Raw genomic sequence first — 222,500 nt, 5'->3', positions numbered from 1 at the left:
CTTAAGATAAACAGAATAGCCTGAAGGATTATGCATCAAAGCGGTGATAACAGATTCTATATCATCTAAACTCTCTTCATAAACACCTCGCAAATGTTCAGGATTAAGGAAGGCAATGGCTTATTGAATAATAATTTCTTTATTGGAATTTTATTTTCAAGTTACCTTTTCATCAAAGTGCTGATGCTTTCTAAAGGGTTTTTACCTTGAATGATTTTTTGAACTTCTGTAGCGATAGGTGCGTAAATTCCTTCTCTTTGAGCAATTTGAGTAATTGCGTTAGAAGTTTTAATGCCTTCGGCTACTTCGCCTAGCTCGCTTAAAATGTTTTGCAAAGGTTTGTTTTGCGCTAATCCTAATCCAACACGATAATTTCTAGAAAGAAGGGAATTTGCTGTTAAGAACAGGTCACCTGCACCAGACAACCCTAAGAAAGTTTGCATTTTTGCACCAAAATGTTCTGCAAATTGATACATTTCTACAAGTCCACGCGATAGGAGAGATGCTTTAGCATTCTGACCTAATTGCAGTCCGTCACAAATTCCAGCCGCTATGGCAATGACATTTTTATATGCACTTGCCACTTCTCCACCAATGATGTCATTTTCAATATAGGGTTTGATAAAGTCAGGCATTCTGTTTGCAAATTCTTGAGCAAGGGTGGAATTATGCGAATGAATAGTTAAGGCACATGGGAGAGAGAGAATGATTTCTTTAGCAAAGCTTGGACCTGCTAAAAAACAAAGATTTTCTGGAGCAATAAAATCTTTGGCAATTTGACTGACAAATGCTCCACTATCTTCTTCAATTCCCTTGCTTGTGATGAGTATTTTTGAATCTTTTTTCAAGCATGTGTAAGCAAACCATTCTCTTAAAGCTTGAACACTAATAGCAATGACAAAAAGTGTAGAATCTAAACTCTCGTCTAAAGAACATTGTGAAATGATTGAATGAGAATTGTGACTCAATATTTTGTTTAAAGGCTCTAGTGCAGAGGTGATATCACGTCTTGAAACAATTCGGACTTCATTTTTATGTGCAAAAGCAAATGCAAGAGCTCTTCCCCAAATTCCACCGCCAAAAATTGTTATCTTCATTTTATTCCTTAAGTATTTTAAAGACGATACTTCATCTCATACATTGCCAAACGCATCTTTTAAGATAGGGAGAATATGTGTTTTCTTGGTTAAGAAAAGGACGTTTTTATACGATGAATAGCGTTTTTTGAATGGCTGTCAATGTTGATTAAAAAAGTCTGGTACGATTTGTTTTCTTGAGAAAAGGCGGGTTTTATTTAATTTTGCGTTGTTTTTTACCAGATTTTTATCACTTTAGAACATTTTTAATTTTGTTAAAATGGTGCATCTTCTCTTTGTGCATTGATGTAGAAAAGGTTTCTTAAGGTAAAAAGAATTTCTTAAAACGGTAGTAAGGCACTGTTAAACATCTATCGTTTGAAGTTTTGCTACAAATCTAGGAAGTCTTTGATGAAGTGAAATCGATTTGATAGTGCCTGCTTGTTAGGAAAAGCAACATGATAGCAAAGTGATGGCAGCATAATTGGCAGGTAATATAAAAAGGGGTGATGGTGTGTATCCACCACAAGACAGTATAAAATTACTGCAACGTTTATTTTAATACAATAGCTATCTTATTCCGCGAACATGAGGTTATGCGTGAATATAAAGAGGCAATAAATGAGAGACAGTTCAATCAAACCTTGGACATGTTGGGTGATGCTTTGGTGTGCGGACAGAAGCTGATGATAATGGGGCATATTCTTTTGTAAGGTTAAAATCAGATCGTTGTCTATAACAACAGGTTATAAAATTATTGCGGCATTCATTTCGATAAGCTAGACATGACCGTTCGCAAAAACACAGAGTTATGCGTAAACATACATTGCTGAATAGAGAAATATCATGTCTACAAAACAAAAAAAAACTAAAGCGCGTTTACCACGGGGTTTTGTTGATTACACAGGTCTAGGGTTACAGACGCTTGAAGAAATGATTACTCGGATTCGTGAAGTTTATGAGCTTTACGGTTTTGAAGCACTTGAAACACCGATTTTTGAATATACAGATGCTCTTGGAAAGTTTTTGCCTGATGTAGATCGCCCAAATGCAGGTGTTTTTTCTTTACAAGATGATGATGAACAATGGATGTCTTTGCGTTATGATCTCACAGCTCCTCTTGCTCGCTATGTTGCTGAGAATTTTGAAATTTTACCAAAACCTTATCGCAGTTGTCGTATTGGACCTGTTTTTCGTAATGAAAAGCCAGGACCAGGGCGCTTTCGTCAATTTATGCAATTGGATGCTGATATTGTGGGGGCATCAACAGTGGCTGCTGATGCAGAAGTCTGCATGATGGCAGTAGATAGTTTAGAAAAATTAGGGTTTAAGCGTGATGAGTATGTCATTCGTCTGAGTAATCGGAAAATTTTGGATGCTGTTTTGGAAAATATTGGTTTGGAGGGAGATGAACAAGCTGACAAACGTTTAACTGTTTTGAGGGCTATGGATAAGTTTGAGCGACTTGATTTTGAAGGAGTTCGTTTTCTGTTAGGGGAGGGTCGTTTGGATGAAAGCGGTGACTTTACAAAAGGTGCGGGGTTAAAAAAACTAGATATTGATTATATCCTTGCTTTTCTGTCTGTGCGGCATGAAACTTCAGAGGGAGTAGTGGCGTTTCTCAAAACAATGGTTGGTCATTATGCTCATGGGCTTGAAGGGATTCGAGAACTTGAGGAAATGTGGGAAATTTTTGCTGTCAATGGTTATCAGAAATGCATAAAGATTGATTTGTCGGTTGTACGAGGGTTGGACTATTATACGGGGCCTATTTTTGAAGCTGAAGTGCTTTTTGATATTATCAATGATGATGGGCGAAAAGCTTTTTGGGGATCTATTGGTGGGGGTGGGCGCTATGATGGGTTGATTGCACGTTTTCGTAATGACAATGTTCCCGCAACGGGTTTTTCAATTGGTTTATCACGCTTAATGGCAGTTTTGCAAAGCAGTGGAAAATTGTCTGTAAAGGAGGAGACAGGTCCGGTTGTGGTGTTGATGATGGATCAAGAACCAGGCAGTGTTGCACGTTATCAGAATATGGTGAAGCAATTGCGCAATGCAGGTATTCGCTCTGAAGTATATTTAGGGGAGTCGGGTATTAAGGCACAAATGAAATATGCGGATCGGCGCCGTGCACCTTGTGTGGTGATTCAAGGGTCACAAGAACGCCAGTACGGGGAAGTTCAGATTAAAGATTTGGTGGAAGGTGCGCGTTTAGCCAATGAAATTGAAGATAATCAAACATGGCGTGAAAGTCGCCCAGCGCAAATAACCGTTGAGGAAAATCAATTGGTTCAAGCAGTGCAGGATATTTTGGAAAAACAAAAAAGGTAGATGTTTTTTCTTTTTAAAGATTGCATAGAGGTTTGCAAAAAAACAAAAACAGCACAAATTCCTTAAAGGCGGTTTGTGCTGTTTTAATGTGCCATTTTAAAAAATGTGATCTTCTTTAAAGAAGTGCTCTTTGTTTAACACTTAGTCTTGAAGTGTTTTTAAGATATGTTGAGGTGATGAGACTTCATATGGATCTGTTTGGCAATTATCTGAATAGCCTTTTTCTTCAAACCACTGTTCAATAACTCCATCATTAATGACCGCTGCATAACGCCATGAACGCATTCCAAAGCCGAGATTGTCTTTAGAAACCAGCATTCCCATTTTACGGGTAAATTCACCGGAGCCATCAGGGATCAATTTCACGTTTTTAATACCTTGCTTTTGACCCCAGGCGTTCATGACAAAGGAATCATTGACGGAGAGGCAGTAAATTTCATCAATGCCGACTTTTTTAAATTCGTCATAAAGTTTTTCAAAGTCAGGAAGCTGAAAGGTTGAACAAGTGGGTGTAAATGCTCCGGGGAGAGAAAAAAGAATAACCCGTTTCCCTTTAAAGTAAGTGTCACTATTGACATCTTGCCACCGATAAGGATTATCCCCGCCGACTGATTCATCCCGTACACGTGTGTGGAAAGTTACGTTGGGAACTTGTTTTTTGATCATAATTACGCTCCTATAAGCCTTTTGGGATTGTGTTGCAAAAACGGTTTTGTTTTTCAACGACGAATGTTGGAAGTGTAGTAGATTGTGATAAATTTGCAAGTATTTCATGCTTGCATCAAAGTTAAATGAAAGCAGCTTGAATGGGTAGCCCCTTAAATAAAGGGAACTGTAAAAAGGGTAGTCATTTAATAGAAGGTACCATGGGAAGTTTCTGCATAGACAGCTATTTAATGAGACATTAATTGTGGGAGGATGCTCCCTTTCAAGTTGAGAAAATAGTAGGAAGGTTATTTTCATGATCGTCAACACTGTTTTGACAACAGCTTTTCATGATCAAAAACTGGGAACATCTGGTTTACGCAAAAAGGTATCGGTTTTTCAGCAACCCCATTATGTTGAAAATTTTATTCAGTCCATTTTTGACAATGTTGGACCTCTTGAGGGAAAATTATTTATCCTTGGTGGGGATGGGCGCTATTTAAATGACACCTTTATTCAACTTGTGTTAAAAATGGCTGCTGCAAATGGTGTGGGTTGTGTTAAGGTGGGAAGAGGGGGTATTTTATCAACACCTGCTGTGTCGCACCTTATTCGCAAATATCATGCACATGGAGGCATTATTTTATCGGCAAGCCACAATCCTGGTGGTGTGAATGGTGATTGTGGTATAAAATATAATATTTCCAATGGTGGTCCGGCACCTGACTGTTTGTGTGATGCTATTTTTGCAACATCGCGACATCTTTCTTCTTATAAAATTGTTGAAGTTCCAGACATTGATTTAGAAATAGAAGGGCAAAGTTTTATCGGTTCCATGCAGGTAGATGTTATCGACCCTGTGACAGATTATGCTGCTTTAATGGAAGAGCTTTTTGATTTTGGTTGCATTTCTCAAGCAGTGAAAAAGGGTTTAACCTTGCGATTTGATGCTATGCATGCGGTCACAGGGCCTTATGCGAAAGAAATTTTTGAAAAGCGCTTAAATTTTCCTCAAGGAACAGTAGTCAATGGAACTCCTTTACCAGATTTTGGTGGTTTTCATCCTGATCCCAATTTGGTACATGCAAAGGATCTTTATCATTTGCTCATGTCTGATCAAGGGCCTGACTTGGGTGCTGCTTCTGATGGTGATGGTGATCGCAATCTCATTATTGGTCGCAAACAATTTATTACCCCTTCTGATTCATTGGCTATTATGGCAGAAAATGCACATCTGATTAAAGGATATAGGCAGGGCATTTCTGGGATTGCCCGCTCAATGCCAACAGGGCGTGTTGCTGACCTTGTGGCACAAGAGAAGGGGATCAATCTTTTTGAAACGCCAACAGGATGGAAATTTTTTGGTACGCTTCTAGATGCCGGAAAAGTTACTTTGTGTGGTGAGGAAAGCTTTGGAACGGGCTCACACCATGTGCGCGAAAAGGATGGTTTATGGGCCGTGTTGTTTTGGTTAAACCTTTTGGCTCTAACAGGGCAAACAGCGGCACAAATTGTACAAAAACATTGGCACAAATATGGGCGTTTTTATTATTCACGTTATGATTATGAGAATATTGAAGCACAAAAAGCTTATATAATGATGGAACATTTGCGCACGTTATTGCCCTTAGCTGGAACAAAAGTTGCCGGGTTAATTGTTACACACTGTGATGAGTTTACTTATCATGATCCAATTGATGATAGCGTTAGTGTCGGCCAAGGGGTGCGGGTGTTTTTTGAAAATGGAGCACGATTGATCGTGCGTTTATCTGGAACGGGAACAGGGGGGGCAACTGTACGCATTTATCTCGAACAGTATGAAAGCAACCCCCGCAAATATAATCAAGATCTGCAAAAGGTACTTCGACCTTTATTTTTAGCAGCGCTTGAATTGTTAAAAATAAAAGAATATTTGGGCCGTGAACAGCCCGATATTATAACGTAAATGTCATTTATAATAACAATGCATAATGACATAAATTCATCAATAACATAAAATAGCCTTATTGTGGGTGGATCATCTTCTTTGGATCAACCAGTCGGTCGTAGTCAGCTTCAGTAATCCCGGCTTTTAAAGCTTCTTCCCGTAAGGTTGTACCGTTTTTGTGGGCTGTTTTAGCAATATCAGCAGCTTTTTCATAACCAATTTCTGGTGCGAGCGCTGTAACCAGCATGAGAGAGCGCTCTAAAAGGGACTGGATGTGATCTGTATTAGCACGCAGTCCTTTGATACAGTTAATATCAAAGGAGTGCATAGAATCACCAAGAAGTGAGAGCGACTGCAGAACATTATAACCAATAACGGGCTTAAAGGCATTGAGTTCGAAATGACCTTGGCTTGCAGCGAATGTCACACTAGTCTGATTTCCAAAGACTTGGCAGGCGACCATACTTAAGGCTTCACATTGGGTGGGGTTAACTTTTCCTGGCATAATGGAGGAACCAGGTTCATTTTCTGGTAAGCTTAGTTCGCCTAGGCCTGAACGTGGTCCTGATCCTAAGAAACGAATGTCATTTGCAATTTTGAATAAATCAGCTGCCAATGCATTTAAGCTTCCGTGGAAATTGGCAAGAGCTCCATGGTGGGCGAGAGCTTCAAATTTGTTATTAGCGGTTGTGAAAGTTACTCCTGTGAGTGGACTAATCGTTTCAGCAAATGCAACGTCAAATCCTTTTGGAGCATTAAGGCCTGTTCCAACGGCAGTTCCCCCTTGCGCAAGCATTTGAACATCAATAAGAGCCATTTCAATACGTTGACGGTTGGCTTCTAGCGCAGCGCGGTAGCCTGAAAATTCTTGTCCCAAAGTAAGGGGGGTGGCATCTTGCGTGTGTGTGCGCCCCAATTTTATAATATCTGCAAATTCTTCTTCTTTTGTTTGAAGACTGGCAATAAGAGTATCAAGGATTGGGAAAAAATGTTGGCGTGTTTGCAGTGTAGTAGCAATATGAAGCGCTGTAGGAAAAGAATCGTTTGATGATTGGCTCATATTTACGTGGTCATTAGGGTGCACGGGTGCTTTGTTGCCAAGTGTTCCCCCTAAAAGCACGCTAGCGCGATTGGCGATTACTTCATTGACATTCATATTGCTTTGTGTGCCAGATCCTGTTTGCCAAACAGCTAGGGGGAAATGTGTATCAAATGCACCAGAAAGCACTTCATCAGCGGCAGTGACAATCGCTTGCCCTATGTCTTGCGAAAGTTTTCCTTTTTGCATATTCACAAGAGCTGCTGTCTTTTTGATAAGACTTAAAGCATAAATCAATGAGAGAGGCTGTTTTTCTGAACCAATATTGAAATTATGTCGAGAACGTTCTGTTTGCGCTCCCCAATAACGGTCATGAGGAACCGAAACTGTCCCAAAACTATCGGTTTCTTGGCGTGTTTTAAGCATCGTAAAATTCCTTAACGTATGTTCTATTAGTTTAGTAAAAGATAAGCATTTTTTGATCAGAATCAAAGAGCCAATTAGAATCAATATGAAAAAATTATTTTATTTAGAATCCTTGACATTGTGGATCAATATTTTTATATAAAACTTATTACTAGCACTCACTACTCAAGAGTGCTAGTAAAATTTAAGATTAATCAGTTATACTAAGTTTTAAGGGTTTAAAACATGGCTAACACACAATTCCGCCCACTTCACGATCGTGTTGTCGTTCGTCGGGTTGAATCTGAAAATAAAACTGCTGGTGGGATTATCATCCCTGATACAGCAAAGGAAAAACCTCAAGAAGGTGAAGTAATCGCTGTTGGTAATGGCGCTCTTGATAATAATGGAAAGCGCGTGCCTCTCGAAGTTAAAGCAGGAGACCGCATCTTATTTGGGAAATGGTCTGGAACCGAAGTGAAGATTAATGGTGAAGAACTCTTAATCATGAAAGAATCCGATATTATGGGGATTTTGGGTTAATCCATTCTCTCAATTTGTTTCATTTACTATATCCAAGGAGAAATTAAATGGCTGCTAAAGAAGTCAAATTTGGCCGTGAAGCACGTGAGCGCTTGGTGCGCGGTGTTGATATCCTTGCTAATGCTGTTAAGGTAACACTCGGTCCTAAAGGCCGTAATGTGGTGATTGACAAATCATTTGGTGCACCTCGTATCACAAAAGATGGTGTGTCCGTTGCAAAAGAAATCGAACTGGAAGATAAGTTCGAAAATATGGGCGCACAGATGTTGCGTGAAGTTGCTTCAAAGACCAACGATATTGCTGGTGATGGAACAACAACTGCAACTGTTTTGGGTCAGGCTATTGTGCAAGAAGGTATAAAAGCTGTTGCTGCTGGTATGAATCCAATGGATTTAAAGCGTGGGATCGATTCTGCTGTTGCAGAAGTTGTTGACAGCCTTTTCAAAAAAGCAAAAAAAATTCAAACTTCTGCTGAAATAGCACAAGTAGGAACGATTTCTGCTAATGGTGCTGAAGAAATTGGTAAAATCATTGCCGATGCTATGGACAAAGTTGGTAATGAAGGTGTTATCACCGTGGAAGAAGCAAAAACTGCTGAAACGGAATTAGAAGTCGTTGAAGGTATGCAGTTTGATCGTGGATATCTTTCACCTTATTTTGTCACAAATGCTGAAAAAATGGTGGCTGATCTCGACGATCCTTACATCCTTATTCATGAAAAGAAATTGTCTAATCTGCAATCCTTGCTTCCTGTTCTTGAAGCTGTTGTTCAGTCTGGTAAGCCTCTTCTCATTATCGCTGAAGATGTGGAAGGTGAAGCTTTGGCAACGCTTGTGGTTAATAAACTGCGTGGTGGTTTGAAGATTTGTGCTGTTAAAGCACCAGGCTTTGGTGACCGCCGTAAAGCGATGTTAGAAGATATTGCGATTTTGACATCAGGTCAGGTTATTTCTGAAGATGTTGGCATTAAGCTTGAAAATGTCACTTTAGATATGCTAGGCCGTGCAAAGAAAGTGCATATCTCTAAAGAAAACACGACTATCGTTGATGGCTCTGGACAAAAGGCACAAATCAGTGCTCGTGTAAGTCAGATTAAGGCGCAGATCGAAGAAACAACTTCTGACTATGACCGTGAAAAACTGCAAGAAAGACTTGCTAAACTTGCTGGTGGTGTTGCCGTTATTCGCGTTGGTGGTGCAACAGAAGTTGAAGTAAAAGAAAAGAAAGACCGTGTTGATGATGCCTTGAACGCAACGCGTGCAGCGGTGGAAGAAGGTATTGTTGCTGGTGGTGGAACTGCACTCTTGCGGGCTGCAAACGCAATTACTGTTAAAGGAAGCAATGCAGACCAAGAAGCTGGTATCAATATTGTCCGTCGTGCTCTACAAGCTCCAGCACGCCAAATTGCTACCAATGCCGGTGAAGAAGCAGCGATTATTGTTGGCAAAGTGCTTGAAAATAGTTCAGACACTTTTGGTTACAACACTGCAACAGGCCAATTTGGTGATTTGATTTCTTTAGGAATCGTTGATCCAGTTAAAGTTGTACGTTCAGCTTTGCAAAATGCTGCATCAATTGCCAGCCTTCTCATCACCACAGAGGCAATGGTTGCTGAGCTTCCGAAAAAAGAAACTCCAATGCCTCCAATGGGCGGCGGCGGAATGGGTGGAATGGGCGGAATGGATTTCTAAACGCCTTAACCCATAGGTAAAAAGAAACGGGCCATCTGGCCCGTTTTTTATTGTTTAAGAAGGTTTCTAAGTATTTTAAAGCCTCATAAGGCATGTATATTTATTACGAGATATTTTTATACCTTGAAGCATTGTTGTATTTACAGCTTTGATTTACGCACGCTTTTTTGATCTTCGTATAATGCGGACCTTTCGTGTAGTGCGAACCTCTCCGTGTAATGCAAGCCTTGTTGGTCTTCTTTAACTGCCTATTTATTTCCCCTCCTATATTTGGACGCTGATAAGTATAGTTTGCAGTAAATAATAACAAATTCCCATAGCTTTCAAAAATGATTTTCAGCAAATGATTTGTATGGGATATTTGTACAAAATGGTTTTTTCTTTTTGCTTACTGGGTTTTCAAGTTTATAGCGTAACGTCTTGCGGCATGGCTTCAACGCCCAAAACTTCTGGAATAAAATGACGCAAGAGATTTTCAATCCCGTGTTTAAGTGTTGCTGTTGAGGATGGACACCCAGCGCACGCACCGCGCATATTTAAATAAACGATACCGTTTTCAAAACCACGAAAAGTAATATCCCCACCATCATTGGCAACAGCTGGGCGAACACGTGTTTCAAGAATCTCTTTAATTGTCATGACAATATCAGCATCTTTTTCGTCATAAAATTCTTCGTAGGCCTCAGGGGTTTGTATTTGCAGAGTGGCATCATTGATAACAGTGGAGTCATTGGAAAGAAAATGTTCCATAATTATGCCCAAAATCGCTGGTTTGAGATGTTGCCATTCCCCTTCATTTTTTGTCACAGCAATGAAATCATATCCTAAAAGAACACTGCTAACATTGGGAATTGTAAACAGTTTAGCAGCAAGAGGTGAATTTTTGTTAGCTTCTTTGCTGTTGTGAAACTCTAATACACCTTTGGCAAGGACCACACGGCCTGGTAAAAATTTGAGTGTTGCAGGATTTGGTGTGGTTTCAGTTTGAATAAACATACATTATCCTTTTGTTGCACAAGCTTAAGGAAACAATTAACGCAAAAAAGTTTAAGTATTGATATAATCAGCTTCAATATTTTAAAAGATCGCTTAAAACACGATAACGAGGATAAAACGCCTTCTCACTTGACGATTAATGATTTAATAGGCCTGCTTATGTTATCATGAGAAAATAGGATATGGTAGCGATATCTTGATATTTGTTAATCAATTTACAAATTTTATCAATTTTTTACTTGTATACATAAAATTTTACTAAAAAAACTGCTGCTTTAAAAGCTTAAAATACACCTTATCAAGCATTTGTTCCTTCATAAATAAAGTATATATTTGCACTTGAAGATATGGGAGCACTTAACCTAGCAAGGGGTGACAAGAGGTGTGGTTTGCATCAAGCGCAGTTTGCACTTATCATTTAAATTAAGAGGCAATGCACTAAAATCTACAAATACGTTTACACCCATGTTTTTACAAGGGTATATTGGTGTACATTTGTGTTTTTTGTGTTATGTCAAGAACAACAATAGTTTGTCGATAGTTTTGTCATTTTATTAAGAATGGTTTACAATTTTCATATGTTTTTTCATATATAGTACTTATAGTATGTTTCTTGATTATTCAGTGAAAGGACTATACCGGCTATAGCTTTTTTCAATCAAAGTTTATTGTTTATCAATGATGTAAAAAGCCAACAATTTCACGAACGTGTTTCATTGTATTTTCAGCCAATAGGTTAGCATGTTCAGCCCCATCACGCAAAACAGAATCAATATAAGCATTTTCTTGATGAAGACGGCGTAATTCTTGTGTAATTGGTGCCAGTTTATGGACGACGAGATCCGCTAGAGCAGATTTGAAAAGCGAAAATTGTTGACCTGCAAACTCTAAAAGAGCCTTCTCTTTGCTAATTTGCGCAAAAGCGGCATAAATACCAAGTAAATTATCAACTTCTGGGCGCCCTTCTAAAGCAGTAAGCTCATCGGGGAGGGGAGCGGAGTCGGTTTTTGCTTTGCGTATTTTTTGAACGATAAGATCAGCATCATCAGTTAAATTAATTCGTGAAAAATCTGAAGGATCTGATTTTGACATTTTCTTTGTGCCATCACGTAAAGACATAATGCGCATGCCGGTATCACCAAGAAGAGCTTCTGGTATTGGGAAAAAGCCTTGTTCCTTGTTTTCTCCCTCTTGTATGGGAATGCCAACATTTAAATGTGCAATCCGGTCGGCGTAATCATGATTGAATTTTTGCGCAATATCACGGGTGAGTTCAATATGCTGCTTTTGATCTTCTCCTACTGGAACATGTGTTGCACGATAGAGTAAAATATCAGCAGCCATAAGGCTTGGGTAGGCAAAAAGCCCAACAGATGCTTGTTCGCGGTTTTTACCTGCTTTATCTTTAAACTGTGTCATCCGTTGGAGCCAGCCAATACGGGCAATACAGTTAAAAATCCATGCTAATTCAGCATGTTGAAAAACCCGTGATTGGTTGAACACGATATGTTTTTGTGGGTCAATACCGGCAGCTAAGAAGGCTGCTGTGACTGCACGGGTGGAGTTTTCTAAGGTGAGTGGGTCAGGGTTAGCCGTTAATGCATGCATATCTACAACACAATAAAGGCATGTATGAGATGCTTGCAGTTCAACCCAGCGCTTAATTGCACCTAGATAATTACCAAGATGCAAATTGCCACTTGGTTGCACACCAGAAAAGACGAGGGATGCGCAAGTGTCCATAGGAATTAAGCCTTTCTCTAATGATGTTACGTGTTGCTTTTGTTGTGGTAAAGCTTCTTTTTTGAAAGTCAAATAAGATATTATAGGCGCTGTTTCAAATTTTTACGTAAAAAAGGAAAATAACTCATGCCAAGAGAAAAGCAAATGATACAATAAAACAATAGAATGGAGAAAATTAAACCTGCTAAAGTTCCTATTCGTAAAAAAAGTGGTGCTTGTAGGGACAAAGGGAAAGATAAAAACCCAAGTGCATAATACAAAGCGGCAGCCATTAAGAGAATGGAAACGATTAAGCATGCAATCCACTTGATAAGTTGCATATCACATTTCCAATAACCGCGTTTGATAAGGGTGCTACAAAGCAAGAGTGTGTTAACCCATCCAGAGGTAATTTCTGCAATCACAATGCCACGTGCTGACAAAAGTGGGAATAATGTAAGCGCTAAACCGATATTGATTAAAACACAAATGCCTGCAAAAATCATTGGTGTTTTTGTATCTTCATGAGCAAAAAAATTAGGAATAAAGACTTTTATTAATACAAAAGCTGGAAGCCCTAGTCCATAAAGTTCAAGCAAGTGTGCAACAGTGAGTGTTGATTGGCTTGTAAATTGCCCGCGTTCAAAGAAAAGGCTGACAATGGGGGTGGATATTAGGAAAAAAAGATTGATGCCGGTAAGGTTAAAAAGAGGGTAAATGCAATGGCGTAGTTTTGCAAATAATTGGCTTCTTTGTTATTTTTATTGCGGAAGGCTTTTGTTAATTCAGGTAAAAGAACAGTCGCAACAGCAATACCAACAACGCCTAATGGTAATTGATAAAGGCGATCAGCATAAACCAAAGAAGACACAGCACCTGGGTGACTGGATGCAATATTAGTATTGATCAATAAATTGATTTGCGTAATTCCCCCCGTAATAGCAGCAGGGAATGCTAGGGTTAAAAGTTGGCGAACATTGGGGCTAAGATAAGGAAGACGTAGAGAAATTTTCATCCCACTTTGACGTAAAGCAATTGCAATTAAAGTAAGTTGAAGAAGGCCTGCAATCATAACCCCCCAAGAAAGATTTAGCCCAATCTTCCAAGCATCAAGTTGAAATGTCCAAGCATAGGCAAGCACGCCAATCATCACGATATTTAAAAAGACAGGGGCAATAGCTGCAACAAAATAACGTTGTAATGCGTTGAGCATTCCCCCCATCATGGCTGCTAAAGACATGCACGCTAAATAGGGAAACATAATCGCAGTAAAACGAATTGTAGCTTCAAATTTTGTTGCATCTTCTGCAAATCCTGGTGCAATCACAGTACGTACCAAAAAAGGCATACTCATTTCTATGACAATGGTTAAAAGTAAGAGCAGTGAGAACAGAACGCCAAAAACTTCTTCTGCAAATTCGCGTGCATTTTCTGTTCCATTTTCAGTAATTTTTTTGGAAAATAGGGGAACAAAAGCCGCATTAAAAGCGCCTTCAGCAAAAAGACGGCGGAATGTGTTTGGAAAACGAAAAGCCGCATTAAATGCGTCAGCAGCAGGACCTGTACCAAAAGATGCTGCCATGAGTACTTCACGTACAAAACCAAAAAGACGACTCGCACAAGTTCCAGAAGCAACAGTTATAAATTTTTTAATTAAGCTCATAAAGATAGGTTATGTAAGATATATTATATTGGAAAACAAAAAAAGAGTTTGAAAAAAGCAAAAATCACAAGAGATCATGTAAAATGTTATCATCTCATGTTAGCCTCATGATATTTTATGACGGTGTTTGCCTTTTCTGTCAATAAAATGCATCAAAGTTATTTGAGCGATATTTGTTCCATTTCAGTTATAGATTTTTATCATTTCCCTTCAATTGATCTATAGATATAATAAAAGGCAATATTAGTGCCTTTTTTAAATATCCCCGCGAAAATTTTAAAACCTTGTGCTGATGTTGTAGCATGGTTTGAAAGTTGTGCTCTTAATTAGTTATGCGGCAGTTAAAGATATTAAAATGGCTAGAAATTTTCAAAAGTCATCAGGAAAATGGCTATCGAGGTTAAAGGGAAAAGTAAAACTTTAAGGACAATAGGGAACAAAAGGAACCGAAAGTACAAGTTTCCAACAAAGACCTTTAATCTATCCTCATGAAATAACACAGTTCATGCGAAAAGATATGAGCAGATCATTCTTATACAAGGGCAGCTACTATTCATTGTGGACGATCTATATACTTTAGATGAAAAGATTTAAAAGCTCTTGCTAATAAAATAGATTTTCATTTAAGCAAAAAACTTTTACATTTTTAGTAAATGTGAGTAAATTTCACTTATATCCTGTGATAGTACAAAGATATGGTAAGTTATGATTTCAGATATTAAAGACGCGAAGGGATGAGGATAATGGATGGCATATCTGAGGTTGAACTCAACAAAACAGAAGAAAATTTACACAAAGAGCAGTCTGTTCCAAAAAAGAAACGTAAACGTAATCTATTTATACGCATACTTTTGTTTTTTATAAATAAATTTTTGCATTTTCTTTTCTTCTTCCTTTTATTTATTCGCAGACCAATTCGTGCCATCCTAAATTTTATGACGTTCGCGTCAATGTTATCGTTATTCCTTCACGGTTTTGCATACATATCAGCAGATGAAAGATCGTTATTCGACACAGCAATGATAATTAGTTTCGTCATTATGATGTTTTTCTGTTTATGGGCTAGTTGGGGGTATGATACGCTCTTACTACGTTTAGCATCTCCTGATTGTGAGCTCATGCTCTTTGACTAAATGAGAGCTCACTTTATTCGTTTACACATCATTCAAAATGCGAAGCTTTCTTCCTCTCATTGAGAAAAAACTTTCGTATAAACTGAAAAAATTATTATCATTTTTCTGAAAATTATTAAAAACTTCGTTTCATGTAACTTTTTTCCGTGTTATACGTTACATGAAACATAGTGGAGGTTATATTATGGGCACAATGCATGTCAATGAACGCGTTCAAAAATATCGCAATGCACAGAGAAAAGCTGGATTGCGTTTAATACAAATTTGGGTACCAGATATACGTAAACCGAACTTTGCTGAAGAATGCTGTCGTCAATGTCGTTTAGTAGCAGAGACAGATAAAACTAATGCATCTGTTCAATTATTTATGGAGCAATCTTTAACGGATATTGATGGCTGGACATAATAATGAGAGGTTCTCTTATAACAGTAGCTATACGAGGCGATTTTGGTAAACCAAGACCCGCATTGGTAATCCAGGCTAATCAATTTAGTGAGCATACAAGTATCACAGTTTTACCAATTACAAGCACACTTATTGCTGCTCCACTGCTGCGCGTTACCATTGAGCCAAATAGTGAAAATGGTCTGCTAAAACCTTCACAGGTGATGATTGATAAAATTGTGACGGTACGATGTGATAAAATTAGTTCAATTTTCGGTTATATTCACACAGATGAAATGATACAAATTGAACGCTGTTTAGCTGTATTTTTAGGAATAGTAAAATGAAAATTAATATTTTTCCCTTTTAAATAAATATACATATTTTGTGATAAATTCATTAACCAAGTTAGGCGGTTAAGTTTAATACATCTTATCTTTCAATTAAGACCTTAGTAAAATATGGCAACAGAAATAATTTAAATTACCCGTCTTTTTGATTGCATTCACTAAAGGGTAACCTCAATTGGGTATTAGTCAATTACTGTAAATAGAAATTGTCGCGTAATATTCCGTTTTAATGGTATAGATGTCGAAATGACTGATTATCTAAATAATCACTAAAAAGGGGTGCTATACAATAATGAAAAATCCTCCACACCCTGGAATATTATTACGCGGTGATGTAATAAAAGGCTGCGGATTATCTATTTACTGAGGCGGCGGCAGAACGGCTTGGTATATCTTGTGTAGCGCTTTCTAGGGTTTTAAACGGAAGAGCCGCTATTAGCACTAATCTAGCTATTAGACTTGAGATGGCTGGTATAAATACTGTACGTGTTTGGTTAGATATGCAAACAACTTATGATCTAGCGCAAGCTTTAAAATGTAAACAACCTAAAATATATCTTCTTTACATTAACTCATGTTAGTATCTCCCCTACTATAATTGGAATGTTTTTTAAGGCATTTCTTAAAATGTCCTTATAAACTTCCTCCTTAATATCATGATTTCGGAAGCCGTGTGAGAAGGACAAAACAGGCCGTTTAGGTGTCTTAAATCAAGGATGCTAGGCGTCCATAAGGGAGGGGCCTTGACCTTAAGAACCTAGGTTTGTTAGTCCTTTTGATAAACGCGACAACGACTTTATGATTTTGGTGGGCTCTCCATAGAGTTTGAGAGGCAGAAAACCTCTCATTAAAAAACTATTTTATTGCCAATTTTTGAAAATACTTTATGAGTTAAAAAGTGTGTTGATCGTATATGCAGCGATCAAGAGGGATTCAAAACTCCTTACAGTTTAGGCACAAAATTGACCCATTATGTGGGGTTCCCCGCGATTCCGGGAGTTTTTGTGATGTCCAGGTGCTATGGCACTAAAAGCAAAAAAGCTGACTTGAGCTCAGTACTTTTGACTCCCGGAATACCAATGCGAGGGCGCTCGCTACCCGGCAGCTGGGGGGGGGTGACCTAGAATTGCAAAAAACATGAATGCATCATTATTCTTTACTTTATTCGTACATCATTCAAAATGAGAGGCTTTCTGCCTTTCGTTAAAAAACCTCTGTAAGTTGAAAAACTATTTTATTGCCAATTTTCTGAAATTACTTTATTAATTAAAAGGTGTATTGATCGTATACGCAGCGATCAAGAGGGATTCAAAAGTCCCTACAATTCGAGCACAAAAATTAACCCATTATCATATGGGGTTCCCGGGATTCCGGGAGTTTTTGTGATGTCCAGGTGCTATGGCACTAAAAGCAAAAAAGCTGACTCGAATTCAGTACTTTTGACTCCCGGAATACCAATGCGAGGGCGCTCGCTACCCGGCGGGGGGATAGAAGTGCAAAAGAATTCTCATAATGATATTTTTGTCGGCAAAAAAATCCGATATAGAAGAAGAATGTTGGGAATGTCTCAAAGAACACTAGCTGACTATTTGGGTATAAGCTTTCAACAGATTCAAAAGTATGAAAAAGGATTAAATCGTGTAGGAGCTGGTCGTTTGAAAGATATTGCCGATATATTCGGTGTTCCTATTGCCTTTTTTTACCCTAAGACCGCAACAAAAGAAGGTACTTCCTGCCATCATGATGAAATCATATCGAGCAAAGAAGAATATCTGCTTTTAAAGAGTTTTAGAGTTCTTACATCTGTAAAACAGAAAGCAATTTTAGACTTAATTTCTGATCAGAAGTAAAACTTTTTAAATTATAATATAGCGCTACACTTTCTTATAAGCATTCATCATAATTTCTAAAAACTCTCTATGGCAGTAACGGTTTTGTTTAGCCATGGTTTGAGAACAATTAGTGGTAACTGCGCTGCTGTTTAATATTGATCTGTGTATCATCTGATTGTTCGTGGTTTGGATAAGCATTTGTTTTATTTTCTTCTCTACGCTTGGTCGTGTGTAAAGCAGATGCACACCATTTAAACTGGCAATGGAATTGCTGCTCAGCAAATTAAACAGCAATAATTACTTCAAGGGTTGGTTGCCAATAATACTAGCTTTGCAAAAAAATTACACAATAAACAAAATTGAATGTAGAGCAAAAAATGAGGCAGAGTAAAAAAGCACTCCCCAAAGAAATATATTATATAGGTAAAACTTTAAAATAGTTCCATAAAATAATGGGATAGAAATATGAAAGAATTTTATACAATAACAACTTTAAAGTTTTTTTCACTGATGTTTTTACTATTCGGTATTTATTATATTCTTTTTGCAGATATCGCTTTTTCTGCACCTTTAGATTATCAGAAAAACTATAGTGACTCATTAGAATTAATACAATCACCACTTAACTCATTGTTGTCAGCATTATACATTGCGAGCTTCGTTTTCTTTTTGGCTATGGGGTGGAGTGTTGGATTATTTCGTATCATTAAGTTTCTTGTGCGTCAAAAAGCCGGTATTAAAGAGTTTTGTGAGGAAATTGTTCTGCATTGCTTTGTTTATATTTTTTATACTAACATTTGGGAGTGTTTACAAAAGTTGGGTTTAGTTATTGTCAACAGTTTGCTTAGAGCAGCTGTCTATGTAAGTGGGATGGGTAAAGATCAAATTCCCGTAATTTTCTTAAGAGAAACTTTTCGTTTGGCTGATACTATTCTCAATACGGATAGTGCGAGCTCGTTAACTGACGAAGATAAAAAGTGTTATGCTTTAATCGTTTTTTTATGTTTTACTGCTGTTAACGCTTTTTTGGCATATAAAACTATTAATTGGTCTGTTGTAATTAGAAGACCTAATTCGTTTATAAGTAGTATTTTTCAGGGAGAAACACACAAAACTATGATGGTATTACACATTGCTATCTTTATGATCATACAAGCATATGTGTATACATTTTTACAGATTTTCATCATTTATTTTATGGTAAAATTGCGGGAAGCTTATAATGGTTCATTGACATCAGTGCTTACAGTGGTAGGGATTGCAGTCTTTTGTGCATGTTTTATATATTTTATCCCTAAAGTTTATCGCAATATAATTTCTAGGTTCAATAAATAGTATTATTTCAAGTATTGAGGCAATGCGTGATGGTGCAACGGTTGCTGCAAGAGCTGAAGTGAGTAGAGCCAAAGACAGTAGCATGGGAACTATAGGAAGCAATAGTGTAAATATAACCCTTCTCAGATGGCGAAAAATTCTTTCAAACAAAAAGTAGGCTTCAATATTATCGTGAAAACCCACGTATAGCAGGAGGGAATATTTCCTCCGCAAGAACCACTCAATCGAAATCTTAATCTATGGGAGATTTTTCTAAAAGTAAAACAGTTACTCGCTGGCAATGGAATTATTTGTTCGACAGGTTAAACAGCAACAATTACTTTGATGATTGGTTGCTAATGGTACTGGCTTTGCACAAAAATCACACAATAAACAAAATTGAATGTAGAGCGAAAAATGAGGCAGAGTAAAAAATATTCTCAGAAAATATATTATATAGGTAGAACTTTAAAATAGTTCTGTAAAATAATGGAATAAAAGTATGAGAAAATTTCGTACAACAAAAACTTTAAAGCTTTTTGTAGGAGTGCTTTTATTTCTCAGTATATGTTGTTTTCTTTTTTCGTATATCGTTTTTGCTAAACTTTTAGATATTCCAGCAGCTTTTAATGACCTATTAGAATTAATACAACAACGGCTTAATCAAGATTCGCTACCGTTACACAAGTTTGACTTTTATGTTTATTTGTGTGTAGCAGTTATTCAATTTGTTTATATCTTTACCTTTCTTGTGCTTCAAAAAGCTCAAGCTAGATGTTTTTTTGATAAATCTACTGAGTATGCGTTTTTTTATGGTTGTTGTTTAGTTTTTTTTATAAATTTACGAGAATTTGTTTTAATTACTTTCTATAATTTTAGAAAAATAGTTTTTCATATAAGTGGGATAAGTGAAAATTTATTTCACAGAGGTTATTTGGGGGAGATTAGTTATTTTATTGATACTACTCTCAACCCGTGTACTTCAGGCTCGTTAACTGATGTAGTGGAAAACTTTAGTGCTCTAATCGTTTTTCTATTCTTTGATGTTTTTATTTTTAATTTAGTAGATATAACTACAGGATTGTATAGTGTAATTAGTGCATTTACCTTTCTTATGGATTTTGGCACTTTCCAGCATAGACGAGAGGGTATAATAGTATGGCGTTTTATTGCTTCTACGTGCATAAAAGTATTAGCGTCTATAGTTTTAATGAATTTAATTATTTGTTGTATGATCATATCGCAGAAAGTTTATGGTGATTCACTCATCTTAATTATGGTATTTTTATTTATATACGTGTGTTTAATAATAATTCTAAACTCTATTACATATCTAAAGTTTGGATTAGGTGCTAGTGTTTGTTCAGTTATTAAAGAAATGGTCTATTCCGCAAAAACTGTAATCGCTAAAGCCGCTGCAGATGCAGCAGCAGCGGCTGCGAGAGCCAAAACCAATTGAGCAACAGGCGGTAGTATGGGAACTATGGGAGACGAGGGAGGAACAAGCGGTACAATGGGCGGTGCTACGGGAGGCATGAGAAGCGATAGTATCAACGCTTCTCGAATGACGGGTAATTTTTTCAAGCAAGAAAACAGACCTCAATATTATAGTGAAAACCCACGTACAGCAGGAGGAGTACCTCCCTCAGCAAGAACCAATTAACCAAAACCTCAATCAGTGGAAGATTCTGCTAAATGTAAAGCAGCTACAGTTGGTAATGTTGCCTCTAAAAGTATCAAAAATTTAGCTAACATTTCTGTTCCTGGAATGGAAGATGCAGCCAATCTTAATATGAACGCACCCCCTTCTTTCTCTGCAAGACGCTCGTGAGTATTATAATCCTCAGTCCGATAAGACAAGAACGGTTGATAGAGTTGAGAACACAATTTCAGTTGGACCAGATGAGAAGGATAAATAGATGATGGAAGATTTTATGATTTTTATACTTGTATCTTTTATAGCTGCATTTTTGTTTTATGGAATAGGGAGAGTTTTAGGAAAGACGCGTTTTTCGATTTATCTGAACAAACTAAAGAAACACTGGCCTAAGGAAAAACCTCTTCTTTATTGTATTGTCTACTTTTCTGTATTCTGGCTAAATAGATTTAAAAAGTAAAAGAGACTTTAGCCTCTTTTACTTTTATTTAGCTAACTTAAATTTTTTCTAAAATCCATGTCCAGGATCTGTATTAACGGGTTTTTCGCCCCAAAACTTTTCATTCTCTGCTTGATATGCATTTTGACAATTTTTGGATTTTGCAAATCCTCCGCATTTAGCCATCCATTCTTTGAGCAATTTTTCATCTTTTTTAAATTCTTCTACACTGTAAGTTTTTTCACAACCTGTGATGATTAGCCCAGCACAAAGAAGCAGTGTTGTCATAATGATTTTTTTATGATTGGATTCCCCTTTGTGCTTTTCTTTATTAATTGTCAGAATCACCCCATAATTCTTTATGAAGATTTTTATAGTATTCTCTAAGGCGTTGACCCTCCGCTATTCGGGCGTTTTGACAATTTTTAGATTGTCCACCCGTTCCACATCTATCTACCCATTCTCTGAGCAATTTTTCATCTTTTTTAAATTCTTCTACACTGTAAGTTTTTTCACAGCCTGTGATGATTAACCCAGCACAAAGAAGTAGTGTTGTTATAATGATTTTATTCATGGTTAGATTCCCCTTTGTGCTTTTCTTTATTAATTGTCAGAATCATCATAATTCTTTAGAAAGATTTTCATAGTATTCTCTACGGAGTTGATCCTCCGCTACCCGGGCGTTTTGACAATTCTTAGATTGTCCACCTATTCCACATCTAGCTGCCCATTCTTTGAGCAATTCTTCATTTTTTTTAAATTCTTCTACACTATAAGTTTTTTCACAGCCTGTGATAATAAAGCCAGCGCAAAGAAGCAGTGTTGTTATAATGATTTTGTTCATGATTGAATTCCCCTTTTGTTTATGCGTTCATTTCGTTACATATTCTTATATTATTCGTTGTCAGATTCTTTTTTCTGTTGAACTTTTTCGGGAGCTTCTATCTTTTTATTATACTCCTCTAGCTCTTTTTTGTAGTTCTCTGACCATTTTTTATCTGCTTCTTTTCGTTCTCTTTCACTTTCTTCTAAAGCTTTTTTACGTTCTTCTCTCCGTTTTTTGTCTTCCTCTAGCTGTTTTTCGAATTCTTCTTGAGCTTTTCTTTTATGCTCTTCTTGCTTTTTATTATACTCCTCTAACCATTTTTGGTGCTCTTCTCTCTCTTTTTTCCTACGTTCTTGTTTAAGCTCGTGATAAGCTACTCGCATGTTTTGACAATTTTTAGATTGTCCAGAAAATCCACATCTTGCTTCCCATTCTTTGAGCAATTCTTCATTTTTTTTAAATTCTTCTACACTGTAAGTTTTTTCACAACCTGTGATAATTAACCCAGCACAAAGAAGTAGTGTTGTCATGATGATTTTGTTCATGATTAATTCCCCTTTTGTTTTGCTTTCTGATTGGTGGGTTGATAAAGTTTTTTGTTTTTAGCGGCCTTCTTTGTTGAGTTGTTTATCCGCTTCCCACGCGTTGTCACAATTTTTAGAAGATTCTCCACTCATGCACCTTAATGCCCATTCTGCAAGTAATTCTTCATTTTTTTTAAATTCTTCCACACTGTAAGTTTTTTCACAACCTGCAACAGTTAGCCCTGTGGTGAGTACCACCGTGCATAATAAAAGGAATTTTTTCATCTTTCCCCTCTTTTAATGGTTTATTAATTTCCCCTAAGATGGAGATTTTAGTTTGATATTATATATGCTTTATCAAGCAGACACCTACTGATGATAACATTAGGTTAAAGTTTGAATCTAAACAATGAATAACACTTGACCAATAAACTTTATCCTCAATTTATTGGTTATGTTTGTAATAGTCTATCAAAAAAATGAAGAAAAAGAATATAGTAATGTGGCTGATAAATCGCGCCTTTTGCGACGATGATTTTTTATATATTTGTTGTTATTCATATCATTAACGAGATCGTATGTTACGACTTCGTAATAAGCGAACTATAAGAAATTCATAGAAAACTATTGTAAGAAAAGAACCAAATCCTATGACAAAAGCGCTGCGATTATAAAATAAATAAGTGCCGGATGAAAATTATCTTTTGCTATAAATCCCACCAAGAGGTCTTATTATTAATCCAATAAAAAATGGACTACTCAAGAGTGCTGCTATAATGTATAATGGACCACGAAACCATAAAAGAAAAAGTATAAGAAGCTTTTTCAATGTTGCAAATACCAGATTAACGGTATAACATTTTTCTTTATTATTTAAATGAATTTCATTATTATTAATTTGGTTCACGTTTATTTTTCCCCTCTTTGAATAGTTTACTGATTTCCCCTCCAAGATAGGAATTTTAGTGTTATATTATATGTGCTTTTTCGAGCAGATATTTATCAATAATTCTATTAAGTTAAAGTTTGAATCTCAATAACAAATAACACTTGACCAGTAAGTTTTATCCTCAATTCAGTTGATAATTTTACCAGGTCTGTAGAGTTTTTTGCTAAAATGACTGGTATCTCTCTTAAGGTGGTCATGAGGTTATTAACTAAGCTAAATAATGATGGCTTTTTACAACAGCCACCCCTGATATTGATATTGGTATTATTTTTGAAAAACAAGCTCGAAATTCGTTTAATCATAAGGATAGTTTGCATGATATGATTGCTCAAAGTGGTTATGAAGATGAAAACTAAGATGCTCTTAAGGATTTAATCGGTTGAGGAAGTGAGAAGATGGCTTAAGAAAGCAGTTGTTTTATCTATTTCTCTATGCTCAATAATATGTAAAGCAGGTACAAATTGGGATTTACTAATCTCTTGAAATTTCAATTATACTGAATGTTTAAGCATAAGATTATTTATGGTGATTGTGGGCAGGGGGTATCCTCAAAATATCTACGCTGTTAAACCAGATGTGGCTCTTAAAGTGGGTAATCCAGATAGTATGGAGATGATTGAAAATGGCAAAACTGTCAGTTTATACAGCCTATATACTCCTTTTTCTTAGGTATTACAGTGGTGTTTAATTCATTTTAATTCGTTAAAGTGTAAGTCATGCAATTATTTCCAATTTATTTTAAGAATAATCCATATAATCAAATTACAATTCTCTTCACTTTGGATATTGTCTTTCTGTTGTTTTTTATTTTAAGAGATTCCGCCTATGCTGCTGGCGCACCAGTTGGATTACCATGGGAAACACCTTTGAAAAATTTAGAAGATTAATATCAGGACCTATTGCTTTTGGTGTTTCTTTAGTTACTATACTTATTGGTAGAATTGCTTTAATTTTTGGTGGTGAGATCAATAGACTTACAAAGTGGGCTGTTTGTGTAGTTCTTGTTGTCAGTATAGTCGTTTTTGTCAACGCGCTCTTTACAGGTGCTCTCTTTCAAATGTGGTGATTGGAGAAATGCAATGGATGAAGAGTTAAGACGTACGCCCATATATCGTTTTCTTTACGAGCCTAAGCTAATTATGGGAGCAGAGCCTGAATTAGTACTGATTTTAATGATTTTGACTCGCATTTTTATTGCCTTAGCAATTATTTTCTTAAAAATGAGTTTTGTTGTTGCAACAATTATTGGAACGTGTATTTGGTTTATTGGCCTTTATGTGCTACGCAGGATAGCAAAAATTGATCCTATGTTGTTTCGGGTTTACATTCGTTACTTGCGCTATCAGCGTTATTATCCACCTCGCTCAGGGCCTTTTCGGGTTGCACGATCAAAATGGCCTTATTAGATGCTTCAATTAAAACATTCTCATTTTAGCCTGACTGGGTTTCTGATTTTTTAAATTTTACCATCTTAATTGATGAAAGCTAAGATATCCTCAAGGATTTAATCGGTTGGGGGGTGGAGAATATGATAGTTTAAGAAAGCAGATGACAAAAAAATGATCTTGCGATAAAAAGTTAAAAGAATAAAAAGCAGGCGCAAGGCGATAAAAAATATAATATAAATAGATCATCACATGAAAGAACTCACCCATATTGATCCTATAATTACCCATTATGATGCTGTATTTTGTGATGTTTGGGGGGTTGTGCACGATGGTGTGCGCATTTTTGATTCAGCTGTGAAAGTCTTGCAGAAAATGCGCAAGATGGGAAAAAGTGTTGTTTTGCTTACCAATTCACCCCGACCACGTGAAGATGTTATAGCTCAATTGCAAAGAATGAAGGTTGCCAGTGATTGTTATGACACAATTGTCACTTCAGGTGATGTGACACGTGATCTTATTTTGAGTGCACCGCAGAAAATCTTTTTTATTGGCCCACAACGTGATTTGGCTTTGTTTAAAGGGTTAGCATGTGAGCTGGTTGAAGAAGAGGAAGCTTGTGCGGTGGTTTGCAGTGGCTTTTTTGAAGATTTTGAAGAAACGCCACAGGCTTATGAAAATATGCTGCGTCGCCTACAAGAACGGGGTTTGCCCTTTATTTGTGCCAATCCTGATATCACCGTTCATTGTGGGGATCAGACATTTTGGTGCGCTGGTGCGTTAGCACAGCTTTACCAACATTTGGGGGGGGAGGTTCGTATTGCGGGTAAACCCCATGCACCTATTTATGAATGTGCTTTTGAAAAACTGAAAAACATTCATGAGACAATAGAAAAAAGTCGGATTTTGGCTATTGGAGATGGCATTTTGACCGATGTTAAAGGCGCTATCGATTTTGGTATTGATGTCCTTTATATTCTGGGTGGGATCCATTGTCATGACTATACGCACAATGGTGTGGTCAATAAAGAAGCTTTGCGCTCTTTTCTTGACCATTATGGTTATCAGCCACAAGCGATGATGTGGGCGCTTCAGTGATGGCTAATTTTTTGCGTCTTCAAGGGCACAAAGAGATTCCTGAAGTTTTACGTGGTGCAGTTTTAGCTATTGGGAACTTTGATGGTGTTCATCGTGGTCACCAAGCGGTATTGCAAAAAGCGTTAGATTTAGCACTTGTAAAAAACAAGCCAGCTCTTGTGTTGACATTTGAGCCGCATCCACGAAGTTTTTTTCAAGGTTCAGCTTGTGTTGATCGTTTGACACCAGCAACTGAAAAAGCTGAAATCTTCAAAATTTTGGGTTTTCATGGCGTGATTGAAGAGCCTTTTAATGCACAGTTTGCTGCTCTTTCAGCTGATGAATTTATTAGCGTTGTTTTAAAACAAACTTTTGATGTTTGTGTTGTGGTAACGGGGGATAATTTTCACTTTGGTCGAAAAAAAAGTGGAAATGCGCAGTTTTTGCATCAAAAAGGAAAAGAATATGGTTTTGAAGTTGTTCAAATTCCTTCTTTATGTACCCCACAGGGGGAGGAAATTTCTTCTAGTTTTATTCGTCAGCTTTTATCACAAGGACAGGTGGAAAAAGCGGCTTATTTATTAGGGTATCATTATCGTGTGCGCTCAAACGTTATACATGGTGAAAAGCTTGGTCGATCTTTGGGTTTTCCTACTGCCAACCAAGTGTTACCTTCCCAAACCGGCTTAACACATGGTGTTTATGCAGTGCGATTGCGCCGTTTAAATGGTGTTTTGCATGATGGTGTTGCAAGTTTTGGCTGTCGCCCAACAGTTGTTGATGGTGGAGCACCACTTTTAGAAACTTATTTGTTTAATTTTACCGATGATCTTTATAATGAAAGCTGTACAGTTTCTTTTTTGCAGTTTTTACGAAGGCAAAAAAAGTTTGATGGACTAGAGCCTTTGAAAAGGCAGATGCAACACGATGAAAATGAAGCAAAAGCGGTTTTAGAAACAATTCAACCGCTTTCATTATTGGATCAGTTGCTGACTTTTAAAAAAACATCATGATCCGATCTAAAAAAGAAAAAAGAATCGCAAAAATAGAGCTTAAGCTGATTATGAGAATAAAAATATATTCCAAAACGTCATGGAAAAGATGAGGTTTTCGTTTATGAGTGGGGGAATCAACGGTTTGGAGATCAGATTTCATCATTGTTTTTGTCGCTTTTATTACCATAGCCTCATGTTTTTAATAATAAGAAGGTTTAATGTTTGTTTCTTTCTGTTTTATTAAAACACAAAGTTAAATACGCGCTAAAGAATAAAGATGAATTGAGCGTGTACCATAACAGCAATAAGCGAGGAGAGGAAGCGGTGCTGTTTTTAAAATTGTTTGCATAGCTTTAATATGAGATTTTTCTATGATCGAAGGTGTAATAGGAATATAGTGAGCTTGTATTCCATATTTATGAGCAACTGCTTGAATAGTGGCAAAATCAGGCTGGTTAGGTTCTTCTTGATCGGGCCTGTTGCAGACAATAGTTTTAATTCCAGTTTTTGCGAGTGTTTTAATGTTTGCAACGGTGATTTGTGCACTAACAAAAATACCATCTTCAATTTGCTGCAGCTTCATTTTTGTTTGTCCTTGTTAGGTGCACTTTTTGGGTACACTATCCACGATACCGTCTTATTTGGTGCTTTTAAATAAACAGTATAATTAAATAAATAGTGTGATTAATAAAGTTTTTATAAACGGCTTGAGCTTAAATAAAAATTTATAGCCTGTCTAGAAAGGTGAAAAAACTAAAACGACGTTAATAGTATAAAACGCTGCCATTTATGTTTTATAAACTGTCATTAATGTCTTATAAAAAGTAATCTGCTGAAGTCAGATCGAGTTTAATGATAAGTGCTCTTATTGTAAGATCAATTGATAGGGATGTTTGTAATAAAAATGCTTAATCTTTGAAAGAGTAATATTGGTAAGAGTTACTTGTAAAGAAACGAGCTTTAAAAAAGCAGATCTCTTTGAAATGTCTTAGTAAAAAAAATTTTTGCACAAATTCTTAAACAGTAATTACGTGTCAACAATATATTTTGGGCAAAAGAAAATACACTTTTCTCTTCTTAATTCTATAAACTACTTTTTAGATTCTATGTACTTGCTTTACTTGTGTATATAAATCCTTATTTGACTGCTCAAAATAGCTCAGATTTTGCTATGAATGTGAAGAACTTATAATGGCCTCTCTCAATGAGACTTTATTGAATACCAAGCACAAGAGCTAAAACAATAACAGCATTGGCACTGATAATCAGTGTTGAATAAAGCATAGCAGTTTTTACAATATCAGTCATAATAAACCTCTCATTGTTTTTAAGAAACTTTTCGTAGTTTCTTATTGTATCAATATATATTCACACAATGTTACAAGCTGTAATATACGCTGATATCAAACATTCGGCAAGCTTAAAATTACTTTGGGGTTACGCGAGGGGATGATGTGCTTTATGTTATGGTTTATAGAGGGTAAAAGGTTTGTTATATTGGTGTGTAATTTTTAAAGTATGTCAAAATTGTGTGGTTACAATACCATTAATTGTGTAGTTACAACACCATTTTCACACAAGCTTTATCACTTAAGGTTTGCGACAAAAAAATGCTCTAAAGAGTTTTAAAAAGTTCTTTTGGCGAAGGGGATTGAATGTAATTGTTTAAGGAGAAAAGTGTGCAGCGTAGTCCGGTTACCCATATTGGAGACCAGAATCAATTTTCTGGTCGAGATATTGCGTTTGCGATGGGAATTATCATTATTCTCACAGTTCTCTTTTTACCTGTTCCTGCTTTTATTTTAGATTTGGGGCTTTCTTTTTCCATTGCATTTTCTGTTTTGATTTTAATGGTTTCGTTGTGGATTCAACGGCCACTTGATTTTTCAGCTTTTCCAACAGTTTTATTGATTACGACCTTATTGCGCTTATCCCTTAATATTGCGACAACCCGTGTTATTTTAACCCATGGTGATGAAGGCTATAAAGCTGCAGGAAATGTGATTCACGGTTTTTCGCAGTTTGTGATGGGGGGGATTTTGTTATTGGTCTTGTTGTTTTTGCCATTGTTATTATCGTCAATTTTTTGGTGATCACCAAAGGTGCGACGCGTATTGCTGAAGTGGGTGCACGTTTTACTCTGGATGCTATTCCAGGAAAGCAAATGGCTATTGATGCTGATCTTTCATCAGGCCTTATTGATGAGAAAGAAGCACAACGTCGCCGTCATGAGCTTGAAGAAGAAAGTTCCTTTTTTGGATCAATGGATGGGGCATCAAAATTTGTGCGTGGTGATGCTATTGCCGGGCTTATTATTACGGCTGTTAATATTGTTGGAGGTATTATTATTGGCGTTACACGCCATGGAATGACATTATCTGGTGCTGCGGATGTTTTTACTAAGCTTTCAGTGGGTGATGGTCTTGTTACACAGATACCGGCTTTGATTGTTTCTTTGGCGGCAGGTCTTTTGGTTTCTAAAGGGGGCACCCGTGGTCCAGCTGAAAAGGCTGTTTTGGGGCAACTTGGAAGGTATCCTAAAGCTCTCTTTGTATCCTCTCTTCTTTTATTAATGTTAGGGTTGATGCCTGGTCTACCAGCTATTCCTTTTATTCTTTTGTCTTTGCTTATGGCTTCGATTGGTTATTCTATTCCACATCGCTTGCGCAAAGAATCTCTTGCACAAGAAGCACAGCAAGAACAAGACGCTCAAAAAGCTCATCAGGAAGAAAGCCAGTCGCTTAAAGCATCGCTTGAAACGGTGCGTATTGAAATTGCTATGGGCAAACAATTATCTAAACATTTGTTACCGCAAAAGGTTGAATTGGCTAATCGTGTTGCGAAAATGCGCCGTAAATTTGCACAGGAGTATGGTTTTGTTATTCCTGAAATACAGATATCAGATGATTATAAAGTGCCGGCAAAAAGTTATTGGATCAAATTGTACGGTACGGCTGTGGCATCTTACGAAATGCGCATAGGTGAGGTCCTCATTATGCCGAGCAATAAACCTATTCCCAATATTCCAGGTGAACAAGTGTGTGAACCGGCTTTTGGTATGCGTGCTTTTGCAACCTCGGAAACATTTCGCTCTGAATTGATACGTGAAGGCTATATGGCGGTGGATAATCTTTCTGTGTTATTGACCCATTTAAGTGAAGTTTTACGCAATAATTTAGCGCAATTATTTTCTTATAAAGATATGCGTATTCTTCTTGAGCGTTTGGGGGGCGAATATCATAAGTTATTGGAAGAAATTTGTCCTGCACATCTTTCTTATTCTGGTTTACAGTCGGTTTTAAAACTTTTATTATCAGAACGTGTCTCCATTCGCAGCTTAAATCTTATTTTAGAAGCGGTGGCTGAAATCGCACCCCATGTGCGGCGTTCTGATTTGATTGCTGAGCATGTACGGTTGCGTTTATCGCAACAAATTTGTGGTGACTTGTCTGAAGGTGGTGTACTACAGGTTTTACGGATGGGAAGTTACTGGGATCTTGCTTTTCACAAGGCTTTAAAGCGTGATGCAAAGGGTGAAATTATTGAATTTGATATGGATCCCGTTGAACTTGAAAAATTTGGAACTGAAGCAACAGCTATTATTCGCCAGTATATGGAAAAAGCGGTGCGTTTTGTGCTGATCACATCGCCTGAAACACGACCTTATGTTCGTATGATTATGGAACGTCTTTTCTCTACATTGCCTATTCTTTCTCATGCAGAAATTGCTCGTGGTGTTGAAGTTAAAACATTAGGAGTCATCTCTTCACGGGAGAGGAGTTGATGTCATTGACGTCTTTATTACCTGTGACGTCTTTGCCAATTGATCAGTTGGTTATCATCGCCATGTTAGTTTTTGCACGGGTGGGAGCTTGTTTGATGCTTATGCCGGGCATATCAAGTCTACGTATTCCCATGAATTTCCGTTTATTGCTTGCTATTGCTTTTTCGTTTGTTATGCTTCCCCTTGTTGTTGATTTTTTTAAAGAATTTGGTGATAAACCTAATATTGCAGTACTTACACGCGCTTTGTTTTCTGAAATGCTTATTGGGGCTAGTTTGGGGGTTATTGCTCATGTCTATCTGTGGGCACTGCAATTTATGGCGACGATTGTTGCTATGTCTATAGGATATTCAGGTCAACCTGGCCATAGTGTGATTGACTCAATGCCAGAAACTCAAATTGCCCATTTGTTTGTTTTAGCGGCTGTCATGCTTTTTTTTGCAAGTGATTTGCATATGGTGACTATTCGTGGTCTTTTGGCTTCTTATGATGTTATTTCGCCATCTTTTGTTCCAAATCCAGAAGCTGCTTTGATTGATTATCGTGATGTTTTGTCACGAGCATTTTTAACCACACTGTCTATTGCCGCACCTTTTATTACTTATGCGATTTTGATCAATATTGGGATTGGATTAGTGAATAAATTAACACCTACCATTCCGGTTTATTTTATTTCATTACCTTTTGTTGTCGCAGGGGGGGTATTTTTACTTTATTTCTTAATACCGGAGCTTTTACATTTTTTCAGTTTAGAGCTTCAAGATTGGCTTAATAGGGGACCTTGAGAGTGCAAAAAGGCAAACGTTACCGTAAACTTCTTAAAATACAAAGTTTTATGAAAGCTTATCATAAAGTTGAATTGGAAGGTTTGCATAATCAGCTTTCTGCTTGTGAGGAGGAAACTCGGGCGCTTTTTTCCTTAATGGAGAAGGAGGAGGCTCCTGATTTTTGGGATGCTAGTTTTTTAGCACGGCGTTTACAACATATAGCCAAAACAGAGCGACATCTTCAGGGGCAAATTGTGCAAAAAAAACAAATTGTGCATGAAGCTTCTAGTCGTTTGCAACGGTTAGAAGAAAAGTGTAAAGAGGTTCAAATTATAGAAGAGCGTCAACAATTTAGTAATATGCTCGAAGATTATGTTGCAGATAAAATAATAAAAAACGTCAGTTTGACATAAGTTTTATACTTTATAGTGCTTAAACGTTATAGAGCTTACTTTGTTTTTAAAAGCTATTGAAAGAATAAAAAAAATCCTATGTTTTTAGGATATGAATTATGAAGAAAAACAAGTGGTAGTTAAAAAGAGGCAGTATATGGCACTTTAGTTGCTTTACATGATGTTGTTGTGTCGTGATCCACGTGGGGTAGATTTATTTAGATATTGTGTTTTGTTTTAAAAATACATTATGTGCAGAAAACTATACGCATACAGATCGCTGTGTATAAAGGAAATAGTTTTACTCAAATGAATAAAACCGTTTCTATGAAACTAGAAAGAAACATACATTATTGTCGGATTTAAGACGAAATTAAGAATTTAAACAAAGAAAAGCGAATGGTAGTTAAATAAAGGGGAAGATTATGGCTATTCAGCCACCTTCAGATATTGTGCTTGATGTTGCGCGTGCAGCCGACCCGGTTGAGTATCGCGCTTCTGTTGAGAAATTACGTGATTTACGCAATACAACACATGCACAAACCCACGTACATCAAGAAAACAATTTCGCTCAACTCGTGCACGCTGATTACGAAAACTCATATAGCGTAATACAACACGACTCTCCACAGGTACATATAAAGCCACAGAGCATAGAGAACAAAAATACTGAAGCCTTTAAAAACTTTGAAGCTTTTATATTGCAGACTTTTGTTGAAAATATGTTCACGACTGAGATGCAATCTATTTTTGGAAAAGGGCAAGCAGGGCAAATTTGGAAATTTATGATGGCTGAACAATTGGCTAAAGAATTTGCTATATCTGGAGGAATTGGCATTGCGCAAATGTTAATTTCTGAACAGGCTAAGAAAGAAGATGGGTCATATAATGGAGAGAGAAACAGAATAAATGCTATCCATTAAAGACGTTGTTTTATCATTGATGCGATAGTTCATTAAATGAACCGATCTGGCACGTTAATATTAAACACAAACTATTAAAATGACAGTTAAAATACCATTAAAGGGGAATAAAAATGTCTGTAGCGCAATATAATAATGAAAATGTTGCATTGAAAACAAAAGTTCTCAATAATGATCTGATTGGTCGTGATTGGGCAATAACAAAGTTTATGGCTGCTGTTAAAGGGCTGGCAGAAGTGGTTGATTATGAAAGTAATATGCTTGAAAGCCACGGCGTTCCAGATTATGAAGAGGTTAATTTACGTAAAACACGCGGTCTACGTGATCTTAATCAGTCAATGAAAGATGTTATGCGCTATTTGGATGAGGATGTTGAAAGTAAAATAGAAAGTTTATTATCTGATTTACAGCAAAAATTGCAGCGCAATAGTGAGTTACTTCAAGTACATTTAGAGGCTGTTAAGGAACTTTCTCAGATTATGCAAACAGCTGCTCGCGCTGAAGAAACAGATGGAACCTATGACCCTGTTTTAGTCAATGCTGGAAGCAGAAAATGATTAAAATGATTGTGATGGGGGTATGGGGTTGTTTAGTGGCTTTGGGTGCTTTAATGTTGAGTGTCAAAGTGCATGCTGTAAATCCTGATATTTCAGAAGTATCTGCTCCTGTCGCAGAAGAGGTTAGTTCGGGTCAAACAGAAATTATCAGTGTTCCCATTTTAGTTGAGGGAGCTGTTCAGGGTTATATAATTTCACAATTAACTTATCTTGTAGATAAGAAAGTTGAGCAAAAAATGTCCCTTCCTTTAGGGGTATTGATTAATGATGCTATTTTTAAGTGTTTTTGGGACAGTTATTCAGATGTGCGTGCGGTCGAAAAGATAAAATTTGAGACGGTCAAAAAACAAATTTTGGATGAAGTTAATCAGCATTTTCCAACGCCTTTTGTGAAAGATTTGCTTGTGAAACAGTTTAATTATCTTCCAGCTGATAAAATACGCAATATGAATCATAAGAGATAGAAGTATTTAAACTATGATGTGAGAAGTTTTTTTGAAGCATAAAGTTTTTTAAAATGTACTTTGGAAAAGAGTTTTTGAGAAATTTCTCCGGAAGTTATGAGTGCTAGAAAATTATTTTTGTATCAAATATGTCCATATTCATAAGATCCACGCGGGGTGAGGGGGGAGTTGTAAGAAGAACTTCTTATTTTATTAGAGAACAGAGCAGCTTATTTGTATAGAGCATTATAGCATTTTTGCCTTTTATCTTGCATCCTTCTTATCTTTGAGGTGTGATGCTTTTAAATCTACAATGCAGTTCGTATGTTAATGGGATAGTGCATATTTTAGTGGGTGAGTCTTTTTTGTATTCGTGCATTATTGAGTGCATTCATCAAATGACTGGTATTGGTTTCTTCATCGGAAGGGTTTTCAAAAATACACTTATCCAATTCAATTCCAAATTCTTCTGATGACATGATAAGCTGAAAAAAAGCTTGTACACCTTCATTTGAAAATTCCATATGAAACAAGATTTTTGGTGTAGTGTTCCAATCTAATTCATAACTGGCATTACGGGCAAAACGCATGGTATGTGGGTAAAAACGCAATTCCGTGGCGCTTTCAATAAGTTCGGAAAGATGGTTAAAACGCTCTGTGTGTATACAGGCAATTAAATCACCTACATCGATCAATCGCAATTCTGGAATAAATTGCGCTACTTGTTTTGCCAGAACCATTTCACGGATTTCAGTTATATAATCTTTTTTCATCTTGTGACTTTGTGTTATTGTTTTGGTGTTTTAGAGTTTATATTAGTTTGGCGTAATTTTGAAAAAAGTTGTAGATGCTCATTTTTAATGGATTTTCTGGCTGTTGATAAAACGAATTAAAGCAGCAACACTTTCATATAATTCAGGTGGGATAACTTGGTCGACTTCGACTTGTTTGTACAATGTGCGTGCTAATTCTACATTTTCAATAACAGGGATGTCATTTTCGACAGCAATTTCACGAATTTGTAAAGCCAGAATGTCCTGCCCTTTTGCAACCACAACTGGTGCATAATCAAGGGGTGGTTTATAGCGCAAAGCAACAGAAAAGTGGGTTGGATTCGTCACAATTAAAGTTGCAGTAGGAACATTGGCAATCATTCTCCGACGCATGCGATCACGTGTTAAGGAACGCATCCGTGCTTTGATCATAGGGTTTCCTTCAAGGCTTTTGTGCTCTTCTTTAATTTCTTGTTTGCTCATGCGTAATTTTTGACGCCAGTGAAAATGTGACCATGCTAAGTCAAATCCTGTAATAGCGGCAACGGCTACAATGAAAGAGAGTGACAGACCGACAAGTTCTTTACGAATGTATTCGGGTAAAGCTGATGCATCTGTTAATAATGCATTGATGAAAATTGTATTGTTTTTGAAAAACATAATATAAACAATTATGCTCACACCAATCAGTTTTGTTAATGATTTTAAAAATTCCACCAATCCTGCTTTACTGAAAATGCGTTCAAATCCACGACTGAGTGAAACACGAGACCATTGTGGGCGAATGCGCTCCATAATAATACGTGGTACATTTTGTATAGCTGATGCACTTATACCAATCAGGGGTATAATAACTAAAATAGGCGCTAAAGCTAAGCCTACATTACCACCTACCAAATAAATCAAATGTTTAATATCTTCTGCAGTGTTAATGCGCCACGATTCTGGGCGTTCAAGCCATTGAAGCAAAAAGTTTGAAAGCTGTGATATGGCGGGAAAAGCGATAAAAATAGAAATTACACTAAAGCTTAAAAGAGAAGAAAAAATAGGCAACTCACGAGAAAAGGGAAGATTTCCTTTTTCTTCTGCTTTATGAATTTTGTGTTCTGTTGGTTCTTCTGTTTGGCTCTCTTTATCGGGCTTTTCATTTGACATGTTGGTTTAAGCGCGCTTTTTAAGACGTTCCTTCTTCACCTAAGAGATTAATTGTTCCTTGTTCTGATAATTTGATTGCTGTTTGGGCAATACTACGGCGTGCATTTATAATTGCCTCTTGTTGGATGGAATCATTGCCTGAAGAAAGTTCTGCTTCCACTATACGGCGTGTGCGCTGTGAAAGAGAATTTAAAATAAGATCTTTCATCTGATCGTCTGCCCCATGCAAAGCTGTAATAACGGTATCAGCTGTAATTTTATCAAAAAGCAGTAGCCGTGCTCGTTCTGTCAAACGCGGAATATCTTCGAAAACAAAAAGCTTTGCTTTGATTTTTTCTAGATCTTCTGGGCTCAAGTCTTTAAGATTTGCAAGCATCTCGTCAACATCTGCTTTATCAAGCTCGTTAAGGATGGTAGCTACTTGGCTATGATGAGCTTTTTCTCCTACATTATTATCTTGTGAGAAAACAGGACGCAATGCTTCATCAAGGACTGTGTCTATTTCTGGCGCAACTGGGCGCAAATGCAATCTTCTACGGGTAAGATCAGCACGCACAGCCATAGGCTGCGCCATTAAAATTTTTGCTGCAATTTCAGAAGGAAGACGTGAAACAATGTAGCTAACCACTTGGGGATGTTCTTGTGAAAAATGCATTTGCAAAACATCAATGTTTAATTTTGCAATGATCTCCCAAAGGCTTTCGCGAGGTGGAGCTGGTGCTTTTGAAGGGTCAAGAACTAAAGCAGCTTCCTCTTCTGATAATGTTTCTTGTACCAGATTGTCGAAACGTGAACCAGCTTCAGAAAAAGAAGCTCCTTCAGCAAAGGCATCTTCAAACTGACGAACCAGAATTTCAAAGTCAGCAAGAGAGATATTGGGTAAAGTATGGGCTTGCCCACTCAGACGGCGTAAATCATCTGGAGTAAAATGTTTTAAAAGACGCGCCGCAGCAGGTTTTCCCAAAGCAACAAGGAGTGCTGCAACTTTTTGTTGCCCAGAAAGTGTATCAATGAGTGTAGAAGACACGTGTGTATCAGGTAACGTATTTTCCAATTCGTCTTCTGATACAATACTTATTGCTTCTGTTGTTTTTTCTTTCGTTGCCTGCGTCATATTTATTTTTCACATTTTGCAAGTTGATTTATTTACTCATGACTTCGGTAAGGCTCACCCCAAAACGGGAAGGATCGTCTTCTAGAACAATAACCTCACCACGTGCAATAATACGACCATTGACGACAATATCAATAGGGTCTCCAATCTGCTTATCAAGCGTAATTACTGAACCACGGCCTAAATCCATTAGGTTTGCTACTAGCATGGTGGTTGAGCCTAAGACAATTTGAACTTCAACTGGGATACTCATAATGAGTTCTGGATTGCTGTGTGTTTCATTTGTACTTCTTTGTGCATTTGTAGTACCCACGCTTCCAACGGTTTTTCCTGCTGATGCACTAAAAGCAGGGCCACTGCTTGATGTTGCACCGGGAGTGCCAGCTCCTGGTTGCTGTGCAGTTGTTCCAGCATTACCTGGCATACCAGGTTTTGCTCCTGTAGGACGAGGTGGCGCTGTAGGACGAGGCGGTGTTGCTGGATTGATTCCTTTAGCCCCCCCAGGAGAATTTGTATCATTTGTCATTTTGTCACCCGTATTCTTTGTTTTTTGCCTTATACTCTATTTGTTTATAAAGGTTTTGAGATTTGCTACTTTAAAAAATTGTATTGTATTATTCAGAGATCTTAGTGCATTTTACGCTGCACAAAAACCGGAAAGTTTTTGGGAACAATGGGTGATTGTCTATGGGTACGTTGTGTACCAGATCCCATTGTAGTCGGTCCATAAGTTTTGGCAGTTAAAGTGGCGCGAAAATGGTCAAGATCGCTTTGCAGTTGATTGCGGATATTTTCCATATGAGCGACCGAGCGATCAATGTTGCGCCGAATACGTGTTGATTCGATGATACGTGCATCCATTTTACGGTTTTCATCGCGAAACTCTTGATGTTCTTCACGCAATATTAAAAGTGCTCGATCAAGATAAGCAGTTCCGGTCTGAACTTGTTTAGCCAATTCTCGACCCATATGGATTGTTTTCGTCAATTTTCGTGTATTTATAATAAAAACACTTAACGATATCAGTGCTAGAAGTGCACTTGCTATATTAACTATGAACCAGCTCATCAATCATTTCCTTTTCTTCGTCAATAGGATCAGTAACCCGGATGGAAAAATTTGTTCCCATTTTACCAAGGGAGCATTTATAAAGAGATTTTTTACTACTGCGTAATTTTATCTGTTTAACAGCATTGGCAGGAAGGGGCAAAACTTGCCCTACTTGAAGTTTTGATAATTCATTTAAGGTCATTGATCCTTGTTGAATAAAAGCTTCAATAAATACGTGTGTTCGACTCACTTCTTGTTTTAAACGCTTAGCCCAAAGCGGATCTGTGTGTTTTGCAGGTGCGCGTAAGGCCCGTGTAACAGCTTCTTGAATAGGGCGATGACAACTGCGCGGCATTAAGATATTCACATTTGCTTCTATTTTATTACATTTGACCATAAGAGTGCAGGAAAACATCTGCGACTGATGAAAGGTTTCTAAATTAAATTCTTGCGCTTTGAGTATTTGCTTAAAAAGTAAAAGAGATCTATTACCTGTACCAAATATTCCATCCATTGTATTAGCCAGCAATTTTCCAAAATATTCACTTATTTTGTATTCTGTTGGGCTGAAGGAGCGTCCATTACGGCTTATAAGCTTTGGCTCTACTGCACCAAAAAACGCTTCTGTTATAAGATCAACCAGGGCTGTATCAAGAACAAAAATAACATCATCTCCCCAAAGACTGGAGCTAAAATAAATTAATAATGTATCTGTTCCGATTGTTTGAGTAATCTTATCACTTTTAAGTGTATCAAGCGATTGTACATCGATAGCAAATTTTAAGGATGTATAATGACCTAACTGTGTACAAAGACTACTTGCTGCATCACGAAACACATATTGAAATGACATAAGATCATCACTTGACAAACCAGCCGCACGCAAAATGTGTTGGGCTAACACATCTTGCTTTTTCTCTTCATTGATATTGTGTTCAGTCTGCTCAGTTTGCTCAGTCTGTTCGGTTTGTTCAGTCATGTTCAAGCGGCCTCTTTGTCAGCACCTGGACCAACGATTGTGTGTTGCTCTACAACATCGATTGTTGGACGATCTTTTGCTGAAATGGTTTTGCGTCCGTATTCTAGTGCAATTTGTGGTATTGCACCATTCATATAAGCCAACAGTGTTTGTTTCACGACAATATAAATACGCGTTTTTTTATGGCGCACTGTTTTAATTTTTGTGGCGATAGGCCCAAAGACACTATAGGAAAAGAAAATACCTGCAAATGTTCCAACAAGAGCTGCTCCAATTAAGTGCCCTAACACTTCTGGTGGTTCACTAATAGCACCCATGGCTTTAATCACACCCAAAACAGCTGCGACAATACCAAGCGCCGGTAGAGCGTCAGCCATGTTTTGCAGGGCGTGAGAGGATTTTTCAGAATCTTTTGCGATTGTGTGAATTTCTTCATCCATTAAGGCTTCAATCTCAAAAGGACGAGCGTTTCCCATGATGATAAGACGACAATAGTCACAAATAAAGTTGGTTAGAGAATCATCTTTTAAAACCAAAGGATATTGCTGGAAGAGTACAGATTCTTTGGGGTTGTCAACATGACCTTCCATTTCAGAGCGTGACTTTGAGCGCATTTCCCGCATAAGAACATAGAGCAAACCTAAGGTTGCTAAAAAATCTTTTTGTTTGGGAACAGCATCTGTTGTCGCTTCCAATGTTGCTTTCACGGTATCTTTAATCACATTAAAAGGGTTAGAGATGATGAAAGTACCAATGGCTGAACCCAAAATAATAACAAATTCCCATGGCTGTATTAAAACGTTAAGATGCCCGCCCATGGCCATGTAGCCGCCAATTATGCATCCTAAAGTAAGTACTAATCCTATAATGACACCCAATGCCGTGGTCTCCTATTTTTTAGTTTTGGTGAAAGATAAATGCTTATGCTTGTGCAAAGCTTACCAATTTTTTACGATGAATTGTGTATAATTTTATGTCATGTTATAAAAAAGTGCTAGAATGCCACAAGAATTTATGAAAAAATTTTAAGTATATTACAAAGTTACATTGAAAATACTGTCATAATAAAATATTGTTGTAATAAGAAGCAGTTTTATCATCAGTTTCGGACAAGTTTTATACTTTAAAAAAGTCTGTCTAGAGAGAGGTTTGCTATGATTAGCACATATATAAGTTATAGAAGTACAATCGATAATATAAAACAAACGTCTAATCAGCTTTTTAATGAGCCTCAGGTTAAGCGCGAGACAGACTATTACGTAAGTCATATTATAGGTATAAAATCAGTTGATGATTTTTTGGCAGATGATCGGATCTATCGCTATGCTATGAAGGCTTATGGCTTGGAAGATATGATTTATGCAAAAGGTATGATGCGTAAAGTTCTTTCAGACCCTAATTATGCTTCTCAATTGACAGATAGGCGTTATCAGCAATTTGCAGCAGCCTTTAATTTTGCTGTTTATGGTGAAGAAACCACTCAAAGAGAGAGTGCAAAAACAGGCACTGTAAATAAATATATGCAGCAAACTTTAGAAGTAAAAGTTGGCGAAGAAAATGAAGGAACACGTTTAGCTTTGTATTTTACCCGTACTATTGGGGAAATGACAAAAAGTGGTCTTCTTTCGGAAAAAAATTGGGCTTATCAAATTCTTGGCGATAAAGCTTTATCAGCGGTGGTTTTTACGGCTTTGAATATTCCAGAAAGTGTGCATTCATCAAAAATTGAAGCGCAAAAATCTTTGTTAGAATCACGCATGTCCCTTGAAGATTTAGAAGACCCAAGGAAATTAGAGCAGTTTATTGCACGTTTTTCTGCTATGTATGACGCACAAAATCGAACAGATACAAACCCTGCTCTCACACTTTTGCAAAATTCAAATTCAGGAAGCGGATTAGCGTTTTCTCCTGAGACAATGGTGGCTTTACAATCTCTTAAGCGGGGTAGTGCTTAAAGAGTATCATTCATAGTATAAGAATAAAGAGGCAGATTTATGCAAAATCCGATTTATGTGGGAGTGTCGGGTCAAATCAGTTTGGCGCGCCGGATGGAAACGATTGCGCAGAACATGGCAAATGTTAATACACCAGGTTTTCGCGCTGGGGGTATGAAGTTTGACACATTGGTATCTCCTGTTGCACGCGAACAAGGAGACCAGGTTGTTTTTACAAGCGCTGGTAAGGGATATATTTCAACAGATCGAGGTGCTTTAGTGAAAACCGGTAATGCTCTTGATGTTGCTGTAGGGGGTGATTCATATTTTTCTATGCAAGCTTCTTTTGGGCCGGTTTATACCCGCGATGGTAGAATGATTATGACACCAGAAGGTGGTTTGGTTTCGGTAACAGGATTACCTTTTTTAGATGATGGGGGGGCGCCAATCCAGCTTAATCCTGCAGGGGGCACTCCTCGTATTTCAGCAGATGGGAGCATTTATCAAAAGGATGTTCTGGTTGGAAAAATTGGTCTGTTTCAATTTCAGAGAGGGACTCAATTGCGCTATGGTCCTAATTCTTCTGTTATTCCTGATAGACCTGCTATGCCGTCAGATGGGGGAATTGGTGATAAAGTTATACAAGGTTATGTTGAAAGTTCTAATGTAAATGGTGTAGCCGAGATGACGCGCCTTATTGAAGTAAGCCGTGCTTTTGAACGGGTTGAGGCAATGTTGCGTCAACAGGAAGAAATGCGTTCTAAATCTATTCAAATTCTTGGTGGAAAGTCTTAAGTGATTGATTACACAAGTCTTTTTTAAAGAGTATATTATGCAATGCAAAAAAGCGAAAATGATTCTGCACCAACAGATGTTTTAACAGATACTACACCAATGGTTTCTTCGGATACAAAGACTTCTCTTGCAGATGCAGATCCTGAGAGTGCAGATCTTAAAGACGCAGAGCTTATGAATGTAGAGCTTAAAGGTACAGATCCTACGAATGTAGAGGGTGCTGTTTCATCTGTTGGGGAAAAACAGGCAGATACTCCACCTACAGCTTTGAGCCGATTGCTTTCTTTTGTAACACATAAAGATGACCCTTCCTCTCGTTTGGTTAATCAGGGGGGTGTTATAAGTGATGTGGCGCGTGGTACATTGGTTGCACGTGGTTTATCACAATCTGTGTTGCTTGGGGATACAGTGTGTATTGATTGTGATGGGCAGGCGGTGCGGGGTGAAATCATTCGTGTTAATGAAGAAAACGTTTTGATTAAACCTTATGATGAAACCGTTGTTCCTGTTCTTATGGCTTCTGTTTTTCCGCAAGGTCCACTTTTTGTAGCGCCAGATCGTTCTTGGTGTGGTCGTGTTGTTAATGCTTTGGGGGAGGCTATCGATGGTAAAGGGGCATTGCTTTCTGGCCCGTGCAAGATGGCGGTTGAGGGTGGTGTGCCGCCAGCACTCAAACGTGCACGTGTGAAGAAGGGGTTACGCACAGGCGTTAAAGTGATTGATATTTTCACACCTCTTTGCTTTGGTCAGCGTATTGGAATTTTTGCTGGCTCTGGGGTTGGAAAATCAACCCTTTTGTCGATGATGATGCAAGCTAATCATTTTGATACAGTTGTTTTGGCACTTACAGGTGAACGTGGTCGTGAAGTGCGTGATATGCTTGATGATACATTACACAACAAATTAGACAAGGTGGTTGCGGTGATTGCAACAGGTGATGAAAGCCCAATGATGCGGCGTTTAGCTCCAATCATGGCCACAACAATTGCTGAATATTTTTCTTCTTTAGGTGACAATGTTTTACTGGTGGTTGATTCGATCACACGTTATGCATTGGCGATGCGTGAAATTGCTATTTCTGCTCATGAACCTCCTGTTTCACGTGGTTTTCCCCCCCGGATTTTTAGTGAATTGCCTCGTTTATTAGAACGAGCAGGTCCTGGTAGAGAAGGCAAAGGGTCTATTACGGGTGTTTATGCAGTATTAGTTGATGGCGATGATCATAATGATCCTATTTCTGATGCAATTCGTGGGATTTTGGATGGTCATATTGTGCTTGATCGTGCTATTGCTGCCCAAGGAAGATTTCCTGCCGTTGATATTCCGGCTTCTATTTCACGTTTGGCGCCTCATAGTTGGACAGATGAACAACGCATATTGGTTCAAAATTTGAAGGAAATGATTTTCAGATACGAAGAAACGCGTGATTTGCGTGCAATGGGTGCTTATCGTGCGGGAACAGATCATATCCTTGATCAAGCGGTCTTTTTAGTGCCATCTGTTTATGCTGCTATGAAACAAAGCCCTGATATGCCGCTTGTTAATGATCCTTACGATGAATTGGCAAGGTTATTGAAAAATCAATAATTGCCTATGAAAGTCAAAGAACATTTTCTTAAGAGGTTATTTTATTTATAGAAGCGATACTTAGTATCTATAAAGGGAGAGATGGTTTTTAGTTTATGAAACTAGAGAGACAATTTTTCAGTAAAAACCAATGTCTTGATTTTATGACTTGTAAATGGCAAGATTTATATAAAATTTATATATTATATATTTTATATTTATTTATTTTTTAGATTATTATTCTTTAAAAGAATAAATATAAATCGATATTTTTATTTTATTTTACTTTAAAAAACATACAGACAAGGCTCGCACAAGATTGTTTTTTTATCATCTTTCCAAGGATTAAAGGTTATAAAGTTATGGATTCAGTCAATCTTTTTGATATTGCCAATAAACAAGCAGATTGGTTAACTGTGCGCCAGAAGGCGATCGCTAGTAATGTGGCTAATGCTAATACACCAGGGTACAAAGCCCGTGATGTGCAAGATTTTCCGACTGTTTTGCAAAACCAAACGATTTCCATGGCTGTTACCAACGCTCGTCATATTGATTTAACGGACAGTGGTATGGAAGCCCAAGCTATTCGTTCTGAAAATGTGATGGAAATTACGCATTCTGGAAATAATGTTGATTTAGAAGAGGAAATGCGTAAAGGCGGGGAGGTTAATCGTGAGATGTCTCTCAACACTGCCATTGTTAAGGCTTTTCATCGTATGATGATGGTGACGGTTAAAGGAGGATCTTAATTATGGCTGATAGACTAATCGCGGCAGAGCAAGTTGCTACAACAGGTTTAAGTGCACAGTCAATGCGTTTGCGTATTATTGCTGAAAATTTAGCTAATGCCAATTCAACGGGGCAATTTCCAGGTGCAGCACCTTATCGACGCAAGACTATCAGTTTTGAAGCTGCTCTTAATCCTCACAGTAATGCGCAGGGTGTTCAGGTGACACATATTGGTCATGATAAAGCGCCTTTTATTATGCGTTACGAACCAGGGCATTTGGCTGCTGATAGTAATGGTTATGTGAAATATCCTAATGTCAATTCTATTGTAGAGATGGCAGATATGCGTGAAGCAAATCGCTCTTATGAAGCGAATTTACAAGTTGTCCGCCAGGTACGCGATTTGGTTTCGCAGACAATTGATTTACTGAAATGATAAAGCAATTCATTGTTTTGTCGGCGAATTTTATATTTTGAATTTTTGTAGGAGCGTTTAAAAATGATCCAAGCCCTTTCTTCTGTGATATCTCACAGTTCTTTTGATTCATTAAACCAAATAAGCGGGCAGATGAATAGTGCTGCTGTGCAATATTTACCCGTAGGGGAAGCTGAGGAGGGCAACAGTGTCAGTTTTAGTAAAATTTTGTCTGAAATTGTAGGGGCAGCTGAAATGAAATTACAAAATGCAGAGAGTCTTTCTATTGGTAGCTTGGCTGGCAGTGATGTTGGTGTGCGTGAAGTTGTAAATTCTGTGATGGAAGCTGAACGGTCTTTAAGTACGGCTATTGCTTTACGCGATAAGATGGTACAAGCATATCTTGAAGTAAGCCGGATGCAAATTTAAGATAGGCTGAACAGAGTTTAAAAGAATATAGGAAAAAAACATGGTCATGAGATCGCTTTCAATTGCTGCAACAGGTATGGCTGCTCAGCAAACTAACCTTGATGTTATTGCTAATAATTTAGCGAATATTAACACAACGGGTTTCAAACGTGCGCGTGCGGAATTTGCCGATTTAATGTATGTGGCAGATCGTGCAGTTGGTGTTCCCAATATGCTCAATCAAGCTATCATTCCTGAGGGTGCGATGATTGGAATGGGGGTGCGCACTGCAGCAGTTCGTAAGGTCAATATGCAAGGGGCTTTTGTTCAAACTGGCAATGCGTTGGATTTAGCTATTAACGGAAATGGCTGGTTTGAAGTGCAAGATCCTAATGGCAATGTTTTTTACACACGTTCAGGTGCTTTTAACTTAAGTGAAACAGGACAGATTGAAACATTGGATGGCAATTTAGTACAACCTGTTATCACGATTCCTGTAGGAAGTAAGAATATAACAGTAAGCCCTGATGGGATTGTTTATTATCAGACTGATATGGATCCTAATCCTGTGGAAGCTGGCCGCCTTAATTTGGTTAATTTTGTCAACGCAGTTGGTTTGGAAGCGGTAGGGGATAATCTTTTCCGTGAGACACCTGCTTCTGGTGCGCCGGTGCCGGGTTTTCCAAAAGATGAAGGATATGGCAGCATTATGCAGGCAATGCTTGAAGCGTCTAATGTGGATCCTGTAAAAGAAATCACAGAGCTGATTGCAGCGCAGCGTTCTTATGAAATGAATTCTAAAGTGATTCAGGCGTCAGATGAGATGGCGGCGGTTGTTTCTAAGAATTTAAGGTAAATGCTATGAAAAAGCTTTTGCTTCTACTTACAGCCTTTTTGTTATCATTCTTTTCATCGACAGTAGTCTATGCTGACCGGGTTAGTTTTCTCGTTCCTAATAAGTCCGTTTATGCTGGCCAGCGTGTGAGTGATGTAGGTTTAAGCGAAAAAAGTTTTTTTATAAAATCTGAAGCTGCTTCTTTGTATGCTACACAGATGAATCAGCTTCTTAATAAGGTTGCAAAACGCACTTTAACAGCTGGGCGCCCCATTTCACTTGCTTCTTTGGGGGACCCGGTTTTAGTCGAGCGTGGTCAAACAACCAAGTTAATTTTTCAAACGAATAATTTGCAGATCACTGCTTTGGGTGTGGTTTTGCAGTCAGGATCCTCAGGCGATCTTATTCGAGTTCGTAATGCCGATTCAGGCCGTATTGTGATGGGCACTGTTTTACAAAATGGTGACGTGAGAGTAGGTTTTTAATGGTTATTCATTCTCTTTCTCGTTTCTTTTTTGCTTCTTTGATAGGCTTTTTTTCAGTCTTTATCCCAGCGTTTGCGGATGAAGGGGGCAAAAATGTAGAGCAGTATACTTCTCCATCGGCATCTGATGCTGCTTGGTTAGGATCTGGTGGGGATCCTGCTAAAATGTATTATGCAGATTTGGCACGTCCAGGTGCAGTTGCACGCTTGAAAGATATTGCAGAAATTCAAGGTGTGCGTTCTAATCAATTGGTAGGCTATGGTTTGGTAATTGGTTTGAATGGTACAGGTGACTCTTTACGAAATGCACCTTTTACAGAGCAAGCTATGCGAGCTATGCTTGATAATTTAGGGATGAGTCCTCCTGCTGGTGCATCGCGTGCCAATAATATTGCTGCTGTTATTGTTACGGCTGAGATGGTACCCTTTGCTACTCCAGGATCACGTATTGATGTGACAGTTTCTGCGTTGGGAGATGCAACGTCTTTACAAGGTGGAACATTGGTGATGACGCCGCTTCTTGGGGCAGATGGTAAAACTTATGCGGTAGCGCAAGGTAATATGGTTATTTCTGGTTTTGGTGCTCAAGGTGTAGCAGAAAGTGTGACACAAGGTGTTCCAACATCGGGTCGTATTCCTAATGGCGCGTTGGTGGAGCAAAAGATTGAGGGCAATTTCAACCAGAGTAACGAGATTATTTTAGAGTTACGCAACTCGGATTTTTCAACAGCTGTTCGCGTGTCAGATTTAATTAATATTTTTGCCAATAAGCGTTATAAGCATAATGTTGCTAAAGAACGTGATGCTAAAACTATTGTTTTGAATAAACCCCGCAATATTTCAATGGCACGTTTTATTTCTGAAATTGAAATGCTTCCTGTTCCTACAGATGAAGTGGCACGTGTGGTTGTTGATGAGCGTACAGGAACTGTTGTCATTGGTGAAAAAGTGCGTGTTTCACGTGTGGCGATTTCACACGGAAGTTTGACAGTTCGTGTAACAGAAGACCCAGAAGTTTCTCAGCCAAATCCTTTTAGTGATGGTGATACGGTTGTTGTGCCTAGAACATCTGTTGATGTTGATCAACCAGTATCCAACATTGGCATTTTAGATGGAGTAGATTTGGATAATCTCATTAAAGGACTTAATCAAATCGGCGTTAAACCAACAGCCATTATAGCAGTTTTGCAGGCTATTAAAACTGCGGGGGCTCTTCATGCGGAGCTTGTTGTGCAATGATAAAATTACAGTTTTATTCTTCTTGGTTTTATGTAGCGATGCTCATTGTGTGTGGAGCGGGCAAAGGTTATGCGCAAGATACTCTTGATCTAAACCCTACACCAATGTTCATTTTTGCCTCTGTTGCCAATTTAGCACAAAAATCGGTGTCAGCTCCTTCATCCACAACAAAGATTAAATCTGCGCCCAATCGGTTGGATCAGATAAAAACGTCTACAACAATATCTACGAAAACACCTGAAAATAGTGCTCCACAGACAAAAGCTTCACCTGTTTCATTGACACAAGGAAAGTCTAAGAAAGAGACAGAAGAAGTAGAACGTTTTTGTGACAATATTGGCAGCCAGGCAGCAGATGCGCGTTTTCAATTGCAACGTCAACAGTTACAACAATTGCGTGATCAAATTGATGAACGTGTGAAAATTTTAGAAGAAAAACGGCGCGAATATGAAGTTTGGCTCGAAAAACGCAATGAATTTTTGTCAATGGCAGAGGATTCTTTGGTTGAGATTATTTCAAAAATGCGTCCTGATGCAGCAGCTGCTCAATTAGCTTTAATGAGTGACCTTGTAGCGGCTTCACTTGTGCTTAAGCTTAGTCCTAAAATATCAAGTGCTATTATGAATGAATTACCTCCTGAAAAATCGGCTGAATTAACTCAAATACTTGTAAGTGCGCAACAAGTTTCGGCAAAAAAGAAACAAGCACAACAAGTGGTCGATACAAAGTAATGATGAAAGTGAAAAAGATGAAGCACAGTCAGAGACACTTTTTGCACTTTTTTTTTAAGGCTGGCATAACTTTGATGTTAATGTTATTGGCTGCTTGTTCTTATAATCCGAAGGATTTTAATTCGGCACCAGATTTTTCTCCCGTACGTGCAGATTTAGGTTTTGCACCTTCACGTGCAGCCCATTTTTATCCACCGGCACCAAAAGAAAGCAAATATTCCCTCTATCGTCCCAATGTCGTTAATAACTTTTATCGTGATCCACGGGCAATGAAGCCTGGTGATGTGTTGACTGTGCAAATATTTATTAATGATCGTGCCAGTTTCAACAATAAAAGTGATTTAAAGCGTGATTCAAGTTCCAAATATACTGTTGGAACGGAGTATTCATTTTTAGAAAAACTTGCAGGTGGTGTTGAAGCATCGTCATCAAACCAATCTAAAGGTGATGGTAAAGTAGAGCGGCAAGAAAATATTCGCCTTTCAATTGCTGCTGTTGTAACGGATGTTTTGCCAAATGGCAATTTGGTTATTAGTGGTTCGCAGGAAGTGCGGGTTAATTATGAAATGCGTATTCTCAATATTGCGGGGGTTGTTCGTCCACGTGATATTTCTGGCAATAATATGATTGATTATGACAAAATTGCTGAAGCACGTATTTCATATGGAGGGCGTGGACGTATGAGTGAAATACAGCAACCTCCTTACGGTCAACAGTTACTCAATCAAATTGCTCCTTTTTAATTCATTATACTATAAGGGTCTTTTTAAATTTGAGATTTGTTCAATAATAATCGCAGGCAATCAATAAAATAATTGCACTTCATTATTTGTGATAATAAGGGGTTCTTATGGCAGAAGCGTTGAAGGAAGAAGAAAAAACAGAAAAAAAAGACAGTAGTGTGAAAACATTATTGATCGTTGGGATTGTTTTGACAGTCATCGCTGTAGCTTCTGGGTGGTTTCTTGGTATGTGGGTGAGTAAAGAAGTAACACCAAGTGCCAATAATTCTAAAGAACCAGTGGCAAAAGCTTCAGCAAGTTTGATTATGTCTGATTCACGTATGATTATTTTGCCGCCTATTTTGACTAATATAGCAGTACCGGAGAAAACTTGGATTCGAATGGAAGTTGCTTTGGTTGTTAAACCTGGTGAAAATATTTCGCCGGATATGGTAGCCGATATATCAAATGATTTTATATCGTTTTTACATCAAATGACAATTGAACAGATAAAGGGGCCATCGGGTTTAATGAATTTACGTACTGATCTTTTTGATCGAGCTAAAATTCGTTCTGACAATAAAATAAGCAATATTTTGATTTCGAGTTTGGTAATAGAACAATGAAGAAATTTGTCGGTTTTGTATTCATGATGCTTTTGTTGGTAACAACAGATGCTACAGACGTGTTTGCACAACAAACAAATTTGGTAAACACCGGTGGTCTTTCGGGGCTTCTAGCACCAACTGACGGCAAAATCAGTGGACGGATTGTTCAGCTTTTTGGTTTGTTGACTGTTTTATCAGTGGCGCCTGGTTTGTTAATTATGGTGACAAGTTTCACTCGTTTTGTTATTGCCTTTTCACTTTTGCGTTCAGGTTTAGGGTTGCAAACGACACCTTCCAATCTTGTGATGATATCATTGGCTTTATTTATGACCTTTTATGTGATGGCGCCAACATTTAATACTGCTTGGGAGCAAGGGGTTCAACCGTTAATAAAAAATGAAATCAGCGAACAAAAAGCGATAGAAAAAATTAGCCAACCTTTTCGTGAGTTTATGATATCGCAAGTTCGTGAAAAAGATCTTGATTTGTTTGTAGATCTTTCCGATCCTTCTTTTAATGTTAAAACAGGGGCTGATATTGATTTTCGGGTTTTAGTTCCTGCTTTTATGATTTCTGAGTTACGCCGTGGGTTTGAAATTGGCTTTCTTATTGTTTTACCTTTTTTGGTAATAGATCTTGTTGTAGCAACATTGACAATGTCAATGGGGATGATGATGCTTCCACCAACAGTTATTTCTTTACCGTTTAAAATTTTATTTTTTGTGTTAATCGACGGTTGGAATTTGCTTGTTGGAAGTTTAATAAGATCTTTTTAAATATAGTTAATATATTCATTAACTATAGTATAGATATATTTTTATTTTTAAATATAAAAATACTTTACAAAATATTTTATTATTATAAACATAAAAATATACTTTGATTTATATTTATAATAGATATTTATTTTTTTGATACAAGCTTGGGGGAGGGCCCTTAGCATATCTCATCTATTTTTCTTTTGGGGCTATAATTATGGCTATAGATTTATTCACAAACCAGTCAACAATTGCTGTATTGCAAACACCACAGTCAATTGATATTCATTCAGGCCGAGCACAAAATCAGCGCAAAACAGACTTACAGGTTTGTAATACATCAGATCATGCTGCTTATGAATCAATTTCACCAATGATGAAGTATGATAGTGCTACAATAGTTTCAATTGTTGATGCTATTAAGCAGAACAAAGAGCAGGTTGAAGTTGCAAAAACTATGGTTGACTTTACCAAAGATTCGTTAAATACAATCGAAAAGTTGGTGGTTTCTGCATACACAAAGGGCTCTGAAAATCTTTCAAAAATTCAAGTTCATATTGCAGAACATGTGAAAAATATTTCTTATGCTATTGCAGCTGCTGCTGTTAATGCAAGAAATATTGTTGCCAATGGTGGGGTGAAAGTCAAAATTCCTTCTTCTTATAGACATGAAGGTTTAACTATTTATGTTGATAGCATTGAAATTGGCGGTCCAGAATTGAACTTTGGTGTTTATAATCTCGATGGCACAATCGATATGTCTAAAGGAATTTTGAAAAATATTTTTAACACAAATACAGCGACGAATTTTGATACGGCTAAGATGATTTTTGATACGGTACAAAAAGCTTTTCAAAAATTAAAAGATGCTCTTATTCAAGCAAAAATTCAATATACTGCTGACCCTTCGTGGGCTCATAAAATAGCATATAATGATGTTCAAAAGGTTGTCGGTAACAATGCAAAAGATAGTGGAGTGTTAGGTAAAGCAAAAGCTGAATTTAAGACAGTTACAGATGGCATTTCTCTGGTAGATTTTGTAAACATGAGAGATGTTGATCAATTATCTCCTGAAATACGCAATACTCTACTTAAGAGTCTTCAAAGCAATATTCACGATTCAATTGCTTCGATTTTAATTGCAAAAGCTAAAATTAGTTCTATGATTGATTTAATTGATATTCAGCTTGAATTTGTAAAAACATTGGTTGAAAATATCGATTCAAATATTAGGACTTTGGTTGATGTAAATATGAATGCTGAATCAGCACGTCTATCAGCTTTACAAATTCAAAAACACCTTAATACTCAAACATCTCCTCTTGCTAATCAAAATATCTACCATACCTTAGCTCTTTCTCAGAAATAAAGAGACAGCTTTTTTAATAGGTTAGCTTTTTGATAAAGCAATAAAATTCTCACATATCAAAAAGACAAGTAAATAGCGCTATCTTTTGATCAAAACAAAATAATATTTCTAAAAACGATAGCGCAATGTTCCTGAAAAAATAGCTCCAGACAAACCAGCTTTTTGAAGTTTTTGCTGATAAGTAATATCTCCACGGAATGTAACGTTTTGAATAAGCTCTGCATTAAAACCTATTCCCCCTTCAATTGCAGGCCCTATAGGATCAAAATAAAAACTCTTCTTGCCCGCTTGTATTGTTCCCCCATCACCAAAAATGCTGATAAGATTAAGCTTACCATAGAAAGAAAGAGTACGACCGTCTTCAAATTGGTTAACATTTTTAACTAGACGCCCTCCCATACGAGCTGACCATTGATAAGGACTGCCCATATCCACTTTAAATTTATCAACATCTTTAATGGTACGAAACATTAACTGCTGATAAGCAATCTGTGTCTGTGGTTCAAACACCAAGCCTTCAATACTGGTTGCTAGCTGTTTTCCCAAGGTAGCAGATGCACCCCATGTTTTTGCATCATCTACGCTTGCAGTTTGACCAATGATGGCGTTGGAGATATTTCCTCTCAAGAGACCATAAGACAAAAGCATATTAACGTACACCCCATCATTATGCTGTATACTGCTATAGGCTGTGAAGGTCCACTTATTGAGAGTGGTCTTCTTAACATCTGCCATATTTTGTGGCGTGAAAGACAATTTTCCGTAAGTGCCTAAAAGCCCGAAATATGAAGAGGTACTTTGCCCTTCCAATGCAGCCAGTGCAACGCCTGTTTGTATTGCACCATAACTGATATCAGCACCATAACTATATTCAAGTGCAGTACGGTTAGATGATAAAGTCGCTTTATTTCCATAAGAAGACAAAAAGAAAGAATTCTTTTTATTACTTTTCATTTCCCATGGCATTGTTCGAATATTAGCCAAGAGAGTATTTTGATTTTCAATATCAGTGAAACCTGCAGAGAATAAAGCATTCGGCATCACCAAATAATTTGCCATTTGCGGTACAAGAGCCTTTATATTTGAGTTAGGGAGATATTGATTTTGCAAGCGAAAATCCCAAAAAGTACCTCTATTTACATCAGACAATACACCAGGCAACTTCTGTTTTATATCAGCCAAACCATTACGCGATTCTGGTCCATAAGCATTCAGCACATATTTATAAGGTAAATCTTTGATTGTAATATAACTCGCTAGTTTAAAGGAACTTTCTGCTGCTTGTCCAGAAACTTGGATTAGAGAAATTCCACGCCGATTTAAAGGAAGAGAATCAGTTAAAAGAAGTAAATTGACCGTATTTGAAACATTTTCATTGATATCGACAGATACTATTGTCGATCCTGATACATCTCCCTTAACAAACACACGATCAGCTTTTTGTCCATCAGTATTTAAATGGAGTTTAACATCACCTCTTGCATTATAGACTGATGAAGTACCAGGTACTCCTGATCCTACATACAATGTTTGATAATGACCTTCTGTTGGACTTTCAAAAGCAACAGTACTATCATTGAGATTAAGCACAGAAATATCAGAACGGGATCTTTCCGCAATACCAAGAATCAATGCTGTTGGAATAGGACCAAGCATCTTGTCTCGCGCATTTGTTTCCGTTTGACTAATTTTTAAGATCCATTTAGAATTATTTTTGAGATTTAAAACCGTTGTCTGTTTTAAATTGCTCAATAATATTTCGCGCAATGAGGTATCACTACTACTTCGGACTTGTATACGGCCTTGACTATTACGTAATAAGTTATTTTCGATTGCGTCGTCTATATCCTTTTCTCGTAAAATTCTTGTACCCCCCTTTAAAATAGAGTGATCTGCGGTTAGTATAAGAATAGCCTTATTTTTTTCTTCACGCACTCTATTTTTTATTAAAACATCCGCCTCAATTTCTGAATTTTTAAGGAATACTGTACCACTACTTACATCATCACTTTGATCACCTAGAGGCATAGGTCCTAAAATACCCATACCATTTTTGACAGAAAGCTTTGTGTTGAAAAAAGCTACTGTGTTAGTATTCTTTTTTTCTGATTCTTTTAATGATGAGTGTGCATAAGAAAAAAAGGTAATACCTACTCCTCGTTCGACAGATACAGTTGAATTTTTAAGACTCACAGTACCATCTGAGATTAGCACACCAACTTGTCCAGCTATTGCATTAATGTTTGTACCACTAATACTTCCACCATTTCTTGCGCTGAGAGTATAAAAATCTGAAATATTTTTTTCTATTTCTATTTTTTTTTGAGAAGAACCATCAGCAATTATTGCTTCATCCCTATTATTTTGTGCATAGCTTGTGTTATAATAATAACATAAAAAAAACCCACTTACGGTACATAATAAAAGACCTTTTTTACGCATGTATATATCCTTAAATTTTATTTCCCTTCTAAGATCCCAAAAGAATCATTTAACTTATTCTGTATTTTATGTAAAGTATAAAACACAATATATATTTTATCACTTAAAGATGTGTAAACATTTTCTAAAAACGATAGCGCAATGTTCCTGAAAAAATAGCTCCAGACAAACCAGCTTTTTGAAGTTTTTGCTGATAAGTAATATCTCCATGGAATGTAACGTTTTGAATAAGCTCTGCATTAAAACCTATTCCCCCTTCAATTGCAGATCCTATAGGATCAAGTTGAAAGTTTCTCTTGCCCGCTTGTATTGTTCCCCCATCACCAAAAATGCTGATAAGATTAAGCTTACCATAGAAAGAAAGAGTACGACCGTCTTCAAATTGGTTAACATTTTTAACTAGACGCCCTCCCATACGAGCTGACCATTGATAAGGACTGCCCATATCCACTTTAAATTTATCAACATCTTTAATGGTACGAAACATTAACTGCTGATAAGCAATCTGTGTCTGTGGTTCAAACACCAAGCCTTCAATACTGGTTGCTAGCTGTTTTCCCAAGGTAGCAGATGCACCCCATGTTTTTGCATCATCTACGCTTGCAGTTTGACCAATGATGGCGTTGGAGATATTTCCTCTCAAGAGACCATAAGACAAAAGCATATTAACGTACACCCCATCATTATGCTGTATACTGCTATAGGCTGTGAAGGTCCACTTATTGAGAGTGGTCTTCTTAACATCTGCCATATTTTGTGGCGTGAAAGACAGTTTTCCGTAAGTGCCTAAAAGCCCGAAATATGAAGAGGTACTTTGCCCTTCCAATGCAGCCAGTGCAACGCCTGTTTGTATTGCACCATAACTGATATCAGCACCATAACTATATTCAAGTGCAGTACGGTTAGATGATAAAGTCGCTTTATTTCCATAAGAAGACAAAAAGAAAGAATTCTTTTTATTACTTTTCATTTCCCATGGCATTGTTCGAATATTAGCCAAGAGAGTATTTTGATTTTCAATATCAGTGAAACCTGCAGAGAATAAAGCATTCGGCATCACCAAATAATTTGCCATTTGCGGTACAAGAGCCTTTATGTTTGAGTTGGGGAGATATTGATTTTGCAGGCGGAAGTCCCAAAAATCGTTATTATTCGGATTTACATCAGACAATACACCAGGCAACTTCTGTTTTATATCAGCCAAACCATTACGCGATGTTGGCCCATAGGCATTTAGTACATATTTGTAAGGTGAATCATGAATTGTGGTATAGCCATTTGCTAATTTAAAGGAACTTTCTGCTGCTTGTCCAGAAACTTGGATTAGAGAAATTCCACGCTGATTTAAAGGACGAACACTAGGTGCGTCTGTAGGATCTCCATAAACATTAACATAAACTGTTGTTGATCCTGTTACATCACCTTTAATGAGTAGATGATCAGCTTTTTGCTCACTTATCTTCTTATCGTCACTCCATTGAGCATTTAAAAAGAGTTTTGGATGACCTTTTGCATTGTAAACTATTTCACGACCATCGGTTCCTGATCCTACATATAATGTTTGATAATGACCTTCTGTTGGGCTTTCAAAAACAACGGCACTATTACTAAGATTAAGCACAGAAAGATCAGAATAAGATCTTGTAGCAATATCAAGAATCAAAGACGTCCGAACAGGACCAAGCATATGGTCTTTCGCATTTGTTTCTGTTTTACTAGCTCTTAAGATCCATTTAGAACCATTGTGGAGATTAAAGATTATTTTTCGTTGTAAAGCCGTTGAAGAAATTGAAGATTTACTATTATGATATCCTGCTACATCTTCAGCACTTTGTTGTAAAATTCTTATATTGCTTTCTTGTCGTAAAAGCCTTGTACCACCTTCTAAGGTAGAATTATCTGCGGTTAGTATAAGAGTAGCATTATTATTTCCTGGACGTGCTTTATTCTTCACTAAAACATCAGCACGAACTTCCGAATTTTGAAGGGTTACTGAACCGTCTGCAAAAGGTCCTAAAATACCCACACCACTTTCAACAAACAGCTTTGTGTTAGTAAGCGTTACCGCATTGGTATTATATCTTTCTAATAATATTGTTTGTGGTTGAAAAAAGACAATACCAGCTCCACGCTTGATGGTTATAGTTGAATTCTTAAGATCAATTCTACCATCTTGAGCTAGCAAACCAACTTGTCCTGCTACTGCATGGACGCCTGTAGCGCTAATACTTCCACCATTTCTTGCACTAAAAGCATAAAAACCTGAAATACTTTCCCCATGCATTGTAATTGTTAAAGGATAGCCCTCAGCTTCTATTGCAATCTCTTTATTGTGAAGATTAGTATTATTTACAACCCCTGGCTGCTTATTAGCAACAGTTAAAATTCCTACTTTCGTATCACTATGTGCATAGCCTATGTTATAATAAGAATAAAATAAAACCCCACTCATTGTGCATAATAAAAGGCCTTTTTTACGCATTTATATACCCTTAAACATTTGCCCCTCTCCTAAAGTCTTGTTAAAAGCATTTAACTTATTCTGTATTTTATGTAAAGAATAAAAACATAAATTTAAATATAAGAACATTTTTTAAAAATGATAGTACAATGCTCCTGAAAAAAATTCTGGATAAGTAGGTTTTTGGAGTTTTTTCTAATCATTAATGTCTTTATGGAGTGTGATATTTTGAACGCACTGCGTATAAATTTTTTCTTTTTTATGTAGTTTGTATGATCAAAGGGAACGCTACTATCGGTTTATATTGTTATAATGGTTAGAAGTTTGGTAATGTTCAATTCGCCATAGAAGCAAATGTTACAACTGTTAGTGTTAGGCGCTTTCAATTGTTAATTATAACAACATCGTGTATTAGTTTTTCCTAGAAATAAAAAGGAAGTTCCTTTTTTATAGGTCAGTTTTGTGTGATAAATAAAAAGATTTTAACATATTAAAAAGGCAGCACATTGTGCTGCCTTTTTAATCAAAATAAAATTACTACTGTTCTAAAAACGATACTGCAATCCCCCTGAGAGAGTCATTCCAGATATACCAGCTTTTTGAAGTTTTTGCTGATAGCTAATGTCTCCATGAAGTGCGATGTTTTGGAGTAGTTGTGCATTGATACCTACTCCTCCCTCAATTGCTGATCCCATAGGATCAAGACGGAAATTATCACCAGCGCGCATTGTTCCTTCATTGCCAAAAGTACTGATAAGGTTCAGTTTACCATAGACAGAAAAAAGATGGCCATCTTTGATTCGGTTAACGTTTTTTGTTAAACGCCCACCCATGCGAATTGCCCACTGATGAGGATTACCTATATCTACCTTAAAGTTATCAGCATCTTTGATGGTGTGGAACATCAATTGCTGATAAGCAATCTGTGCTTGTGGTTCAAATACCAAGTCTTCAACACTGGTTGCTAGTTTTTTACCCAGAACAGCAGATGCACTCCATGTTTTTGCATCGTCTAAGTTTGCAGTACGACCAATGACGGCATTGAAGATATTTCCTTTCAGGACACCGTAAGACAAGAATGCATTGACGTATATCCCATCGTTATGCTGAACGCTACTATAAGCTGTAATACCCCATTTTTCGAGCGCGGTTTTGTCAGCATCTGCCATATTTTTTGGCGTGAAAGAAAGTTTTCCGTAAGTTCCTAAAAGCCCAAAATATGAGGAAATGTTTTGCACTTCCAATGCAGCCAATGCAACGCCCGTTTGTATTGCAGTATAGCCGATATCAGCGCCATAGCCATATTCGAAAGCAGTGCGATTAGACGATAAAGTTGTTTTACTTCCATAGGAAGATAAGAAGAAAGGATTTCTCTTATCGTTTTTCATGTCCCATGGTAGCGCTGCTCGAATATCAGTTAAGAGAATATTTTGATTTTCGATATCAGTGAAACCAGTGGAAAATAAAGCGCTCGGCATCACCAGATAGTTTGCCATTTGCGGCACAAGAGCTTTTACTTTTGAGTTGGCAAGGTATTGATTTTGTAGACGGAAGTCCCAGAAATCATTATCTTTATTATCTACAACAACATCATCAACACTAACATTTCGATTATCTTCATCAGATGAATCATCTAAAGCAGGATCTTTTTCAAGCAACATTTGTTCAGGATTAGCTGAACCATTGCTCGATCCTGGTCCATAAGCATTCAGCGTATATTTATAAGGTGAGCCGCTAACTGTAGTATAACCATTTGCTAATTTGAAAGAATCCTCTTCTGCTTTTCCAGAGACTTGGATCAGAGAAATCCCACGTTCATTCCAAGGGACAAAACCGGTTGCTTCTGTAGCATTACCTTTCGCGTTAACATACACTGTTGTTGACCCTGATACATTGCCTTTAATAAGCAGATGGTCGGCTTTTTGCTCATCTTTCTTCTTACCATCGCTCCATTCAGCATTTAGGTAGAGTTTAGCATTACCTTTCGCGTTATAGACTGCTTCGGTGTTATTTTTTCCTGTTCCCACTTGTAATGTCTGATAATGACCTTCTGTTGGCCCATCAAAAATAACAGAACTATTATTAAGATTAAGCACAGAAATATCAGAGCGGGATCTTATCTCAACATCAAGCAACTGATCACCATCTGTTTCTTCTTTACTAGTCTTTAAAATCCATTTAGAGCCATTGTTGAGATTAAAGATTACATTATCTGTATCTGCAACTCTTGTCCCACCTTCTAAAACAGAATGATTTGCGGTTAAAGTAGCTTTAGTATTTTCTGTAATTTGCAGTAAAATATCAGCACGAATTTCTGAATTTTTAAGCGTGATATTACCATCAAAAATCTCAGAAGCATTCTCTTCAGATGCTTTAGAACTATGATTTTCAACAAGCTGTTTATTTCTCTCATCGTCAGAAATCTTATTGAGATTAATACCGATACCATTTTTAACAATAAGTTTTGTATTGATGAGGTTGACTTTATTATTTTGATTTTTCTGGTTGTATAACTCTAAACCAGTTTTATCCGCTTCTGCAAAAACATTAGCAACATCAATTTGTCCTCCTTCTCTTACGTGAAAGGCAGTACCCGCATGTTGGTGATCATCACCTTCGGCGATTGCAGTAACAATTCCTCCAGTCATTGTAACCTTCGTGTTTTCACCTTCTGCAAACAAACCATCACTTTTACTAGACGTAACTATAACATTAGCAAGCTTAATTTGTCCTCCATTTTTTGCGTAAACTGCGTGCTTTCCGTTAATCTTTCCTCCCACCATTGTGATTGTTGCGTTTTCACCTTCTGCAGACAGCCCGTATTCCTTAGAGGCAATTGCTACACCATTTAAGTTAACAACACTCTTTTCTTTAACCTCTACCGCTGCTTTATCTGCCGTAATAGACCCACCATCCATTATGATTTTTGCTTCTTTGTCTGTAAACAACCCAATATTCTTAGACGTGACTGTTACACCATTTAAGTTAACAGCACTCTTTTCTTTAACGTCCACCGCTGTTTTATCTGCCGTAATAGACCCACCATCCATTATGATTTTTGCTTCTTTGTCTGCAAACAACCCAATATTCTTAGACGTGACTGTTACACTACCGTTTAAATCGATGAGACCTTTATCTTCAGCCCACACTGCTGTTTCATCTGCCACGATTGAACCACCACTCATTGCAATTGTTGCATTTTCATTTTCTGCAGCGAGTCCAGTATCTTTAGACTTGACTGCTACATTGCTTAGTTCGATAGCACCTTTGTCTTTAGCCTCCACTGCTGTACCAATCACATCAATAGAACCGCCGTTCATTGCAATTTGCGCTTTCTCGCCCTCTGCAGATAACCCATAAGACCCCCCACCTTCATCATACTCAGACTTGATTGTTACACCATTCAAGTTTGCAATACCCTTATCTCCAACTTCCACTGCTACAACGTCTGCATTAATAAAGCCACCATTCATTATGATCATAGCGTTGTCTTTTACTTCAAGACCAATCGTAATATTTTCAATAGTTGTTTCGCCCTTCAAGTCAATCAGACTTCCAGAGCCACTAGCATTTGCACCAGTTCCATTCCCCTCCTTACCAGTCAGCGTTAGATTGGTGCCATTGATTTTACCACCCCCTGTCGCGCTAACAGCGCTTTCGCCCTCACCTTCAGCCTTATAGGCTTCACCAGACTCCGTCTTTATTTCACCATCAGTAGCGTTAAGAGTTTGCGCATGCGCATTCAGATGTACACCAAACAGTACAATAGCTACAGTTGCTGTGGACAATAAAAGGGACTTTTTATGCATGTGATATTTTCCTTACTTATAAACCCCATACTCATCCTCCCCGCTTATAAGAAGGATACAAATGGATTATTTTAGAATAAAAAACATTTTATTTCAATTTACATGTAAAATAAAGAATAATTTTTCTTATTTAAAAATAAATTAAAATAAAATACATATTGTTTATTTATAAAAATCATATTGTATTTAATTTGTAATTTCCTTTACTTAGATATACAGTATACAAGTTAATTTTTGACTGCTTTCTTTTATTAAAAGACGATATTATTATTAAAATAATGCTTTAAGATAATAGTCAATGGGTATCATGAGATTTTTTTGTTGAAAGTAGGCACCATTTTCGCACAAGTTTTATTTTTTATGGTTTGAGAAAAGGTATGAGTAAACAGCTATAGAAAAGTTGTCTTTCTTTGGTTCAAAATGGGTTTTTCTTAATAAAAATGGTGCAACTGTATGCTTGATAAACTTTTGGCTTTTCTTTCTTCTTCGGGGCGGGCTCTTCAGAAACTAGGGGTAAAGCGTCTTATTGCGCTTGGCCTGGTTGGAATCACGCTGTTTGGAACGATTTTATTTTCCAGTTTTTATTTAACACGTCCTTCTTATGAGACACTTTATATTGGTCTTTCTCGTGATGATGTGAATCGTATGGGAGTTGCTTTGGGCGAAACGGGAATTGCTTTTGATGTTTCTTCCGATGGAAGTTCTATTCAAGTTCCTGTGGGGCAGGCGGAAAAAGCTCGAATGTTTCTTGCAGAAAAAGGACTTCCCACATCAAATAATGCAGGGTATGAATTGTTTGATAATATGGGGTCATTGGGGTTAACATCTTTTATGCAGGAAATTACTCGCCAACGTGCTTTAGAAGGTGAGATTGCCCGCACAATTCAAGTTGTGCAAGGTGTAAAGGCTGCACGCGTTCATATCGTTTTACCAGATAAAGGATCATTCCGTAAGGCCAATCAAAAGCCTACAGCTTCTGTTGTGATTCGCACAGATGGTGGTTTTGCAGCCGAATCTGCCCAATCTATTCGCCAGTTAGTAGCTGCGGCCGTTCCCTCGCTTGAAGCAAGTTCTGTGACGGTTATGGATACACGGGGGCAGTTGTTGGCTTCTGGGGTTGATGCGGCGAATGGAGCTTCTGTTCGGATGGCTTTGCTTGAACAACAAGTTGCATCGCAAATTGATGCTAATATTCGTAAGCAATTGGTACCTTATCTTGGTCTGGATCACTTCCAAACTAGTGTGCAGGTTGATTTGGATACGGATCGTCGTCAGGTCAATGAAACTGTTTTTGATCCGGAATCGCAGGTTGTACGTTCTGTACGTTCTGTACGTGATCAAGCGGATAGTCAAAATAGTCGCAATAATGATGCTGTTGGAGTGGAACAAAATATACCACAAGAGGAAATTGCTAATGGTGGTGGAGAACGCTCAACTGATAAAAAGGACCGTCGTGAAGAAACTACTAATTATGAAATTAATTCTAAAATTATTTCCACTGTAAAAGATGGTTATAGCGTGAAAAAACTAGCTGTTGCCATTGTTGTGGATCGTGCACGTTTGGCTCTTGCAAAGGGCGACAATGAAAATTCTGAAAGTTTCATTAATGACGAAATTAATCGTATTCAGCAGATGGTGGCAACAGCTGCGGGGCTTGATCCAAAACGTGGTGATGTTATTAATGTTACAGCAGTTGATTTCATTGGTTATTCTGATAAAGATATGACTCCTATGCAAACACCTATTTGGAAATCATTGTCACATTATTTGTCCAGTTTCGTTAACGGGTTGGCTTTGGTTATTGCTGTCTTGTTGATTTTGTTCTTAGGTGTTCGCCCCTTGATGCGTGAGATGCGTGAGGGACAAAAGGCTCTTGGTAATGGAGAAAATGCTTTAGCAGGTCTTGAAAACGTGCCCGCTTTGGAAAAGCAATCTAGCACTAATGGAGAATTTAGTGGTACTGCAAGGGTAAAAGATGATACACTTAATGACTTGCGCAGTCGTATGCGTGTAGCACCCCAAAATCGTCTTGAGCAAATGATAGAAATGGATGAACAACGCTTTGCTGAGGTTTTACGCGAATGGGTTAATGACACTAATGCAACTGTACAACCCGCATAGATTTGCAGAGTGAGATGTTGAATGGAAGCGATCAATGGAATAGAAAAGATAGGTGAAGAATTAAAAAGAGAAGCAAGTGTATCGCTTGCTTCGTTTCTGAGTGATTTTTCACCTGTCAATGAAGATGCAGAGGTTTTACTTTTTAGTGATGAAGGTGAGCAGATATGTGATAATGAAAAATATGAAGAATTTTTGTTATCCAATACTGATTTTTTGGAAGAAGATATGGAAGAAATGTTGCCTCTCCATATTGCTTCTGATAATGCCGTTGATTCTGAAGTTGTCAAACAAAAAGCTTTTGATCAAGTTGAACAAAGAACGACAGAAGAGTTGCAAAAACAATTTGCGGCTGAAAAGCAGCAAATGGAGGAAGAGCATGCCAAAGCTATTGAAGCAACCAGGCAGGGGATGGTTGAAGCTCTGGGTGCTCAGATGCACAGCCAATTAATGGAAGGGCTTGCTAATTTGCGTCAAGGTATTGCTAAAGATATTGCGCAAATACTTGCTGCCTTTATTGGTGAGAAAATTACACAAGAAGCGCTTCAGCAATTTGCTACAAAGATGGCAGATCAAGTTATTGATACAAAGCAGCCTTTAGTGCTTGAAGGAAATGAAAAACTGCTTGAACAACTCAAAAAACAGGAGGGGTTTGATGCTTCTAAATTTGAATTTCAGTCAACTAATAGTGCAGAGATACGTTTACGTTATGGTAACGTGGTTACTGCTACACAGCTGACTCCCTTATTGGCAACGTTGCAGGAGTTGGTTCGATGAAATCTGATGGTGGACAGTCTCACTCTGAAATTATTATTGTTCGTCGTGGGGGTCATGACAATCATGACGAACATCATGGGGGTGTTTGGAAAATTGCTTATGCTGATTTTATGACAGCAATGATGGCACTTTTTCTTGTGATGTGGCTTGTTAACGCAAAAGATGAAGAAACTAAAGAGGCTATTGCAAATTATTTTAATCCAATCAAACTTATGGATTCTCAAACAAGTGATCGTAGCATTCAGAAAAAAAGTGATGTTGAGGAAAGCAAAATTTGTCCTGTTGGACAGACATGTGGAGGTGATGCTAAATCAGAAAGTGTTCAGTCGATTGGTTTGGAAGAAGCAGAGTTGATGCGTGATCCCTATAGCGGATTGGAAAAAATTGTTCAATCACAGAAAAATGTGCAAGATCTTCCTGATAAGGATGGGAAGCATGACGCTTTTATGGGTAGGAGCAAGGGTGATTCGAAAGAGAATTTACCAGTCACTGATTATCGGGATCCATTTTCACCTCATTATTGGAAGAAACATGCAGCATCTCATGAAAGTGCTAAAAGATTGACTTCACAGCAGGAGACGGTTGCAAATAACAGCACATTGAATGCGCGAGCAATAGAGTGGGAGGAGGGTCAGGCACAGCAGCAACTTGCGCAGGAAAATCTTCCTTCTCAGGCGTCACGTGATTTTGCAAAAGAGGTAGCAGATCTTATTAAAGAAATAACTGATGAAAATCATTTATCCGCTAGTGTGTTGCCAGTCAGAGAAGGCGTTATGATTGAGTTGATGGACCAGCCTGAGTATGAAATGTTTAGAGTTGGTTCATCTGTTCCTACGGCACAAACAGTTAAATTTATTGATCGTATAGCAAAAGTTATTGCACAGCATCCAGGAAATGTCGTGGTAAGTGGTCATACTGATGCACGGCCTTATCGTAGTGTAGCTCGTGATAATTGGCAACTTTCAACATCACGTGCACAGATGGCTTATTATATGTTAGTGCGCGGTGGTTTGGATGAAAAACGCATTTTGCGTGTTGAAGGTTATGCAGATCGGGATTTAAAAAACAGACAAGATCCTTATGCTTCTGAAAATCGGCGTATATCCATTTTTATACAGGATCCGAATGTTGATCGTGCACAGAAAATGCCTGCATTAGAAAAGACCCCATCTAAACAGTCGGGACAAAGACAAATGAAGTCAGTTTCTCAAGAGGAAAAAACACCGTGATTATGAGAAGGACATACGGTGCTGGTCTTTTGTTTTTTGTAACCTTTACACAAGGGATTTTTGCACAAGGAGCAGGGATCTCTATGCAAAAAGAAGAATCAGCTTCTTATAGACAAGCTGAGGCGATGTTTTTGGCGCAGGCAGTATCTTCTTCTAAATCTGTAGAGTCTTCTGTTAGATTAGGAACTGTTTTGTCTCGTCCAGTGCAGCTTGTTCGTTCTTTGCAAAATTTACAAGATCAAATTGTATCAGGCCAAGAGGAAGCACTGCAAAAACAACCGCAGATTTTAAGGGAAATTGGTGAAAAATTTTTAAATTTAAATCCTAAAGTTTGGAAAGATAAACAAAATCTTTATGCATTATTGATTTACCTTTTTAATGGTGGCAATCCTTCGGTTGTGCGTGTAATTTTAAAAAATTATGGGCAAGGGGTGATTGCAGAAAATATAGTGACTGGCGTTTTGGCTTATTTGTCTCATGAACAGGAAGTCTTTTTTAAAGTTTTTGCAAACTTAACTGATGAAGATATTCAGTCTATTCCACCTGCTTTATTTTTTTCTATAGTTCTTTCTACGGTTGGTAATACGATTATAGAAAATCCTGTTTTAGCTATGAAACAATTGGATCAAGTAAGGCTTCTTTCCTCGGGGACTTTATTTGAAGAAAGTGCAATTCGTCGTGAGATTAAGGTTGCGACTCTTCTCGGTAAGATGGACCTTTTGGCTTTATTAGTACGCAATTATGCAAGTCGATTTGGAAAGTCGCCTTATGCGAGTAACTTTTGGCGTGAGTTTGGAATTGCTATACCACGGATTGATGAGAAATTAGATGATCAACAGTTAGAGGCGTTGGTTTCATATGCACCACCTATGGTACAATTGATGGCATATATGGATGTGAGTCGCACTGCGTTGATTAATGCGCGTATGGAAAGAGCGCAATTGAGTGCTCAAAAGGCTCTGATATTAGCGCATAAACTTAACGTAAATGATGCACCGGCTCGCCTTTATTATGCAGCTAGTTTAGCTAGTTCTGTAACAGCATATGAAGCGCAACAATTGTTACAGAATATTTCATGCGAAGATTTATCAGAAAAAGATCGCTTGTTATTTATTGCTGCGCAGGCTGTGGCACAAAAAGTTACTTCTTCTTTAGTGGGTGGTCAAAAAGAAATTAAAACACAAAGTTCTATACAATTGCAAAGTCAAAAAGAGTTAGAGACAATGTCAAAAGAAGCTGTCGAGCAACAAAATGCTCCATCTTCTACGTCAACAGAAATGAAAATGAATCAGCTTATCGAACAAGCACAAGAAAAAATAGACGAAGTCGATAAATTATTGGGAACATAGATATGATGATAAATACTGATGAATTGTGTGATATTCTTTCTACATCAGTTTCTAAAGTTAATAAGGTTTCGGTCCAACCAAAAGAAGGCGTAAGAAATCAATTGCGTGAAGCGTTTAAAGCGCTGGTTAGTCAAGACACAAAGATGTCGGATGAAAAGGTTTTTGAAGAAGATTCTTCACATATTCAGGAACGAGAAGAAGAAGCTTTAAAGGAAGATCTAGAATTAGAACAAGATGGTGTTGAAACTTTAAGTGCAAAAAATAAACGTTTAACAGATAAAAAAAGAGTGCCTTTTCAAGATGTTTCTTGCCCTTTATGTTTGGTGCAACAATTTGTGAAACAAGAAAAAAATGTGCAAGAATCAGATAGATTTGAAAAAAATGAGAACTTGCCATCTTCTATGAAGAGTAATGTGAAAGATCAAAAGATTACAGAGATTCAAAAAGCGGATGTGGTTAAGGATGAAATTCAAGAAGAGCACCAAGTTAAAACCGTTGGAAAAAATCCGCTTGCACAGAAATTTGTACAAAATTTTACGCACAGTATTACACAAAATAATGAACCATTAATAACCCGTTTGGATGTAGGGGCTGAAAAATCTCAACTTCTAGAGAATCTTGAAATAGGTGATAAACTTGCTCTTCAAGGAGAAAATTCTAATTTAATCAATAAGTTAATCGATGTTGACATTACGTTAAATAAAAAGGTTGGTCATGTGCAATTGTTGCGTTTGAAGTTAACACCTGCTGAGCTTGGAACGATTGATGCTAAATTACGTATGAGTGCACAAGGGCTCCATGTTGAATTGCATATTCAACGTCAAGAAGCAGTGCGTCTTTTGGGTAATAATCAACAGATGTTGATCCGCATTTTGGAAAAGGTGCCTGTTAATGATGAAGGCCGCGTATTAGTCAGTATTATTGATAAAAGTGTTCAAACTATTCAGCATGGCCAGTCTTCGCAGATAGATCAAGGGTCTGGGCAGAATGATAGTGGACAGAATTTCAATGGTCAGCGTCAGGCTTTTGGTCATAAGGATCAGAATGAGCAAAATGAATCAAGGCAGTTTTTTAAACAGTTTTTATTGGTGGATTCATCGCTGTTGGATATTTCCGTTGACACTGTTCACCCACATGATCCTTATCGGTTGGTTGTGTAGCTTTGTTATACTGAACAACGCTACGGCTGCTAGAAATGTGTGTGAAGCGGAAATGATTGGCGCGTCTAAGCGTTATGGTATTCCTTTGGGCATTCTTTATGCAATTGGTTTAACAGAAACAGGTCATAAAGAATCACTTCAGCCTTATGCGTTAAATATTGATGGCAAAACTGTTTTTGCTAAAACGCAAACAGAAGCTTTACGTATTTTCAAAATTGCCCAACAGCGTGGTGCTAAATTAATCGATGTGGGTTGTATGCAAATCAACTATTTCTACCATCGTATGCATTTTTCTTCTGTGGCAGAGATGCTGCAACCTCATGTTAATGTGGATTATGCTGCGCGCTTTTTACGGAGTTTGCGTCAAAAAGAAGGCAGCTGGACTATGGCAGTCGCACGTTACCACGCTGGCCCCAATAACAATCCAGCTCAAAAACGTTACGTATGTCGTGTTATGCGTAATATGATTGCAAGTGGTTTTGGTCAATGGACTCCTAATTCTCGAGCATTTTGTAAAAGTGCGTCTTGAATCATTTTTTGAAAAAAAAATGGCATAGTGTTTCATTTTGAACAATTTTATATGTATTAAACAAGTATAAATTGTATATCAAAATTAATTATACAACTATAAATAGTAAATCATTGATTTATATAAGAATAAGTTAGAAAAATACTTGTATTTTAAAAGATTAAATTATACTCCTTATTAAGATTTAAATTTTTCCGCAAATAGATTTTAAATTAAGTTATTTGAATGAGAAGCGCATGATAGTTGTAGTAGATGACCGTAAATTAGTGACGGATGGCTATTCTACGCTATTCGCTCGAGAAGGAGTAGCTACAACAGGTCTCCTTCCTTCAGATTTTAGTGAATGGATTTCAACAGCTCCGGATCATGAAGTAAGATCGATTGAAGCAGTTCTTTTAGGGAAATGTAAAAATCAAATCGAACTCCCAAAAGAAATTCGCACATATAGCTCTGCACCTATTTTAGCTATGACGGAAACAAATGTTCTCGATCATACGATAGAGCTTTTCCAAGCTGGGATTGACGATGTCTTACGCAAACCAATACACATACGTGAAATTCTAGCACGAATCGCTGCCATCCACCGACGCATTGGAGGTGATATCCGTAATGCTAGCTCTACAACAGAAATCGGCCCTATTAGCGTCTTTAACGATGGACGCGATCCACGCATCAATGGTGCAGACTTTCCTCTTCCACGCCGCGAAAGACGTATTCTCGAATATCTTGCAGCAAACTACGGCAAACGCGTTAATAAAACACAAATTTTCAATGCCATCTACGGCGTCTTCGATGATGTTATCGAAGAAAACGTTATTGAAAGCCACATTAGCAAACTTCGTAAAAAACTAAAATTAAAAATTGGTTACGATATTATCGATTCAAAACGCTTTCTCGGTTACAGTTTAGTAGTTAGAAATTAATGCTTTTAAAAAACTCCACCTTTTTCTATTTTTTTTCCTTCTTTTTAAGATGCACTGTAGTTAGCGCTAATAATTCCGCTCTCTCCTATGTCAAAAATTAAATTATTTGTAAAATGTGTCTTTTTTAAGATCATTTTATTTTGATAGAAATATTAAGCAAAAGTTTCGCGCAAGAAAGTCTGCTTATAATAACGTAATAAGCTAACATTAACAGGAGATAATATGAGTATTTATGGGATGATGCGTACGGGTGTTTCAGGTATGAACGCTCAAGGGACACGCCTTTCTGGTGTGGCAGAAAATGTCGCCAATGTTAATACGATTGGATATAAACGTACAGATGTCCAATTTTCTAATTATGTAATACCTTCTGGAGATTATGCTTATGTTCCTGGTGGAGTGAGGAGTCATGTTGGTCATGACATTTCAATTAGCGGTCCGGCGCGTGCAACAGGTCGGATGGCTGATGTGATGATTGATGGTAATGGTTTTTTTCGTGTTGCAGATGAAAACGGAATAGAATATTTAACGCGTGCGGGTTCTTTTGCTCGTGATAAGGATGGATATGTTCGTAATTTAACTGGATATTATCTTTTAGATGAGGATGGGCAAAGAATTCAAATTAAAGGTGGTCCGACTGATTTATTTGGTCCTGAGGTCACGACAAAAATTGATTTTAAAGTGAATTTTGACGCCAGTGCAATGGTTTTGGGTCCTGGAGATATTGATCCCAAAGACCCTGAAAGTTATAATCATAAAAAATCGGTAACCACTTATGATAGCCAGGGTAAGAAGGTCCAGGTTGATTTCTATATGCGTAAAACTGATGACAATGAGTGGACAGTTGATGCCTATGTTGGAGAAGAAAAGGTTGATACTACGGATTTGGTTTTTGATAAAGATGGTAATCTTAAAGATCCGGTAGACGATTTTAAATTAGCACTGCCAGAAAATGATGGGGAAGATGGTACTTTTGAAGTTGATGTGAACTTTGGTGGGGTAGGAAAAGATTCTTTAGTTACTCAGGTGGGTAATTTATCTGCCTTTGAACTTGAAGCAGATGGTATGGAATCTGGTGCTTTTGATAGTTTTACTTTTGGTCGCAATGGTGAGATTGAGGTAAGATATACTAATCATCAGATGCGTATTGTAGGATACGTAGGTATGACCACTGTGACATCGCCAGAAAATTTGACTGTTTTAAGTGGCACTGTTTTTGGGATTAATAGTCGTACAGGGGGTCAAATGATGGGACGTCCTGGAGATGGTGTATTTGGTTTGTTGTTTTCAGGTTATCTTGAAGATTCAAACGTTGAGATGAGCGATGAATTAACAGACATGATTGAAGCTCAACGTAGTTATACGGCTAACTCCAAAGTCTTTCAAACGGGTTCTGAATTAATGGATGTTATTGTTAATTTGAAACGATAATTTAGGTAAAATTTAAAAGGATTTCAAATTATGGCGTTTAACTCAACAATTAATACAGCACGAAACTCTCTTAAGGCGACTACAGGTCAATTGGGTATTGTTTCGCAAAATGTAGTTGGCGCTCAGGACCCAAACTATGTCCGACGAACCTCATATATAGAATCAGGGCCAAGAGGTTCTATTCATCTTATGGTTCGTCGTGACGGTGACATTCATTTATTGAATAATTATTTGGTCAAATCAAGTCAAGCTGCTGTTGCTGGCAGTATCGCTAACGGGCTTAATCGCTTGTCTAACATTTATGGGGTGGATGAATTTTCACGGGCACCTTCACAATTGCTTGGCGATTTTCAAAAAGCATTGCAAACTTATGCGAATGATCCACAACAGCGTTCTGCAGGAGATGCGGCCGTTGATCGTGCACGTGATTTGGTTTACAGTTTAAATGAAGGCAATCGTGAAATCGAAAAACTACGCAATGATGCGGATAGCGACATTCAAGACTCTGTTGATCATATTAACGATCTATTGCGACAGTTTCATGAGCTTGATCAACATGTAGTTCGAGAAAGAAACGCGGGGCGGGATGATAGCATCTATATGGATCAGAGAGATGCAGTTTTAAAAGCTTTATCTCAAGAAATTGGCATTAATACAGTGTATCATTCTGATGGGAGTATGACCATTTATGGTATGGATGGCAGCACTTTATATGATAAGACTCCGCGGGAGGTAACATTTCAATCGAGCAGCTCCTTGCCAGCTGGTGTTGCAGGAAAGCAAGTCTTTGTTGATGGCGTGCCATTAGGTCATCCATCTTTTGTTGAGCCTAATGGAGGTGGCAATCTTGGTGGATTGTTGAGGATACGTGATGAAATAGCACCACAATATCAAAAACAGTTGGACGAGATGGCAAATGCTTTGATGCAAATGTTTCCAGGGCCTCCTTCCTTGTTTTTAGATGATAATCAGCCAGATGGTGTTGTTGGTCCTATTGAGGGGTTGGCAGGGCGAATACGGCTTAATTCTGTATTTGATAGTAATACAGAAGGTGGTGGCCCAGAACATTTTGGTGAGGATCTTCAATCGTTAGTGGATGCTTTTGATCAAAAGCGGCCATTTGGAGCAGATACAGGTTTGTCTCCCGAACAATCTATTATGGATTTTGGTAAAAATTCAATTGGTTGGCTTGAAGGGTTACGTTCAGATGCAGATAAAGACGCAAAATATCACAGCACAATGTTTTTACATGCATCTGAAGCATTATCCAACGGAACGGGTGTAAATACAGATGATGAAATGGTGTTAATGTTACAATTAGAACAGACATATGCAGCCACTACGCGTATTATTAGTACAGTTGGTAAAATGTTAGACGATCTTATGATAGCAATTCGGTAGGTATGAAATGAGAGTTCCATCAGTTTCAACATATGTTTTAAGTAATGCACGGCGTGATGTAATTGCTAATGGGCAATCTGAATTAATGCAAGCAAGCTATGAAGCGACTACCGGAAAACTGTATGATCCAGGTCTTACATTAGGGCGCAGAACGGGACGTTTGGTGAATATTGAAAGCCAAATGAGTTATCTTGAAGGTTTTAGTAATACCAATAAATTGGCAATGTTAAGAATGTCCTCTATGCAAGCTGCAATACACAGTTTGATTTCATCCGGTGATGAAGTAGCTGCACCAGGAGCATTAACTCTTTTTAATAATATGCTTGTGGGCGATCCAGGAAATACAACGCCATCTGTGATACAAGCAGTTGCACAGAATTCTTTGAATGCATTTATTTCTGCTTTAAATACCAATTATAATGGTGAATATGTATTTGGTGGGACTAATACTAGTGAACCACCATTGAATTTTTATAAAATTGGTGGTGAAACGGGGCCTAGTAAAGTCGTAAAAGATACATTTGATGAATTTCTGGGTGGTAGAAAACCAGAAGATCTTACCAGTGAAGAGATGGAAGAATTTATTGATGGGCCGTTTAGTAGTTTATTTGATGAAGAAAATTTTACCAAAATTTTTTCAAATGCTCAAGATGGCTCTATTGAAAAGCGTATTTCATCGAATGGTGAAACAGTCAATGTTGCAGCGAGTGCTAATGAAAAAGGATTTCGCGATGCCTTGAAAAGTATGATTTTGGTGGCAGAATTTGGTGATATTGGTTTGTCAAAAGATGCGCAAGAAAGTCTATATTCAAAGGCGCGAACTTCTACTGATCAAACATCTACAAGTAGTTCTGTTAGTGAAATTATTGTTATAGCTTCCAGAATAGGGAGTGCTGAGGCAAGAGTAAAAACGGCTACACAACGAATTGAGATTCAAACAAATCTTCTCATGAATGCAAAGATTGATTTGATTGGTGTTGATTCAGTAGAGGCTATTCAGAAAGTTCAAACGTTAGAAGCGATGTTAAATCTTTCTTATACTTTAACAGGGCGGATAAGCCAGTTAAGTCTTGTTAATTATTTAAGATAAGAGGTGCAGTTATTTGATGTACCAAATGCGATATGAAGATGTCATGGAAGATGATGCGATGAGCGCACGTGAGCGTGAACGGTCTTTGTTTGATCGTTGCATTAAACTTCTTTTGGACGCAAAGGCAAAAGGTCCTGGTTCACATGAGGTTAATGAAGCAGTTCAGTTTGCTCGGAAGCTTTGGATCATTCTTATTGAAGATCTTGGACAGGCTGAAAATGCTTTACCACCAGAATTAAAGGCATCTCTTATCTCTATTGGTTTTTTTATTTTAAAGGAAATTCAGAAATTAGATGAGGGAAAAACTGCTGATTTTGATGTTCTCGTTGAGATTTCAGAATCTATCCGCGATGGTCTTTCCGCTAATCCAGAGATGTGTGAGTGAGGAGGCAGATAATGTATTTGACATTAAAGCCGAATGAAAAAATTTTTCTTAATGGTGCAGTTTTACGTGTAGATCGTAAAGTGACTTTTGAATTGCTCAATGATGCGACTTTTCTTTTAGAGGGGCATGTTTTGCAAGTTGAAGATACTGATACACCACTTAAACAACTTTATTTTTCTGCTCAACTTATGTTGATTAATCCAGGAGAAGCTGAACAGGCATCGGCAGTTTTTGTTGAATTGTTAAAAAAATTGCTTCAAACTTTTACGGATAGTGATCTTTTAGAAGGGTTGAAAGAATGTATCTATTTAACCGAGCAAAATAAGATTTTTGAAGTGTTGAAAGTTATTCGTGGTTTATTTCCAAGAGAAGCGCAGATTATGGGAAAAATGCCTTTAACAAGTGCAAACACAAGAGAAGTTAGACAAGTTAGCGAGGTGTGATATGACGTTAGGTGTGGTTGGTAGTGGTAATCTTGAAAGTTTTCTCCGCAGAGATAGTGGAAGACAAGATGTTATTGAAGCTAAGAAAGAAACAGATTTTGATACGTTTGTGAAATTGTTGGTAGCACAGATGAACAATCAAGATCCAACCAATCCTATGGATTCAACAGAATTTGTAGCACAATTAGCAAGTTTTTCAGTTGTTGAACAAACTATAAAAACAAATGATAAACTTGATCAAATACTTTCAAATGGTTCTATTAATGGAGCAGAAGGATATGTTGGAAAATATATTCAATTCGAGGATGCTGATGGTAAGGTAATTGAAGGATATGTTGAATCCGTTAATATCTATACTGATGGTATGGTTGCGACATTAGATAATAATGAAAAAGTACTTATAGGTCCGGGTATTACGGTAATGGGTAGTAAACCTGATTCAAATAATGATCAATCTCATGTTGAGGCTGAAGTATGAATGAAGCTGATGCTATTGATATGGTAACTGCTGCTATATGGACCATTTTAATTGCCAGTGGTCCAGCAGTTCTTGCTGCTATGTCTATAGGAATTTTTATTGCGTTATTTCAGGCGTTAACACAAGTGCAGGAAATGACCCTGACATTTATTCCAAAAATCATTATTATTTTTCTTGTTTTAGCGTTGACAGCTCCTTTTGTTGGAGGGCAAATTTATGCGTTCACGCAATTAGTTTATAATCGAATAGAAACGGGTTTTTAAAAATTTTAATATCATATTTTAGCAAAATGTATTGAGAAATTTTCATCAATCTTTGATTATTCGTTTTTAATAAAACTTATTATATTTTAAAATATCCATTCATTTTTTGTAATCAATAGGTTTACAGGGAAATTCTATAATTTTAAAAATACTTAAAGCAAATAGATTTTTTCAAGAAGAAATTTAGCAATTATTTCTTTAATCTTGAAAGTTTTTTTTGATTTTTGTTATAAGAAAAAGTTAATTTTAGGCTATAAAAAGCTATACATAGATTTAATTTCTTATCTCATTTGTAAAAAATATCACAGCGTTCATCTCAAGTAGATGTACGCTTTTTTAGTTTGAGTTGGCTAAAATTGTAACAAAAATCATCAGAAAGCATATTTTTCTTCCTAAACCCAAGACACGCAAATGCGTTTGGATAAATTCAAACATTGATCGGTAATTAACACGATTTTTAGTTACTAAAAAAGTAATGAAAAGAATACACGCGAAACTACATCAATCTTCTATTTAAATAATGGCATACTGTTTTATTAAGTCTGATTTTTTATTCGTTTGGAGGGTACTTGCGTGGCACGATTGAGTGGAAAAACGCGGAGAATTACATCTCGAATATTCTATCTATAGATTATTTAGTTCAAACAATAAATCGATATGAAGATCCTATGGGTGATAAGTTTCTCAGATTCAGTTTTTTGGGATTGTAGAATGTAGTCTCTTCCTTACTGGCCTAATTATGATGAGCTTTTGATTCAGAAAGAGTTTTCTAAAGGCTATATAAGTAATGCAGTACGCGAGGAATTACGATGAGGAAGGGTATTATCTCAAAATAGTATTTGTGTTGTTGCATCAGATGCGGTCTCTTATCTAAAGCGGATGATATCCAGGAGGGTTAGAATGGTTAGCAGTAATAGATTTGGTTTACATGCTGTTGTTTTTTATATCAAATAAAGTACAGTTTATTTGTGATATGGGATTTTCTATCAAGAATGCTGATGAGATATAAGAGCTAGTCATATTTAAAGAATCTGAAATATTACACCAACTTTTGTCACGAGAAGCGGTGCATATATAAGATGTTGAAGATGTCTTATTTACCGAGAAATTGTGTGGTTTGCGAAATACTTTATGCCATTACGTTTGTGATATTTGTTAAAACAGTAATTTTAGTTATTTTTTGATAGAGAGCGTGGTGTTGTGGCCTTTGTTTTTCGGTATGCTAAATTAAAGAAGTGGCCAATAGTTTTACGACAGTTTTAATTGAAATAGACGTTGTCAAAGAGTATGTAGCACTTTTTGTTAATCTTAGAAGTATCAATTTCTCGACGAAGTTTATGGTTTATATCTATAGAAGAAGCATTGGAGAAGAATAAAAATGTCAAGTTTTGATAATGTATATACGGTTGAGTAATTTCAGGAAAGTTGAAGGTTTGTTGCACAGCATTTGAGGAATGAATGGTTGATGTGAGTAAGGCAATATGAAAGTCATGTTGATACTTTATAAATGCATGCAGGTAGCTGGATTCTACCTTTTCTGAGTATGATAGTGTTTTAATCATGGAATTTTTGAACGTACGGTTTTTTTGTTTTTGTGTATGATTTATCGCGTAATTTTTAGGCGAGTTTGTTTTACGGTTTGTGTTTTATAGGTGTAGTCTTTTTGTTTTAGGCTTTGTGTTTTGGCGCATTTATTAGAGAGCCTTTTGTTAATGTTTTATGTTTTTTTGTAAGGGGGTTTAAGGGGGGGCGTTTAGGTTTGTGGTAAGCCGTTCAGGAATGATTTTGTTTTTATCTTTTTTTATGAACAGTTTGTCTCTTTTAATCGGATTGGTTTAAAGAGGATGTAGGGTTATGGTTATGCGTCGTGTCTTAAAACATCATGTTTGTTTATGTGTCCTCTCAACGGCTATTGTGGCTGGGTTGGCTCTTATTACATCTCAGAAAGTATATGCTCAAGCACAACAAAATTGTATGGGTTGGGTTGAGGATAGTCAGGTTTTAGCGAGGCATCATGATAAGAGGGAGGGGAAGATTGTGTGTGATAGTGGGATTAAGACAAGGACGCTGACTGGTGTGAGAACAATAGATATGAGTGACCCTAATGAGGGTGATGATGAGGCTATAAAGATAATAGGGCCGAATACAGATATTACGATAGGAGATGATAAGCTGACGGTTAAAAATGGTGATAGGAGTGATAAATCGGCGATTAGGGTGGAACAGGGGGCGAGGCTGACGTTGAAGGAGAATGTTAGTATTACAAATGTGCAGAAGGTAATGGAGGTTGATGGTTCAGGGTCTGTGATTACGGTAAATGGGGGGACATTTGGGTTGAAGGATGCGATTGGAGCAAGGAATGGGGAGGGGAGGGTTATGATTGAGGTGAAGAATGAGGGGAGGATTGTTTTTGATAAAAGGGTGGGGAGTAATGGGGGGAGTCTGATTATTAGTGGGGGTGTGGGAGCTACGACTAAGGTAACGGGGATAGAGGTGAGTGAAACAGGGGGAGAGGTGGAGATGAGGAAGGGAACGACAGTTAATTTTGAGAGGGTGACAGAAGCGATAAAGATTAAGGGTAGTGCAGAAGCTACTGTAAGTGGAGGGGGTACTATAAATGTTACGGGAAGTGGGGGTGGGAGTACGGTGGTGAAGATGGAGGGCTCGGGGAAGGCTGATGTGATGAATCTGACTATTAAGGGGAGTGAGGGAACGACAGTAACAGGGGCTGAGGTATCAAGTGGGACGTTGATGATGAATATGGTGAAGTTGATGCAGGTCACAACAGGGGCAAAGGTAACAGAGGGTGGGACGCTGAAGGTGCTTGAGGGGACGATTACGGGAGGGGGTGGAAATCAGGGTACGGGGGTGGATAGCTCGGGGACAGTCACGTTGACCAGTGTGAAGATTTCGGAATTTGCAAAAGGGGTGGAGGCGATAAAGGGGCAGTTGGTGATAAATGGTACGTCGACGATTACGGTTACAAATGATGGGACGGGGGTGAAGGTGGGGGATCAAGTGACGAGTGCGAAGTTGACAGATGTGACGATTAAGGGAACTGGGGGAGCTGTGAGTACGGGTACGGGGGTGAAGATGGAGAGTTCGGAGACAGTCACGTTGACCAATGTGAATATTTCAAATTTCAAAACAGGGGTGGAGGCGATAAAGGGGCAGTTGGTGATAAATGGTACGTCGACGATTACGGTTACGGAGAATGGGACGGGGGTGAAGGTGTCGGGAAGTGCGACGGCTGATTTGACAAGGGTGGGGATTACGGTTACGGGGATGTATGGGACGGGGCTTAATATAACAGGAGGGAGTGCTACTATGACGGGGGGATCAATTACGGGAAGTGGGGGAGCTGTGAGTACGGGTACGGGGGTGAAGATGGATAGCTCGGGGACAGTCACGTTGAATACGGTGAATGTTTCAAATTTCAAAACAGGGGTGCAGGTGACAAAGGGGATACTGAAGGTAACAGAAGGGTCGATTGAAGGGAAGACCTATGGGGTGAAGGTGGATGGGAGTGGGAGGTTGGAGATGAATGGGGGGACGATTGAGGGAGAGAATGGGACGGGGGTGTGGATGGAGGGGGGTGGGACGGCTAAATTGACAGGGGTGACGGTTACGGGAGGGAGTCAGGGGGTGAGGGTGCAGGAGAGTGGGACGTTGGTGATGACAGAGGGGTCGATTGAGTTTAAGGGGGATTATGGGGTGCATGTGAGGGATAATGCGACGGCTAAATTGACAGAGGTGAAGATTACGGGAAGTGGAACGGGGGTGGAGATGAGGAGCTCGGGGACGATGACGTTGACCAGTGTCAATATTTCACAGGTACAAACGGGGGTGGATGCGGTGGCAGGGCAGTTGGTGATGAATATGGGGACGGTTGAGTTTACGGGGAATGGGTATGGGGTGAAGGTGTCGGGGACGGCGACAAGTGCTGAGTTGACAATGGTGACGATTAAAGGAAGTGGAAGTAGTCAGGGTACGGGTAAGGGGGTATATGCGGAGGGGAAAAAGGTGACGATGAGCAGTGTGGATATTTCAAATGTACGATTGGGGGTAGAGATGAAGGCAGGGGATCTGACGATCACAGGGGGGTCGATAAAAGGGGTGAAGTGGGGGATAAATATGGAGGGGGGTAAGAAATTGGTGATAAAGGAGGGGACGACAATTAGTTTTACGGATGGATATGGGGTGAAGATACAAAATAATGTGACGGCTGAGTTGATGGGGACGGTGATTACGGGAAATGGGGGTGGTACGGGGGTAACTGCGGAGGGGACGGGAAATGTGACGATGACTAGTGTGAATATTTCACAGGTACAAGTGGGGGTAAAGGTGACAGGGAATGGGGCGTTGACGATAATAGGAGGGTGGATAAGAGAGGTGCAAACGGGGATAGATATGGAAAAGGGGACGTTGGTGGTGAAGGATGGGACGAGGATTGAGTTTACGGGGACACATGGGGTGAAGGTGGGAACAGCGGTGACAAGTGCTACTTTGACAGGGGTGATGATTAGGGGAGATGGAAAGGGTATGGGGGTGTATGCGGGGGCAGGGAATCTGACAGTGAAGGGAGGGTCGATAACAAATGTGCTAACGGGGATAGATATGTCTGGAAGTGGGACGTTGACGGTGAGTGGGACAGAGATTCAGTTTAAGGATGGGCACGGGGTGAAGGTGGGAACAGCGGTGCAGAGTACTCAGTTGACAGGGGTGACGATTAGGGGAAATGATGGAAAAGGTACGGGTACGGGGGTACATGCAGAGGGGGGGAATCTGACAGTGAAGGGAGGGTCGATAACAAATGTGCAAATGGGGATAGATATGGCGGGAAGTGGGACGTTGACGGTGGAGGATGGGACGAGGATTGAGTTTAAGGGGACGCATGGGGTGAAGGTGGGAGGATCGGTGCAGAGTACTCAGTTGACAGGGGTGACGATTAGGGGAAATGATGGAAAAGGTACGGGTACGGGGGTACATGCAGAGGGGGGGAATCTGACAGTGAAGGGAGGGTCGATAACAAATGTGCTAACGGGGATAGATATGGCGGGGAAGGGGACGTTGACGGTGGAGGATGGGACGAGGATTGAGTTTAAGGGGACGCATGGGATAGGCGTGTGGGGGGATGTGACGGTTAGTTTGACAGGGGTGACGATTAGGGGAGATGATGGAAAAGGTACGGGGGTAGAAGTGAAGGCAGGGGATCTGACGGTGACAGGAGGGGAGATAACAAATGTACAAATGGGGATAGATATGTCTGGAAGTGGGGAGTTGAAGGTGGAGGATGGGACGAGGATTGAGTTTAAGGGGACGCATGGGGTGAAGGTGGGAGGATCGGTGACGAGTACTCAGTTGACAAGGGTGACGATTGTGGGAGAAGGAAAGGGTACGGGGGTGTATGCGGGGGGCAAAACGATGATGATGGAGGATGTACGTATTTCAGGGGTTGAGAAGGGGGTATATGTGATGAGGGGAGAGGTGACGATGGATAAGGTGGATATTTCAGGGGTGCAAACGGGGATAGAGGTGGAAAGTGGGACGTTAGAGGTGCTTGGGGAGAGTGGAAATTCGACAATTAATTTTACGGGGGACTATGGGGTGAAGGTGGGAGCATCGGTGACAAGTGCTGAGTTGACAAAGGTGACGATTAAGGGAGGTGATCAGGGAAAGGGTACGGGGATATATGCGGAGGGGAAAAAGGTGACGATGACGTTGGATAAGGTGGGTATTTCAGGGGTCGTAATGGGGGTGAATATGTTAGAGGGTGAGATGTTAGAGATAAAGGGGAGCTCGACAATTAGTTTTAAGGCGGGGTATGGGGTGAGAGTGGGCGGATCGGTGAAGAGTGCTCGTTTGATGGGGACGCAGATTACGGGAGATGGAAGTGGGTACGGGGTGTGGGCGATGGGGAAAATGATGACGATGGATAAGGTGAATATTTCAAATGTACAAATGGGGGTGGAGGTGAAGGCAGGGAATCTGACAATCACAGGAGGGTCGATAAAAGAGGTGCAAACGGGGATAGCTATGTTAGGGAATGGGATGCTCAAGGTGGAGGATAATACGACAATTAGTTTTACGCGGGGGTATGGGGTGTATGTGAGGGGATCGGTAAAGAGTGCTGAGTTGACGGGGACGGTGATTACGGGAGGGAAAGCAGGGTACGGGGTATATGCGGGGGGGGAAGGAAGGGTGACGGTGAAGGGAGGGTCGATAAAAGGGGTTTGGAAGGGGGTGGAGGTGTTGGCAGGGGATCTGACGGTGAAGGGTGGGACGACAATTCACTTTATGGGGGATGGGTATGGGGTGAAGGTGGGGAAATTGGTGAAGAGTACTGAGTTGACAGAGGTAACGATTACAGGAGGGAGAAGTGGTATGGGGGTATGGATGGAGGGGGAAAAGATGACGATGACCAATGTGGATATTTCACAGGTTGGTATGGGGGTATATGCGGAGGGGAAAAAGGTGATGGTTAGTGGGGGAACGATAAAAGAGGTGGAGAAGGGGATCGTTATGATAGGGGATGGGATGTTGATGGTGAAAGATAGGACGAAGATTGAGTTTAAGGGGGATGGGACTGGGGCTGGAGTATATATGGAGGGATCGGTGAATGCTCGTTTGACAGGGACGCAGATTATAGGAGAGAAAAAGCAGGGTAAGGGGGTGATGATGGAGGAGGGGAAGGTGATGTTGGAGAATGTACATATTTCAGAGGTTGGAACGGGGGTAGAGGTGATGAGGGGAGAGGCATGGTTGAAAGAGACGCATTTGGGAAATGTTGCAAAAGGGATGAATATCGAAAACGGGGATGTGTTTATGGAAGGTGGGGAGATGAGCTTTGATGGAGATTACGGGATCAATCTTGCAAGGGGGAATGCTGCTTTAAGGGGTGTTAATATGACTTATACGGGCAGTGATAAGACTGCTAACTTCATCAATGTTGAAGGGGGAACAGTTTTGGCAGAAAATGTAACAATCACAGGAAATGACAAGGGGCAGGGCTTAAAGGTCATAAAGGGGGGAGCAGTGTGGTTGAAAAATACAACCTTTACCAATGTCAAAAATGGTATGACTGTTGAGGGAAGGAGTACCATACGTATGGAAAAAGGAGGCATTACTTTTAAAGAAGGGCACGGCATTTATCTCAGTGGGGGACAGGCTTTGTTAAGTAGTTTCAATATTACAGGACAAGGTCGTAAGAGTATAGGGATGGGGGTGAGTAACTCAGGAGAAGTAATGATGAGGGGGGTGGAGATTTCAAAGGTTGGAATGGGAATACGGATGACAAGTGGGAATCTGGTGATGAACCGGGGATCTATTGCTTTTAATGGAGACTACGGTATCAATCTTGTTCTAGGGCATGCCCTGTTAAATGAGCTCACCATTACAGGATCTGGTATTAGTAACACTGGAACGGGGGTAGAAGTGGGGTATGGAGGAAAAGTAATAATGAAGGGGGTGAATGTTTCAGGGGTAGCAATGGGGGTACAAGTGACAACAAGTAGTGGAGCGGCGTGGTTGAAAGAGACATACTTTACCGATGTCAAAAATGGTATAATTGTTACAGAGGGGAATGTGATTATGGACAAAGGAGGTATTGCTTTTAAAGGAGATTACGGGATCAATCTTGCAAAGGGTAATGTTGTTTTAAAGAGCGTCAATATGACTTATGCGGGCAGTGATAAGACTGCTAACTTCATGAGGGTCGAAGGGGGAACAGTTTTGGCAGAAAATGTAACAATTTCCACTTCAGGAAATGTAAGTAAAGGGCTGGGCTTAAAGGTCATAAAGGACGGAAAGGTTGTCTTGAAAAATACAACCTTTACCAATGTCAAAAATGGTATGACTGTTACAGAGGGGGTTGTGCGTATGGAAGGTGGGGAGATAAGCTTTGATGGAAAGCACGGCATCGATCTTATCCAGGGTCAGGTTGCTTTAATGGTGGTCAAAATGACTTATCAAGGAAATAGTCCTACGGCTGACTTCATCAAAATTACCGGAGAGGATACTACTACAAATGCTGTGGAAACGATCCTTTCTAAAAAGAAGGCCGCAGTCGTTGCAGCAAATCTAACAATCAACGGAAATGGTCATGGGCAGGGCTTGCATGTAATAAGGGGTGGACGGGTTGTATTGATGAAGCCAACTTATACTGATGTTTACAATGGGATGACCATTAAAGAGGGTGCTGTACAGGTACTGGGTGGGGAGATGACTTTTAAAGGAGAGCATGCTGTCTATCTTAATCGGGGCCATGCTTTGTTAACTAATGTCGCTATGAAGTATACAGGAGATAATGACAAGAGTACTTTCTTAAAGGTCGAGGCAAAAGGAAATGCTCTAAATACAGCTTTAAGTGAAGTCTATAGTTATAGAAGGTAGCAGGCTTTTTTTATAAACAACAAGAAATTCTACACTATATCGTTAAAAACAACTAAACTAATATTGTATACATGATTAATTACGTGCCAGAAAATGATCATTATTCTATATTACCGAGTGCTAGGATTTAACTATAATCCGTGAAGCTACATTTGTATTTTTTATTATGTTGATAACAAAACGTTACATCAACGATTAAAAAAATATTCACAAACCTATTTTAACGTTATGAACGATGATTTGACTTTGCCAACTCTATCCTGATTGTTAGTTATCTCTCTCTATTTCTGTTGCTTTATAGAATCCTTCTTGTTCTATTATTGCACTTTGCTGAGTTGATTGTTTTTTTTGCTCTTTATGTTTTTCTAAAGAGAAAACACGATCAATTTCTGTAACAAGTTCTGTCGTTTTCTGACAGATAAGCTCATTAATATACGCCATCATATCGGAGATGTTTGCAGAAAGAGGATAATGAGGCATAGGTTCGATAATAGGAATAGGTTTCACCATTTTCTGTATTGGTTTCAATCCACCTTTAGAGGTTTCCATTGTTTCTATCGTTGTTGATGCCAACGTTATAGAATGCATAGTAGGAGCAATAGTCTCTGGCTTCATAATTGTATTCCCTCATTATTTATAAAATATATCATAGATATGATATTTGTGAGATTATTATTGTAATCTTTTCATAAAAATCGTCCTTCAAATTAATAGATTTTTTTCATGAAATCAAGTATTTAAGAATTTCACTTTGGATTCGATCAGAAATTTATATTTTTGACAGTTTTTAGAGATAGAGAATTATATAGCTTTAATAAACGGGAAAAGAAGACGCATAAATTAAAATCATTAAATCAAAATGGCTGGGGAACCTGAATTCGAATCGTGAATTTATATCATATAACATATTGTTTTATTGATATTTTTTTAAGGTTAGGGATAAAATAATCAGGTTAGGGAATAGGATTTTTACATAGACTTTGTTTGTCATATATTGTACTACTCAATGAGTAGGAGATTTCATAATGAGAAGGATCCAATCTCATATTCCTGATGAACTTCGTAAAGTTTCTAAGAATCAAGCGTTATCACTTGATTTATTCCAACCTAATTCGGAAACATTACAAGCTATTGAGGATACCGAAATGGGACGTGTTGAACGTACATCCTTAAATGGTTTACGTGCTATGATCCGCAAGGATAAAGCTGATTTACAATAGGAATTTTACTTATTGACAAAATCACGGAAGTATTTATATATGCGATCAGGTGCTTAAGAAACACTGAATCGATAGCGGATTGGTTACCGAAATAATCAGTTCTCCGCGTTTTAAAGACTTTGACTCATTGTATACGTATGGCATATAGTGATTTGTCGGGTGTAGTTATGCTATACAATACCCTTTATGGGGAAAGCATAACGACGGACTATCGACCGTGTTTCTTAACACCCGGCGCTCTTTTTTTGAGTGTCATTAAGAAACCTTTAATCGGTAGGAGTTCATCATGAACGATTTAATAAACAACACACAAACCACGTTGACAATGTCTAGTCGTGAAATTGCAAAATTGTGCGGTAAAAGGCATGACCATGTTATGCGTGATATCAAGAAAATGCTTGAAGAATTATACTCTGAAAGAGGTCTCCCCAAATTTGGGGGCACCTATTTAGACAAGCAAAAAAAGACGCAAAACTGCTACAACCTTCCTAAACGTGAATGCCTTATTTTAATCTCAGGTTATAGTACAGTGTTACGTGCTTTTTTGGAAGTTGGTCATGATTTCACAAACTGGATCAAAGGCCATATTACCAAGTATAGTTTTGTAGAAAACCAGGATTATATAGTTTTCCCCAATTTTGGGGAAAACCTCCAAAGTGGCTGTTCTTCTAAGGATTATGCTCTCACCTTAAGTGTAGCAAAAGAGCTATCTATGGTTAAGAATAATAAAAAAGTAGTAGTGAATTTTTTGTTTGACAAAATCACGGAAGCATTTATATATGCGAATCAGGTGCTTCAAAAACATCTTAAGCAAACAGCGGATAGATTGCCGACACAATCTTTTCTCTGCACATTAAAGGCTTTGACTCATTATATGCGTGTGGCGTATAGTGATCTTGTCGGGTGTAGTTATGCGATACAAGACCCTCATTGGGAAAAGCATAACGACGGACTGTTTGCCGTGTTTTTGAGCACCCGGCACTCTTTTTGAGTGTCAATCAAAAACGTTTGTTACAAACAGGAGTTCATTATGAACAATTTAGTAAAAAACACACAAACTACACTGACAATATCCAGTCGTGAAATTGCAAAATTGTGCGGTAAAAGGCATGACCATGTTATGCGTGATATCAAGAAAATGCTTGAAGAACTTAACGCCCCCAAATTTGGGGTGGTTAATTTTGTCGGTAATTACTTTGATAAAAAAGGGGAAAGCCGCCCTTGCTACAACCTTCCTAAACGTGAATGCCTTATTTTAATCTCAGGTTATAGTACAGTGTTACGTGCTAAGATTATTGATCGTTGGATGGAACTTGAAGGTCAATTACAACTCGATCATGATCGTAATACTCAATTTGATTTACAAAACTATTATTTAGAAAGTATGGGGCCTGGTGAAAAGGCTTGGTATATTTTAGGTCCCGTCCAAGCGCGTCTTGTTGAGGCTTTTAAATTAGTAGAAGAAGGAAAGCATTATAAAACACTTGTTGAAGAAGCTAAACGTGTTTTAGAAGATCCTGTTGCAAAAGCCGCTTAATTTAAAGGAATATAATCATACCTTTCCCCTGTAAAATGGGGAAAGGATCAGTTTTATTTTGTATCAGGAACGGCTTGAACTTGTGTCAACATGCTTCCATCCACATAGATGTCTTCCATGCTGATTATGTTTTAAAATGTTTCGTGCTAAGTTTGGACTGATCGTATTGAGATCTTGTCTGTCTAAATAAATAGGCAACCATCCAAGACAAGAGGAAGCATGTTTATTTGTCGCGCAGCCAGTCAGAAAGAGCAGCACGTACATCATCATTACGTTTCTTGTTAATCTCATCTTCTATTTTTAACCTTGTTTTTGCTGCCTTTAAAGCTTCCTCAGTCTGTTTGTGCTGTTCAACTTTCTTTCCAATCTGACAAACATTCATCAAAATCTCGAAAAGAGCAGCAGATGCATCAAGTATAATCGTAAGGTATTTTTGCACTTAGATAGCTCTGCCTTTCTTGTAAGTTTTTAGATAAGTTCTTTTGACACGATCTGAGACGAGAACAATAATCAATCCTATAAAAATAGCAGCTATCCACCAATGATCTGAGATTGCTTTACCAATATGAACAAGTGGCTCTACAAGAGCACTCATTTTTCCTATAGAGAGTTTAAGACTATCAAATGCTCCCATTTGTTCTGCTCCCATGAGAGCTGAAGTGGCAGCAAGACCATAACCCGCCGTTTGAGTTTTATCTGCATCTTTAATAATGTTTGTACCCTTTTTTCTCAAATCGGCCATGCTTACACCAGAACGGCGAGGACTAATCATTGGCGTGGCTATATCAAGCGCTTCTTGAGTTTTTGCACCAACAACACCATCAACCTCTAAATTATGATCAGCTTGAAAAGAAAAGATTGCACTGCGTGTATCTGGTCCATAATCACTATCAATGGCAACAGGATAACCAAGATCATTGAGACGTTTTTGTAATCCTTCAACACGGTAGCCTTTACACCCTAGTCGTAAACTATTGGCACGAACTGAATTACTAACCTCTGCTGATTTTTTTGAGAGATCACAATAAGCATTGCGCATGCGTCGGCCATATTCTTTAACCATACCACTGCCATTGTAAACGCGTGCAATGGCATCAAAATCTTTGTCTCGTAAACTTGAAACAAGACCACGAACTTTAAAAAAGGAAAACATCGCTCTTATTTGTTCATCTTCACACGAACACATGCTGGTGACAAAATCTTGAACACTATTCCAACCAAGGATACCATAGTTATTTCCCATAATTTGACCAGCACCATAAGAAGCAGATTTTAAGGCAGCTTCTTCATCAATGGTCATAGCTGCAATGAGCAACTTTAAAGCTTGAGTGTTTGTTTTTTGTTCTTTATATCCTCCATCTTTAGGGCTGATCCACTTCTCTCTCGCAAGATCTTCTGTAATAGCTTGTTTACGCTTATGAGGAGGTAAATTCTTATAAAACTGATGTTTTTCAAAAAGGACTTTTACACGCTGTTCATCATCAAAACCTTTACCATCTGACTCCACAGAAATAATCGCAGCAACGACAGCTTCTTCACACCCAATCTCTTGTGCTAAGGATTTAACCAGACCTTGTGTACGTGCCTTACAGTCACCACTGAGTAATTTCTGTACAATCTCTGTCATGTATCTTCCCCTTCCATATGAATAACACCTTCACCTTCATCATAAGCATGAGGCGGGGCGTTATCATCTATTGTGTCATCTTTATCAGGTGTGGTGTTTATGACATTTTGCGCTGTATTTTCTTGTGCTTCATTAAACAGTTCACACTCGATACTTGTTGTATAACCGCCCGCTGTATCCAACCGATGTTTGACACTTTTAATGCGCCATTGCTCTGGAATGTAAGGACGGAAAGGTGGTGCTTGAATAAGCTTCATTTCAGTTTGAATGAACGGATCTCCACCCATATCACACGAAAATGTCGCTTTACCCCGTGATGATTTATTACGATAAGCAGCAATAGCAGCAACGGCTTCTGATTGATTGTGGTAGGTATATTTTAATTCATGAAAAGGCGCTTGACCGGTTTTGACCTCTTTCTTTTCACCACTGCGTAAATCATGATAGGTTGCTATCACACCTCCTTTCTTTTCTTCCTCTTGCTTTTCAACTTTGTCTTGCTTTTTAAGTGTTTTTTCTGAACGAGCTAATGAACGCAAAGGGGATTCATCCATATGAATGGATGTTTCTTCATCATACTCTTCAATGGTCTCTGGGTTTTGTGCTGCTGATGCAGCTTTTTGATCATCCCCTTCACCCGATGTTAAGCCCTGGGCCTCACCTGCTTCATCGCGTGCATTATATTTAAAATCCCAAGAGCTACACATCCTTTCATGAATAGTGACCACAGGGAGCATCTCTCCAGTAATAGCCTTGCCTTCACCACGTTTGGCCAGAACAAGTCTGTTATCCATAGATTTTGTTACAGCGTCATATTCTGCAGCAAGACGTGATGCAAAAGCCATGTCGCTTTCACCGGTTTGATCAATGTGACGCACGACAATTTTTGCAAGAGAAGGATCAACCTCGGGAATATAGCCATTGCGCGTTGCTATCTCTTGAATAATCTTGCCCAAGGTTATCTGATGATAAGATTGACTTTTGGGAGTTCGGTAAGACGTGCTCATAGAAGCTGCACGCCCTGTCACACTTAAACTTTGTGGTGGACTGCTGACAGATATTTCATCAATCAGATAGGATCCCATGTCACGTGCTTTACCATTTTCATAACCAAGCGTTATGGAAATAACTGTTCCAATTAAAGGGATCTCTAAAAAACCATTATCACTGATGCGCGCACGATCATCGAGCTCTATGGTGATCCGATCACTTTTGTCTTCTGCTTCATCGGTTATTTCAATGGATAGAACATAATCCATTAAAGCTTTTGTGACATCCTCACCATTAGACATCACCCTGCAGAAAGGTTTCATTGTTTGCTGCCCCAGAGCCTAATGACGGGTGTTGCTTGAGGATGAGGAAGGGAAGGTAAAATAATTGTGATCCCCGCTTTTAAAATGGGTCCAAGATCTGCTAGTCTGTGGTTGGTTGCATAAACACGCTCAACAGCCAGTGCTTGCTGACCCTTTGGATAGTGTCTCCAGCAAATGGCATCAACCATATCGCCATCTTTGGTAACGTAAATATCACTCACCACATGCCCCCATCTCCACCATATTCTCTTAGTTGCAATGTGAATTCTTGCTTGCGTGGATCACCGTTTTTATGAAAAAAGCTCTGTTTTTCATCTAGGGAAAGAATAACAAATTTACCGAAAATTTTGCCTTTTCCACTTACCAACAAATGTGGCCCTACATGCGCCATGCTCCGCAATCTATCCAATTGACCGTAACTACCCTTAAAATTCGGATAAATCACGCCTGATAAAGAATATTCGGCATTAGCAATGGCCGGCAACTGAAACGCTGCTTTACTTCCCAGACGTCCTTGCTCTACCCATGGAACATCATAAGTCATCTCAAGTTCTTGATAGGCAGCTGTGTTAACGGAAAAAATAAAATCCCCCAATGCTAACATCATGACGCTTAATCCGATAAACTTGAGTTAATTGCTAAACGTTGCTGTCTAGCTTGATCTGCAAGAGCTTTTTTAATAGCAGCACTAATATCTTGCGGTGAACCGCTGCCCCCACTGATGTTTAAACCGCTAATCGTAATAGATGCATCAACATTAGTCGTCTTATTTTCCTTATGTGCCATAATCGGTTCAAGCGTTTTAAATGCTTCCACAGAAAGTTGCCTACCTTCACCATTAACATATCTCTCATCTGTGTAATAACGTTGCTCAGGAGGGATGTTAGGAACAACAGTTGAATGAACAATCTTTTGTGCGTATGTTTTTGTCTCTTGTGTGAGATTCTTTAAACTCTCGGTAGTATTTTTGCTAACTGTAACGTTAAATCCTAGCTTGTCTTTAACAAAATCAGGCATCCAACCCATTAATTTTTGCACTGCACCAGAAAGCCATTGTGTCATAGTATCCCATACGCTTTTGATACCATCCCACAGACCTGTAATCAGGCTGGCACCTGCCTCAAACAAACTGAGATTAGAAAACCATTCAATAAATTGATTAATTGTCTCCCCAAGAGAGCTCCATAACCGCCCGCAGGAGGCCATGACCTCATCCCAATTTTCGTAAAGCCAAACAGCTGTTGCAACAAGCTTCTTAATGCCATTAATTACATAACCGATAAGCGTATACTTCATAATGAAGTCACCCAGCTTAACAAAAGCATCGCAAATCTTATTGAGTGCTATAGTAAGCACTTTCTTGACTTTATCCCAATAGACATAAAGTGCGACCCCTGCTGCAATAAGCCCTATAATAGCTGCTGCTATCCACCCAACAGGTGTGGTCATAATGGCTGTACCAAATGTAAAAAAGGCTGTAGTAAGTGTGTAAATCGCTGTTATAAGTGGCCCCATAATAAGGGTAACAATAGTTGTACCAAATGTAACAAACGCTGCACCAACCACAGCAAGTGCTGAAACCAGTGGCCCCACAATGAAGGCCACAAGGGCTGCAAGACCTATTTTAAAAAGAGTTATTTCACCAGTGAGTGGTTCTAACCATTTAAACCAGCCTTTAATACTTTCTGTAACATTTGTGATATTTTGTCTTAATTCAGAAGTAGGATCACATAAATCCTGTATAGCTTTTCTTAAAATCCTCGCCCAATTTGCGACAGTTATTTGAATAAGATCACGGTTTTCATCAATCAGTTTTGAAAAGGCATCAATCATATCATTGATCACCGGCATGAACCGTGCCCCAATAAAAGTGGCAACACCACCCAGTTTTTTCTTAAAAGCCCCGAGCTTATCACTTAAATCTGCAGCATAGTGAGCAACATCAGCCCCCATAAGCCATCCGCTCTTTTTTGCTTTTGCAAATAACTCCTTGATAGGTTCCATGCCTTGTGAGAGCATGGCAGCCATTTCTTTACCATCACCACCAAAAAGCAAGGCAGCAATATGTTGTCTTTGTGCTTGGTTGTCTATCTTACTCATCTTATCGGTAATTTCTTCTAACAAGTCTGAGTTTGATTTAAGCTTTCCAGAGGCATCTTTTACAGAAATGCCAAGTGCTTGAAACCCCATAATTCCCCTTTTTTGTCCAGCTAAAGCTTGTGCTGAGCGCCTGTTTAAAACAGCCAGGGATTGTTGGAATTTCTCAGCAGAATAACCTGAATTATCCGCTGCATCACCCCATAACTGAAGATCTTTAACGCTCATACCTAAATGACGCGATGCGTGGTGAAGACTATCCCCCATATGCATGGTTTTCATAGTCACTGCAGTTAAGCTTGCAGCAAGACCACCACCAGCAAGGCCCAATGCTCCTGATAACATAGAAACACGGTTAGTTACTCTACCAAGAGCATTGCTGACCCCTTTTAAGCTTGCTGTCATTTTGCGTGTTGCAGCCATAAGGCGAGGAAATCTTAATTTATTTGATAAGTCCGTTAAACGTTTTTGAATACGTTTAATGGGTGCGGTTATCTTGTCTTCAAGGGTCAATCGCACCTTAGCATCTGCAACTGTTTTACTCATTTTTTCTTATACCTTTCTGCAGCTTTATGGCGCCAAAACCAGAGCTCTTGAGGTTCCATTTCCATCATCTCTGGAAGGGACCAATGAAAAACGATAGCAAGATCGGCCATGAGTTCAGCGGCAGTTTCCCAAGTTAGGTATCCCGCCGCCCTGTAAAATCCTCCACAATTTCCGAAATATTTGCTAGGTCACGAGCGTCCAGTTCATCAACAACATCATAAGACCACCCAGAAAGACGCGCGATCATAGCAGCTGCCTGATCAATGCCCTGTTTCTTTTTATCAATGGCTTTTATGTCTTTTGTTTTGATGGGACGGAAGGTAATTTCGGTATAATTTTCTTCTTCAAATGTAAAAGGAAAAAGCAATTTATAAGTATTATTTTGTTTTGTAGTCATTTTATAATCCTAAATTTTCTCTATGTTCTTTTAACTGATCAACACCATCGAATTTTCTCACCATGTTGGGAATATCAATCTCAACGATTTCATCTCCACCTTGAACATATTTGAAATAATTCAATGTATAATTGATCGTTGTGGTAGACTTAGCACCAGGCTGCCATTGGCCAGGTTCATAGCCTTTGCAAAATCCACGCATGGAGATTACAATTCTTTCTGGTGATGCGCCTTGTGCTTGAGCTGAGCCACGCAGAGAAATATCAATATTGGGTTTACCCAAAAGCCTTAAAAGTTCTTTAGAACAATCTGCAACAGTCATAGAAAGTGTGAGCTCTTCCATTCCCATCTCAATAGGAATGGGAGCATCCATGCCACCTGCACGAAAACTTTCAACAACGAAGTTTAAGTTTGGTAAAGTAACACTGTCACATTTTTCTTGATAGGGAATCCCATCAACGTAAATGTTAAAATACTTCAAAGCTCTTGGTAATGGGGGTGCAATCATTAAAGGATCTCCTCTATATAGTCATTGACAATACGCGAACTAAACGTGATACGTTCTGCTGGCGTAGTTGGTTGGAATTCGACATTGAAATAGACTTGTCCACTTTCAATGGCGCTTGGTGTATTAAGCTCTAGATCGGGATAACAACGCCCTCCAATAATGGCGCCTTGTGCTTTCAAGTCACGTAAATAAGCATTGACGCTTTCACTCACATCGCTCAGATAAGTTTTTGTGATGTTTCGATCGACTGCCCACATATGCCCACGTAAAATGGCATCGTTAATCATATCTGCAGTTCTCACCACGGATATAAAAGCAAACTTTGGATCTGATGAAAGTGTACGATTACCCCATAAGCGATAACCATTCTCACGAATGATTGTTGTGATATGTTTTTCATTAAGCAGATTAGCACGACTAGAACTGTCACCAATGGCAAAATCAATGGGGCGTGCTGTACCACTAATGCCATTGATTATTTTATTTGAAGGGGAGTGCCAAAAACCGTGAGTAAAATCTGTTTTAGCAATAATACCAGCAACTACTGAACTTGCTGGTTCTTGTGAAATCTTTCCATTACGCAAAACACTTACAAATGGGTCAGCTATGATGGCACGTTTGGAATTAAAATCTCCTCTCGTTGAGATTGCTTCTTCATCCGTTGTGTTGGGTCCATCAATCACCACAATAGCGCGTAAACGCTCAGCAATGCCAATTAGCTCTGCTGCTACGGGATTAGACATTTTTTTGATTGTCGCTTCGGCTGTGGCACCTTCTCCATCACCTTCAATGGTAACACGAGGGGCTTCTTCATAACCACTGCCAGCATAATCAACTCTAATGGATTTTACTTGTTCGCCCCAAACACTGGCTTTTGCCTTGGCATTGCCTTCTATTGTAACAGTAGCCTTAGTGTAACCACTGCCTCCGTTTGTGACACTTATAGCAGACACACCAGCATCGCGTTTGTGAGTAAAACCAGGAGCAATCAGAATGCGTGGCGTTTGCCCAACGATGGATTGTGCTCCTATTAAAGCATGGACACCTTCGTAAGAACCATTGGCATTGACACCACCTAAAACATTCGTCAATGTTTTGTTTTCATCTCTGCTTTCTTCTACGCGCACCACAACAACAATGGCACCTGCTTGTTTGAAAATCAGATCAACAGCATTGGGCAGTGTACCTTGACCTGTGTTGTATTTATCGAGTTTAGCTGCTTTGGAACGAGATCCCGATATTAAAACCGGTGTATTAAGAGGAAAGATATCCTCATCTGCATTAGGTGCTGTACCTACAATGCCTATAACTGCTGATTGAATTGGCGCAATAGGGCGTGTGCCATCGTCATTCTCGATGACTTCAACACCGTGTAAAAATCCTGATGCCATTCTTGGTGCTCCTTTAATGATTGGCTGATAAAAAATAAAGGCCAAATAAATCTATTTGGCCTTGGGGAAATTACTAAAAGATCTTGACTTAGTCCCAAAATGGTACTATTCTCAATAAAAAGTCAGGATATCCTTATGAAGATTATTAAAGTTTCCACACTTCAAACTTTTTGGGTGCAACATCCTGATGCTGAGCAACCTTTAAAAGCGTGGGTAGATGAAGCAAAAAATGCGCAGTGGCGTTCTCCTCATGATATTAAAGAGAAATATAAAAGCGCGAGTATACTAAAAAATAATCGCGTTGTTTTTAATATTAAAGGCAATAACTATCGCTTAATTGTATCAATCTTTTATCCAGCAGGTTGGCTTTATATAAAGTTCATAGGAACACATAAACAATACGATACTATTGATGCCAATACTGTAGAATTAAAGGAGTTTTAGCAATGAATATTAAACCCATTCGCACTGAAGAAGATTATCAAAAAGCATTAGAAATTGTATCTGCAATGTTTGACAATCAACCTGAAATGAATACTCCAGAATTTGATAAAATGGAGATCCTTGTTTTGTTAATTGAGGCTTATGAAGCGGAACATTTTCCTGTTTCTCCTCCTCATCCAATTGAAGCAATTAAATTTAGAATGGAACAAATGAACTTGAGTGCTAAAGATTTAGTCCCTGCAATTGGCCGTTTAAATCGTGTTTATGAAATATTAAATGGCAAAAGAAAATTAACTCTGCGTATGATTAAAAATTTGCACCAACAATTTAATATTCCTCTTGAAAGTCTTATAGCCTAGGTGAATTTATTCTTTCATACGATTTACTTCACAGACTCTACAGATGACTCCGGTTGTGTTGTTTCAGTGAGAGATAAGTCGTTTTTTTCTTCCTCAACAAGAGGATAGAAGTGTCCATCTTTATAAGTCCAACCAATTTGTGCTTCATTTGAAGCAATGGCTTCCCCTTCAAACGGATAAACATAATCCTCTGATGCAACAATAATGTTAGTTACCACACCATTTTCAACAACTGCATATTGCATAAAAACTCCTTTGTAAAAATCTTTAGAACGTTAATTAATTTTTCCATAGTCTTATAAGGACAGCACCATGGGCTCCATTACCACCAAAACCATTACCTCCCCTAGCACCAGCGCCACCACCACCATAACCTACTCCTCCAGCTCCTGATAAATATATACCTGTGCCCTGTGCTCCAGTAGCTCCTTTTATGGCATTGCCCGCATCACCACCAAAGCCACTTCTTTGTTTATATTCTCCATGCCCTCCGCTATAACCATTACAACCCTTAATAAGACCGGGGCGTTCATCAGTTACCAAACCAAAGTTTCCTCCTAGACTTCCATATCCACCACTTCCTCCACTCTTTGGATCGGGGTAAAAACCGCGGCCACCACCTGCCATTGTAATAAAATTATTGCCTATAATTGTGTATCCTCCAGAACCACCACCAATGATGATATTGTCATGTCCATTTAGACTTGACTTATAGCCATACCACACCATGCAACCGCTGCCACCTCCACCTCCACCTGGAGAATCATTATTATTTGCACCCCCACCACCGCCGCCGCCCCATGCTTGGATCTCAACTTTGGTTTTATCGGTGACCCAATCTGGCCACTGAATCTTCCCGCTTTGTGTAATAAGTAATTCAGCATCAGCAAGCTTAGAGCAATCTGTGCTTTCATCAGTCAAAGATTGTTTCAGTTTTTCGATTTCTTTTGACATAGCTTCATCCAATTGCGTTTTTGTGTAAACAGGTTCATCATCAATCTTGAGAGGTCCTTTAAGCAAGCTTCCAGTTATGCTTAAATTTGTCACCACTTTATCATTTTGTTTCAATGTTAAAGACGAGGTTTCAGTTAATTCAATAGTTTCCTCAATACTAACTTTTCCTTTGAAAACATTCGTATCTTCCCATTCGTTTTTACCTGACAAACGCCCATAACCTTGTGGATTTAAATTGATGCTTTCTATATACTTTCCAATATCTATAATATCTTCAGCCTTATGCTGGTGCGGATAGAAGAGTGATGTCGGATCACCAAAAGCAAAGCGATCCTCACCTGATTTATATAAAACATGATTTTCAGCTGCATCGTTGGCACCCTTAACATCAGTTAAATCAACCAGAGCAAAAGTCTTATCTGCAGCCATCTTACCACTTAGTGTATCTTCAAGTTCTGACACATGGTCTATGGTATGAGAGTGCTGTGAAGGTGCTTTGCCATCCGCTTTTTCGTCAAGATCAGACACCGCCTGATCAATAATTATCAGATCTTCACGTGTAATAGGAAATTCAGCACTAATAAAACGGCCTTCTTTGGGTAATTCCATTGCTAACTTCTTTGTTTTTGCCATGATAGTACTCCTGTCGCATTAAAGTACTGAAAGTCTCATAACTTAGATTCACTTATCTTTTTCATATGGTTTTTTCCATATTCTTATAAGGACAGCACCATTAGCTCCAGGACCGCTGGGATAACCAGTCCAATGAGCACCCGCACCGCCACCACCAAATCCACGACCAGGTTTACCTGAAAAATAGCGCCCAGAACCCGTCCCTTCACAGCCACCCCTTGATGTATCCCCTCCGGCATTGCCACCATGACCACTTCTTAATTCAGCCATGCCTTGCGTTCCAGGACTACCATTGCCACCTTTGGCAAGACCTGGACGACTGTCCATTAATTCGGTAACGGTTTTTCCAGCTCCTCCAGGACCACCTTGTCCCGAAGCAGAGTCAGAAGCCCCTTTACCACCGCCACCACCTGCAGCTTCAATAAATTTTTTCCGACAGTTGTTGTCCCTCCAACCTTGCCTGGCCCATTTTTATCTTTTGTAAAAGCTCCCCCTTTACCAATGACGAAATCTTCATGTCCATTCAAATGTTTTTTAGGGCCATACCATACTGAGCAGCCACCGCCACCGCCACCGCCACCGAAATATTTTATGTTACCTCCCCCACCGCCACCGCCACCGCCGCCGCCCCATGCTTGGATTTCAACCACGGCTTCATCGGTTATCCAATCTGGCCACTCAATCCTCCCACTTTGCGTGTAGACTAATTCTGCATCAGCAAGCTCTGGCCAATGAACGAACTTATTGATGATAACAGAGCAACTCGAGCTCTCATCAGTCAAAGACTGTTTTAATTTTTCTATTTCTTCCGATATAGCTTTATCGGCTTGCAGTTTGGTGTAAACGGGTTTGCCATCAACCTTAAGAGGCCCTTTAAGCAAGGTTCCAGTTGTGCTTAAATTTGTCACCACTTTATCACTTTGTTTCAAAGTTAAAGAAGAGGTTTCAGCTAATTCAATGTCTTTTTCAATACTGACTTTACCTTTAAAAACGTTCGTATCTTTCCACTCATTTTCACCCGACAAACACCCATAATCTTTCAAATCTACATTAACGGTTGCTACATACTCTTCAAGACCTGTAATATCTTTAACGTCATGCTGGTGTTCTCCTACGAGTGATTGAGCAGTGCCAAAGGCAAAGTGATCCTCACCTGTTTTATATAAAACGTGGGTTTCAGCTGCATCATTGGCACCTTCGATATCAGTCAAATCGACCAAGGCAAAGGTCTTATCTATCTCCATTTTACCATTCAATGTATCTTCAAGCCCACTGACTTCATTTATCTCATGAGTGTGCTGTAAAGGAGCTTTCTCATCCACCTTTTCATCAAGATCAGAAACGGCTTGATCAATGATGGTTAGGTTTTTACGTAAAAGAGGAAATTCAGCACTGATAAAGCGACCTTCTTGAGGTAATTCCATTCCTAACTTCTCTGTTTTCGCCATGATAGTACTCCTGTCACATAATTCCCGCACCAAAGTCACTTGCCATGGAACGTGCTGCAGGACCGCCAGTCAATGTCAGTTTCAAACGTGCTTGCTCAGCTGTTTTGTCTTCACTGACAAATTTGCGTTCTGTCCAAAGTGGCTGTGCGAGTTGTTCTGTGTCTTCTAATTTTAAGGAAGCAAAATCCCCATCATCCAGCTGGATCTCCATTTTAAAGGTCGAACCGCCTGGTAAAAAAGTTTTAATATAACTGGTTAGCCTCGACTTTTCTCCAAAGGAAAAAGCACGTGTGACATAGGTTGCTTCTTTTCTAATCTTGCCCGCAATCAATTCAATGGGAGCAAACAATACTGGTGAAAGCTTCTCTGTCCCTTTTAAAATGGCTCGTAACTGGACTTTTTCACTGATATATTCCGTTAAACTGAGCAATTGGAACGGTAAGAGTTGATAAATTGTACCGTTGTTGCGTTCAATTTCAAAGATGACAGAACATTCACTGGAGGGCAATTCAATCGCTGCACGCACCTGCAAATCAGAACACTCTTTAAGATCAAACTCACCTAAATCGACAGTTTTTTCTGTTTGTGTATAACGAGCAGCAAGTACACGAAATGCTAAGGCCTCATCTTGATGAGCTGTCCATGTTTGCGCATTCACAGAAGAAAAACGAGGCCCTGTGATATAAGGATGACTGGAGACATATCTTTGGTTTTCTTCATCAAAATCTCCAAGTTTTGCTAATGAAACAGAATGATCACCATCATCCGTTTTAATGACAAAGGCTGTTAAACGATCATTAAGCACGGTCAATGGAACACTATAGCGTGCTGCAGCCCATCCTGTTTCAGCCTCTTTCATTGAATAGAGAGCTTGTGCTTGAATGTCCGCTGTAGGATAGCCGTTGTCTGTTGTAACGAGATCTACCATCAAATCATGCGCACGATTGCCAATCTTGCAAATATGGAAATCAATACCTGTTATTTGCCGCGTTTCATCAGGCGTAAAGACTTGAGCTTGCGGATCAGATTTCTTCCATACACGCACTGTTGTTACACGCCGCATAACCTGCACATCAATTGTACCTTGCCCCGTAAACAAACCTGTAGCCGTTGTTTTTCCTTTACCAACAGCAATGACGTTTTTTGTTCCTGCTGTGATGTCTTTAGGAATTTTAAACTTCCCTTCAATAATGCCTTGAGGATTAGCCGTAAGTGTTTCTTTTGGTAAAACACTAACGCCATCAAATGTCAGACTTTCTAAAACCTCTCCTTTACCAAAGCCTTCAATTTTAAAATTGAGATCAATTTGTCTTAAGAAATCAATTTGCTCTTGATGTGTACTGACCAGTTCATCCTTCGTTTCTGTTTGACGCCCACCCCCAGGACGGCTGCCCATAGACAGTTCATTTGTCACGCCTGAAAGCCAATCTGTACGTTGAACACGCCAGAAATCCGTTGCAGGGGTGAGGGCAAGTGTGCCTGGCAATGGATCAAAGTTCTGATAAGGATTGATTTTCTCGCAAGCAGTCATCAACTCTTGCGCAATGATGACTTCATTCTCCCAATCGAGGGTGACAGGCTCATTTAAGGGAGCGTAGTAAAATGTAGGCTCAATAGCAAGGCGTAATAAGCCATGACCTATTGCACCTGTTTGTTCTATTCCTTCATCACGAAGACTGTCATCAAGAAAAGGATCGGCAATCATCCCTTTTTTGGAGACAGGTTCTTTTGAATCAACATTGCTCTTAATCTTTTCAAGCTGTAATAACCGATCAAGATCGAGAACACGGTTAAAATAGCGCCACATTTCAGCATAAGGGGCAACACGTGTGCCATTATTATCGACACGTGGATAATCAAGCCAATTATTTGTGATCGTTGCAAGCGATAAGATATCATCAGGAACACTAGGTGCTATAGGATTGTCTGCTGAAATCCCTTGAATATAAACCACATTCCCTTGAGCATTTAAGCCTATGCGGTCAATACGAGGCAGTTTGTAGGTGTAACTGACAATAATATCTCCACCTTCAGCACCATCCGTGACAGTAATTTCCCGCGCTGTAATTTTATCAGCATTCACCTTTGCACGATAGTGATAGGTGACCTCATAAGTGCTACCTGGTTTAGGTTCATCGCCAGATAGAGACCAGTCAATCGTATCACCCGTCTTTTTAAAGTCTACGCCTTCTTTAAATTCCTTATCCCCTTGAACGACCTTTATAAAACTCACAACACTTTTATCGGGAACCCCATCACGTCCTGAGGCTACGCCACCGCGGGTGACATTAGTGGTCTTTTCTTTTGTGAGTAAAATAGAGTGAACAGTTGCGATGGGAAAATAATAAGTTTCAAACGTAAAGCTTGTCTTCTCGGATTTAGTTGCCTTGGCTTTCTTGGATGTAAAGAGATGTGTTTCACTTGGCACTATGCCTTCACAATAGTCTTCTGGCTCTTCATGCCTTAAAGCAGCAAGGCGTTTATGTTTAAAGCCATTAATATTGGCTTCACCTTCTTCTATACTAAATATTTGTTTGCCATCATTTTGTCCTAAGGCTGTCACCCGACAACCATTGACAATATAATGCCCATGAGCACGGTCATAAGTTGCAATAGCTTGCAAAGCAGGTTCTAACAATGAAGGGGGCTTTTGATCAATCAAAGTGCCATCTTGTAAGACATAGACAGGGAAGAAAACACCTTCTTGCTTGTCATTTTCCAAAGCCCATACAAGTTTTGCTGTTTCTCTTGCCGCTCCTGGCTCACCTTCTGCCAATGTGCCTGGAATTTGGCCTAATAACTGTGGATCATCTTCATGGGTTATCCACTTTTTTTGAAGCTTTACACCGATCTCTACACGTCCAAGCATGGGGACATTGTTTAAAACGGTTTCTGATACAGGGAAGATATCCCCTGCAATAAAGATTTTTCCTTCTGTCAAAGTAACTTTTTGAGTGCTTTGATCAACGAAAGCATCGGCACGCTCAATACGGTCACCTTCTTTGGCCACAAGTCTTCCTAAACGATCATGACGACCACGAATAATGGTTTGAACTTCATTGAGTTCTGCACTTTGAATAAAGGAACGCTCTCCATAGAATACAACACTTTGTTGCTCGTCTTTGCCTACAGATCGGTCAATTGCAAACGGTAAACCGCTTTCATGCTCCATATTAAAACCTCAATAAAATTTTGAATTGTTCACGAACATCTTTACGTAAAGATAGAGAAACAGGGGTTTTAAGAATCTCCACGCCATCAATAAGCCCATCTGGCTCTAACCACAGTCTTCCAAAGGGAATAAGCTTTGCAGGGGTTGCATGAACAAGGACAGAAGTAGACGCTACCTGTTTATCATCGACATCATGAAACTGCGTTCGTGCTGCAGTCAAAAACTGTGTACCTTGTGTAGAAGGCTCAAGTCGACTGTCTGAATAACTGTAAACCCCGTTTAAGTCACTTTTCACCTGTTGAACAATGTTACATCTTCGATAACCAATCAACTTATCGTCGTCGTCTCTTAAAGCCAGATAAAGAGTGCGACCTTTAAACCAACCCGCCATGAGTATGTCACGCTCGTTTTTCCCCACTGACACCCAAGGGAAGTCCATCACATCCCATGGATAATCTAAACCTTCCCAAACAAGCTCTTCTTGATCGTCAATCCAATTGCCAATGAGCTTTCCGTCTTCTTCAGTTAAAGTGAGGCTTATTTCTGTAGAACGCCCAAAGGAAAATACTGTGCCGCTTTCTGTCACGCACACACCGCTTTGAGAGTCAAACATGCTGTCATCTAAGCGAGATATATTCCCTTCTACAATGGGAGCATCATAACCATGAATACCACGCCAAAAATCAGAACGTAAACATTCAGAAAGCTTGACGATCCCTTCAATGGCTTTAAGTTTGTCTGTGTCAGGCAATTGATCAAAATAAAGCTGAAATGAATTCCACCATTTTCGCTCTGGCCATGCCTTTACGAACTGTGCATTCAGATCTAACCATTCAAGCCCTTTATCGATAGCTTTTAGAGATCCACGTACCCGCTGCCAGCTCGGTCCCGTTTCAAGCAAAACAGAGAGATCTGGAACATAAGATGTCAGTTCTCCAAGTCCATATTCTTCAACCAACCATGGCAAGAAGCTTGGGTCTATGATATCAAGCTTTGCACGAGAGATAAAATTGATTGAATCTTCAATGCTTTTATGAAAGTCACAAGCATCTGCAAGGCGTTTTTCAAATTGTGTTGTGTTTGTCGGCAGTAAGCACCCAAGCATTACTATAGACGCCCTTTGAAGTTGAGCGTCACTTTACCAATGGCTAAAACCTCTTCACTGGAGACGGCAATATCATTTGTTGGATTAACAGCAATGACTTTCTGTACACCAGGGATCATCAGTTTTGAAATCCACCATGATGAACTCAACTCACGACCAAGGGCTTGCTCTTTCTTCCAAGCTGCCCGTAAATTTGCCTCCATTTGGGTTAAGATTTCTAAAGAAATTTCAGGTAAGAGCCAAACATCTGCTTCTAAATCTAAAACCTTTGTCACTGCAGCGTGAACTTCAATGGTATCATTGGTCATAATCACGCTTTTATCCGTCAGCACTTCTTTGACTCTTTGTAACAATTCCTCACTCGCTGTTCCTTGTTCATTCTTGCCAAAAATAGCCACGTGAATGGTAGGATTTCTTCCTTTTCGATAAATGACCGCATCCTTCACACGATTATCTGCTGATAAGGCGAAATACCTATAATAAGGCTCTGTTCCACCCCCTTTACCAGCCCGTACACGAAGCTTAATGCGTTCACGATAGCTGTCATCGCTTTCACCTTCTAAGCGTTCAACGCCATGCCATTGCCCCAAAGCATCAAGAGCTTCCCCCTTTGCAAAGTCAAGAACGGTGTTGCGTGCAGCCTCATTAATACGCTGCCTTAATAAAAACTCTCTGTAACTTGCAACCTCAATGATTTTAACCGCTGGATCACTTTCCAAAGGTGTGTAATTGGGTAACAGCTGTTTTAAACTCTCAAGACAAGCAGCACGTATTTCTTCAATAGAAAGCTCTGGAATGATTTCTGGTTTTATAAAATCCTCATTCATCCTATCTGCAATCCTTCCATAGTGATTGGCTTTCCTGAAGGGACGTAAATTCCTTCAAAGGACATGGAAACTTTTCCCGGCTCAACAGAAGTTAAATTCACTTGTTGAAGCTTCAAACGAGGCTCCCATCTATCTAAAGCCTCTGCAACAGCTGCATAAATGGCAACCTTAAAGGCTTCATTGACCGGATCATCAATCAGATCAAGAACACGTGATCCATAATCACGACGCATGACCCGTGTTCCTATCCGTGTCGTTAAAATATCCATGATGGACTGACGCAAGTGATCAACTCCGACCATGGATTTGCCTGTTTCACAATTCATTCCTACACTCAAATGGGGCCTCCCGTCATAGCACTACCAGATGTCACACCAGGGTGTTTATGGCCACTTCCGACGTTAACACTATTATGCTTTAACCCACTTGACTTAACAGATACCTCGCCACCCGCTTTGAGAGAGGTGCTACTACTTGATTTAAGGGACATATGACTGCCTGACTCAAGAGAAACCCCATCACTTGATTTGATAGCAACATCTCCCTCTGCCTCCAGTGTCATGTTTCCATCTGCTTTTAAAGTCATATCACTTTCTGAAATAATCTTTATGCCATCTGGAGCGGTGATTTCTAATTCACCTCCTTCACCTTTCATTGAAACGCCATCGGATATCGTTAAAATGAATTTTCCTTCCGACTTAATCGTCAATGAGTAAGTGCTTGTCTCATCATCATATTCAACCGTTGTGCCATCAGGGTATATGGTTTTATGAATATTGCCCTTATCAGCTGCTTGATTGGCATCTGTATGAATAGAGCCAATAATCATCCCTTGCGATAAATCACCTGATGTGGAAAGGATAATAACTTGCTCACCCACATCACGCCCTTCATAGGAACGGGTCTTTCCTGCACGAGCCTGTGTATCTGGAATCCAATCGCTTACAATATTCCCGCTTTGAACACGATAGCGTGCGTTTTTATGATCAACGTGGCTAATTTTGCCTACCATAACCATATTGGCCACACGCCTTTTTAAATCTGTAATTTCGCTATCACGTCGCTCTAACATGGGGAGTTTCCAACAGTTTGATATTTATCCTCATTGTTAGGGCCTGTATCGGGATCAAAGCCTACACAAGGCTCAAAAAAGGCAGCATCTTCTTCTTCAGAAGGGATATTGGTTACATAAGTGACTTCAAATGTTAAAATAGAACCATGCAATGCTAAGGAGCCATTATCACCAAAGGCCATGGCAATGTTTTGTAAGCGACAGTTTTCAACTGTGTTGTTAAGACTGGGATTACTATGGAAAATCGCTTCAATTTCCCAAGCTAATTGATCAACAAAACGCGCTCCATTTTCTCTTGTGTCATAGCATTCAACATCAACCGTTAAAACACGACGTCTTGCCCCATAATCGTGCCCATCTTCTATTGTTTCGTTTGGGGTCGACACATTAACAAATGGGTGATCTCCAGTAGAGAAATTAAAGTCTCGCATATTGTAAACTTCATCACCAGCCGATGTCTTGCCAGATTTGATCAACTCAACAAACGTCTCTCTTAATGTATCTCGTGGATGCATCTTAAATCCTGTTATATTGTCAATAGGTAAAAGTACTTTCTGTTAAAATAACAAGACAACGCTGTGTTTGAAATTAAACATCAATTGTATTATATTGTATTACAGTGCAGTACAAATGAGGTAGGAGAGACTATTATGGTTACTAGTCGTATGGTTCAAGCACGTGTTCCAGAAGATATTCAGAATGCAGCTAGTCAGGTCATTCAAGCGTCGGGTTTGTCAGTAAGTGATGTGGTTAGAGTATTGATGACCCGTATCGCGCAAGATAAAGCTATTCCATCAGTGTTGTTTCAACCTAATGCAAAAACATTAGAAGCTTTTGCTGAACTCGAAACAGGTGGTTTAAAAAAGTTTGATTCAGTAGACGAATTATTTGATGATTTGTATGCGGACGATTGAGCGTACTGCTGTTTTTAAACGTGATTTCAAGCGTGAAATGAAAGGAAGGCATCGCCACCTTTTAGAGAGTGATTTGCGCAAAATTATTGAAGCATTAGCCAATGACCAACCGTTAGAACCGCGGCATCGTGATCATGCATTAACCGGAAATTGGAGTGATTACAGAGACTGCCATATTCGACCTGATTTGGTATTGATTTATCGTTTAATCAATCAGGATAGATTGGTTTTGGTACGTCTTGGTTCTCATTCTGAACTTGATTTATGATTGAAGAATCGATCTCCTTTTTAGGCAATCTCAGTTGAAAACTATGAAAAGCATTTACTAGTATCAATAATGATATTATATATAAAATTATGAGTCATAAAATTGAAAAAATAGTCAGCTTGATGAAAACATCACCAAAAAACATAAAGTTTTCAGATTTGTTGGCTGTATGTAGACATTTCTTTGGAGAACCGCGAAACAATGGTTCAAGCCATTTTGTTTTTAAAACCCCGTGGTTTGGAGATCCTCGTGTGAATATTCAAAAAAGTTCTGGTAACAAAGCAAAAGCTTATCAAGTCAAACAAATCTTACAAGCGATAGAAAGGATAAAGCATGAACAATAATCATTATACGTATCGTGTTTTGTGGTCGCAAGAAGATGAGGAATATGTTGGTTTATGCGCTGAATTTCCTTCTCTTTCATGGTTAGATGTTAAAGCAGAGAGTGCTTTAAAGGGTATTATGAACCTCGTTACAGAAGTTGTTGAGGACATGCAACGCAGTGGAGAGGATGTTCCTATACCTTTGTCACATGTAAAATATAGTGGCAAATTTCAATTAAGAATACCACCAGAACTCCACAGACAATTGGCAATTCAAGCTGCTGAAAATGGTGTAAGCTTAAATAGATATATTTCTTCTAAACTGTAGTTCTTTTTTTATAGCTCTATGTGAATTAAAGTACACTTTTTTGTTGACGATATCATATTTTAAGTGTACATAAAATATATGAAGATAGTGTGGGATGAACCAAAAAGAGTTTCGAACATTGATAAACATAAGCTTGATTTTGCAGATGTTATTTATTTTGACTGGGAGCACGCCTTTATTGATGCAACACATTCAAACCGCATGAAAGCTATTGGACATTTTGCTGATAACACAGCAGTTATTATTTTTGCAAAACTGGGTATTGAAGCAATGTCTATTATCAGTTTTCGTCAAGCAAATAAGAAAGAAAGAGAGGTTTTTAATGACTATCAAAAAACCTTTAAAGAAGGATGTGGCTACACAAAAGAAGATTGGGATGCAGTGGATTCGCCACCACTTACAGACGAAGAGCTTGCACGCTTAAAACCAGCTAAAGAAATTTTACCTACCTCCTTCTTTAAATATGTAACAGAAGAGCGTCGTAAGCGTGGACGCCCACCAGTTAAATCTCCCAAACAAGCGATTACTCTACGTCTTGACCCCAAAGTTATTGCCTCTTTTAAGGAACAAGGTAAAAACTGGCGTACGCGTATGGGTGAAATCTTAACAAAAGCAAGTGGTTGCTAAAACCAAACGCAAAAAAGGAATTAAACCACAATGTTAATTATCTCTCCACCTGTGAAGATGAGAGAGTAATAAAAATATTTTACTTCACATTAAATACAGATTCCTCACGCAGGATAAGCTTATACATATTTGATTCTGATGCTTGTACATTTGCGACAGTAAAATTCTCTTGAGAAGCAAGCAGAACAATACGATCTCCTAGTTCAGGAAGCACGCCTCCAATATCATTGATGCAAACATCAAGTTCTTTCCTTGGGATAGTTGTTTTGACTTTTCCCCCAGCTTCTTGCTCTGCATGCTTAATGCTATAAATAGCTGTGATATGAAGAGATTGTCCTGTTTTCTTTCGTGTATAGATCACGGGCTGCCCAAAAGTGTCACGTACATCTTCAATCATTTGACTGAGCAGCCCATGCCATTGCATTTTATTGTGCTTTCACTACTGCTTTGAAAAGCATTTCAGGACGCGCGCAAATGAAGAGTGGGTAACTGTATACTTCAGCCCTCACCCACGCGTCATTATCGCGATCTATAACAAGTGTAGGATAAAGAGGTTTGCCTATCGTATTAACAACCTTCCAACTTTCACCCGGAGCAAATGTTTTTTGGAATACACCAGGCACATTAACAGGAACGAATTGACATTCATCAGGCTTAATACCTATGCTTCGTTTTGTCTTGGATTTAGTATTCATATTATAATCATGAATGTTGCAGTAATTAATAAACGTCGCACCAGCGAAATCAAAACTTCCAAAGCTTCCTAATTCAATAGCTCCAGGCGTTGCGATACCTGCTGTACTATTTAATGTTTGTGCTAAAGATGTGTTGAGATAAGTTTCACGAATTGTTTTGTGATTTTTTAACTTGAAAAAGAATTCATCTCCACAAAACCCAATAATTCGTGAACGAGTGGAAAATGTATTGCCTGAAGCTTTAACCATCTTGATGCGAATTTGATTAACCATATAAGAAACATCGGTTGTGTCCTCATTTAGTTTAAAATCAATAGGCTCTGGTGGTGTGATCCCCCATTCCTTATACCAATCATAAAGCACTGATCCATCAGCATCGAGAACAATACCTTGAATAGCTCCAAGCTGCATATTTTCCCAGGTCAGTTCAATTTCCCCAATCAGATTCTTTTGCCTTTTAGCGATAAATTTCATCGCTGTTTCAAGCTGGTCTTCTGTACCAAACTCTCGCCGGTCTTGAATTTCTTCCGCCTTTATTGTGTCGCTTTTAGCAATACGTGTTGTTGGAAAAAACCGAACGTTGCGACTATCTCTACCTGCTTCTATTAAAGGTGAGCCGCGTTCACTTGTTGGAATGAGTGATAATTTGTTGTCACGTCTCTCAATGCCAACTGTTGTCTTGTTTGTCTCAACTTCCTCAAAAAGGTTAAGTGAACCAATCAGATCAGGTTTAAACGCGTAATTCTCAATCGCTTTCATCATTGTTGCCATTGAGAATGCGTTGTGATTAAAAAAACTTATATCCATATTTGTATGTCTCCTATCGCAATAGAATGTTATTTTTTTCTAAGATCTGAATGGCTTCTTCCTTTTTCTTGTCATCAATTTTTTCAGGCCATATCAGTTCAGATGCTTTTACCGTGCATAAACGCACTGTAATCGTTGCTCGTTGATCGCTTTGTGAGACATCAACATTGGCATAAGAAATGCCCGCTGGAATTTCACTGCCATCTAATGCATCGGGATTAAACGGCACATATTTGCCCGTTGTGGTCACCATTCCCATGACGGTTCCTGCTGCGATTTCAGATCCTTTTGCAAAGATTACTTCCTCGTTTGACATGTCAGGGTTATAATGCCCAAGATAAGCGCTATCACGAGGGCCTTCATAAAAAACTTTACTCATTGTATTGTTCTCCAAACTTTATCCCATTTTGCATAAATATTTGCCTGAGTATTTCCTTCCGGATGGGGTGCATAAGGCGATACAACTAAGGATTCGCTTTGTGAGGTAGCATTAGCTAGAATAATGCTCTTTGCTTCCTCTAAGCTCATACCATCTTGAATAGCTTGTGCGGCATTAAAAGAAACACCTAGACGCTGAGCTTGCTTTTCCAGAGTCATAAAGCTCTGAGCACGCTTTCTTTCTTGTTCAAGTGCCGCTTGAATAACTGCATCCTTGTCTTCATTAAAGACCTCAGCGTTAACACCAATGTCGACAGTGCTTACTTCTGCAGAAACTTCAATCTTTTCGCTTTCCTCTCCTGCAGGCAATTGTGCGGAAAGCTCACCATCATCTTTGGCGCGATATCTTGTACGTAATAGATTCACCATATATTTAATTCCTTCGTTTGATTTCATATTCAGGATTATTGAATGGAAGCGGTTAGAGCTTCCAAAGCTTGTGCAAATGTGCCTTGCGCATCTGCTAACCCAAGCTCTACAGCCTGGGTGCCTATAAATGTCTCTGCTTTCGTGTCGCGGATCGCTTGAGCACTCGTAGGTCTGTTTTGTGCAACTAAATCGACAAACATGTCGTAGAGAAGCGCACAATCTGCTTGCATCTTTTCAAGGGCTTTATCAGGCAATGGCTCATGAGGATTTCCGTGAACTTTGTGATCCCCTTCATAGACAAAAGTCCATTTATATCCGTCCATTTCATCAGCACGCGACTGATCAAGGTGAGCACATACAACCCCAATGGATCCAACAATTCCTGTGCGTGCAACCCAGATTTGAGAAGCCGCACAAGCAATGGCATAAGCTGCTGAACACGCCACTTCATTAGCATGTGCCCAAATGGGTTTGTTATATTGTTGTGAAAGCGCACGAAATTCGTCAACTAAATCAAAAACACCACCTGCTTCGCCGCCACCACTATCAATATCCAATAGAATTGCATGAACATCAGGTTGCTCAATGGCTTCTTGAAAAGAGGCCTGCAAACCATTGTAAGAGGTTAATCCTGACGCAGCACTAAGCCATGCACCACGACGTACAAGCGTGCCATGAACCGGAAGAATAGCCACATGATTTTTAACCACATAAGTCTCTGGGGGAGTTTGCAAGATAGGATCCTCTTGAGAAAATGCTCCAGGGGGAAATTTATCTCCCTCAAAAAGACGTGGTGTCATAGCGTTGAGAATGACATCAAACTTTGTAGGGACAAGCATATGCGGTACATTAAAAAGTCGTGAGACCAAAAAGGGCATATCAATATTATTCTTCATCTTCATGCGACTCTTTGTTGAGATCACTTTCATCCGGTTCGTCAACGTCACTCAAATTGGCAGAAGGATTTTCACCATCTGTGTCGAATGATAATCCCCGTGCTTTTGCGTCTTTTTGCTCTTCTTCCAACTCTGCATGAATGGTATCAATATCAAAACCACGCTCAGCAAGTGCCATGCGTCGTGTCTTTAGACCTGCTCGGATTTCTTCTTTCTCAGCTGAGATGTCTTTATTGGGATCAATCATCTCAAGTGGGGGTGCAAAACTTTCACATTGGATCCATGGTAAGGGATTTTCTTCCCATCCTGGTAATTCAACACACCCAGCAAGCACGGCAAATTGAACAAAGCGTTCCCAGACAACGCGATTGAATTGAAAGGCGATGATGTGCTCACGCCATTTTTTGACCTGGCGCCTAAATTGAATAATAGATGTGCGCACATTAGAAAAATTCCCTCGCGTCACATCACCTGTAAGAACAGAATAAGGTATGCCTAAAGCTGATGCAATTTTTAAAGTATTGCGATATTGAAAAGCTTCGTAAGAACCTCCAACTTCCACAGGGTTGGAGAATTTAATATCTCTATTCTCTCCCATATAAAGTGTTGCACCAGGTTCGGTTATGGGCAGATCTGGTGGTGCCTGTGAGGATGTTGCAGATTTGTTTTCATCATGATTGCCTGGTGCTGCCATATCACCAGGATTTGATCCTGTGATAAAGACAGCAAAAAGAGCAGCTGTTCTTTTTCTCTCAATTTCTGCATCGTCATAGCATTCAAGCTGAAAGAGTTTCGTCATACAACGCGTGGCTTTAGGACATCCACGCAGTTGTTTTGCAATGCGAGGTTCTTTGATATGAATTACCATTTCAGCAGGGATTCTAACGCGCTCTTGATCTGTAAATACCTGAGTTACCTGATGATCATTGTAAGGGTGACGCTTCCAAAAATGATAAGCAACACGCTTGCCCTTTGCATTAAATTCAATTCCCATACGAATGGTGTTGCCTTTAATGTCTGCTGGTCCATTATAGGTTAAGTCCAGCATTTCTGTGGGGTAAATCTGTAATTGAAGCGGGACACGTGAGCGCTCATAAAAGTCGATATAATGTAGTCTTACAAAACACTCACCGGTTAAAAAAACCTCACGAGCAATCATTTCTTGGAGGCCATAAAAGCTAGCATCTTCATCGTAATCAGCCTCATCGACCCATTGCCACCAAAGATCAAGAAGCTTTTTCTTTTCTTCTTGAAACCCTTCAATTTTAGGGTAGGGCTTAATCCCATCACTCACTGCTGCTGAAACCCATTCATCCGCTGCAGATCCGTAAAGGCATTCATTGTCATAGAGCCATCTTGAACGAGCAACAATTGTATCACCACATTCTTCAATGGCTTTATTGATGTGTTTTTTTGCGGGATCAAATCCATTTAATCGACGGCTACGGCTTGCTGCTTCAAAATGCGGGTTATGATTGACTTGATGCATAAGAGAATTTGCCATTAATAGCCTCGTGATGCGTTAAGATAATAAACATATGAAGGCTTGTATCCTTCAAGAAGGGCTATTTCCTCAGTCAGCATTGTAAGGGCTTTGCGTATGTCTTCAGTCGAACGATGATTGACTTGTTTATCGCCGTGACGCACAGACTGCGCACCTGAATAAAGTGCATTTTCCAGTTGTTCTCGTCGTTTTTTAAGCTGTGCAAGTCTTTCATATTTCCAGTTTATTTGCTTTGATTTCTCATACATGGATTACCATCCCCAACCTCGTTGCATATAAGGGTTTCTTTTTATTACGGTTTGTTTTTTTTCAGGTTCTGGTCTCAGTCTTTTTGGTACTGTGGTTGAAGAAGTTTCAATGTTTTTCAAACGCTCTTCTAAGATGTCGACTTCTTTATTAAGATTGAGACCTGCTAAGATCAGACCCTGTAAGGCAGCATAAGCATAAACCCTACAATCGAGAGCTTCATTTCTTGCTGTTTCACTTTTATGCCATTCTATCCGCTGATGACCTTTGAAATATTTGATGACCTTTTTTTCAGCAGTGAGTTGCTCAAAATATTCTCTATCAAGGTTTTTATGAAAATGCGTTGCACCAGCTCCTGACGTTTCAGGACCTGATTTTTAAAGCGCCTTGTGATGGTATCTTTTGCTGAATCAACACCAACGATATATAAATTAATCTGTCCTTTGTTGTTTTTACTGGGGCGACGTGGCCATACAGGGCGTGATCCTGCGTGTCCTTTAATGCCCCAGATACGTCTACCTTCACGAGGACGTACATAATTGTAAACGGCTTGTGTATGGTTACCCCCTGTATCAATACAAGCTGCTGCTATTTCTATTCCATCTTTAAAACCAGGATGAGGCCATCGTTTTTGAAGATACTCATCCAATTGATCCCAAACCTCTAAGGAAGAGGGATCACCAGGGAAGACTTGATAATCAATGTTCCAACTTTCCTCACCACGTCCCCAACCTACAACTTCAAGCTCTAAGCGATCATTTTGTACATCAATGCCTGCTGTGAGAAGGACTGCTTTGGCAGGGGCAAGAGGATAGTCTTCACGTTGGGCATACAGGCTATCTGGATCAATGACTTCTCCTGATTTATCTTCCCATGGTTCACCTAGAATGATGTTAACAAAAGTCTGTAAAAGTGCGGGGTCATCTTTAGATTCTAAGAACTTGAGAGCACACTCTCCCCATGTCATCCAAGGTGAATAGAGTGCTGAAATATGGTAAGAGCGCAAACGAGGTCTAATTGGCTCTTTTGTTGGTATCCAACAAGCCCCCCTTTCTTCAGATAATAAATCTTCCTTACGGTGTTCAGCATGCTCATGACCACAATGTGCACAAACAAATACAGCCTGTTCAGGAGCCCCTTTTGGCCATTTAATTTGTGACCAAACAATGGGTTGAAGTGTACCACATCCATCACAAGGAATATTGTAATATCTCTGATCTCCTAGGACAAAATCTTTAGCTATACGACTTGTGTCACGATGAGTTGGTGTTGATAATTTAAAAATCTTTCGTTGAATAAAAGTTGCGGTACGTGCTTCAGCAAGATTGACAGGATCTCCTTCTCCATCAACATTCAATGGATAGCCATCAATTTCATCAAGAACCAAATAACGAATAGGCATTGATCGCAAGCCAGCAGCACTATTAGCTCCTGTAAGCATTAATACCCCACCATCAAATTCTTTCGAAAACATTGTATTCCTACTGTCTCTAGCGCGGGCAGGGGAGATACGTTCGTTTAATGCAGGGCTGGCCTTAATCATAGGGTCAAGACGGGTCTTAGATACTTTCTTAGCCATCTCAACTGTAGGCATCACATAAAGAACAGGGCCAGGACTATGGTGAATAGCATAACCACAAAAGTTCAAGCCAGCCTCTGACATACCAATCTGTGCACCTTTCATCACAACTGTTTTTTCAATTGGGACGTAAGAGGAAAGATTGTCCATGATTTCCCGTAAATAAGGGGTACGTTTAGTTCTCCATAATCCAGGTTCAGCACTGGCTACTGTACTCAAATAACGGTTTTTATCTGCCCATTGTGAAACTGTGTAAGGGGGATCTGGTTGACATGCTTCACTGGCATGAAAATAAAAAAACCCTTCTCCTGTATCAGTCACTCTTCTCCTCCTTATGATCGGGAGGGTCTTGATCATGGAAAGGGACGGGAACTTTTATTGCCTCCTGCAAAGCTTCTCGGATATAGTGATCAATGGCACCAATCAGACTTGCGGCATTACACTCAACCTTTGCTGCAATACGCGCACCGTAACGATGAGGAAAATGCAACATGATATCACGATAAGCTCTTCCAAAATTACGTGCTTCTCTCTTTACTTGTTCACGATCAAGTGTTGTTTCTTTCTTTTGCTCAAGATCAATCGTTTCACTTTCAAGAGCGACTTGCATTCTCTGGAGTTTTATCTTGTGTTCATTAGCTCCTTCTATAGAATCCTGCTTTGTCTTTGTGCGAGGCTTTCCATCATCGCCTACAATATAGGCTTGCTTGGTGGGATTCTCATTCCATAAAGCTGTTGCTAATTTTTCATTGATCGAACCATCATCATAAAGCGCTTCATCAAACTTTCCCGTCTTAAAACGAGAAACGACCGCGTTAGGATAAACGCCCATTTTCTTCGCAAACGCTCGAGCCGATATTCCTTCTCTATTCTTTTTATTCATAATCTTCCGTGTTTGAATATTTTTTTGAAAATCTTATTGTATTTGTAGATACATTTTGATATACATATGTTATGAAAAACATTAAGATATGCGGTATAAACTGGGACGAAGGTAATTGGCCTAAATGTGCTAAACATGGAGTTTCTAAAAAAGAAATTGAGTATCTATTCTCCGGTCATGGTCATCTAGTTATTAAAGATGATCCAAATGTTAAAGAAGAACGGTTGAGAGCTATCGGGAAAAGCTATAATGAGCGATACATTTTTTTAGTTTTTACCCTAAGAACAATGAACAATAAATTATTCGTGCGCCCCATTAGTGCTCGCTATATGCATCAAAAGGAAATTGATTTTTATGAAAACCTCTAAGTTGAAACAGATGCCTGTTTTTAAAACAGATGAAGAAGCAGAAAACTTTGTAGATACTGCAGATCTCACAGAGTATGATTTAAGTGGCTTTAAACCTGTTCATTTTGAATTTCTACCTAAAGAAGCTTCTATTAATATTCGTTTACCTCAAGCACTTATGAGCGCTTTAAAGGAAAAAGCTAAAAACCAAGCTATCCCTTATACACGTTATGTCCGGCATCTTATTGAGCAAGATTTACAGAAAAGTTATCGTGATTGACATCTTCTCAGCTTAACATGCAAGCTGCTTACGATGTTAATGTACTACAAACTGAAAAAGCTGACGAATTTGCTAAAATAGATAAATTTAAACAAATGGCTTAGAGACTATCCCGTTATAAAATAGAAACATTGTACAATGCACGCATATAAATTGTTATTTATCAATAGGTTATGTGTACAATGTACAGTTATTTGAAAATTCTGTCGCTAGCGATATGTTGCGCTTGATTGCCCCGCAACACACCTACCCCACTGGAAAGTACCTTTTAAAAACTTTTCTTCCGATAATTTGGTTTGAAACATTAAAATCATCATCATATGCTTTGTATGTAATTGGTATGGTTTAAGAGCGTGGGACCTTTTGATTAACCATATATTCTTGCCGAGCAATTTGGCTCTGTATATTTTTGGTTAGTCTCTCACGGGCATGGTGTTCAATAGAACTTGAGACCTTTGGTTTAGACATGACGTAAGCAATCGAGGTACCGTCTTGTTTTGCAATGGGGAACTTATCTCCACTTGTTCTCATAAAGACATGTCCGCCCATTTTTAAATCGACACGCTCTGGAAATTTCCCTCCTCGGATAAAACCATGGGGCATGACTTCTCTTTTGCCGAAGATTTTATAAATCACGCCACGTTTCGTTTCCCTTGTCTTAAAAATCTTAAGAGGGAGTAGAGAAGCTGAACCAATGATATCCGCTTCAAGAAATTTAGCTGTGGCTTTACCGCTAATGTAGACACCTTTCTTAACACGCTTTGGTGGAATTGAAGCATCCTCTGCAACTTTCTTTTCTGCAAAACGCTCAACCTGCTTTGCCGTAGTGTTAATAGCATTACGCAAAGCCCAATGAAGACGTGGAGCTTGAAGACTCGTAAAAGTATTTTCTGCCTGTTGCAGATACCACTTGGCATGGATCTTTAACCCCAAAACCTAATCCTTTTTAGTGTAGAGTTTTTTGAGTATCTTTGACTTCTCTCATTTCCAATTTTGGAAGATTATGAACAATTTTCATTGTTTCTAAACTTACAGTAATCACCCGTTGAAACAATTCTAAGGGGTAAGCAGGATTGCTAATAATGACACAAATATCTTGTTTTTCCTGACGTGACTGACATTTACTGTTTTGCTTTATTCAAATCACTCATCTGATCTTTTCCCTGCTCATAAAGCTGGAATGTATCGGTTAAACAAAGCCCCTCAAATGGCACATAATCTCCACCCATAATGCTATGATATGTGGCTTCAATATTAATACCCGCGATATAGTATGCTAATGGTACTATTTCATTGGCATAAATCTCATGACGGAACTTATATTCCATCTCCTCTTTTTTAATCAGTCCAGATTGTAAAAGTCGTGTGATAAAAGTTCCCGTTCCCGTAAACGGGTCCATAATCTTAACACCAGGTGAACCAAGTGTTTTGCCAAATTCAGTTTGTAATACTTCATCGACTGAGTGAATAATAAAATCTACAACCTCAATAGGAGTGTAGACAATACCCAGTTTTTGAGCAGTGCGTGGAAATGCATAACGGAAAAATTTTTCGTAAATCTCTAAAATCAAGTTTTGCTTTTCTTGTGGATCGGTAAGTCCACTGGCCCGTAATTTTACACCAGCGTAAAAGCTTTCAAGATCTTTAGATTCTTGCTCAAAGTTAGCTTTCTTAAGCGCATCAAGCACACGTTGTATAGCACGTGACACAGGATTTTCACGAGTAAACTGATATTCTTCAAACAACACTTTAAACACAGGAAGCATGATAATATGCTGTGCAAGCATTTCAATCGCATCGCCTTCTGTGGTCGTGTTATTTAAATCATCACGCAATTTTGCTAAGAAACTGTCAAAAGCTTGCCGTACTTCAGTATTTGGCTCTGCTAAAATGCTTGTTAAGCGCGTGATATAATTTTTAACAGTTTCAGCAAAGCGTTCAACTTGCTTTGCATGGCTATTTGACTTCACAGTTTAAGCCTTTTTAGTCGTACGCGTCGAGGATTTAGAAGTTTTTGCTTTTGGAGATTGTTTGTCGGTTTTTATAGACGTTTGCTCAATTTCTTCAGTAGTCTGTTCAGTATCTTGAGTATCTCCATCTGTAGAGACCTCTTGCTCATGAGACTCTTGTATAGAAACCTCTTGCTTACCAAGCTCTAGTTTTTCATCAACAGCTTGTTCAACTTCTTCAACGACCTGTGTAACCTCTTGAGTACTGATATCTACAGAGATCTCTTGTTCATCAGGTTCTGGTATAGAAACCTCTTGTTCATTAGGTTTAGGTTTTTCATTAACGGTTTGTGATAGCCATTGTTGATAAAGCTTAGCAGCACCAGCGCGTTTGAGACGATCATAAACCTGATAAGAAACCTCAACGAATGGGTTACTTTTTGTGGAAGGCTCAAAACGAACGGTTGCTTTGTTATCACCAAGAACACACATAGGTCTTGTGATGACCACTTGTACTTTTTCCATGGGTTATTCCTTTGGAGAAACTGAGATATAAAAAAACCTCACTCTCAGGAGGAAAGAAGAGTGAGGTTAATAAGTGTATGTCAATAAATAGGAGTGACTAAATTTGAGTTGTTTAATAAAAAACCCTGCATTCACAGGGCTTTCAGAAACTTTAACAACAAGAAAAATTCACATAATTCTGTAATTTTAGGCGCAGCAATGTCATTAAATACTATTTCTCCCCTCATGTCAACTAAAAAATCATAATCTGGTATTTTTTATTTCAATCAACCTAAATATGGTATTTGTTAAGTGTAAATGTTCATAAAAGAAAAGTTGTAAATTTTCTCATTACATCTGATTATTCAAATATTAAGCTTATGACATGCAGTATTAGTTGTACTTAACTTGCGAACTTAACGCACAATCTTGCCTCAAATAAATATAATTTTTTAATGTATAAAAACAACATTTATGTTGTATTGAAACATTTTAGATATTATTCTATTATTATGAATAGTCAAGAATTGAAAAGATATCTCACAAAACAAGGCTGTAGTTTCATCCCAGGAAAAGGCGGTCATTTAATTGTAAAACGCGGTTCCAAAAAATCTGTTTTACCTATGCATGGTGCGCGAAAGGAATTAGGGACAGGATTGGTTCAAAAGATCCTCAAAGATCTTGATTTGAAATAAATCATAACCTCAATGAAAGGAACGTAAAAATGAAATATGCCATTAAATTCATTAAAGATGATAATGATACCCTTATTGTTATTGCGAAAGACTTTCAAGAGTTTATCACCTATGGAAACAATGAAAAAGAAGCTTTAGAACACGCTAAAAATGCACTTTTAACAGTTATTGAAGGGCGTTTTCAAGACCGTGAAACCATCCCTTTTGGAACTCATGATATTGCTTACCCTTTTATTGAAGTATCTTCATTGATCACTTTAAAAATTGCAATCCATAATGCCATGGTCGAAAAGAATTTGCGTAAAGCCGATCTCGCGCGTCTTTTGCAACTTCACCCTATACAAATCGATCGATTGTTAGACCTAAATCATGAAACAAAACTAGATACTTTAGAATCCGTTCTCCTTACTCTCGGAAAATCAGTTACTATTGATATTCAAGATGCTGCTTAAAGTTTACAAAGTTTTTTTCTTTTCCGGACAGTATTTATGAAGAGCATTCAAAGCCATGCGTAAAGAACCGACAAGATGTGGCAATTGTTGGTCTTCTATAACCAGATGCTCTAATGCATCATGAAGGTTATACCGACGATGCAAAACTTGTGCTTCTCTAATAACCTCTTGCATAGCTTCATAGCGATCAGTTGCTGTCTCAACCCACTTGTCTCTTTCTCTATCATCAGAAGATATTGGTGTTTCATCATAAATAGCCCCTGGAAACCCTTTTGCACACCAATAATCATTTCGCACTTGAATATATTGCTGTGATGCATCGTACTGATCTTGATTAATCTTTTTTTCCAATAAATATAACCGCCCTACATAAGTACCCATAAGCGGGTTTTTCGCATCTTGAATACTCGCTCCATAACGCTTGGCACGCATTTCAAGTGTCTGTTGATACAAAGACTTATCAGGCGTTTTTGCACGCGAGATACGTCCATTGAGTTCTTTTATTTGACCGGCTATTCTAGGTCTTCCCCGTTTCTTTCGTTTCTTCATAAGAAAACCTCTGATTAAAACGGGATTCTGTCATTCAAAGTCGTTTCTAAATATTGCTCCTGCCTACTATTCTCCCATGCCACCGCTTGCTCTTGAGTAGCCATGTCAGAATCAGACTTTTGAGCACTATTAAGGATTTTTAACTCACCTTTATATTGCGGTAAGACAATTTCTGTTGTGTAGTGTGTTTGCCCGCTTTTATCTTGCCATTTACGTGTTTGTAATTGACCTTCAATGTAAACTTTGGAACCTTTGCCCAGATACTGAAGCGCAATCTTTGCAAGATGCGGATTAAAAATCACAATAGAATGCCATTCTGTTTTATTTATTCTTTGAGAAGTTGTTTTATCTACATAGCTTTGAGAAGTGCCTATACGAAAATTGGCCACTTCTACTCCAGATGGCATTGTTCTGCTTTCTGGATCGGCACCCAGATAGCCGATTAAAATGACTTTATTAAGCATGTTTGATATCTTTTCTAAGGAAAATAATTGAAATGAAATACGGATATGAAAAGCTGCTTTTACTATAGCATAACATAGTCCATTTTTCCAAAGAAAAAACAGCATAAATAATTGAAAATAAACAGTTTATTGGTGATTTTATCAGTGCATAAATGCTGTTTTGTGATATAATTTTACTGACTTGATACCAAGCAATCATAAACCAGCGCATTTGTTAGAATTTGAGTGGTTTTTCAAATTTATCTACATCGATCAGATACAGAAATAATACTATGAAAACAGTAAAAGGTAAGACTCTATTCAAACGGCAAAAACTATTGTTAGCTTTCCTTCAAGAATTTGGAGGACGCCTTTCAAAGACAGATTTTCAAGAGTACTTATTTTTATTTACGCAATGGGAAGAAAAACAAAGTTATGAGTTTGTGCCTTACAAATATGGTTGTTTTTCTTTTCAATCTTATGCTGACAAACGCAAGCTTATAGAATTAGGAATACTTGCCAACGAAAATGATTGGCAGCTTACATCACTGGAAAGTGATTATAGTTCTGATATTGAATTTGCTACACAAGAGAAAATTTCTTCATTTGTTGAAAAATTTAGCAATCTCAAGGGTGATGAACTTATTCGGTATGTCTACAAAAACTATCCATATTTTGCTATCAACAGTTGTATAGCAAATAAGATTATGGAGAAAAAAGACTTAGAAAAAATTGATACATTTCAACCAAAGGATGAGACCTTTTGTTTCTTTACCATTGGATATGAGGGGAAGTCTTTTGAAAATTATCTCAATCGTCTTATCAAAAATAATATCAAAACTTTGTGTGATGTTCGCAAAAATCTGTTAAGTCGGAAATATGGTTTTTCTAAAACGCAATTATCTAAAATTGTAAATGCATTGGGTATTGAATATAAGCATATTCCAGAGTTAGGTATTGTTTCTGAAAAGCGTCAAGAGTTGAAAACGCAAAAAGATTATGAGCGTCTTTTTCAAGACTATAACAATACAACTCTTAAAGATAATCATCTTGCAATAGAAAAGTTATATCAGCTGTTCTTAGATAAAAAACGCATTGCAATTACTTGTTTTGAAGAAAATGTATCCACGTGTCATAGGGGGCAAATTGCACTCGCTCTCTCTAAACTATCTCAGTGGAAATTTAATATAAAACATATTTGATTTGAAACTCTTGACGTACATACATAATTGTATTAACAATAAAGTATGAAAATAAGATTTGAGTGGGATAAAATTAAAGCGGAAAACAATCTTCGAAAGCATCATATAAGTTTTGAGGTAGCTGTTCGTGTTTTTGCAGATCCATTTGCTATGACGAGACAGGATCGTATTGAAAATGGAGAATATCGTTGGCAAACTTTGGGTCTTGTAAATGGCTTCTTATTACTATTGGTCGCTCATACTATCTACGACGATAAAGATGGGGGAGAGGTAATTCGTATTATTTCAGCACGACGTGCTAGTTTGAAAGAGAGAAAGCGTTATGAAGAAGAAAGTTCGTTATGAGGTTGATGTAAGTAATCTACTGCCTTTGACTGATGAACAGAAAGTTGAAATTAATGAATTGGCTAAAATGCCTGACAGTGAAATTGATTATAGCGATATTCCACCACTAGATAGTGAATTTTGGAAAAATGCTGTTCGTAATTCATTTTACAAGCCAACTAAAACTGTAACGACTGTACGCGTAGATTCCGATGTGTTGGCATGGCTTAAAAGTCAAGGTAAAGGTTATCAGACGCGAATTAATGCTATTTTACGCGATGCTATGCTTCGCTCGATACGATAGGCTGGCATAATCGTTCGCAAAAATAGAGTTATGCATAAACATAGGTTAGGTGTTCAGCTTCCACCCACGTAGGAATTTGTGCTGTTTTTATTTTTTCAAAATATTCTTCACAGCTTCAACCAATTGATTTTCTTTAACGGTTATTTGTGCTGGTCGGCTTTCACGCCATGTTTGATTATCCTTAATTTCAGTAGCTAAACGCGCACCTTCTACCAAATCTTTAATCTGGACTTCTCCACGCTCGCGCTCTTGTGACCCTTGAATCACCACACAAGATGCACAGCGTCGATCTGCATATTTCATTTGTGCTTTAATACCCGATGCTCCTAAATATACTTCAGAGCGAATGCCCGCGTTGCGTAATTGCTTCACCATTTTCTGATAACGTGCAATACTGTCTGGCTTTTGATCCATCATCAACACCACAACCGGACCTATCTTCTCTTTCACACGCAATGTTTCATAGCTTTGCAAAGCCGTCATTAAACGTGACACACCAATTGAAAAACCTGTCGCGGGGACATTGTCATCACGAAAGCGTGCAATCAATCCATCATAACGGCCACCGCCACCAATAGATCCAAAGGTAAGCTTTTGTTCACACGTATTACATAATTCAGCTTCAAAAACAGGCCCTGTGTAATAGTCTAACCCTCGCACAACTGACGGATCAATCCTCATACAATCCTTATAACCATTAGCGTCAAAAACTTCTTGCATTTCTTCAAGTTCACGAATTCCTTCAAGTCCACAAACATTACGGTCAACTATGTTTTTGAGATTATTAATCGTTCCCTCTGCAGTTTCACCTCTCGCATTTAGTAAGCTAATGATATACTCAATCTGGTCATTAGTCAGTCCTGCTTCTTTTGTGAAATCACCGCTTTCATCCAAACGGCCATCCCCTAAAAGCAAACGTACACCTTCCAAACCAAGTCGATCGAGTTTATCTATAGCTCTGAAAACAATTAAGCGTTTGTCTGACTGTTCATCTTCCCCCAAACCAATATTTTCCAAAACACCATCTAAAATTTTCCGATTACTCAGACGAATGACATATTCATCACGTTTAAACCCTAACTTTTCTAAACTATCCACCGCCATCATACAGACTTCTGCATCAGCAATCACTGTTGCTGCCCCTACAATGTCAGCATCCAATTGCATAAACTGACGAAAACGCCCTGGTCCTGACTTTTCATTACGAAAAACATGTCCTAAACGGTAACTACGATAAGGTTTTGGTAAGACTTCAAAATTCTCCGCAACATAACGAGCAAGAGGCGCTGTAAGGTCATAGCGTAAAGACATCCATTGTTTATCATCATCTTGTAAAGAAAAAACGCCTGCATTCGGGCGGTCTATATCAGGTAAAGACTTTCCAAGTGCATCTGTATATTCAAAAATCGGTGTTTCAAGTGCTTGTAACTCTACACCTGTGCGATCAACAAACCCACGTGGTAAACGCGCTTTAGTTTTCTGTTGTTTTGTAGACATAATGTTTCTCTATTCAGCGATGTAGGTAAATTGCTCTGCATACAAATACACAACTGACCCTCTCCCCACCCTTTTAAAGATGGGAAGGGGAGTGTGGTTTATTTTATAGCTGATAAGATACTCCATCCGAACATGGACTATAAGCTTTCAACAAAGGATCCAATGTTCGGGGAAGTTCTGAATCGCCAAAACCTGTAAGAATTGCCAGTATCTTGAGAGTATCTGGAGTTTCACTTTGAAGCTTTGTAATTAAAGCTTTTTCTACTACGTCCATAATTTCAACCAGAGTATTACAGTCTTCCATTGCAATATTCTCACGAGTAGCAAACTGAAACAAAGCCATCCATAAATCACATAAAAAGTCGATACTTTTACTCATTGCACACCTCCATGGAATTGCTCTCTTAGGCATGCTAATCCTTTGACTGTGATTTTTGCACTGGAAACGCTCATTTTTGTTCCGTCTGATTTTTGAATGGTGTGGATTACACAATCCATCAATCCTCTATTGATTTTATCCTGACAAGGTAACAAAGGTCCACCCGGAAAATTACGATAAGCCCACTTATGAAACTGTAAGTGCTTAGTAAAATCTGTGGGGCGTACATCTAACATCTTTGCAGCTTCATATAAAGCAAACAGACCGTCAGAGCGTTTTAAATGTTCAAGCGCTTCTGCTTTTGGTTTAAGTGTTTTAACCTCAGTTCTCAAATCTTCCAATTGCGTAATGCTCTCCAAAAGCAGTTGTCTAATTGCGAGGGGATTTTGCAAAGTATTTGCTAGGTCTAAAGGCTGTTTTGCTTTTCGTTCGCATTCGATGAAATACTGACGGGCTTGATGTCCCTTTTCATTACGCTCAATCATGGCAAGGTGTTTGCCCATGTCTAAAGTAATGTGGTATTCTTTCGTCTTTCCACCTTTTTCTAAATTTTTAGAAAGCGTTACAAAATCGATGTTTTCTCGAAAGTTACATTCTTTAATACGATTTTTAATCCAGTCTGCAAACTTTGATGTAATCTCCAAAAAAGCATGTAACTCACGTGCACTCACTGTCTGAACAGTTTCCTGCCCAACAGTGCTTTCTTTAATTTCTATAAGATTGTTCATAATGAACTCCTTGGTAATAGACGTTTCTTAATGACACTCAAAAAGAGCGCCGGGTGTTAAGAAACACGGTACCAAGTCCGTCGTTATGCTTTCCCCATAAGGGTCTTGTATTGCATAACTACACCCGACAAGATCACTATATGCTACACGCATACAATGAGTCAAAGCCTTTAATATGTGCGGAAGACTGATTATCTCGGCAACCAATCCGCTTGGTATTTTAAGGTGTTTCTTAAGCACCTGATTCGCATATATAAATGCTTCTGCAACATTGTCAATAGGTAAAAGCAGTTGCCTAATTGCGAGGGGATTCTGCAAAGCACTGACGAGGTCTAAAGGCTGTTTTGCTTTCCGTTCGCATTCAATGAAATATTGACGGGCTTGTTTACCTTTCTTGTTGTTCTCAACCATAGACAGTTCTTTCGCCATGTCTAAAGTAATAGCGTAATCCTTAGAAGGACGGCCTCCTTGGAGGTTTTCCCCAAAATTGGGGAAAACTATATAATCCTGGTTTTCTACAAAATTATACTTGGTAATACGATCTTTAATCCAAGTAGAAAAATCTTTTCCTACCTCTAAAAAAGCACACAACTCACGTGCATTGACTGTTTGAACAGTTTCCTGTCCAACAGTTTGTTCTGATATTGTTATGAGAGTATTCATATTTTTTCACCTACATGTAATTAATGTTTGTTAATGACACCCAAAAGGGCGCCGGGTGCTAACAAACACGGCATGTAGTCCGTCGTTATGCTTTCCCCATAAAGGGTATTGTATAGCATAACTACACCCGACAAGATCACTATACGCTATACGCATACAATGAGTCAAAGTCTTTAAAATGAACGCAAAATTGATTATTTCGGCAACCAATCCGCTACATGTTTTAAGGTGTTTGTTAGGCACCTGATTTACATATATAAATGCTTCCGTGATTTTGTCAATAGGTAAAAGCAGTTGTCTAATTGCGAGAGGATTCTGCAAAGCACTGACGAGGTCTAAAGGCTGTTTTGCTTTCCGTTCGCATTCGATGAAATACTGACGGGCTTGTTTACCTTTCTTGTTGTTCTCAACCATAGAAAGCTCTTTTGCTACACTTAAGGTGAGATGATATTCTTTTAATACCACATTTTGACGTTCGCCAATTTTGGCGAGCGTTATAATATAGTCTTTTCCTTCTTCAAATTCGTATTTTTTGAAACGGTCTTTTATCCAATTTGAAAAGTCCCGTCTCACTTCCAAAAATGTGTGTAAGTCACGTGCGTTGACCGTCTGAACAGTTTCCTGCCCAACAGTGCTTTCTTTAATCTCTATAAGATTGTTCATGATGAACTCCTAGGTAATAGGTATTTTTCATTGACACTCAAAAAAGAGCGCCGGGTGCTGAAAAACACGGTACCTAGTCCGTCGTTATGCTTTCCCCATTAAAGGGTATTGTATTGCATAACTACACCCGACGAGGTCATTATATGCAACATACATACAATGAGTCAAAGTCTTTAATATGTGCGGAAGACTGATTATTTCGGCAACCAATCCGCTAGGTATTTTAAGGTGTTTTTCAAGCACCTGATTCGCATATATAAATGCTTCCGTGATTTTGTCAAACAAAAAATTCACCGCACTTAGTTAAGTAAGGGGGTTTCGCTAAAATTTTAGCGAAAGTCATATCCTTCCTTTGTTTAGTAGACATACGGCCGCCTTGGGGGTTTTTCCCAAAATCGAAAAAAACTATATAATCCTTGTTTTCTCCAAATTCAAATTGATTAATACGTTCAGTAATCTAATCTGCAAATTCACTCATCTCAATTTTGAGGTCAGTACATATTTGTCTAAATAGGTGCCCTCAAATTTGAGGAGACCTCCTTCAGAATATAATTCTTCAAAGCCATTTAATCTACAGAAAGTGGACAGTATTTAACCTAAGGAATCTTATAAAGATGTTGATGAAGATGTACATTTTAAGGTAAATAGTGCACACGAAAATTAGAAAAAAGTACCACAACAAAACATCCCAATAAAAATGAAATTCCCATTTGGAATCCCAAGAGAAAAAAGGCAAAACAACTTCTTGTTTGAGATTGTTTGGGAAAATTAATAAAAGAAGTGCCATAACAGCTATATGCAAAAAATTATGCAAATATTTTTGCAAATAATCTGTCACAATATTCAAATCTGTTGTTTTTTCATGTTGATGTTTAGGGTTGTGATACAATTCTGAAGCAAGTTTGGAATTAAAAAAAGCTGTCATGAAAATCATCGCTATCACAATGGCGAGAGATGAAAATATTAAAACAGCTTGAATAAATTCGGTGTTTTTTTCTATTTGTAAAAACTGTAATACCGCAAATCCTATGCTGTATTTTACTCCAGTTCTAATCTTTTTAAACATATCCAATTATCCTGATTTTAGCATCTGTTCTAATTTTCTCAAATTAGCACCGTACAGAGCGTTTTATGTTTCCAATGTGGAATTTCATCAAAAAACTTTTAAATCTCTCTCTAAGATGCGTTTCTGTTGATTTAAACGCATATCTAATCCAAAAGTGATCACCATTTCTCTCTATTTTGCTGTTCCTAAAATCATCAACCTGTTTTTGTGAGGGGAATGACATTTCCTCCTCTCTCCTGTTCTTTCAGTGCCTTCTTGCGAGTATTTTCAATCGCTCTATGCACATACCAAGCTTTGCAAAGCACCTCGCTTTCTATCTCCTGACAGTAGGAAGAAAGTTCTGCACATGTGGGCATGAATACCTTTGACATCCCTTCAACCTGACCGGTGAGAATATTTTCAACGGCTTGTGCAAGAGCGTATGCTGAAACATCCTTGAGTGTGAGCTTGTAGGATGAGGAAACTACATTGGGATCTGTGTTAGCTGGGACTCTCAAACTCGAAAGCAAGAAAGCTGCTTTCTTAATCTGCTCATCCGAAGCTTTCACACTGAGCAATCTCTGCAGACTGTTGTAAACTTCTAACGCTGTCATCTCCTCCTGTTTCGTCAATTCGCTCCCACTCTTGAAGATCAATGGATACCCCGAACTGATCCTCTTCATAAGCATTTCCAGATGAGAAATCATCTCTGGAACTTTCGAAACTTTCTGCAAGACGTTCGCTGAAACTTTTTTGTCGCTGAGGATAATTTCCATACCTACCATTTTGTTTTTCCTTTTCCAGTTTTGCTTTTTTCTTAGCTAAAATTCCATAATCGGAAGTAACCCAGTTGTACCATGTCCGCTGCCAATCCTTGATTTCTGCACATTTTCTTGGTCTTGCTAGCCAGTAGTTTTTAAATCTCTCAAACTCAAACAACGCCTCTTTATGCGTTAAGCCCTTGTCGATTGCATATTGCAAGTTAGGTTTGAAATCCTCAGGAATGCGACAACTTTGTCCATCCCTAGACCGCTTGGTTTTCTTTTCAGTGCTTTTTTGCTCTGAAACGAGTGATTGGTTTTCTGATGAGGGTGTATCGTGATCCAAATGCTGCTCAACAGCATCATCGGTTGTTTCACTTTGAACCGAAACTTCAGTTGCTAAATCTTCTGAAGCAATTTCTTTTTTTGATAACACGATAGTGTTAGTTTTTTTATTATATATGTTATTGTTAATGTGTTGTCGTGATGACTTCATCATGACATCATCATGATTTTGTGATGACTCCATCATGATTTCATCGTGATCTCTTGATGAATTATCTTGACGCTTATTTCTCTTAGTATTTGCAGCTTTTATAGCCTTTTCTGAGAGTCTATTTAAATTGTCATTGCAATTTTTTAATTCCTCTTCAACTTGCTGACTCCATAAACGGCCATCTTCTAAACGGGTGATTTTTCCCTTACGCAACAAAAGATCTAATGCTTTACTAAAAGCATTTACTGAACAACCAATACGACGAGCTAATGTAGTAATCTCTTCCCAAATCGGTTCTTGTGCTCGATACATGAGAGCAGTGAGTGTCATATAAGTAGCTTTCTCTGCTGCACTCGTACCAGAAAAATCCATGATCCATTCTTCATAGAAATTTCGAACCCATGGTAATTTAGTTGCCATAGTTGCCCTCCTGTTCTTGAAGAAAAGCAGCTTCTTTTAGCTCTTCTTCGACATCTAAATTCCACAAGCGACCATCTTCTAAACGGATGATTTTTTTCTTAAATAATAAAAGATCTAATGCTTTCATAAATGTTTTTACTGGATAACCGACATAAAGAGACAAGGCCTTAAAGTCATTCGAAAGAGGTTCACCAGTGTAAAGCATTTGAAATCGTAGCATCACATAAATGCATTTTTCGGTTGGAGATAAACAAGAAACTTCATTCATCCATTCACCCGCATCAAGTCTCGTCCATGGTATTTTAGTCGCCATAATCGCCCTCCTGCTCTTGAAGAAAAGCAGCTTCTTTAAGCTCTTCTTCAACTTGCTGACTCCATAAACGGCCATCTTCTAAACGGGTGATTTTTCCCTTACGCAATAAAAAGTCTAACGCCTTATTAAAAGCATTAACCGAGCAACCAGCACTGTGTGCTAATTTACTTGGATCACAAAAAATAGGTTCACCACTTCTACGCATGTGCCATTGCAGTATTACGTATGTTGCTATCTGAAATGCTTTCATTCCATTCGTGTCGGCAAGACAATCAGATGGAAAACTTCGAACCCATGGCATTTTAGTTGACATAGTTGCCCTCCTGCTCTTGAAGAAAAGCAGCTTCTTTAAGCTCTTCTTCAACTTGTTGACTCCATAAACGGCCATCTTCTAAACGACTAATATAGCCAACGCTCAGTAGAGTATCCAATGCCTTCACAAATGTTTTTACTGAACAATTAGTGTAACAAGCTAAAAATTTAATGTTATTTAAAAGTGGCTCACCAGTACGCAACATTTCTAGCTGTAATCTTATATAGACGTTGCTTTCAATAGGAGACAAATAAGTCAGATCATATATCCACTTGTCTGCAAAAAGCCTTGTCCACGGTAATTTAGTTGACATAGCTTTTCCCCTCTTTTTCTGAAGATGTATTACTGATATCGAGATCAAATGCTGATGAGGTGTGCCATAAGCTGTCATCTTCTAAACGAATGATATAGCCACATCTCATTAAAGCTTTTAATGTCTTTTGAAACAGTTCTCCTGAACAGTCACACCAATTTGATAAATAAGAAGCATTATTCAAAATAGGTGTACCCTTATCAATCATGAGTGCTACTAGTGTCGTGTAAACAGTGATTTCTGTTTTTTGCAAACCCTCAAGTTCTTTTAAAAATTGACTAGGATAAAATTTTACCTAAGGTGATTGAGTAGCCATCACTGTTTTCCCTCTCTTTCATTAAATATAAAATTGCTAAAGCATCTGCTTCATTATCATCTTCAGGCTCATGTCCTTTTGCACGCACGGCCTTAATTATTTCTGTTTTGGGGACATTGCCTCTGCCTGTCATTGCTTTCTTAATCGTAGCAATAGGGATACCGTCATAAGGAATCTGATAGCATTCACACCAAGTGGTTAAGGTTGCTAACAAGCCCCCATACACATGAGCTGCATCTGTACCAATGTGACAGCGCACTTCTTCAAAATACACCGTGTCAATGTGCCCTAGTATCGCTTTGGTTTCTGTAAGCCATCGCTTAAATCTTAAATACCGCATCCCACCGCCTTCAAATCGACGTGTAGGAAAATGCACTGTTCCACTGGCTATCGTGCCGTCTTCAGAAGAAATTGCCCAACCTGTTTTCGTACCTAGATCAAGACAAAGAATGGTTTGTAAATGAAAGCTCATGACATTTATTGCCCTATCTGTTGGGCATCACGTTGAGTGGAAGCACTCGTGTCAATCTCTGCGTCATCGCCAAAATGCTTACCGGAACGGATTTTTTGATCGCCAGCAATATGATCATTGCCAGCAACTTCTGCGTTATAAATAGATGCACGGCCATAAATTTGAGCATTATCGTGAACATAAGCATAGCCGGAAACCTGAGCATTGCCGTAAATACGTGCATTGCCATTAATCCAAGTACTGCCGTAAATACGTGCATTGTCACAAATATCTACATTTTCATGAACTTCAGCAAAATCATAAACATAAGCATTGCCATGAATATGTGCATCACCACTAACTTTTGTATTGTCATAAACGCGTGCATTACCGGAAATTCGTGCATTGCCGTAAACAGATGCTTTGTGATAAACGAGTGCATTATCGTAAACCAAAGCATCCCAACAAACATTTGCATCGCCATATACTTGAGCACTACCCCCAACCCAACAATTATCATAGTGAGAAAGATTATCTTCTTTTTCTATAAAACCACCCAAATCACCGGCTTTGACATTACCAAAGTCTCTTAACGCTCTAATCTGATACAACGTGCAAACATATAACCCATTAGAGTCGTAGCGTATAAACAACGTACCCTCTTCCATAAGCTCATATTTCTTTTCTATACTCATGTTTATTCACCTTAGTTTAGGCAATATACAGCCATGCACGCTATGACAGAGCGTCTAGCGAGTAGCTCGATTGAAAAAATGTTTTTTAAAAAGTAGCCTTCTTAAGAACTCTGAATACTAAACAATAAGATGGCCACGTTTAATGGAGTACGAGGTTACGCTTGAACACATTCCTTTTGTTCAAAAGGAATAACTTTTATTGGTGGTAAAATATTTACTGATTGAACTGGTTCTTTTACGTCAGTTTTAGCATTGCTTTGACTGAGAATATCAAACAACTTTACCTTTAAAGCCAGTTTTTTCTTTTGCTTCTGTAACGCCTTATTTTTTTGCTCAATATAAATTAGACAGATTTTCAAGTGCAATTTGTTCTTCCTCAATCAATTGACCTTCTTCTTCAAGGGTTTCTTCATAGCGTTTCAGACAACTTTCAACTTTTGACTTATGCAATATCTCTTTTAGTGAAAGGGCATTTTCTTTGAGTAAGCGAACATTTTCTTGAGTAGAATATTGTTTCTTAAGCTCATCTGTACTATCCTCAGGTGACGTTACCTCTGTATATTCTTCTATTAATTTGCTTGCATTCTCTATTCTCTTATTACGACTTACTAATCTGTAAAATCGTGTATAAATTTCTTTTAACATTTCCTTTGCTTTCATAATCTTTCTTCTGTTTGATAGGACGAATTATCCTGTTGATGTTCATTAATCACGGAACTATCGGCAAATGTAGATGTTGGAGGTACTAAACTATCTTGCAATTGGCATAATTTTAAATAATTCATTAAAGAGATAGAGCCTCTTTTTTCCCACTTAGACACAGCAGCTTGGGTTACCCCCAATGTTCTTGCCATTTCTGATTGCGTCCAATTAAATTTGGTCCGTATTGATTTAATCAACTCTTTAAAATCTTCCCGTTGATTCATTTAATAACTCCAGTCACAGTTTTGTCTTAATTAATTCCTATAATTATAGTTATTATAAAGTCAAGAAAATTTATCTTTATCAACGATAAAAAAATAAGGTAAGTAAAACTATGAGTAATAAATCTAATGTTATAAATATTTTAAAGAAGATTTTGACTGAATTTAATTTCACACAAGAAGAGGTAGCTGAACGACTCAACGTAACACAAGCTTCCGTGTCAAAGTGGTTGAAAGATTCAGATCCCCGCGGTTCTAACCGTGATGCTATTTTAGCATTATACAGAGAATTGACAGGGGAAAATCACCTGATAACTTTTGTACCTCTTATGGGGTATATTGGAGCAGGAACAGAGATAGACCCAAGCTTTGAACAAATTCCTGAAGAAGGTCTTGCACAAGTAGAAATTCCTTTCCCTCTCCCTGATGATATGATCGCCTTTGAAGTTAGAGGGGATTCTATGTATCCCGCTTACAAAGATGGAGATATGGTTATTGTTAGACGACGTCAAATCAAAGCAATAGAATCCTTTATTGGAAAAGAAGCAGTCGTTTTAACGCATGATAATAAAAGATACATAAAAAAAGTCAGTCGGGGAATGAATGGAGAGATAGATCTGGTTTCGTGGAATAATATACCGCCCATTAAAAATGTTAAAGTTATGTGGGTTGGAGAGATCTTTGCTATTCTACCAGAAAATTCTTACAGTAAAACGATTCGCTTTGATTCTTAATTTTACCTATATAAAAACATCTTTTTAATTCCTTTACACAGCAAAACTTTATAGTTATTTTTGCTAAAATATAATTTTTTACTTGATATTTTTATAATTATAGTTATAACTATCCCCATATTTAGAAATAAATATTTACCAACGCGAATAAGAGGGGATAGAAAATGAGTAAACAGGTTTCTATAGATGATCATGAGATTCTGTTAGTTGTATGTAATGATGGTCATCACCTTTCTTCATCAGGACCAATTGATGAAACTGAAATCATGAACATTATTAACGGTGTAGGCGATGTTGTAAGCATCCTCCGCATTGATCTTCATTCAAACCGTTATGATGATATTTCTGAAGAAGTTGCTGAACTTTATGTTCAAAAATACTTAAACGATAATGACCATTATTATTTTGTAGAGGATGCCCCATATCCTTTTATAGCTGATAGCTGGGCATACAGTGATGTCTTAGACAAAATAAGGGAACGGGAAAATACAAGTCCATTCTACAGTAATTGTCAGCAATAACCCTTTCTTCCCAACACATCTGAAAATTAATCCAAATAATATGAGGTTTGCAATGGAAGCGCTTATCGCTATTCAGAACAATACAATTAATCAGGAAACTGTTCAGACAGTCAATGCACGTGAATTGTATACATTTTTGGAAGTAGGTCGTGATTTCACAAATTGGATCAAAGACCGTATAAAAAAATACGAATTTGAGGAAGGAAAAGATTATGTTTTAACGCTCGCCAAAATTGGCGAACGTCAAAATGTGGTATTAAAAGAATATTACCTTACCTTAGACATGGCGAAAGAACTAGCCATGGTCGAACGGAATGAGAAAGGTAAGCAAGCTCGTCAATATTTCATTGAGTGCGAACGAAAAGCAAAACAAGTAACACCCCCTCAAATTGACTACTCAAATCCCCAAGTCATGTTAGGTGTTTTTACGCATTTAAAAAATGAAAATGAACGCAAGGATTATATCATTGCTGAATTAACCCCAAAGGCAGAAGCACTTGAACGTTTAGAACGATCTGATGGTTTGTTTGGTATAAGCGAAGCAGCAAAGGATTTAAAAGTAAACCCCAAAGATTTAACGAGCTATTTGCTTAATCGTCGTTGGGCTTATCGTAGTGGTGTGGACAGACGTTTGTTACCTTATCAGAGTAAAATCAAGGGAGGGCTAATGGATTGTGTAGCCAAAACCATTCAAACTATCAGCGGAAGAGAAATGACTGTTTCCAGTGCAAAAATTACATCCAAAGGATTAGCACGCCTCAGTGAACAACTCCAAAAACAGACTCTGCATTAAGGATAAAAATAATGACAACTTCCCTTATAGCAACAGTGGCACAGAAATACAGTTTCTCTGAACAAGAATTCCGCAAAAATGTTATAAATAATTGTATCAATTTCAATATTTCTGAGGAAGATTTTGTTTTCTTTATCTATCTTGCCAATGAATATGGATTAAACCCTCTTAAAAAAGAAATATACGCAATTAAAAAATATGGTGGCGGTATTATCCCAATTGTCGGTATCGATGGTTGGATAAAGATCATTCATTCACACGATAATTTCGATGGAATGACCTTTCAAGACCAACTCGATAACGATGGCAAACTAATTGCTACTACATGCACTGTATATTTGAAGGATAAGAAGCATCCAGTAGAAGTTGCCGAATATCTTAAAGAGTGCAAACAAAATACAAAACCTTGGAATGAATATCCCTTTCGCATGCTACGTCATAAAGCAGTTGCACAATGTGCACGTTATGCATTCGGTTTATCTGGTATCTATGATGAAGACGAAGCTGCTCGTATCAATGAAGCTAACCATAATCCCCAAAATGAGAGGGTATCTGATGAATCACTCGCACAGATTAAAGAGCTAATACAACAAACAAAAACAGAAGAAGCAAAAGTACTCTCTTTTGCAAAGGTCTTAAGCCTCACAGAGATGTCTCATGAGAAAGGGCAAATTATTTTAGAACATTTGAAGGATAGACAACGTTCACAAGTGGAAGAAGAACAACAAGCTTTACCTTCACCAAAACCACAACACACACCAACTCAACAAAATCTACCAGAGGTGTGACATGGAACAAAGGACACCAGAATGGTTTCAAGTTCGTTTAGGTAAAGTCACAGCCTCAAATATTGACAGCATTGTTGATAAAACAAGTAAAGGCTCACCAACAAGCAAATATGAAAACTATAAAATCAAACTCATCGCAGAACGTTTAACAGGCAGAGCAATACTATCTTATGAAACACCAGCCATGCGTTGGGGAAATGAACATGAAGACAGTGCAATTGAAGAATATAGCTTCATTTATGATACCAACGTCACCCGATGTGGGTTTATTCCCCATCCGACAATTGAAATGGCAGGGGCTAGTCCTGATGGTCTCATTGGAGATGAGGGCCTCATAGAAGTCAAATGTCCTCAACTAACAACACACACACGTTTTTTGCTAAGTGGTGAAATCAAACCTGAATATATCTTACAAATGCAATTCCAAATGGCTTGCACAAGACGAAAATGGTGTGACTTTGTCAGTTTCAATCCCTTGTTTACTCATCAAGTAACTCATTTGCGAGTAAAGGCGCTACGTATCCCACGCGATGATGAACAGATTGAGCACATCAATAAAGCTGTCGAAACATTTTTAGCAGAAATAGAACAGGATATGCAAATCTTGACAAAAGCTGTTTAAACCCCATAGGGGGCGCTCTTTTCCTTACATCCCTCCCAACCAGCGCCCCCACCCATTTTTCAATCACTTTCAACACACATGCATATCTCATCACAGGTGAGGTGCAATCAAAATTAAGGAAATTCAACATGGCTCATCGCTACCCTACTATAACACAGCCGGCCATTGCTCGCGCTTTACGAGAAGCTAAAAAGCAAGGATGTGAATTAATTGAAATCAAACCAACCGGTGAACTCTTAATCTATCTCAAAGCAATAACAACACCATCAACTAAAGACTGTAATCTCTTTAACATTGATGATTTTCCTCCATTGGAAGATGAGCAAGAAGAATATAATACTCAAAACACTTGCCGTTCTGTTGACGGTATTAAGTTCTAGTCATGCCTAAACCACGGCCTCCCCACCTTGTCAAAGAAATTACGCGCCATGGTAAAACCATATGGTATGTGCGTATCGGGCATGGTCAAAGGTATAGGGTATACGGAACTTATGGAACGCAAGAATTTGTTGACAATTATACACTTGCTCTCAAAGAAGCGCAAAACGGCCTTCCAAGACAAATAAAACGTACTAGACTTATGGAAGGTTCTTTTGATTGGCTGATGCACCAATATTTGCAAAGCATGCAATGGCATAATCAAGCTGAATCAACCAAAAAAGTTAAACAAAGAATCCTAAATAATATTTCTCAACATATTGGTACTTGTTCCTATAAAAGTATAGAAAAACAGCATATTCTTGATGCGGTAGAGAGAAGACGTGAGACTCCTGCCGCTGCAAGGCATTTTTTGACAGCCTTAAATGGTCTTTTCAATTGGGCAGTTGATAATTCTCTTTTGCACAGAAACCCTGCCTTTAATATCAAACCACCCAAATCCTTTAATACAGAGGGTTTTTCTCCATGGTTAGAAGAAGACATCGATAAATATCATCAACGATGGCCTCTTGGAACACATGAACGCGTATGGATTGATGTTCTTCTCTACACAGGCTTACGACGGGGAGATGTTGTGCGCGTCGGTTGGAAGGATGTAACGGATAATATTATTCATTTAAAGACAGAAAAGAGCAAATTCCAAACAGATGTGTTTCTTCCCATTTTACCTGAGTTAGCAAAAACTCTTGAAACGGGTCCTATTGGTGATGAGACATTTATTTGCGGGAAAGAAGGAAAAAAACTTACTAAAGAAAGTTTTGGCAATCTGTTTAGGAAAGCATGTAATGCAGCGGGAATAAAAAAATCAGCCCATGGTTTGAGAAAATTAGCCGCAACAAGAGCTGCCAATGCAGGAGCTACTGTTTCACAACTCAAAGCAATTTTTGGATGGACTGAAGACGATATGGCATCACTCTATACAAAGACAGCTGATAGAAAACGACTCGCCATAGAAGCAATTAAAAAGCTTCAAAAAGGTGCGGGATAGTGCACAAAAAACTTAATAGAATCAATGGAATCAAAAATCCCTAACTTCTATGTAACCCATTGATTTTATTGATATTTTGCTGGGGAACCTGGATTCGAACCAAGATTAACGGAGTCAGAGTCCGCTGTTCTACCATTAAACTATTCCCCAAAATGCAACGTTCACTGTTTCTAGCAGATTTTAAAGTGTGTGCAAGTTTAAAAGAACAATTTTTAAATTATTGGTAATAGAGTGCTATGGGCACATTATTGATTGTTTTTACTTGAATATCCATATCGTAAATCTCTTTGAGAATTTCTGGACGCATGATTTCTTTTGGGTTGCCACAATAAGCTGCTTTACCATCTTTGAGTGCAACAATTATGTCTGAATAAGATGATGCAAAATTGATGTCATGCATGACAAGAAGAATGGTTTTTTTTAGTTCATTGGCAGTACGGCGTAATTGCTTCATTATGGAAACGGAATGTTTCATGTCAAGATTATTCAACGGTTCGTCTAACAATACATAATGAGTATCTTGACAGATGATCATCGCAATAAAAGCTCGTTGACGCTGTCCCCCGGAAAGTTCGTCTAAAAATCGTGTTTTTAGATCTTGTAAACCGAGATATCGGATAGCGCTGTCAATGAACTGTTTATCTTCATTGTTATATCGACCTTTCGAATAAGGATAGCGTCCAAAGCTCACTAAATCATATACGGTTAAACGGACGGATAAAGAATTATCTTGACGCAAAAGTGAGAGTTTTTTAGCCAAAACATCATGGGGCGTTTTATAGATATCAAGACCATCGATGTTAATTGTACCTGTATCACTTGGTAGAAGACGTCTTATCATCATTAAAAGGGTTGATTTTCCCGAACCATTGGGGCCAATAAGAGAAATAATTCCTCCCTTTGGTAGATGAAGGTATAAATTATCAATAACCAATCTGGCTCCGTAAGTTTTGGAAAGATGATTAATTTCAATCATTTGAATTTTCCCTTCATCAACAAAGCTAAGAAAACAATTCCGCCACAGCATTCAATAATAAAACTCAAGCGTCCTCCCATATTTAAGAATTGTTCTAAGATAAATTGTCCACCAACCAAACAAATGATAGCCAATAATATTGCAATGGGTACAACAACACTGTGTTTTGCCTGAGGTGATAATTCATAAGACAAGTTGGCCACTAGCAATCCAAAAAATGTAACTGGTCCAACAAGTGCTGTCGAAATGGATACAAGAATAGAAACAAAAATGAGAATAGTTGTGGTGCTTTTACGGTAATCAACTCCAAGATTAAGAGCAGCTTCCTGCCCGAGAGCAAGAACATCAAGCAAATAATGTAAACGCCAACCAATCAAGCTAATGATGAGAACAATGATTGTAGAAAAGTTTACTAATGATGTATTTAATTTATTAAAATTCGCAAACATGATGTCAGTTAAATTCATCATTTGATCTGGATTGAGTTGTAATTGCATAAACATACGTAAGCTGAAAAAAAATCCACCTAAAACAACACCAATTAACAAAGTAAGGTGAAATCCTCTAAGGTTTCTTGAAAATAGAAAGTGAAAAAGGCTTATTGAAAAAACAATTAAAATAAGCGCTTCAAAAATAAATTGTCCTTCTTCGTTCAAAAAGGATAAAGAAAGAGAACCAAGGTAATAAAGAGTAGCAGTTTTAATTAAAATATAAAGTTGATCAAACCCCATAATAGAAGGAGTAAGAAGACGATTGTTAACAATTGTCTGAAATAAAACAGTAGAAACAGCTATTGTATAAGCAATAAGAAGAAGAGAAATTAATTTTGTTAGACGAAATGTCCACGTATAAATAGTTATATTCCATGTCATATAAAGGCTGCTTACAACACATGCTATGACAATAAGCGTTGTTAATATGAGAAAAGTTGCTTTCTTTTTACCCAAAGCGTTTCCTCCAGTGTAAAAGAAGCAAAATGAAAATAAAACTGCCAATAACACCCATCATTACACTGATAGGAATTTCAAAAGAATGGTGAATAATTCGTCCTAAAAGATCGCAAATTAATACCATTCCTGCACCGCTAATCGCTACCCAAGGGGCACTACGGTGCATATTGTCGCCTCTGTAACTTGAGACGAGATTTGGAACAATGAGTCCAACAAAGGGAATACGGCCAACTGTGCAGACAACTACAGCGGTAATTAACGCAATGATAAAAAGCCCCCATAACATGACGGCACGATAATTAAGGCCAAGATTGTTGGTTAAATCTTCTCCAAGACCAGCTACTGTGAAGCGATCGGCAGTAAAATAGGCAAGTGTGCATAAAGGAAGAGATAACCATAACAGTTCGTATTTTCCATCAAGAACCATTGAGAAACTACCAAACAAATAAGCCTGAAGAGAAGGAAGTAGCATTTCATAATCGGCAATAGCGTTGGTTAAGGAGCCAATAACATATCCCAGCATAATTCCTGTAAGTGGTACAATGAGAGTGGATTTTAAAGGAATCTGGCGTAATAAAAACATAAAAAGTAATGTACCAGCCATAGCAAAAGTTGTGGCAACAACCATTTTCCCAAGAACAGGCATATTGGGAACAAAAATCATAATAAAAAGAATACCAAATGACGCAGATTCGACAGTTCCAGCAGTTGAGGGTTCAACGAAACGATTACGTGTAAGAAGTTGCATAATCATACCCGAGAGTGCAAGTGCCATGCCTGCTAAAAGTACTGCAGCTGTGCGGGGAATACGTGTTTGCCAGAAGAGAAGCCATGCATTCGGATCTCCTGATAATAGGCTAGAAGGTGTTATATCGGAATAACCAACAAAAATACTTACGACAGAAAGTAAAATAATAACTATTATGGCCATCCAGTAACTTTTCATACTGAACTTTCTTTAAGAAAAATGAAAATAGCAGAGGTTAAAACGACCTCTGCTCTTAAATTTTATTTTTATGGTAAGCAAGTTATTTGTAAAATTATTTACTTTTTGCAAAAGCTTCGTTGAGTTGTTGTGCTGCTTCATATAATCCGGTTAGACCACCACTTGCTCGATACCAGCTCCAAGAATCTAGATAGATGATCTGATTTTGTTTCCAAGCTGTTATACGGCGAATAAGTTCATTGTCGAGAAGTTGCGCTGCGGATTGTCCTTCCCGCCCGATTGCAGCATCGCGATCAATAACCAATAACCAGTCAGGATTTGTGTCGAAAATAAATTCAGGGGAAATGAGTTGCCCATGCTTTTGCACAATCAGTTTGTCTGTTGCAGGAGAAATTCCAAAACTAGAATGAAGGATATCAAAACGTGATTTAGGGCCCAAAGCACTTATTTTTCCACCAGAGGTCATAAGTATCAGCCCTTTGCCTTGCCCTTCGGTGTTTTTACGAACTTTTGCTAATATTTCATTGAGTTTAGTGATTTCTTGTTCAGCTTCTTTTTCTTTGTCAAAAATTTTTCCAAGTATAGTGATATTACGCTCGATATCTTTAAGAGAGTTTTCATTTCCTACTGTCAAGTCAATAGTTGGGGCAATTTTTGATAAATCTTTATATTTAGACTGAGTGCGTGAAGAGATGATAATAAGGTCGGGCTGAAAAGCGGCAATTTTTTCATAATTTGGTTCAAAAAAAGTACCAATTTTTTCATAACGTGCATCATCAAAATGTTGCAGATAGACAGGTTTTTTACCTTCAGGGACACCGACGATTACCTTGATACCAAGGTGGTTCATATTATCAAGTGATGCAAGGTCAAACACTACAACTTTTTGGGGAGACGTAGAAATAGAAGTAGAACCTGAAGCATGCTCAATGGTTACATTTGCCGCAGAAAAAGTTGTAAAACTCATTATTGCAGTCAAAATAGATGCTATTCGTATTATATGTTTTGTAATCATTGTTTTATTCCTTTTCCTTAAAATACTAGAACCCATAATGAGACTTTTTTTACACACAATTAAAATAAAACGTACCACATAAAGCACATTATGTTGTAAAACAACTCAAAATATGTTAATAGGCTCCTTTCTTAAGTATTTAGTATTTTTGTAAATTATTTCTATTTATTTCTATCGGGATAATCAAATGATGATCACAGTGCTTAAAGACCGTAGGTGTTTGTGTGTTTTTACAGTAAGTGCTCTTTGTTTTTTTCAAAATATAGATGTTAATGCAAATCCAAAAAGTCGTACTTCTTTACAGCCAAGAGACCCTTTACAACAAAGAGTAATTGAGGCGGGAAGTGATGAGACCGTGATTATCACCAATATGAACTCCGAAAATCCTGACCATTTTATATCTAAAATAACTCGACAGAGTATGGATCCTGGAAGACGACAAATGAGTGGAATACGAAATAATAGCCAGGATAATCGGATTTCAAGCTCGCTCAGGAAACTTAGTGTTGGTAAAGGTGGGATGATTGCAATAACTGACGGAGTAGTTATTGCAGGTTCTCAAATAAAGGTAGCTGCTATAGCAGCCGATACAGGTTCAAGTATGAGTTTAGTCAGGGCATATATTGGTGTAAGTGGAGATATTTCATCTAAAGATCGTAATACTGGTTTGTTGACTACCCTTGCTGCTAAAAGTGTAATGAATGAAGGAACGGTTATTTTTATCAATGGAACAGGTGTCAGAACGTTATTAAGAGGGACTGCTGATTTAGATGGAGTGAAAATTATTGGGCATGGTGATAACACAGACAATGTGAAAAATAATATGGCTTTTCATGCAAGCCTTGGTGGTTGGGTTAACTTTAAGAATGGCAGTGTTGATGTTATTCGTGCCCATGGTGTGCGGCTTGATAATTTACCTATTGATCCTTCAAAGAGCGGGTGGGCATCGTCTACGGAATCTAGGATTAATAAGATTAATATTGAAAATTCAACCATCGAAGTAAAAGGGTGGACGTCTTATGGTATATATTTTTATGGAAATGGATCAGAAAAAAAACAAGGAACTGATTTTTTAGCAGGACTTGTTTCTTTGAAACAAACATCTCTCCATGTTCCAAATAGTACAGCTATTTATGGTGATGGAACTAAAGGTTATGTTGGCTTATCAAAATCAGATGTTTCTGGCAATTTATTATTAGAAGCTAAGAATGGATCTTCTGTAACGGTTATGGCTGATACTTCTTTGCTGACTGGTGGTGTCCGCGTTTTTAATGAAAGTACTGGTGAACTTTATTTAACTAACGGTTCGAGATGGTTTATTACAAAAAGTAAAACTCAAAATCCGCTGTGGTCGTTTATTTCATATGTGATGGTAAAAGATAGTGACATTATTTTTGAAAGACCAACTGCAGACGATTATCAAACATTACGTATTGGAAAAGGATTGGGTGAGGCTTATAGGGCACAGGGCGATGCACATATTTATCTTAATGTATCTTTGGAAGGAGGTGGTCGGTCGGGTGATCAAAGATCTGATCGAATTTTGATTAATGGTGATGTTTCTGGGACTACTAAGGTTCATGTGCTTGGCATATCAGGTAGTTTAGGAGAAAAAGTAGTCACGGGTAAAAGTGATTCAGGTATATCAATTATACAGGTTTCTGGAAGAGCAAAGCAGAATTCTTTTGTGCTACATTCTGGTTATGTTGCGCTGTCTGATTTTCCTTATCAATACCATCTTATTGCTTATGGTCCTGATTCTGAATTTGGGAAAGCAGATCCTGGGCAAAGATTGGTTGAAGGTAGGGGAGATTTTTGGGATTTCCGTCTTGAAAATAAATATAACAAGTTTGGGGTCAAAGCGGTTGTTCCGCAAGTTCCAACTTATCTGCTCTTACCCAATGCTTTGTTCTATGCTGGGTTGATGGGTGTCAACAATCAAACTGAGCTGTTAGGAACAATGGTGACGTCATTTGATCCATTTTTCAATGGAAAGCCGGCTTTTTTCATACGCGGTTATGGTGGTAGTCACAACTACACTTCTGACTTATCTATTTCGGAATACGGTTATGGTGGTAAGTTTGGTTATTACGCAACAGATGCGGCTGTTCTTTTGAATAGGCTAGAGAGTGAACAGAGTAGTACATTTATTGGAGTTATAGGTACTTATGGTAAATTATCACTCCAACCTCAAGATGTTGAAAAAAGTAAAAAAAGTAATTTTGATCACTGGTCTATAACTGCTTATGCTAGTTTGCAGCATAACATGGGGTTTTATGTCAATGGTCTTTTATCATACGGTTTATCTCGAGGAAATGTTGAAACGCTTGCGCGAGGTAAAACAGCAAGAATAACAGGCAATCCGCTGCGTGCAGCTTTAACAGGTGGTAAGGCTTTCTTAACTGGGTATGAAGGTCTTGTTTTTGAGCCACAGATGCAGCTTATTTATCAATATTTGAGATTTAATTCTGCTCGGGATGTTGGTGGTTTTGATATTGATATGGGCTCTCCTAGCCAATTAACAACACGTTTGGGTGGACGTCTTACCAAAACCCTTGCTAGAATTGGAGAGGGGCGTTCAGTATCTTTCTATAGTAAGCTGCACCTTATGAGCAGCTTTGGAGGAAAGCAGTTTGTGCAGTTCAAAGATACATTCCAGTTGGGTGCGTTTGGTTCTTCTATGGAAGCAGGTGTGGGTGTGCAGGCTCAATTGTCATCTCAGATAGCTCTGCATGGTGATGTGGTTTATCAACAAAAATTAACCAAAGCTGGTCTTTCAGGAAGTACTTTCTCAGGGGGACTACGTTATCGTTTCTGATTGATATTTTGGTGTTATATTAAAAGGGCATCTTATTAGTGTTTTAATCCATTGATAACGTAGAGCATAGATAAAGGCGCAGTGGTAAGAGCAACTAAACTGTGTTTTGAGGTAACTTTAACAGAATTTCGATATATTTATAGCTCTTAAAGGAAAAGTTTTGCAAGTATATCTAGCAATAAATATTAACTACTCATTCTTTTGAGTGAATCAAAGGAGTAGATTTTTTAATTGTAATTGCTATAGAAGATGCAATTAGGACTTTCAAAAAATCACCCATTGCAAAGCCTAATGAGCTTGTTAAAGCTGCTAACAAAGAAATCTTAGCAACATAAGCTAGCCACAATACTCCAAAAAGGTGTACAATCCCAAAACCACCTATAATATTTATGATTACTAATGTTATAAAATTTAACCGTAGCCAAAACAATTGGACTATAAAGCCAATAAAAAATGCAGCAATTGGAAAACCAATCAAATAGCCACCTCCCGCTCCTAAAAAGCTACCAATGCCTCCACGTCCACCAGCTAATAAAGGCAAACCAATGGCAACAAGTAAGAGAAATAATACTGATGCTAAAGCCCCTCTTTTTGCTCCAAGTATAGACCCTGCTAACATCGGTCCCATAGACTGGGCAGTAATGGGAACCCCATTAAAAAAGGGGAGAAAAATAGGAGGAAAAAGACCTAAAACTGCATAAAGAGCAACAAATAAAGCGATATAAGCAAGGTCTTTCGTATTCATCAAACTATTCTTTCAATATGAGTGTTCCCGTCATCCTTTAAAAGTGTATCATCAATATTACTATCATAAGAACGAGCTTCTAGTGCTTCAGCAACTTCTGAAGCCATTTTTATTATTCGTATAATTACAGGTATTGCAAGAGCTATAATATTTGTATCCAATCCGCGTGCTTTTTGCGCTTCACGTACCTCATTGAATTTTTCACTAACAACAGGAATAAATCTGATTGCCATAGATAAAACCATACTCAATTTTGATGGATTGATTCCAAAGCATCGGAAAGGTTGAAGTCCTGCTTCAATTGAATTCATCATATCAGAAACTTTTGTTGTGAATGAGATAAGTGATGCTAGAGGAATAAGAATGATAAAATGCAGTATAACTTCAAGGCCCGTTAGCCAGTTATTAAAAATAGCCTGAAAAATAAATATAAGAACTAAAAATAAGCTTATCAGTTTAAGCTGTTTTATCATATTGTTCAAAGGAATCTCAGCAATTCTATATAATAAAACCACTAATAATAAAAACAGGCATAAAATGAGTATAGATGAAACCATAGATATCATGGTTCCACATACAGTAAGGAAGAGTAACTTAACTCCTGGTTGAAGCCTATGAATAAATGTATCTCGAGGAAGGTATAGACTGATCATGACATTTTCATTGTGTATTCTTTGATAGCAATCGAAGGCACATCATCAACAATTATTTCTCCTTTATCAAAGACTAATACTCTATCGAATTTTTTTAAAAATTCTAAATCATGCGATACAACAATTGTTGTTTGTGGTAATTCTTCTATGACTTGCGCAACTTTGCGTTTATTGCGTAAATCAAGTAAAGTTGTTGGTTCATCAAAAATAATATAGTCTGGTTTCATGATTATCACACTTGAAATAGCGATCAATTGTTTTTGACCACCACTTAATAAATGCACTGCGTGATTTTTAAAGTTCTGCAGATCATAACGTTGTAAGATCTCATCGACGCGCTGCTTAATTTCTTCCTTACTTAATTTCAAATTTTTAAGGCCAAACGACAAGTCTTCGTGTACCAATGGTAACACGATTTGATTATCAGGATTTTGAAAAATAAATCCTACTTTACGCTTTACTGCTTTTGCATCGCGCTTTGTGTCCAGTCCATCAACGCTCACAAAACCGCTTGATGGGAGTTGTAAACCATTAATAAGGCGAGCAAATGTACTTTTTCCAGAACCATTCGCACCAATAATTGCAACTCGTCTTTCAGTGAGTTGTACAGTGATATTTTTTAAAACACACAAATCACCAAAGATTTGCGTCACCTTATCAAATTTGATTATTCCCAATGTCTATTCCAATCAATATCATTGATATTGCCTTTTTAGAATTATCGTTTCAGTTTATACGCCAACAATAAAAGCAAACACCATATAGGAATGATGACAACTGCCAAGCTCATGTCAGGCATGTGTGCAGGGATATATGATTCGATAAAGGTTTGTTTAATTCCCATTATGTTAAAGAGTTGGATCATTAGCCCATTTTCTCTAAAACCACTTGCAAACATAATGCCAAACAAAACTGCGAGAAAGAAAAGGCAGAGATAATTTGCGTAAGGATATAAACCAAATCCATAAACGAACGCATCTTTTTTGTCTTTATGCGCTTTTCGAAATTTCGAATGAACAATAATAATAATAGCCCAAGTGAGCGCTGCTGTTGCAGTTGTAATGCTCATGATATGGATAAAAATATTCTCTGGTATAAAGAAATTAATAACAACTATCACTGCGGTACAGACCGATGAAAAAAGGATAGCAATATAAGGAACACGAGCGGCATTCAATTTACTAAAGATGTGCGGTGCATTTTTTTGCGTAGCTAAACTATAAAGCATACGGCCATTAGAATACATACTACTATTGTAAACTGAAATGGCAGCTATAATCACTACAAAATTCAGAATATGACCAGCTGCAGGAATGCCAATTGTTTCGAAAATAGAGACAAAAGGGCTACTGTTTTTTCCAATCATATTCCATGGAATTATCATCATAATGACGCTAATAGAACCAACATAGAAAATAATAATCCGCCATATAACCTTACGAATGGCCGTTGGAATTGTTTTTTGTGGATTTTCAGCTTCTCCAGCTGCTACACCAATAAGCTCTATTCCCCCAAAGGAAAACATTACTATAGTCGTAGCTAGTGCAACTCCCATTGCCCCATAAGGAAAGAAACCACCATGATCCCAAAGATGGTGAATGCTCGCTTGGGAGCCATTCATTCCAGTGACAATAAGAAAAATTCCGAAAACAATCATACCAACAACAGCAGCTATTTTGATGAAAGCTAAGCCAAATTCAAACTCTCCATAAAGGCGAACATCAATAAGATTAATTAGTGTAACAAGTAAAAGAACAATAAAAGCTGATTTCCAGTGATCAATTAAGATCCAGTGGTCAAGATACAAACCAATGACTATAAGTTCAGTCATGCTGACAACAATATAGAGAAACCAATAATTCCAACCTGTAATAAAACCAGCCAAGCGTCCCCAATATTTATAGGCAAAAAAACTAAAAGCACCTGAGGTTGGTTCTTCTGCTAACATTTCCCCTAACATTCGCATAATGAAATAGACAATCAATCCTCCAATAAGATAACCTAAAATAATTGAAGGGCCAGCTAATTGAATAGCTTCTGTTGATCCGTAGAAAAGACCCGTTCCAATCACACCTCCTAAAGCAATCATTTGAATGTGACGACTTTGAAGACTACGCTTCAATTCATTGTTTTTTTCTTCAAGCATTATTATTTATTACTCTTTATGGTATTTAACTTTTATAAAAATAGCCCAATAATATAACTATTTCTGTTAATGTGTTATATGGATATTCCGTTAAAATAATAAAGTCGGATACGCTCCTCTATTCTCTATTTGAATTAACGATATTCATTTTGTCATATTGGACTGTTTATAATATCAAATCATTGATATTGATTGCACACTGTGCGAATGCATCATATGGGCTACAACGCAGTTAGATCAAGTATTAATATAGATAATGAAAAGCGTCTTTGTTTTTTAAAAGTATTGTGAGCTTGCTTACAAAAATATATCTTGAAATGATAATGGCTCGTTTTTGTAAATGTGATATTTGTAAAGTAATAATGAAAGTATAAATCTTGTAAAAGCCAAAAAAATCTTTTTAAACTGCATTAAGAAAAATATAAAATTTTTTAATTACACTAAAATATTATTTCATTTGATAGTTTTTCATCAATTATATCTTGTAAAAAACAAAAAGTTATCATAATTATTATTGGAAATAGATATGCTAATTTCAGTAAAGATAATCTAAAATTTTTAATCAACACGAATTTTGAAAAAAAATTCATTTTTTAAATATTGCACCCAGATTTTTTCACTTTTAATATACAGATATTTTTATGCTTCATAAAAGCATTTTAACATTATTTTGCCACTTTTAAAATGTAGCTTTTTTACTTTTTGATGTTGTATGTAATTGTAAATTGGGTAAGGTAGTTTGCTTGTATTTTATACTACCAAAAGCGGAAAGTACTGCTTATTATTAATTCTCGTAAATTTCCTTTTCTAATCTGAATAACGGTTGAGGCGTGGGGATTCTTATAAAAATTTGCATACTTGCTTTTACGTATACTTTTGATTATTACCCTCAAGCTGATTTTGATGATTAATAAATAAATTTATGCCGCATTAGCTCAGTTGGTAGAGCACATCATTCGTAATGATGGGGTCGCTGGTTCAAATCCGGCATGCGGCACCATATTTTATCTATAGCATGTTGAAATATATAGATTTTTACTTAATTTTCTAATTTTTAGACCACCCTTTAGAGTTTATATAATTTTATCTAAATTTGTGTTATTTGCAGCTTATTTCCTTTGGAATAAATGCCAAGATTTCTTTTTTTCTCCATCTTAACTGATTTACCCAGCTTATATGGTTTGGGAAATAATCCTCGTGTCACCCAATTGCGAATCGTTGTTGTCGATACGCTAAAAAGCTGCGCACATTCACGTGTCGTAACGTATCTATCGCCATCATCAAATATTATTTCATTACCTTTCTTTTTATATTACGTAAATTGGGTGGGGGCGCTGGTTGGGAGGGATGTAAGTAAAAGAGCGCCCCCGATGGGGTTTAAGCAGCTTGTGTAAAGATTCGGGTTTCTTGTTCTATTTCTTCTAAAAAAATTTCGACAGCTTTATTGATACGCTCAATCTGCTCATCATCACGTTGAACGCGTTGAATCTTTAAACGAAAACGAGCTAATTTACGTTTGACCAAAGGATCATAACTGACAAAATCACACCATTTTCGCCCTGTGCAAGCCATTTGGAATTGCATTTGCAAGATATATTCAGGTTTGATTTTGCCATGTCGCAAAAAAAACATATGCGTTGCCGGTTGAGGACATTTGACTTCTATGAGACCCTCATCTCCAACAAGACCATCAGGACTAGCCCCTGCCATTTCAATTGTCGGGTGAGGAATAAACCCACACCGTGTGACAGTAACCAAACGTCTAAGACTGTATTTTTTAATTGCCTCATCTTCATATTTACGCCCCCATCGCATAGCAGGCGTTTCATAAGATGGTATTATTTCATCTTCTAAACGTTCCCTGATAAGTTTATTTTTGTACTCTTCATATTTACTTGTCGGTGAGCCTTTACTTGTTTTTCCGACAATGCTGTCAATATTTGAAGCTGTAACTTTACCTAAACGAGCTTGAAACCACTCTGGTGTCCTTTGTTCCATGTCACACCCCTGGTAGATCTTGTTGAGTTGGTGTGTTTGGTTGTTTTGGTGAAGGTAAAGTTTGTTGCTCTTCTTCCATTTGGAAGCGTTGCCTTTCTTTCAAACCTTCTAAAATAATTTGCCCCGTCTCATGAGACATTTCTATGAGGCTTGCGACTTCTGCAAAAGAGAGTACCTTTTCTTCTTCTGTTTTTGTTTGTTTCATTAATTCTCTGATTTGCGCAAGCACTTCATTAGATACCCTCTCGTCTTGGGGATTGTGATTAACCTCATTGATAAAAGCCTCATTAATACAATCGACCTCATCTTCGTCATAGATATCATCAAAACCAAAGGCATAACGTGCACATTGTGTAATGGCCTTATAACATAACATGCGAGAAGAAGATTTTCGCCAGTGTTCTGTATCGCATCTACATTCTTCCATCTCTTCAGAGATTTCTATTGGATATTTTATGTTCTTCAAATATATAGCGCATTCATAAACAATCACTTTGCCTTCATTATCGCGTTCTTTTTTTAATTTCATTCTATTAAAGTTAGGATGTGAACGTATGATATTGAGCCATCCTTCAATAGAAGTCATCACGCTAATACCGCCTCCCCTTTTAGGGATGACGTATATTTCTTTATCTAGAGGATTTAACCTATACCTATCGGCAAGGTAAATAAAGTCTTCAAAGTCTTCCGCAGAAATATTGAAATTGATACAATTCTTTATGATTTTTTTGCAAAATTCTTGTTCAGAGAAACTGTATGGCCACATTATTGACTTAGATGATGACAGCTTATGGCACACCTCATCAGCATTTGATGTCAATATGAGTAGGAAAATTTTAGAGAAAGCTTCCAAAGCAGCCACTGCAAGATGGAATAAGAGAAGAGAGGGGAAAAGTTATGTCAACTAAAATGTCATAGATAAGATTCTATCTGCATGATTGGATCAGTGGTACAGATGCAATGACACTAGGGCAAAGAGGAGCTTATATTACGCTTCTTATTCGCATGTATGACAAAAAGTCACCTGTGAAAGAAGATTTTAAAACACTTGCATGTGCATGTAATTGCACTGAAAAAAGTTCGTAACTATTGTCGATTATTTAATCAAAAATGACAAGTTAGTCCAAACGAATGAAGGATTATGGAATCTTCGTGTTGAAGAAGAGCTTAAAGATTTTACTGATAAACAAGAGCATATATCACAAGTGCGCAGTGAAGCTGGGAAAAAAGGTGCACAAGCAAAAATGCTTAAAAAACAATTTGCTAATGATTTTATTGAAGCAAACGATAAGCAAAATAATAATTTGCTTCAAGCAAACGATAAGCAAAATCAAGCTATAAAGAATCAGAATCAGATATATAAAAAAACTAACACTATCGTGTTATCAAAAAAAGAAAATGCTTTGGAAGATTTAGCAACTGAAGTTTCGGTTCAAAGTAAAACAACCGATAATGCTGTTGAGCAGCATTTGGATCACGATACACCCTCATCAGAAAATCAATCACCCGTTTCACAGCAAAAAAGCACTGAAAAGAAAACTAAGCGGTCTAGGGATGGACGAGGATGCCGATTGCCTGAGGATTTCGAACCTGACTTGCAATACGCAATCGACAAGGGCTTAACGCATGATGAGGCGTTGTTAGAGTTTGAGAGATTTAAAAACTACTGGCTAGCAAGACCAAGCAAATGTGCAGAGGCTGAGGATTGGCAGATGTTATGGTACGGCTGGATTACTAACCAAAATGGAACATTATTAAAAAAGAGGGAAAAACAAGACAATGAAAAACGAAATGGCGGTTATGGAAATTACTCTCGACGGGAAAAAAGTGTTGGTGAACGCATCGCAGATAATATCCGCAATCTCGGGTCTAGAGGTTTCTTTAATGCAAATTTGCAAAATGATAGCACCGGGATTCCCATTACACTTGAAAGCTGGGAGTGCATTGACGAAACAGCAAGAGATGGTGGCGTTGAGAGCTTATGATCAGCTTCAAGAATTGTTTGCTGTGAAAGCTGATGGAGAGGTCATTGCAGAGGCTATGCGTATATTTTCGTGTGGTTTGAAAATATCGCAAAACTCAGATGAAGAAGGTATGTCGCTTGCGTATGGAATGGCTCTTGAAGGCGTAAGCAGTTGGGTATTGCAAACGGCTACAAAGGGTGCCTTGAAAGGAAAAGCAGAAGGATTAACACGACCTTTATGCCATCAACAGCAGATTTTTATCATTACTGTGAAAAACCTGAACACAGTATTCGCACAAGGGCTAGTTGTATTCTTAAAGATCTTCAAAAGCCTGAGTTAGAAAGCAAGAAACAGGAGAAGTTGGTAATGTTAGAACGTCTGGAAGCTTTTCAAAAAGAACTTCGCAAAACATTTGAGACAGCAAAATAGAGAAAAGTGCTGATCAGTTTTGGATTAGATGTGCATTTAAATCAACAGAAACGCATCTTAGAGAAAGATTTAAAAGTTTTTTGATGAATTTCCCCAAACACATTGGGAACATAAAACACTCTGTACGGGGCTAATTTAAGGAAAATAGAACAGATGCAAAAATTAGGGCAATCGCTATGAAAATTGTAACAGGTGATGAGTTTTTTGTTTGATAGTAAAAGATAGTTTTGTTATACAAATATCCAAGTGCTTCAAAAACACTTAGCGATAAGCGGATAGGTTACGAAACAATCTCTCCAATGTCTTTTAAAAGCTGAATTTTCTTTATACATATTCTAGCGTATAGTGGTTTTGTCGGGTGTAGTTACACCATACAATACCCTTTATGGGGAAAGTGTAACGACGGGCTTATCGCCGTGTTTTTGAGCGCCCGGCGCCCTTTTGGGTGTCAATCAAAAACATCTTTACGATAAGGAAAAATCCAAATGAAAAAATATGAATTTACAAGTGAAATCAAAGAAATTGAAGGGTATACTTTTCATTGTATTCATGCATTAAGAGACTTTGGTGATGTTAAAGCTGGTGACCTTTGTGGTTTTATAGAGAAAGAAGACAATCTTTCTCATGATGACAATTGTTGGGTTGGGGGTAGTACATTGGTGTGTTGTGAAGCTTTAGTTTACGACAATGCTATCGTGTGTGATGATGCTGTTGTTTGTGGACACGTTTATGGGAATGCTCGTATTTTAAAGAAAGCATGGGTTCATAATGATGCACATATTTATGGGGATTCTGAGGTCTCCGGTTCAGCTCGTATTAAACCAGGGGCAAAAGTTGCTGGTTCTGCAAAAATTTATGGTTCTGTTTATGGTAATGCAAAAATTTCTGGTAATGGATGTGTTTGAGGAAAAGCATATGGAAATGCAAAAATCACAGGACAAAACGAGTAGTCTATTCCAACAAATTGTGAGGTTTATGAAGGCGATAATATCGTCGAGGTTGCTACAGCAGCGTAAATAACAGGCACGGGGGCGCCTGCTTTTAAACAGCAAAACAAAGCCGCGTCATTTATGTGATGCAGCTTAACGTTTTCAGAAATAATCTTGTAAAATTGTTTAACTTAAATGTTGTTTACTCTAACGTTATTTAAGATTAGGGAATAAGATTTTCCAAATGATGTAAGCATTAAAGAGAATTTTTATTCACAACTTTAGAATAAAAAATCCTATGGTATTTTCATCTCCTTTATAGAGAGAGAATACAGAGCCATTTATTTGTACTATTAAGTAAAAATCCTCAAAACTACTAAACTCCCAACACCTCTTGATGTGACAATAATCAAAATCGTTCTTAAACAAATAATCAGACAAATAGTAATTGATGCTTGCAATACGCTGGTTAACCGCATCATGATCATGAAAAATATCAATAACGTCTTTCTGAAAATTAACATCAGGATTTTTTCTTTGGTAATTGTTGTAGACACAGATGAGAAGATCATCAAAAATTTTCTGCCATTGAATGTTTGTTTTTGATGTTAAGAGAGCATCCTGTTCTAAGGTTGCATCTCCATTATGATGTGTCTTTAAAAACCTAATTCTCTCAGGTATATAAAACATAGCTTTTTTCTGTAAGCTCTATGTGTTTTTCAGTTTTTCTTGTTAATAGGTTTTCATCCACAGAACCGTTTTCTGTGTTCATTATGCTTTAAAGAAGATCATATTTTTTCAAAATATCTCTTATTGCTTGAACCAATTGATTTTCTTTAACGGTTATTTGCGCTGGTCGACTTTCACGTTTTTCTTGCACTTTCTGCGGGACGAGCAGAAAGTGGTACAATTCCTCGAGAATCGATGGCCGTTGCGCCATCAGTTATTGTTACTCCTGTTTTTTCTTGGGCAGGTTTTTATCTTGGAGGTCAGATTGGTGTTTTTTCGAGTAAAACTGATCTAAGTTCAAGTTATTTAAAGAATGGTGATGTTGAAAAATGGGCTTTAATTAAGAAAGATTTTATGCCTAAACTTTCAGGGTTTGTTGGAGGTTTTTATGCAGGTGCCAATGTTAGTTTCGGGAATAATTTTATTCTAGGTGTTGATACGGATATAGTTTTGTTTAATAAAAAGGACATAAAAACTATTGATATAAACGATGGTGGTGAAAATAAAGAGTTAAAAAATAAAAACGTAACGAGAGATTCTGAAGGAATAGTTTCTGCTTCTGGTTATGATACTTATAATGAAGACGTTGTTCCAAAAATTAAATTTGCAACTTATAATCATACTTTAAAACAGAAATGGGTTGGTGCTACGCGGGCACGTATCGGTTTTGTTGCTGATCGTGTTATGCCTTATATCGCTGGTGGTGTTTCTTATACGCAGTTTCAAGATATCTTATTGAGATCGAACGAAGAACAAGGTCAAATAATGATTAATACAATAGGAGAAAAAAGGACAATGATTGGTTATATTTTTGGTGTTGGTGTTGATTTTGCGATGATAGGTAACACTATTTTGCGTACAGAGTATCGTTATTCGGGTTTTGGTAAACAGAAATTCACAAAGAATGGAATTGAGCGTAGTTATAAAGCTAATGATTTCCGTATAGGTATGGCCTATAAATTCTAATGTTTATAAAGTTAAGTTATGAAAAAAGCTCTATTAATAGAGCTTTTTTGATCAATTCGCATTATAAGGAACTGTTTTTGGGATGGAGAAGAGGTTAAGTTATTTTCTTAATTGAATTTTGACAAGTTTTTGTGTTTATAATAGCAGCCATATTTAATCCGGGGTTATTGTGAATAGTAAAAAACAATATATGGTAATATTATTGTATGTTTTAGGGGGAGTATGTAAACGTTGGCACCATAGTAGTTAATCGCTAACTTGAGTGAGAAGCTTGTCTATAAAGTGATCGATACAGCTATTATAATCTTTAGAAAGCGGTAAGCTGCAAAAGGGTAGTATTTATGAGCTGTTCTATAATAACAGCAAATTAAAAAGAAATCTTGATAGTTGGTATTTATAAAGCCCAACTCTAAAGATATCTCCCAAGATAGAAATTTTTCACCTAGATTTATTGCTACATTTGTTATGCAAAACTGCCAAATGGTTGGTTTTGCGTAATGCTGTGAATTATGAGCAAAAAAATATCTTCGGTTATTCAGGACGGTAGGTGAACATTGGGGGGGAGTCAGACAATGAGTTTATCTTTAAAATACCTGATTTTGTGTATGATTTATCGCGTAATTTTTAGGCGAGTTTGTTTTACGGTTTGTGTTTTATAGGTGTAGTCTTTTTGTTTTAGGCTTTGTATTTTAGGGCATTTTTAGAGAGCCTTTTGTTAATGTTTTATGTTTTTTTGTAAGGGGGTTTAAGGGGGGGCGTTTAGGTTTGTGGTAAGCCGTTCAGGAATGATTTTGTTTTTATCTTTTTTTATGAACAGTTTGTCTCTTTTAATCGGATTGGTTTAAAGAGGATGTAGGGTTATGGTTATGCGTCGTGTCTTAAAACATCATGTTTGTTTATGTGTCCTCTCAACGGCTATTGTGGCTGGGTTGGCTCTTATTACATCTCAAAAAGTATATGCTCAAGCACAGAATTGTGGGGGTTGGGTTCAGAGTAGTGAGGGGTTGTGGTCGAGGCATCATGATGAGAAGGAGGGGAAGATTGTGTGTAACAGTAGCAGTGGGACAAGGACGCTGGAGGGTGAGAGAACAATAGATATGAGTGACCCTGATGAGGAGGCTGTGAAGATAACGGGGTCGAAGGCGGATATTACGATAGGAGATAATCTGCTGACGGTTAAAAATGGTGATAGGAGTGATAAATCGGCGATTAGGGTGGAACAGGGGGCGAGGCTGACGTTGAAGGAGAATGTTAGTATTACAAATGTGCAGAAGGTAATGGAGGTTGATGGTTCAGGGTCTGTGATTACGGTAAATGGGGGGACATTTGGGTTGAAGGATGCGATTGGAGCAAGGAATGGGGAGGGGAGGGTTATGATTGAGGTGAAGAAGGGGGGGAGGATTGTTTTTGATAAGAGGGCGGTGGGGAGTCTGACTATTAGTGGGGGGGAGGGAGCTACGACTAAGGTAACGGGGATAGAGGTGAGTGGAACAGGGGGAGAGGTGGAGGTGAGGAAGGGAACGACAGTTAGTTTTACAGGGGTGACAGAAGCGATAAAGATTAAGGGTAGTGCAGAAGCTACTGTAAGTGGAGGGGGTACTATAAATGTTACGGGAAAGAGTACGGGGATTAAGATGGAAGGCTTAGGGAAGGCTGATGTGATGAATCTGACTGTTAATGGGAGTGGGGGAACAACAGTAACAGGGGCTGAGGTCAGTAATGGGACGTTGATGATGAATATGGTGAAGTTGATGCAGGTCACAACAGGGGCAAAGGTAACAGGGGGTGGGACGCTGAAGGTGCTTGAGGGGACGATTACGGGAAAGGGTACGGGTACGGGGGTGGAGATGGATAGTTCAGGGACAGTCACGTTGACCAGTGTGAAGATTTCGGAATTTGCAAAAGGGGTGGAGGCGAAGAATGGGCAGTTGGTGATAAATGGTACGTCGACGATTACAGTTACAGATGGTGGGACGGGGGTGAAGGTGTCGGGAAGTGCAACGGCTGATTTGACAAGGGTGAAGATTACGGTTACGGGGATGTATGGGACGGGGCTTAATATAACAGGAGGGAGTGCTACTATGATGGGGGGAGAGATTACGGGAACTGGGGGAGCTGAGAGTAGGAGTACGGGGGTGAAGATGGATAGCTCGGGGACAGTCACGTTGAATACGGTGAATGTTTCAGGGGTGCAAACAGGGGTGGAGGTGACAAAGGGGACGCTGAAGGTGACAGAAGGGTCGATTGGGGGGAAGACGTGGGGGGTGAAGGTGTCGGAAAGTGCGACGGCTGATTTGACAAGGGTGGGGATTACGGTTACGGGGATGTATGGGACGGGGCTTAATATAACAGGAGGGAGTGCTACTATGACGGGGGGATCAATTACGGGAAGTGGGGGAGCTGTGAGTACGGGTACGGGGGTGAAGATGGATAGCTCGGGGACAGTCACGTTGAATACGGTGAATGTTTCAAATTTCAAAACAGGGGTGCAGGTGACAAAGGGGACGCTGAAGGTGACAGAAGGGTCGATTGAAGGGAAGACGTGGGGGGTGAAGGTGGATGGGAGTGGGAGGTTGGAGATGAATGGGGGGACGATTGAGGGAGAGAATGGGACGGGGGTGTGGATGGAGGGGGGTGGGACGGCTAAATTGACAGGGGTGACGGTTACGGGAGGGAGTCAGGGGGTGAGGGTGCAGGAGAGTGGGACGTTGGTGATGACAGAGGGGTCGATTGAGTTTAAGGGGGATTATGGGGTGCATGTGAGGGATAATGCGACGGCTAAATTGACAGAGGTGACGATTACGGGAAGTGGAACGGGGGTATATGCGGGGACTGCAAAGACAGTGACATTGAATATGGTAGATATTTCACAGGTACAAATGGGGGTGAATGCAGCGGCAGGGCAGTTGGTGATGAATATGGGGACGATTACGGTTACAAATGGGGGGACGGGGGTGAAGGTGTCGGGGACGGCGACAAGTGCTGAGTTGAAGGGGACGCAGATTAAGGGAAATGGGGGTGGTACGGGGATAACTGCGGCGGGGAAAAAGGTGACGATGACCAATGTGGATATTTCAAAGGTACAATTGGGGGTAGAGGTGAAGAAGGGGACGGGAACAATGACGATCACAGGAGGGTCGATAAAAGAAGTGAAGTGGGGGATAAATATGGAGGGGGGTAAGAAATTGGTGATGGATGGGGGGACGACAATTAGTTTTACGGATGGATATGGGGTGAAGATACAAAATAATGTGACGGCTGAGTTGATGGGGACGGTGATTACGGGAAATGGGGGTGGTACGGGGGTAACTGCGATGGGGACGGGAAGTGTGACGATGAATATGGTGGAGATTTCAAATGTACAAATGGGGGTGAATGCGACTGGTGGAACGGTGACAATCACAGGAGGGTGGATAAGAGAGGTGGAGAAGGGGATAGATATGGAAAAGGGGACGTTGGTGGTGAAGGATGGGACGAGGATTGAGTTTAAGGGAAAGCATGGGGTGAGAGTGGGGGGAGGGGTGACAAGTGCTACTTTGACAAATGTGATGATTGAGGGAACTGATGGAAAGGGTACGGGGGTGTGGATGGAGGGGACGGGAAATGTGACGTTGACCAGTGTGGATATTTCAAAGGTACAATTGGGGGTAGAGGTGAAGAAGGGGACGGGAACAATGACGATCACAGGAGGGTCGATGACAGATGTGCAAATGGGGATAGATATGGCGGGAAGTGGGACGTTGACGGTGGAGGATGGGACGAGGATTGAGTTTAAGGGGACGCATGGGGTGAAGGTGGGAGGATCGGTGACGAGTGCTACTTTGACAGGGGTGACGATTAGGGGAACTGGGGGAGATGGCACGGGTACGGGGGTACATGCAGAGGGAGGGAAGGTGACGGTGACAGGGGGGTGGATAAGAGAGGTGCAAACGGGGATAGATATGGCGGGGAAGGGGACGTTGACGGTGAGTGGGACAGAGATTCAGTTTAAGAATGGGCACGGGGTGAGAGTGGGAGAGAAGGTGACGAGTGCTACTTTGACAAATGTACAAATTAAGGGAACTGATGGAAAGGGTATGGGGGTACATGCAGAGGGAGGGAAGGTGACGGTGACAGGGGGGTGGATAAGAGAGGTGCAAACGGGGATAGATATGGCGGGGAAGGGGACGTTAAAGGTGGAGGATGGGACGAGGATTGAGTTTAAGGGGACGCATGGGGTGAAGGTGGGAGGATCGGTGACGAGTGCTACTTTGACAGGGGTGACGATTAGGGGAACTGGGGGAGATGGCACGGGTACGGGGGTACATGCAGAGGGAGGGAAGGTGACGGTGAAGGGAGGGTCGATAACAAATGTGCTAACGGGGATAGATATGTCTGGAAGTGGGACGTTAAAGGTGGAGGATGGGACGAGGATTAGTTTTAAAGGGACACATGGGATAGGCGTGTGGGGGGATGTGACGGTTAGTTTGACAGGGACGAAGATTATGGGAGAGGGAAATGGAAGTGATGGGTCAAGTACGGGGATTGGGGTGATAATGGCGGGGAAAACGATGACGATGGATAAGGTGGATATTTCGGGGGTAGCAATGGGGGTATATGCGGGAAGTGGGAAGTTGGTGATAAGGGAGGGGACGACAATTAATTTTGCGAAAACTTATGGGGTGAAAGTGGGAGCATCGGTGACAAGTACTGAGTTAACAAGGGTGACGATTGTGGGAGAAGGAAAGGGTACGGGGGTGTATGCGGGGGGCAAAACGATGATGATCACAGGGGGGTCGATAACAAATGTACAAATGGGGGTAAGGGTGATGGCAGGGGAGTTGGAGATAAAGGATGGGACGGTGATTACGGTTACGGAGAATGGAACCGGGGTGGGTGTGTGGGGAGGAACAGCGACGGCTGAGTTGACAGAGGTAACGATTAAGGGAGAGGGAAGTAATGGGTCAAATACGGGGATTGGGGTGATAATGGCGGGGAGCTCGGGGACAATGAAGGATGTACGTATTTCAGGGGTTGGTATGGGGGTGGAGGTAAAGGCAGGGAATCTGACAATCACAGGAGGGGAGATAAAAGAGGTGCAAACGGGGATAGCTATGATGGGGGATGGAAAGTTGACGGTGGAGGATAATACGACAATTAGTTTTACGCGGGGGTATGGGGTGAAGGTGGGAGGAATGGTGACAAGTGCTCAGTTGACAAAGGTGACGATTACGGGAACTGATGGAAAGGGTAAGGGGGTGTATGCGAAGGGTGGAACGGTGATGGTTAGTGGGGGGTGGATAAGGGGGGTGCAAACGGGGATAGATATGTCTGGAAGTGGGACGTTGACGGTGAAGGATGGGACGGTGATTACGGTTACGGAGAATGGGTATGGGGTGGGTGTGTGGGGAGGAACAGCGACGGCTGAGTTGACAGAGGTAACGATTAAGGGAGAGGGAGAGGGTAAGGGTACGGGGGTATATGCGGAGGGAGGGAATCTGACAGTGAAGGGAGGGTGGATAAGAGAGGTGGAGAAGGGGATCGTTATGATAGGGGATGGGATGTTGATGGTGAAGGATAATACGACAATTCATTTTACGCGGGGGTATGGGGTGTATGTGGGAGGAGGGGCGACAAGTACTGAGTTGAAGGATGTACAAATTAAGGGAGAAAAAAGTGGTTACGGGGTATATGCGGGGGGGGAAGGAAGGGTGACGGTGAAGGGAGGGTCGATAAAAGAGGTGCAAACGGGGATCGTTATGATGGGAAAGGGGACGTTGGAAGTGAAGGATAATACGACAATTCATTTTACGCGGGGGTATGGGGTGTATATGGGAGGAGGGGCGACAAGTACTGAGTTGACAAATGTACAAATTAAGGGAGGGAGAAGTGGTTACGGGGTATATGTGAGTGGGGGAACGGTGATGGTTAGTGGGGGGTCGATAAAAGGGGTTTGGAAGGGGGTGGAGGTGTTGGCAGGGGATCTGACGGTGAAGGGTGGGACGACAATTCATTTTATAGGGGATGGAGCTGGAGTATATGTGGAAGAGAAGGTAAAGAGTGCTACTTTGACAAAGGTGACGATTAGGGGAACTGGGGGAGATGGGAGTACTGGGGTAATAATGGAGAGCTCGGGGACGATGACCGATGTGGATATTTCAAATGTACAAATGGGGGTAACTGCAATGGGTGGAGCGGTGACGATCACAGGGGGATCGATAAAAGAGGTAGAGAAGGGGATCGTTATGATAGGGGATGGGATGTTGATGGTGAAGGGTAAGACAGAGATTCAGTTTGAAAAGGGAGATGGGTATGGGGTGTATATGGAGGGATCGGTGAATGCTAGTTTGATGGATGTAACGATTACGGGAGAAGAAAAGAAAGGTACGGGAGTATATGCAGAGGGGGGGAAGGTGTGGTTGGAGAATGTACATATTTCAGAGGTTGGAACGGGGGTAGAGGTGATGAGGGGAGAGGCGTGGTTGAAAGAGACGCATTTGGGAAATGTTGCAAAAGGGATGAATATCGAAAACGGGGATGTGTACATGGAAAAAGGATCAATAGAGTTTGATGGAGAGCACGGCATTCATCTCAAGCAGGGGAATGTTGATTTAAGGGGTGTCAGCATGACTTATACGGGCAGTGATAAGACTGCTAACTTCATCAATGTTGAAGGGGGAACAGTTTTGGCAGAAAATGTAACAATCACAGGAAATGACAAGGGGCAGGGCTTAAAGGTCATAAAGGGGGGAGCAGTGTGGTTGAAAAATACAACCTTTACCAATGTCAAAAATGGTATGACTGTTGAGGGAAGGAGTACCATACGTATGGAAAAAGGAGGCATTACTTTTAAAGAAGGGCACGGCATTTATCTCAGTGGGGGACAGGCTTTGTTAAGTAGTTTCAATATTACAGGACAAGGTCGTAAGAGTATAGGGATGGGGGTGAGTAACTCAGGAGAAGTAATGATGAGGGGGGTGGAGATTTCAAAGGTTGGAATGGGAATACGGATGACAAGTGGGAATCTGGTGATGAACCGGGGATCTATTGCTTTTAATGGAGACTACGGTATCAATCTTGTTCTAGGGCATGCCCTGTTAAATGAGCTCACCATTACAGGATCTGGTATTAGTAACACTGGAACGGGGGTAGAAGTGGGGTATGGAGGAAAAGTAATAATGAAGGGGGTGAATGTTTCAGGGGTAGCAATGGGGGTACAAGTGACAACAAGTAGTGGAGCGGCGTGGTTGAAAGAGACATACTTTACCGATGTCAAAAATGGTATAATTGTTACAGAGGGGAATGTGATTATGGACAAAGGAGGTATTGCTTTTAAAGGAGATTACGGGATCAATCTTGCAAAGGGTAATGTTGTTTTAAAGAGCGTCAATATGACTTATGCGGGCAGTGATAAGACTGCTAACTTCATGAGGGTCGAAGGGGGAACAGTTTTGGCAGAAAATGTAACAATTTCCACTTCAGGAAATGTAAGTAAAGGGCTGGGCTTAAAGGTCATAAAGGACGGAAAGGTTGTCTTGAAAAATACAACCTTTACCAATGTCAAAAATGGTATGACTGTTACAGAGGGGGTTGTGCGTATGGAAGGTGGGGAGATAAGCTTTGATGGAAAGCACGGCATCGATCTTATCCAGGGTCAGGTTGCTTTAATGGTGGTCAAAATGACTTATCAAGGAAATAGTCCTACGGCTGACTTCATCAAAATTACCGGAGAGGATACTACTACAAATGCTGTGGAAACGATCCTTTCTAAAAAGAAGGCCGCAGTCGTTGCAGCAAATCTAACAATCAACGGAAATGGTCATGGGCAGGGCTTGCATGTAATAAGGGGTGGACGGGTTGTATTGATGAAGCCAACTTATACTGATGTTTACAATGGGATGACCATTAAAGAGGGTGCTGTACAGGTACTGGGTGGGGAGATGACTTTTAAAGGAGAGCATGCTGTCTATCTTAATCGGGGCCATGCTTTGTTAACTAATGTCGCTATGAAGTATACAGGAGATAATGACAAGAGTACTTTCTTAAAGGTCGAGGCAAAAGGAAATGCTCTAAATACAGCAGATATTAGGGGGACGGGCATTAAAATCGAGGGAAATGGTCATGTACAAGGGGTTCATGTGGAAAATGGGGGGCGGGTGATGTTAGAAAGTGCGGTCTTTTCTAATATCAAAAATGGGGTTACTGTGTTGAATGGTGAATTCTGGATGAAGAAGGGGGAAATTGAGTTTAAAGGAGAGCATGCTGTCAGTCTTTCAACGGGGAAGGTCGTGCTCAATGGCGTTATTATGAACTATGGGGGTGATAGAAGGGTAAAGAGGGGTGCTAACTCTACAAAATTCATCAAAGTCGAAGGAAAAGGTGCAAATCTTACCGCAGTCAAGGTGATGATCATTGGTAATGATAACGGACAGGCGGATGGTTTGATGGTGTAGTCTTTTTGTTTTAGGCTTTGTATTTTAGGGCATTTTTAGAGAGCCTTTTGTTAATGTTTTATGTTTTTTTGTAAGGGGGTTTAAGGGGGGGCGTTTAGGTTTGTGGTAAGCCGTTCAGGAATGATTTTGTTTTTATCTTTTTTTATGAACAGTTTGTCTCTTTTAATCGGATTGGTTTAAAGAGGATGTAGGGTTATGGTTATGCGTCGTGTCTTAAAACATCATGTTTGTTTATGTGTCCTCTCAACGGCTATTGTGGCTGGGTTGGCTCTTATTACATCTCAAAAAGTATATGCTCAACAATTAAGGACGAATATGGGTAATTGTAATGGTAAGGCTGGTGTTGGTGATATGTTGCAGGGGTGGGATAGTTCTAGTGGGAAGATTGTGTGTGGCAGTGAGATTAAGACAAGGATGCTGACTGGTGAGAGAACAATAGATATGAGTGACCCTGATGATGATGAGGCTATAAAGATAATAGGGCCGAATACAGATATTACGATAGGAGATAATCTGCTGACGGTTAAAAATGGTGATAGGAGTGATAAATCGGCGATTAGGGTGGAACAGGGGGCGAGGCTGACGTTGAAGGAGAATGTTAGTATTACAGATGTGCAGAAGGTAATGGAGGTTGATGGTTCAGGGTCTGTGATTACGGTAAATGGGGGGACATTTGGGTTGAAGAATGCGATTGAGGCAGGGAAGGATGGGGGGAGGGTTATGATTGAGGTGAAGGATGAGGGGAGGGTTATTTTTGATAAGAGGGCGGTGGGGAGTCTGACTATTAGTGGGGGTATGGGAGCTATGACTACGGTAACGGGGATAGAGGTGAGTGGAACAGGGGGAGAGGTGGAGGTGAGGAAGGGAACGACAGTTAGTTTTACAGGGGTGAAAGAAGCGATAAAGATTAAGGGTAGTGCAGAAGCTACTGTAAGTGGAGGGGGTACTATAAATGTTACGGGAAGTGGGGGTGGGAGTACGGTGGTGAAGATGGAGGGCTCGGGGAAGGCTGATGTGATGAATCTGACTATTGATGGGAGTGGTACAGTAACGGGGGCTGAGGTCAGTAATGGGACGTTGATGATGAATATGGTGAAGTTGATGCAGGTCACAACAGGGGCAAAGGTAACAGGGAGTGGGACGCTGAAGGTGCTTGAGGGGACGATTACGGGAAAGGATGGAGCAGATACGGGGGTATCTGCGGGCGGGGAAAAGGTGACGTTGAATACGGTGGAGATTTCACAGGTCATGACGGGGGTGAATGCGGTGGCAGGCGAGTTGGTGATGAATATGGGGACGATTTTGACAAAGTGACGATTAAGGAAACTAATGGAAATGGCACGGGGGTACACGCAGAGGGAGGGAAGGTGACAATAATGGGGGGGGCGATAACAAATGTGCAAACGGGAATAGTTATGATGGGGAAGGGGACGTTGAAGGTGGAGGATAATACGACAATTAATTTTATAGGGGATGGGTATGGGGTAGGCGTGTGGGGATCGATGAAGAATACTGACTTGACAGAGGTACAGATTAAGGGAGAGGGAAGTGGTAAGGGGATTGGGGTGATAATGGCGGGTTCGGGGACGATGACGCTGACAAGAGGGTGGGGAAGGAGGTTAGTTTTAAAAATATGGCAAAAAATATAAGGATGTGAAATATTGCTAAATATGTTTTGGGGTAAAGTATTATGGGTGTACAATATTAGAACTCCCAATATTGTTTTTTAGATGGCCTTTTATAGGGTGATTGTTTTAATGTTTTTGTGGGATAAAACAGCAAAAATAGGAAATAGGTGTTTTATATGTTTGTATAAACGTTGATGCATTATTTAGTAATTACAAAAACGCTAGAGTACACTCTACCTTACGGTATATTTCGGATCTTTCTATACCGAATCATTGTAATGTACTTATTTTAAATTTATTTATATCATCGAGTAAATCACGAAGTCCGCAAAGAACATGAGAAAAAATTGCCTCACCTGCTTTGGGTGTTGCCTTACTTGCATTTCCTGCTCCTCCTCGTGGGTTAATATCACGCATTATCCATCCAAAAGCATGAGGTCCATAGGCACGTAAATATTGATAATTAGCGATCATATCAGCTTGCTTATTATAAAAATTTTCTGCTTGTTCCATTTGTACTTTTTCTGGAGCCAAATAGAGCATTAAGGAAGTTTCAATAAATCCTCCGTGAATATCAAGGTGGTGCTCAGATGGCTCTATTAAACCTTCCGGTAGACCAAAGCGATGCCAGCTTGTTGCCACTGCGAGCATTGAAAATCGTTTTCGTAATTCGGTAATGACAATACTCATTAAAGGTGAATTGCCTCCATGAGCATTTAGAAAAAGAAAACGCTTAATACCTTTACGGTAGCATCTTTCACCGATATTGATCCAACGTTTTATGGCGTCAGAAAAGGTGAGTGTTTGTGTGCCAGGAGTATCCATATGTTCTATAGAATAGCCAATTTTTTCTACCGGTAATAGTTTAATATGAAATTGTTCTTTTACTTGTAAAATGAGTGCTTTTGCAAAAGCTTCAGCAATAATCCAATCAGTTTCAAAGGGAAGGTGATTTCCGTGATATTCATGAGCACCTAAAGGTAAAAGAGCGAGAGAAAATGTATCAGATATCATAAATTCATTATCAAATAGAGAGTAAATAAATTGCAAAATGCATTCAATATAATGGAGTTATTTTTTAAAATTTTAATTCATATGTGCAAGAAAGGCAAACTATTTACTCGACTCTCTGATCAAGGTCTTATTTACAATATAAAATTTTAATTACTATAAATTGTCAATTGACATATCATGATACCCCCAGTATTGTTATATCGATACGATGATTAATTAAGGTTAGCACAAAGAAAATTCGTAAGCAAATGAATATAAAACGTCTTATTAGTGATATTCCAGAAAGTTTACATTGTTTGATTAAGGTAAATTGTGCAATTCGTAAGTCCAAAATGTATGTGAAGTATAAAAATTACTTTTAAAGAAATATAAAACTCGCAAACGTGCTCATAAATTTAAAAGATAACTAGTACAAGAGTTGATAAATGAGTATAAAAAACATAAAATGTTTGTAAATAAACTGGCACTAATGTTTTATTGTATTCATTTTTTACTTTTACAAAAGACCGAATGGCTTTGAAACAGAAGGAAATTTAGGATTAATTTCTAATTGAAATTAAATATATGGCACTATACTTTTTCATAATTATTTATGAGTAGTTCTAAAATTTCCATGGTAATAATGGTTTTGTTTAGCTCATGGTACAAAAACGATAAATAATAACTGTGTTAGTTCTAATATTGATCTGTACATCTTGAAAAAGAAGCGGTTTTATCTATTTCTCTACGTTTAGTAGTATGCTGTTTTTGTACCTGTTTGAATAAAATGCTATTTAATTTGTGCAACTATTCCCAATTTAATTATACAAGAAAATTCAAGTATTAATAACACATCACTTTATTCGGTTTTATACTAAATTTGTTTGAGTTAGTAATTTCATGAAAGATTAGTTTTTATTAAATATTGTTTTAATGTCTTCACCAAAGGTGCTAAATGTTTGTTGCGGGATTGTAATGATAGCAAAATTTTATTTTTCGTTTTGCCACACAATATTTGCTGTTGATAAGATTTGTGTGCAGAGTGAAAATAACCCAAAAAGAATATCTTTCAATGTTTGATTAATCAATAATGGATGTGGAAATGATCATATTTTTTGCACAGATGCTAAGAGATTAAATGCTTTATTTTCTTTCAAGTAATAAGCTGATGGCAAAAATATTGTTACTCCACTATCAATAACATATTACATCTTCTAATTTCTTATTTATATAGTGTTTAAATACTTGGTATTGGTCTTGTTATACTAGATTGCCAGGGCATTATTAAAAGCTAGTCATATTTAAAGAATCTGAAATATTACACCAACTTTTGTCACGAGAAGCGGTGCATATATAAGATGTTGAAGATGTCTTATTTACCGAGAAATTGTGTGGTTTGCGAAATACTTTATGCCATTACGTTTGTGATATTTGTTAAAACAGTAATTTTAGTTATTTTTTGATAGAGAGCGTGGTGTTGTGGCCTTTGTTTTTCGGTATGCTAAATTAAAGAAGTGGCCAATAGTTTTACGACAGTTTTAATTGAAATAGACGTTGTCAAAGAGTATGTAGCACTTTTTGTTAATCTTAGAAGTATCAATTTCTCGACGAAGTTTATGGTTTATATCTATAGAAGAAGCATTGGAGAAGAATAAAAATGTCAAGTTTTGATAATGTATATACGGTTGAGTAATTTCAGGAAAGTTGAAGGTTTGTTGCACAGCATTTGAGGAATGAATGGTTGATGTGAGTAAGGCAATATGAAAGTCATGTTGATACTTTATAAATGCATGCAGGTAGCTGGATTCTACCTTTTCTGAGTATGATAGTGTTTTAATCATGGAATTTTTGAACGTACGGTTTTTTTGTTTTTGTGTATGATTTATCGCGTAATTTTTAGGCGAGTTTGTTTTACGGTTTGTGTTTTATAGGTGTAGTCTTTTTGTTTTAGGCTTTGTGTTTTGGCGCATTTATTAGAGAGCCTTTTGTTAATGTTTTATGTTTTTTTGTAAGGGGGTTTAAGGGGGGGCGTTTAGGTTTGTGGTAAGCCGTTCAGGAATGATTTTGTTTTTATCTTTTTTTATGAACAGTTTGTCTCTTTTAATCGGATTGGTTTAAAGAGGATGTAGGGTTATGGTTATGCGTCGTGTCTTAAAACATCATGTTTGTTTATGTGTCCTCTCAACGGCTATTGTGGCTGGGTTGGCTCTTATTACATCTCAGAAAGTATATGCTCAAGCACAACAAAATTGTATGGGTTGGGTTGAGGATAGTCAGGTTTTAGCGAGGCATCATGATAAGAGGGAGGGGAAGATTGTGTGTGATAGTGGGATTAAGACAAGGACGCTGACTGGTGTGAGAACAATAGATATGAGTGACCCTAATGAGGGTGATGATGAGGCTATAAAGATAATAGGGCCGAATACAGATATTACGATAGGAGATGATAAGCTGACGGTTAAAAATGGTGATAGGAGTGATAAATCGGCGATTAGGGTGGAACAGGGGGCGAGGCTGACGTTGAAGGAGAAGGTTAGTATTACAAATGTGAAAAAGGTGATGGAGGTTGAGGGGAAAGGATCTGTGATTACGGTAAATGGGGGGACGTTTAGGTTGAAGGATAAGATTGGGGCAAGGAAGGATGGGGGGAGGGTTATGATTGAGGTGAAGAAGGGGGGAAAGGTCGTTTTTGATAAGAGAGGGCAGAGTAATGGGGGTGATCTGACTATTAGCGGGGGGGAGGGAGCTATGACTACGGTAACGGGGGTATTGATTAATGATGGGGGGGGAAGGGTGGAGGTGGAGGAGGGAACGACAGTTAGTTTTACAGGGGTGACAGAAGCGATAAAGATTAAGGGTAGTGGGACGGCTAATATAAGAGGAGAGGGAATTATAAATATTACGGGAAAGAGTACGGGGATTAAGATGGAGGGCTCAGGGAAGGCTGATGTGATGAGTCTGACTATTAATGGGAGTGGTACAGTAACAGGGGCTGAGGTATCAAGTGGGACGTTGGAATTGACTAAAGTGACGTTGAAGAATGTCACAACAGGGGCAAAGGTAACAGGGAGTGGGACGCTGAAGGTGCTTGAGGGGACGATTACGGGAAAGGATGGAGCAGATACGGGGGTATATGCGGAGACTTCGGAGACAGTCACGTTGACCAGTGTGAAGATTTCGGAATTTGCAAAAGGGGTGGAGGCGAAGAATGGGCAGTTGGTGATAAATGGTACGTCGACGATTACAGTTACAGATGGTGGGACGGGGCTTAATATAACGGGAGGGAGTGCTACTATGATGGGGGGATCAATTACGGGAACTGGGGGAGCTAGGAGTAGGAGTACGGGGGTATATGCGGGGACTTCGGAGACGGTCACGTTGAATACGGTGAATGTTTCAGGGGTGCAAACAGGGGTGGAGGCGATAAAGGGGCAGTTGGTGATAAATGGTACGTCGACGATTACGGTTACGGAGAATGGGACGGGGGTGAAGGTGGGGGGGACAGCGAAGAGTGCTACTTTGACAGATGTGACGATTAAGGTTGAGGGGAGTTATGGGACGGGGCTTAATATAACAGGAGGGAGTGCTACTATGACGGGGGGAGAGATTACGGGAACTGGGGGAGCTAGGAGTAGGAGTACGGGGGTAATGGTGGGGACTACGCAAACAGTCACGTTGACCAGTGTGGGTATTTCACAGGTCATGACGGGGGTGGAGGTGACAAAGGGGATACTGAAGGTAACAGAAGGGTCGATTGAAGGGAAGACCTATGGGGTGAAGGTGGATGGGAGTGGGAGGTTGGAGATGAATGGGGGGACGATTACGGGAGGGAGAAGTGGGACGGGGGTGTGGGTGCAGGGGAGTGGGACGGCTAAATTGACAAAGGTGAAGATTACGGGAGGGAGTCGGGGGGTGTGGGTGCAGGGGAATGGGAGGTTGGAGATGACAGAAGGGTCGATTGAGTTTACGGGGGCGCATGGGGTGTATGTGAGGGATAATGCGACGGCTAAATTGACAGAGGTGAAGATTACGGGAAGTGGAACGGGGGTGGAGATGAGGAGCTCGGGGACGATGACGTTGACCAGTGTCAATATTTCACAGGTACAAACGGGGGTGGATGCGGTGGCAGGGCAGTTGGTGATGAATATGGGGACGGTTGAGTTTACGGGGAATGGGTATGGGGTGAAGGTGTCGGGGACGGCGACAAGTGCTGAGTTGACAATGGTGACGATTAAAGGAAGTGGAAGTAGTCAGGGTACGGGTAAGGGGGTATATGCGGAGGGGAAAAAGGTGACGATGAGCAGTGTGGATATTTCAAATGTACGATTGGGGGTAGAGATGAAGGAGGGGGGGACGGGAACAATGACGATCACAGGAGGGTCGATGACAGATGTGCAAATGGGGATAAATATGGCGGGGGGTGAGAAGTTGGTGGTGAAGGGGGGGACGACAATTAATTTTACGGGGGGGTATGGGGTGAAGATACAAAATAATGTGACGGCTGAGTTGATGGGGACGGTGATTACGGGAAATGGGGGTGGTACGGGGGTAACTGCGATGGGGACGGGAAGTGTGACGATGAATATGGTGGAGATTTCAAAGGTACAAGTGGGGGTGAATGCGACTGGTGGAACGGTGACAATCACAGGAGGGTGGATAAGAGAGGTGCAAACGGGGATAGAGATGGAAAAGGGGACGTTGGTGGTGAAGGATGGGACGAGGATTGAGTTTACGGGGACACATGGGGTGAAGGTGGGAACAGCGGTGACAAGTGCTACTTTGACAAATGTGATGATTAGGGGAGAAGGAAAGGGTATGGGGGTACATGCAGAGGGGGGAATCTGACAGTGAAGGGAGGGTCGATAACAAATGTGCAAATGGGGATAGATATGGCGGGAAGTGGGACGTTGACGGTGGAGGATGGGACGAGGATTGAGTTTAAGGGGACGCATGGGGTGAAGGTGGGAGGATCGGTGACAAGTGCTACTTTGACAGGGGTGATGATTAGGGGAGATGGAAAGGGTATGGGGGTGTATGCGGGGGCAGGGAATCTGACAGTGAAGGGAGGGTCGATAACAAATGTGCTAACGGGGATAGATATGTCTGGAAGTGGGACGTTGACGGTGAGTGGGACAGAGATTCAGTTTAAGAATGGGCACGGGGTGAGAGTGGGAGAGAAGGTGACGAGTGCTACTTTGACAAATGTACAAATTAAGGGAACTGATGGAAAGGGTATGGGGGTACATGCAGAGGGGGGGAATCTGACAGTGAAGGGAGGGTCGATAACAAATGTGCTAACGGGGATAGATATGTCTGGAAGTGGGACGTTAAAGGTGGAGGATGGGACGAAGATTGAGTTTAAGGGGACACATGGGATAGGCGTGTGGGGGGATGTGACGGTTAGTTTGACAGGGACGAAGATTATGGGAGAGGGAAATGGAAGTGATGGGTCAAGTACGGGGATTGGGGTGATAATGGCGGGGAAAACGATGACGATGGATAAGGTGGATATTTCGGGGGTAGCAATGGGGGTATATGCGGGAAGTGGGAAGTTGGTGATAAGGGAGGGGACGACAATTAATTTTGCGAAAACTTATGGGGTGAAAGTGGGAGCATCGGTGACAAGTACTGAGTTAACAAGGGTGACGATTGTGGGAGAAGGAAAGGGTACGGGGGTGTATGCGGGGGGCAAAACGATGATGATCACAGGGGGGTCGATAACAAATGTACAAATGGGGATAGATATGGCGGGAAGTGGGACGTTAAAGGTGGAGGATGGGACGAGGATTAGTTTTAAAGGGACACATGGGATAGGCGTGTGGGGAGGAACAGCGACGGCTGAGTTGACAGAGGTAACGATTAAGGGAGAGGGAAAGGATAAGGGGATTGGGGTGATAATGGCGGGGAGCTCGGGGACAATGAAGGATGTACGTATTTCAGGGGTTGGTATGGGGGTGGAGGTAAAGGCAGGGAATCTGACAATCACAGGAGGGGAGATAAAAGAGGTGCAAACGGGGATAGCTATGATGGGGGATGGAAAGTTGACGGTGGAGGATAATACGACAATTAGTTTTACGCGGGGGTATGGGGTGAAGGTGGGAGGAATGGTGACAAGTGCTCAGTTGACAAAGGTGACGATTACGGGAACTGATGGAAAGGGTAAGGGGGTGTATGCGAAGGGTGGAACGGTGATGGTTAGTGGGGGGTGGATAAGGGGGGTGCAAACGGGGATAGATATGTCTGGAAGTGGGACGTTGACGGTGAAGGATGGGACGGTGATTACGGTTACGGAGAATGGGTATGGGGTGGGTGTGTGGGGAGGAACAGCGACGGCTGAGTTGACAGAGGTAACGATTAAGGGAGAGGGAGAGGGTAAGGGTACGGGGGTATATGCGGAGGGAGGGAATCTGACAGTGAAGGGAGGGTGGATAAGAGAGGTGGAGAAGGGGATCGTTATGATAGGGGATGGGATGTTGATGGTGAAGGATAATACGACAATTCATTTTACGCGGGGGTATGGGGTGTATGTGGGAGGAGGGGCGACAAGTACTGAGTTGAAGGATGTACAAATTAAGGGAGAAAAAAGTGGTTACGGGGTATATGCGGGGGGGAAGGAAGGGTGACGGTGAAGGGAGGGTCGATAAAAGAGGTGCAAACGGGGATCGTTATGATGGGAAAGGGGACGTTGGAAGTGAAGGATAATACGACAATTCATTTTACGCGGGGGTATGGGGTGTATATGGGAGGAGGGGCGACAAGTACTGAGTTGACAAATGTACAAATTAAGGGAGGGAGAAGTGGTTACGGGGTATATGTGAGTGGGGGAACGGTGATGGTTAGTGGGGGGTCGATAAAAGGGGTTTGGAAGGGGGTGGAGGTGTTGGCAGGGGATCTGACGGTGAAGGGTGGGACGACAATTCATTTTATAGGGGATGGAGCTGGAGTATATGTGGAAGAGAAGGTAAAGAGTGCTACTTTGACAAAGGTGACGATTAGGGGAACTGGGGGAGATGGGAGTACTGGGGTAATAATGGGGAGCTCGGGGACGATGACCGATGTGGATATTTCAAATGTACAATTGGGGGTAACTGCAATGGGTGGAGCGGTGACGATCACAGGGGGATCGATAAAAGAGGTAGAGAAGGGGATCGTTATGATAGGGGATGGGATGTTGATGGTGAAGGGTAAGACAGAGATTCAGTTTGAAAAGGGAGATGGGTATGGGGTGTATATGGAGGGATCGGTGAATGCTAGTTTGATGGATGTAACGATTACGGGAGAAGAAAAGAAAGGTACGGGAGTATATGCAGAGGGGGGGAAGGTGTGGTTGGATAAGGTGAAGATTTCAGAGGTTGAAAAGGGGATAAGGGTGAGTGATGGAAGGTTGGTGATGACAGAGGGGTCGATAACAAATGTGCAAACGGGGATAGTTATGTCGAAGGGGATGCTCGATTTGTATAAGATAGGTGTAAGAGATGTCGATAAAGGGATAACTATCGAAAACGGGGATGTGTACATGGAAAAAGGATCAATAGAGTTTGATGGAGAGCACGGCATTCATCTCAAGCAGGGGAATGTTGATTTAAGGGGTGTCAGCATGACTTATACGGGTGAGGGTTCTGATGACGTTGACAGGAGGGTCGGTAAAAGGGGGAGTAACGCTAACTTCATCAATGTTGAAGGGGGAACAGTTTTGGCATTGGGTGTGACTATCAATGGAAATGACAAGGGGCAGGGCTTAAAGGTTACAAAGAGGGGAACAGTGGGGTTGAAAAATACAACCTTTGCTAATGTGAGAAGTGGTATGTCTATCACAGACGGATCTGTGCTTATGTTTGGTGGGGGTATTACTTTTAAGGGAGGGCACGGCATCAGTGTATCAGGGGGACAGGCCTTGTTAAATGGTTTCAGCATTATGGGATCTGATAATGGCACAAGCACGGGGGTTGGGATAAGTAACTTGGGAAAAGTAATGATGAAGGGAGTAGATATTTCAAAGGTTGGAATGGGGGTACGAGTAGTAAGCGGGTTGCTGATGATGGACAAAGGATCCATTACTTTTAAAGGAGAGCACGGTATCAATCTTATTCTAGGGCAAGCCATGTTAAATGGTGTTAATATTATAGGACCTGGTGGTAATAAGGGTACGGGGGTAGAGATGAGTTATGGGCAGTTGTGGATGACTGGTACTACCTTGAGGAATGTCGCAAAAGGGATGACTATTACAGATGGATCTGTACGCATGGAGGGAGGATCGATAGAATTTGAAGGAGAGCACGGCATCGATCTTATCCAGGGTCAGGTTGCTTTAATGGTGGTCAAAATGACTTATCGAGGAAACAATCCTACGGCTGATTTCATCAAAATTACCGGAGAGGATACTACAAATGCTGTGAAGAGGATCTATCCTGAAAAGAGGGCTGTAGTCGTTGCAGCAAATCTAACAATCAACGGAAATGGTCATGGGCAGGGCTTGCATGTAATAAGGGGTGGACGGGTTGTATTGATGAAGCCAACTTATACTGATGTTTACAATGGGATGACCATTAAAGAGGGTGCTGTACAGGTACTGGGTGGGGAGATGACTTTTAAAGGAGAGCATGCTGTCTATCTTAATCGGGGCCATGCTTTGTTAACTAATGTCGCTATGAAGTATACAGGAGATAATGACAAGAGTACTTTCTTAAAGGTCGAGGCAAAAGGAAATGCTCTAAATACAGCAGATATTAGGGGGACGGGCATTAAAATCGAGGGAAATGGTCATGTACAAGGGGTTCATGTGGAAAATGGGGGGCGGGTGATGTTAGAAAGTGCGGTCTTTTCTAATATCAAAAATGGGGTTACTGTGTTGAATGGTGAATTCTGGATGAAGAAGGGGGAAATTGAGTTTAAAGGAGAGCATGCTGTCAGTCTTTCAACGGGGAAGGTCGTGCTCAATGGCGTTATTATGAACTATGGGGGTGATAGAAGGGTAAAGAGGGGTGCTAACTCTACAAAATTCATCAAAGTCGAAGGAAAAGGTGCAAATCTTACCGCAGTCAAGGTGATGATCATTGGTAATGATAACGGACAGGCGGATGGTTTGATGGTGTAGTCTTTTTGTTTTAGGCTTTGTATTTTAGGGCATTTTTAGAGAGCCTTTTGTTAATGTTTTATGTTTTTTTGTAAGGGGGTTTAAGGGGGGGCGTTTAGGTTTGTGGTAAGCCGTTCAGGAATGATTTTGTTTTTATCTTTTTTTATGAACAGTTTGTCTCTTTTAATCGGATTGGTTTAAAGAGGATGTAGGGTTATGGTTATGCGTCGTGTCTTAAAACATCATGTTTGTTTATGTGTCCTCTCAACGGCTATTGTGGCTGGGTTGGCTCTTATTACATCTCAAAAAGTATATGCTCAAGTACAGGAGACGAAGAATTGTATGGGTTTGGTTCAGGATAGTCAGGGGTTGTTGTCGAGGCATCATGATGAGGCTAAGGGGAAGATTGTGTGTAACAGTAGCAGTGGGACAAGGGTGCTGGAGGGTGAGAGAACAATAGATATGAGTGACCCTGATGAGGGTGAGGAGGCTGTGAAGATAACGGGGTCGGAGGCGAATATTACGATAGGAGATAATCTGCTGACGGTTACGGATAGTAAGAGTAGTGATAAATCGGCGATTAGGGTGGAAGAGGGGGCGAGGCTGACGTTGAAGGAGAATGTTAGTATTACAGATGTGCAGAAGGTAATGGAGGTTGAGGGTTCAGGGTCTGTGATTACGGTAAATGGGGGGACATTTGGGTTGAAGAATGCGATTGAGGCAGGGAAGGATGGGGGGAGGGTTATGATTGAGGTGAAGAAGGGGGGAAAGGTCGTTTTTGATAAGAGAGGGCAGAGTAATGGGGGTGATCTGACTATTAGCGGGGGGGAGGGAGCTATGACTACGGTAACGGGGATAGAGGTGAGTGGAACAGGGGGAGAGGTGGAGATGAGGAAGGGAACGACAGTTAATTTTGAGAGGGTGACAGAAGCGATAAAGATTAAGGGTAGTGCAGAAGCTACTGTAAGTGGAGGGGGTACTATAAATGTTACGGGAAGTGGGGGTGGGAGTACGGTGGTGAAGATGGAGGGCTCGGGGAAGGCTGATGTGATGAGTCTGACTATTAATGGGAGTGGTACAGTAACAGGGGCTGAGGTATCAAGTGGGACGTTGGAATTGACTAAAGTGACGTTGAAGAATGTCACAACAGGGGCAAAGGTAACAGGGAGTGGGACGCTGAAGGTGCTTGAGGGGACGATTACGGGAAAGGGTACGGGTACGGGGGTATATGCGGGCGGGGAAAAGGTGACGTTGAATACGGTGGAGATTTCACAGGTCATGACGGGGGTGGAGGCGATAAAGGGGCAGTTGGTGATAAATGGTACGTCGACGATTACGGTTACAGATGGTGGGACGGGGCTTAATATAACGGGAGGGAGTGCTACTATGATGGGGGGATCAATTACGGGAACTGGGGGAGCTAGGAGTAGGAGTACGGGGGTATATGCGGGGACTTCGGAGACGGTCACGTTGAATACGGTGGAGATTTCACAGTTCATGGCGGGGGTGGAGGCGACAAAGGGGCAGTTGGTGATAAATGGTACGTCGACGATTACGGTTGAGGGGATGTATGCGTATGGGGTGAAGGTGTCGGGAAGTGCGACGGCTGATTTGACAAGGGTGGGGATTACGGTTACGGGGATGTATGGGACGGGGCTTAATATAACAGGAGGGAGTGCTACTATGACGGGGGGATCAATTACGGGAAGTGGGGAAGCTGAGAGTACGGGTACGGGGGTGAAGATGGATAGCTCGGGGACAGTCACGTTGAATACGGTGAATGTTTCAGGGGTGCAAACAGGGGTGGAGGCGACAAATGGAAAGTTGGTGATAACAGGAGGGTCGATTGAGGGGAAGACGTGGGGGGTGAAGGTAACAGGAGGGAATGCTACTATGACGGGGACGACGATTACGGGAGAGAATGGGACGGGGCTTAATATAACAGGAGGGAGTGCTACTATGACGGGGGGATCAATTACGGGAAAGGATGGAAATCAGGGTACGGGGGTAATGGTGGGGACTTCGCAAACAGTCACGTTGACCAGTGTGGGTATTTCACAGGTCATGACGGGGGTGGAGGCGATAAATGGGCAGTTAGTGATAAATGGTACGTCGACGATTACAGTTACAGATGGTGGGACGGGGGTGAAGGTGTCGGGAAGTGCGACGGCTGATTTGACAAGGGTGAAGATTACGGTTACGGGGATGTATGGGACGGGGGTGTGGATGGAGGGGAGTGGGACGGCTAAATTGACAGGGGTGACGGTTACGGGAGGGAGTCGGGGGGTGTGGGTGCAGGGGAATGGGAGGTTGGAGATGACAGAAGGGTCGATTGAGTTTACGGGGGCGCATGGGGTGTATGTGAGGGATAATGCGACGGCTAAATTGACAGAGGTGAAGATTACGGGAAGTGGAACGGGGGTGGAGATGAGGAGCTCGGGGACGATGACGTTGACCAGTGTCAATATTTCACAGGTACAAACGGGGGTGAATGCGGCGGCAGGGCAGTTGGTGATGAATATGGGGACGATTACGGTTACAAATGGGGGGACGGGGGTGAAGGTGTCGGGGACGGCGACAAGTGCTGAGTTGAAGGGGACGCAGATTAAGGGAAATGGGGGTGGTACGGGGATAACTGCGGCGGGGACGGGAAATGTGACGATGACCAATGTGGATATTTCAAAGGTACAATTGGGGGTAGAGGTGAAGAAGGGGACGGGAACAATGACGATCACAGGAGGGTCGATAAAAGAAGTGAAGTGGGGGATAAATATGGAGGGGGGTAAGAAATTGGTGATGGATGGGGGGACGACAATTAGTTTTACGGATGGATATGGGGTGAAGATACAAAATAATGTGACGGCTGAGTTGATGGGGACGGTGATTACGGGAAATGGGGGTGGTACGGGGGTAACTGCGGAGGGGACGGGAAATGTGACGATGAATATGGTGGAGATTTCAAAGGTACAAATGGGGGTGAATGCGACTGGTGGAACGGTGACAATCACAGGAGGGTGGATAAGAGAGGTGCAAACGGGGATAGATATGATAGGAACTGGAACGTTGACGGTGAGTGGGACAGAGATTCAGTTTAAGGAGAATGGGTATGGGGTAGGCGTGTGGGGGGATGTGACGGTTAGTTTGACAGGGACGAAGATTATGGGAGGGGGAAGTAATGGGGCGACGGGGATTGGGGTAATAATGGCGGGGAAAATGATGACGATGGAGGATGTACGTATTTCAAGGGTAGCAATGGGGGTATATGCGGGAAGTGGGACATTAGAGATAAAGGAGGGGACGATTAGTTTTGCGAAAACTTATGGGGTGAAGGTGGGCGGATCGGTGACAAGTACTGAGTTAACAAGGGTGACGATTGTGGGAGAAGGAAAGGGTACGGGGGTGTATGCGGGGACTGCAAAGAAAGTGACGTTGAATATGGTGGAGGTTTCAGTGCAACTTGCATTCTCTTAAGTTTTATCTCGTATTCATTAGCTCCTTCTATAGAGGACTGCTTTGTCTTTGTGCGAGACTTTTCCATCATCGCCCACAACATAGGCTCGCTTGGTGGGATTCTCATTCCATAGAGCTGTGGCTAATTCTTCATTGATAGAACCGTCATCATAAAGTGCGTCATTAAATTTCCCCATCTTAAAACGAGAAACAACTGCATTAGGATAAACGCCCATCTTCTTTGCAAACGCTCGAGCTGACAATCCTTCTCTATTCTTTTTATTCATGTTTTACCGTGATTGAATATTTTTTATTATTGATTTTTTCTTTTAAATTAGTATCATGTAATGATACGTAAATTAATGAATGAAAGTGACCTGATGATTGAAACCTTTGCAGATAAGCGATGTAAAGACCTTATGGAAGGTAAGCTACCGAAAGGTTTTCCAGTGGCTTTGATGCGTATAGTTCAAAGAAAATTATTTATGCTCGATAAAGCAGTTAATCTTAAAGATCTACGTAGCCCTCCGGGAAATCGCTTAGAAGCATTGAAAGGTAATCGCCGTGGTCAATATTCTATCCGTATCAACGACCAATTTCGTATTTGTTTTGAGTGGCATTTTAACGGTGCTTATAAAGTTGAAATTGTAGATTATCATTGATTCGTAGGAGTTTGAGATGAAAAATTACATAGCGATCCATCCCGGAGAAATTCTACGGGAAGAATATTTAAAAGAATATGCCCTTTCTGCTTATGCTCTTGCTAAAGCATTGAATGTTCCACGTACCCGGATAGAGCGTATTGTTGCTGAAAATAGCCCTATAACTCCTGATACAGCGCTAAGATTGGCCTATTTTTTTGATACCACAGCTGAGTTCTGGCTTAACATGCAAGCTGCTTACGATGTTAATGTACTACAAACTGAAAAAGCTGACGAATTTGCTAAAATAGATAAATTTAAACAAATGGCTTAGAGACTATCCCGTTATAAAATAGAAACATTGTACAATGCACGCATATAAATTGTTATTTATCAATAGGTTATGTGTACAATGTACAGTTATTTGAAAATTCTGTCGCTAGCGATATGTTGCGCTTGATTGCCCCGCAACACACCTACCCCACTGGAAAGTACCTTTTAAAAACTTTTCTTCCGATAATTTGGTTTGAAACATTAAAATCATCATCATATGCTTTGTATGTAATTGGTATGGTTTAAGAGCGTGGGACCTTTTGATTAACCATATATTCTTGCCGAGCAATTTGGCTCTGTATATTTTTGGTTAGTCTCTCACGGGCATGGTGTTCAATAGAACTTGAGACCTTTGGTTTAGACATGACGTAAGCAATCGAGGTACCGTCTTGTTTTGCAATGGGGAACTTATCTCCACTTGTTCTCATAAAGACATGTCCGCCCATTTTTAAATCGACACGCTCTGGAAATTTCCCTCCTCGGATAAAACCATGGGGCATGACTTCTCTTTTGCCGAAGATTTTATAAATCACGCCACGTTTCGTTTCCCTTGTCTTAAAAATCTTAAGAGGGAGTAGAGAAGCTGAACCAATGATATCCGCTTCAAGAAATTTAGCTGTGGCTTTACCGCTAATGTAGACACCTTTCTTAACACGCTTTGGTGGAATTGAAGCATCCTCTGCAACTTTCTTTTCTGCAAAACGCTCAACCTGCTTTGCCGTAGTGTTAATAGCATTACGCAAAGCCCAATGAAGACGTGGAGCTTGAAGACTCGTAAAAGTATTTTCTGCCTGTTGCAGATACCACTTGGCATGGATCTTTAACCCCAAAACCTAATCCTTTTTAGTGTAGAGTTTTTTGAGTATCTTTGACTTCTCTCATTTCCAATTTTGGAAGATTATGAACAATTTTCATTGTTTCTAAACTTACAGTAATCACCCGTTGAAACAATTCTAAGGGGTAAGCAGGATTGCTAATAATGACACAAATATCTTGTTTTTCCTGACGTGACTGACATTTACTGTTTTGCTTTATTCAAATCACTCATCTGATCTTTTCCCTGCTCATAAAGCTGGAATGTATCGGTTAAACAAAGCCCCTCAAATGGCACATAATCTCCACCCATAATGCTATGATATGTGGCTTCAATATTAATACCCGCGATATAGTATGCTAATGGTACTATTTCATTGGCATAAATCTCATGACGGAACTTATATTCCATCTCCTCTTTTTTAATCAGTCCAGATTGTAAAAGTCGTGTGATAAAAGTTCCCGTTCCCGTAAACGGGTCCATAATCTTAACACCAGGTGAACCAAGTGTTTTGCCAAATTCAGTTTGTAATACTTCATCGACTGAGTGAATAATAAAATCTACAACCTCAATAGGAGTGTAGACAATACCCAGTTTTTGAGCAGTGCGTGGAAATGCATAACGGAAAAATTTTTCGTAAATCTCTAAAATCAAGTTTTGCTTTTCTTGTGGATCGGTAAGTCCACTGGCCCGTAATTTTACACCAGCGTAAAAGCTTTCAAGATCTTTAGATTCTTGCTCAAAGTTAGCTTTCTTAAGCGCATCAAGCACACGTTGTATAGCACGTGACACAGGATTTTCACGAGTAAACTGATATTCTTCAAACAACACTTTAAACACAGGAAGCATGATAATATGCTGTGCAAGCATTTCAATCGCATCGCCTTCTGTGGTCGTGTTATTTAAATCATCACGCAATTTTGCTAAGAAACTGTCAAAAGCTTGCCGTACTTCAGTATTTGGCTCTGCTAAAATGCTTGTTAAGCGCGTGATATAATTTTTAACAGTTTCAGCAAAGCGTTCAACTTGCTTTGCATGGCTATTTGACTTCACAGTTTAAGCCTTTTTAGTCGTACGCGTCGAGGATTTAGAAGTTTTTGCTTTTGGAGATTGTTTGTCGGTTTTTATAGACGTTTGCTCAATTTCTTCAGTAGTCTGTTCAGTATCTTGAGTATCTCCATCTGTAGAGACCTCTTGCTCATGAGACTCTTGTATAGAAACCTCTTGCTTACCAAGCTCTAGTTTTTCATCAACAGCTTGTTCAACTTCTTCAACGACCTGTGTAACCTCTTGAGTACTGATATCTACAGAGATCTCTTGTTCATCAGGTTCTGGTATAGAAACCTCTTGTTCATTAGGTTTAGGTTTTTCATTAACGGTTTGTGATAGCCATTGTTGATAAAGCTTAGCAGCACCAGCGCGTTTGAGACGATCATAAACCTGATAAGAAACCTCAACGAATGGGTTACTTTTTGTGGAAGGCTCAAAACGAACGGTTGCTTTGTTATCACCAAGAACACACATAGGTCTTGTGATGACCACTTGTACTTTTTCCATGGGTTATTCCTTTGGAGAAACTGAGATATAAAAAAACCTCACTCTCAGGAGGAAAGAAGAGTGAGGTTAATAAGTGTATGTCAATAAATAGGAGTGACTAAATTTGAGTTGTTTAATAAAAAACCCTGCATTCACAGGGCTTTCAGAAACTTTAACAACAAGAAAAATTCACATAATTCTGTAATTTTAGGCGCAGCAATGTCATTAAATACTATTTCTCCCCTCATGTCAACTAAAAAATCATAATCTGGTATTTTTTATTTCAATCAACCTAAATATGGTACTTTCTAAGCGCAAATGATTATTTTAGTTTTTATATATATTTTTTCTATGTCCCACAGCCAAAACCAAGACCAAAAGCTCTTTATCGTGGAGATCACATAATATCCTGTAATCTCCCACACGATATCTCCACAAACCTGATAATGGACCTTTCAAAGGCTTACCCACTACACGCACATCTTCAAGCAGAGCAATGTGCTTATCTAAAAAATCAACAATCCGTCGTGCTTCTTTTTTATCACATTTTTTTAAAAAATTGAGAGCCTTTTTTTCATATCTAATCGTCCAAGCCAAGCTCTTTCCTCACCTCTTCAGAGCTATAAAAAGTAGCATCTCCCTTTCGAACACGTTCTCTTACTTGTGAAGCTAAATAATAATCCTCAGCTTCCTCTATTCCCTGTTCAATAATCTCACGCAAATAAAAAGACTTTGTACGTCCTGTTTTAAGGGCTAAATTATTCAAACGCGTTTCAAGATCACTTGGCAATCGAATAGATATTGTCATAGCATATTCCTCACCTCTTGTGTTCATTGTAATACAAGTATAACGCATTGTACAGAAAAACGTTTTACGTCATGTCTTTTTTTTCGAAAGTTTGTGTATCTTATTTTAACGCTTTTGCGAAAAAAACTTATGAAGAGCATTCAGAGCAATGTATAGAGAACTGACAAGATGTTCTAGTTGTTGGTCTTCTATAACGATATACTGTAACGCAGCGTGAAGGTTATACTGACGATATAATCCTTGTGCTTCTCTAATAACGTCTCGCACAGCTTCATAACGATCAGTTGTTATTTCAACCCACTTCTCAAGGCCATCTTGATTGCGATTAGAAGCTACATCGTCATGGACTGTCCCCGGCAATCCTTTCGCACACCGATAATCATTTCGCACTTGAATATACTGCTGTGATGCATCATACTGATCTTGATTAATCTTTTTTTCCAATAAATATAACCGCCCTACATAAGTGCCCATAAGCGGGTTTTTCGCATCTTGAATACTCGCCCCATAACGCTTGCCACGCATTTCAAGTGTCTGTTGATATGAAGACTTATCAGGCTTTTTTGCACGTGAAATACGTCCATTGGGTTCTCTTATTTGACCAGATATTCTAGGCCTTCCCCTTTTTTTCCGTTTCTTCATAAATTAACTTTTCTAATTAAAATGGGATTCTGTCATTCAAAGTTGTTTCTAACAGACTCTCGACCATCGCTCTCCCATGACATTGTTTGCTTTTGAACAATCATGTCAGGATCAGACTTTTGAACACTATCAAGGATCTTCAATTCACCCCTATATTGCGGCAAGACAATTTCTGTTGTGTAGTGTGTTTGCCCATTTTTATCTTGCCATTTACGCGTCTGTAATTAACCTTCAATGTAAACCTTGGAATCTTTACTCAAATATTGCAGCGCAACCTTTGCAAGATGGGGATTAAAACAACGATAGAATGTCACTCTGTTTTATTTATTCTTTGAGAAGTTGTTTTATCTGTATAACTTTGAGAAGTGCCTATACGGAAATTTGCCACTTCTACTCCAGAAGGCATTGTTCTGCTTTCTGGATCGGTACCCAAATAGCCGATTAAAATTACTTTATTAAGCATGTTTTATATCTTTTCTAAGGAAAATAATTGAAATGAAATACGGATATGAAAAGCTATTTTTACTATAGCATAACATAGTCCATTTTTCCAAAGAAAAAACAGCATAAATTATTGAAAATAAACAGTTTATTGTCAATATTATTAGTGCGTAAATACTGTTTTGTGATATAATTTCATTCGTTTGGTTCTAAGCAAATTATGGACAAGCGCAATCAACTTTTTTTAGACAGAAAACGCATTGCAATTACTTGTTTTGAAGCTAATGTATGCATGTGTCATAGAAGGCAAATTGCACTCGCTCTCTCCAAACTGCCTCAGTGGAAATACATAAAAAACATATTTGACGAAATAAGAAAATGTGCTGTCATTGGAACAAAAGATTGTGTTTGACATTATCTTTTACGTCGCTTAAAAACTACATATGTTTATTATTAAGAAAACTCTGCATTTTACTAAGTGGTTAAATTCCTTAAAAGACAGACAAGCACAAAAGAAAACTGCTGCACGTATTTTGCGTCTTGAATATGGTCTTTTTGGTGATGCTAAATATTTCCACGGTATTGGAGAATTAAAAATAAATTATGGTCCCGGTTATCGGGTTTATTTTATAAAACAAGGGCAAGAAATTATTCTACTCCTTAATGGTGGTGATAAATCTACCCAACAAAAGGATATCGAAAAAGCCTTGCGAATAGTAAAAGAGGTCAATGATGAAAATAACACCCTTTGATGCTAGCGAGTATTTTAAAACTCCTGAGGATTTTAAAGAATTATTACAAGATGCGTTAGAAACTCAAAATAGTGGCTATGTTTTACATGTATTGGGCATTATTGCGCGCAAACAAGGAATGACAACCGTTTCCAACAAAACAGGTTTAAATCGAGAATCTCTTTATCGCTCTTTAAGCGACAAAGGTGATCCTAAACTCTCAACCTTTCTTAATGTTTTGAGTGCCTTAAATTTGCAAATTAGCCTAACACCAACCCAAAATGAAGAACACACATCTTGAGAAAAAGCTTAAAGATCCTCTCCCCATCTTTAAAGATAGGAAGGGGAGTGTGGTTTATTTTATAGCTGATAAGATACTCCATCTGAACATGGACTATAAGCTTTCAACAAAGGATCCAATGTTCGGGGAAGTTCTGAATTGCCAAAACCTGTAAGAACTGCCAGTATCTTGAGAGTATCTGGAGTTTCTTTTTGAAGCTTTGCAATTAAAGCTTTTTCTATTACGTCCATAATTTCAAGCAGAGCAATACAGTCTTCTTCAGCATTTTTACCATTGATAAACTGAAAAAAGGACATCCATAAATCACATAAAAAGTCGACACTGTTACTACTCATTGCACACCTCCATGGAATTGTTCTCTTAGGCATGCCAATCCTTTGACTGTGATTTTTGCACTGGAAACGCTCATTTTTGTTCCGTCTGATTTTTGAATGGGGTGGATTACACAATCCATTAATCCTCTATTGATTTTATCCTGACAAGGTAACAAAGGCCCACCCGGAAAGTTACGATAAGCCCACTTATGAAACTGTAAGTGCTTAGTAAAATCTGTGGGACGTACATCTAACATTTTTGCAGCTTCATATAAAGCAAACAGACCGTCAGAGCGTTTTAAACTTTCAAGTGCTTCTGCTTTTGGTTTAAGTGTTTTAACCTCAGTTCTTAAATCCTCCAATTGTGTAATGCTCTCTAAAAGAAGCTGTCTAATTGTAAGAGGATTCTGCAAAGCACTTACGAGGTCTAAAGGCTGTTTTGCTTTTCGTTCGCATTCGATGAAATACTGACGAGCTTGCTTACCTTTTTCATTACGTTCGACCATGGCAAGTTCTTTCGCCATGTCTAAAGTAATAGCGTAATCCTTAGAAGGACGGCCTCCTTGGGGGTTTTTCCCAAAATCGGGAAAAACTATAAAGTCTCTGTTTTCAACGAATTCATATTGATTAATACGTTCAGTAATCCAATCCGCAAACTTTTTACCGACTTCCAAAAACACATGCAACTCACGTGCGTTGACCGTTTGAACAGTTTCCTGCCCAACAGTCTGTTCTGATATTGTTATGAGAGTATTCATAATGAACTCCTTGGTAATAAACGTTTTTGATTGACACTCAAAAAGAGCGCCGGGTGCTGAAAAACACGGTACCAAGTCCGTCGTTATGCTTTCCCCATAAGGGTCTTGTATCGCATAACTACACCCGACGAGGTCATTATATGCAACATGCATACAATGAGTCAAAGCCTTATAATATGTGCGGAAGACTGATTATTTCGGCAACCAATCCGCTTGGTATTTTAAGGTGTTTTTCAAGCACCTGGCCCGTGTATAAACGTATTCTCTTAATTGTGTCAAGTCGTTCCTGATATAAATGTAGCCCACTGTTCTAAGAGAGCATGTCGTTGTTCTAAAAAATCTGTTCGCATGTAAGCTTTTGTCACTGAACTACCAACTGAATGAGCAAGGACCGTTTCTGCAATCTCAAATGGTGTTGATGTTGTTTCTGCTATCCAATCCCGTAAGCTTGAGCGAAAACCATGAGGACGATACTTTAAACCACAAAGTTTCATATGTTTTGCCATGCTTGCATCAGAAATCGGGGTGCCTTTAAGACCAGAAAATAGAAAACCCTTTTTTTCAAAGGAGAGAGCTTTTTCAATGACTCTTAAAACTTCATTACTTAGCGGTACGCGAAAGTCTGAAACTTTTCCTACAATACCCTTCATATTTTCTTTTGGTATCGTCCATATATTTTTATCAATTTGCTCAAGACGCAAATATCGCAAGGGATATGACCGTACTCCAGTCAAAATCAGTAATTTCAGTGCTAAATTTGAAAGGAGATCATCATTTAAGTTTTGATAAAAAGCCGGAACTTCCCGCCATGGCATAGCAGGAATATTTGTTGATATAGCGCGTGACTTTCCTAAAAGAGCGCGTGCTTTCATACAAGCTTGTAAATCAACATCCAAGCCAAGAGCGGCGGCATATTTTAAGCAAATATTGATACGGTTAAGTACTTTTCGCGCTGTATCTCCTTTTTTATGCCAAAGTGGAGTAAGAACATTACGAATAATATTCGCTGTTAATTTTTCTATAGGAAGATTACCTAATATGTGGAATAACGTGTAACTCTAGTGGAGAAAACCAACGACCATTTTTCCCTTCATTTTTTAACTCAGCTTTTTTACTTTCAAAAGCCGCTTAAGCAATTTCTTGAAAAATATTGCTTTGTTATTTTAAAATGCTTTGTTCTCGAAATACGATAGAATCATGCCGTCTTTAAGAATATCGCTATAATGTCTAGCAAGCTCGCGTGCCTCTTTTAAAGAAGTTTTTGTAACAGAACCAAAGCCCCATTTGATGGTGTTTATTGCAGTATGTATAACGAAAAAACCAAGCGCGTGTATTATCTTTTCGAACATTCAGCCATAAGCCTGCTCCATCACAATGCTTACCCTGTTGCTTTAATGCTGGTCAAGAAGAGATGTCGTTACAAACGATACTGTTAACCTGTGAATCGCCCTCACTTATAATTCTCCTTTCTAGACAACTTTTTAATCCGCCTCTAATTTTTGATATCAGATTCTTCCTTTAATCATTAATTTTCTTACTGAATCATAAAAAGCTATATACAGCAGCACGTCTTTGTGCGTTTTTATGTGATTCGATTCTACTTGCTAAGGACTGATTCGCTGGCATGCGGCACCGTTTTCATTTTTAGTATATTGTATTATTTTATAATTTTTTCATAAATTAGGTGGGAACGCTCAAGAGCGATTTTTATAATGTAAAAGGTTACGTTAAAATCCGTTTTCATGCCTTGTTTAGTTCTACCAAAAAGGTGTCAACAGTTTTATTGATGTATTTTATCTGTTTATTATGTCAATGAACGTGTTGAGTTTTTGTGTGAAAATGAATTGATTAGTATGTGAACTACAAACCATAGTTAATGAAATTACGTTTTTATACCCTGTGTAAATTATTTGGAATTGCATTGATAAGATATAATCCAAGTTGATTTTGCTATTTCAAAAACACTGGCGCGCTGGTTCGGTCTTTAGAAAATCTTATTATAGTCAACCAGTTCATTAAAATTTTTGAAAAACTAGGGATACGTTTGTGAGAAAACAAAAGTAGAATTATAAAGTTTTCTATAACTTCAGAAAGATATCCTTTAAAGAATTATGTTCTTTTAAGATGTAGCAAAAAAGTTTTCTATGATAAAAAAATAATAAGAAAGGCAAAAGGATTTATTTGTATTTTACTGAGAGAGAATGGATAGCAAAAAAAGTAACGCTTCATCTTGCTTTATATATTGGTAACTCAATTCTTAAATAATAATAAACCACTTGAATATCTAATAATGAAGCTTACAAAAGTCATGTCTAAGAATTATTAGCATAAAATAAAAAAGGCCTTTATGATTAAAAACTTAATAAACAGCACAAATTATTTTTGTTATAAGGGCTATAAAAACTTAGTGCACTTTTAAAAAAGCGAACCCACAAAAATGTATAATGAAGAATACCATTTTAGTTTTCTACATGCTGTTGTGCAGAGTTATAAAAGCATTAAAGAAAAGGATTATGAAACTTTAACGTTATAAGGATAATAAAAAAACTTTAATTTTAAAATATCAAAATGAGATTCTAAATGCTGTTAAGATTTTGGATTCTTTATTGAAAGCTTGCTATTCTAGGTTTGAATGAAAAATTTCGCTATTTGTGAAGGAAAATATACGAGATAGAATTGAGCTGTTAATAGACTGGAATCGTTATCACAGATAAATTAAAATAAACACCAAATTGTTTTTTTATTCTACAGACTTTATTTTTTATTGATTGTATCTTTATTATAGTTTCTTTGGGAAAATATGCGAATAATATCTATTACGTGCTTTTTAAGTTATTTCTGGAGGTGTTTATGAACACGAAATATTATTAGCACATCTATTACCGCTCTATTTACAGTGTCTATGACACGAGTAGCAGGTATTAGAGTTTCTCGAGAGTTAAAGACCAATTGTTGCATCTGTTGAAGCGATCCTCGTTGTTTCACCAGCTATTGCTACACCTATGGGGTAGTTTTTATCTTGGAGGGTTAAATTGGTGATTTTTCGAGCAAAAGTGATCGAAGTTTATACGTTAAACAAGAGTCTACTAGAGAATGGGTGTCGGTTTGGAAAGATGCATTACCTCAACTTTCAGGGTTTGTTGGAGGTTTTTATGAGGGAACCAATGTTAGTCTCGGGAATAGTTTTTTAGGTGTTGATACGGATATAGTTTGGTTTAGTAAACAAGATAAAAAAGTTATTGATAAGAGAGAGCGTGAAATTCCAGAAATGGAAGTAGTATATTTACAAGAACAAGAAATGGATGAGGTTCCTCTACAGTAACAAGCAGTAGGTGGAATTATTCTGCGATACTTGTATGATGTTTACCGCGATAACCCACAACCCTCTTTTCGTTAACGATTAGAAATAGAGGTAGAAGGAGTTCCTCTACAAGGAAAGGAGTATATGAAACTCCTCTTCAATGGGGAGAAAATAGTGAGTCCCATACTTGTAATCAGCGAAAGACGTGGAAGAAGGTTAGAACGAACTGTAAGAGAATTTCCGTATTTGAAATATGGTGGCTGGGGCAGAGACGATTTCAAGTGAGGCAGAAATAGCAAGGCCTGTTGAAGTTTATAACCATACTTTAAACCAAAAATGGTCTGGTGCTACACGAGTGTGTATAGGCTTTGCTGCTGATCGTGTTATGCCTTATATCGCTGGCGGTGTTTCTTGTGTGCAACTTCAAGACATCTTTTTACAATCAATTGAAGTAGTAGGTAAAGAAAATAGGTTTTTTTGATTTATCAGATGAAATAAAATGATGGTGGGTTATATCCTTGGCAGTGGTATTAATTTTACGATGGCTGATAGTGCTGTGTTACATGCAGAATATCGTTACTCAGATTTTGGTAAGCAGAAATTTTCTAAGAATAAATTGAAACTTGATTACAAGACCAATGATTTTCGTGTTGGTGTGGCCTATAAATTCTGATTTATTATAAAATTAATAATTCTTAAATTCTGTTTATGATAGATTTTTATTTTTTCTAAAGGTATAAAAAGAGACGGTATCCTTTAGAAGGACAAGGGTATTTATTAACTAACGGGAGTAATATTGTACTCAAAAAAGATGATAAAAGGATTAAATTTTTTATGTTCATTTCAGTTTATCTATAGTACATTTTTCTGCTTGTTTTAATTGAAATGTAATTGTAACACTATAAACAGCTTATGTGTTATACTAAGTCAATATAGGCATCAAAAAAATAAATTAATTTTGGTATGATTTATCGCGTATTTAGCTTAAATATGATATAAAAACTAAATACAGAATTGATCGTGAATACGAATAGAATGGGGGGCCCAGCAATAAATATTTTCTTTCAATGACATGTGCGCTAAACTTTTGAAAAAGTTTTTAGGAGATTGGTGTCAAAAATTTTTACACTTTTTAGTCATTTTAATTATAGTTACAAATAAATTTAGATAATTACAACATATTGTAATAGTTCTTAATCTTAATTAAGTCATTTTGACCACCATTTAAGAGAGCTTGAAAGGGCTTTTACAAATATAAAAAGCTGCTACTTTGAAGCTCTTTTTGATGAAAAAAATTAGATTTATTCCGATGGAAAGTACTTGTCTACCAATGCATAAATAATTGCTGTTGTTTCGGCATCTAGAATTCCGTTATAATTCTCTTGGCGAAAATGAAGCTGAAATGCTCGGATTAGATTTTTGTATCCGTATTTAGTTTTTGCAATTGAAGTATCATATCCATACTGTTTTAATTTTGAAATAGCCTGTTTTTTTGCTTTTTCCAAGTATCTGCAATTACAAAATTCTTTTTGATAACAATTTTTTAATTCATCATCATACCATGCTCCTATACCTGCTTTATAAAGCTGTCTCCATGGGAAAGCTGCACCTGGATCATTTTTTCTTCCGATGGCAATATCACTGTGACCAACAACATTGGTTGGTGTGATATCTGGATAACGTTGAAGAATATTCAATACGAGTTCTTTAATCGCATCAATTTGTGTTAGGTTATAAGGGGGAAATGTAAATACTTCATTTTCAGTGGTTGCTAGATTAACGATTTCAATTCCAATGGATGTATCGTTTAGATTATTATATTCACCCCATGAACTTACACCAGCATGCCATGCACGTTCATTTTCATCAACTAAGTTAAAAATACGAATATCTTTAAAACCGGCTTCAAGATAAGTTTTCTCTGAGGGATCAGGAATAAGATAATGAGCACTAACTAAGGGGCCAGTGAGAAGAGCGATTGACGTTTCAAAATTAACTGCAGTATAGTGCATAACTAAAAAACGAACTCGACGATTGAAACTTTGTATAGCACGATAACTATTGTAATCAATTTTATACATAGACAATTCTCTTTTTAGAATTCATTTTTGCCTATAAAATATAATAAAACGTATAAATTAGTATTAGTGTTATTTGGAATAATTGTTTGTGGTACAATATCGGTATCCAGTAGTAACTATAACCAAAGGTAATTATACCAAATTGAAATATTTTTTCTTTATCATAGAAAGCTTTTTAAAAGGAAAGAGCGTAATTTTAAGGAAATACCCACTTTTAAATTTTACTCTTTTCTTGAATAAAATTCACAAATTCAATTTCTAAAAAACAATTGTTTTATACATAATGTATTTTTGAAAATCATGAAGCTTAGACAGGATTTACACTGTAAATAATCTATTATTTAATTGTTATAAAGAGTGTTTATGATAAGTTCTACAATATATTAAATATTTTTCTAATATTACCCCGAAATTTTAATATAGCTTATAATTCATTGTTCTGTTTTAGCTTGGAAATATTATAGCATATTTTAGAATTTATTCGCTATAAAATTTAAGGTGTTTTTTATATTTGATTTTCGGAAATAATTACACTTTATAGATATAAAAAAACAAAGTCACCTTCTGTAAAAAATATCAAGTTCGTTTTCACAATATTTGTAAAGAGCAAAAATCACTTTTTAAGCAATTTTAATGAATATTATTTAAAATTAAGTCATAGAATTATTTTTCTCTTATTTGATTTGAATTGCATTAACATAAAAATAATGTTAATGAAAAATAATTATATAATATGCTTGTTTTAATTTAAAATACCTAATGTCTTATTTACCCCTTACTATTTTATCCAAAACGCAAAAAAAAATCAAGAAATATCCCTACACTATCAACACAATTACCCAACTACCCACACACATTCACATTTCCCAAAAACACCTTAAACAAAAACATCAACCCTCTTCCCCAAACCCACCACCATATCCTCTAACCTTCCACACAAAACCAACAAAACCCAAAACAAAACCAAAACTTTTATCTCAAACTGTAACTTTGTTGCCACTTTACGAACAACACAAAATAAACTATACAATAAAAACAAATGCACTTTTTGATACTATTCTCAATAAAAACTTTACTCTTAAAAACTAAGGTGATTCATGACTAAAATATCTACAAAACTACAACTAAACAAAACCACAACACCTAACCTCATCACACAAAACACAAAAACAAAAAGCATCCCATTCTCACCCAAAACAAACCAACTCCAATACCCCCTAAATAAAATTCATCCCAAACAACTAACCTATCCAAACCAAATTTTTGAACGTACGGTTTTTTTGTTTTTGTGTATGATTTATCGCGTAATTTTTAGGCGAGTTTGTTTTACGGTTTGTGTTTTATAGGTGTAGTCTTTTTGTTTTAGGCTTTGTGTTTTGGCGCATTTATTAGAGAGCCTTTTGTTAATGTTTTATGTTTTTTTGTAAGGGGGTTTAAGGGGGGGCGTTTAGGTTTGTGGTAAGCCGTTCAGGAATGATTTTGTTTTTATCTTTTTTTATGAACAGTTTGTCTCTTTTAATCGGATTGGTTTAAAGAGGATGTAGGGTTATGGTTATGCGTCGTGTCTTAAAACATCATGTTTGTTTATGTGTCCTCTCAACGGCTATTGTGGCTGGGTTGGCTCTTATTACATCTCAGAAAGTATATGCTCAAGTACAGGAGACGAAGAATTGTATGGGTTGGGTTGAGGATAGTCAGGTTTTAGCGATGCATCATGATAAGAGGGAGGGGAAGATTGTGTGTAACAGTAGCAGTGGGACAAGGGTGCTGCAGGGTGTGAGAGAAATAGATATGAGTAATCCTGATGAGGAGGCTGTGAAGATAACGGGGTCGAAGGCGGATATTACGATAGGAGATAATCTGCTGACGGTTAAAAATGGTGATAGGAGTGATAAATCGGCGATTAGGGTGGAACAGGGGGCGAGGCTGACGTTGAAGGAGAATGTTAGTATTACAAATGTGCAGAAGGTAATGGAGGTTGAGGGTTCAGGGTCTGTGATTACGGTAAATGGGGGGACATTTGGGTTGAAGGATAAGATTGGGGCAAGGAAGGATGGGGGGGGAAGGGTTATGATTGAGGTGAAGAATGAGGGGAGGATTGTTTTTGATAAGAGGGCGGTGGGGAGTAATGGGGGGAGTCTGATTATTAGTGGGGGGGAGGGAGCTAAGACTAAGGTAACGGGGATAGAGGTGAGTGAAACAGGGGGAGAGGTGGAGATGAGGAAGGGAACGACAGTTAATTTTGAGAGGGTGACAGAAGCGATAAAGATTAAGGGTAGTGGGACGGCTAATATAAGAGGAGAGGGAATTATAAATATTACGGGAAAGAGTACGGGGATTAAGATGGAGGGCTCAGGGAAGGCTGATGTGATGAGTCTGACTATTAATGGGAGTGGTACAGTAACAGGGGCTGAGGTATCAAGTGGGACGTTGGAATTGACTAAAGTGACGTTGAAGAATGTCACAACAGGGGCAAAGGTAACAGGGAGTGGGACGGCTGAGTTGATAAAGGTGGGGATTACGGGAAAGGATGGAGCAGATACGGGGGTATATGCGGAGACTTCGGAGACAGTCACGTTGACCAGTGTGAAGATTTCGGAATTTGCAAAAGGGGTGGAGGCGAAGAATGGGCAGTTGGTGATAAATGGTACGTCGACGATTACAGTTACAGATGGTGGGACGGGGCTTAATATAACGGGAGGGAGTGCTACTATGATGGGGGGATCAATTACGGGAACTGGGGGAGCTGAGAGTAGGAGTACGGGGGTATATGCGGGGACTTCGGAGACGGTCACGTTGAATACGGTGAATGTTTCAGGGGTGCAAACAGGGGTGGAGGCGATAAAGGGGCAGTTGGTGATAAATGGTACGTCGACGATTACGGTTACGGAGAATGGGACGGGGGTGAAGGTGTCGGGAAGTGCGACGGCTGATTTGACAAGGGTGGGGATTACGGTTACGGGGATGTATGGGACGGGGCTTAATATAACAGGAGGGAGTGCTACTATGACGGGGGGATCAATTACGGGAAGTGGGAGAGCTGTGAGTAGGAGTACGGGGGTGAAGATGGATAGCTCGGGGACAGTCACGTTGAATACGGTGAATGTTTCAGGGGTGCAAACAGGGGTGGAGGCGATAAAGGGGATACTGAAGGTAACAGAAGGGTCGATTGAAGGGAAGACCTATGGGGTGAAGGTGTCGGAAAGTGCGACGGCTGATTTGACAAGGGTGGGGATTACGGTTACGGGGATGTATGGGACGGGGCTTAATATAACAGGAGGGAGTGCTACTATGACGGGGGGATCAATTACGGGAAAGGATGGAAATCAGGGTACGGGTACGGGGGTGAAGATGGATAGCTCGGGGACAGTCACGTTGAATACGGTGAATGTTTCAAATTTCAAAACAGGGGTGCAGGTGACAAAGGGGACGCTGAAGGTAACAGAAGGGTCGATTGGGGGGAAGACGTGGGGGGTGAAGGTGGATGGGAGTGGGAGGTTGGAGATGAATGGGGGGACGATTGAGGGAGAGAATGGGACGGGGGTGTGGGTGCAGGAGAGTGGGACGGCTAAATTGACAGGGGTGACGATTACGGGGAAGACCTATGGGGTGTATGCGACGGGGGGAAAGTTTGAGATGAATATGGGAGAGATTACGGGAGGGAGTCAGGGGGTGTATGTGTCGGGGATGGCGACAAGTGCTGAGTTGACAAAGGTGAAGATTAAAGGAGGGGGTGGTACGGGGGTATATGCGGGGACTGCGAGGAAAGTCACGTTGAATATGGTGGAGATTTCAAAGGTTAAAATGGGGGTGGATGCGGTGGCAGGCGAGTTGGTGATGAATATGGGGACGGTTGAGTTTACGGGGAATGGGTATGGGGTGAAGGTGTCGGGGACGGCGACAAGTGCTGAGTTGACAAAGGTGAAGATTACGGGAGGGAGTCAGGATACGGGTAAGGGGGTATATGCGGAGGGGACGGGAAATGTGACGATGACCAATGTGGATATTTCAAAGGTACAATTGGGGGTAGAGGTGAAGAAGGGGACGGGAACAATGACGATCACAGGAGGGTCGATAAAAGAAGTGAAGTGGGGGATAAATATGGAGGGGGGTAAGAAATTGGTGATGGATGGGGGGACGACAATTAGTTTTACGGATGGATATGGGGTGAAGATACAAAATAATGTGACGGCTGAGTTGATGGGGACGGTGATTACGGGAAATGGGGGTGGTACGGGGGTAACTGCGGAGGGGACGGGAAGTGTGACGATGAATATGGTGGAGATTTCAAAGGTACAAGTGGGGGTAAAGGTGACAGGGAATGGGGATCTGACAGTGAAGGGAGGGGAGATAACAAATGTGCAAATGGGGATAGATATGGAAAAGGGGACGTTGGTGGTGAAGGATGGGACGAGGATTGAGTTTACGGGGACACATGGGGTGAAGGTGGGAACAGCGGTGACAAGTGCTACTTTGACAGGGGTGATGATTAGGGGAGATGGAAAGGGTATGGGGGTGTGGATGGAGGGGACGGGAAATGTGACGTTGACCAGTGTGGATATTTCAAAGGTACAATTGGGGGTAGAGGTGAAGAAGGGGACGGGAACAATGACGATCACAGGAGGGTCGATGACAGATGTGCAAATGGGGATAGATATGGAAAAGGGGACGTTGGTGGTGAAGGATGGGACGAGGATTGAGTTTAAGGGAAAGCATGGGGTGAGAGTGGGGGGAGGGGTGACAAGTGCTACTTTGACAAATGTGATGATTGAGGGAACTGATGGAAAGGGTACGGGGGTGTGGATGGAGGGGACGGGAAATGTGACGTTGACCAGTGTGGATATTTCAAAGGTACAATTGGGGGTAGAGGTGAAGAAGGGGACGGGAACAATGACGATCACAGGAGGGTCGATGACAGATGTGCAAATGGGGATAGATATGGCGGGAAGTGGGACGTTGACGGTGGAGGATGGGACGAGGATTGAGTTTAAGGGGACGCATGGGGTGAAGGTGGGAGGATCGGTGACGAGTGCTACTTTGACAGGGGTGACGATTAGGGGAACTGGGGGAGATGGCACGGGTACGGGGGTACATGCAGAGGGAGGGAAGGTGACGGTGACAGGGGGGTGGATAAGAGAGGTGCAAACGGGGATAGATATGTCTGGAAGTGGGACGTTAAAGGTGGAGGATGGGACGAGGATTGAGTTTAAGGGGACGCACGGGGTGAAGGTGGGAACAGCGGTGACAAGTACTACTTTGACAGGGGTGACGATTAGGGGAGAAGGAAAGGGTACGGGGGTGTGGATGGAGGGGGGGAATCTGACAGTGAAGGGAGGGGAGATAACAAATGTGCAAATGGGGATAGATATGGCGGGAAGTGGGACGTTGACGGTGGAGGATGGGACGGTGATTACGGTTACGGAGAATGGAACCGGGGTGGGTGTGTGGGGAGGAACAGCGACGGCTGAGTTGACAGAGGTAACGATTAAGGGAGAGGGAAAGGATAAGGGGATTGGGGTGATAATGGCGGGGAAAATGATGACGATGGAGAAGGTGGATATTTCAGGGGTTGGAAAGGGGGTATATGTGATGAGGGGAGAGGTGATGATGGATAAGGTGGATATTTCAGGGGTGCAAACGGGGATAGAAGTGGAAAGTGGGACGTTAGAGGTGCTTGGGGTGAGTGGAAATTCGACGATTAATTTTACGGGGGATGGGTATGGGGTGAAGGTGGGAGCATCGGTGAAGAGTGTTCGTTTGACGGATGTGAGGATTACGGGAGGTGATCAGGGAAGTGGTACAGGGGTATGGGCAAATAGTTCGGAAAAGATGACATTGATGTTGGATAAGGTGGGTATTTCAGGGGTCGTAATGGGGGTATATGCGGGAAGTGGGAAGTTGGTGATAAGGGAGGGGACGATTAGTTTTAAGGCAGGGTATGGGGTGAGAGTGGGAGATAAAGTGAAGAGTGCTCGTTTGATGGGGACGCAGATTACGGGAGATGGAAGTGGGTACGGGGTGTGGGCAAGTAGTTCGGAAAAGATGATGATGACGTTGGAGGATGTACGTATTTCGGGGGTTGAAACGGGAATAGATATGTCAGGAAGTGGGGTGCTCAAGGTGAGTGGAGAGAGTGGGAACTCGATGATTAGTTTTACGGGGGACTATGGGGTAAAGGTGGGAGGGTCAGTGACGAGTGCTACTTTGACAAATGTACAAATTAAGGGAGGGGGAGAGGGATACGGGGTGTGGGCGATGGGGAAAATGATGACGATGGATAAGGTGAATATTTCAAATGTACAAATGGGGGTGGAGGTGAAGGCAGGGAATCTGACAATCACAGGAGGGTCGATAAAAGAGGTGCAAACGGGGATAGCTATGTTAGGGAATGGGATGCTCAAGGTGGAGGAGAAAACAGAGATTCAGTTTAGGAATGGGTATGGGGTGTATGTGGGAGAGAAGGTGCAGAGTGCTACTTTGATGGGGACGGTGATTACGGGAGGGAAAGCAGGGTACGGGGTATATGTGAGTGGGGGAACGGTGATGGTTAGTGGGGGGTCAATAAAAGAGGTGCAAACGGGGATCGTTATGATGGGAAAGGGGACGTTGGAAGTGAAGGATAATACGACAATTAATTTTACGCGGGGGTATGGGGTGTATGTGAGGGGATCGGTAAAGAGTGCTGAGTTGACGGGGACGGTGATTACGGGAGGGAAAGCAGGGTACGGGGTATATGCGGGGGGGGAAGGAAGGGTGACGGTGAAGGGAGGGTCGATAAAAGGGGTTTGGAAGGGGGTGGAGGTGTTGGCAGGGGATCTGACGGTGAAGGGTGGGACGACAATTCACTTTATGGGGGATGGGTATGGGGTGAAGGTGGGGAAATTGGTGAAGAGTACTGAGTTGACAGAGGTAACGATTACAGGAGGGAGAAGTGGTATGGGGGTATGGATGGAGGGGGAAAAGATGACGATGACCAATGTGGATATTTCACAGGTTGGTATGGGGGTATATGCGGAGGGGAAAAAGGTGATGGTTAGTGGGGGAACGATAAAAGAGGTGGAGAAGGGGATCGTTATGATAGGGGATGGGATGTTGATGGTGAAAGATAGGACGAAGATTGAGTTTAAGGGGGATGGGACTGGGGCTGGAGTATATATGGAGGGATCGGTGAATGCTCGTTTGACAGGGACGCAGATTATAGGAGAGAAAAAGCAGGGTAAGGGGGTGATGATGGAGGAGGGGAAGGTGATGTTGGAGAATGTACATATTTCAGAGGTTGGAACGGGGGTAGAGGTGATGAGGGGAGAGGCATGGTTGAAAGAGACGCATTTGGGAAATGTTGCAAAAGGGATGAATATCGAAAACGGGGATGTGTTTATGGAAGGTGGGGAGATGAGCTTTGATGGAGATTACGGGATCAATCTTGCAAGGGGGAATGCTGCTTTAAGGGGTGTTAATATGACTTATACGGGCAGTGATAAGACTGCTAACTTCATCAATGTTGAAGGGGGAACAGTTTTGGCAGAAAATGTAACAATCACAGGAAATGACAAGGGGCAGGGCTTAAAGGTCATAAAGGGGGGAGCAGTGTGGTTGAAAAATACAACCTTTACCAATGTCAAAAATGGTATGACTGTTGAGGGAAGGAGTACCATACGTATGGAAAAAGGAGGCATTACTTTTAAAGAAGGGCACGGCATTTATCTCAGTGGGGGACAGGCTTTGTTAAGTAGTTTCAATATTACAGGACAAGGTCGTAAGAGTATAGGGATGGGGGTGAGTAACTCAGGAGAAGTAATGATGAGGGGGGTGGAGATTTCAAAGGTTGGAATGGGAATACGGATGACAAGTGGGAATCTGGTGATGAACCGGGGATCTATTGCTTTTAATGGAGACTACGGTATCAATCTTGTTCTAGGGCATGCCCTGTTAAATGAGCTCACCATTACAGGATCTGGTATTAGTAACACTGGAACGGGGGTAGAAGTGGGGTATGGAGGAAAAGTAATAATGAAGGGGGTGAATGTTTCAGGGGTAGCAATGGGGGTACAAGTGACAACAAGTAGTGGAGCGGCGTGGTTGAAAGAGACATACTTTACCGATGTCAAAAATGGTATAATTGTTACAGAGGGGAATGTGATTATGGACAAAGGAGGTATTGCTTTTAAAGGAGATTACGGGATCAATCTTGCAAAGGGTAATGTTGTTTTAAAGAGCGTCAATATGACTTATGCGGGCAGTGATAAGACTGCTAACTTCATGAGGGTCGAAGGGGGAACAGTTTTGGCAGAAAATGTAACAATTTCCACTTCAGGAAATGTAAGTAAAGGGCTGGGCTTAAAGGTCATAAAGGACGGAAAGGTTGTCTTGAAAAATACAACCTTTACCAATGTCAAAAATGGTATGACTGTTACAGAGGGGGTTGTGCGTATGGAAGGTGGGGAGATAAGCTTTGATGGAAAGCACGGCATCGATCTTATCCAGGGTCAGGTTGCTTTAATGGTGGTCAAAATGACTTATCAAGGAAATAGTCCTACGGCTGACTTCATCAAAATTACCGGAGAGGATACTACTACAAATGCTGTGGAAACGATCCTTTCTAAAAAGAAGGCCGCAGTCGTTGCAGCAAATCTAACAATCAACGGAAATGGTCATGGGCAGGGCTTGCATGTAATAAGGGGTGGACGGGTTGTATTGATGAAGCCAACTTATACTGATGTTTACAATGGGATGACCATTAAAGAGGGTGCTGTACAGGTACTGGGTGGGGAGATGACTTTTAAAGGAGAGCATGCTGTCTATCTTAATCGGGGCCATGCTTTGTTAACTAATGTCGCTATGAAGTATACAGGAGATAATGACAAGAGTACTTTCTTAAAGGTCGAGGCAAAAGGAAATGCTCTAAATACAGCAGATATTAGGGGGACGGGCATTAAAATCGAGGGAAATGGTCATGTACAAGGGGTTCATGTGGAAAATGGGGGGCGGGTGATGTTAGAAAGTGCGGTCTTTTCTAATATCAAAAATGGGGTTACTGTGTTGAATGGTGAATTCTGGATGAAGAAGGGGGAAATTGAGTTTAAAGGAGAGCATGCTGTCAGTCTTTCAACGGGGAAGGTCGTGCTCAATGGCGTTATTATGAACTATGGGGGTGATAGAAGGGTAAAGAGGGGTGCTAACTCTACAAAATTCATCAAAGTCGAAGGAAAAGGTGCAAATCTTACCGCAGTCAAGGTGATGATCATTGGTAATGATAACGGACAGGCGGATGGTTTGATGGTGACAAATGGGGGGCATGTCACTGTAAATTATTCACATTTAACCAAAGTTCAAAATGCAATAACTATCGAAGATGGATCTGTATGGATAGGAAATGGGGTTGTTAATTTTGGGGGAAAACATGGGGTTAAAATGAAAAACGGAAAAATTTTCCTAAATAATGTACAAATGAACTACACCGGTAATAATGATGATGTAGATTTCCTTAAAATTGAGAAAAAGAAATCAATACTTACAGCAATAAACACTGTAATTAATGGAAACGATATGGGTAGTACCCAAGGTGCAGAGGTAAAGGATGGGGGAAGGTTGTTTTTGATCCGTTCAGGTTTAAATAAAGTTAATACAGGAGTTACTGTTCAAAATGCTGAAGCAATGATAATTGACACTTCAATTAATTTTAAAGGAGAGCATGCTGTCAGTTTAACCGTTGGAAAAACTATCTTAAATCAAGTAAGTATAATGCACACAGGTGGTAAAAAGACCGATGATGTCGACTCTACAAAATTCATCAAAGTCGAAGGAAAAGGTGCAAATCTTACCGCAAACAAAGCTATAATTAAAGGATACGAAGATAAAGGAAATGGTTTACATGTTACAAATAATGCAAAGGTAACTCTTCTTCAATCTGAATTAACGGGTGTTGCCAGAGGAATTTATATCGAGAGCGGAGAAGTAAAAATCAAAAATTCCAACATGACAATAAATGGCGAAAATTCTTATGGTATAAGTCTTGAGTCTGAGAAATCAACATCTGAAACACGCTCAAAAAGATCACGAAGATCCGCAGATAGTCTAACGCCGCCGCATCATACGTCAAAAATAAACAAAAAGTCAGAAGTAGGATCGGTTCATCTAATAAATACAGTTTTAAAAGTTCCAAATAATATAGTCATTCGTGGACATGAGGCTGAAAGTATCGTCGTCTTTAAGGATTCCAAAGTTTCTGGTGATTCACTATTGGAGGCTAAAAATAAATCTTATGTAATGATTATGGCTAATAACTCTTCATTAACCGGAAGTTCACATGTTGATCGTGAATCTGACGCTATGTTTTACTTGACTAATAATGCTCAATGGATTATAACAAATGGAAAGGGTCAAGATCAAAAGAAGCCGTCATCGTTTATTTCAGGTATAATGCTTAGAGATGATAGTGCTATTGTTTTTGATAAGTCATCTGCAGACAATTACCAAACATTACGTATAGGAAAAGGATCGGGTGAGGCTTATAGGGCACAGGGCGGTGCACATATTCATCTTAATGTCCAACCAGATCGTAAGGGTTTGCTTGATGATGATAAAGCCAATCGTGTTTTAATTCATGGTGATGTTTCTGGAAATACTAAAGTTCATATACATGATGCATCAGATAGTGAAGAAGAGACAAGGTATGAAGATAATGTTAATCAAAGTATATCAATAATACAAGTCTCTGGCGTAGCAAAAAAAGACTCCTTCCAACTAAACTATGGTTATGTTACGTTGGGTAATTCTCCTTACCAATATCACCTTGTCGCCTATGGTCCTGACTCTGAATTTGGGCAAGCAAATCAACAAAAAAGATTAGTTGAAGGAGAAGGGGAATTTTGGGATTTCCGTCTTGAAAATAAATATATTCCTTTTAATCCTCGTCGTCCAGATATGCCGATTAAACCAATAGTCGTTCCACAAGTTCCGGCTTATCTTCTCTTGCCTAATGCTTTGTTCTATGCTGGGTTGATGGATGTCAACAATCAAACTGAGCTGTTAGGGACAATGGTGACGTCATTTGATCCATTTTTCAATGGAAAGCCGGCTTTTTTCATACGCGGTTATGGTGGTAGTCACAACTACACTTCTGACTTATCTATTTCGGAATACGGTTATGGTGGTAAGTTTGGTTATTACGCAACAGATGCGGCTGTTCTTTTGAATACATTAGAGAATGAGCAAAATAGTGCATTTGTTGGAGTTATAGGTACTTATGGTAAATTATCACTCCAACCTCAAGATGTTGAAAAAAGTAAAAAAAGTAATTTTGATCACTGGTCTATAACTGCTTATGCTAGTTTGCAGCATAACATGGGGTTTTATGTCAATGGTCTTTTATCATACGGTTTATCTCGAGGAAATGTTGAAACGCTTGCGCGAGGTAAAACAGCAAGAATAACAGGTAATCCGCTGCGTGCAGCTTTAACAGGTGGTAAGGCTTTCTTAACTGGGTATGAAGGTCTTGTTTTTGAGCCACAGATGCAGCTTGTTTATCAATATTTGAGATTTAATTCTGCTCGGGATATTGATGGTTTTGATATTGATATGGGCTCTCCTAATCAATTAACAACACGTTTGGGGGGACGTCTTGCTCAAGAATTTTCTTTAGTAGAAGAAGATAGTTCAGTATCTTTCTATGGTAAGCTGCACCTTATGAGCAGCTTTGGAGGAAAGCAGTTTGTGCAGTTCAAAGATACATTCCAGTTGGGTGCGTTTGGTTCTTCTATGGAAGCAGGTGTGGGTGTGCAGGCTCAATTGTCATCTCAGATAGCTCTGCATGGTGATGTGGTTTATCAACAAAAATTAACCAAAGCTGGTCTTTCAGGAAGTACTTTCTCAGGGGGACTACGTTATCGTTTCTGATTGATATTGGATTACATTGTTATCTTCAATTTTTAAAGTACGGTATATGTCAACATATAAAAGATAGTATTATAAAGTTAAAAGTAATGTTAGTAAGGAAGGTTATTTAATAACTGTGCAGATTTACTATTATTTCATAAGTCACTACTGTAAATCAGTTTTAATGGTCTTAATAATACAGTGTATCAAGTTAGATACAAGAAATGTCAAAACTGCAAATGTGAGAGACTCTTTTTTAGGTAGATAACAAGAATAAGCTCAATAAATTACATAAATGAGTGGTAAGTTACATACCCACAACAACTTCTTGAGATTTGGCAATGGAAATATGGAAATTTTGCACACATATAGCGGGTTCTTCTTTTTGCAAAGTTTTATAAATTTGCTGATTTGGAATGGCGAAATGGCTGTTTTTTTGATTGGGAAGGGTAAGATCATTTAGTCTAGAGCTTGATCTTATCATTAATAATGCAACGAGGGAATTATCTATTACTTTGTTACTTTTTAAGTTTAAGGAGGAAAATTATTACGAATACTTAAAAAAGTTTTTATTTTTAACTGTAACAATTTTAATAACAAGAACTGATCACGTTGAATTATACATAGAAAAGAATTTTTAAACTGGGTTAAAAGTCGAAGATGGGGGAACATGTTATTGTAGAATTAAGATACGATCTAATTTAGGGATAGAAGAAGGGAAAGTGATCAGGAATAAAACATGCTAAATCTAGCTAGAATGGTGGTCATTCTAAATAGTCCATGGAAATAGTTAAGGATACCACTTTGCATTAAAATACAAATTAATAGTCAAACTATGGCACAAAAACACCATGAACTTTTTAAATAACATAAAAAAATTTTACTAACATTTATTCTACGTTCAGCATGTTGCTAGTATAAAACATTTATGAATATAACCAGATTTAAACAATTTTTTAAATGAACTGTAAAGAAAAAATAACTATTAACAATTTAATCGCATAATTCATCGGCAAACATATATTTCAAAAGTTTGACTAGAAAGGTTCCTAATATTTTAAAGAATTGTAAAATATAATATTATACATTATTATTTTTTAGTATTTCTTATTCTTACATTTAAAAAAATAATTTACCAAATACAAATCATTAATTATCAAACCATAACCAGTAAGACTACATTGTATTTTCATTATATTGGTAATAAAATGTTATGAACAATGATTTGCAGCTTGTTTTAGGAAAAGTTACAAAACTATGACAGAAGTGGAGGTGACAAAAAGAAAGCAATGAAAAAAAATAACAAATAACGACTTAGATAAATAATATGTGTATAAATAAAAAATATACTTGGAAAAATATTAATTTAATTTAAAATAAAGCCTCTTTTTTGAATAAAAGATTCTGTTGAGAACGAAGGTGTACAATGTACTGATCTTCGCAAAGGGTGGTATTATATTCTGTGATAATTTCATTCTTTTTAATCTCGGATATAATTGTTGCTTTTTCTAGAAGACCGCAAGGAATAGCTTTGTGTATACGCGCTTCTGAGGCACTCATTGTCCAAGCACGGTAGCTATATAAACCAATCGAATCTAGTTGATCACCAGGATAAAGATCTTTTTTTGCAACAGCACAAACTTCTGCTACTGGATAATTAAGTGGTGCCATATCTGATTTACCATAAAGTACAGCACGTGCGCAGGTAAGTGGAACCTCCATCGAGGTTAAATGATATGGACGATAAAAGGTAAAATATGGCCCTTCCCCAACTTTTAAATCTTTCATACGTTCGCGTAAACGCGGGTGCATTATTTCAGCGATTACAAAAACACCAGGCGATACTCCTTGACCTATTGAATAGTCTACAACACCGTATCTATTCAAAATACCACCATCTTCTTTTGGAATAAGTACTTTGTTTAAATCTTCAAGTGCTGCTTGTGGACCGTGCATTCCAGGACAATCTGGCAGGAGACCTGTGGCATTAGCAATGGCTGCCATTTCAACCATCGTTTTAGATCCATCAATAAATTCAACTAACATGCGAACATTCATATTTCGTCGCAAAGCTTCTTCTTCATACAAATCTGGTGTAGCATCAAAAATAAGAGGATTATTTTTTCCTTTACCAGCTGCAACAATCTTATGCCCAAGAGCTGAAACAAATTCAATAAGTTCCATACAAGAAGAAGGTTCGTCACCAGCACCAAGTGTATAAATTAAACCTCGTTTATCCGCCTCATGCTTAAGATAAGCACCAATTGTAACGTCTGCTTCGACATTCATCATGACAAGATGCTTATTATTTTCAAGCGCTTTAAGACCAACTTTAGCGCCTGTTTCAGGATGACCTGTTGCATCAACTACAATATCAATTTGCTCATTACCCAAAACAAGATCAAGATCATCCGTAACAGCAATTAAACCTCTTTCAATCGTTTGAGTCAAAGCTGTAGCGTTTTCAACTTCACGTACATAACCTTCTTCACCATATGCTAAAACAGCTGCATCAAAAACACGTGATGGTGTTCGAGTAGCAACAGCTGCAATTGTTATACCATCCATATGTACAACACTTGACAATAAATCTGTTCCCATTTCACCACAACCAATAAGTCCAATACGAATGGGTTGATAATTTTCTGCCCGCTGTTTCAAATCACGTGCTAAACCTGTCAATTTTACATTACTTGCCATTATTCTTTTCCACCCAAAAAAGGAAAATTATTTATTCGCAGAGCATAACTTGTCTGTAAAATATTTCATCTTTTATAATTGATGCTCTAATCAATGGATTTTATAAAAGCAAGGAAGAATGTATAAGCTCTTGTCAAATAAAACAGGAATAGCATTATGCAACGAAAAATAACAATACAAGATATAAAAAATCTCATTGGAAAAGAAATTGGTTTATCCCAATGGCGCTTAGTTACACAAGATATGATTAACCAATTTGCATCTGCAACAGATGATCATCAATGGATCCACGTAGATGAAGAAAAAGCAAAAAAAACACCTTTCGGTGGTACTATTGCTCATGGTTTTCTGACATTGTCGCTATTATCTACACTGGCCTATGAAGCATTACCAAAATTAGAAGGTGCAACAATGGAAATTAACTATGGTTTTGACAAAATACGCTTCATGAGTCCTGTAAAAACAGGTGCACAAATACGCGCCCGTTTTATTTTAGATGACGCAAAAATTCGCCCCTCTGGTAGAATCGTCTTTCATTATAAAACTACAATAGAAATCAATAAATTAAAAAATCCAGCACTTATCGCACATTGGCTTATTATTGCTATGATTGAAGAGAAAGAAATAAACTCTTCAATTTCTTAATGCTTCGTTCTATCAAATTTCTGCGCAACTCGGTTACCAAACCATTGAACAAAATATTAAGAATAATCAAAAAGATAATAACTATTGTCATAATAGAGGTATTATAACGCTGATAACCGTAGCGGATCGCCATATCACCTAAACCTCCACCACCAAGATATCCAGCAAGTGAAGTGGCACTGATAAGAGAAATCACCATAACAGTAAAACCAGTAATTAAACTGGAAAGCGCTTCTGGAATAAGTACATATCTAACAATTTGAAAACGACTAGCTCCCATAGAACGAACAGCTTCAACCAAACTATATTCAACTGTTTTAAAAGATAATTCTGCTATACGAGCATAAAAAGGAATGGCTGAAATAGTGAGAACAAAAATCACGGAAAAAATTCCCACACCACTTCCCACAACAATACGCGTAACAGGAAGAAGATAAAAAGCAAGAATTATAAAAGGAATAGCACGCACACTATCGATAATAATACTTAAAGGACGATTAATAAGACGTGATGAAAAAAGACTTCCATGCGCAGTTGTGTAAAGCAACAAACCAAGCGGAAGACCTATAATAAATGCCATAAAAGAAGCACTAATTGTCATAAATAATGTATCAAAAACAGCACCAGGAAGCTCATGAAAAAGAATATTAAACATAACCTAAAACCTCACAATATCGTCCTTTTTCTGTTAACCATCTGACCGCTTTTTCTAAAGCTACTTTATTTTGACTTGGAAGACCTAAAAAAAGGCGACCTATAACTTCACCCTGAACTGTATCAATACCACCATGCAAAATACGTACTCTTAATCCTATTTCATCTTCAAGAAGACTTAAAAAAGGTTGCTGAGCAATTTCACCAGCGATATTAATTTCAACAACAGCTTCTTGACCTGTTGATTTAAGTTTTTGTGCCAATTCTTTAGGAAGCTGTGGCGTTACAAGTTTCAACATAGCAATTGTTGTGTCTTCTTGTGGTGATGTAAAAATATCTTTCACACATCCTTCTTCTACAATACGCCCTTGATTCAACACAACAACACGATGCGCAATCGCACGAACAACTTCCATTTCATGCGTAATAAGTACAATAGTTAAATTGAGACGATTATTAATATCAGCAAGGAGCTCTAAAATAGATTGCGTTGTTTCAGGATCAAGCGCAGAAGTTGCTTCATCTGATAATAATATTTTAGGATTAGCCGCTAAAGAACGTGCAATTCCAACACGCTGTTTTTGTCCCCCTGAAAGTTCTGCAGGATAACGATACTCTTTTCCAGATAATCCTACTAATTCAATAAGCTCAAAAGAACGTTGGTAACGTTGTTTTTTATTTACACCTGCTAATTTGAGAGGTAACGCAATATTATCAATAACTTTTTGCGAAGATAAAAGGTTAAAATGTTGAAAAATCATCCCAATACGTTGACGATAAGGAGCCCATTCTGTTTCTGTCAAATTTGAAACATTAACACCTTCAAAAAAAATGCCTCCTTCATCAATCTGTTCTAACCCATTTAAACAGCGCATAAGTGTAGATTTTCCTGCACCACTACGCCCGATAATGCCAAGAATCTCACCTGCATGGATATCGAGAGATAAGTTATCAATTGCTGGAGTAGACGCTGCACTAGAAAAATAGCGACTAACATTTTTTAAAGAAATAAGAACAGAGGTTTCCATTCGTCATTACCAAGACGTTTGAACAGCTGTACCAAAAACCTCTTTAAGTTTTGCACGTACAGGTTCGCTATTATAAGCAGCTACCAATTTTTTAACCCATGGCTTATCTTTATCAATAGTGCGCACGACAATAACATTATTATAGGGATTATTTTCTACTTTTTCCCATGCAATAACATCTTTTTGTAAATCCAACCCAGTAGTCAAAGCCCAATTTGTATTTACAATCACAATATCAAAATCATTAATTGCTCGTCCTAGAATGCCAGCATCCAATTCGCGAATCTTTAAATTTTTAGTATTTTCAACAATATCAAATGGAGATGAAAGAACATTCTGAGGATTTGTTAACTTAATAAAACCTAAAGAATCAAGAAGAAGCAAAGCCCTTCCACCATTTGATGGATCATTAGGGATGCCAATACTTGCTCCATCACGTAGATCTTTTATATCTTTAATTTTACGTGAATAAACACCAATTGGAGAGATAAATGTATAACCAACAACTGAAAGTTTATAACCATGCTGCATAATTTGATTATTCAAATAAGGAGTATGTTGAAAAGCATTCGCATCAATATCTCCTGCATTAACAGCATCATTAGGCAAAGTGTAATCAGAAAAATAAACAAGCTCAACATCCAAGCCAGTTTTTTTAGCCTGCTCAACAGCAACCTTCCAAACAGTTGCTTCTTCTCCTTCCATAACACTAAGTTTAATTTTTGACTTATCTGCTGTTACAGCAAAAGGAACATGAGAAAAAAATGCGGAAAGAAAAAGAGATACTCCGACTACAATATACCAAGACAATTTATTCAATGTCATATGTGTTTATCTTTCTTATACTTTTCAAGATTTTTTAAGGGAAAGCCCAATATACTCAATATTTTTAGGAAGAAAATTAAAGAGTATAAAAGCTTAATAGAATATTCAATCATTTTTATTGAAAAGATAATGTTATTTTTTGCTATGAATACCTGTTATTCCAATAAATATGTTTTTCAAACATTTCAATTTCAAATTTAATCAAAAAACTCTGCTAAATTTTTAAAAATCCATTTCATAGCATACAACAATTTTTTTGCCTTATATTACTGTTTTTATTTAAGCAGCTACTTTAGGTTTGATCAAACCATTAGAGACAAGCAACTCAGCAATTTGAATTGCATTCAATGCTGCTCCTTTTCTCAAATTATCAGCAACAACCCAAAAAGTTAGACCATTTTCAACAGTAATATCTTCACGGACGCGACTAATAAAAACATCATTTTCACCAGTGCACTCATAAGGAGTGATATAACCACCGTCTTCACATTTATCAATAAGTTGGCAGCTTGGTGCATCGCGTAAAATGGTTCGCGCTTCATCAGCACTCAATGTTTTTTCAAATTCAACATTAACAGCTTCAGCATGACTGATAAAAACAGGAACTCGAACAGCAGTAGCTGTTAATTTGATCCTAGGATCAAGAATCTTTTTTGTTTCAGCCATTACTTTCCATTCCTCTTTAGTATAACCATCTTCCATAAAAACATCGATGTGGGGAATGATATTAAAAGCAATGCGTTTGGTGAATTTTTTTGATGAAATTGGATCGGCAACAAAAACTGCTCTTGACTGTTCGAACAATTCATCCATCCCCACTTTACCGGCCCCGGAAACTGATTGATAGGTAGAGACAACAACGCGCTTAATAATTGCTGCATCATGAAGAGGTTTTAAAGCAACAACAAGTTGAATTGTTGAACAATTAGGATTAGCAATAATATTATGTTTAGAAAAACCGCTTATAGCTTTTGCATTAACTTCAGGTACAATTAAAGGAATATCAGGATTATAACGCCAAGTGGACGAATTATCGATTACCACACAACCAGTTGCACCAATCTTGGGAGCATATTCTTTAGAAACACTTCCTCCAGCAGACATAAGGCATAAATCTGTATCAGAAAAATCATATGTATCAAGTGCTTTTACCTTTAAAGTTTTATCACCATAAGAAACACTTTGCCCTAATGAACGCCGTGAAGCTAAAGGAATTATTTTACTGGCAGGAAAACCTCTCTCTTCCAAAATTGCCAACATTTCACGACCAACATTCCCGGTTGCACCAACAACTGCGACTTTGAAATTCATTTTTCTACACTCCTATCTTTTCCCATTGTACAAAAATTAACATATTATCAACCTCTTTCTTTGTACTGTAACAAGGAAAAGATAAGTTAATTAAGAGGCATAAAATAATCTTTACGTTGTTTTTAAGCTCAATTCAGTGCTCCATAATGATTTAATTAATCAGCTATGCATATTTATCGTGATCATAACACTATAACGGCTTCACATTTATAATGTACCGTTTCTGTTAAACTTTTGAAAATAAAAAAAAATTTGAATATTATATATCAAGCTATACAAATACCTTCTTGATACGACCTCAATTTATTGAGTTCCTTATTTTTTGTCAATTTCAATTATTATACTTTAAAAACTTTTGAATAATGACTCTACAAATATATTGAATACTGACATTATTTATTGCACTGATAAAATCTTCTTCATTTCGTTATTTAAAATGTGAAGCTATACATAAATTGTTTCTAAGATTTTTTGAATCTGTTTGGAATTTTCAAGCTATTTACGCTGTTAGTCAGAAAAAACAATCAAAATTTTATTTTACTTACAGCACAAAAGTCGGCTCATTTCCCAACCATAAAGACCTAATTCTCACAATATATATGGAGCAAAAATATAATCTCATTTTAAATAAAGCAGTTCTTTTGTAAAAAATGCATAAAGATTGATTGAGGAAGAATCTTTATAGCTTTTAAATTGATCTGCAAATTACTTCTTAATAAAAAGGCTATTTTTCATTTGGTTGTAAAGAACGAGCCTCTGAAGCAAGCATAATAGGAACACCATCACGAATAGGGTAAGCCAAATTCGCTTTAAGTGAAATTAATTCTTGTGTTTTTCGGTTTAAAGAAAGTGTTCCTCTTGTAATTGGACAAACAAGCAATTCAAGCATTTTGGGATCAGTAATCATTTTTTTCATATTTTTAGATCCATTAATTTAACCGATGATATGTTCCTTTTTCTTTCATAAGTGAACGCTCAGTTAAAGCAAGAAGAGTTTGGGCACGACTTGCAATATCTGGTGCTTCCAACAAAGCTTGTTTTTCTGCAGGCGCAAAAGGTATAAGAATTGAGAGAGTATTCACTAATACAGACGTGGGTGTTTGCATAATACTATTCCAATGATGTTCCATTTCATGAATAGTTAAATAATGTTCAACAGTGCTTAATAAATTTTCTCGGTTAATGTCTTCTGAAACATCAGATTCTTGCAAATCTTTTGTGTTTGATCGAATAACAGCAACCCTATAAGATTTTGTGTTCACTAATTCTTGTTCCAAAGTGAAACGGCAAATTCCTTGGAGTATAATAAAAAGCCGCCCATTACCTGTTTCATTGTAATTTGTAATACGACCTATACATCCTATTTTATAAAGTTGTTTAGATAAGCTATCTATATCCGATGAAAGTGGTTGAATCATCCCTAATAGACGATTGGATGCCATTACATCTTCAACCATTTCAAGAGTATTCGGTTCAAAAATATTAAGTGATAGAAAACCACCGGGTAACAACAATGCACCTTCTAAGGGGAAAAGAGCAATCTGCTTTGGCAAATCATTTTCACAATTATAGTAGATATTGCCAGCTTTCATAAATATTTGTGACCTTTATTTGATGTAGTTTGGTGCCAAAACAACCACAGTTTATAATATCATTTAGGTATAAGAAAGACTATATTATAAATTAACTTATCTCTATAAAATACTTTATTTGTCTATGAGTGATAAAAAACTGCAACTTTATACCCTCTCATTTACGAGAGAAAATATATGAGAAAATGGAAATAAAAATATAAGATGCCTTTAAATAGAGCTTTATAATTTATCAAAAATATCCACTATTAAATATTACCAAATCTTATCATTATGATTAGATTATTGCTAAACAGTATAATGCTTCTTTAAAATTTTGAATTATCTTTTTTGTTTATAACCCTTGTACTTTCCCCTTATTTTAACGCAATAATTCTTAAAAAAGAATCCACATAATTTCAAAATCTTTAAAATAGCTTATGTATACCAAAAAACTTAAAATTTAGGGAATACTAATCAATTTGCTAATGACAGTATGGAGAAGATAGAATATAAATAACAATATGTCAGAAAAAGCGTTATCATTACCTTCATTCTTATACGTAAGGAAGCAAAACGCAAATTTTCACACCATCGCTAAAGGGGAAATAGTCTATAATTTTAAAAACCATAAAGGCTATAAAAAGCTGATTCGAAAAATGGCTGGATTCATGCCAACAATTTAAACATTTCTAGTAAATTCCTTAAGGCTTATGATAGATAAGAATAGAAGTTACCATATTATGTAGTGATGGTGCGACTTTGGAGAAATTATGAATACACTATCGCAAAAACCTGAAACATCTTCTTTTAAAAATCTTCCCTTACATAAATTGCACGAAAAAGCAGGAGCAAAATTTGGTCCTTTTGCTGGTTGGATGATGCCTTTAACTTATCCTTTAGGAGTTTTAAAAGAACATCTTCATACTCGTGCTCATGCTGGTCTTTTTGATATTTCTCATATGAAATTGATCGTTGTTGAAGGATCACAATCAACCGAATTTTTATCCTACGCCCTTCCTGTAGATGCTGCATTTTTAAAAGAGCGCCAATCACGGTATAACTATTTACTTAATGAACAGGCTGGTATTCTTGATGATCTTATTCTTACTCGTTTAGGGAATCACCGTTTTATACTGGTAGTTAATGCAGGTAATGCACAAGCTGATCTTGCTGAACTTAAAAAACGTGCTACTAACTTTGATTGTCATGTGAGCGCACTTGAAAGAGTACTTCTTGCTCTTCAAGGGCCACAAGCTGCATCTGTTATAGCTGATGCGGGGTTGCCTGGTAATGAACTGTTATTTATGCAAGGATTTGAACCGTGCAAAGATTGGTTTGTAACACGTTCTGGTTATACAGGGGAGGATGGTTTTGAAATTGCGTTGCCAGAAGACCAAGCCCACCAATTAGTGGAGAGGTTGCTTAGTGACCATCGTGTTGAGTGGATTGGTCTTGCAGCACGTGATAGTCTTCGGTTAGAAGTGGGATTGTGTTTACATGGCAACGATATTACACCTGACATCAACCCTATTGAAGCTGCACTGACATGGGCTGTTTCCAAAAGTGTTCGCGAAAAAGCTGAATTTTATGGAGCGAAAGCTTTTCTTGAAGCATATGAAAAGGGACCATCACGTTGTCGTGTCGGTCTAAAACCACAAACGCGTCAACCTGTACGCGCGGGTGCGGTTCTTCTAGATGATAAGGGTAATCAGATTGGAGTAGTAACATCGGGGAGTTTTGGTCCTTCTTTTGATGGTCCAGTAGCAATGGGCTATGTCCCTGTTGATTTGAAGGCTGAAGGAACAGAAGTATTTACTGAATTGCGTGGTAAAAAGATTGCGCTGTCTGTTCATTTACTCCCTTTTATTAAGCAACGTTATTTTAAAGGGTAATATTCTATGTCTAAGATTTATTTTACACAAGATCATGAATGGATCAGTATTGAAGGGAAAGTAGCCACTGTTGGGATCACTCATCATGCTCAAGAACAGTTAGGTGATTTGGTTTTTGTTGATTTGCCACAAAGTGGCACACAATTGTCCAAGGGAGATTCTGCTGCTGTCGTGGAATCGGTTAAAGCAGCTTCAGATGTTTATGCACCTATCGATGGCGAAGTTGTCGAAATTAATGAGGCATTGGCAGATGATCCTGCATTGGTAAATCAAAAAGCCGAAGAAGAAGGTTGGTTATGGAAAATGACGCTACAAGATGAAGCACAACTTGATGGATTGCTAGACGAAAATGCGTACAAAGCGTTGATTGGGTGAGTGCTATGCAAGAACGTCGTTTTTTTTCTCGACATATTGGGATTCGACCTGGTGAAACACAAGAAATGCTAGATATTTTAGCTCTTGATTCAGTTGAAACATTGATCTCTCAAGCTATACCTCAGTCTATTCATTTAGAGCGTCCACTTAATTTGCCGCAAGCAGCAAGTGAAAAACAGGCTTTAGAAGAGCTATCCAAAATGATGGAGCGTAATCGTTTGCGCAAAAATTTTATTGGCCAGGGATATTATGGAACATGTGTACCATCTGTTATTTTACGCAATCTCTTTGAAAATCCAGCTTGGTATACTGCTTATACACCTTATCAAGCAGAGATTAGCCAGGGTCGTTTAGAATTATTATTTTATTTTCAAACATTGATCAGTGAATTGACAGGTTTACCTGTTGCTGCTGCTTCACTTTTGGATGAAGCAACAGCTTTAGCTGAAGCTAATGCAGTAGCTTTCCGTTTTGCCCGTGAAAAGAAAACAAAAATTTTGATTCAAAGTTTATTGCATCCTCAAACTTTGAGTGTCATTCAAACTCGTGCTGAGACGCAGGGTGTTCACATAAACACGCATAGTGAAATTTGCGCAGATACAGCAGCTATTGTTTTATCATGGCCGGATACAAAAGGTTGTTTTAACGATTACAGTGAAGTCATTAAAGAAGCAAAAGCAAAAGAAGCGCTGGTAATTGTTGTTGCTGATCCTTTGGCTCTCACTATTATGGAGTCGCCAGCAAAATGGGGTGCAGATATTGTTGTTGGCTCTATGCAACGTTATGGTGTTCCAATAGGTTTTGGTGGTCCTCATGCGGGTTATCTTGCTGTGAGTTCTGCTTTAACGCGCTTGATTCCAGGACGTATTGTTGGTCAGTCAGTCGATACGAAAGGACGTGTTGGTTTTCGCTTGGCATTGCAGACTCGTGAACAACATATTAGACGTGATAAAGCTACATCAAATATATGTACAGCACAGGCTTTATTGGCTAATATGGCTGTAGCTTATGCTGTTTGGCACGGACCACAAGGTTTGCAGGCGATTGCTAAAAGGATTCACCATTTAACATGTCGTTTTTCTAGTGGTTTAGAGGCAGCAGGTATACGTTGTGAAAATCGACACTTTTTTGATTGTGTTAGTGTTTTTATTGAAGGAAAAGCTCAAGAAATTGCGACTCGAGCAAAAGAGAAGGGGTATCTTATTCGTGTTATTGACAGTGATAGGGTTGCAATCAATTTTGATGAATTATCAACAGAAGAAGATGCCTGTGCTTTAGCGCAGCTTTTTGGGGCAGAACTAGCAGACAAATCTGATTCAAAGCTTTTGGGTAAAGAACGTGATGCTGCTTTTCTTTCACAGCCATTTTTTAGGGCGATTCATTCAGAAACAGATATGATGCGTTTTTTACGCCGCTTATCAGATAAAGACTTAGCGCTGGACCGAGCGATGATTCCGCTTGGCTCTTGTACAATGAAGCTTAATGCAGCGGCTGAATTAATACCTGTGAGCTGGCCTGTGGTTGCTAATATACATCCTTTTGCTCCTCAAGGAGACGAAGAGGGTTATCGAGAAATGATCAGTCAGCTAAATGCGTGGTTGTGTGAAATTACAGGGTTTGCTCAAGTTTCTTTTCAGCCAAATTCTGGTGCTCAGGGCGAATATGCCGGGCTTTTGGCTATTCGTCGATATCACCAATTTCGTGGCGATCATCAACGTAATATTTGTCTTGTTCCCGCATCTGCACATGGTACCAACCCAGCTTCAGCTCATATGTCCGGTATGAAAGTTGTTGTGGTTCAGTGTTTAAATGATGGCGATGTTGATATTAATGACCTTAAAGCCAAAGCACAGTTGCATAAGGACTGTTTGGCAGCTTTGATGATTACTTATCCTTCAACGCATGGTGTTTATGAAGAAAGCATTAAAGACATTTGCGCTATTATCCATGAAAATGGTGGGCAAGTTTATTTTGATGGGGCCAATTTAAATGCGCTTGTAGGTCTTGCACGTCCAGCAGATATGGGTGCGGATGTTTGCCATATGAATCTTCATAAAACATTTGCAATTCCTCATGGTGGTGGTGGCCCTGGTGTTGGGCCGATTGGTGTAAAAGAGCATTTAAAGCCATTTTTACCTGGTCATGAACAGCATAAGACAACACATGCAGTTTCTGCAGCTCCTTATGGAAGTGCTTCTATTCTTGTTATTACGTGGATGTATATTCGAATGATGGGAGCAGATGGTTTGAAGTATGCAACACAAACAGCAATACTAAATGCCAATTATATTGCTGCACGTCTTTCAAAGGCTTATTCTATTCTTTATCGTGGTAAGCATGGTTATGTTGCTCATGAATGTATTGTTGATACACGTTTATTGAAAGAACAATATGGGATTAGTGTTGATGATATTGCAAAACGTTTAATAGACTATGGATTTCACGCACCAACTATGTCATTTCCAGTTCCCGGAACTTTGATGATTGAGCCAACAGAATCAGAACCAAAAGCAGAAATTGATCGTTTTTGTGATGCTTTATTATCTATCGCTGAGGAAGCTAAGCAAGTCGGTGAAGGTGTTTGGCCAAAAGAAGATAATCCACTAGTGAATGCACCACATACATTGGCAGATACTTTGGATGATCATTGGAAAAGGGCTTATTCACGACAAGAAGCTGCTTTTCCTAACCGCCATGTTGATCCAGCTAATAAATATTGGCCGCCTGTTTCACGCATTGATAATGTTGCTGGCGATAGATCATTAATCTGTTCTTGCCCACCATTAGTGTAATGTATTCAATATCATAAAATCCACTCATTTTATGTGGATTTTTAGAATTATTTATTAAATAACGAGTATTATCAAATTTTGTTGTGTTAAAAATTAGTTTTCCACTTATGTCATTGACTTATGAATTGGCTATTTTCTTTGTTTTTAAATACAAGTGTTTGAAAATTCTTATAAATTAAATTGAGAATTTACTGCCAATTTTATTGAATAAAAGAAAAGAAGAAGAATTCAAATACAAGTTAGATTCCCTCTATTCATTTAGTACATATTTGACACTGAAAATCTGATTATGTTGATTAAATTTGATTCTTGTAAAGATAGAGAATGAGTATAATCTTGTCTTTCCTAAAAAGGCTTGTATTAAGGTTACATCAGTGAGCTCCCTTTTTCTAAGTACTAATTTTCAGAAATTGATTTTATTAGTAGTTTTTTGATGGCTTAAATATAAATACGTTTACAACGAACACTAAGAGAAGAAAGAATTTCGTGAGGAACGGTATTTGCATCTATAGAAACATCTTCAATTGTTTGATGTTCTCCGATAAGCTCTACCCAGTCACCTCTTTTAGGTTTATTGTGTTCAAGGTCGGTTGCATCAACAATTATAGAATCCATAGAGATTCGTCCAACGATGGGGAGTTTGTATCCTTTGAAATAAACAGAACCTTTATTAGAAAGATTGCGCATCCATCCATCAGCATAACCGATAGAAATAGTTGTAAGAATACTTGGCCGGGGGGTAATAAAACTCCTTCCATAGCCGATTGGCATACCTTCTTCAACAAAGCGGCTTTGAATAACCTGAGCTTCAAGTTTTAAGACAGGTTTGATGGGTACTGGGTGTTTTCCATGGAGACTAACTCCATAAAGTGCAATGCCTGGACGAACAAGATCAAAATAAAAATCTGGACCAAGGAAAATTCCTCCAGAATTAGCAAGTGAAACTTTACACGCAGGTAATTGTGCAAGCATTTCTTTCATGGCGGTTAGTTGTGTATAATTAGATGAGTGTGCGAAATCATCTCCATTAGAAAGATGACTTATAATATATTTTATATCTGCTATTTCAAATAGGGTAGGGTGCTCGATAAGTTGTTGTAATTCTTTTTGATCGAGACCTAACCGATTCATATTGGTATCAATTTGAACGATTGCTGGGAATTTTTTACCCTTTTCTTGACAAAGTAGTTGCCAACTTTCAATTTCATGCCAAGAATTAAGAACAGGGACAATACCAGCTTGAGCTACAAGTTCTTCTGCAGTAGGTGGAAGCCCATTAAGAAGGGCAAGAGTAACATCAGGTGGTAAAATGGTTTTTAATTGAAGTGCTTCTTTAATTTGAGCGACAAAAAAAGTACGACAACCAGCCTGATAAAGTGCAGGAGCAACTTTTTCAACACCTATCCCATAAGCGTTAGCTTTTACGACAGCTGAACATTCTGTAGGAGCAACATGTTGAGCTAAAGCTGTGTAGTTAGCAACAATGGCACCAATATCAATAGTTACGACAACTGTATAAGGAAACGGTGTTTTTGTTTCATAATCAATAGATTTATTCATTGTAAAATCTTATCTGTGTCAATAATAAACACGAGGTCTTTTTTGAGTTGTTTCTTGTATAAACTCGTGCAGAGAATTCAGCTATTGTTTTTATTTTTGAAATTATCCCGAATTATATATAATAAAAATAATCTTTTGAAATAAAATGTTTAGCTTTGATATACTCAATGGAATATTATTCCCGATCTGTATTGTGGGATCACGTAATTCATACCATAATTAACAAACAAGCTATTTTTGGTTTAAATGCATGTTTTAGAAACAAATGATATTTCCTATGCGTTGTATGAATCTATAGAAAAAGTGAAAAGCATTCTCAAGTATTATAAAGCATGTGTATTGTTTATGGTGAATATTTAAATTGCTTTTGAAAGAAGAAATAGAAATTTTTGTTTTAAGGTTTAAGGCTGTCAGTTTTTCAAGATTAAGTTTTGACAACAAGTCATGCTTGTTATTGGTTGTGTGTTGACGCTAGCAATATGGTATAATTGAATTGATTCATTATAAAATGATTATTTGATAAAAGATTATTTGGTATAACAGACATCTGTTTCAGATGTTTTTATTTGATTAGTTTCAGTTCTAAAAGTGTTATTTTAATGCTTATATGTTTAAGAGAGATATTGGCAGATAGTTGTGCAACCATTATACCATTTACAAAATTTGAAATTCAATGTTCAATAAGGGTATAAGGAACAATTTTATGAGTGTATGTACCACCAATGTTCAATCAAACATCAGTAGTGTTGCACCAAACTTTCCGATTCCTGACAATGTATTTGCACTCACCGTTCAGGAGGTTTGCCATTATACAGATCATTTGTTTAAATTTCGTCTGAACCGGCCAGAAACTTTTCGTTTTCGCTCAGGCGAATTTGTTATGATTGGCTTACCAAATGCAGAAAAGCCAATTTATCGTGCGTATTCAATTGCCAGTCCATTTTGGGATGAGCAGTTAGAATTTTTTTCTATCAAAGTCCCAGGAGGACCATTGACCGAACATCTTCAAAAAATCAAAATTGGTGATACGGTTTTAATGCGTAAAAAGTCTACCGGAACATTGGTTCTTGATACTCTTATTCCTGGAAAGCGTCTTTATCTCCTTTCAACAGGTACAGGTGTTGCTCCTTTTGCAAGTCTTATTCGTGATCCCGAAACTTATGAGAAATTTTCTCAAGTTGTGCTTGTTCAAACAACCCGTGAGAAAAATGAGTTGACGTATGCAAAAGATCTGGTTGCATCTTTATACCAAGATCCCTTAATTGGTGAATATGCACAGCAGTTAAAATTTTATCCTATGACTACTCGCGAACCTTCAGAATATATGGGGCGCATTACTAATGTAATGGAGAGTGGTGCTTTTTTTGAAATGGCTGGCTTGCCCAAAATTAATTCTGATGAAGACCGTGTAATGATTTGTGGTTCAATGGCAATGCTGAAGGATTGTGCAGCAATGTGCGAATCTTTCGGACTTATTGAAGGGGCAAATAATGCACCGGCCACGTATGTTGTGGAACGTGCTTTTGTAGGGTAGAAAAGAAACTATATCACGCTATGCATTATGAACACAGCATTTTGAATTATATGAGCAACAATATTGGAATTTATTTTTAAATAAGAAGTGAAAGGCACTCTATTTTGAGTGTAAGGTAATTTTACTCTATGCAATAATATGATGAGTATAGTTTAATTTTAGCACAATATGTAAAAAGTAATATGAATAAGTCTTGAAACTGAAAGAAACGCGGGTTATTGCAAGAATATGGAAAAAAATTTTAAAGTTGCTGCTCTTTATTGTTTTGCAGATTTGAAACATTATCATCAATTACAAAAACCCTTGCAGGATTTATGCCAGGCAAATGGCATCAAAGGTACCTTGCTTTTAGCAAAAGAGGGTATTAATGGAACAGTTGCTGGTTCTTGTGCTGCAATTGAGGCGCTAGTCCATTTTATTACTGCACAGCCTGCTTTGCAGGAGCCAGAACTTAAATATTCATGGGCGTCAAAAATGCCTTTTCATCGTATGAAAGTGCGGTTAAAAAAAGAAATTGTTACAATGGGAGTAGAGGGTGTTAATCCGTTAGAAATTGTTGGCACTTATGTAGAGCCTGAAGATTGGAATGCCTTAATACAAGATGAAGAGACAATTTTAATTGATACACGCAATGATTATGAATATGCATTGGGTAGTTTTCAAGGAGCAATTGATCCTCGTATTAAAACGTTTCGTGAATTCCCTGAATGGATAGCTAAGCATGAAGGTGATTTGAAAAAGAAAAAGAAAATCGCCATGTTTTGCACAGGTGGTATACGGTGTGAAAAGTCAACAGCTTATGTGCGTGGGCTTGGTTATGATCAAGTTTATCATTTAAAAGGAGGTATTTTACGCTATTTAGAAACAATGCCAAAAGAAAAAAGCCTGTGGTGGGGTGAATGCTTTGTTTTTGATGAACGCGTTTCTGTGAGTCACGGTCTTGAAGAGTGTGGGCGTGAATTGTGCCGGGCTTGTCGCTATCCTCTTAATGCTGAAAGCAAGTTATCACCTCATTATGAAGAGGGTGTGTCGTGTGATGCTTGTTATAATACACGTAGTGACGCTGATAGACAGCGTTTTCGAGAACGTCATAAACAGTTCCAGTTATTAAAATCACGTGCAATGCATTCCTATCAAGAACGATGATGATTGGTTTTAAATATTCAAAGCTTTTGTTTTAAAAGGGCACTTTGAATAAAGGTTATTAGTTAGCCTATTATTGCGCGCAGAAGATAGGAATAAGCGGATTTACATTTTTAGACAAAGTGTATTTTTATCAATTATTTTTTTATCTAAAAATAAAAAAAATGATTGAAATAAATAAAAATTAGTCTTATACGCGACATTGCCCAAAGTCGCACGTGCCTGTGGGTGTCCGCCGGTTCTCAAATGGTGAGATTAACCGGTACGGTACCTGGAACTAACCACTCCAGTCATTCTTACGGCCAATCGAAAGAATGAGGACATCTTGAAGCAACGACGGTGCGGGCCTTTCTGGTGTCTTCCAGCTATTTAAAATGCTGGGATAACTATAGAGGCACACCTCATTGCCTTCAGTGCGGAAGTTTTTGTGCAACTCCAATCAAAAAGGCAGACAAAATAGAACAATGCGATTTTCGCGCTGTTCCTTCGTTGCATACAATGCTGATTTATCCTGATTATTTGAATAACTAGGATAAAAATAGTGGTTTGTGTGTATTTTGTCCTTTGGTTTAAAGGAAGGCTTTTGTCTTCCTTAAGGAGAATTGCAAATGACAACGCAACGTATTCGCGATTTTCTTTCAACACATCGCCCAAAAGGTCCATGTTTGATTGTTGACCTTGATGTTGTCCGTGAGAATTATTTAAATTTTGAAAAAGCTCTTCCTCAATCGCGTATTTTCTACGCGATTAAAGCGAATCCAGCACCTGAAATTTTAAGTTTGCTTGCTTCTTTAGGATCATCTTTTGATGCTGCTTCTGTAGCAGAAATTGAAATGGCTTTAGAGGCAGGAGCAACAGCTGAGCGTATTTCTTTTGGGAATACTATTAAAAAAGAACGTGATATTGCTTATGCACATACTCTTGGAATTTCCCTTTATGCAGTTGATTGCGTTGAAGAAGTGGAAAAAATTGCTCGTGCTGCACCAGGGGCTCGCGTTTTTTGCCGAATTCTTACCAATGGTGAGGGGGCAGAGTGGCCATTATCACGCAAATTTGGCTGTGTTCCCGATATGGCGGTTGATGTGCTACGCCGGGCACACCAATTAGGCTTGCAAGCATATGGTGTGTCTTTTCATGTGGGATCTCAGCAGACGCATTTAAATGCTTGGGATCACGCTTTATCAGATGTAGCTTTAGTTTTTGAGCGTTTGGAAAAAGAAGGTATTCAGTTGCAATTGGTTAATATGGGGGGAGGTTTTCCAGCACGTTATTTAAAAGAGGTTCCTACAACTCAAGTTTATGGTATAATGATTTTTGATTCATTAAAAAAACATTTTGGTAATCGTATCCCTGAAACGATTATTGAACCAGGGCGTGCAATAGTGGGCAATGCTGGTGTTATTCGTACAGAGGTTGTGTTGATATCCAAAAAAGCAGATAGCGATAATATTCGCTGGGTTTATCTTGATGTGGGGAAATTTAATGGCCTTGCAGAAACTATGGGCGAAGCTATTCGCTATCCTATTGAAACAATTCATGATGGTAAGGCAATGGAGCCTTGTATTTTAGCGGGTCCAACATGCGATTCAGCAGATGTCATGTATGAAAAAACACCTTATCTTCTTCCTTTATCTTTAACCATTGGTGATGAATTGTTAATTCACGGAACTGGCGCTTACACAACAACCTATGCATCTGTGGCATTTAATGGTTTTGAACCTTTACGATCTTACGTGATCTAAGCTTTTTTAAAATGTGTAATATTACTTTATAAAGCACACAATTGAAATGGCAAAGGAATAAGACTGTGCTATTTAGTAATCAACATACAAGGTTTTTCTCACACTTTACGATGTAAATTAGTGATTTGGAGAAATATTAGTAGATATCGATGTTTTTTTGAGGAAGGTGGTGCAAAAAGTTAAAATACTAAAAAGAATGGTCATTATAAAAAAGATATCACTAAAAGCCATGGTTTGTGCTTGTATGAGAACCATATTAAAAAGTTGGAGCAAAGAAAGACCGTGGGGATCAAAAGTAGCAGAGCTGAACTGCATGGTGAGCTTTGAAAGCATTTCTGTTGCTTGAATATTTCCATGCTGAATAGTTTCAGCTGTTCGTCCGTAATGAAGGTCAGTACGTTGCATCATAAGAGTGCTGATAATAGCAAGCCCCACTGCACCACCAAGATTTCGTGTTAGATTGAAAAGACCAGAGGCATTTTTCATTCGTTCTGGTGGTAATGATCCAAAGGCAATATTATTAATAGGAACCATACACAACATAACTGAAATACCGCGAAAAATTTGCGGCCAAAAAAGCTCCCAGAAATCCCAATCATCTGTGATGGAAGTGGCCAACCAGGTTCCCCACGCAAAGCTTGCAAGCCCTATAGCTATCATAAGACGTGCGTCCATTCGTGCAGAAAGGAATCCCGCAAGAGGAGCGGTCAAAAACATAGCTAAACCTGAAATAAAAACTGCATTTCCAATCATGAGGGCATCATAGTGACGGATTTGACTTAAATAGACAGGATAAAGATAGGTAAGGCCATAAAGACCTATCCCAAGCGTAAAAGAAAACATTGCTGCAATCGAGAAATTGCGATTGGAAAAAGCAGTGAGGTCAACAATTGGTTCTTTTACAGTAAAGGCACGCCAGAAAAATATGCCAGCAGATAAGAGCATGATAATAAAAAAATTAAAGATCAAATTATCATTAAACCAATCATGGCGTGCACCTTCTTCCAAAACATATTCTAAAGATCCTAAGAAGATTGCCATAGAGATAAGGCCCCACCAATCAAATTTAGCGAATAAGGACAAATCAGCTTTATCAAAATCAATTAATTTCCAAGCTATAATTGAGATGATGATTCCAAAAGGCACATTAATAAGAAAAAGCCAATGCCACGATAAGGTATGACTGAGATAACCACCTACTGTGGGGCCAATGGTGGGTGCTAGTGTTGCTACTAGTCCAACGATAGGCGAAACAATTGGGCGTTTAGAGGGAGGAAAAATTGTATAAGAAGCAACAAAAACACTAGGAATGATACCCCCTCCAATAAAGCCTTGGAGTACTCGATAAAATATCATTTGTTCAATGGATGTTGCTGTGGCACAAAGAATAGATGAGATAGTAAATCCGACAGTTGATAAACTAAATAAAATACGTGTTGAAAGTAAACGCCCTAAAAAGCCGGAAAGAGGTAACATAATAACTTCTGCTATAAGATAGGAAGTTTGAATCCATGAAATTTCATCAGGACTGGCTGATAAACCAGCTTGAATTTCAGCCAAAGATGAAGAAACAATTTGAATATCTAAAATAGCCATGAACATACCAAAAGTCATAGCAATGAATGCTATAATTTTACGCATTTCTGTACGATTTTGAGAAGAAATAGGTATGGATGTTGGGTTTTTCATGAATAAATCATTTATTTTGTTATAAAGGACTTTTATCTTGAGGCCTTGTACGTGTATCGATTTTTACTAAAACACTCATTCCTGCTCGGATACGCCCGCTTTTTAATGCATCATCGGGGATGGAAATGCGCACTGGAATACGCTGGGTAATTTTAGTGAAATTACCTGTGGCATTTTGTGGTGGTAAGAGAGAAAAAATAGCTCCCGTTGCAGGTGAAATAGAAAGAACTTTGCCTTTAAAAACCTCATTTTTAAAAGCATCAACAGAAATATAAGCAGTTTGTCCATTGTAAATATTTTTCAATTGCGTTTCTTTATAATTTGCTTCAATATATAGTGTATGGATGGGTACTAATGCAGCAAGGCGTTGACCGTTGACAACAAAATCACCTGTTTTTGCTGTTAAATTTCCAATAACTCCATTAAATGGGGCACGCAAAATAGTTGAATCAAGATCGCGTTTTGCTTTATCGCGCATAAGCTCAAGACTTTTTGTCTCACTTTCAATTTCATTTCGTTGAGCTTCTAACACTCGAATATTAGCCTGCGCTGCAGCTATTTGTGCATCTGTACGAGCAACATTGGCAATAGCTTGTTCATAGGCTGATTTTGCATTGTCAAAATTAGATTGAGAAACATAATGATCAGCTTTAAGTTCTGTAGTACGCTGTAAAGTTAGTTGTGCATTAGTTGCTATGGCAGAGGCAGCAGTTTTTTGTGCTTGAGCGTCATCTAGAGCACTACGGGCAGCTATAATTTGTGCATCAATGCGTGCAAGGGTTTTTTGTTGTGTGTCAAGACGAGCTTTTGTCTGCTCCAAGCTGATTTGATAATCACCACTTTCTAATCGAAATAAAATATCGTCTTTTTTTACAGCTTGATTGGCTTTAATAGCAATTTCTTCGATATATCCATTTAATTTAGGGGCAATAGCCGCTATATCCCCTTGTACATAAGCATCATCAGTTGTAAGTATATAACGCCAATGTGTTAGCCATTTATAGCTAATCCAAAGCATAAGAAGCATAAGAACAATAAAAAAAGCACTGATTATTTTCTTTTTTTTCAT

Annotated in this window: 202 protein-coding genes, 2 tRNA genes and 14 pseudogenes (2 of these 218 only partly in view); 105 read left to right on the top strand and 113 right to left on the bottom strand. The window is 38.9% G+C overall.

Translation table 11 applies throughout. The annotated features are described in order from the left end of the window. Together BWD162_RS06040 and BWD162_RS06035 are read right to left on the bottom strand one after the other, a co-directional pair. A protein-coding gene (locus BWD162_RS06040; protein WP_078705842.1) for a hypothetical protein crosses the window boundary here: on the bottom strand, positions 1–93 show its beginning. It extends 378 nt beyond the left edge of the window; only the first 93 of its 471 coding nucleotides appear in the window; its start codon is at positions 91–93; its stop codon lies beyond the left edge, outside the window. Between the two features lie 68 nt (positions 94–161). Continuing rightward, on the bottom strand, positions 162–1,097 hold the full coding sequence (locus BWD162_RS06035) for an NAD(P)H-dependent glycerol-3-phosphate dehydrogenase (RefSeq protein WP_078705841.1): 936 nt from the start codon (positions 1,095–1,097) through the stop codon (positions 162–164). A gap of 825 nt (positions 1,098–1,922) precedes the next feature. On the opposite strand from BWD162_RS06035, the gene hisS (BWD162_RS06030) reads away from it, so the two are divergent. Continuing rightward, the gene (hisS, locus tag BWD162_RS06030) at positions 1,923–3,410 is read left to right on the top strand and encodes a histidine--tRNA ligase (protein ID WP_078705840.1); all 1,488 of its coding nucleotides are present in this window, start codon (positions 1,923–1,925) and stop codon (positions 3,408–3,410) included. Between the two features lie 141 nt (positions 3,411–3,551). Here the strand turns inward: hisS (BWD162_RS06030) and BWD162_RS06025 are convergent, their stop codons facing one another. After that, complete coding sequence (locus tag BWD162_RS06025) at positions 3,552–4,076, bottom strand: peroxiredoxin (protein WP_078705839.1); 525 nt, start codon at positions 4,074–4,076, stop codon at positions 3,552–3,554. A 295-nt stretch (positions 4,077–4,371) separates the two neighbouring features. On the opposite strand from BWD162_RS06025, the gene BWD162_RS06020 reads away from it, so the two are divergent. Continuing rightward, entirely contained in the window at positions 4,372–6,000 is a 1,629-nt protein-coding gene (locus BWD162_RS06020; RefSeq protein WP_078705838.1) for an alpha-D-glucose phosphate-specific phosphoglucomutase, read from the top strand. Positions 6,001–6,058: 58 nt separating this feature from the next. Here BWD162_RS06020 and fumC read toward each other — a convergent pair whose 3' ends face one another. Beyond that, a complete protein-coding gene (fumC, locus tag BWD162_RS06015) occupies positions 6,059–7,447 on the bottom strand; it encodes a class II fumarate hydratase (protein ID WP_078705837.1) in 1,389 nt (462 codons plus the stop codon). 225 nt (positions 7,448–7,672) lie between these two features. On the opposite strand from fumC, the gene groES reads away from it, so the two are divergent. After that, a complete protein-coding gene (gene groES, locus BWD162_RS06010) occupies positions 7,673–7,969 on the top strand; it encodes a co-chaperone GroES (RefSeq protein ID WP_010701621.1) in 297 nt (98 codons plus the stop codon). 47 nt (positions 7,970–8,016) lie between these two features. Then, the gene (gene groL / locus BWD162_RS06005) at positions 8,017–9,660 is read left to right on the top strand and encodes a chaperonin GroEL (RefSeq protein WP_078705836.1); all 1,644 of its coding nucleotides are present in this window, start codon (positions 8,017–8,019) and stop codon (positions 9,658–9,660) included. A gap of 405 nt (positions 9,661–10,065) precedes the next feature. Here the strand turns inward: groL and BWD162_RS06000 are convergent, their stop codons facing one another. The 4 genes and pseudogenes from BWD162_RS06000 to BWD162_RS07805 form a co-directional block, all read right to left on the bottom strand. Continuing rightward, a complete protein-coding gene (locus tag BWD162_RS06000) occupies positions 10,066–10,656 on the bottom strand; it encodes a NifU family protein (protein ID WP_078705835.1) in 591 nt (196 codons plus the stop codon). A 675-nt stretch (positions 10,657–11,331) separates the two neighbouring features. Further along, complete coding sequence (gene trpS / locus BWD162_RS05995; RefSeq protein ID WP_078706158.1) at positions 11,332–12,399, bottom strand: tryptophan--tRNA ligase; 1,068 nt, start codon at positions 12,397–12,399, stop codon at positions 11,332–11,334. 80 nt (positions 12,400–12,479) lie between these two features. Then, positions 12,480–14,041: pseudogene (gene murJ / locus BWD162_RS05990) on the bottom strand (murein biosynthesis integral membrane protein MurJ). 967 nt (positions 14,042–15,008) lie between these two features. Beyond that, entirely contained in the window at positions 15,009–15,161 is a 153-nt protein-coding gene (locus BWD162_RS07805; RefSeq protein WP_194284856.1) for a hypothetical protein, read from the bottom strand. A 197-nt stretch (positions 15,162–15,358) separates the two neighbouring features. On the opposite strand from BWD162_RS07805, the gene BWD162_RS05975 reads away from it, so the two are divergent. The 7 genes from BWD162_RS05975 (at position 15,359) to BWD162_RS05940 (ending at position 20,718) form a co-directional block, all read left to right on the top strand. Continuing rightward, on the top strand, positions 15,359–15,580 hold the full coding sequence (locus BWD162_RS05975) for an antitoxin MazE family protein (RefSeq protein WP_078705833.1): 222 nt from the start codon (positions 15,359–15,361) through the stop codon (positions 15,578–15,580). 2 nt (positions 15,581–15,582) lie between these two features. Further along, positions 15,583–15,906 carry a type II toxin-antitoxin system PemK/MazF family toxin gene (locus BWD162_RS05970; RefSeq protein WP_078705832.1) on the top strand — a complete coding sequence of 108 codons (324 nt, stop codon included), beginning with the start codon at positions 15,583–15,585 and terminating at the stop codon, positions 15,904–15,906. Between the two features lie 392 nt (positions 15,907–16,298). Further along, positions 16,299–16,490 (top strand): HigA family addiction module antitoxin, encoded by a 192-nt coding sequence (locus BWD162_RS05960; protein ID WP_236824139.1) that lies wholly within the window; start codon positions 16,299–16,301, stop codon positions 16,488–16,490. A gap of 876 nt (positions 16,491–17,366) precedes the next feature. Next, positions 17,367–17,759, top strand: coding sequence for a helix-turn-helix domain-containing protein (locus tag BWD162_RS05955; protein WP_078706157.1), 393 nt, complete (start codon positions 17,367–17,369; stop codon positions 17,757–17,759). A 447-nt stretch (positions 17,760–18,206) separates the two neighbouring features. Beyond that, positions 18,207–19,076, top strand: coding sequence for a hypothetical protein (locus BWD162_RS05950; RefSeq protein WP_078705831.1), 870 nt, complete (start codon positions 18,207–18,209; stop codon positions 19,074–19,076). Between the two features lie 481 nt (positions 19,077–19,557). After that, on the top strand, positions 19,558–20,514 hold the full coding sequence (locus tag BWD162_RS05945; RefSeq protein ID WP_078705830.1) for a hypothetical protein: 957 nt from the start codon (positions 19,558–19,560) through the stop codon (positions 20,512–20,514). Positions 20,515–20,529: 15 nt separating this feature from the next. Then, positions 20,530–20,718: a hypothetical protein gene (locus BWD162_RS05940; RefSeq protein WP_078705829.1), complete on the top strand. Its 189-nt coding sequence runs from the start codon at positions 20,530–20,532 to the stop codon at positions 20,716–20,718. 8 nt (positions 20,719–20,726) lie between these two features. Here BWD162_RS05940 and BWD162_RS07710 read toward each other — a convergent pair whose 3' ends face one another. From BWD162_RS07710 to BWD162_RS05910, 6 genes are all read right to left on the bottom strand, one after another. Then, positions 20,727–20,915: a hypothetical protein gene (locus BWD162_RS07710; protein WP_153301004.1), complete on the bottom strand. Its 189-nt coding sequence runs from the start codon at positions 20,913–20,915 to the stop codon at positions 20,727–20,729. 305 nt (positions 20,916–21,220) lie between these two features. Beyond that, entirely contained in the window at positions 21,221–21,439 is a 219-nt protein-coding gene (locus tag BWD162_RS05930) for an EexN family lipoprotein (RefSeq protein WP_078706156.1), read from the bottom strand. 43 nt (positions 21,440–21,482) lie between these two features. Further along, entirely contained in the window at positions 21,483–21,725 is a 243-nt protein-coding gene (locus tag BWD162_RS05925) for an EexN family lipoprotein (RefSeq protein ID WP_078705827.1), read from the bottom strand. A gap of 45 nt (positions 21,726–21,770) precedes the next feature. Next, positions 21,771–21,995, bottom strand: coding sequence for an EexN family lipoprotein (locus BWD162_RS05920; protein ID WP_078705826.1), 225 nt, complete (start codon positions 21,993–21,995; stop codon positions 21,771–21,773). Positions 21,996–22,045: 50 nt separating this feature from the next. Then, positions 22,046–22,522 carry an EexN family lipoprotein gene (locus BWD162_RS05915; protein ID WP_153301003.1) on the bottom strand — a complete coding sequence of 159 codons (477 nt, stop codon included), beginning with the start codon at positions 22,520–22,522 and terminating at the stop codon, positions 22,046–22,048. Between the two features lie 57 nt (positions 22,523–22,579). Continuing rightward, positions 22,580–22,786: an EexN family lipoprotein gene (locus tag BWD162_RS05910; protein WP_078705825.1), complete on the bottom strand. Its 207-nt coding sequence runs from the start codon at positions 22,784–22,786 to the stop codon at positions 22,580–22,582. A gap of 1,186 nt (positions 22,787–23,972) precedes the next feature. Here BWD162_RS05910 and BWD162_RS07705 point away from each other — a divergent pair. The 5 genes from BWD162_RS07705 to BWD162_RS05885 all read left to right on the top strand — a co-directional run bounded on the left by BWD162_RS07705 (position 23,973) and on the right by BWD162_RS05885 (position 26,925). Next, entirely contained in the window at positions 23,973–24,119 is a 147-nt protein-coding gene (locus tag BWD162_RS07705; RefSeq protein WP_153301002.1) for a hypothetical protein, read from the top strand. A 47-nt stretch (positions 24,120–24,166) separates the two neighbouring features. Further along, positions 24,167–24,337 (top strand): hypothetical protein, encoded by a 171-nt coding sequence (locus BWD162_RS07995; RefSeq protein ID WP_236824108.1) that lies wholly within the window; start codon positions 24,167–24,169, stop codon positions 24,335–24,337. A 192-nt stretch (positions 24,338–24,529) separates the two neighbouring features. Beyond that, positions 24,530–24,856: a conjugal transfer protein TrbD gene (gene trbD, locus BWD162_RS05895; RefSeq protein ID WP_078705823.1), complete on the top strand. Its 327-nt coding sequence runs from the start codon at positions 24,530–24,532 to the stop codon at positions 24,854–24,856. A gap of 231 nt (positions 24,857–25,087) precedes the next feature. Beyond that, positions 25,088–25,933 carry a TIGR01459 family HAD-type hydrolase gene (locus BWD162_RS05890; protein ID WP_078705822.1) on the top strand — a complete coding sequence of 282 codons (846 nt, stop codon included), beginning with the start codon at positions 25,088–25,090 and terminating at the stop codon, positions 25,931–25,933. Further along, on the top strand, positions 25,933–26,925 hold the full coding sequence (locus BWD162_RS05885) for a bifunctional riboflavin kinase/FAD synthetase (protein ID WP_078705821.1): 993 nt from the start codon (positions 25,933–25,935) through the stop codon (positions 26,923–26,925). The genes BWD162_RS05890 and BWD162_RS05885 overlap by 1 nt, the downstream gene beginning before the upstream one ends. 235 nt (positions 26,926–27,160) lie before the next feature. Here BWD162_RS05885 and BWD162_RS05880 read toward each other — a convergent pair whose 3' ends face one another. Beyond that, positions 27,161–27,490, bottom strand: coding sequence for a TIGR01244 family sulfur transferase (locus BWD162_RS05880; RefSeq protein WP_078705820.1), 330 nt, complete (start codon positions 27,488–27,490; stop codon positions 27,161–27,163). Positions 27,491–28,655: 1,165 nt separating this feature from the next. Here BWD162_RS05880 and flhA point away from each other — a divergent pair. The 6 genes and pseudogenes from flhA to BWD162_RS05850 all read left to right on the top strand — a co-directional run. Beyond that, positions 28,656–30,586 (top strand): annotated as a pseudogene (gene flhA, locus BWD162_RS05875) (flagellar biosynthesis protein FlhA); the annotation flags it as partial. 104 nt (positions 30,587–30,690) lie between these two features. Beyond that, the gene (gene fliR / locus BWD162_RS05870; protein WP_078705819.1) at positions 30,691–31,476 is read left to right on the top strand and encodes a flagellar biosynthesis protein FliR; all 786 of its coding nucleotides are present in this window, start codon (positions 30,691–30,693) and stop codon (positions 31,474–31,476) included. Positions 31,477–31,478: 2 nt separating this feature from the next. Beyond that, positions 31,479–31,871, top strand: coding sequence for a hypothetical protein (locus BWD162_RS05865; protein ID WP_078705818.1), 393 nt, complete (start codon positions 31,479–31,481; stop codon positions 31,869–31,871). 404 nt (positions 31,872–32,275) lie between these two features. Next, positions 32,276–32,773, top strand: coding sequence for a rod-binding protein (locus BWD162_RS05860; RefSeq protein ID WP_078705817.1), 498 nt, complete (start codon positions 32,276–32,278; stop codon positions 32,771–32,773). A gap of 113 nt (positions 32,774–32,886) precedes the next feature. Further along, positions 32,887–33,330: a flagellar protein FlgN gene (locus tag BWD162_RS05855; RefSeq protein ID WP_078705816.1), complete on the top strand. Its 444-nt coding sequence runs from the start codon at positions 32,887–32,889 to the stop codon at positions 33,328–33,330. Beyond that, positions 33,327–33,794, top strand: coding sequence for a hypothetical protein (locus tag BWD162_RS05850; RefSeq protein ID WP_078705815.1), 468 nt, complete (start codon positions 33,327–33,329; stop codon positions 33,792–33,794). Before BWD162_RS05855 ends, BWD162_RS05850 begins: the two co-directional genes overlap by 4 nt. 326 nt (positions 33,795–34,120) lie before the next feature. On the opposite strand, the gene BWD162_RS05845 is transcribed toward BWD162_RS05850, so the two are convergent. The 7 genes from BWD162_RS05845 to motA all read right to left on the bottom strand — a co-directional run bounded on the left by BWD162_RS05845 (position 34,121) and on the right by motA (position 39,722). After that, positions 34,121–34,546, bottom strand: a complete 426-nt coding sequence (locus BWD162_RS05845) for a hypothetical protein (protein ID WP_078705814.1) — start codon at positions 34,544–34,546, stop codon at positions 34,121–34,123. A gap of 84 nt (positions 34,547–34,630) precedes the next feature. Beyond that, positions 34,631–35,701 carry a flagellar type III secretion system protein FlhB gene (gene flhB, locus BWD162_RS05840; RefSeq protein WP_078705813.1) on the bottom strand — a complete coding sequence of 357 codons (1,071 nt, stop codon included), beginning with the start codon at positions 35,699–35,701 and terminating at the stop codon, positions 34,631–34,633. Between the two features lie 19 nt (positions 35,702–35,720). Continuing rightward, on the bottom strand, positions 35,721–36,815 hold the full coding sequence (locus BWD162_RS05835; RefSeq protein ID WP_078705812.1) for a flagellar motor switch protein FliG: 1,095 nt from the start codon (positions 36,813–36,815) through the stop codon (positions 35,721–35,723). A 28-nt stretch (positions 36,816–36,843) separates the two neighbouring features. Continuing rightward, positions 36,844–37,239: a flagellar motor switch protein FliN gene (fliN, locus tag BWD162_RS07800; RefSeq protein ID WP_078706155.1), complete on the bottom strand. Its 396-nt coding sequence runs from the start codon at positions 37,237–37,239 to the stop codon at positions 36,844–36,846. A 203-nt stretch (positions 37,240–37,442) separates the two neighbouring features. Further along, positions 37,443–37,883: a BAB2_0123 family type IV secretion system effector gene (locus tag BWD162_RS05825; protein ID WP_153301001.1), complete on the bottom strand. Its 441-nt coding sequence runs from the start codon at positions 37,881–37,883 to the stop codon at positions 37,443–37,445. Next, positions 37,864–38,844, bottom strand: coding sequence for a FliM/FliN family flagellar motor switch protein (locus tag BWD162_RS05820; RefSeq protein WP_078705811.1), 981 nt, complete (start codon positions 38,842–38,844; stop codon positions 37,864–37,866). The genes BWD162_RS05825 and BWD162_RS05820 overlap by 20 nt, the downstream gene beginning before the upstream one ends. Positions 38,845–38,846: 2 nt before the next feature. Beyond that, on the bottom strand, positions 38,847–39,722 hold the full coding sequence (gene motA / locus BWD162_RS05815; protein WP_078705810.1) for a flagellar motor stator protein MotA: 876 nt from the start codon (positions 39,720–39,722) through the stop codon (positions 38,847–38,849). Positions 39,723–39,998: 276 nt separating this feature from the next. Here motA and BWD162_RS05810 point away from each other — a divergent pair, with 276 nt between their 5' ends. The 14 genes from BWD162_RS05810 (at position 39,999) to BWD162_RS05745 (ending at position 51,437) form a co-directional block, all read left to right on the top strand. Beyond that, positions 39,999–40,799 carry a DUF1217 domain-containing protein gene (locus tag BWD162_RS05810; protein WP_078705809.1) on the top strand — a complete coding sequence of 267 codons (801 nt, stop codon included), beginning with the start codon at positions 39,999–40,001 and terminating at the stop codon, positions 40,797–40,799. A 39-nt stretch (positions 40,800–40,838) separates the two neighbouring features. After that, entirely contained in the window at positions 40,839–41,573 is a 735-nt protein-coding gene (gene flgF, locus BWD162_RS05805; RefSeq protein WP_078705808.1) for a flagellar basal-body rod protein FlgF, read from the top strand. Between the two features lie 42 nt (positions 41,574–41,615). Continuing rightward, positions 41,616–43,160, top strand: coding sequence for a flagellar protein export ATPase FliI (locus BWD162_RS05800; RefSeq protein ID WP_153301000.1), 1,545 nt, complete (start codon positions 41,616–41,618; stop codon positions 43,158–43,160). A 341-nt stretch (positions 43,161–43,501) separates the two neighbouring features. After that, positions 43,502–43,888 (top strand): flagellar basal body rod protein FlgB, encoded by a 387-nt coding sequence (gene flgB / locus BWD162_RS05795; RefSeq protein WP_078705807.1) that lies wholly within the window; start codon positions 43,502–43,504, stop codon positions 43,886–43,888. After that, positions 43,888–44,304, top strand: a complete 417-nt coding sequence (gene flgC / locus BWD162_RS05790; protein WP_194284879.1) for a flagellar basal body rod protein FlgC — start codon at positions 43,888–43,890, stop codon at positions 44,302–44,304. Before flgB ends, flgC begins: the two co-directional genes overlap by 1 nt. Positions 44,305–44,367: 63 nt before the next feature. Further along, positions 44,368–44,712: a flagellar hook-basal body complex protein FliE gene (locus tag BWD162_RS05785; RefSeq protein ID WP_078705805.1), complete on the top strand. Its 345-nt coding sequence runs from the start codon at positions 44,368–44,370 to the stop codon at positions 44,710–44,712. Positions 44,713–44,758: 46 nt separating this feature from the next. Further along, entirely contained in the window at positions 44,759–45,547 is a 789-nt protein-coding gene (gene flgG, locus BWD162_RS05780) for a flagellar basal-body rod protein FlgG (RefSeq protein WP_194284878.1), read from the top strand. Between the two features lie 5 nt (positions 45,548–45,552). After that, complete coding sequence (flgA, locus tag BWD162_RS05775; protein ID WP_078705803.1) at positions 45,553–46,011, top strand: flagellar basal body P-ring formation chaperone FlgA; 459 nt, start codon at positions 45,553–45,555, stop codon at positions 46,009–46,011. Beyond that, a complete protein-coding gene (locus BWD162_RS05770; RefSeq protein WP_078705802.1) occupies positions 46,011–47,249 on the top strand; it encodes a flagellar basal body P-ring protein FlgI in 1,239 nt (412 codons plus the stop codon). The genes flgA and BWD162_RS05770 overlap by 1 nt, the downstream gene beginning before the upstream one ends. Beyond that, the gene (locus BWD162_RS05765; protein WP_078705801.1) at positions 47,246–47,980 is read left to right on the top strand and encodes a MotE family protein; all 735 of its coding nucleotides are present in this window, start codon (positions 47,246–47,248) and stop codon (positions 47,978–47,980) included. The genes BWD162_RS05770 and BWD162_RS05765 overlap by 4 nt, the downstream gene beginning before the upstream one ends. A gap of 74 nt (positions 47,981–48,054) precedes the next feature. Further along, the gene (gene flgH, locus BWD162_RS05760) at positions 48,055–48,723 is read left to right on the top strand and encodes a flagellar basal body L-ring protein FlgH (RefSeq protein WP_153301022.1); all 669 of its coding nucleotides are present in this window, start codon (positions 48,055–48,057) and stop codon (positions 48,721–48,723) included. 107 nt (positions 48,724–48,830) lie between these two features. Then, positions 48,831–49,328, top strand: a complete 498-nt coding sequence (locus tag BWD162_RS05755) for a flagellar basal body-associated FliL family protein (protein ID WP_078705800.1) — start codon at positions 48,831–48,833, stop codon at positions 49,326–49,328. Then, a complete protein-coding gene (gene fliP, locus BWD162_RS05750; protein WP_078705799.1) occupies positions 49,325–50,086 on the top strand; it encodes a flagellar type III secretion system pore protein FliP in 762 nt (253 codons plus the stop codon). Before BWD162_RS05755 ends, fliP begins: the two co-directional genes overlap by 4 nt. A gap of 199 nt (positions 50,087–50,285) precedes the next feature. Further along, positions 50,286–51,437 carry a hypothetical protein gene (locus BWD162_RS05745; protein WP_078705798.1) on the top strand — a complete coding sequence of 384 codons (1,152 nt, stop codon included), beginning with the start codon at positions 50,286–50,288 and terminating at the stop codon, positions 51,435–51,437. A gap of 108 nt (positions 51,438–51,545) precedes the next feature. Here BWD162_RS05745 and BWD162_RS05740 read toward each other — a convergent pair whose 3' ends face one another. The 3 genes from BWD162_RS05740 to BWD162_RS05730 all read right to left on the bottom strand — a co-directional run bounded on the left by BWD162_RS05740 (position 51,546) and on the right by BWD162_RS05730 (position 60,149). Beyond that, positions 51,546–53,879 carry an autotransporter outer membrane beta-barrel domain-containing protein gene (locus BWD162_RS05740; protein WP_078705797.1) on the bottom strand — a complete coding sequence of 778 codons (2,334 nt, stop codon included), beginning with the start codon at positions 53,877–53,879 and terminating at the stop codon, positions 51,546–51,548. Between the two features lie 124 nt (positions 53,880–54,003). Further along, complete coding sequence (locus tag BWD162_RS05735) at positions 54,004–56,361, bottom strand: autotransporter outer membrane beta-barrel domain-containing protein (RefSeq protein WP_078705796.1); 2,358 nt, start codon at positions 56,359–56,361, stop codon at positions 54,004–54,006. 524 nt (positions 56,362–56,885) lie between these two features. Then, positions 56,886–60,149, bottom strand: a complete 3,264-nt coding sequence (locus BWD162_RS05730; RefSeq protein ID WP_078705795.1) for an autotransporter outer membrane beta-barrel domain-containing protein — start codon at positions 60,147–60,149, stop codon at positions 56,886–56,888. Positions 60,150–60,602: 453 nt separating this feature from the next. Between BWD162_RS05730 and fliF the strand changes: the two genes are divergently transcribed. The 15 genes from fliF to BWD162_RS05655 all read left to right on the top strand — a co-directional run bounded on the left by fliF (position 60,603) and on the right by BWD162_RS05655 (position 82,116). Beyond that, a complete protein-coding gene (fliF, locus tag BWD162_RS05725) occupies positions 60,603–62,270 on the top strand; it encodes a flagellar basal-body MS-ring/collar protein FliF (protein ID WP_078705794.1) in 1,668 nt (555 codons plus the stop codon). A 21-nt stretch (positions 62,271–62,291) separates the two neighbouring features. Then, a complete protein-coding gene (locus tag BWD162_RS05720; RefSeq protein ID WP_078705793.1) occupies positions 62,292–63,044 on the top strand; it encodes a hypothetical protein in 753 nt (250 codons plus the stop codon). Next, a complete protein-coding gene (locus tag BWD162_RS05715; protein ID WP_078705792.1) occupies positions 63,041–64,273 on the top strand; it encodes a flagellar motor protein MotB in 1,233 nt (410 codons plus the stop codon). The genes BWD162_RS05720 and BWD162_RS05715 overlap by 4 nt, the downstream gene beginning before the upstream one ends. A 2-nt stretch (positions 64,274–64,275) precedes the next feature. After that, on the top strand, positions 64,276–65,622 hold the full coding sequence (locus tag BWD162_RS05710) for a chemotaxis protein (protein ID WP_078705791.1): 1,347 nt from the start codon (positions 64,276–64,278) through the stop codon (positions 65,620–65,622). A gap of 2 nt (positions 65,623–65,624) precedes the next feature. After that, a complete protein-coding gene (fliK, locus tag BWD162_RS05705) occupies positions 65,625–66,782 on the top strand; it encodes a flagellar hook-length control protein FliK (protein WP_078705790.1) in 1,158 nt (385 codons plus the stop codon). Next, entirely contained in the window at positions 66,757–67,311 is a 555-nt protein-coding gene (locus tag BWD162_RS05700) for a lytic transglycosylase domain-containing protein (protein WP_194284877.1), read from the top strand. The genes fliK and BWD162_RS05700 overlap by 26 nt, the downstream gene beginning before the upstream one ends. A 236-nt stretch (positions 67,312–67,547) precedes the next feature. After that, positions 67,548–68,234 (top strand): response regulator transcription factor, encoded by a 687-nt coding sequence (locus tag BWD162_RS05695; protein ID WP_078705789.1) that lies wholly within the window; start codon positions 67,548–67,550, stop codon positions 68,232–68,234. A gap of 222 nt (positions 68,235–68,456) precedes the next feature. Continuing rightward, the gene (locus tag BWD162_RS05690) at positions 68,457–69,665 is read left to right on the top strand and encodes a flagellar hook protein FlgE (RefSeq protein WP_078705788.1); all 1,209 of its coding nucleotides are present in this window, start codon (positions 68,457–68,459) and stop codon (positions 69,663–69,665) included. 30 nt (positions 69,666–69,695) lie between these two features. Next, on the top strand, positions 69,696–71,066 hold the full coding sequence (gene flgK, locus BWD162_RS05685) for a flagellar hook-associated protein FlgK (protein ID WP_078705787.1): 1,371 nt from the start codon (positions 69,696–69,698) through the stop codon (positions 71,064–71,066). A gap of 7 nt (positions 71,067–71,073) precedes the next feature. Further along, on the top strand, positions 71,074–72,156 hold the full coding sequence (locus tag BWD162_RS05680) for a flagellar hook-associated family protein (RefSeq protein WP_078705786.1): 1,083 nt from the start codon (positions 71,074–71,076) through the stop codon (positions 72,154–72,156). A gap of 16 nt (positions 72,157–72,172) precedes the next feature. Beyond that, positions 72,173–72,541, top strand: a complete 369-nt coding sequence (gene flaF, locus BWD162_RS05675; RefSeq protein ID WP_078705785.1) for a flagellar biosynthesis regulator FlaF — start codon at positions 72,173–72,175, stop codon at positions 72,539–72,541. 11 nt (positions 72,542–72,552) lie between these two features. Continuing rightward, positions 72,553–72,984: a flagellar biosynthesis repressor FlbT gene (flbT, locus tag BWD162_RS05670; RefSeq protein WP_078705784.1), complete on the top strand. Its 432-nt coding sequence runs from the start codon at positions 72,553–72,555 to the stop codon at positions 72,982–72,984. Between the two features lies 1 nt (position 72,985). Then, positions 72,986–73,462 (top strand): flagellar hook assembly protein FlgD, encoded by a 477-nt coding sequence (gene flgD, locus BWD162_RS05665; protein ID WP_078705783.1) that lies wholly within the window; start codon positions 72,986–72,988, stop codon positions 73,460–73,462. Continuing rightward, positions 73,459–73,725, top strand: a complete 267-nt coding sequence (fliQ, locus tag BWD162_RS05660) for a flagellar biosynthesis protein FliQ (protein ID WP_078705782.1) — start codon at positions 73,459–73,461, stop codon at positions 73,723–73,725. Before flgD ends, fliQ begins: the two co-directional genes overlap by 4 nt. A gap of 1,854 nt (positions 73,726–75,579) precedes the next feature. Continuing rightward, complete coding sequence (locus tag BWD162_RS05655; protein ID WP_078705781.1) at positions 75,580–82,116, top strand: right-handed parallel beta-helix repeat-containing protein; 6,537 nt, start codon at positions 75,580–75,582, stop codon at positions 82,114–82,116. A gap of 267 nt (positions 82,117–82,383) precedes the next feature. Here the strand turns inward: BWD162_RS05655 and BWD162_RS05650 are convergent, their stop codons facing one another. After that, positions 82,384–82,731: a hypothetical protein gene (locus BWD162_RS05650; RefSeq protein ID WP_078705780.1), complete on the bottom strand. Its 348-nt coding sequence runs from the start codon at positions 82,729–82,731 to the stop codon at positions 82,384–82,386. 410 nt (positions 82,732–83,141) lie between these two features. Between BWD162_RS05650 and BWD162_RS05645 the strand changes: the two genes are divergently transcribed. The 3 genes and pseudogenes from BWD162_RS05645 to BWD162_RS07695 all read left to right on the top strand — a co-directional run. Further along, a complete protein-coding gene (locus BWD162_RS05645; RefSeq protein ID WP_078705779.1) occupies positions 83,142–83,336 on the top strand; it encodes a damage-inducible protein in 195 nt (64 codons plus the stop codon). A 286-nt stretch (positions 83,337–83,622) separates the two neighbouring features. After that, positions 83,623–84,327, top strand: a complete 705-nt coding sequence (locus BWD162_RS07700; RefSeq protein ID WP_236824107.1) for an antA/AntB antirepressor family protein — start codon at positions 83,623–83,625, stop codon at positions 84,325–84,327. A 39-nt stretch (positions 84,328–84,366) separates the two neighbouring features. Further along, positions 84,367–84,660 (top strand): annotated as a pseudogene (locus tag BWD162_RS07695) (Rha family transcriptional regulator); the annotation flags it as partial. Between the two features lie 436 nt (positions 84,661–85,096). Here BWD162_RS07695 and BWD162_RS05620 read toward each other — a convergent pair. From BWD162_RS05620 to BWD162_RS05575, 10 genes are read right to left on the bottom strand one after another with little or no spacing between them, the layout of a single operon-like run. Further along, positions 85,097–85,312, bottom strand: coding sequence for a hypothetical protein (locus BWD162_RS05620; RefSeq protein WP_153300999.1), 216 nt, complete (start codon positions 85,310–85,312; stop codon positions 85,097–85,099). Beyond that, complete coding sequence (locus tag BWD162_RS05615) at positions 85,313–86,500, bottom strand: N-acetylmuramidase domain-containing protein (protein ID WP_078705776.1); 1,188 nt, start codon at positions 86,498–86,500, stop codon at positions 85,313–85,315. Beyond that, positions 86,497–87,813, bottom strand: coding sequence for a contractile injection system protein, VgrG/Pvc8 family (locus BWD162_RS05610; protein ID WP_078705775.1), 1,317 nt, complete (start codon positions 87,811–87,813; stop codon positions 86,497–86,499). Before BWD162_RS05610 ends, BWD162_RS05615 begins: the two co-directional genes overlap by 4 nt. Continuing rightward, positions 87,810–88,034, bottom strand: coding sequence for a tail protein X (locus tag BWD162_RS05605; protein WP_078663278.1), 225 nt, complete (start codon positions 88,032–88,034; stop codon positions 87,810–87,812). The genes BWD162_RS05610 and BWD162_RS05605 overlap by 4 nt, the downstream gene beginning before the upstream one ends. Then, a complete protein-coding gene (locus BWD162_RS05600) occupies positions 88,031–88,420 on the bottom strand; it encodes a phage tail protein (protein WP_078663277.1) in 390 nt (129 codons plus the stop codon). Before BWD162_RS05600 ends, BWD162_RS05605 begins: the two co-directional genes overlap by 4 nt. A 5-nt stretch (positions 88,421–88,425) precedes the next feature. Then, positions 88,426–90,456 carry a phage tail tape measure protein gene (locus tag BWD162_RS05595; RefSeq protein WP_078705774.1) on the bottom strand — a complete coding sequence of 677 codons (2,031 nt, stop codon included), beginning with the start codon at positions 90,454–90,456 and terminating at the stop codon, positions 88,426–88,428. After that, a complete protein-coding gene (locus tag BWD162_RS05590; RefSeq protein WP_078705773.1) occupies positions 90,453–90,566 on the bottom strand; it encodes a GpE family phage tail protein in 114 nt (37 codons plus the stop codon). The genes BWD162_RS05595 and BWD162_RS05590 overlap by 4 nt, the downstream gene beginning before the upstream one ends. A gap of 23 nt (positions 90,567–90,589) precedes the next feature. Next, positions 90,590–90,853: a phage tail assembly protein gene (locus BWD162_RS05585; RefSeq protein ID WP_078705772.1), complete on the bottom strand. Its 264-nt coding sequence runs from the start codon at positions 90,851–90,853 to the stop codon at positions 90,590–90,592. A gap of 1 nt (position 90,854) precedes the next feature. Beyond that, positions 90,855–91,361: a phage major tail tube protein gene (locus tag BWD162_RS05580; RefSeq protein WP_078705771.1), complete on the bottom strand. Its 507-nt coding sequence runs from the start codon at positions 91,359–91,361 to the stop codon at positions 90,855–90,857. After that, positions 91,361–92,752: a phage tail sheath C-terminal domain-containing protein gene (locus BWD162_RS05575; protein WP_078705770.1), complete on the bottom strand. Its 1,392-nt coding sequence runs from the start codon at positions 92,750–92,752 to the stop codon at positions 91,361–91,363. Before BWD162_RS05575 ends, BWD162_RS05580 begins: the two co-directional genes overlap by 1 nt. Positions 92,753–92,887: 135 nt before the next feature. Between BWD162_RS05575 and BWD162_RS05570 the strand changes: the two genes are divergently transcribed. Both BWD162_RS05570 and BWD162_RS05565 read left to right on the top strand, forming a co-directional pair. Continuing rightward, positions 92,888–93,196, top strand: coding sequence for a type II toxin-antitoxin system HigB family toxin (locus BWD162_RS05570; protein WP_194284855.1), 309 nt, complete (start codon positions 92,888–92,890; stop codon positions 93,194–93,196). Between the two features lie 2 nt (positions 93,197–93,198). After that, positions 93,199–93,555 (top strand): helix-turn-helix domain-containing protein, encoded by a 357-nt coding sequence (locus BWD162_RS05565; RefSeq protein WP_078705769.1) that lies wholly within the window; start codon positions 93,199–93,201, stop codon positions 93,553–93,555. 23 nt (positions 93,556–93,578) lie between these two features. On the opposite strand, the gene BWD162_RS05560 is transcribed toward BWD162_RS05565, so the two are convergent. The 10 genes and pseudogenes from BWD162_RS05560 to BWD162_RS05520 form a co-directional block, all read right to left on the bottom strand. Further along, complete coding sequence (locus BWD162_RS05560; protein WP_078705768.1) at positions 93,579–93,800, bottom strand: hypothetical protein; 222 nt, start codon at positions 93,798–93,800, stop codon at positions 93,579–93,581. A gap of 34 nt (positions 93,801–93,834) precedes the next feature. Next, a complete protein-coding gene (locus BWD162_RS05555) occupies positions 93,835–95,142 on the bottom strand; it encodes a Bgr_08870 family protein (protein ID WP_078705767.1) in 1,308 nt (435 codons plus the stop codon). 48 nt (positions 95,143–95,190) lie between these two features. Continuing rightward, positions 95,191–95,469: a hypothetical protein gene (locus BWD162_RS08175; protein ID WP_335617775.1), complete on the bottom strand. Its 279-nt coding sequence runs from the start codon at positions 95,467–95,469 to the stop codon at positions 95,191–95,193. Then, positions 95,469–96,590, bottom strand: a complete 1,122-nt coding sequence (locus BWD162_RS05550; protein WP_335617774.1) for a Bgr_08870 family protein — start codon at positions 96,588–96,590, stop codon at positions 95,469–95,471. Before BWD162_RS05550 ends, BWD162_RS08175 begins: the two co-directional genes overlap by 1 nt. Before the next feature lie 13 nt (positions 96,591–96,603). Further along, on the bottom strand, positions 96,604–99,762 hold the full coding sequence (locus BWD162_RS05545) for a DUF4815 domain-containing protein (RefSeq protein ID WP_078705766.1): 3,159 nt from the start codon (positions 99,760–99,762) through the stop codon (positions 96,604–96,606). A gap of 1 nt (position 99,763) precedes the next feature. Then, positions 99,764–100,867 (bottom strand): phage tail protein, encoded by a 1,104-nt coding sequence (locus BWD162_RS05540; RefSeq protein WP_078705765.1) that lies wholly within the window; start codon positions 100,865–100,867, stop codon positions 99,764–99,766. Positions 100,868–100,869: 2 nt separating this feature from the next. Then, entirely contained in the window at positions 100,870–101,694 is an 825-nt protein-coding gene (locus BWD162_RS05535; protein ID WP_078705764.1) for a baseplate J/gp47 family protein, read from the bottom strand. After that, positions 101,691–102,020 carry a GPW/gp25 family protein gene (locus BWD162_RS05530; RefSeq protein ID WP_194284876.1) on the bottom strand — a complete coding sequence of 110 codons (330 nt, stop codon included), beginning with the start codon at positions 102,018–102,020 and terminating at the stop codon, positions 101,691–101,693. The genes BWD162_RS05535 and BWD162_RS05530 overlap by 4 nt, the downstream gene beginning before the upstream one ends. An 8-nt stretch (positions 102,021–102,028) precedes the next feature. Then, the gene (locus BWD162_RS05525) at positions 102,029–102,766 is read right to left on the bottom strand and encodes a phage baseplate assembly protein V (RefSeq protein WP_078705762.1); all 738 of its coding nucleotides are present in this window, start codon (positions 102,764–102,766) and stop codon (positions 102,029–102,031) included. After that, positions 102,750–103,281 (bottom strand): annotated as a pseudogene (locus BWD162_RS05520) (hypothetical protein). Before BWD162_RS05520 ends, BWD162_RS05525 begins: the two are co-directional and overlap by 17 nt. A gap of 135 nt (positions 103,282–103,416) precedes the next feature. Here BWD162_RS05520 and BWD162_RS05515 point away from each other — a divergent pair. The 6 genes and pseudogenes from BWD162_RS05515 to BWD162_RS05495 all read left to right on the top strand — a co-directional run bounded on the left by BWD162_RS05515 (position 103,417) and on the right by BWD162_RS05495 (position 105,226). Then, a complete protein-coding gene (locus BWD162_RS05515) occupies positions 103,417–103,680 on the top strand; it encodes a type II toxin-antitoxin system RelB/DinJ family antitoxin (protein ID WP_078705761.1) in 264 nt (87 codons plus the stop codon). Continuing rightward, positions 103,667–103,948: a type II toxin-antitoxin system YafQ family toxin gene (locus BWD162_RS05510; RefSeq protein ID WP_078705760.1), complete on the top strand. Its 282-nt coding sequence runs from the start codon at positions 103,667–103,669 to the stop codon at positions 103,946–103,948. Before BWD162_RS05515 ends, BWD162_RS05510 begins: the two co-directional genes overlap by 14 nt. 89 nt (positions 103,949–104,037) lie before the next feature. Next, complete coding sequence (locus BWD162_RS05505) at positions 104,038–104,292, top strand: toxin HicA (protein ID WP_078705759.1); 255 nt, start codon at positions 104,038–104,040, stop codon at positions 104,290–104,292. Further along, positions 104,282–104,599 carry a type II toxin-antitoxin system HicB family antitoxin gene (locus BWD162_RS05500; protein ID WP_078705758.1) on the top strand — a complete coding sequence of 106 codons (318 nt, stop codon included), beginning with the start codon at positions 104,282–104,284 and terminating at the stop codon, positions 104,597–104,599. The genes BWD162_RS05505 and BWD162_RS05500 overlap by 11 nt, the downstream gene beginning before the upstream one ends. A gap of 78 nt (positions 104,600–104,677) precedes the next feature. Then, positions 104,678–104,935: pseudogene (locus BWD162_RS07985) on the top strand (BrnT family toxin); the annotation flags it as partial. 45 nt (positions 104,936–104,980) lie between these two features. Further along, a complete protein-coding gene (locus tag BWD162_RS05495; RefSeq protein ID WP_236824136.1) occupies positions 104,981–105,226 on the top strand; it encodes a BrnA antitoxin family protein in 246 nt (81 codons plus the stop codon). A gap of 79 nt (positions 105,227–105,305) precedes the next feature. Here BWD162_RS05495 and BWD162_RS05490 read toward each other — a convergent pair whose 3' ends face one another. The 9 genes and pseudogenes from BWD162_RS05490 to BWD162_RS05450 all read right to left on the bottom strand — a co-directional run bounded on the left by BWD162_RS05490 (position 105,306) and on the right by BWD162_RS05450 (position 112,643). Next, the gene (locus BWD162_RS05490) at positions 105,306–105,650 is read right to left on the bottom strand and encodes a head-tail joining protein (protein ID WP_078705756.1); all 345 of its coding nucleotides are present in this window, start codon (positions 105,648–105,650) and stop codon (positions 105,306–105,308) included. Position 105,651: 1 nt separating this feature from the next. After that, positions 105,652–106,728 carry a major capsid protein gene (locus tag BWD162_RS05485; protein ID WP_078705755.1) on the bottom strand — a complete coding sequence of 359 codons (1,077 nt, stop codon included), beginning with the start codon at positions 106,726–106,728 and terminating at the stop codon, positions 105,652–105,654. 13 nt (positions 106,729–106,741) lie between these two features. After that, positions 106,742–107,107, bottom strand: coding sequence for a head decoration protein (locus BWD162_RS05480; RefSeq protein WP_078705754.1), 366 nt, complete (start codon positions 107,105–107,107; stop codon positions 106,742–106,744). After that, entirely contained in the window at positions 107,104–107,535 is a 432-nt protein-coding gene (locus tag BWD162_RS07980) for a hypothetical protein (protein WP_236824106.1), read from the bottom strand. The genes BWD162_RS05480 and BWD162_RS07980 overlap by 4 nt, the downstream gene beginning before the upstream one ends. A 41-nt stretch (positions 107,536–107,576) precedes the next feature. Then, positions 107,577–108,431 (bottom strand): annotated as a pseudogene (locus tag BWD162_RS05470) (S49 family peptidase); the annotation flags it as partial. Further along, a complete protein-coding gene (locus tag BWD162_RS05465; RefSeq protein ID WP_078705753.1) occupies positions 108,421–109,935 on the bottom strand; it encodes a phage portal protein in 1,515 nt (504 codons plus the stop codon). The gene BWD162_RS05465 and the pseudogene BWD162_RS05470, both read right to left, overlap by 11 nt. Beyond that, a complete protein-coding gene (locus BWD162_RS05460) occupies positions 109,935–110,183 on the bottom strand; it encodes a phage head-tail joining protein (RefSeq protein ID WP_078663260.1) in 249 nt (82 codons plus the stop codon). The genes BWD162_RS05465 and BWD162_RS05460 overlap by 1 nt, the downstream gene beginning before the upstream one ends. A 3-nt stretch (positions 110,184–110,186) precedes the next feature. Beyond that, positions 110,187–112,117: pseudogene (locus BWD162_RS05455) on the bottom strand (phage terminase large subunit family protein). Beyond that, on the bottom strand, positions 112,074–112,643 hold the full coding sequence (locus tag BWD162_RS05450) for a hypothetical protein (protein WP_078705752.1): 570 nt from the start codon (positions 112,641–112,643) through the stop codon (positions 112,074–112,076). The pseudogene BWD162_RS05455 and the gene BWD162_RS05450 overlap by 44 nt, the downstream one beginning before the upstream one ends. A 71-nt stretch (positions 112,644–112,714) precedes the next feature. Here BWD162_RS05450 and BWD162_RS05445 point away from each other — a divergent pair, with 71 nt between their 5' ends. Together BWD162_RS05445 and BWD162_RS05440 are read left to right on the top strand one after the other, a co-directional pair. After that, positions 112,715–113,011, top strand: a complete 297-nt coding sequence (locus BWD162_RS05445; protein WP_078663675.1) for a BrnT family toxin — start codon at positions 112,715–112,717, stop codon at positions 113,009–113,011. Next, complete coding sequence (locus BWD162_RS05440; RefSeq protein ID WP_078705751.1) at positions 112,998–113,270, top strand: CopG family antitoxin; 273 nt, start codon at positions 112,998–113,000, stop codon at positions 113,268–113,270. Before BWD162_RS05445 ends, BWD162_RS05440 begins: the two co-directional genes overlap by 14 nt. 345 nt (positions 113,271–113,615) lie before the next feature. Here the strand turns inward: BWD162_RS05440 and BWD162_RS05435 are convergent, their stop codons facing one another. The 3 genes and pseudogenes from BWD162_RS05435 to BWD162_RS05425 form a co-directional block, all read right to left on the bottom strand. Then, the gene (locus tag BWD162_RS05435) at positions 113,616–114,203 is read right to left on the bottom strand and encodes a hypothetical protein (protein ID WP_078705706.1); all 588 of its coding nucleotides are present in this window, start codon (positions 114,201–114,203) and stop codon (positions 113,616–113,618) included. 130 nt (positions 114,204–114,333) lie between these two features. Beyond that, positions 114,334–115,201 (bottom strand): annotated as a pseudogene (locus BWD162_RS05430) (N-6 DNA methylase); the annotation flags it as partial. 42 nt (positions 115,202–115,243) lie between these two features. After that, positions 115,244–115,744, bottom strand: coding sequence for a hypothetical protein (locus BWD162_RS05425; protein ID WP_078705705.1), 501 nt, complete (start codon positions 115,742–115,744; stop codon positions 115,244–115,246). 491 nt (positions 115,745–116,235) lie between these two features. Between BWD162_RS05425 and BWD162_RS05420 the strand changes: the two genes are divergently transcribed. Both BWD162_RS05420 and BWD162_RS05415 read left to right on the top strand, forming a co-directional pair. Beyond that, the gene (locus tag BWD162_RS05420) at positions 116,236–116,418 is read left to right on the top strand and encodes a type II toxin-antitoxin system HicA family toxin (protein WP_078663497.1); all 183 of its coding nucleotides are present in this window, start codon (positions 116,236–116,238) and stop codon (positions 116,416–116,418) included. Between the two features lie 29 nt (positions 116,419–116,447). Continuing rightward, entirely contained in the window at positions 116,448–116,870 is a 423-nt protein-coding gene (locus BWD162_RS05415) for a type II toxin-antitoxin system HicB family antitoxin (RefSeq protein WP_078705750.1), read from the top strand. A 3-nt stretch (positions 116,871–116,873) separates the two neighbouring features. Here BWD162_RS05415 and BWD162_RS05410 read toward each other — a convergent pair whose 3' ends face one another. Both BWD162_RS05410 and ssb (BWD162_RS05405) read right to left on the bottom strand, forming a co-directional pair. Further along, positions 116,874–117,419, bottom strand: coding sequence for a hypothetical protein (locus BWD162_RS05410; protein ID WP_078705749.1), 546 nt, complete (start codon positions 117,417–117,419; stop codon positions 116,874–116,876). A 14-nt stretch (positions 117,420–117,433) separates the two neighbouring features. Next, positions 117,434–117,883: a single-stranded DNA-binding protein gene (gene ssb / locus BWD162_RS05405; RefSeq protein WP_078705504.1), complete on the bottom strand. Its 450-nt coding sequence runs from the start codon at positions 117,881–117,883 to the stop codon at positions 117,434–117,436. 272 nt (positions 117,884–118,155) lie between these two features. Here ssb (BWD162_RS05405) and BWD162_RS07975 point away from each other — a divergent pair, with 272 nt between their 5' ends. Genes BWD162_RS07975 through BWD162_RS05390 form a run of 3 tightly spaced genes read left to right on the top strand, consistent with a single transcriptional unit; the run spans position 118,156 to position 119,692 of the window. After that, complete coding sequence (locus BWD162_RS07975) at positions 118,156–119,064, top strand: DUF488 domain-containing protein (protein WP_078705748.1); 909 nt, start codon at positions 118,156–118,158, stop codon at positions 119,062–119,064. Between the two features lie 45 nt (positions 119,065–119,109). Continuing rightward, the gene (locus tag BWD162_RS05395; RefSeq protein WP_078664137.1) at positions 119,110–119,409 is read left to right on the top strand and encodes a BrnT family toxin; all 300 of its coding nucleotides are present in this window, start codon (positions 119,110–119,112) and stop codon (positions 119,407–119,409) included. Next, positions 119,387–119,692 (top strand): BrnA antitoxin family protein, encoded by a 306-nt coding sequence (locus tag BWD162_RS05390; RefSeq protein ID WP_078705747.1) that lies wholly within the window; start codon positions 119,387–119,389, stop codon positions 119,690–119,692. The genes BWD162_RS05395 and BWD162_RS05390 overlap by 23 nt, the downstream gene beginning before the upstream one ends. A gap of 87 nt (positions 119,693–119,779) precedes the next feature. On the opposite strand, the gene hisS (BWD162_RS05385) is transcribed toward BWD162_RS05390, so the two are convergent. The 16 genes from hisS (BWD162_RS05385) to BWD162_RS05300 form a co-directional block, all read right to left on the bottom strand. Continuing rightward, the gene (gene hisS, locus BWD162_RS05385; protein ID WP_078705746.1) at positions 119,780–121,189 is read right to left on the bottom strand and encodes a histidine--tRNA ligase; all 1,410 of its coding nucleotides are present in this window, start codon (positions 121,187–121,189) and stop codon (positions 119,780–119,782) included. Positions 121,190–121,292: 103 nt separating this feature from the next. After that, complete coding sequence (locus BWD162_RS05380) at positions 121,293–121,568, bottom strand: hypothetical protein (protein ID WP_078705745.1); 276 nt, start codon at positions 121,566–121,568, stop codon at positions 121,293–121,295. Then, positions 121,565–122,296 (bottom strand): antA/AntB antirepressor family protein, encoded by a 732-nt coding sequence (locus BWD162_RS05375; RefSeq protein WP_078705744.1) that lies wholly within the window; start codon positions 122,294–122,296, stop codon positions 121,565–121,567. The genes BWD162_RS05380 and BWD162_RS05375 overlap by 4 nt, the downstream gene beginning before the upstream one ends. 27 nt (positions 122,297–122,323) lie before the next feature. Then, entirely contained in the window at positions 122,324–122,959 is a 636-nt protein-coding gene (locus tag BWD162_RS05370) for an antA/AntB antirepressor family protein (protein WP_078705743.1), read from the bottom strand. Positions 122,960–122,989: 30 nt separating this feature from the next. After that, positions 122,990–123,622 (bottom strand): antA/AntB antirepressor family protein, encoded by a 633-nt coding sequence (locus tag BWD162_RS05365; RefSeq protein ID WP_078705742.1) that lies wholly within the window; start codon positions 123,620–123,622, stop codon positions 122,990–122,992. 571 nt (positions 123,623–124,193) lie between these two features. Next, positions 124,194–124,688, bottom strand: coding sequence for a hypothetical protein (locus tag BWD162_RS05355; protein ID WP_078705741.1), 495 nt, complete (start codon positions 124,686–124,688; stop codon positions 124,194–124,196). Between the two features lie 194 nt (positions 124,689–124,882). Next, on the bottom strand, positions 124,883–125,236 hold the full coding sequence (locus BWD162_RS05350; protein ID WP_078705740.1) for a hypothetical protein: 354 nt from the start codon (positions 125,234–125,236) through the stop codon (positions 124,883–124,885). Further along, on the bottom strand, positions 125,220–126,344 hold the full coding sequence (locus BWD162_RS05345) for a DUF1376 domain-containing protein (RefSeq protein ID WP_078705739.1): 1,125 nt from the start codon (positions 126,342–126,344) through the stop codon (positions 125,220–125,222). The genes BWD162_RS05350 and BWD162_RS05345 overlap by 17 nt, the downstream gene beginning before the upstream one ends. Continuing rightward, positions 126,334–126,657 (bottom strand): DUF1376 domain-containing protein, encoded by a 324-nt coding sequence (locus BWD162_RS05340; protein WP_078705738.1) that lies wholly within the window; start codon positions 126,655–126,657, stop codon positions 126,334–126,336. Before BWD162_RS05340 ends, BWD162_RS05345 begins: the two co-directional genes overlap by 11 nt. Next, the gene (locus BWD162_RS05335; protein ID WP_236824105.1) at positions 126,647–126,970 is read right to left on the bottom strand and encodes a DUF1376 domain-containing protein; all 324 of its coding nucleotides are present in this window, start codon (positions 126,968–126,970) and stop codon (positions 126,647–126,649) included. The genes BWD162_RS05340 and BWD162_RS05335 overlap by 11 nt, the downstream gene beginning before the upstream one ends. Then, positions 126,960–127,283, bottom strand: coding sequence for a DUF1376 domain-containing protein (locus tag BWD162_RS05330; protein ID WP_078705736.1), 324 nt, complete (start codon positions 127,281–127,283; stop codon positions 126,960–126,962). Before BWD162_RS05330 ends, BWD162_RS05335 begins: the two co-directional genes overlap by 11 nt. Continuing rightward, positions 127,273–127,536 carry a hypothetical protein gene (locus tag BWD162_RS05325; protein ID WP_153300996.1) on the bottom strand — a complete coding sequence of 88 codons (264 nt, stop codon included), beginning with the start codon at positions 127,534–127,536 and terminating at the stop codon, positions 127,273–127,275. Before BWD162_RS05325 ends, BWD162_RS05330 begins: the two co-directional genes overlap by 11 nt. Before the next feature lie 25 nt (positions 127,537–127,561). After that, on the bottom strand, positions 127,562–128,071 hold the full coding sequence (locus BWD162_RS05320; protein WP_153300995.1) for a crossover junction endodeoxyribonuclease RuvC: 510 nt from the start codon (positions 128,069–128,071) through the stop codon (positions 127,562–127,564). Positions 128,072–128,076: 5 nt separating this feature from the next. After that, a complete protein-coding gene (locus BWD162_RS05315; RefSeq protein WP_194284854.1) occupies positions 128,077–128,745 on the bottom strand; it encodes a hypothetical protein in 669 nt (222 codons plus the stop codon). 333 nt (positions 128,746–129,078) lie between these two features. Then, complete coding sequence (locus tag BWD162_RS05305; protein WP_078705734.1) at positions 129,079–129,405, bottom strand: hypothetical protein; 327 nt, start codon at positions 129,403–129,405, stop codon at positions 129,079–129,081. After that, on the bottom strand, positions 129,402–129,671 hold the full coding sequence (locus tag BWD162_RS05300; RefSeq protein WP_078705733.1) for a helix-turn-helix transcriptional regulator: 270 nt from the start codon (positions 129,669–129,671) through the stop codon (positions 129,402–129,404). The genes BWD162_RS05305 and BWD162_RS05300 overlap by 4 nt, the downstream gene beginning before the upstream one ends. A 110-nt stretch (positions 129,672–129,781) precedes the next feature. On the opposite strand from BWD162_RS05300, the gene BWD162_RS05295 reads away from it, so the two are divergent. From BWD162_RS05295 to BWD162_RS05265, 7 genes are all read left to right on the top strand, one after another. Continuing rightward, a complete protein-coding gene (locus BWD162_RS05295) occupies positions 129,782–130,402 on the top strand; it encodes a LexA family transcriptional regulator (protein ID WP_078705732.1) in 621 nt (206 codons plus the stop codon). Positions 130,403–130,566: 164 nt separating this feature from the next. Then, entirely contained in the window at positions 130,567–130,923 is a 357-nt protein-coding gene (locus BWD162_RS05290; protein WP_078705731.1) for a hypothetical protein, read from the top strand. A 52-nt stretch (positions 130,924–130,975) separates the two neighbouring features. Beyond that, the gene (locus BWD162_RS05285; RefSeq protein ID WP_078705730.1) at positions 130,976–131,716 is read left to right on the top strand and encodes an antA/AntB antirepressor family protein; all 741 of its coding nucleotides are present in this window, start codon (positions 130,976–130,978) and stop codon (positions 131,714–131,716) included. Positions 131,717–131,727: 11 nt separating this feature from the next. Then, complete coding sequence (bet, locus tag BWD162_RS05280; RefSeq protein ID WP_078705729.1) at positions 131,728–132,504, top strand: phage recombination protein Bet; 777 nt, start codon at positions 131,728–131,730, stop codon at positions 132,502–132,504. 1 nt (position 132,505) lies between these two features. After that, positions 132,506–133,126 (top strand): lambda exonuclease family protein, encoded by a 621-nt coding sequence (locus BWD162_RS05275; RefSeq protein WP_078705728.1) that lies wholly within the window; start codon positions 132,506–132,508, stop codon positions 133,124–133,126. Between the two features lie 128 nt (positions 133,127–133,254). Continuing rightward, positions 133,255–133,506 (top strand): hypothetical protein, encoded by a 252-nt coding sequence (locus tag BWD162_RS05270; protein ID WP_078705492.1) that lies wholly within the window; start codon positions 133,255–133,257, stop codon positions 133,504–133,506. Between the two features lie 2 nt (positions 133,507–133,508). After that, positions 133,509–134,552 (top strand): tyrosine-type recombinase/integrase, encoded by a 1,044-nt coding sequence (locus BWD162_RS05265; protein WP_078705727.1) that lies wholly within the window; start codon positions 133,509–133,511, stop codon positions 134,550–134,552. Positions 134,553–134,631: 79 nt separating this feature from the next. On the opposite strand, the gene BWD162_RS05260 is transcribed toward BWD162_RS05265, so the two are convergent. The 5 genes from BWD162_RS05260 to BWD162_RS05240 form a co-directional block, all read right to left on the bottom strand. Next, positions 134,632–134,702: transfer RNA gene (locus BWD162_RS05260), tRNA-Gln, on the bottom strand. 67 nt (positions 134,703–134,769) lie between these two features. Then, positions 134,770–135,528 (bottom strand): iron ABC transporter ATP-binding protein, encoded by a 759-nt coding sequence (locus tag BWD162_RS05255; RefSeq protein WP_078705726.1) that lies wholly within the window; start codon positions 135,526–135,528, stop codon positions 134,770–134,772. Continuing rightward, positions 135,525–136,475: an iron chelate uptake ABC transporter family permease subunit gene (locus BWD162_RS05250; protein ID WP_078705725.1), complete on the bottom strand. Its 951-nt coding sequence runs from the start codon at positions 136,473–136,475 to the stop codon at positions 135,525–135,527. The genes BWD162_RS05255 and BWD162_RS05250 overlap by 4 nt, the downstream gene beginning before the upstream one ends. Then, entirely contained in the window at positions 136,468–137,424 is a 957-nt protein-coding gene (locus tag BWD162_RS05245; protein WP_078705724.1) for an ABC transporter permease, read from the bottom strand. The genes BWD162_RS05250 and BWD162_RS05245 overlap by 8 nt, the downstream gene beginning before the upstream one ends. 94 nt (positions 137,425–137,518) lie before the next feature. Then, positions 137,519–138,439: a siderophore ABC transporter substrate-binding protein gene (locus tag BWD162_RS05240; protein WP_194284853.1), complete on the bottom strand. Its 921-nt coding sequence runs from the start codon at positions 138,437–138,439 to the stop codon at positions 137,519–137,521. 187 nt (positions 138,440–138,626) lie between these two features. On the opposite strand from BWD162_RS05240, the gene BWD162_RS05235 reads away from it, so the two are divergent. Next, positions 138,627–141,257, top strand: coding sequence for an autotransporter outer membrane beta-barrel domain-containing protein (locus BWD162_RS05235; RefSeq protein ID WP_078705723.1), 2,631 nt, complete (start codon positions 138,627–138,629; stop codon positions 141,255–141,257). 193 nt (positions 141,258–141,450) lie between these two features. Here BWD162_RS05235 and BWD162_RS05230 read toward each other — a convergent pair whose 3' ends face one another. From BWD162_RS05230 to BWD162_RS05215, 4 genes are read right to left on the bottom strand one after another with little or no spacing between them, the layout of a single operon-like run. Then, the gene (locus BWD162_RS05230) at positions 141,451–142,002 is read right to left on the bottom strand and encodes a biotin transporter BioY (protein ID WP_078705722.1); all 552 of its coding nucleotides are present in this window, start codon (positions 142,000–142,002) and stop codon (positions 141,451–141,453) included. Continuing rightward, positions 142,002–142,655, bottom strand: coding sequence for an energy-coupling factor transporter transmembrane component T family protein (locus BWD162_RS05225; protein WP_078705721.1), 654 nt, complete (start codon positions 142,653–142,655; stop codon positions 142,002–142,004). Before BWD162_RS05225 ends, BWD162_RS05230 begins: the two co-directional genes overlap by 1 nt. Beyond that, complete coding sequence (locus tag BWD162_RS05220) at positions 142,652–143,332, bottom strand: energy-coupling factor ABC transporter ATP-binding protein (RefSeq protein WP_078705720.1); 681 nt, start codon at positions 143,330–143,332, stop codon at positions 142,652–142,654. Before BWD162_RS05220 ends, BWD162_RS05225 begins: the two co-directional genes overlap by 4 nt. Positions 143,333–143,373: 41 nt before the next feature. Then, positions 143,374–144,801 (bottom strand): amino acid permease, encoded by a 1,428-nt coding sequence (locus tag BWD162_RS05215; protein ID WP_078705719.1) that lies wholly within the window; start codon positions 144,799–144,801, stop codon positions 143,374–143,376. A 924-nt stretch (positions 144,802–145,725) separates the two neighbouring features. On the opposite strand from BWD162_RS05215, the gene BWD162_RS05210 reads away from it, so the two are divergent. Further along, positions 145,726–145,801 (top strand) — tRNA-Thr (locus tag BWD162_RS05210). Between the two features lie 98 nt (positions 145,802–145,899). Here the strand turns inward: BWD162_RS05210 and BWD162_RS08170 are convergent. The 3 genes and pseudogenes from BWD162_RS08170 to BWD162_RS05195 form a co-directional block, all read right to left on the bottom strand. Beyond that, a pseudogene (locus BWD162_RS08170) lies at positions 145,900–146,092 on the bottom strand (helix-turn-helix transcriptional regulator). A gap of 86 nt (positions 146,093–146,178) precedes the next feature. Beyond that, on the bottom strand, positions 146,179–146,799 hold the full coding sequence (locus tag BWD162_RS05200; RefSeq protein WP_078705718.1) for a lambda exonuclease family protein: 621 nt from the start codon (positions 146,797–146,799) through the stop codon (positions 146,179–146,181). Between the two features lies 1 nt (position 146,800). Next, on the bottom strand, positions 146,801–147,565 hold the full coding sequence (locus BWD162_RS05195) for a recombinase RecT (protein ID WP_078705717.1): 765 nt from the start codon (positions 147,563–147,565) through the stop codon (positions 146,801–146,803). A 194-nt stretch (positions 147,566–147,759) separates the two neighbouring features. Here BWD162_RS05195 and BWD162_RS07970 point away from each other — a divergent pair, with 194 nt between their 5' ends. The 4 genes from BWD162_RS07970 to BWD162_RS05175 all read left to right on the top strand — a co-directional run bounded on the left by BWD162_RS07970 (position 147,760) and on the right by BWD162_RS05175 (position 150,097). Continuing rightward, on the top strand, positions 147,760–147,885 hold the full coding sequence (locus BWD162_RS07970) for a YdaU family protein (RefSeq protein ID WP_236824104.1): 126 nt from the start codon (positions 147,760–147,762) through the stop codon (positions 147,883–147,885). A 119-nt stretch (positions 147,886–148,004) separates the two neighbouring features. After that, positions 148,005–148,784, top strand: a complete 780-nt coding sequence (locus BWD162_RS05185) for a hypothetical protein (RefSeq protein WP_236824103.1) — start codon at positions 148,005–148,007, stop codon at positions 148,782–148,784. Further along, positions 148,744–149,103, top strand: a complete 360-nt coding sequence (locus BWD162_RS07795; RefSeq protein ID WP_194284852.1) for a hypothetical protein — start codon at positions 148,744–148,746, stop codon at positions 149,101–149,103. Before BWD162_RS05185 ends, BWD162_RS07795 begins: the two co-directional genes overlap by 41 nt. 574 nt (positions 149,104–149,677) lie before the next feature. Next, positions 149,678–150,097, top strand: a complete 420-nt coding sequence (locus BWD162_RS05175) for a hypothetical protein (protein WP_236824102.1) — start codon at positions 149,678–149,680, stop codon at positions 150,095–150,097. Positions 150,098–150,394: 297 nt separating this feature from the next. Here BWD162_RS05175 and BWD162_RS05170 read toward each other — a convergent pair whose 3' ends face one another. After that, positions 150,395–150,811 (bottom strand): hypothetical protein, encoded by a 417-nt coding sequence (locus BWD162_RS05170; RefSeq protein ID WP_236824101.1) that lies wholly within the window; start codon positions 150,809–150,811, stop codon positions 150,395–150,397. A gap of 88 nt (positions 150,812–150,899) precedes the next feature. Next, the gene (locus BWD162_RS07690) at positions 150,900–151,061 is read right to left on the bottom strand and encodes a hypothetical protein (protein WP_153300974.1); all 162 of its coding nucleotides are present in this window, start codon (positions 151,059–151,061) and stop codon (positions 150,900–150,902) included. On the opposite strand from BWD162_RS07690, the gene BWD162_RS05165 reads away from it, so the two are divergent. The 4 genes from BWD162_RS05165 to BWD162_RS05150 all read left to right on the top strand — a co-directional run bounded on the left by BWD162_RS05165 (position 151,046) and on the right by BWD162_RS05150 (position 161,897). After that, the gene (locus BWD162_RS05165) at positions 151,046–151,816 is read left to right on the top strand and encodes an outer membrane protein (protein ID WP_078704984.1); all 771 of its coding nucleotides are present in this window, start codon (positions 151,046–151,048) and stop codon (positions 151,814–151,816) included. The genes BWD162_RS07690 and BWD162_RS05165 overlap by 16 nt on opposite strands. 860 nt (positions 151,817–152,676) lie before the next feature. Then, the gene (locus BWD162_RS05160; protein WP_078705715.1) at positions 152,677–160,248 is read left to right on the top strand and encodes a beta strand repeat-containing protein; all 7,572 of its coding nucleotides are present in this window, start codon (positions 152,677–152,679) and stop codon (positions 160,246–160,248) included. Between the two features lie 195 nt (positions 160,249–160,443). After that, on the top strand, positions 160,444–161,562 hold the full coding sequence (locus BWD162_RS05155; protein ID WP_078705714.1) for a hypothetical protein: 1,119 nt from the start codon (positions 160,444–160,446) through the stop codon (positions 161,560–161,562). Continuing rightward, on the top strand, positions 161,559–161,897 hold the full coding sequence (locus BWD162_RS05150; RefSeq protein WP_078705713.1) for a hypothetical protein: 339 nt from the start codon (positions 161,559–161,561) through the stop codon (positions 161,895–161,897). Before BWD162_RS05155 ends, BWD162_RS05150 begins: the two co-directional genes overlap by 4 nt. 249 nt (positions 161,898–162,146) lie before the next feature. Here BWD162_RS05150 and BWD162_RS05145 read toward each other — a convergent pair whose 3' ends face one another. Next, a complete protein-coding gene (locus tag BWD162_RS05145) occupies positions 162,147–162,890 on the bottom strand; it encodes a creatininase family protein (protein WP_078705712.1) in 744 nt (247 codons plus the stop codon). A gap of 2,112 nt (positions 162,891–165,002) precedes the next feature. On the opposite strand from BWD162_RS05145, the gene BWD162_RS05140 reads away from it, so the two are divergent. The 4 genes from BWD162_RS05140 to BWD162_RS05125 all read left to right on the top strand — a co-directional run bounded on the left by BWD162_RS05140 (position 165,003) and on the right by BWD162_RS05125 (position 175,413). Continuing rightward, positions 165,003–167,714: a right-handed parallel beta-helix repeat-containing protein gene (locus BWD162_RS05140; protein ID WP_078705711.1), complete on the top strand. Its 2,712-nt coding sequence runs from the start codon at positions 165,003–165,005 to the stop codon at positions 167,712–167,714. Positions 167,715–167,716: 2 nt separating this feature from the next. After that, positions 167,717–169,492 (top strand): right-handed parallel beta-helix repeat-containing protein, encoded by a 1,776-nt coding sequence (locus BWD162_RS05135; RefSeq protein WP_078705710.1) that lies wholly within the window; start codon positions 167,717–167,719, stop codon positions 169,490–169,492. Next, positions 169,489–171,963 carry a hypothetical protein gene (locus tag BWD162_RS05130; protein ID WP_153300993.1) on the top strand — a complete coding sequence of 825 codons (2,475 nt, stop codon included), beginning with the start codon at positions 169,489–169,491 and terminating at the stop codon, positions 171,961–171,963. The genes BWD162_RS05135 and BWD162_RS05130 overlap by 4 nt, the downstream gene beginning before the upstream one ends. A gap of 195 nt (positions 171,964–172,158) precedes the next feature. Continuing rightward, the gene (locus BWD162_RS05125) at positions 172,159–175,413 is read left to right on the top strand and encodes a right-handed parallel beta-helix repeat-containing protein (RefSeq protein ID WP_078705708.1); all 3,255 of its coding nucleotides are present in this window, start codon (positions 172,159–172,161) and stop codon (positions 175,411–175,413) included. On the opposite strand, the pseudogene BWD162_RS05120 reads toward BWD162_RS05125, so the two are convergent. Further along, a pseudogene (locus BWD162_RS05120) lies at positions 175,388–175,679 on the bottom strand (hypothetical protein); the annotation flags it as partial. The gene BWD162_RS05125 and the pseudogene BWD162_RS05120 overlap by 26 nt on opposite strands. Before the next feature lie 60 nt (positions 175,680–175,739). Here BWD162_RS05120 and BWD162_RS05115 point away from each other — a divergent pair. Both BWD162_RS05115 and BWD162_RS05110 read left to right on the top strand, forming a co-directional pair. Beyond that, positions 175,740–176,054 (top strand): type II toxin-antitoxin system RelE/ParE family toxin, encoded by a 315-nt coding sequence (locus tag BWD162_RS05115; RefSeq protein ID WP_078705707.1) that lies wholly within the window; start codon positions 175,740–175,742, stop codon positions 176,052–176,054. Positions 176,055–176,070: 16 nt separating this feature from the next. Next, the gene (locus BWD162_RS05110) at positions 176,071–176,367 is read left to right on the top strand and encodes a HigA family addiction module antitoxin (protein WP_010704172.1); all 297 of its coding nucleotides are present in this window, start codon (positions 176,071–176,073) and stop codon (positions 176,365–176,367) included. A 241-nt stretch (positions 176,368–176,608) separates the two neighbouring features. Here BWD162_RS05110 and BWD162_RS05105 read toward each other — a convergent pair whose 3' ends face one another. The 7 genes and pseudogenes from BWD162_RS05105 to ssb (BWD162_RS05075) all read right to left on the bottom strand — a co-directional run bounded on the left by BWD162_RS05105 (position 176,609) and on the right by ssb (BWD162_RS05075) (position 180,629). Beyond that, entirely contained in the window at positions 176,609–177,196 is a 588-nt protein-coding gene (locus BWD162_RS05105) for a hypothetical protein (protein WP_078705706.1), read from the bottom strand. 130 nt (positions 177,197–177,326) lie between these two features. Then, positions 177,327–178,194 (bottom strand): annotated as a pseudogene (locus tag BWD162_RS05100) (N-6 DNA methylase); the annotation flags it as partial. Positions 178,195–178,236: 42 nt separating this feature from the next. Continuing rightward, entirely contained in the window at positions 178,237–178,737 is a 501-nt protein-coding gene (locus BWD162_RS05095; protein WP_078705705.1) for a hypothetical protein, read from the bottom strand. A gap of 306 nt (positions 178,738–179,043) precedes the next feature. Beyond that, on the bottom strand, positions 179,044–179,313 hold the full coding sequence (locus BWD162_RS05090) for a type II toxin-antitoxin system RelE family toxin (protein WP_078663354.1): 270 nt from the start codon (positions 179,311–179,313) through the stop codon (positions 179,044–179,046). Further along, positions 179,297–179,524 (bottom strand): type II toxin-antitoxin system RelB family antitoxin, encoded by a 228-nt coding sequence (gene relB / locus BWD162_RS05085; protein ID WP_010703919.1) that lies wholly within the window; start codon positions 179,522–179,524, stop codon positions 179,297–179,299. Before relB ends, BWD162_RS05090 begins: the two co-directional genes overlap by 17 nt. A gap of 105 nt (positions 179,525–179,629) precedes the next feature. Further along, positions 179,630–180,166, bottom strand: coding sequence for a hypothetical protein (locus BWD162_RS05080; protein WP_078705704.1), 537 nt, complete (start codon positions 180,164–180,166; stop codon positions 179,630–179,632). A 32-nt stretch (positions 180,167–180,198) separates the two neighbouring features. After that, positions 180,199–180,629: pseudogene (gene ssb / locus BWD162_RS05075) on the bottom strand (single-stranded DNA-binding protein). A gap of 421 nt (positions 180,630–181,050) precedes the next feature. Between ssb (BWD162_RS05075) and BWD162_RS05065 the strand changes: the two are divergent. Both BWD162_RS05065 and BWD162_RS05060 read left to right on the top strand, forming a co-directional pair. Continuing rightward, positions 181,051–181,359, top strand: coding sequence for a type II toxin-antitoxin system RelE/ParE family toxin (locus tag BWD162_RS05065; RefSeq protein WP_078705702.1), 309 nt, complete (start codon positions 181,051–181,053; stop codon positions 181,357–181,359). After that, complete coding sequence (locus BWD162_RS05060; protein ID WP_078705701.1) at positions 181,340–181,639, top strand: addiction module antidote protein; 300 nt, start codon at positions 181,340–181,342, stop codon at positions 181,637–181,639. Before BWD162_RS05065 ends, BWD162_RS05060 begins: the two co-directional genes overlap by 20 nt. A 59-nt stretch (positions 181,640–181,698) precedes the next feature. Here the strand turns inward: BWD162_RS05060 and BWD162_RS05055 are convergent, their stop codons facing one another. From BWD162_RS05055 to BWD162_RS05045, 3 genes and pseudogenes are all read right to left on the bottom strand, one after another. Next, on the bottom strand, positions 181,699–181,974 hold the full coding sequence (locus BWD162_RS05055; protein WP_078705700.1) for a hypothetical protein: 276 nt from the start codon (positions 181,972–181,974) through the stop codon (positions 181,699–181,701). Next, positions 181,971–182,711 carry an antA/AntB antirepressor family protein gene (locus BWD162_RS05050; protein ID WP_078705699.1) on the bottom strand — a complete coding sequence of 247 codons (741 nt, stop codon included), beginning with the start codon at positions 182,709–182,711 and terminating at the stop codon, positions 181,971–181,973. The genes BWD162_RS05055 and BWD162_RS05050 overlap by 4 nt, the downstream gene beginning before the upstream one ends. A 275-nt stretch (positions 182,712–182,986) precedes the next feature. Beyond that, a pseudogene (locus BWD162_RS05045) lies at positions 182,987–184,156 on the bottom strand (tyrosine-type recombinase/integrase). Positions 184,157–185,808: 1,652 nt separating this feature from the next. Here BWD162_RS05045 and BWD162_RS05040 point away from each other — a divergent pair. From BWD162_RS05040 to BWD162_RS08160, 3 genes are all read left to right on the top strand, one after another. After that, positions 185,809–186,033 carry a hypothetical protein gene (locus BWD162_RS05040; protein ID WP_078705698.1) on the top strand — a complete coding sequence of 75 codons (225 nt, stop codon included), beginning with the start codon at positions 185,809–185,811 and terminating at the stop codon, positions 186,031–186,033. Between the two features lie 232 nt (positions 186,034–186,265). Further along, positions 186,266–186,493 (top strand): hypothetical protein, encoded by a 228-nt coding sequence (locus BWD162_RS08165; RefSeq protein WP_078705697.1) that lies wholly within the window; start codon positions 186,266–186,268, stop codon positions 186,491–186,493. Between the two features lie 18 nt (positions 186,494–186,511). Continuing rightward, on the top strand, positions 186,512–186,685 hold the full coding sequence (locus BWD162_RS08160) for an outer membrane protein (RefSeq protein WP_335617773.1): 174 nt from the start codon (positions 186,512–186,514) through the stop codon (positions 186,683–186,685). Positions 186,686–187,313: 628 nt separating this feature from the next. Here BWD162_RS08160 and BWD162_RS05030 read toward each other — a convergent pair. After that, a complete protein-coding gene (locus BWD162_RS05030) occupies positions 187,314–188,093 on the bottom strand; it encodes an N-acetylmuramoyl-L-alanine amidase (RefSeq protein ID WP_078705696.1) in 780 nt (259 codons plus the stop codon). 1,548 nt (positions 188,094–189,641) lie between these two features. Between BWD162_RS05030 and BWD162_RS05025 the strand changes: the two genes are divergently transcribed. After that, complete coding sequence (locus BWD162_RS05025) at positions 189,642–199,988, top strand: right-handed parallel beta-helix repeat-containing protein (RefSeq protein ID WP_078705695.1); 10,347 nt, start codon at positions 189,642–189,644, stop codon at positions 199,986–199,988. Between the two features lie 1,350 nt (positions 199,989–201,338). On the opposite strand, the gene BWD162_RS05020 is transcribed toward BWD162_RS05025, so the two are convergent. Then, entirely contained in the window at positions 201,339–202,667 is a 1,329-nt protein-coding gene (locus tag BWD162_RS05020) for an NAD(P)H-dependent oxidoreductase (protein ID WP_078705694.1), read from the bottom strand. A 156-nt stretch (positions 202,668–202,823) separates the two neighbouring features. On the opposite strand from BWD162_RS05020, the gene BWD162_RS05015 reads away from it, so the two are divergent. Next, on the top strand, positions 202,824–203,312 hold the full coding sequence (locus tag BWD162_RS05015) for a MaoC family dehydratase (RefSeq protein ID WP_078705693.1): 489 nt from the start codon (positions 202,824–202,826) through the stop codon (positions 203,310–203,312). Here BWD162_RS05015 and BWD162_RS05010 read toward each other — a convergent pair. From BWD162_RS05010 to BWD162_RS04985, 6 genes and pseudogenes are all read right to left on the bottom strand, one after another. Further along, a pseudogene (locus BWD162_RS05010) lies at positions 203,309–203,967 on the bottom strand (methionine ABC transporter permease). The gene BWD162_RS05015 and the pseudogene BWD162_RS05010 overlap by 4 nt on opposite strands. Further along, on the bottom strand, positions 203,960–204,994 hold the full coding sequence (locus tag BWD162_RS05005; RefSeq protein WP_078705692.1) for a methionine ABC transporter ATP-binding protein: 1,035 nt from the start codon (positions 204,992–204,994) through the stop codon (positions 203,960–203,962). The pseudogene BWD162_RS05010 and the gene BWD162_RS05005 overlap by 8 nt, the downstream one beginning before the upstream one ends. A gap of 6 nt (positions 204,995–205,000) precedes the next feature. Continuing rightward, entirely contained in the window at positions 205,001–205,819 is an 819-nt protein-coding gene (locus tag BWD162_RS05000) for a MetQ/NlpA family ABC transporter substrate-binding protein (RefSeq protein ID WP_078705691.1), read from the bottom strand. A 279-nt stretch (positions 205,820–206,098) separates the two neighbouring features. Further along, positions 206,099–207,130 carry an aspartate-semialdehyde dehydrogenase gene (locus BWD162_RS04995; protein ID WP_078705690.1) on the bottom strand — a complete coding sequence of 344 codons (1,032 nt, stop codon included), beginning with the start codon at positions 207,128–207,130 and terminating at the stop codon, positions 206,099–206,101. A 724-nt stretch (positions 207,131–207,854) separates the two neighbouring features. Then, on the bottom strand, positions 207,855–208,046 hold the full coding sequence (locus BWD162_RS04990) for a Trm112 family protein (RefSeq protein ID WP_078705689.1): 192 nt from the start codon (positions 208,044–208,046) through the stop codon (positions 207,855–207,857). 13 nt (positions 208,047–208,059) lie between these two features. Next, positions 208,060–208,722 carry an LON peptidase substrate-binding domain-containing protein gene (locus tag BWD162_RS04985; RefSeq protein WP_078705688.1) on the bottom strand — a complete coding sequence of 221 codons (663 nt, stop codon included), beginning with the start codon at positions 208,720–208,722 and terminating at the stop codon, positions 208,060–208,062. Between the two features lie 752 nt (positions 208,723–209,474). Between BWD162_RS04985 and gcvT the strand changes: the two genes are divergently transcribed. From gcvT to gcvP, 3 genes are read left to right on the top strand one after another with little or no spacing between them, the layout of a single operon-like run. Continuing rightward, the gene (gcvT, locus tag BWD162_RS04980; protein ID WP_078705687.1) at positions 209,475–210,596 is read left to right on the top strand and encodes a glycine cleavage system aminomethyltransferase GcvT; all 1,122 of its coding nucleotides are present in this window, start codon (positions 209,475–209,477) and stop codon (positions 210,594–210,596) included. Between the two features lie 6 nt (positions 210,597–210,602). Then, entirely contained in the window at positions 210,603–210,971 is a 369-nt protein-coding gene (gcvH, locus tag BWD162_RS04975; RefSeq protein WP_078705686.1) for a glycine cleavage system protein GcvH, read from the top strand. 5 nt (positions 210,972–210,976) lie between these two features. After that, entirely contained in the window at positions 210,977–213,763 is a 2,787-nt protein-coding gene (gene gcvP, locus BWD162_RS04970) for an aminomethyl-transferring glycine dehydrogenase (RefSeq protein ID WP_078706147.1), read from the top strand. 438 nt (positions 213,764–214,201) lie between these two features. On the opposite strand, the gene alr is transcribed toward gcvP, so the two are convergent. Then, complete coding sequence (gene alr, locus BWD162_RS04965) at positions 214,202–215,323, bottom strand: alanine racemase (RefSeq protein ID WP_078705685.1); 1,122 nt, start codon at positions 215,321–215,323, stop codon at positions 214,202–214,204. 703 nt (positions 215,324–216,026) lie between these two features. On the opposite strand from alr, the gene BWD162_RS04960 reads away from it, so the two are divergent. The 3 genes from BWD162_RS04960 (at position 216,027) to BWD162_RS04950 (ending at position 219,742) form a co-directional block, all read left to right on the top strand. Then, positions 216,027–216,857: a ferredoxin--NADP reductase gene (locus tag BWD162_RS04960; RefSeq protein ID WP_078705684.1), complete on the top strand. Its 831-nt coding sequence runs from the start codon at positions 216,027–216,029 to the stop codon at positions 216,855–216,857. 228 nt (positions 216,858–217,085) lie between these two features. Then, positions 217,086–218,003: an oxygen-dependent tRNA uridine(34) hydroxylase TrhO gene (gene trhO, locus BWD162_RS04955; protein ID WP_078705683.1), complete on the top strand. Its 918-nt coding sequence runs from the start codon at positions 217,086–217,088 to the stop codon at positions 218,001–218,003. A gap of 605 nt (positions 218,004–218,608) precedes the next feature. Continuing rightward, positions 218,609–219,742 (top strand): type III PLP-dependent enzyme, encoded by a 1,134-nt coding sequence (locus BWD162_RS04950; RefSeq protein ID WP_078705682.1) that lies wholly within the window; start codon positions 218,609–218,611, stop codon positions 219,740–219,742. 117 nt (positions 219,743–219,859) lie between these two features. On the opposite strand, the gene BWD162_RS04945 is transcribed toward BWD162_RS04950, so the two are convergent. Continuing rightward, positions 219,860–221,431, bottom strand: a complete 1,572-nt coding sequence (locus BWD162_RS04945) for a DHA2 family efflux MFS transporter permease subunit (RefSeq protein ID WP_078705681.1) — start codon at positions 221,429–221,431, stop codon at positions 219,860–219,862. Positions 221,432–221,450: 19 nt separating this feature from the next. Then, positions 221,451–222,500 carry the 3' portion of an HlyD family secretion protein gene (locus BWD162_RS04940; protein WP_078705680.1) on the bottom strand. Its footprint extends 48 nt past the window's final position, so 1,050 of the gene's 1,098 nt are visible here — the last part of the coding sequence; its start codon lies beyond the right edge, outside the window; its stop codon occupies positions 221,451–221,453.

It is taken from the genome of Bartonella sp. WD16.2 (assembly GCF_002022505.1).
GTDB lineage: Bacteria > Pseudomonadota > Alphaproteobacteria > Rhizobiales > Rhizobiaceae > Bartonella.
This window is presented reverse-complemented; position numbering and strand designations above follow the sequence as displayed.

Bases quoted from the DNA above. Each gene is read 5' to 3' on its own strand.
- BWD162_RS06035 (WP_078705841.1), bottom strand. From the start codon at position 1,097: ATGAAGATAACAATTTTTGGCGGTGGAATTTGGGGAAGAGCTCTTGCA.
- hisS (WP_078705840.1), top strand. From the start codon at position 1,923: ATGTCTACAAAACAAAAAAAAACTAAAGCGCGTTTACCACGGGGTTTT.
- BWD162_RS06025 (WP_078705839.1), bottom strand. From the start codon at position 4,076: ATGATCAAAAAACAAGTTCCCAACGTAACTTTCCACACACGTGTACGG.
- BWD162_RS06020 (WP_078705838.1), top strand. From the start codon at position 4,372: ATGATCGTCAACACTGTTTTGACAACAGCTTTTCATGATCAAAAACTG.
- fumC (WP_078705837.1), bottom strand. From the start codon at position 7,447: ATGCTTAAAACACGCCAAGAAACCGATAGTTTTGGGACAGTTTCGGTT.
- groES (WP_010701621.1), top strand. From the start codon at position 7,673: ATGGCTAACACACAATTCCGCCCACTTCACGATCGTGTTGTCGTTCGT.
- groL (WP_078705836.1), top strand. From the start codon at position 8,017: ATGGCTGCTAAAGAAGTCAAATTTGGCCGTGAAGCACGTGAGCGCTTG.
- BWD162_RS06000 (WP_078705835.1), bottom strand. From the start codon at position 10,656: ATGTTTATTCAAACTGAAACCACACCAAATCCTGCAACACTCAAATTT.
- trpS (WP_078706158.1), bottom strand. From the start codon at position 12,399: ATGGACACTTGCGCATCCCTCGTCTTTTCTGGTGTGCAACCAAGTGGC.
- BWD162_RS07805 (WP_194284856.1), bottom strand. From the start codon at position 15,161: ATGAGCTCACAATCAGGAGATGCTAAACGTAGTAAGAGCGTATCATAC.
- BWD162_RS05975 (WP_078705833.1), top strand. From the start codon at position 15,359: ATGGGCACAATGCATGTCAATGAACGCGTTCAAAAATATCGCAATGCA.
- BWD162_RS05970 (WP_078705832.1), top strand. From the start codon at position 15,583: ATGAGAGGTTCTCTTATAACAGTAGCTATACGAGGCGATTTTGGTAAA.
- BWD162_RS05955 (WP_078706157.1), top strand. From the start codon at position 17,367: ATGCGAGGGCGCTCGCTACCCGGCGGGGGGATAGAAGTGCAAAAGAAT.
- BWD162_RS05950 (WP_078705831.1), top strand. From the start codon at position 18,207: ATGAAAGAATTTTATACAATAACAACTTTAAAGTTTTTTTCACTGATG.
- BWD162_RS05945 (WP_078705830.1), top strand. From the start codon at position 19,558: ATGAGAAAATTTCGTACAACAAAAACTTTAAAGCTTTTTGTAGGAGTG.
- BWD162_RS05940 (WP_078705829.1), top strand. From the start codon at position 20,530: ATGGGAACTATGGGAGACGAGGGAGGAACAAGCGGTACAATGGGCGGT.
- BWD162_RS05930 (WP_078706156.1), bottom strand. From the start codon at position 21,439: ATGACAACACTGCTTCTTTGTGCTGGGCTAATCATCACAGGTTGTGAA.
- BWD162_RS05925 (WP_078705827.1), bottom strand. From the start codon at position 21,725: ATGAATAAAATCATTATAACAACACTACTTCTTTGTGCTGGGTTAATC.
- BWD162_RS05920 (WP_078705826.1), bottom strand. From the start codon at position 21,995: ATGAACAAAATCATTATAACAACACTGCTTCTTTGCGCTGGCTTTATT.
- BWD162_RS05915 (WP_153301003.1), bottom strand. From the start codon at position 22,522: ATGAACAAAATCATCATGACAACACTACTTCTTTGTGCTGGGTTAATT.
- BWD162_RS05910 (WP_078705825.1), bottom strand. From the start codon at position 22,786: ATGAAAAAATTCCTTTTATTATGCACGGTGGTACTCACCACAGGGCTA.
- BWD162_RS07705 (WP_153301002.1), top strand. From the start codon at position 23,973: ATGGTGATTGTGGGCAGGGGGTATCCTCAAAATATCTACGCTGTTAAA.
- BWD162_RS07995 (WP_236824108.1), top strand. From the start codon at position 24,167: ATGCAATTATTTCCAATTTATTTTAAGAATAATCCATATAATCAAATT.
- trbD (WP_078705823.1), top strand. From the start codon at position 24,530: ATGGATGAAGAGTTAAGACGTACGCCCATATATCGTTTTCTTTACGAG.
- BWD162_RS05890 (WP_078705822.1), top strand. From the start codon at position 25,088: ATGAAAGAACTCACCCATATTGATCCTATAATTACCCATTATGATGCT.
- BWD162_RS05885 (WP_078705821.1), top strand. From the start codon at position 25,933: ATGGCTAATTTTTTGCGTCTTCAAGGGCACAAAGAGATTCCTGAAGTT.
- BWD162_RS05880 (WP_078705820.1), bottom strand. From the start codon at position 27,490: ATGAAGCTGCAGCAAATTGAAGATGGTATTTTTGTTAGTGCACAAATC.
- fliR (WP_078705819.1), top strand. From the start codon at position 30,691: ATGTCATTGACGTCTTTATTACCTGTGACGTCTTTGCCAATTGATCAG.
- BWD162_RS05860 (WP_078705817.1), top strand. From the start codon at position 32,276: ATGGCTATTCAGCCACCTTCAGATATTGTGCTTGATGTTGCGCGTGCA.
- BWD162_RS05855 (WP_078705816.1), top strand. From the start codon at position 32,887: ATGTCTGTAGCGCAATATAATAATGAAAATGTTGCATTGAAAACAAAA.
- BWD162_RS05850 (WP_078705815.1), top strand. From the start codon at position 33,327: ATGATTAAAATGATTGTGATGGGGGTATGGGGTTGTTTAGTGGCTTTG.
- BWD162_RS05845 (WP_078705814.1), bottom strand. From the start codon at position 34,546: ATGAAAAAAGATTATATAACTGAAATCCGTGAAATGGTTCTGGCAAAA.
- flhB (WP_078705813.1), bottom strand. From the start codon at position 35,701: ATGTCAAATGAAAAGCCCGATAAAGAGAGCCAAACAGAAGAACCAACA.
- BWD162_RS05835 (WP_078705812.1), bottom strand. From the start codon at position 36,815: ATGACGCAGGCAACGAAAGAAAAAACAACAGAAGCAATAAGTATTGTA.
- fliN (WP_078706155.1), bottom strand. From the start codon at position 37,239: ATGCCAGGTAATGCTGGAACAACTGCACAGCAACCAGGAGCTGGCACT.
- BWD162_RS05825 (WP_153301001.1), bottom strand. From the start codon at position 37,883: ATGAGCTGGTTCATAGTTAATATAGCAAGTGCACTTCTAGCACTGATA.
- BWD162_RS05820 (WP_078705811.1), bottom strand. From the start codon at position 38,844: ATGACTGAACAAACCGAACAGACTGAGCAAACTGAGCAGACTGAACAC.
- BWD162_RS05810 (WP_078705809.1), top strand. From the start codon at position 39,999: ATGATTAGCACATATATAAGTTATAGAAGTACAATCGATAATATAAAA.
- flgF (WP_078705808.1), top strand. From the start codon at position 40,839: ATGCAAAATCCGATTTATGTGGGAGTGTCGGGTCAAATCAGTTTGGCG.
- BWD162_RS05800 (WP_153301000.1), top strand. From the start codon at position 41,616: ATGCAAAAAAGCGAAAATGATTCTGCACCAACAGATGTTTTAACAGAT.
- flgB (WP_078705807.1), top strand. From the start codon at position 43,502: ATGGATTCAGTCAATCTTTTTGATATTGCCAATAAACAAGCAGATTGG.
- BWD162_RS05785 (WP_078705805.1), top strand. From the start codon at position 44,368: ATGATCCAAGCCCTTTCTTCTGTGATATCTCACAGTTCTTTTGATTCA.
- flgG (WP_194284878.1), top strand. From the start codon at position 44,759: ATGAGATCGCTTTCAATTGCTGCAACAGGTATGGCTGCTCAGCAAACT.
- flgA (WP_078705803.1), top strand. From the start codon at position 45,553: ATGAAAAAGCTTTTGCTTCTACTTACAGCCTTTTTGTTATCATTCTTT.
- BWD162_RS05770 (WP_078705802.1), top strand. From the start codon at position 46,011: ATGGTTATTCATTCTCTTTCTCGTTTCTTTTTTGCTTCTTTGATAGGC.
- BWD162_RS05765 (WP_078705801.1), top strand. From the start codon at position 47,246: ATGATAAAATTACAGTTTTATTCTTCTTGGTTTTATGTAGCGATGCTC.
- flgH (WP_153301022.1), top strand. From the start codon at position 48,055: ATGTTAATGTTATTGGCTGCTTGTTCTTATAATCCGAAGGATTTTAAT.
- BWD162_RS05755 (WP_078705800.1), top strand. From the start codon at position 48,831: ATGGCAGAAGCGTTGAAGGAAGAAGAAAAAACAGAAAAAAAAGACAGT.
- fliP (WP_078705799.1), top strand. From the start codon at position 49,325: ATGAAGAAATTTGTCGGTTTTGTATTCATGATGCTTTTGTTGGTAACA.
- BWD162_RS05745 (WP_078705798.1), top strand. From the start codon at position 50,286: ATGGCTATAGATTTATTCACAAACCAGTCAACAATTGCTGTATTGCAA.
- BWD162_RS05740 (WP_078705797.1), bottom strand. From the start codon at position 53,879: ATGCGTAAAAAAGGTCTTTTATTATGTACCGTAAGTGGGTTTTTTTTA.
- BWD162_RS05735 (WP_078705796.1), bottom strand. From the start codon at position 56,361: ATGCGTAAAAAAGGCCTTTTATTATGCACAATGAGTGGGGTTTTATTT.
- BWD162_RS05730 (WP_078705795.1), bottom strand. From the start codon at position 60,149: ATGCATAAAAAGTCCCTTTTATTGTCCACAGCAACTGTAGCTATTGTA.
- fliF (WP_078705794.1), top strand. From the start codon at position 60,603: ATGCTTGATAAACTTTTGGCTTTTCTTTCTTCTTCGGGGCGGGCTCTT.
- BWD162_RS05720 (WP_078705793.1), top strand. From the start codon at position 62,292: ATGGAAGCGATCAATGGAATAGAAAAGATAGGTGAAGAATTAAAAAGA.
- BWD162_RS05715 (WP_078705792.1), top strand. From the start codon at position 63,041: ATGAAATCTGATGGTGGACAGTCTCACTCTGAAATTATTATTGTTCGT.
- BWD162_RS05710 (WP_078705791.1), top strand. From the start codon at position 64,276: ATGAGAAGGACATACGGTGCTGGTCTTTTGTTTTTTGTAACCTTTACA.
- fliK (WP_078705790.1), top strand. From the start codon at position 65,625: ATGATGATAAATACTGATGAATTGTGTGATATTCTTTCTACATCAGTT.
- BWD162_RS05700 (WP_194284877.1), top strand. From the start codon at position 66,757: ATGATCCTTATCGGTTGGTTGTGTAGCTTTGTTATACTGAACAACGCT.
- BWD162_RS05695 (WP_078705789.1), top strand. From the start codon at position 67,548: ATGATAGTTGTAGTAGATGACCGTAAATTAGTGACGGATGGCTATTCT.
- BWD162_RS05690 (WP_078705788.1), top strand. From the start codon at position 68,457: ATGAGTATTTATGGGATGATGCGTACGGGTGTTTCAGGTATGAACGCT.
- flgK (WP_078705787.1), top strand. From the start codon at position 69,696: ATGGCGTTTAACTCAACAATTAATACAGCACGAAACTCTCTTAAGGCG.
- BWD162_RS05680 (WP_078705786.1), top strand. From the start codon at position 71,074: ATGAGAGTTCCATCAGTTTCAACATATGTTTTAAGTAATGCACGGCGT.
- flaF (WP_078705785.1), top strand. From the start codon at position 72,173: ATGTACCAAATGCGATATGAAGATGTCATGGAAGATGATGCGATGAGC.
- flbT (WP_078705784.1), top strand. From the start codon at position 72,553: ATGTATTTGACATTAAAGCCGAATGAAAAAATTTTTCTTAATGGTGCA.
- flgD (WP_078705783.1), top strand. From the start codon at position 72,986: ATGACGTTAGGTGTGGTTGGTAGTGGTAATCTTGAAAGTTTTCTCCGC.
- fliQ (WP_078705782.1), top strand. From the start codon at position 73,459: ATGAATGAAGCTGATGCTATTGATATGGTAACTGCTGCTATATGGACC.
- BWD162_RS05655 (WP_078705781.1), top strand. From the start codon at position 75,580: ATGGTTATGCGTCGTGTCTTAAAACATCATGTTTGTTTATGTGTCCTC.
- BWD162_RS05650 (WP_078705780.1), bottom strand. From the start codon at position 82,731: ATGAAGCCAGAGACTATTGCTCCTACTATGCATTCTATAACGTTGGCA.
- BWD162_RS05645 (WP_078705779.1), top strand. From the start codon at position 83,142: ATGAGAAGGATCCAATCTCATATTCCTGATGAACTTCGTAAAGTTTCT.
- BWD162_RS07700 (WP_236824107.1), top strand. From the start codon at position 83,623: ATGAACGATTTAATAAACAACACACAAACCACGTTGACAATGTCTAGT.
- BWD162_RS05615 (WP_078705776.1), bottom strand. From the start codon at position 86,500: ATGACAGAGATTGTACAGAAATTACTCAGTGGTGACTGTAAGGCACGT.
- BWD162_RS05610 (WP_078705775.1), bottom strand. From the start codon at position 87,813: ATGAAACCTTTCTGCAGGGTGATGTCTAATGGTGAGGATGTCACAAAA.
- BWD162_RS05600 (WP_078663277.1), bottom strand. From the start codon at position 88,420: ATGATGTTAGCATTGGGGGATTTTATTTTTTCCGTTAACACAGCTGCC.
- BWD162_RS05595 (WP_078705774.1), bottom strand. From the start codon at position 90,456: ATGAGTAAAACAGTTGCAGATGCTAAGGTGCGATTGACCCTTGAAGAC.
- BWD162_RS05590 (WP_078705773.1), bottom strand. From the start codon at position 90,566: ATGGCCGATCTTGCTATCGTTTTTCATTGGTCCCTTCCAGAGATGATG.
- BWD162_RS05585 (WP_078705772.1), bottom strand. From the start codon at position 90,853: ATGACTACAAAACAAAATAATACTTATAAATTGCTTTTTCCTTTTACA.
- BWD162_RS05580 (WP_078705771.1), bottom strand. From the start codon at position 91,361: ATGATTGCACCCCCATTACCAAGAGCTTTGAAGTATTTTAACATTTAC.
- BWD162_RS05575 (WP_078705770.1), bottom strand. From the start codon at position 92,752: ATGGCATCAGGATTTTTACACGGTGTTGAAGTCATCGAGAATGACGAT.
- BWD162_RS05570 (WP_194284855.1), top strand. From the start codon at position 92,888: ATGAAGATTATTAAAGTTTCCACACTTCAAACTTTTTGGGTGCAACAT.
- BWD162_RS05565 (WP_078705769.1), top strand. From the start codon at position 93,199: ATGAATATTAAACCCATTCGCACTGAAGAAGATTATCAAAAAGCATTA.
- BWD162_RS05560 (WP_078705768.1), bottom strand. From the start codon at position 93,800: ATGCAATATGCAGTTGTTGAAAATGGTGTGGTAACTAACATTATTGTT.
- BWD162_RS05555 (WP_078705767.1), bottom strand. From the start codon at position 95,142: ATGGCAAAAACAAAGAAGTTAGCAATGGAATTACCCAAAGAAGGCCGT.
- BWD162_RS08175 (WP_335617775.1), bottom strand. From the start codon at position 95,469: ATGGACAGTCGTCCAGGTCTTGCCAAAGGTGGCAATGGTAGTCCTGGA.
- BWD162_RS05550 (WP_335617774.1), bottom strand. From the start codon at position 96,590: ATGGCGAAAACAGAGAAGTTAGGAATGGAATTACCTCAAGAAGGTCGC.
- BWD162_RS05545 (WP_078705766.1), bottom strand. From the start codon at position 99,762: ATGGAGCATGAAAGCGGTTTACCGTTTGCAATTGACCGATCTGTAGGC.
- BWD162_RS05540 (WP_078705765.1), bottom strand. From the start codon at position 100,867: ATGCTTGGGTGCTTACTGCCGACAAACACAACACAATTTGAAAAACGC.
- BWD162_RS05535 (WP_078705764.1), bottom strand. From the start codon at position 101,694: ATGAATGAGGATTTTATAAAACCAGAAATCATTCCAGAGCTTTCTATT.
- BWD162_RS05530 (WP_194284876.1), bottom strand. From the start codon at position 102,020: ATGAATTGTGAAACAGGCAAATCCATGGTCGGAGTTGATCACTTGCGT.
- BWD162_RS05525 (WP_078705762.1), bottom strand. From the start codon at position 102,766: ATGTTAGAGCGACGTGATAGCGAAATTACAGATTTAAAAAGGCGTGTG.
- BWD162_RS05515 (WP_078705761.1), top strand. From the start codon at position 103,417: ATGGTTACTAGTCGTATGGTTCAAGCACGTGTTCCAGAAGATATTCAG.
- BWD162_RS05510 (WP_078705760.1), top strand. From the start codon at position 103,667: ATGCGGACGATTGAGCGTACTGCTGTTTTTAAACGTGATTTCAAGCGT.
- BWD162_RS05505 (WP_078705759.1), top strand. From the start codon at position 104,038: ATGAGTCATAAAATTGAAAAAATAGTCAGCTTGATGAAAACATCACCA.
- BWD162_RS05500 (WP_078705758.1), top strand. From the start codon at position 104,282: ATGAACAATAATCATTATACGTATCGTGTTTTGTGGTCGCAAGAAGAT.
- BWD162_RS05490 (WP_078705756.1), bottom strand. From the start codon at position 105,650: ATGCAATGGCATGGGCTGCTCAGTCAAATGATTGAAGATGTACGTGAC.
- BWD162_RS05485 (WP_078705755.1), bottom strand. From the start codon at position 106,728: ATGGATATAAGTTTTTTTAATCACAACGCATTCTCAATGGCAACAATG.
- BWD162_RS05480 (WP_078705754.1), bottom strand. From the start codon at position 107,107: ATGAGTAAAGTTTTTTATGAAGGCCCTCGTGATAGCGCTTATCTTGGG.
- BWD162_RS07980 (WP_236824106.1), bottom strand. From the start codon at position 107,535: ATGGTGAATCTATTACGTACAAGATATCGCGCCAAAGATGATGGTGAG.
- BWD162_RS05465 (WP_078705753.1), bottom strand. From the start codon at position 109,935: ATGGCAAATTCTCTTATGCATCAAGTCAATCATAACCCGCATTTTGAA.
- BWD162_RS05460 (WP_078663260.1), bottom strand. From the start codon at position 110,183: ATGTATGAGAAATCAAAGCAAATAAACTGGAAATATGAAAGACTTGCA.
- BWD162_RS05450 (WP_078705752.1), bottom strand. From the start codon at position 112,643: ATGAATAAAAAGAATAGAGAAGGAATATCGGCTCGAGCGTTTGCGAAG.
- BWD162_RS05445 (WP_078663675.1), top strand. From the start codon at position 112,715: ATGAAAAACATTAAGATATGCGGTATAAACTGGGACGAAGGTAATTGG.
- BWD162_RS05440 (WP_078705751.1), top strand. From the start codon at position 112,998: ATGAAAACCTCTAAGTTGAAACAGATGCCTGTTTTTAAAACAGATGAA.
- BWD162_RS05425 (WP_078705705.1), bottom strand. From the start codon at position 115,744: ATGGAAAAAGTACAAGTGGTCATCACAAGACCTATGTGTGTTCTTGGT.
- BWD162_RS05420 (WP_078663497.1), top strand. From the start codon at position 116,236: ATGAATAGTCAAGAATTGAAAAGATATCTCACAAAACAAGGCTGTAGT.
- BWD162_RS05415 (WP_078705750.1), top strand. From the start codon at position 116,448: ATGAAATATGCCATTAAATTCATTAAAGATGATAATGATACCCTTATT.
- BWD162_RS05410 (WP_078705749.1), bottom strand. From the start codon at position 117,419: ATGAAGAAACGAAAGAAACGGGGAAGACCTAGAATAGCCGGTCAAATA.
- ssb (WP_078705504.1), bottom strand. From the start codon at position 117,883: ATGCTTAATAAAGTCATTTTAATCGGCTATCTGGGTGCCGATCCAGAA.
- BWD162_RS07975 (WP_078705748.1), top strand. From the start codon at position 118,156: ATGAAAACAGTAAAAGGTAAGACTCTATTCAAACGGCAAAAACTATTG.
- BWD162_RS05395 (WP_078664137.1), top strand. From the start codon at position 119,110: ATGAAAATAAGATTTGAGTGGGATAAAATTAAAGCGGAAAACAATCTT.
- BWD162_RS05390 (WP_078705747.1), top strand. From the start codon at position 119,387: ATGAAGAAGAAAGTTCGTTATGAGGTTGATGTAAGTAATCTACTGCCT.
- hisS (WP_078705746.1), bottom strand. From the start codon at position 121,189: ATGTCTACAAAACAACAGAAAACTAAAGCGCGTTTACCACGTGGGTTT.
- BWD162_RS05380 (WP_078705745.1), bottom strand. From the start codon at position 121,568: ATGAGTAAAAGTATCGACTTTTTATGTGATTTATGGATGGCTTTGTTT.
- BWD162_RS05375 (WP_078705744.1), bottom strand. From the start codon at position 122,296: ATGAACAATCTTATAGAAATTAAAGAAAGCACTGTTGGGCAGGAAACT.
- BWD162_RS05370 (WP_078705743.1), bottom strand. From the start codon at position 122,959: ATGAATACTCTCATAACAATATCAGAACAAACTGTTGGACAGGAAACT.
- BWD162_RS05365 (WP_078705742.1), bottom strand. From the start codon at position 123,622: ATGAACAATCTTATAGAGATTAAAGAAAGCACTGTTGGGCAGGAAACT.
- BWD162_RS05355 (WP_078705741.1), bottom strand. From the start codon at position 124,688: ATGTTTAAAAAGATTAGAACTGGAGTAAAATACAGCATAGGATTTGCG.
- BWD162_RS05345 (WP_078705739.1), bottom strand. From the start codon at position 126,344: ATGGCAACTAAATTACCATGGGTTCGAAATTTCTATGAAGAATGGATC.
- BWD162_RS05340 (WP_078705738.1), bottom strand. From the start codon at position 126,657: ATGGCGACTAAAATACCATGGACGAGACTTGATGCGGGTGAATGGATG.
- BWD162_RS05335 (WP_236824105.1), bottom strand. From the start codon at position 126,970: ATGTCAACTAAAATGCCATGGGTTCGAAGTTTTCCATCTGATTGTCTT.
- BWD162_RS05330 (WP_078705736.1), bottom strand. From the start codon at position 127,283: ATGTCAACTAAATTACCGTGGACAAGGCTTTTTGCAGACAAGTGGATA.
- BWD162_RS05320 (WP_153300995.1), bottom strand. From the start codon at position 128,071: ATGAGCTTTCATTTACAAACCATTCTTTGTCTTGATCTAGGTACGAAA.
- BWD162_RS05315 (WP_194284854.1), bottom strand. From the start codon at position 128,745: ATGAGTATAGAAAAGAAATATGAGCTTATGGAAGAGGGTACGTTGTTT.
- BWD162_RS05305 (WP_078705734.1), bottom strand. From the start codon at position 129,405: ATGAAAGCAAAGGAAATGTTAAAAGAAATTTATACACGATTTTACAGA.
- BWD162_RS05300 (WP_078705733.1), bottom strand. From the start codon at position 129,671: ATGAATCAACGGGAAGATTTTAAAGAGTTGATTAAATCAATACGGACC.
- BWD162_RS05295 (WP_078705732.1), top strand. From the start codon at position 129,782: ATGAGTAATAAATCTAATGTTATAAATATTTTAAAGAAGATTTTGACT.
- BWD162_RS05290 (WP_078705731.1), top strand. From the start codon at position 130,567: ATGAGTAAACAGGTTTCTATAGATGATCATGAGATTCTGTTAGTTGTA.
- BWD162_RS05285 (WP_078705730.1), top strand. From the start codon at position 130,976: ATGGAAGCGCTTATCGCTATTCAGAACAATACAATTAATCAGGAAACT.
- bet (WP_078705729.1), top strand. From the start codon at position 131,728: ATGACAACTTCCCTTATAGCAACAGTGGCACAGAAATACAGTTTCTCT.
- BWD162_RS05275 (WP_078705728.1), top strand. From the start codon at position 132,506: ATGGAACAAAGGACACCAGAATGGTTTCAAGTTCGTTTAGGTAAAGTC.
- BWD162_RS05270 (WP_078705492.1), top strand. From the start codon at position 133,255: ATGGCTCATCGCTACCCTACTATAACACAGCCGGCCATTGCTCGCGCT.
- BWD162_RS05265 (WP_078705727.1), top strand. From the start codon at position 133,509: ATGCCTAAACCACGGCCTCCCCACCTTGTCAAAGAAATTACGCGCCAT.
- BWD162_RS05255 (WP_078705726.1), bottom strand. From the start codon at position 135,528: ATGATTGAAATTAATCATCTTTCCAAAACTTACGGAGCCAGATTGGTT.
- BWD162_RS05245 (WP_078705724.1), bottom strand. From the start codon at position 137,424: ATGAAAAGTTACTGGATGGCCATAATAGTTATTATTTTACTTTCTGTC.
- BWD162_RS05240 (WP_194284853.1), bottom strand. From the start codon at position 138,439: ATGATTACAAAACATATAATACGAATAGCATCTATTTTGACTGCAATA.
- BWD162_RS05235 (WP_078705723.1), top strand. From the start codon at position 138,627: ATGATGATCACAGTGCTTAAAGACCGTAGGTGTTTGTGTGTTTTTACA.
- BWD162_RS05230 (WP_078705722.1), bottom strand. From the start codon at position 142,002: ATGAATACGAAAGACCTTGCTTATATCGCTTTATTTGTTGCTCTTTAT.
- BWD162_RS05225 (WP_078705721.1), bottom strand. From the start codon at position 142,655: ATGATCAGTCTATACCTTCCTCGAGATACATTTATTCATAGGCTTCAA.
- BWD162_RS05215 (WP_078705719.1), bottom strand. From the start codon at position 144,801: ATGCTTGAAGAAAAAAACAATGAATTGAAGCGTAGTCTTCAAAGTCGT.
- BWD162_RS05200 (WP_078705718.1), bottom strand. From the start codon at position 146,799: ATGGAACAAAGGACACCAGAGTGGTTTCAAGCTCGTTTAGGTAAAGTT.
- BWD162_RS05195 (WP_078705717.1), bottom strand. From the start codon at position 147,565: ATGTGGCCATACAGTTTCTCTGAACAAGAATTTTGCAAAAAAATCATA.
- BWD162_RS07970 (WP_236824104.1), top strand. From the start codon at position 147,760: ATGACACTAGGGCAAAGAGGAGCTTATATTACGCTTCTTATTCGCATG.
- BWD162_RS05175 (WP_236824102.1), top strand. From the start codon at position 149,678: ATGAAAAAATATGAATTTACAAGTGAAATCAAAGAAATTGAAGGGTAT.
- BWD162_RS05170 (WP_236824101.1), bottom strand. From the start codon at position 150,811: ATGTTTTATATACCTGAGAGAATTAGGTTTTTAAAGACACATCATAAT.
- BWD162_RS05165 (WP_078704984.1), top strand. From the start codon at position 151,046: ATGGCCGTTGCGCCATCAGTTATTGTTACTCCTGTTTTTTCTTGGGCA.
- BWD162_RS07690 (WP_153300974.1), bottom strand. From the start codon at position 151,061: ATGGCGCAACGGCCATCGATTCTCGAGGAATTGTACCACTTTCTGCTC.
- BWD162_RS05160 (WP_078705715.1), top strand. From the start codon at position 152,677: ATGGTTATGCGTCGTGTCTTAAAACATCATGTTTGTTTATGTGTCCTC.
- BWD162_RS05155 (WP_078705714.1), top strand. From the start codon at position 160,444: ATGGTTATGCGTCGTGTCTTAAAACATCATGTTTGTTTATGTGTCCTC.
- BWD162_RS05145 (WP_078705712.1), bottom strand. From the start codon at position 162,890: ATGATATCTGATACATTTTCTCTCGCTCTTTTACCTTTAGGTGCTCAT.
- BWD162_RS05140 (WP_078705711.1), top strand. From the start codon at position 165,003: ATGGTTATGCGTCGTGTCTTAAAACATCATGTTTGTTTATGTGTCCTC.
- BWD162_RS05125 (WP_078705708.1), top strand. From the start codon at position 172,159: ATGGTTATGCGTCGTGTCTTAAAACATCATGTTTGTTTATGTGTCCTC.
- BWD162_RS05115 (WP_078705707.1), top strand. From the start codon at position 175,740: ATGATACGTAAATTAATGAATGAAAGTGACCTGATGATTGAAACCTTT.
- BWD162_RS05110 (WP_010704172.1), top strand. From the start codon at position 176,071: ATGAAAAATTACATAGCGATCCATCCCGGAGAAATTCTACGGGAAGAA.
- BWD162_RS05095 (WP_078705705.1), bottom strand. From the start codon at position 178,737: ATGGAAAAAGTACAAGTGGTCATCACAAGACCTATGTGTGTTCTTGGT.
- relB (WP_010703919.1), bottom strand. From the start codon at position 179,524: ATGACAATATCTATTCGATTGCCAAGTGATCTTGAAACGCGTTTGAAT.
- BWD162_RS05080 (WP_078705704.1), bottom strand. From the start codon at position 180,166: ATGAAGAAACGGAAAAAAAGGGGAAGGCCTAGAATATCTGGTCAAATA.
- BWD162_RS05065 (WP_078705702.1), top strand. From the start codon at position 181,051: ATGTTTATTATTAAGAAAACTCTGCATTTTACTAAGTGGTTAAATTCC.
- BWD162_RS05060 (WP_078705701.1), top strand. From the start codon at position 181,340: ATGAAAATAACACCCTTTGATGCTAGCGAGTATTTTAAAACTCCTGAG.
- BWD162_RS05055 (WP_078705700.1), bottom strand. From the start codon at position 181,974: ATGAGTAGTAACAGTGTCGACTTTTTATGTGATTTATGGATGTCCTTT.
- BWD162_RS05050 (WP_078705699.1), bottom strand. From the start codon at position 182,711: ATGAATACTCTCATAACAATATCAGAACAGACTGTTGGGCAGGAAACT.
- BWD162_RS08165 (WP_078705697.1), top strand. From the start codon at position 186,266: ATGGTGGCTGGGGCAGAGACGATTTCAAGTGAGGCAGAAATAGCAAGG.
- BWD162_RS08160 (WP_335617773.1), top strand. From the start codon at position 186,512: ATGATGGTGGGTTATATCCTTGGCAGTGGTATTAATTTTACGATGGCT.
- BWD162_RS05030 (WP_078705696.1), bottom strand. From the start codon at position 188,093: ATGTATAAAATTGATTACAATAGTTATCGTGCTATACAAAGTTTCAAT.
- BWD162_RS05025 (WP_078705695.1), top strand. From the start codon at position 189,642: ATGGTTATGCGTCGTGTCTTAAAACATCATGTTTGTTTATGTGTCCTC.
- BWD162_RS05020 (WP_078705694.1), bottom strand. From the start codon at position 202,667: ATGGCAAGTAATGTAAAATTGACAGGTTTAGCACGTGATTTGAAACAG.
- BWD162_RS05015 (WP_078705693.1), top strand. From the start codon at position 202,824: ATGCAACGAAAAATAACAATACAAGATATAAAAAATCTCATTGGAAAA.
- BWD162_RS05005 (WP_078705692.1), bottom strand. From the start codon at position 204,994: ATGGAAACCTCTGTTCTTATTTCTTTAAAAAATGTTAGTCGCTATTTT.
- BWD162_RS05000 (WP_078705691.1), bottom strand. From the start codon at position 205,819: ATGACATTGAATAAATTGTCTTGGTATATTGTAGTCGGAGTATCTCTT.
- BWD162_RS04995 (WP_078705690.1), bottom strand. From the start codon at position 207,130: ATGAATTTCAAAGTCGCAGTTGTTGGTGCAACCGGGAATGTTGGTCGT.
- BWD162_RS04990 (WP_078705689.1), bottom strand. From the start codon at position 208,046: ATGAAAAAAATGATTACTGATCCCAAAATGCTTGAATTGCTTGTTTGT.
- BWD162_RS04985 (WP_078705688.1), bottom strand. From the start codon at position 208,722: ATGAAAGCTGGCAATATCTACTATAATTGTGAAAATGATTTGCCAAAG.
- gcvT (WP_078705687.1), top strand. From the start codon at position 209,475: ATGAATACACTATCGCAAAAACCTGAAACATCTTCTTTTAAAAATCTT.
- gcvH (WP_078705686.1), top strand. From the start codon at position 210,603: ATGTCTAAGATTTATTTTACACAAGATCATGAATGGATCAGTATTGAA.
- gcvP (WP_078706147.1), top strand. From the start codon at position 210,977: ATGCAAGAACGTCGTTTTTTTTCTCGACATATTGGGATTCGACCTGGT.
- alr (WP_078705685.1), bottom strand. From the start codon at position 215,323: ATGAATAAATCTATTGATTATGAAACAAAAACACCGTTTCCTTATACA.
- BWD162_RS04960 (WP_078705684.1), top strand. From the start codon at position 216,027: ATGAGTGTATGTACCACCAATGTTCAATCAAACATCAGTAGTGTTGCA.
- trhO (WP_078705683.1), top strand. From the start codon at position 217,086: ATGGAAAAAAATTTTAAAGTTGCTGCTCTTTATTGTTTTGCAGATTTG.
- BWD162_RS04950 (WP_078705682.1), top strand. From the start codon at position 218,609: ATGACAACGCAACGTATTCGCGATTTTCTTTCAACACATCGCCCAAAA.
- BWD162_RS04945 (WP_078705681.1), bottom strand. From the start codon at position 221,431: ATGAAAAACCCAACATCCATACCTATTTCTTCTCAAAATCGTACAGAA.